Origin of the sequence: Noviherbaspirillum cavernae, assembly GCF_003590875.1 — a bacterium.
GTDB lineage: Bacteria > Pseudomonadota > Gammaproteobacteria > Burkholderiales > Burkholderiaceae_D > Noviherbaspirillum > Noviherbaspirillum cavernae.
In genome coordinates this window covers 460,438-691,123 of record NZ_QYUN01000003.1, presented here as the reverse complement: position 1 = coordinate 691,123, position 230,686 = coordinate 460,438, and the positions used below count along the sequence as shown (strand labels likewise).

Here is a 230,686-nt window from a genome sequence, read left to right as displayed (position 1 = left end):
GGGCGGTGGCGAACACGATACCGGACCCGCAATCGCGTAGCCGCCCAGATCGATGATGACATTGTCGGCATTGATCTCGATGGCGGTCGTGTCGGCATCCGGCACGATCAGGTTGCCGCTCAGACGATACGTTCCGGGTTCGGTGATCGTCACCATGAAACGCGATGCGACAACCGGCATGTTCGCGGGATCGATGGGAGTCACGGGCTCTGCAGCGGCATCCGCACGCAGCATGCAGCCGCCCATCGCAAGCATGACGCTAAGAGCGTCTAACAAAATGAAGCGAAGCGGTTCTGAGTAGGCGCGCCGCCGCAGACAGTACGACTGTACGGCAAGGCGGCGCAACACCCTCAGAATCATTTTGTTAGACGCTCTAAACGCCAATGTCATTTCTCTGCGCATCACCCTTGTCCGGTTGCACGCGCTGTGCCGCATGCCGAAGTTGGTATCGATCTGCGATGAGGTCGGCCGTTATCCTGCGCCAGCGCCTGTTTTCTTCACTCCCGCTCCGGCGGCGGTTGCAGGAATGGACGACATTCCCCGTATCAGCCCTTGTATCAGGGTAGGCAATGTCGTCCCATATCGCAATTTGACATGAATGCTTGCGCAGTCAGCTGGCAAGGAAAAATCGATGCCTCAGTGCAAGATTTTCCTGTCTGGTTGTGTACATACCCTGAAAAAGTTCCCCGCCAGTCTCCCGAACCTTGTTGTTGCTCAAAACAAAAGTGTCCAAAAAGCATCTACTGGAAGCACTTCATGCGCAACGCGCATCGACATGTCGTCACGATGCATGAAGTTTCATGTCCATCTTCCTGACGCATGGACCTGAAGCAACGCGTTGCAGGATTGCCCCAACAGGTTCCCCGAGGTGAGTGCGCCATGACTGCATATCGATCGACAGGCAAGCAGGAGCATGTGCCGGATACCACTTCGGCTGCCGCTGCGGATGATGCCGATGCATCGGTACTCGGCAGCATCCGACTGGTCGTGGCGGTCGCGATACTGGCGACCATCGTCTTCGATCGCGCTTACCCCGACCGGGTGTCCGATATCGCCTGGATTGCGGCTGCCGGTCATGTCGTCTACAGCGCCGTGTTGTGCCTTGCCTCGCGGTTTGCCCTTCCCTTTCTGCAAGGCCGCGTGATCCTGTGGGCCGACGTCCTGTGGTTCGAGGCGATCGTGCTGCTCACGGGCGGCATCCACAGTTTTGCTTTTCTCTCGTTCAACTTTGCGATTCTCGCCGCATCGTTCCGCTGGGGATTCGCGGAAGGCCTGCGGATGTCGATCGCATCGACGGTCTTGTTCTGCGCCAGCGCGCTGGCATCGACCGCGCCCGCGGACGTGGCGTGCCTGTTGCTGCGCAGCGCCATCCTGCTGGCGCTCGGCGGCGTCAGCGCATGCTGGGGCGGATCGCATGCGGCGAGGCAACGCCGCCTCGCCATGCTGCGCGATGCAAGCCAGCTGTCGAACCCGCGCTTCGGCGTCGACCGCACCATCGCTTCCGTGCTGGACAGGATCAATACATTCCATGGCGGCAGCAATTGCATCCTGGTGTTGCGCGACAAGCAATCCGGCGCGTACTCCCTGCGCATGGCCGTGACACGCGATGCGATGCCGCAGGCCGATGCGCATCACGTCGATCCGGCGATCGCGGCACCGCTGCTGGCATATGCAGCCGGCCGCGTCGCGCTCGGCAAACGTTCGCGCCGGCCGGGATCGTCGGCGACGCAATGCATAGTGCATGCCGGCGGCCGCAGCGGCTGGATCAAATGCGACGCCATGTGCAACGACGAGATCGCCGATCTGCTCGATGCCGCCTCCTTCATCAGCGTCCCCATTTCGTCCCCGCACAAGGAAGGACGCCTCTATGTCGTCTCGGATGAACGCCGTTTCGCCGGGGACGATGCCCTGTTTCTGAACAACATCGCGGCGCAAGCCTTCCCCGTCATCGAAAACATCGACCTGCTTGACCGCATGGCGTCGGAGGCCGCCGTGCGCGAGCGGCACAGGATCGCGCTCGATCTTCACGATACCGCCATCCAGCCCTACATCGGCCTGACGCACGGCCTTGCCGCCGTGCGCAGGAACGCCGCCGCCGACAATCCGCTGGTCGAGGATCTCGACAGGATTTCGGCAATGGCAACGCAGGTCATTGCCGACTTGCGCAGCTACGCCGCGACGTTCAAGGCCGGCACCGCAGGCATGGAAGCATCGCTGCTGCCCGAGCTCATGCAGCGGACAAGCCATGTCAGGCAGTTCTACGGCATCGATATCGCCGTCAACCTGGAAGGTGACATCAACGTGAACGGGCGTCTTGCCGCCGAGGTGTTGCAGATCGTGAACGAAGGGATCAGCAACATCTGCAAGCACACCCTCGCCCAACGCGGCCTGGTCAACCTGCGCTGCATCGACGGGCGGCTCGATATCGATATCGAGAACGAAGGCGCGGCAATGCAAGCACCAGCCTTCACGCCGCGCTCGATCACGGAACGCGCCGCCCTTCTCGGCGGCAGCGCCCGCGTCCGGCAGCGCGCGAGCGGCACGACTGCCGTACATGTCGAAATACCACTCTAGTGTCCTGAGTTAGAAATTCGTTGCAAATAAAAGTGATGAAATCGCGACGAGACAAGGAAAAAAACACAGCAAGGCCGAGGCCTTGCGAGCATTTTTGACGCAGTATCGCTGTGATTCTCGTCATCTTTTATGTAGCGAATTTCCAACTCAGGACACTAAACAGGTGCATCCATGAAACCGCTTGAACAGAAAATCCGCGTCATGCTGGCCGACGATCACCCGACCATACTCTGGGGCCTGAGCAGGCTGATCGAAGCGGAAAGGACGCGCATGGAACTGGTCTGCACCGCAGGCAGCTGCGAGGAAGTCGTGACCAACGCCGCGCGCACGATCCCCGACGTCATCCTGCTCGATCTCGACCTCGGCGGAACATGCTCCATCGACATCTTTCCATCACTGCTGGCCAATTCCGCGTCGCGCATACTGATCTTTACCGGGATGCGTGATCAGGCAACGCTGGATCAGGCGATCCTCTCCGGTGCGCGCGGCATGCTGCACAAGGATGCCTCGGCGGAGCAGGTGCTCAAGGCCATTGAAAAGATTCACCTGGGCGAGCTGTGGGTCGATCATGAAACCCTGGGCAGAGTGTTCGGCAAGATGACGAATCCGGCCCGTTCCACCAGCCTCGACGCCGAAGCGCAAAAGCAGGCAACGCTGACAGCCAGGGAGCGCAAGATCATTCACACGCTGGTAGAGGAAGGCGGCACATTGAACAAGACGCTTGCGCAGCGACTTTTCATCTCCGAACACACCCTGCGCAATCACCTGACCTCCATCTACCAGAAGCTGGGCGTGGCCAATCGGCTGGAACTGTATGTCTACGCCATCAAGCACCGGCTCGCACAACTGCATGCGCCAGGCGGTGCCCATGACGCCAGGCCGTACGGCTGGGCGCACATGCATGAGGCATTGGGTGGAAGCGCATTGGAGCACAACCAGTCTCATTAGCGAAACAGGGCTTTCTCCCTGTTTCTTTCTCGTGTTTTGCCTGCCTGTCATCGATGCAGTGACACGGCTATCTGCCGCATCCAGCGATGACTTGCGCCGATAACTAGCGCCGATGACATGCACAACCCTGCTTGACCGGCAGTCGTGCATGGCGTGTCGCAAGCCTACGTCGCAGTGCCGCTCATCATCGGCAATACCGTGCGCAGCAATTGAATCACCGCCGGCCCCATGATGACCATGATGATCGCGGGGAAGATGCAGACCACCAGCGGGAACAGCAGCTTGGTCGGTATCCTGGCCGCCGTTTCCTCGGCCCGTATCTGCCTCTTGTACCGCAGGTCATCGGAGAACACCCGCAGCGACTCGCCGATGCTGGTGCCGAACTTGTCCGCCTGCGTCAGCATGGTGGCGAAGGTGCCGATTTCCTCGACGCCGGTGCGCAGCGCGAGGTTGCGCAGGGATTTTTCGCGCGTGCCGCCGGCCCGCATTTCGAGATTGGTCAAATGGATTTCTTCGGCCAGCGCGACGCTCTTGATCCTGATCTCGTCCGCCACCTTGGTGAGCGCGGCGTCCAGCCCGAGGCCCGCTTCCACGCACACCAGCATCAGGTCGGCCGCATCGGGAAAATTCTCGAAGATTTCGCGCTTGCGGGTCTTTGCCATCCAGTGGAGGAAGGCATTGGGCAGGTAGCAGCCGATCAGGGCCGCCGACATGAGATAGAGCAGGAAGGTCAGGTTGTTGTCCGTGTGCGCGCCGGACCGCAGGCCGAAATAGGCAATCCCGGCGAACAACAGCGGCAGCAGCGTCTTCAGCCCGAAGTAGATCAGGCGAGCGTCGTTGCGGCGGATGCCGGCGTTGATGAACTTCACCCGCAGCGGCGACGTCTCCCAGTTTCCGGTCGGCGTGGACAGCTTCGCGAAAGGCGAGACGATGCCGACCACGGTTTCCATCCACTCGGACTTCTCCGCCGGTTGAGCGATGGCCTGCAGGCGCTGGCTGGTTCTGGTCGGCGTCAGCCAGAAGAACAATCCGACCAGTCCAAGGGTCACGGAAATGAAGATGAGTATCGGGAACACAATCATGTCGCTCTCCTTGCTATACGCGGATCCGGATGATCTTTCTCAGCATCAGAATGCCGATGGCCATCAGCCCCAGCGTGTACTTGAGGATCACGATGCCGATCGGGTCTTTCCACAACGGCGACATGAACTCCGGATTGACGTAGTTCATGAGAGCGGCCAGCGCGAACGGCAGAACCACCAGCACCCAGGCCGACAGGCGCCCTTCGGACGACAGCACTCTGATCTTTCCGACCAGCTTCAGCCGCTCGCGAATCAGCCGGCTCAGATTGCCGAGCACCTCGGTCAGGTTGCCGCCGGATTCGCGCTGGATCATCACCGACACGATGAAGTAGCGCAGATCGGTGATCGGCACCCGCTCGCTCAGATTGGTCAGCGCCTGCTGCAACGCGATCCCGAAGTTGACCTCGTCGTGGACGATGCGGAACTCGCCGGCAATCGGCTCCGGCATTTCCTCGCCCGCCATCTGCAATGCGCTCGAAAAGGCATGACCCGCGCGCAAGGCCCGCACCATCAGGTCCAGCGCGTCCGGCAGCTGCTGCTCGATCGCGCCCAGGCGCTTGCGCCGCTTGCCGTGCACGTACAGCACAGGCATGGCCGCACACACACCGCCAACCAGCAAGCCGAGCAACAGCGATTGATGCGCGAGCACGGTCGTGATCAGCACGCCAAGTGCGCCCAGCGCGGCACATGACAAGAGGAGTCGCGATACGGTCCAGTCCAGCCCCGACTGGAGAATGAATCGGTCCATGCCATGGACGCGCGGCACGCGCAGCAGGAAGCGCTCGAGCGTGGGAACCCCGCTCAACATCTGCTGCTTCAATAATTGCGCCTGCCGCGTGTCGTCATGGGACGCGGAGAGCGCCAGCAGCCGCTTCTCGATCTTTCGCGCTTCCGGCCCCTTGTACGATTTCCAGATCAGGTACAGGCCTTCCAGCAGCAGCACGACCGCCACAAACACCAGCACCATGACGGTCAGGAAGTAGTTTCCACCCAGCGAAGTCAACATGATCGCGCTTCCTTCTACTGAAAATGCTTCGACGGATCGAACATGGCATCCGGCAGCTGCACCCCGAACGCGCGCAGGCGATCCGCGAACTTGGGCCTGACGCCGGTCGCGTGGAAGTAGCCCTGCACCGCGCCGTCCGTGCCGATGCCGGTTTGTCTGAAGGCGAAGATTTCCTGCATCGTGATGACGTCGCCTTCCATGCCCGTGATTTCCTGGATGCTGATGATCTTGCGCTTGCCGTCGGTCAATCTGAGCGCCTGGATGACGATCGTGATGGCCGATGCAATCTGCTGCCGCGCCGCGCGATGCGGCAGGTTGAGGTTCGCCATGCCGATCATGTTTTCCAGCCGGGCGAGCGCATCACGCGGCGTGTTGGCGTGGATCGTCGTCAGTGAACCTTCATGGCCGGTGTTCATCGCCTGCAGCATGTCCACCGCCTCCGCACCGCGCACTTCGCCGATCACGATGCGGTCCGGCCGCATCCGCAATGCATTGCGCACCAGCGCACGCTGCGTGATCTCGCCCTTGCCCTCGATGTTCATCGGCCGGGTTTCCATGCGCACGACATGCGGCTGCTGCAGCTGCAGCTCCGCCGCATCCTCGATGGTCACGATGCGTTCCGCCGCCGGAATGTAACCGGACAGGATGTTCAAGAGCGTCGTCTTGCCCGCGCCGGTTCCGCCCGCGATCAGCATGTTGACCTTCGCCTTGCTCAGGCCTTCGAGCAGGTAGGCCATCTCCGGCGTCAGGGTCTTGAGGTCCTTGACGAGGTTTTCCATCTTGAGCGGAATATGCGCAAAACGCCGGACCGACATCATCGGACCGTCCAGCGCCACCGGCGGGATCACGGCGTTGACGCGCGAGCCGTCGGGCAGCCGCGCATCCACCATCGGACTGGATTCATCGATGCGCCGACCAACCAGCGACACGATCTTGTCGATGATGCGCAGCAGGTGCTTTTCGTCGGTGAAGCTGACATCGGTCAGTTCCAGCATGCCGTGGCGTTCGACATAGATCTGGTCGTACGAGTTGACCAGGATGTCGGACACGGTCGGGTCGGCCATCAGCAGCTCAAGCGGTCCGAAGCCGAGCATCTCGTGCTGGATGTCGCGTATCAGGGAGTGCCGCTCCGCCTCGTTGACCGCCGCCTGTTCCTCCTGCAGCAGGCGCTCCACCATCGACGAGATTTCCTGCCGCAGCTTTTCCGGCGTCAGCATTTCCAGCGCCGAGAGATCGAATTTTTCCAGCAGCTTGAGATGTATCCTGCCCTTCAATTCCTTGTACGCATCGCTCGCGCGCTGCCGCTCTCCGCGCGCAAGCGGCTCGATGGCGACGACATTCAGTTTTTCTCGCAGGGACATGTCCATTGCTCCGTTGTGGTGTACTGACTTTGCGCTTGATCGCGAATCAACAATTGCGGCGCCGATCGCATCACCTGATACTCACTCCCCTTCAAGGGGAATGCCGGGATGGGGATGGGGGGTTTTTGCAGAGAACACGAATCCCTCCTCAAGCCCGGCTGAACAAACGCCCGAACAAACCGCGGCTTTCCTCCTCGCGCGGATTGAGCGACAGCGCAAAATCGGCGAGGTTGCGCGTCACCACGTTGGAGCGGGCCATCTGCACCAGGGGATTGCCGTGGTTGATCGACGCGTTGACCTGCTTCCAGGAATTGGAAACCGTGTGAAGATTGACGGCACCCATCGTGCGCCGCACGTCGTCCAGTCCCACCTCTCCGCCTTTTTCGTAGCGATTGACGATCAGCGCGATCTTGCTCGTCGGATAGCCCAGCGATTCGAACACCTTCAGCAGCTTGCCGGCGTTGCGCAGATAGGGCACGCCCGCCTGCAGCACCGGGAAAATCCGGTAGGCGCGATCCAGCGCCTTGACCGCGATGGTGTCGAGCGAGCGGTTCATGTCGAGCAGCACGAGATCGTATTGCGCGACGGCCAGCCGGAGGATGGCATCGATATGTTCCGGCTTGATTTCCATCGCGTGCGCAGGGTCTTCCGGCGCAGCGAGGATGCTGAAGTTCGGCGCAATCTTCACCGTGCTGGCCGCCAGAAACGACGCGTCGAGCCGGCTGATGTCATGCGCGATATCGGCGATCGTGGAAGCCGGCTTGCCGTCATGCACAAAGGACAACGCGTCGCCGAATTGCAGGTTCAGGTCGATGAGCAGCACATTCCTCGTTTCGGCCAGCTGAAAGCCGAGATTGGTCGCAAGAAAGGTCGCGCCGCTGCCGCCCTTGCACGACATGAAGGCGAGTATCTTGCCGGCGCTCTGGCCGCTGCTTCCTTCACGTTTTGCTGCCACGCGCCGTACCGCCGCCTGCAGCGCATCGGCATCGGCGGGCGACGGCAGCACCTCGCGCACGCCTGCGCGCATCGAATTGATCAGGAACTCCGGCGTATGCGTGGCGCAGATCAGAATGACTGCGGTATTCGGATGATGGGTGGTGACATGCTCGACCTGATGCAGCTCGTCGGGATCGCAGCACATGCCCTCGATGAGCATCAAATCCGGCTGCTCCTGCTCGGCGACGGTGCGCAGGCTGCTCGTCGCGGCGTCAACGCACACGACGGCGTGCGAACCGGTTTCAAGCGCTCGACCCAGCTCTTGAAGCTGGTTCCTATGCGGGGAGATTAGCGCGATCTTCATAGGGTCTCTTTAGCTTGGGTTGCGGTGTCACTGGGCCAGGCGCGGCGGCGTGTAAATGCCATAGGAAGGCCCGATGCCACTGGAGCCGGTGGTAACGGTAATTTCCTTGATGAAATGCCCCTGAATGTACTTGCCCTGCTTGTTAACATCGTTGATATGGAAGCCGGCGAAGGCGACGATGGGCGCGGTTCCCTTGCTATCGAGACCGGACGGACGGTCCACCACGAGTACGGTGACGTTCGCGCCTGGCGGGGTCGGGTACTTGTCGTCGAGGGTGTCGTAGAGCGATGACTTGGTACCCGGTTCTATCCAGGTGTCCTGCCCGATGGAGAGCGGATCCGGGTTGCCGTTATTGATCAGATCTCTTACCGTGGGTACATCATTCACATCCTGGGTGAAGGAAGTCCACTGGCCGGATTCGCAATTCGGATAGTGGTAGGACGAGCCGATACGGATTACCCATGGCTGGCCGATGACCTGCGGCACGCCCTTCAGGCTCTCCGTGGTGGCGTTTCTCGGCGTATTGGTCGTCGAGTCCCAATACAGGTCGAACATGCATTTATTGATCGTCATGGGAATCAGGCTTCCCGGCATTACCTGCCCGGGCGCGGAGCGTACCGCCACCGCGCTGGCGGTAATCGGGATGGCGGCGCCGCCGAACATCGTCGCGATCAGCGTTCCCACCGCCCCACCGTTGCTCCCGGTGGTACGGCTCAGCGTCACCCTGACGGCGGGTTTGTCGCACGCCGTTGTCATGACGCCGCTCACCACCGTGCACGGGCCGATGGGTGTCAGCGTGGTTGCCTGCATCGTGGTTCCGCCGTTGACGTTCCAGTAGCCGGTCTCCACGGTACCGTTGACCAGGGTCTTGCTGTCCGACTTGTTGAATCCAATCGAATTGCTCGCCTTCGTACGGGCCATGGTCCAGTTCAATGTGGCAGAAGCGGTATTCGTGCAATCGGTTCCCGATACGGCCGTTGTCTTGTCCAGGCAATTGGCACCCGCGAGGGCGGCGGCATCGGCGGCGTTTTGCAGTTCGTTGCGGACGATCAGTAAATGACCGATATCGAACGCCAGCGCCGTCATTCCGATCAAGGCGATGAACCAGAACGACACCGTGATTACGGCGGCACCCTTCTGATTTCTGCGCGATCCAGGCATCATCACATTCCCCTTTTCACTCATGCGCCATGGTGCTGGCAGCCGTCAAGCTCAACGGGAAGGTGCCAAATTTGGCATTCGCCGTATTGAGAAGAAAACCCGAATAGGCGTAGGTAACAGTGACGGTCACCGGATCGTTGAAATGCGGCGGCACATTGCCGTTCGGGTTGGACACCACGATGGTCGGATCGGCGGTGCCGGTGCAGTTGGCGTTACGCGTCCCGGTACTCACATTGATCACGGAATTCCTTGCGTAATTGCAGGCCACCGCCGCCACCGACGCGGTCGTCCACGGCGTTGCCGTCAATACCGTGCCAAAGCGTGCGCCTTCCCGGCTCGCGTTCGTGATGACCGCCTTGTTGTAGACCAAAAATCCAAAGTCGACGATCAACAACAGCATCAGAACCAAGACAGGCAGAACAAACGCGAACTCCACTATTTGGCTTCCACGTTGACGCGCATATCTCATTTCATCCTCCGCCAAATTTTCGGGTTGCCGCCATGACGAAACTGCCGGAAGCCGTATGTCATTTCGCTTCCGCATTGATTCTGTATCCAACCTGGTTCAACTACAGTCCGCAGGAGTTGTCAGGCATGTGGAAACGCGCTCGATGAAATCCGAAAAACTATTGCTGGTCGTAAGCGGTTGCAACGCGACGATCAGGGCGATGGAAATCACCGCGATGATCAGCGCGTACTCCACCACTTGGGCGCCATCGTCGTCGTCGAGAAATTGGATGAACATGGCAATCACCTGGACAAGAAACATGCAAGATGTCGAACACCGGATCGGCTCTGCGAATGGTTGCGCAGTCGACGACCGCGCAACCACCGCTGGCTACAACCAGGTCAAATTACGGAGAGACACCGCTATCAGCCGCCGGCGGCGGGGGCCGCCGCGCATGTACCGTTAGTAAGGCAGTTGGTGACGCGAGTGATGAAAGCCGAGAATCCGCCGCCGGCGGCCGTCAGCTGCTGGAGTGCAACCACCAGCGCAATCGACACGACGGCGATGATCAGCGCGTACTCGACAACCTGCGCGCCTTCCTCGTCCTTCGCAAAGGAACGGATGGATTGACCAAGTGATTTGAGAGTGATGTTCATTTTGTTTCCTTTCATGATGATTGTTGAACCGCATAGACTGCATTGCTGCTTCACGGGTACTGCCCTTCCACGACTTCCTGCCAAAGCAGGTAACCTCTGATTCCGCGCCGGCGATGAATCCGGTCTGCACACCATCCCGACGCTACTTGCTGCCAACCCCTCCGCCGATATTGATGACATTCACCACCGGCGGCGGTGCGGTGAACGTTTTCTGATAGAGCACCGCCGCATCTCTGGCTGCCTTGCCGTCCATGCCGGCGACGGGGTCGGCATTCTTGCCGGCGTCCTGGTTGATCGTCATGCGCTGCCGCGCCTCGCGCACGGCGTCACCGAAGCGGGCGTCGTAGTTGGGCGTCGCACTGGAGGCGCAGCCCGCGAGCAGCACCGGCATGAGCGCAATGGAGAGTTTTTTCATCATGTCCTCCGCTTATTTGTTGGCTGGCGCAAGCGCCTCGGGCGCACCCTCGGACTTGCCCATGAAGATCGCGTCGGCGCGTCCGGGCACGATGTGGTTGTCGGTCGGCAGCGTGATGTCCGCGCTGACCGGCTTGACGAGGCGCGGCGTGATCACGAACAGGAGTTCCGTCTGATCCTTCTGAAACTCGGTGGAGCGGAACAGCGCGCCGACGACGGGCACCTCGCCGACGCCGGGAAAGCTATTGATGGTTTCGGTGACGTTGTTCTTGACGAGACCGGCGACCGCGAAGCTCTGGCCGTCGTTGAGCTGCACGGTGGTATCGACGCGGCGCGTGGCGATGGAAGGCAATACCGAGGTGACGCCGTTGACCGTGGTGAAGGGTGAGCCGGTTTGCGACAGTTCGGACGCTTCGGACACCAGCTTGAGATTGATGCGCGTGCCGTCCAGCACGGTCGGCGTGAACTTCAGGCCGACGCCGAATTCCTTTTCCTCCAGCGTCATGACGGTGCCGCCGCCACTGTTGCTCTGTGCCACAGGGATGAAGATCTTGCCGCCGGACAGGAAGCTGGCCGATTGCCCGCTGATGGCCATGATGTTGGGTTCCGCCAGCACGCGGATCAGGCCGTCCTGCTTTTGCGCGTCGATGCCGAACAGCGTGGCGCCGCGCGACGTGGTGCTGAGATTGGCAATCGCCGCCGCCGAGGTGCCGCTGACGGCGCTGGCGGCATTGCCGGTGATGGCACCGCCGCTGATGTTGGGACTGAATTGCCCGAACACGGCGGAGCCGCCGCCGATGATGCCCGAGATGATGCGCGAGGTCAGTCCGTCGGCCGACGTGTAGGCACGCGAGTAATCGAGGCCGAACCGGTCGAGCAGCTTCTTGCTGACTTCGGCGATCTTCACCTCCAGCATGACCTGCTGCGGCGTCGTCACGCGCAGCATGTTGACGACCTTCTTGCCGTCGCCGTAGGCCGAGGCCAGCGTGACCACGTCATCGAGCTTGAGCGCGTCGCTGACCTTGCCGGTCAATACGATCGCGTTTTCCGCGCCCTTGATCCTGATGTCCTTTTCTTCCGGCATCAGCTCGGCGAGTTTCGCCTGCAGCGTGCCGGGGTCGATGGTGACGATGATGTCCTTGACGACGCAGCGCCCGTCGTTGCCTTGCAGGACCAGATTCATGGAACCGGATTTCTTGCCCAGCACGAAAAGCTCCGTGGGGCTGAGCAGGGTGATGTCGACATCGGCGACGCTGTCGCCACCTTGCTGCGCCGCGCCCGCTGGCGGCGCGCCGGGAACGCCAGGCTGCGGATTGCGGCCATCGGCCGGTCTCCCGGCACGGCTCGACCCGATGCCGCCGACCACCATGCGGGATACCGGCGTGCTGAGTTTCACCACCGACGATTTGCCGAGAGTGACATTGGTTGCCGGATCGACGGTCACCGATGTGCACGGCTTCAAGGACGGTGCCGGCGCAGGCTGCTGGCCTGCGGCCGGCTTTGTCTGCGCGTATGCCTGGCTGCCAAGCGCCAGTCCGGCAAGCATCATGATCGTTATGGTTTTATTTTGCATGTGAACGCTCCCTGACGACGATGGTTAGAAACAGTTGAGCGCCCGCGTGCCATGCTGGATGACCTCGACACATTGCGCCGGCGGCAGTTCCACCGGCTTGCTGCGCGCAATGGCGGGCCTGGCGGCTACCGGCTTCGGCTTGTCCGCGATCTTCACCGGCGCTTCGCCGAACAGCTGCTTCTTGGTGACGCCTGCGGTCTTTACCGACTTCTTGTCGATCTGGTTACGCAGCACCAGCGACAGCGTGCCGACGTTGCGGGCCAGGTCGAGCTTTTCGGAATCCTCCAGCGACAGTTCAAGCGTGACCGCATTGACGACCTTCGGCTTGGTTTCGTCGCGGCTGGCCTCCTGCGCCACCGCGAGCACCAGCACGTTTTCCAGCACCGTCTTGCTGATCTGCCTGGCCTCGCCATCCTTGCCGTCCTTGTCCTGCTGCGTATTGAGCATCACGTCGACATGGTTGCCGGGCAGGGCAAATCCGGCCACGCCCACCACGTCGTTGACGCGCACCGTCATGGCCCGCTTTCCTTCGGCGATCACCGCCGACAGACCGCCCTGCGTGCCTGCCGGTGCGAGCTTGCCTTCGAGGACAGCTTCGCCGCGCAGAATGCTTGCCTTCACCACGCGGTCCTGCAATTCCTTGACATCCTTGAACGCGCCGGGCGGCATGGCCCCGCTGGGCCAGTCCACCGTCGACAGCATCTGCGGGGTGACCTTGCTGCCAAGCTCGATATCGACCGCGGCAACGACGACCTTGTTGGATGCGATGCCGCCTTGTTGCGAGACCCATCCTGCGGCATACACCGCGGCTGCCAGGCCGATCACGACGGCGAGGAACAGCAAGACGATTGCTTTGATGTTTTTCATGTCCGACCTGTCGAGGTTTGCAAGGGTTGGTATTGCGATCTACATGTAGCCCAGCTGCTTCGCCACGACATAGCCGATGGTGCCGACGGCGATGCTGATGGCGTACGGGATTTTTCCGATCGACTTGTCTGCCGCCATCTGCGCCTGCGGCTTGATGCCTGCGGCGGCCGAGAACATCAGATACCCGGCGGCGCTCTTGACATTGGCAAGCATGCGTCCGGTCGCTCGATGAAACAGGGCATATCCGATGGCGGCGACGCCGCCCGCGATGAAGGTGCAAACGATTGCGTACAACGTATCCGAGACGCCGAGGAACGCGCCAACCATCGCGATCAGTTTGACGTCCCCCGCCCCCATCGCGCGCAGCGCATACAGCGGCACGGTGATGACAAAGCCGAGCGCCAGGCCGCCGAGCGACCACAGGAAACCGTATTCCGGCGAGAACGGCACGAACGCGCTGTAGAGCAGGGCGAAAGCCGCGCCAGCCATCGTCAGCCAGTTCGGAATCCGATAGGTGCGGTAGTCGCTGACCGCGGCAATGATGAGCAGCGCAAACAGGATGGCCGTGCGCGGGTCTGCGACGAGCATGACAAGAAGCTGCAGTAGCGAATGTATCTCTTGCATGGTTCCCCTCGGTCTTTCCTGGCTGGAACTGAAGCTCTGTATCGAGCGACTTACTCTCTGGCGATCGCATCCGCTCTAACCGGGCGGCAATGCTTGATTGGGTGAATTAATTATAAAAATGCAACACCTCCGGCACATGGGCCTTAGCTCCCTTAATGCGTAGTACCGAACTCCTGTTTCACCGCCTGCCAGGCAGGACAAATCGACTATGCGCGATTGATGAAATTCGGGACATTTGTCACGCAAGCCCGCATCTGTGCGGCTTGCGAAGGCGATCGGGAATACTTTTCATAGAACAACTAATGGCGCGGCAGGCCGGCATAACCGATGCCGACTGGCTCGAATGCGTGCTTGAGCATCACGAGAACGAAGACGGCAGCGGCTATCCGAACGCCAGGCCCGGCGCGGCCACCAGCGCCAACGCGAAGATTCTCGCCGTGGCCGACCGCTATTGCGCGTCCGTATCGACGCGCGATTACCGCAAATCGCTGCTGCCCAACGCCGCGATCCACAATGTCTTGCTGGTTCACAAGAAAGACGTCGATCCGGCTTTGGCCGCCTGCTTCGTGCGCGAGTTCGGCACCTATCCCACCGGCACCTTCGTGCGGTTGGAGAACGGTGAAATCGGCGTGGTGACATCGAGGGGAAAAACCACGACCACGCCCGTCGTGCATGCGCTGGTCGGCCCACGCGGCGCGCCGCTGTCCTTCCCGATCCGGCGCGACACCTCGGTGCCGCTCAATGCGGTGCGCGAAGTGCTGTGAGGGGAACGTGCCGCGATCCGCTTCAACATGCATCAGCTGTGGGGCGACGACGCGCGGCTGTGATGCAAGCATGTGAACGCATGCGACTTGCGCGATGCGTGACACTCACCTGTCGAAGGCGAGGATTCCTTGCCAGCGTCTGTTCCCGGAAGACCCGTCGCGCCTGACCGGCTTCCAGCTTGTCGAGTTCATCGGAAGAAAAGCACGCATGTCGTCGAGCGACGGGCCTTGCGCAACAACTGTTCACAAGCTTCGTCACCCGTGCCGGGTTTGCAGGCATGCGGGCGCATGTTCGCGATATCGAATTTCTGCAGCATGGCCTCGACCAGCAAGACATGATCGTCGGTCATGGAGCAGAGCATGCAGAGATTGGTGACGCTCACGAATTGACCGTCCACAACACGATGACTACAAGAAATAAGTACGAAATCCGCAGACGCATGAAAAAGCGCCTCGCATGGAGGCGCTTCGTGTGAAGCTTTCTTGCGCGCAAGGTGCATTTGCACCCTGCGGCAATCCATCTGCCCTTACGGCAAGACGAGTTTGTATGTCGCGTAGAAATGGCTGATTTCACGGCCGACCGGATCGCGCCCGTTCAACATGAAGCCGTTCAGGAAGCCGCCCGCTGCAAAGTCGGTCACGCCGTTGCTTGTCGTGCAATGCGTATCGGCGGGCGTCTGCTTGGTGCAGGGGATGATGGCGTTGCGCTTGCTGGAGTTGACCGCCACGCTGTCGTCAAACATCTCACGCACACCGTTGATCAACGGCCCGCGACCGAAAATCTTGATCGTGGTAGGCGCCAGCGCACCAGCCGGCACATCCCAGTCGAGGTCCGCGGGTCCGCCTTCGACAAAGGGCAGATTCAATACCCCCGAGACAGCGGTGTCGGCCTTCAACTCTCCGATGACCTCGTCTGTCAGGTTTGCCAGGCCTTGCGTTCTGAACTCGGCGATCGTCAACGCGCGCGCACGGGTCCGGTAATGCTGCGTCGCCGCCAGCACGCCGGGGGCGCTCTTCAGGTAGTACTCGAACTTCCATGAACTCTGCTGCGGATAGGAGGCCAGTTCCGCATCCGTCATCGGCGTCGCGCTGAATGCAAGTTTGGTGTCGGCATTGGCAGGGTTGCCGGAATTGGCGCTGTCGGCGTAGACACTGCGGACACGGTAGAAGCTGGTGCCCAAGGAGACACCGCCTTTTTCCAGGTTCAGCAAATTCGCGCCGATGCTTGGCAGCAAGGTGAGGACTTCACCCTTGGGCGAGGTGACCACAACCTTTTCGAACAGACCGTTGTTCGGAATGCTGAAGTTGTAGCCGGTGCTGTAGTAGTCCGATGACGGCTGATTGATGAAGGTGCGCAGCTGCATATATGCATCGACGCCACCATCATATGCATAATTATTGCCGGTGATCTTCAGCTTGTTGTCCGCAGTCGATAGCCGGGCCACCAATGCCTGATTCTGTACGCCGCCCAAACTGTCGACATTGCGGTAACTGATGACCAGATCGCCGTTGCCGCGTGTGAAGTCGTAACTGCCACGGTCAAACAAGACTCCGGTTGCGCCGTTGCGGAATATCCCGGTGAACGCATAGTTGATGTTGCTGCCGTGGTTGCCATTGCCGATGCCACTGTAGCCGATCACCTTCCCGTTAGTTTTGAAGGTCGCGGGATCATTGTCCACAAAAAGCGACCTGCAGGCGGGAGCCGTGACGTTGGCGGCCGTTGCAGCAGCGTCGGGTGTATCGGTGCGCTCACCCACAGGCAATGCAAAACAGGCGGTCAGGCGCTGCATCAGGTCCGCGATCAATACCGCTGTGCCGCTCGGCACCAGGTTGCTCGCGGTGACCGCCGGCAGAGTAGGCGGCGTTGCTGTCGCACTCGTGAACTGCACCACCGGAGGCTGTTCGCCTTCCGCGCCCGCCTGCTTGATCGATACCTCGATATTCGCCGTTGTCGCACTGTCCGGCGTGATCCTGATCGACAGCGAATCCAGCACGCGGTCGGTACCGGTGCCGTCCGCCGCGAATTTTCCGGTCAGCGGATTGACCGTTGCGCCGACGGCGTCGAGCAAGGGTTTGAGCAGGGCAACGATTTCATCCACCTTGGCATTGACCTTGACCGGGTCGAGCAAGCCGGGATTGGCTTGCAGTTCGGCAGCGAGTTTGGCCGGGTCGCCCGATGTCGACAGGCGCGACGCGATCAGGTTGGTGATCGGGGTGATGTTCACGGTTGCGGTCGCGGAATCCGGCACGACGCTGATCAGTGTCTGGTCGTCGCGCACAGCCTGGATCACAAACGGCGCGGCCGCGCCGGCCGACAAGGTGACGGAATAGCTGCCGTCGCTGTTGGAAGTGGCCTGCCCGACCACCGCACCGGTCTTGTCAATGATGCTGATGGCGGCACCGGAAAACGGCGCGCCGGTCGCGGCCGTCCCGCTGATCTGGGTAACTGCCGCCTTGGATGACGGCGCGGGCGTGGAAGAATCGCCGGACGATCCACATCCCGACAGCAGCAATGCAACCAGGCTGACAGCTGCGGCCAGTTGCGTTTTCGTTGAATTCCCTTGCATGGTTTTTCCTCTCTGGGAGTTGGAGTTGTTTTGGCAATCAATTGTCGAATGACAATTTTTCCAAAGAGTAATTCAGGCAAATCACGAATTCCATCACCCATTCGAGGTATGAGTAGCAAAAACTGCGCAGTTCAAGGGTGCTTTCGATGAAATTTCACAGTCACGCACCGAGTCCCGGACTGATCCGCCTCACGCAGGATTTCATGCACTGATTTACACTGTCGGATTGACCCATCGCTTTTGGAAAAACCCATGAATTCATCTCACAAAACAGACTTGGCAGACTTCGCCGCCCGCCCATCCCGCGAGGAAGCCGAAGCCGCAGTGCGCACCCTGATCCGCTGGGCGGGCGACGATCCGATGCGCGAAGGATTGCTGGACACGCCGTCGCGCGTGGTTCGTTCCTATGAGGAATTCTTCGCTGGCTACAAGGACGAGCCCTCGCAGATCCTGGCGCGCACCTTCTCCGAGGTCGAGGGCTACGACGAGATGATCGTGCTGACCGACATCCGCTTCGAAAGCCATTGCGAGCACCACATGGTGCCCATCATCGGCAAGGCGCACATCGCCTACATGCCGGCGCACCGCGTGGTCGGCATTTCCAAGCTGGCGCGGCTGGTCGAGGTGTATGCCAAGCGCCTGCAGATCCAGGAAAAGATGACTGCGCAGATCGCGGATACGCTCAATGAAATCCTGCAGCCGAACGGCGTCGCCGTCGTGATCGAGGCTTCACATCAATGCATGACCACGCGCGGCGTGCACAAGCCCGGCGTGGCGATGGTCACGAGCCGCATGCTGGGCGCATTCCGCGAGAATCTGTCGACGCGGGAAGAGTTTTTGGCAATGATCAGCCGTACCAGTGCGGTAGGCTGAACCCGGCGTCATCTGCCTGTTCCCTCTCCCACAAGGGGAACGGGCGCAGCGTGATGCCGTGGCGGCAAGCATGAGAACGCGATTGCGCATGCCTGCCCTGCCTTGCTGTTCGAAAGGAGAGTTCCATGAACGAAGAGACTTTCAACATCAGCATCCGCAAGTTCCTGAAACTGGTCGGCGTCAGTTCGCAGCGCGAGATCGAGCGCGCCGTGGCGAAGGCCATGGCTGAACACGTGCTCGACGGCACCGAAACCATGCCTGCAAAGATGACGCTGGAGATCGCGGCGCTTCAGTTCAGCGTCACGTTCGACGGCGAAATCCGGCTGGAGTGAATTCCCGCCATCAAAAAAAAACAGCCTCCCGTTCCAGGAACGGGAGGCTGTATCAAGCTCGATACTTCAGATTACAACTGCATCAGAACGCGTGGCGCATGCCGACCATCAGGCCGGTCTGCGAACCGCCTGGGAGCGAGTTGCTGCCAGGTGCGCCGCTGCTGACGGAGGTCGTCGCTGCACCGCTGTTGTTGATGCGGCCTGCGGTGACATAGGCTGCCGTACGCTTGGAGAAGTTGTAGGTGCCGCGCACTGCGAACAGGTTCGAGTCGTTCGGGCTGTCCTTCGTGTCCAGACGGTACACTTCGCCGTCGACCACGAATGCCGGAGTGATCGAGTAGGCTGCGCCGACAAAGTACAGGTTGGACTTCGGCGTCGCGCTGCCTTCGTTCTTGCGCAGGATCACGCCGCCGCCGACCTTCGCCTGACCCAGCTTGACGTAGCCGTTGACGGTGGTGCGGGTGTCGGTAAGGCCGCTGTTAGTCAGGCCGTCGAATGTCGGGCCAATCGTGGTGCCGTTACCGGTGCTGCCGCCGTACTTGCGGTCATACGCCACCAGCGCGCCCCAGGTCGGCGCATCGTACTTCAGCAATGCCGAATATTCACGGCACTGCTTCGAGTCGGCTGCGTTTTCGCCGGCGCAGTTATTGGCAGCCGGATTCGCTACAGCAACATTGGTCGCATCACGGCCGAGGCTGTAGGTTGCGCCAACGGTGAAGCCGCTGAACGTGCCGCGGTAAGCGATGGAGTTATCGGCGCGGGCGTTCGGCAGATAGGAGTCGAGCGAACCGGAACCGAAGACGTTGCTGCCGAGAATATCGGCGTCCAGCGTGCCCCAGAACAGCATGGTGTACTGGCGACCGACGCTGACAGTACCCCAGTCGCCGGACAGACCGACGAAAGCCTGACGGCCGAACAGACGACCACCCTGGTTCAGGCCACCGGTGTCAGGGCCGAAACCGTTTTCCAGCGTGAACACTGCCTTCAGGCCTGCGCCCAGGTCTTCCGTGCCGCGAAAGCCGATGCGCGACGGGAAGTTGCCGGTGTTGGTCGGCATGCGGGTCAGCGAGCCGGTGTTGCCGCCGCCGGTGGCCACGTTCGTGACGTGTTCCACGCCGGTGTCGACCAGGCCGTAGACCGTGACGTTGCTGGCTGTTTGCGCGTGGCCGAATGCGGCAGCGCTCATCAGCATGCCTCCCAAAATGTATTTCTTGTTCATCAGGTTCTCCTGTTTGTTTTACAAAATTCAGGCATCCAATTGCCCTCGGAAAGACCGTGAGATCTTTCCTCTTTTTACACAACGAAGTTGTGATTCATTGTCGGGAGGCAGTCAGCGATCTGCTGACCGGTGTCATCCCATCACTTCGCTATTCTTCGTTTGCGCAACATCGTTCGCCATTCGAACGAATGTTTCTTTATCGAATGAATTGATTCTAGGTAGCGACGAAAAACACGTCAACAATGAAGGTTCAATCGGTGCGACAAACGAACAGAATCGGTAACAGCGTTGCTGCAATAAGACATCTTCTCTGAACAAACATTGCAGCTGTTTCACCTATGGTTCATTGCTATCGCACCAGCCAGCAATTCTTCGATCAAACAGTCCCGATTCATCAAGCCCTTCCGTCATGAGGCGGCAATTCGATAGTGACGGCTTGCCGATGCAAACGGGTCGATTACCGTCACTACGAACGACACAAGGAATGACAAACTCACATCTTTTCGAAAGCGGAAGTGCTGATCCTCGTGTCCGCACGAAATGACAGGCAGTGTTACAAGCCCAGGTACGCCTGCCGCACGCGATCGTCGTCGAGCAGTTCCTTTCCGGTTCCTTCCAGTGCGATCGCACCGTTCTCCAGCACATACGCGCGCTGGCACATCGCGAGCGACTCCACCACGTTCTGCTCCACCAGCACCACGGAGAGGCCGCTGCCATGCAGCGCCGAAATCACGGCGAACATTTCATCGGTCAGCGCAGGTGACAGGCCGAGCGACGGTTCGTCGAACATCACCAGCAACGGATTGGCCATGATGGCGCGGCCGATCGCGAGCATCTGCTGCTCGCCGCCCGATAGCGTGCCCGCGCGCTGACTGCGGCGTTCCGCGAGGCGCGAGAAGGTCGCATAGACGCGATCCATGTTGCGCGTGCGGTCGGCGCGCGAACGACGCAGCGTTGCGCCCAGCCGCAGGTTTTCCTCAACCGAGAGTGAAGGAAAAATCTGGCGGCCTTCCGGCACCTGTGCAATGCCCAGCTCGCAGACGGCGGCGCTGTCCAGTCCCTTCAGGTCCTTGCCCTTGAAACGGATGCTGCCCGTCTTCGCCGGCAGCATTCCCGCGATGGCGCGGATCAATGTGGTCTTGCCCGCGCCGTTGGCGCCGACGATGGAGACGATCTCGCCCGGCATGATGTGAAAGCTCACGCCGGCGAGCGCCTCGGCTTCGCCGTAGTGCACCTTCAGGTTGTCGACCTCCAGCAGAGGTGCGTTCCCTTTCAATACGTCATCCAATACTTCATTCGACACTTTCGGCCTTCCTTCCCAGATAGCTTTCGATCACGCGGCGATCCTGCGTCACTTCCTGCGGCGTTCCCTGGATCAGCAGCTCGCCGTGATGCAGCACCACGACGTGTTGTGCAACCGACATCAGGATGCGCATCACGTGCTCCACCAGCACGATGGTCAGCCCGTCGCGATTAAGCGCGCGCAGCACCTCGATCACTTCGTTCGCCTCGGTCGGGCGCAAGCCGGCCATCACTTCATCGAGCAGCAACAGCTTCGGTCTGGTCGCGAGCGCCTTCGCCAGTTCCAGCATCTTGCGATCCGGCAGCGTCAGGTACTGCGCCTTGACGTCCATCTTGTGCCTCAGCCCCACCTTGGTCAGCGTATCGGCGGCGACATCACGTGCATGTTCCAGCGTGGGCGAGCGCAGCAGCGCGCCGACCATCGCGTTTTCCAGCACGGTCATGTCGAGCAGCGGACGCACCACCTGGAAGGTGCGCGCCACGCCGCGCTTGCAGATCTGCTCCGGCGACAATCCGTCGAACGATTCACCTTCGAACACGACGCGGCCCTGCGTCGGCGTCAACGCGCCGGAAATCATGTTGAAGCACGTGGTCTTGCCGGCACCGTTGGGGCCGATCAGGCCGACGATGGAACCGGCGGCGACGTCGAAGCTCACATTGCTTACCGCCTTCAGGCCCGCGAACTGTTTTGTCAGGCTTTCCACCCGCAACAATGGTGTAGTCATTATTGGCCCTCCGTTGCAGGTGTGGATGCCTTGGCCGCCGCCGGCGCGCGCAGGCGGCCGAAGCGCTTCGCAATCGCCGGCCACAGGCCTTCGGGCATGAAGCAGACCACGACCAGCAGCAGCGCGCCGTGGATCAGCAGATTCAGTCCGTAGATGCCGGTGCTTTGCGCGACATGATTCGAGAACTCGCCGAGCGGCACGACGAACAGCGCGCCGACGATCGGGCCGAACAGCGTGCCGAGTCCGCCGATGATCGGGGCGATGACGATCTCGATCGAGAAGCGCATGCCCATCATGGTGTCGGGGAACAGGCTGCCGCTCAACAAGGCGTAAAACGAGCCGCCGATGCTGGTCATGATCGCGCTGATCACCACGGCCAGAATCTTCAGTTGCAGCGTCGGCACGCCCAGGGCACGCGCCGCATCCTCGTCTTCGCGGATCGCGCGCCAGAAGTAGCCGAACTTCGATTTCATCAGGGCCGCGCTGCACAGGAATGTGATCGCGGTCAGGATGAGAAAGGCGAAGTAGAAGAAGGTCGAATCGCCGCGCAGCGACAGCAGCGGATGCGTATCGCCCGCCGCCTTCAGGAAGTAGCCGCCGGTGCCGCCGACATAGCTCCAGTTGTCGAAGCTGATACGCATCATTTCCGCGCAAGCGATGGTCAGCAGCGTGAAGTAGATGCCGCGCACCGAGAAGCGGAAGCCGATGAAGGCGATCACCGCCGCCACGACCGCACTGATCGCCGCGCCGATCAGGATGCCCAGCCACGGCGACAGGCCGTGCGTGCCGGTGGCCAGCGCCACCGCATACGCACCGAGTCCGATGTAGAGACCGTGACCGAGCGACAGCTGGCCGACGTATCCCATCATCAGGTTCCATGCGATGCCGTACACCGCGAACATCAGCACCAGCGTGGCGATCGAGATCAGCGCATCGCCGGTCACCGCCGGCAGCAAGGCCAGCAGCACGAAGAACACGAGTGCGGCGATGCCGCCGTCTTTCAGTATCAGGTTTTTCATCGCTGCCTCCCGCCGAACAAGCCTTGCGGACGGATCAGCAGCATCGCGATCAACAGGCCGTAGGAAATCATGGATTTCATCGCCGGATTGATCACCAATGCGGCGATGCTTTCGGAAATGCCGATCAGCACGCCGCCGACCAGCGCACCGACGACGCTGCCCAGCCCGCCGATGATGACGACGACAAAGGCCATCGTGGTCATGTCGCTGGCCAGATACGGCTGCGTGTCGAAGATCGGCGCGATCAGCGTGCCGGCAGCGCCCGCGCATGCCAGGCCGATGCCGGCGGTGATGGCAAACACGCGATTGACGCGCAGGCCGATGGCGGCGGCACCGATGGGATTGTCGGCCGCCGCGCGGATCGATGCGCCGGTATCGGAATAGCGCAGGAAGGCAAGCAGCAGTGCAATCAGAGCCAATGCCGCGAGCGCGCCGTAGAGGCGGACCGCATCGAGCTGCAGGAAGCCGAGTTCGACCACTTCGAAACTGGCGGCGCTGCTGATGGGGCGCGCTTCAGGTCCGAAGATGATCATGTGCAGGCCGGTGATGCACAGCGCAAGGCCGACGAACAGGATCACCTGCACGTGATGGGGACGGCGGATGAAACGGTTGATCAGTCCGGTTTGCAGCAGGTAGCCTGCGCAGAACATGATGATGGCCGAAATCGGCATGGCAACGATGGGCGACAGGCCGAATGCCGACCACATCAGGTAGCCGAGATACATGCCGACCACCACGAGTTCGCCGTGCGCGAAATTGACGACGCGCATCACGCCGAACACGATGGTCAGGCCCAGCGCGATCAACGCGTAGATCACGCCGATCAGCACGCCGCTGGCCACCATGTTGGCGTAGAGAGGCAGGTTGGAAGTGAGCATAGGATTCTATTGATTCAGATACGGAAAGGCGCGCCGAAGCAGCGCGCCTTGTTTGGTGCTTGCGCTCGGGACGGCCGCCTCAACGACCGGCGAACGGCCGCATCGGGAATGCCGGCGCGGCCATCGTGATCTGCTGCGGACCGACCACGGTAGGCACGCCGTCGCGGTTCTGCAGCAAGGCCACGCCGATGTTCGGGTTCTGGCCCTTTTCGTCGAAGCGGATCGGACCGCCGTACATGATGTGATCCTCGATGTTGGTGGTCTTCAGCGCCGCGTGGATCGCGGCCGGGTCGTTCGACTTGGCGCGCTTGACCGCATCCGCCATCACCTCGACTGCCTCGAACGAGAAGCCGACGTTGAGTTCGAAGCGGTTGCCCTTTTCCATTTTTTCGTAACGTTCGGCGATGACCTTGGCGCGCGGATTGCGCGGGTTCCACCACGGCACGCAGATCATGTAGTCGTCGCCGAACTTGCCCAGCGCATCGGTGAAGGCACGTTCGTACGGGCCGGGGCTGCCCGGGCCGATGATGGCCATCGGGTTGTATTTCTGCTTGACCATTTCGCGCACGATCATGATGGCGTCATTGGTACGCGTGATCGGCAGCACCAGCTCGGCGCCGGTCGCCTTGGCCTTCGCCACTTCGACCGACAAGTCCTTGGCACGCACGTCGTAGCCGATCTTGTCGACGATCTTGATGGGCACCTTTGCCTTTTCCCAGATCGCGTCGAGTGACGCCAGCGCAGACTGGCCGAAGGTGTCGTTGACGTACAGGACCACGGCGCTCTTGGGCATCACTTTCTGCGTCGTCACCAGCTCATGGATGCGCGTGACCGCGGAAGCGATCATCGACGACACCGATGCGAAGTTGCGGAAGATCTGCGTGAAGCCCTGCTCGGTGATCTGCGGCGCGGAGCCGATGTTGATCAGGAGCGGCACCTTGGCGGTCTCGACCGCTTGCGCGGCAGAGATGGTTGCGCCCGTATCCCATGCGCCGATCAGCGCCGTGCATCCCTGCCGAATCAGTTTTTCCGCAGCGACGCGACCGTTCTCCGGCTTCGATTCGGTATCGGCGAAGATGAACTCCATGTTCGGACCGTTGCGCTCCTTGTTCACCAGCGCGGCGTACTCGATGCCCTTGCGCGACTGCTGACCGGGGAAGGCGAACACGCCGGATGTCGGCAGGATCACGCCGATCTTTGCGGATTCCGCGGCCCAGCTGCGGATGGGAACTGCACCGACCACTGCGCTGGCAGCGGCGGCCTTGAGGATGGTGCGACGGGAAATCTGTTTTGCCATCTTGCTCTCCTGAATTGGTAATAGTTGTGATACGACTTTTTACTTGCTCGTTGTTTCTTCTTTGTGCGCGCCGTGCACGGCATTCACGAAGGTCGACGCCATCTTCATCTTCTGGCCGACGGCCTTCTCGTACTCTTCGCGCACCCGGTCCGGCTGGCCATACTGGCCGAAGCAGTCGTTCAGGTAAGGCCCGAGCAAGTGGTGCACGTTCTGTTGTTCGCGCGGCATGCCATGGATCATCTCCTCGCGGCAGGCCGAGGGCAGGAACACGTCCTCGTTCTGCGCCGGATCCCAGATCTGCGCGAAGAGTTGTTGCTTGCCTTCCGCCATCGCATCCAGTTCCTCGAAGAACTTGCGACGCATCATGACGACGCCCTTGTCGCTTTGCCCGAGCTTTTCCTTCGTGCGATCGGTGATACGGCCCTGGCCGTACCATGCGGCGAAGTCCTGGTTGATGACGTGCGAGATGATCCATTCGCCGTTCTCGTCCTTCAGCGGGCCGACCCAGCTCGGGATCTTCTTCTGTTCATACGGCTCCATTTCCTTCGGCACGCGACCGAACATCCACATCACCGACAGGGTGTTCTCGTCGTCGATGGGAACGCGCCATTCGCAGTGGTGGCCGAGGTAGAAGGCATTCGGCCACAGGCAAACGCGACCAACCGTCCACATGATGTTGTCCTCGGTGTCGCCGCCGCGCAGGCGCTTGTAGGTCAGGCCGTATTCGAATTCTTCGAACTGCAGCTGCAGGTGGGTCGGCACGTTGCTCCCGTTCGGATCCTGCTGACGCACCATCCAGTTGTTGTGCGTCCACTCGAAGTGCACCGGGTCGATCGAGTTTTCCTGGCACTGGAACCAGTTGCAGGGCAGCTCCGAGAAAATCGCTTGCGCGAAGCCGTTCTTGAAATTCAGGAAGTCCCAGTCCGGCAGTTCCGGCGCGGGCAGCGGACCCATGTAGGCCCACAGCATGCCGGCCTTCTCCTTCACCGGATAGCCCTTGATCTTCGTGCCCTGGCGCATGCGCGCGCTCGGGTCCATGACTTCCTCGAACGGCTGATGCAGGCACTGGCCGCTTTGACCAAATTGCCAGCCGTGATAGCTGCAGCGCAGGCCTTCCTTCTCGACGTAGCCGTGCACGAGGTCGGCATTGCGGTGCGGGCAGCGGCGCTCGATCAGGCCGAAATTGCCGCTCAAGTCCTTGAACAGCACAAGGTCTTCGCCGAAGAGACGGATTGCGCGCACGGACTTCTTGTCAAATTCATCGGCACCGGCAACCGGATGCCAATAGCGCCGCAGGTATTCCCCCATCGGCTTGCCGGGCCCGACTTCTGTCAGCAAACGGTTCTTTTCTTCACTCAGCACGGAGGTCTCCTTGATTCATTGTCGTGACGCCATCGCTGTCACAGTGCAGACATATTCTTGCGCAGCGATATGCCCCGAACAACCTCACGAAAGCTCAAAAAGGGAACCATTCGGCCTAAATTGGGGGCCGCGATTATCAAACGGATATGGAAAAAAACGGGCGCACAAATGCGGTGCCGGCAATGCACGCTGCTTGTGCGGTGCGGAGGGGGTTTGCGAGAAAAAATGGCAATGCGGCGGCGCGGTTGCCGAGACAGGCGCGGTGCAGTGTTCCGCGAATGACCCGCTCCGCCTTCGCCCGTGATGACAGGGGATTGCGGCATCGGGAATTGAAAAACCTGCTACAACTGCATCTCCGCCACAGGCGAGGAACGCAGGTAGGTCCTCGGCGGCACGCCCGACCAGCGCCGGAAGGCACGCGTGAAGCTCTTCTCCGAGTTGTAGCCGACCTTGGCCGCAACTTCGGATATGCGGCACTTGCCGGCAGCCAGATGCTCGGCCGCGATGTACATGCGATGCGCCGTCAAATACGAGATCGGCGATTCGCCGACGAGCTGCTGGAAGCGGGCGGTGAAGCGCGAGCGTGACATGCCGACCGCCAGTGCCAGCGCATCCACCGACCACTCGCGCTGCGGCTCCTTGTGCATCAGCAACAGCGAGCGGCTGATCTGCCCATCGCTCAAGCCGCGCAGCCAGCCGCAGATATTCTCGGTGTTCGCCTGCAGATAAATGCGAATCACATGCACGAACAGCAAGTCGGCCAGGCATGCGGCGGCGTGATTCCAGCCGAGCTGGCAGGCCATCGACTCTTCGATGAAGCACTTCATGGTGGACATCAGCCACGGCGTGATGTCGGCGGCGCGAATGTGGATCATCGGCGGCAGCATGTTGAGCAGCGGATTTCGCCGGTGCTCGCGATAGAGGATGATGCCGGTGTACAGATCGGTGACGGGACCATCGCCGCCCGCGCGGAAGGCCAGCGGCCGGTTGGGCAATGGACATATCCCCATGTCGACAAGCAGCTTGTCGAACAGGATGGCGTCGTCAACCGGAGCGGACGACATGATGTGCTCGTCCCCGTGCGGCAAAACGATCAAGTCGCCGGGCTGGACCAGCACCGGCGCCGCGTCCCGCACGCGGACCCAGAAGGGATTTTCGGTCGCGATGCGAAAGGGTGCGCCATTCACCGGATTCTTGACGAATGACCAGGGCGCGCCGAGCGTGAAGCGGCCGGTGATGATGCCTTCCGATCGCAGTCCGGTGAGTATCTCGCTCAATATGTCCACTTGATCTCCAACAGCTTTACTTCGGCTTGCCACGAATGCGACATGCCTTTGACCGACGCGCTGCGCACAACGTTCATCCGCAATGCTGTCAAACCGCTCCGGGCTTCACCGCGTCATCGATCAGTCTCGGCCAGATCACTTCCAGCTCGAACTTGATGGACTTTGCCAATCCGTCCAGATCGGGGAACAGCGTCGCATTGGTGATGTTCATGCGGTACAGGGCCTTCATTGCCTCGTCGCGAACGTGACGCGGCAGGATGATCTTCCTGATCAGCGTTTCCTCGGCGTGATATTCCTTCAATATTTCGTCCAGCGACTTGTCCAGCACGCCCGGCAGCACCACCGTACCGGACTGCGCGACCAGCCGCATGTCCATTTCGGTCGGCTCGCCGATCCAGATGATCTGGCTGTCATTCTGCAGGAAGTAACGGTCGAAATTCCCCTTCTTGCGCGGATCGATGGTGTCGCGCGTGAGCAGCGGATTGTTGACCGGCGGCGCATTCCAGAGCACCGGCGTGTTCAGCGCGAACACGGCGGCGTCGCTGACTGCGCTTTCCAGTGCAAAAAAGGCCGCGACGAACGGCGACTTGGTGAAGTCCAGCAGGCGTGTCGGTGCGCCGTGATGCTGCATCAGCGAGAGGCAGCGCAGATCGTCGTCCAGCGCCACCGGCTTGCTCAGATAGTTGTGCGCCTTGCGGCGGAAGATGCGGATGGCGCGTTCTTCCCGCGTGCGCCAGCCCGACTGGTCGGGGATGAAGGCCTGCAGATAGCGCGACAGCGAACTCAGCAATGCCCAGTTGGCGTCCTGCTGGCCGCGAAACGCCCAGCCGTCCAGTTCCGATGTCAGTGATACGAATTCATTCCAGCTGGAAATTTCAATCTCGGTCAAAACCTGTCCTTTTCTGCTACGCCAGCGAAAGCTGTTTTCTGCTGCCGCTGCGCATGCCATTATTGCATGATGATGCGCACAGGTTGCACCATGCAAAAACGCAGGCTTGCCTGAAAAACAGGCAGCCTGCGCTCGAAGCCGAAAACGGGTTGTGACCGCACTCCCTCGCCATCGAGACGAAGGAATTTTTCACGTCAAAGATCAAGCACCAGCCGTTTTCCCTTGCAGCCCGATACGCAGACCATCATGGTCTTGTTGGATTCGCGTTCCTTCTTGCTGAGCACGCCGTCGCGATGCTCGGGCACGCCTTCCAGCACCTTCGTTTCGCAGGCGCCGCACACGCCTTCGCGGCAGCTGTGATCGACGTGCAGGCCGGCATCCAGCAGTGCATCGAGCAGCGACTTGCCGGCCGGGACGGTGACGGTCTTCTTGCTGCGCGCCAGTTCGGCCACGTATTCGTCTTCCTGCACCGTCTCGACGTTTTCGCCGGCGGAGAAACGCTCGATGTGCACGTTCGGCAAACCGAGTTCTTCGCAGATGCTCTCGAAGGCGTTCAGCATCGGCGTCGGTCCGCAGCAGTAGAAATGCGCGTCGGCCGGCTTGCTTGCCAGGAAGGCCCGCAGGTCGGGCGGCACGCCCTTCTCGCCGTCGAAATGGCTTTGCACACCCGCCTGCGCCAACAGTTCATCGGCGAACGCCGCTTCGGCGCGGGAACGGGCGCAGTAGAACAGCTCGGCCGATTTGCCGAGGCCGCGCAGATGATCCAGCATGCAGGAGATCGGCGTGATGCCGATGCCGCCCGCGATCAACACGCTGTGCGCTGCCGTTTCATCGACCGGGAAATTGTTGCGCGGGGCCGAGATGCTGATGATCGTGCCCACGCGCAGCTGCTCGTGCACGTAGCGCGAGCCGCCGCGGCTGTTGCGGTCGTTCAGGATGCCGACCACGTAGCGGTGGCGCTCCTTCGGCGAGTTCGACAGCGAGTAGCTGCGCGACAGGCCGTTGCCCAGATGCAGGTCGATATGCGAGCCGGCTTCGAAGGCAGGCAACTCGCCGCCCGCAGGCGACACCAACTCCAGGCTGACGATGTTCTGCGCTTCGAAGCGCATGGCCTGGACACGAACGGAAATGAGGTTGCTGCTATCCATTACGACGACTCACTTATAGTCAAAATTACGCTGCAGTCTGCACCGCAGTCCGCAGATCGACATCCAGACGCGCGAACGCATCGATCTCGACCTTCAGTTCGGGAAACACCAGCCCGTTCACGCCGACCAGGGTCGAGCACGGATACGGCGACTGGAAAAAATCGCGCCGCGCGCGGCCCACTTCATCCTTGTCGGCGATGTCGGTGACGTAGATCACGAGCTTGTAGATGTTGTGGATGCCGCCGCCGGCAGCCTCTGCCAGCGCGCGAATCTTCTCCAGCACCACCATCGTCTGCTCGTAGGCGCCGAGCTTGTTGTCGCGCGAGGCCGGATGCGCCGTCATGCCGGAGATGGCGATCTCGTTGCCCAGCACGAGGCAGTTCGACCAGGTGGCCGTCGGAAGCTCCGCCACCTTGTCGGTTTTCACATGACGCACCGGAAGGCGCTCGGTCATGCCGCCTTCTCCTCCTGCTCGTCAAGCTGCGCCTGGGCGAGCTTGCGCACGTGGCGGCGCAGACGGACGATGCCCATGTCGTGCTGGTACAGGATTTCGCGCTGATTGGCATCCGGCTCCATCAGCTCCAGCACCACGCGGTCCTGCTCGAGCACGGCCCAGTGGCGCGCTTCGAGGCGGTTGCGATACAGGAAGCGCCATGTGTCGCGCTGCCAGCCCGGCACCAGCTTGCGCACGCGCCAGTGGAACACTGCCGCCACGTTCGGCACGATCGGCGTGTAGCTGCCGATGATGGTGAAGCTGCCGCCGGGACCGCCGGTCTTCGGATACGGGATCGCCAGACGCATCCAGTGGATGCCGGTGTCGGCCCACTCGGTCCAGTCGAAGTTGACGCCGCGCTGGCCTTCCTTCTCGAACACGAAGCCGGTGTCGGTTTCGCGCACGCCGAAGGTCGCCGTGGCGTCGCCTTCGGCCATCGAGTGCGATTGCTTGTGCAGGAAGGTGCCGTGCATCGGGTCCATCACGTTGTCGATCACGTAGCGGTAGTCACCGCCCCACTCGGTGTAGCAGAGGAAGGACGAATATTCCTGGTCGTTGGTCAGTTCTTCCGGCAGCACCAGCGGCGGCGGCGTGTCCACGTTTTCGCTGGAGTTGTAGAGGAAGATCGCGCCGGCGGCTTCGGTCACGTGGAACGAGCGGGTGGCCTTCGCGCCTTCCAGCTTGCAACCGGGGCTGCCCGGCACGCTGGTGACGACACCGTCGGCGCGCACCTGCACGCCGTGGTAACCGCAGGCAATGCGGTCGCCCAGCGCGATGCCCATCGAGAGCGGCGCGCCGCGGTGCGGGCAATGGTCTTCCAGCGCGTGCAGCTTGCCGGTTGTCTGGTCACGCCAAAACACGAATTTGCGGCCAAGGCGGCGCAGCGACACCGGGCGCTCGCCGACAAACTCGGACGGGCAGATCGGGTACCACAGGTTCTTCAAGCCCTCGGCGAGCACGGCGTCGACGGGATCGTTGGGGGACGTTCTCATGTCAATATCCTTTTCAAATGATCTGGCTGCTGTCGTCTTCAGGCAGAAAGACGCGCCATGGCTTCCTGGAAGTTCTGTTCGGTCCAGATGCCTTCGTTCTCCGGGCAGTTCGGGCCGGTGCGGTTCAGGTGCGCAACCATCGCGGCGAGATCTTCAATGCCGGCGGCGTAACCGCGTTCGATGGAATCGCCCAGCAAGTCCTCGAACGGCGTGGGCTGGCGACGGCGCGCCTGATGCGGATCCAGATAAAGCTCTTTCATTATTTACCTCCATTTCTGACGCGCTCGCGGATACGCTCGCGCACGGGTACAAAGTCATAGGTCGGATAGCACTCGGTGCGGAACACACCCCATGCGGAACGTTCCAGCTCCACATTCACCAGCGGCAGCAGCTCCGGCGGCAACTCAAGCGTCACGATCTGGCCGAGGCCCATGGCCACCGTCCATGACACGACGCGCGTGCCTTCGACCGGGAAACGCTCCCACCAGTCCACCTGCTTCATGTGTTCCTGGATCGCGTCCAGGTTTTTCGATTGATCGTGCTTCAGCAGGATCGTCAACAGCATGGTCTTCGGCGCGTCAGGCATGCGCCTCTCCATCGACAGACACATTCCATGCCTGATAGCCATAGACCCAGTCGGCATTACCGCCTTCCTTCATCCATTCATTGCCACGCGAGCCGAGCTGGATCTTGCTCGTGCGTTCGCGGCGCGTGTCTTCATAACGCTTCAAGGCCGCCGGCACCTCTGCTGCCGTCTTCACGCTCGCCAGCGCGCGGCCGAGCACAACGGCATCCTCAATCGCCATGCCGGCGCCCTGCGCCATGAACGGCAGCATCGGGTGGCAGGCATCGCCCAGCAGGGTCATTTGTCCTTTCGACCAGGCCGGCAAGGGATCGCGCTCGTACAACGCGCTTTTCAGCACTTCGTCGCAGGCGTCGAGCAGCGCTCTCGCATCGTGGTGGAAGTCAGCATACAGCTCGCGCAATTCCGATACCTTGCCCGGCGTGGTCCACGATTCGAGATGCCAGCTGTCCTGACCGATGGTCGCGAAGATGAAGATGTCCTCGCCGCGATTGAGCGGGAAGGTCACGATCTGGCTTTGCGGATTCGGCCCCCACCACTTGGTGAACGCTTGCAGGTTCGGCACGTTCGCCACCTTCGACGCCGGCACCACGGCGCGGAATGCCACCACGCCAGTGAAGCGCGGGTTTTCCTTGCCGAACATCGAGGTACGCACGGCCGAGTGGATACCGTCAGCGCCAATCAGCACGTCGACGTGATATGTGCTGCCATCGACAAACGTAATGTCAACACCACTGTCATCCTGCGTAATCGCCTCGGCGCGTTTGTCGAACAACACGCGTTCGAGCGGAAAATCTTCCGCCAGCGCGGCCAGCAGGTCGGCACGGTGGATCGTCAGTTGCGGCGAACCGTATTTCTCTTCGGCTTCGTTGCCCATGACCAGGCGCGAGGTCTCCACGCCGGTGTCCCACGTGCGGGAAAGGCGATGCGTCGGACGTGCCGCTGTACGACGAATGCCTGCCTTCACCTTCTCGCCCAGAGCGTCGAGCGCACCGACTGCATTCGGCGTCAGGTTGATGTCTGCGCCCACACGAAAGAAACCTTTCGCTTGTTCGAAGACGACAACGTCGTGGCCCGCGCGATGCAGGGCGATTGCTGCGGTCAGACCGCCGATGCCGGCGCCGACGACGCCAATTTTGAGAGATGCCACGTGCTTGTCCCCTTGTCTTTTGAGGTTAGTGTTTTGGCTTGTCCGTCAGGAACTTTCCGCTCGGCGCTGCCGCATTCTTTTGACGGCGTGTATTGCCATCGATGCCGCCTTCGATCGCCCATTCGGCAAACATCGTCGGGCCCGGCTCGAAGTCGCGCGCTTCCCAGTGTTCGTCGAGCTGGTCTTCGTCGGCGTAGTACTCGATCAGGCCGCCGGCCGGATTCTGGAAGTACCAGAAGTAGGCGGACGAAATCGGGTGACGGCCCGGGCCGAGCTGCGTGTCCCAGCCCTTGCGCGACATGTTCATGCCGCCGCCGAACACTTCATGGATGTCGCGCACGGTGAAGGCGACATGGTTCAGGCCGGCACGCGCGGCAGGCGTCTGCAACAGGAAGATGTCGTGGTGGCCGCCCTCGGCCGCGCAGCGCAGGAATGCGCCGCGATCGGGATAGCGGTCGGAGGCGACGAAGCCGAAGTTCTCGGTGTAGAACTTTTCGCATGCCTTCACGTCCTTGACGAAGAACACGACGTGACCGACTTCGATCGGCGCCGCCTGTTCGTAGGCCGGGCTGCGCTGGTTGATGCGGTTCTTCTCGTTCCAGGTATTCATCTGCGCGCACTCGACCGAGACGTCGCGCTTCTTCGTCACCTGGAAGCGCACGGCCAGACCGTTCGGATCGGTGCAGCCAAGGCGATCGCCCTGGTTGACGTAGCCCGGCAGTGTTTCGATGCGCTTGGCGAAACGCTGCAGCACTTCGGGAGCGGACACGCCCCATACGACTTCGCGCAGAGTCGGACCTTCTTCGATCGCCGGCGGCAGGTCGGCGGCATCGCTCTTCTTGACGATGACGCGGCAGCCGTTCAGCGATTCGAATACCAGCGCGTCGGCGCTTTCTTCGACCAGCTTCATGCCCCAGTCGAGGAAGAATTGCTTGCACTTCGGCAGATCGTCCGCGCCGTAGGTGATTTCATCGATACCCAGTACGTCCATTACTCTTCTCCTGAATTCCGCTTTTCGTCATGTCCCCTCCCCTTGAAGGGGGAGGGCTAAAACCTTACTTGGCCCAAGGCAAAGGTTGTTCGTTCATGCCCCAATACAGGCTCTTCTGTTCCATGTACTGCAGAATGCCGAGGCGACCCTTCTCGCGGCCCAGACCGCTATCGCGCCAGCCGCCGAATGGCGTCGAGATCGAGAACTGCTTGTAGGTGTTGATCCACACATTGCCCGCTTGCACCGCACGTGCGAAGCGCCAAGCCTTCTTGTAGTCGCGCGTCCAAACGCCTGCCGCCAGCGCGTACACGCTGTCGTTGGCCTGTTCGATCAGGTCGTTCTCATCTTCGAACGGCATCGCCACCAGCACCGGGCCGAAAATCTCTTCCTGGCAGATGCGCTGATCGTTGCGCACGCCTTCGATGATGGTCGGCGTGTAGAAGTAACCGCGATCGTAGATCGAGCCGGTCGGACGCACGCCGCCGGTGCGGATATGGCCGCCTTCATCGACGCCGAGCGCGACATAGGACTCGATCGATTCGCGGTGACGCGATGTGATCAACGGTCCGAGTTGCGTGCGTTCGTCGGTCGGATCACCGACGCGCAAGGCGGCGGCACCGGCAGCAAGACGCTCCATGAAGGTGTCGTAAATGCCGTGCGCAACGAACAGGCGCGAACCCGCAATGCAGGACTCGCCGGACGAACTGAAGATGCCGTACAACACGCCGGCCACGGCGTGATCCAGGTCCGCATCCTCGAACACCATGGTCGGCGACTTGCCGCCGAGCTCGAGCGAGACCGGCATCATCTTGTCGGCGGCGATGTGCGCGATGTGCTTACCGGTGGTGGTGCCGCCGGTGAAGGACACGCGCTTGACCAGCGGATGCACCGTGATCGCGTCACCGATCACCGAGCCCTTGCCCGGCAAGACGCTGATCATGCCGGCAGGCACGCCGGCTTCGATGCAGATCTTTGCCAATTCGAGCGCGGCCAGCGGCGTGACTTCCGCCGGCTTGACCACGACCGCATTGCCTGCTGCCAATGCCGGCGCCATTTTTTGCGCTTCGCTGGCGATCGGCGAATTCCACGGCGTGATCGCCGCGACCACGCCCATCGGCTCGTACACGCTCATCGTGAGGTTGTCGCCGCGCATTGGCGTGATCGTTTCCTCCAGCGTCTCGCAGGCTGCTGCAAAGAACTGGAAGGTGGCGGCGGCGCTGGCCACCAGTGCGCGCGTTTCGCTGATCGGCTTGCCGTTGTCGAGGCGCTGCAATTGCGCCAGGTCTTCGGAACGCTCGCGGATCAATTGCGCGACGCGGTACAGCACGACGGCGCGCTCGTGCGGCTTCTTCTGCGCCCAGCCGCTGGTGCGGAATGCCTTGTCGGCGCCCTGAATGGCCTCTTCCACATCGGCGAGATTGGCGGCATTCAGATAGGCGACCGGTTCGCCGGTGGCCGGATACAGGGTCGCGTAGCGATCACCCTGACCGAGGCGCCAGTTGCCGGCGATGCAAATAGGAAGAGTTTCGTTCAGGTTCATGTCAGCTTTCAATGCAGTTCTGTCTATGTTCGGACGATGCTTGCCTTGCCAATAACGACCTCGCCATGACGACGAGGGCTGAGATGGGGATGGGGTCCGATACCCCGATTTCAACCCATCCCGCCTTTCCCTTGCCGGGAAGGAAACATCACGAGGTTCTATCGCAAACGCCGTGTTACTGCCCTATCAATTTTCAAATCGATACCGCGTGGGCGCGATTGGCCAGCGCGCGCACCACGCTGAATACCGTCAGCGCCGAGGTCTTCGGATTGGCCGCGAGCGGCTTGCCGCGCATGGTCAGCTCGAAGCCGCCGAACGCGCCCTTGGCCTCGACGTGATGCACGTTCTCCGTCACGCCCGGATCGGCGTACAGGCGCACCTGCGTCTGGTCCAGTCCGAGGCCCGCCAGCGACAGCGTGGCGGCGACGTTGGCGTTCTTCGGGAACAGCCGCGCCGCGTCGCGCGCGCTGCCTTCGAAAATCACGGTCGCGGTTTCCAGCTTGTCGAGATCGAACTTGTCTTCGGCCGGCGTGCCCTTCCAGGCATACGGCGGCTTGCGGCCGGTATAGACCACGGAGTCGAGTCCGCCGATCTTCGCCGCCGAAAGAGCATCGATCGCGCCGATCGCGCCCGACAGCAATTGCACCTGCGTCTTGCCGCGTTGCGCCGCTTCTTCCAGGCGTTCGACCAGTCCGGGTTCGGACAGCGCACCGACCGACACCACCATGCACGGGATGCCGCGCTCCAGCGCCGGGATGATGTGCTCCTCGATGGCGCGATGACCGGCGCATTCGATCAGCAGATCGGGACGGCTGCCGTTGAGCCCGGCCGCCACTTTGGCCTGCGGCGCGAGCGAGGACACCACGCTGCGCGCAGCGTCCACGCCGTTCTCGGGCACGATCACCAGATCGAACGTCACTTCAGGATCGCTCTTGAGCAACTCCATGACACCGACGCCGATGGCGCCGCAACCGATCATTGATACATGCAGCATGAAGGCTTCTCCTCAGTTCGCTGCCACGGGTTCGGGCTTCTTCACCGGCGGGCCGGCGAATTTGGTCTTGAAGCTGCCGATCGCGAGCATGTCCACTTCCACGATGAACGGGCCATCCACGGCCAAGCCTTGCTGGATGGCATCACCCAGTTGGTCGAGGTCGCGCACGCGCACGTGGCCCAGGCCCATGGATTGCGTCAGCAGGGCGTAGTCGGGCGTGTGCAGTTCCACATAATGCTTGCGGCCGCCGTACACGGCGTCCTGGATGTTCTTGATGACGCCATAGGCCTGGTCGTTCATCAGGATGACGATCATGTTGGCCTTTTCCTGTACCGCAGTGGCGAGTTCGCCCAGGTTCAGGATGAAGCCGCCGTCGCCGGCCAGCAGGAAGGTCTTCTTGCCGGAGTTGGTGACCGCCGCACCGACGGCAGCGCCCACGCCCATTGACAGCCCCAGGCCGATGCCGCCGCCCAGCGCATGCACGCCCGCCTTGGGGTCGTGCAGTTCGGGCAGGCGGTTGCCCCAGATGCTGTTGGAGAGCGTCACGTCGCGCACCCAGTTGAACGAGGTGCCGACCACCGCTTGCAGTTTGTCGATCAGTTTCGTGTAGGGGCCGACATCCTCATGCAGAGTGGCGAGAGCAGCCGCGCGCGCGCGCTTGATGTCCTCGACGAATGCGGGATCGGTCGCCAGCTTGCCTTCCAGGCGGTCGGCCAGGCCCTTGAGCGCCAATTCGGCGTCGCCGGCGATGAAGTAGTCGTTGCTGTAGCAGCGGCCGTCAGCCGTTGGGTCGGCGTCGATGCGGTAACGCGTGGCCGGCAGCTTGAGTGCGTACTTGAGCGTTTCGTTGCTGCGCAGACGCGAGCCGACCACCAGCAAGGCATCCACGGTCTGGTAGAGCGCTTCCACCGGCTTGACGGCGGTGAACGAACCCACAACGGCCGGATGGTTCTCGGGAATCACGCCGCGCCCTTGCGTGCTGGTGACCACGCCGAAGCCGAGCTTGACGAGGCGTTCCACTTGCTTGCCGGCACGGCGTGCACCGCCGCCCAGCCACAGCAGCGGACGCTTGGCCGTGGCCAGACGGTTGGCCAGCTCGTCCAGCGCAGCCGCGCTCGGCACCTGCGTCTCGACCGGCAGCGGCGAAAGATCAGCCGGCAGTTCGATCAAAGCTTGCTGGATGTCGATGGGAATCTCGACGCTGACCGGGCCGGTGGGCGCGGTCATGGCGATCTGTACGGCACGCTTGACGATACCCAGTGCCGTCTCGGGCGTGCGAACGCGGAAGGCAGCCTTGGACACGGCACCCAGCATGGCGAGCTGCTGATTGTTCTCGTGAATGAAGCCGAGGTTCTGGTCCAGGTAAGGACTGTCGATCTGGCCCGTCAGGTGCAGAACCGGCGTGCCAGCGGTGATGGCTTCGACCATGGAGCCGGCGGCATTGCCGGCGGCGGTGCCGGTACTGGTCACGGTCACGCCCAGACCGCCCGTGGTACGGGCATAGGCGTCGGCCATGTTGGTCGCGCCGGCTTCGCCGCGCGCCATGACGAAACGGATGTTGCCACGCTCGCCGAAGGCGTCGAGGATCGGCATGTTGTGGATCGAGATGACACCAAAGGCCGCCTTGACATCGCACTGCTCGAGAAAGGCTGCAATGGCGCAGCCGACGGTAACTTTATTTTGCTTAGGCATGGCGGGAAAGACCTCCTGAAACATCGATGTGACTGCCTGTGGTGTATGAAGAAAGCGGTGTCGCGAGGAACACGATGGCGCGCGCCGCTTCGTCGGGAAGGCCGAGACGGCCGATTTGAATTTGTTTTTTCTGTGCCAGCCGGCCGGTCCACTGCGCCCATGTCATGTCGCGCTCTTCCGGCGGACGCGCCTCGTAGCGGCGACGCCACTGGCCGGATTCGACCAGACCGATCAGGATGCCGTTGACGCGCACGCCGAACGGGCTGAACTCGGTGGCGAGCGAACGCACGAGATTGAGCACGCCGGCGCGGGCGGCGGACGTCGCCACCATGTGCGGCTCCGGCTGCCTGGCCAGCAGCGAATTCACACAGACGATGGCGGCTTCCTGCGTGGTCTTCATTTGCGGCAGGAAAGCGCGGGTCGGGTGAATGATGGAAAAGAATTTCAGGTGCAGTTCTTCGGTCCACGCCGCATCTTCGGTATCGGCGAAAGTCGAGACGCGGCCCTGGCCGGCGTTGTTGACCAGCATCGACACCGTGCCGAGTTCGCGCTGCACGCGTTCGGCGAATGCGGCCATGTGTTCCGCCGACAGCACGTCGCAAGCGGACGCGAGGATGCGGCCTTGCGGAAAGCGTTCGCGCAGGTTTTTTTCGGCTGCCGCGAGGCGTTCTTCATTGCGGCCGCAGAAGGCAACCGCTGCGCCCGCTTCGAGCAGCAGCTCGACGGTGGCCAGTCCGATGCCGGACGATCCGCCGGTCACGACGGCGACCTTGCCTTCGAGATTGATCATGGACATGCTTGCTTATCCTTGTTTATAGATTGACGACCATGCCGCCCGATTTTTCGGGAACGTAGTCCAGCAGGCGCGACAGTTCATCCGCGCTTTCCCGCACGCGGCGCACGATGAGATCGAGTTGCGTCTCGTCGATATGCGGCGCGGGGATGGTGGCGCCGAGCGCCGCCACGACGCGTCCGCTCTGATCGCGCACCGGCGCGGCGACCGTGGAAATGCGCGACTCGTAGAATCCTTCCTGCAGCACGTAACCGCGCTGGCGGTCTTCCTGGAGCATGTGGAACAGATCGAGCACGGTCTTCGGCGTGCTGTCGGAGAAACGCTCAAGGCGCTCTTCGGGATACAGCTCGCGCAACTCGGCCAGCGACAGGTCTTCCAGCAGCACGCGGCCAAGCACGGTGGCGTGCGCCGGCAGACGCGTGCCCACGCTGACCGAACTGACGAAGGCGGTCGGCGCAACCGACTTGGCGACGTACACGATGGAACGTCCGTCGCGCACCACCAGGTTGCATGGATAGTGGATCTCGTCGCGCAGGCGCTCCAGCAGCGGACGGCCGATCTCGGTCAGCTCCAGCGACGCGAGATACTCGAATCCGAGATGCAGGACCGCCATGCCGAGGCGATAGTCGCGTCCGCCGTCGTTGCGCTCGACGAATCCCATGCGTTCCAGCGTCGCCAGCAGGCGGAACACCGTCGAACGCGGCACGTCGAGCCGTCTTGCCAGTTCCGGTGCGGACAGGCTCTTGTCCTTGCGGCTGAATTCGCACAGCAGGCGCAAGCCGCGTTCCAACCCCGGCACGAGGTATTTGTCCTGGGGCTCTTCGACTGGCAACTGTAGTGTTGTCATGATATGAACCGTTCTATTGAATGGCCTGGCGAATTGCCGTGGCCACCGCGTCCGGCTGTTCGACATAGCAGGCGTGGCCTGCGCGATCGATCAGCGCGAACGGATAAGCGAATTCCGTTGCGAGCATGCGGCTGTCCTCCGGTGTGGTCACCACGTCGGCACTGCCGCAATACATGCGGCCCGCCAATCCCTGCGGCGGATAGCGATGGATATCGTCGCCGCACAGCATATGCACCGCTTGCGTATATCCGGCCGGATCGAGCAGGCTCGTGTTCCAGCGCACCCATGCGCGCTGTTCTTCGTCCGCCTGCGGCGACAGCATGCGGTCCGGGCTCCGTTCGGCCATGCCGGCGATGCCCTGCGTTTCCAGATTGCCCAGGCGCTGCTGCAGCACTTCCGCGCCGCGCGCATCCTTCGCCGCGCTGCCGTAGCCTTGCGCGGGACTGAGCAGTACCAGCTGCGAGACGCGCCCGGGATGCGCCGACACGAATGCCGACGCCATCATCGCGCCGAGCGAATGTCCCACCAGCACGCAGCGCGCAATGCCGAGTGCATCCAGAAATTCTGCGAGGCGCGCCGCGTAGTCGGCCGCACTCGGTGCCGGGTTCGACATCGGGGTGGAACGGCCATAACCGGGCGCATTCCACGCGATCACTTGCGCATCCTGTTCCAGTTGCAGCGCGCAGCGCAGCCATGAGGCTGCACCGGAACCGATGCCGTGCAGCAGGACGACGGTCGCCGGTCCCTTGCCGCATGTGCGGCAAGAGATCGTGCCCGACGCCGTTTGCACGGAGCGTTCGGCAAAGCGCTGGTCCAGCAGCGACAGCGACGCCTGCAATTGATCGGAGGATGCGTTCATGTGGCTTGATCCCGATTACTTCAGCTCGCGCTTGATCTTGGCGAGCGGATGCTCCGGCGGATAGGTCGGCGTGATCGGCTTTTGCGCGCCCAGCATCACGCACATCAGCGCGTCTTCATCGCCGATGTTGATTTCCTCGCGATACACGCCCGGCGGCACAGACACGACGTCGCGGTCGGTCAGGATGGTTTCGAAACGCTCGCCGTCTTTTTCGAGGATCAGCTTGAGCTTGCCGCGAATCACGAAGAACACTTCTTCAACGTCGATGTGCAGGTGCGGCGGGCCTTCATGGCCGGCAGGGATCACCATGGTCGAGAACGTGAAGTTTTCGGACGGCACGGTGTTGACGTCGGCTGCGACGCCGGTGCCGCCGGTACCGATGTAGCGCATTTGCGCGCGGCGGAATTTCGGGTCGTAGTCGGCCTGGAATTTCAGCGCGTCCCAGTCGTATTTACGCGTGGAAAAACGCGCGACACGGGAAGTCATCCAATCTTCAAAGCTGGCGCCTTCCGGACGATCCCAGCTGCGCGTGGCCTGTTTTTGCTCTGACAAATCGCTCATCATCACTCCTGAAAAAAATTAATGCATTACAAAGCCGCCATTGACGGCAATCACCTGGCCCGTGATGAAACGGGAAAGATCGGACAAGGCAAACACGACTGCGCCGCATACGTCTTCCGGCACCTGATCGCGCTGGATCGCGCGCCGGTCGTGGTAGGTCTGGTGCCTTTCCTTCGGTACGTATTCGGTGGCCTCGACCAGCGTGAGGCCGGGCGCGACCGCGTTGACGGTGATGTTGTCACCGCCGACTTCGCGCGCCAGCGAACGCGTCATGCCGATGATCGCGCCCTTGCTGGCGACGTAGGCCATCAGGTTCGGCGCGCCCCACAACGGCGTGTCGGACGACAGATTGACGATGCTGCCGCGGCCGGATGCGCGCAATGCAGGCAGGCAGGCGTTGGTCATCAGCCAGGTGCCGCGCACGTTGACTTCCATCACCTTGTCCCACATCGGGATTTCCAGCTGCTCCGAAGTGCGGCCGCCCGAGTTGGTGATGGCGGCGTTGTTGACCAGGCCATCGAGCCCGCCCAGGCGCTCGACCGCCGCCCTGGCACAGGCTTCGATCGATTGCGGATCGCCCAGGTCGAGCGGGAAGCCGTGCACCTTGAAGCCGCGTTTTTGCAGATCGGCCACGGATTGCCGCAACGGCTCCTGCAGGATGTCGGCCATGGCGACCGTCGCCCCGGCTTCGGCGATGGCCGTCGCAAAGGCGAGGCCGAGACCGCGCGCCGCGCCGGTGACGAAGATGCGACGTCCGGCCAGCAGCTGATTGGGTTGATTGGTTGCAGACATGTTGCGGTGCTCCAATCAGACGGTCGTGGTGGTTGCTTTGGGGATGTAGTGCAGCACGCGGCGCTCCGCCCACACCACGGCGCCGTACGCGACGATGCCGATGATGGTCAGCGCGCAGATCGCAACAAATACGGCAGCCGTATTACCCTGACCTTCGCCTTCCACCAGCATGTAGCCGAGACCCTTGTTGCCGCCGACCAGTTCACCGACGGTGACGCCGATGACGGACAGGGTCGACGCGATGCGCAGGCCGGAGAACAGCGCCGGCATCGCCGAGCGGAACTCGACCAGGCGGAAGATCTGGAAGCGGCTTGCATTGAGCGTGCGCACCAGGTTGATCATGTCCGGGTCCACGGTACGCACCGCGGACAGGACATTGATCATGATCGGGAAGAACACGATCAGCACCGCAACGATGATCTTGGGATACACGGTGTAGCCCAGCCACATCACGAACAGCGGTGCGAACGCAACCTTCGGCGCGATCTGCAAGGCCAGGATATACGGCGACAGCATGGCTTCCGTTCTGGGCGACAGGCCGAGCACCACGCCGCAACCGATCCCGAGCAGGGCGCCGAGCAGGAAGCCGAACACCACTTCCAGTGCGGTGATGCCGAAATGCTGCAGCAGGTTGCCGCTGGTCCACATGACGCCCGCTTCCTTGATGACGGCGGTCAGGTTGGGCAGAATGAATTCGGGCATGCCGATCCATCCCGGGCCCCATTGCCATGCCACCAGAAAGAAAACGAGAAAGGCCAGGCTGCCCGCAACGGTTTTTGCCTTCTCGCTGAAGAAAGGGCGGCGCACCTGTTGTTCCTGCGGTGCCACCGTGCGGTTTGCCGTAGTTGCTGTGTCCATTATCGTGCTGTTCCTACAAATTGATTCGTGTAGAGTTCATCGACGGGAGTCGCCTTGGGCACGATCCCTTCGCTGACGTAAAACTTCTGCACCGCTTCCATGCGCGCCGGATCGATGTAGCCGAGGGTCTTCTGGTTCGCATAGACGTACTTGCGATAGAGGTCGAACACCTGCTCGACGCTGGCTTCCTTGCCCTTGAAGGTCGGCACTGCCTGCACGTAGACCGCGGTCGCGGCTTTCGGGTCCTTCATGATGTCGTCCATGCCGCGCAGGGTTGCGCGCACCAGGCGCTTGAGCAGTTCCGGCTTGGTCTTGATCGCTTCGTCGGAAGCGAGAATGGCCTGTGCCATGCTCTTGAAGCCGTTCAGTTCGATGATGTCGACCTTGGCGCCGGCATCACGTGCGTTGACGATCCAGTCCGGCACGCCGGCCAGAGCCTGTGCCTTGCCGCCGGCGAAGACCTGCCACACGCCGGCCGGACCCGCGCCCTGGATGGAGGCGTCGGTCTTGCTCATGCCCTGCGCGCGCATGTTGCCCAGCAGCGCGTAGTAAGTGGTATCGGTATAGGACATGACGGTGATCGTCTTGTCTTTCAGGTCCTTCAGCGATTTGATGTTGTCGGCTTGATGCACGCCGAGCAGGGTCAGCGAACCAGCGCCGAGCACCGCGATCGCCTTCACCGGCACGCCGTTGGCGCGCACGATGATCGGCGTGTCGCCGATCGCACCGCCGATCAATGCATTGCCCGCGCCGATCTGCTTGGCGACATCGACGCCGCCCTTGGCCGTGACGAAGTTGACCTTGATGTTTTCATCGGCGTAGTAGCCTTTTTGCTGCGCGATCATCCACGGCGCAAACGCCGGGGTGTTCGGCGGAGCAGGCAGCAAATACGTGACTTCCTCCGGCGCGGCATGCGCCAGGGTCGGAGCGACTGCGGCGACCAATGCGAGACTGCAGCAAAGCGATGCGAGAATTTTATTCATGCTCATATTGACTCCTGGTTCCTCATTAAGTTGACTACATGGACGCTTGACCACTTCAGTGCAGTTCGGCGCTCTCTTCCTTCCCTACCTTCAGTAACTCCATCAGTCTTCCCTGCAGCGGGCCGATTTCCGGCAGCTTGCGGCGCTCCAGCGGGTTGTCGCGGTGCGGCAGGTTGACCTCGATCTCTTCGATGATGGTGCCGGGACGCTCGCTCATGACCAGCAGGCGATCCGACAGCGCGATCGCTTCCACCAGGTCGTGCGTGATGAACAGCGCAGTCCGCCGCTTCTCGAACAGCATCTTGGCGAGATCTTGCTGCAGCACCATCTTGGTCTGCGCATCCAGTGCGGAGAACGGCTCGTCGAGCAGCAGCACCTGCGGATCGACCGCGAGCGTGCGGGCCAGCGCGGCGCGCTGACGCATGCCGCCGGACAGTTGATAGGGGTAGTGGTCTTCGAAACCCTTGAGATGACACTTCGCCAGCAGCTCGTTGGCGATGCGATGCTGCTCCTGCTGCGAAGCGCCGTCGATCTCCAGGCCAAGCGCGACGTTGGCGCGAATATTCCGCCACGGCATGAGCAAGTCCTTCTGCAGCATGAAGGCGACCTTGCGCACCGGCTTCGTCACCTTTTCGCCGCTGACGAACACCTCGCCGGCGGTCGGCAGGTACAGGCCGGCGCCCATGTTGAGCAAGGTGCTCTTGCCGCAGCCGGAAGGTCCGATGATCGACACGACTTCGCCGCTGCGGATCGACAGATTGACGTTGGTGACCGCGGCACGCGGTTGGTTGGTCTGCCGGTCGATGAAACTCTTGCCGACATTACGGAATTCGATTTCGATCATGATGTCCTTGCCTTGTGGATGACGATGCTCGTGGACGATGACTTCGTAACCAAAAACAGCGTCAGGAAACAGTGTCGCCGCTGCCTGTGCCAAATGCCTGACCCGACGTTTGTTTTATATATGAACCAACGATCTATATATGAACCGTTATTGGAACTCAATATACCAGATATTCACGAGAATGCCAGTGTTTTTGTCTCGCTTATAAAATGGTAATTTACCTATGGAACAATATGCTGTTTTCAGCAGAAAATTCCATGCCTTGTGGAAATAATCATTGCCGGTGCATTTCCGTACTCCGGACGCATGGGCTTTCGGCTCGGCGCGGACCGCTTCGAATCAGTTCGGGGCGAATGGCGGTCGGACTGCCCTGTATAGGAGCGCGTCCGGGCCGCAGCGTTCTGTGCGGCGCACGCGAAAAATAGTCCGCCTCTTGCATCGTGGACAATGGCTGCACGCCTGCGTACACTGGACGCCCCTGCAAGCAGCCATCCGGCACGCACCCGGCACGCGCTTCTTGTTCGCCCTTTATTTTGGAGAATCCCCGATATGGCCGGCGCCAGCCTGTTGACCCTGCTTGATGACATCGCCACCGTGCTGGACGATGTGGCTGTGCTGACCAAGGTCGCGGCAAAGAAAACCGCCGGCGTGCTCGGCGACGATCTGGCCCTCAATGCGCAGCAGGTGGCCGGCGTCCGGGCCGACCGCGAATTGCCGGTCGTATGGGCAGTGGCCAAGGGCTCGACCAAAAACAAGGTGATCCTGGTGCCGGCGGCACTGGCCATCAGCGCCTTTGCGCCGTGGGCGGTGACGCCGCTCCTGATGGTGGGTGGCGTGTTCCTCTGCTATGAAGGCGTCGAAAAGGTCGCGCACAAGCTGCTGCACACGAAGGAAGAGGACAGTGCGCGCCACGCCGACCTCGTGAACGCCCTGTCTGATCCGGCGGTCGACGTGGCCGCCTACGAAAGCGACAAGATTCGGGGCGCGGTCCGTACCGACTTCATCCTGTCCGCTGAAATCGTCGCCATCACGCTGGGCACGGTCGCCAGCGCCCCGTTCACGACCCAGGTCGCGGTGCTGTCGACCGTGGCCGTCGTCATGACCGTCGGCGTCTATGGCGCGGTGGCCGGCATCGTCAAGCTGGACGACGCCGGACTCTATCTCAGCAAAAAGGGCGGCGACAGCCTGTGGCGGCGCACGGTGCGCCGCACCGGCGAAGCGATGCTGCGCGCAGCACCTCACCTGATGAAAAGCCTGTCCGTGATCGGCACGATTGCCATGTTTACGGTGGGCGGCGGCATCCTGACCCACGGCATTCCCGCCGCGCATGCGCCGATCGAGCACATGGCGCATGCCGCCGGCACGGTTCCATACATCGGGCCCGTGCTGGAATGGTTAACGCCCGTCTTGCTGTCGATCGCAACCGGCATCGTGGCCGGGGCAATTGCGCTCATCGGCGTCAGCCTTGCTGGCCGCCTCTTCGCGACGCGCAAGGCCTCTACCTGAACCGTCCGCTCCGCGCTGCCCGCATGCAGGCGGGCGGCCGAACCGATTGTTGCCGCTTCCGGAATACCCTCTTGCCGCTTTCGCGCTTGTCTGCGTGATGCGCCCCGCCTAGAATTCGCGACGAAATGGTGCGGACACAGTACCGGCATGGTGCGTTCGACAATGCGCGACGACACCGGCAAATGATGTGATGCAGATAACAGGAATTTCCAGGGATGCCAGTCAGTTCAGCTGACTGGCATTTTTTATGACTTCGCGAACCGCAGCCGGCAGTCAAAGAAAACTACAAGCCGCAGCGGTTGTCGTATTTGCAGGCGGTTGAACGATGCGCCATCGTTCAACCAGCCCGGAGGAGACGTGAGATGAACAAGCCATGGCTGACGCAATATCCCGCCGAGGTGCCCGCCGAAATCGATCCGGCACGCTATCAATCGCTGCCGGAATTGTTTGAGGAATCGTTCCGCCGCTTCGAGTCGCGCACCGCATTCATCAGCATGGGCCGCCATCTGGACTACGGCCATCTTGAACTGCTGTCCCGCAATCTGGCTGCATGGCTGCAGGATCGCGGACTCGACCAGGGGGCGCGGATCGCCATCATGCTGCCGAACTGCCTCGCCTACCCGGTCGCGCTGACCGGCGTGCTGCGCGCAGGCGGCGTCGTGATCAACGTCAATCCGATGTATACCCCGCGCGAGCTCGAGCACCAGTTGAACGACAGCGGCGCGACTGCCATCATCGTGCTGGAAAACATGGCGGCCACGGTCGAGAAGGTGCTTGCAAAGACGCAGATCCGGCATGTGCTGATCGCGCGCCTCGGCGACTTCCTCGGTCCGATCAAGGGCACGCTGGTCAATCTCGCCGTGCGCCATGTGCGCAAGATGGTGCCCGCATATTCCCTGCCGCAGGCGACACGCCTCACCGCCGCGCTGTCGCAGGGCGAACGCCTGCGCTACCGCAAGCCCGACATCGCCCCGCACGATCTCGCCATCCTGCAATACACCGGCGGCACGACCGGCGTATCGAAGGGCGCGATGCTCACGCACCGCAACCTGGTCGCCAACATTCTCCAGGTCGAGGCCTGGGTCGCGCCGGTGCTGGAGCGCAGCGGCGTCGAGCATCTGCATTTCGTGTGCGCGCTGCCGCTCTACCATGTCTACTCGCTGACCGCGTGCGCGCTCCTGGGCATGCGCCGGGGCGCGGCCAACATCCTGATCACCGATCCGCGCGACATCAAGGGCTTCATCGCCACGCTGCGCAAGTATCCGTTCAACATCCTGCCCGCGATCAACACGCTGTACAACGGCCTGCTCAATCATCCCGATTTCGCCAGCCTCGATTTCTCGACGCTGGTCCTGTGCAATGGTGGCGGCATGGCCGTGCAGCGCGCGGTCGCCGAGCGCTGGGTTGCGGCGACCGGCGTGCCGATCTGCGAAGGCTATGGCCTGTCTGAGACCTCGCCGGTCGTCACCAGCAATCTGCCGGACATGAAGGAATTCACCGGCACCATCGGCTTGCCGCTTCCCGACACCGACATCGCGATCCTCGACGATGACGGCCGCGCAGTCGCCAATGGCGCCGAAGGCGAAATCTGCATTCGCGGTCCGCAGGTGATGGCCGGCTACTGGAACCGCCCGGATGAAACCGCGAAGGCCATGACGCCGGACGGCTTCTTCCGCTCCGGCGATATCGGCGTGATGAACGAGCAGGGCTTCATCCGCATCGTCGACCGCAAAAAGGACATGATCCTGGTGTCCGGCTTCAATGTCTATCCGAACGAGATCGAGGACGTCGTTGCGGCCCATCCCGGCGTGTTCGAATCGGCCGCCGTCGGCGTGCCCGACCCGCATTCCGGCGAAGCGGTCAAGCTGTTCGTCATCAGGAAGGACCCGGCGCTGAGCGCGAACGAGCTGATGGCGTTGTGCAAGGCCAGGCTGACCGGCTACAAGCGGCCGAAGTTCATCGAGTTCGTCGACACGCTGCCGAAGTCGAATGTCGGCAAGATCCTGCGCCGCGAATTGCGCCCGGCGAACCGGTAGCCGCGCCGTGCCGCCTGCCGGCAGCCCTCGGGGAACCCACGCCCCCGTTCCAGCCACTCATGGGGAAACAACCCGACCGAGATGGCAGACATGGCAAGCACATTCGCAGAACCGCCGCACGCATGCGTGCCGGAAGACGTCCGTTCCGGCGATGAGCTCGCATGCATGCTGGTGCGCCGCGGCAGCGTGGACCACTGCAACCGGAAACTCGCGACCATCTTCGGTTACGAACGCGAGGAGCTGAGCGGCCTGCACCTGACGGCGCTCTTCCCCCGCAGTGCGAATGGCAACGCCGCATGGCAGACGCCATCGACGGGATATTCCCCGACACATCTGCGCAACCTGCTGGCCGTTCACAAGGACGGCACAGCATTCTGGGTGCGCGCCGAACTTCAGCCCTTGAACGACGCGGCGCACGATGACCGGGTCATCTGGCGCATCGAAGACATCACCGAGCGCATGCTGGACGAATACATCAAATCGCAGGGTCACGGCCAAACCATCATGCGGCACATCATGCTCCCGATGAACGCGGTGCCTGAGCCGGGATGCTAAGCATCGCCGCGGGCAGGCTGCATGAATAATAGACAACACTGACTCCGGTCGCGCCATCCGCATGGCCCGCGGTTTTCCCGTCATGCTCAATGTCAGGCGCAACATATTGCCAGCGGTACAGTAGAATCTGTCGTCATATTTGCCGGCACCCTTGCCCATCGCCGACGTCTCTTTACCCTGTTTTTGCACCTGACCTGGATCATGGACGAAATTAGCAACCTGACTGTCATGTTCATCGAGCCCAGCACGAATGTGCGGACCAGCCTGCACAACATCTTCACGCAATGCGGGATCACACGCATCAGCCATGTGATGCGGGCCAGCACCGCCATCGCCATGCTGCAGAAAGAATCCTTCGACATCATCCTGTGCGAATTCGATTTGTCCGAAGGGCAGGACGGTCAGCAACTTCTGGAAGACCTGCGCCAGCATCGCCTGCTTCCCCTGACGACCCTGTTCCTGATGGTCACCGGCGAACGCAGCCAGAGCAAGGTGATCAGCACGGTGGAACTGGCGCCGACCGAATACCTGCTCAAGCCGTTTACCGCCGGGGCCTTGCTGCAGCGGGTGGGCCGCGCGCTGGAAAAGCGGGCGGCCTTCATCCCGGCGTACCGGGCGATGGAGCACGGCGACCTGCAGGAAGCGATCCTGTGCTGCGAGCGGGGTGAATCGATCTCGCCGGCATATGCGCTCGACTTCCGGTTTCTGCGCGCCGACCTGCACCTGCGCCAGGGACAGCCGGCACAAGCCGAATCCATCTACGGTCAACTGGCCGAAACGCGGGCTGTCGAGTGGGCGCATCTTGGCCTGGCCAAGGCATGGTGCATGCAGAACCGTCTCGGCGAAGCCGAGGAACTCCTGACCAGGCTGTTGCGGGAAAACGGCAAGCTGTGGGATGCCTATGACTATCTGGCCAGGGTACTCGAGGCAGGCGGACGCCTGCCGGAGGCAAAACAGGTGTTGATGAATGCGGTCGCACTGTCGCCGCACACGGTGCGACGCCTGCGCAAGCTCGGCCGGCTGGCGCTGGAAACCGGCGACATCGACACCGCGCTGGCGGCGTTTCAGGACGTGATCGGCAAGGTGCGCCACTCCCGCTTCCGCGACCCGGAAGACTATGTTCATCTGGTGCAGGCCCTGCTTGGAAAAGGCAACGTGCATCAGGCCGCTGCAATCGTGCGCGAGCTCGGAAAATCCCTGAGCGACTTCAAGAAGACCGAGGCTTGCGGCGCCATTTCCTCCGCCTTGATCCATGAATTCAAAAGCGAAACCGAGAGCGCATTGGAACAGCTTGCCGCCGCGGTCGACGCGTGCAGCGGCAATGCCGGCTTGTCGAACGAGGTGAAAATGGTGCTGGCGCAAAGCTGCCTGAACAACGGCATGGAAGACAGCGCGGCAACGGTCATGCTCGACGTGATGAACAATGCCGCGGACGATGCGGCCATGGCCAAAGCCGTCGCATTGCTGGAGCGGGCCGGTTGCAAGGATCTGAGCGACAGTCTGGCGCAGAAAAGCCGGCAGCAGGTGGCCGATCTGGCCGCGGCCTGCGAAGACAGGCTCGGGCAGGGCGATTATCGCGGCGCGGTCGAACTCGTGACGCACGCCGCGCACAAGATGTCGGACAATCCCGACGTGGTGCACAGTGCCGCCGTCACTGTGCTGACATGCATCGACCGCACCGGATGGGACGACGAACTGGGGACGCAGGCGCACCGGCTTGTCGAAAACGCGCGCCGCCTGAACCCGGCCCATCCGCGTCTGGAATCCTTGTCGAACCTGTATCGCGCGACGCTGAAGAAATACAGCATCCCGTTCGAGCACATGAGCGGGAAATCCCGCATGCGCGCATAGCCCAGCCTGCGGTGTTCGGTGCCGCCCCTGCAACTGGTGGGGCAGGCGCAGGAACCGGGCAACGCGGCCTGCCTGTCGAGGCAGGGTGGCACATCAAGGCTGCCTCGACACGACCGGCTCAGCGCGTTCTTCCCCGACCTGCCAGGGATGGATAACGCGTGCGCAGCCCGTTCAAAGATCCAGCACCAGCGTCCTGCTCCTCGCCCGCGAACAGCACGGCGTGAACTGGTCGTTCTTCGCCTTCTCCTCGTCGGTGAAATACAGGTCCCGGTGATCGGGCACGCCGTCCAGCACGCGCGTGATGCAGGTGCCGCACACGCCCTGCTCGCATGACACCGGGATCGCGATGCCGTTTTCGTCAAGCACGCTGAACACGGTCTTGTCGGCAGGCACTTCAAAGCACTGGCCGGTGCTGGCGATCTTCACTTCGAAGGTGGCGTCTCCGGACGTGCCCTGCTGCGCCGCGCCGAAATACTCGAGATGGATCTGCTCCTTGCCCCAGCCGCTCTGCCTGGCTGTGCCGGTCACATAATCGATGAAACCCGTCGGCCCGCAGACATACAGGTGCTTGCCGGCGTCGGCAGTACCCAGCACGGCCGGCAGATCGAGCTTCTGTTCGGGCGGTCCGTCATCGAAATGAAGATGCACACGGTCTGCATAGGGAGATGCGCCCATGAGTTCGAGAAACGCGGTGCGTTCGCGCGAGCGGGTGCAGTAGTGCATCTCGAAATCCGCACCCTGCCGCGCGAGTTGCGCCGCCATGCACAGGATCGGCGTGATGCCGATGCCGCCGGCGAACAGCAGACTGCGTTCGGCCTGCTGCAGCGGAAAATGATTCCTCGGCGCGCTGATCCTGATCACATCGCCTGCATGGATGCGGTCATGCATGGCGATCGAGCCGCCGCGCGACTTCGGATCGCGCAGCACGGCGATGCGATAGCGATGCTTCTCTTCCGCATCGTTGCACAGCGAATACTGCCGCACCACGCCGCCGCCGACATGGACATCGATATGCGCACCCGCGTTAAACGCAGGCAATGCCGCGCCGCCTGCCGCCGCCAACTCGAAGCTGAAGATGTCTTCCGCTTCCCTGGACTTGCTCACCACCTTGACGTCTATCGTATTCATCGAACTGCCGAAAAAATGTAATGTCTGTCGCACTCAGGCAATGCGTGTTGCCTGCCGTGCCTGTTCCGCTTCGCGCTCCTGCATCATCAGCCGGTCCAGCACACGGCGTGACTGCACGCCGCCGGCGTCGATGTTGAGCATCAGCAGCTTGCGCTGCGGGTGTTCGAGCAAATTCCTTTGCTGCCGTTCGAGCATCTCGCGATCCTCGCCGAAGATCTTGCCCTGGCCTTCGCGGATCTGCACCGTCAGCTCCGGGTCGCCCGGACGGAAATTGCGCGCCATGCCCCAGAAGTACCAGTGCGAGGTATCGGTTTCCGGCGTGATGAAGTCCACCACGATGCTCGACGCCTTGAACTCGGGTGCGGCGTGATAACCGCCCTTGCCTGCCAGCGCGACGCCGACTTCGATCAGCACATGCGAAGGCGGTGTGAAGTGGCAGATCTGCCAGCGATCGACCGGCTGGTCGTCCGGCAAGCCATTGGCGCGCAATGCCATCGCCCAGAATGGCGGCGCGCTGATGTTTTCCATGAAGCGACTGGTGATCACGGTGTCGCCTTCGGTCCGGGTCGATACCGGCGCTTCGTCGATTTCCTTTTGCCCGATGCTGGTGGAATGCACGTAGGTTTCATGCGTCAAATCCATCAGGTTGTCGATCATCAGGCGATATTCGCAGTTGATGTGGTACAGCCCGCCGCCGTAGGCCCATTCCGGGCTCACCGCCCATTCGAGATGATGGATCAGGGCCGGATCGGCGAGCTCCTTGTCGCCCGGCCAGATCCAGATGAAGCCGTAACGCTCCTCCACCGCATAGCTGCGGATGCACGGGAAGCCGCGCACGCGCTGCCCCGGCATCGCGACCGTCTTGCCGTCGCATCCCATCTGCAAACCGTGGTAGCCGCACACCAGATCGCCGTCGCGCACGAAGCCCAGCGACAGCGGCGCGCCGCGATGCGGACAGAAATCCTCCAGCGCCGCAACTTTGCCGTCGCCGGCGCGATAGAACACGATCTTCTCGCCACAGATCTGACGGCCGAGCGGCTTGTCGGCGATTTCATCGGGGGTACAGGCGACGTACCAGGTATTTTTCGGGAACATGACGATCTCCAGGGAATAGCTTTGATGATTCAGCGCACAACGCTGATGACTGCAAACCACTTAGAGCGTCTAACAAAATGAAGCGAAGCGGTTCTGAGTAGGGTTGAGCAGGGAATTCGGGCAGTCTGCTGCCCGCCTGCGAAACGGCACTGGCATGCAAGCCAGTGCGCGCCCTGCAAGGGCGCCGCCGCAGACAGTACGTCTGTACGGCAAGGGCGAAGCAGGGGATTCGCAAAGCATGCTTTGCGCCTGCGTAGCAGCCTTGGCTTGCCAGCCAAGGTGCGCCCTGCAAGGGGCGCAACACCCTCAGAATCATTTTGGTAGACGCTCTTATGAACATTGCAGGAAAAAGCGTGTGCAAGTCCCTCCCGCGCTTGCAGCACACTCTTCCCTTCACGACGGATTTATCCGATCAGACGATCAGACTCCCGGATCCTTGAACTTCTCGACCTTGTCGAACTCGACGTTGTACACGCCATCGCCCTTGACCTCGGCCTTGCGGATGTAGACGTTCTGCACGATGTCGCGCGTCGCCGGATCGATCGAGACCGGACCGCGCACGCTGGTCCACACCATGCCCTTCATCGCTTCGAGCAGCTTCTCGCCGGACGGATCGCCGCCGGTTTTCTTCAGCGCTTCGTACAGCAGGTGCATGCCGTCATAGGCGCCGACCGAATGGAAGTTCGGACGCATGTTGCCGCTGCCCTTCATGAAGGCTTCGACATACGCCTTGTTCTCGGGCGAGACATGGGCAGCGGAATAGTGATGGCTGCTGACGACGCCGACCGCGGCCGGGCCGATGCTCGGCATCAAATCATCATCCAGCACATCGCCGGTGCAGATCAGGCGGATGCCGGCGTCCGCCAGCTCGCGATCGGTGAACTGTTTCAGCACGGCGGCGCCTTCGCCGGACGGCACAAACACGAACAAGGCTTCCGGCTTGAGGTCCTTGACCTTCTGCAGGAAAGGGGCGTAATCCGGATTGCGCAACGGCACGCGAATGCTCTCGAGCACCTTGCCACCACCGTCGGTAAAGCGTTTGATGAATACCTTTTCCGCATCGAGACCCGGACCGTAATCGCTGACCAAGGTGACAGCGCTCTTGATCTTCTGCTTGACGGCCCACTCGGCGATCGGTGCCGTCACCTGCGGCAGCGTGAAGCCGGTGCGCACGATGAACGGCGAGCGCTGCGGAATGATGGAGGTCGCGGCAGCCATCACGATCATCGGCGTCTTCGCCTGCGTCGCGACCGGTGCCGCGGCCAGCGCAAGCGGCGTCAATCCGAATCCCGCCAGCACCTGCACCTTGTCACGCGAGATCAGTTCCTGCGCAAGACGCTTGGTGACTTCCGGCGACATGCCGCCGTCATCCTTGAGCAGAATCTCGACCTTGCGTCCCGCAACGGTGTCGCCATGCTGTTTCTGGTACGTCTTGACCGCGGCTTCGATCTGCTTGCCGGTGGAAGCAAACGGCCCCGACATCGGCACGATCAATCCGACCCGGACCGGATCGGCAGCGAAAACGCGCAACGGCAATGCCCCTGCCAGAGTGGCGACGCCGGCAGCGATCAGTGTGCGGCGCTGTGTGTTGACTGGATTGTTCATTGGTCTCCTCATCTTGGTTGTCTACAGGTAAAACGTTTCGTGCTTGCTATCTGTCGCCTATCTCCCGTCGTCCGCATAACGCCGAATCAGCGAACCGCCGACCACATAATCGAGCGCATCTGCATGCAGCAACGCCAATTCGAGATTCTTGCGCGCGATGCGCGCATGCTCCTTCACCAGCGCCTCCGCGCGCGCCCCGGCACGCGCACCGATGGCATCGACGATATCGTGATGCTGTGCCTGCGCGATCTTCAACAAATCGAATGCATCGGGAATCTTCGACTGCGCCAGTACAAACGCACTGGGCGATGCGAAAGGCAGGGACACCACGCGCTTCAGGGAACGCTCGATGATTTCACTCCCCGCCGCTTCCAGCATCAGCTGGTGAAAGCGCGCATTGGCCGCCGCATAACGATTCAGGTGCTCAAGATCGACCATTTTTTCCGCAAGCACGGCGTCGATTTCCGCCAGGCACTCGCGCATCTGGCCAAGCACCACACGCGAGGTTCCCCGTTCAGCCGCCAACCGCGCAGCAAGCGCCTCAATGGTGCCGCGCACCTCGATTGCGTCATCGAGATCGGTCTCGGTGAACCGCCGCACGATGTATCCGGTAGGCTGCGCCAATTCAAGCAAACCTTCCTCTTCCAGCTTTTGCAAGGCCGCGCGAATCGGCGTACGCGACACGCCAATCCTTTCCGCCAACTCAACCTCTGCCAACCGCTCCCCCCCCTTGAACTCGCCACGCAACACCAGATCGCGAATGCCAAGAATAGCCCGGTCGGTTTGCGAGGAATCGCGTGTGATGGAAACAGGGGTGGCCATGCTGGTGTTACTCCGTTGAACTTAATGCGGGACTCTTTTCCAGGGAAGAGTAAAACCCCTCCGGCAAAGCCTGAGTTTTCCTCAGGCGTCGCCAACCAGGACGACAAAATCAGTCATGCTTCTTATGAAATGGGGTGGACTGTGTCGCCCTATTTACCGATTTCCGAGTAATTAATAACGCCGACCATCTACCATCCACGGCAAGACCAAGAGGTCCCCATGTCGGGATTAACAGCAAATCATGAATACATATTGTATACATCAAACTTAATCTATCAAGGATTCTTGCGCAAATATGGGCGATAGTCGAACTGATTGAATTTTATGTATACATATTTAGAAAGCTTAGCATTAAAAACCGATTTCGGATTTCAGCTATCAACGCTAATCGTCTCGCGCAACTCCCTCACCAAGACCCAATCGTGCAGGCGGCAGTAAAGTACCGGCGCAAGCGCGCAAGTGACCATACCCCAATAAATAGTGCCGTTGAGAACTAGAATTTCCGACATGATTTTCATCTTGTAGAACAGGAGTCATGTCGTGAAGAAAAGCAAATTGAGGGGAAATGAGATAAATCCTATGGAATCTCTGAGATAAACGCGGGAAGACGCGCAACTATCCGGGATGACGTAGGACGTGGGTTGTAAGAAACTTACTTAAAGGAAAAACAAAAAAGGCCGAAAAAGAATTAGCCTTGATACCTCACAAAACGGGCGTCATCCATTTCAGGCATCGCCTGAGAAAAATCAAAACGTCCTACGTTTTTTCCCTGCCATACACCCACCCATTACGCTCAGCCACTATTTGCCATTGTGGCTTGATCGAGTCGACAACCGCCTTGCAATAAGCGTGCAATTTGCCGTACTCGGGCTTGGTAAGATTGAGCGTGAACGTCGCACGCACGCCGGATGTATCCAACAAGCGGATTGCAGTATCGAGCAGGCCGGCCAGTCGCTGGTCTTCGGTGCGTGCCCGGACTTTGCTCAGCTTATTGCGGATGGATGTCACCGTCGCCAGCGACGTGATCGCCTCGATTGTATCGACGTAGTCCTTTTTGTCAGAGGGCATCGGGAAGCTCTAAGGTTTACGATGGCGAGCAGAGAATAACATGCGGCCGTACGCTGCGACATCATGCCTCTGCCCTCAATATCCTCGACCATATATGAACGAAAAATCCCCGAGTACAAACGCACAGAAAATTTTCATCAACTCGGTAGACAAAACCGAAGAACTTCAGAGTTTCGCCGAGGCCATGGGGCTAAACAGAACAATCCCAGGAAGGTACAGCTCGCTATTTCTCGTCGATCTGTTCGCGCATATGGAAATTTTCGGAGTCAATCCGTTCAAGATCATGCATGAAGTGGAAGCGCTTGAAGGATGCGGCCGGGCCAGCAGCACAAAGCCGCCGTCTCTCTTTGATAAGCTGCCTTTGCGCGGCCTATGGCACAAGCACTATCTAGGTACAGGCGTCCCTGGACTGGTACAAAATATTCGAAATGGCTTGGGGAAGGAAGGGCTTGAAAAGCTGATCATCGCTGAACTATCGGGCGGCGAAATCACGCCAGAAATGATGAACAAGTTCACGCACGAACTTGTTCATGGCACCTACATACGACGAGCTGAAGACAACAAGCTAACCGGGGAATGGATCATCTTTGCCAAGCACAATGGCGAAAACTTCTATCTATGTTTGGGCGGCCATACCTGGGGCGACGAGTATATCGCGGCTCGAATTCGAGAACTGTGCGTGCCGGAGTTTCCATTTTTATTCGAAGACCACAAACCAGCGTAGAAATGTGCCGACGTCGGCACATTTGACGAACTAAGATTTCTACAGCGGACGCTGTCCGAAATGCGAAATTGATTTCGCATTTGAAACGGAAATCGATTTCCGTTTTGCTTTCCAAATAAGGCTCTTTTCAGACACACCAAACTTACCAACGTTGGTAACTTCGCCCATACGGCGCGGTCACAAAACATCAAAGTTATCAGCGCTGAGAGAGTTGACCTCAAATATGCGAGCGTTCGCATATTTGGCGGGCATAGGCGCGAAGGTTTTTCGTGTCAAATCTATAAACGCTTATAGGTTTGACTGAGTCAAACTCATCAACGTAGATGAATTTAAATGCGAAAACGTTTTCGCAAATGTGCAGACGTTTGCACATTTCAAAAGCGTCACCAGTGACGCTTTTGGGCCGAAGCACAACAGTAAGGAAAACGGCGAACGTTTGCCGTTTTCCTCCTAAAGTTGTCGACGTCGACAGCGTTTGAAGCCAAATCAATCAGCGCTGCTAGATTTCCTGCGAGCAAATGCGCAAACGCCCGCGCATTTGGTTACGCAGAGCAAAAGGCACTTACAAAAAACTTGCCCAAAATCCCAAGTTTCGTTACATTCCTATCAAGCGCTCAAAACGCCCAACAACTAGCGGTGGCCCCGCAGCCGAAATTCAGCGGTTTCTGTACCAGTTTTATTCGTAGAATTTCGTCTGTAGACTACCAAATGCCTGCTTTCCAAGGCCGAGCGTGAGGCTAATACAAGACCCGCAAGGGAAATATGCCCGCCGACTAGTTGCGGTTTTGAGCGCTTGGCCGCCATGCTCAAAACATGGCTTCATCAAAATGCAACTAGGAGCCTCACAATGGCAATCGCAGCGATCACTCAGGCCGCCTCTGGCCTACCTACCGCCGCCGCATCTGTAAATCCAGTTTCCCACATCGCTACGCAGATTGAATCACTGCTTTCGCGCGCCGTATCAGACTATCTGCCCATGGCGATCGACGCTTTGGACAGCAGCTTCAACAGCGGTGCAAAGCGCGGGTTTCCGAGCGCTTACTGCGACGGTTTTCGCGCCGGTTATGACGCTTGGGCCTCTTCCGAATCACGCTCCGTTCGTCCCGAAGTCGCCGGCTTGCTTCAAGGCGCCTGCCTGCATACCGACGATGAACCGAACCAGATAATGACCGCCGCGTTCCGGCTCTCACTGTCTGACGCCTTGGACATCATTGTGCGTGCCTGCCGCGCAGCCAACGAGGCCCAGCAGGATGCAGCCGAAAAAATGCCCAGCGGCTTCCATTCCCTCCACTACAACCATATCCCTGGAGATCACGCCTTTGAAAAAGGCAGGGCCTACGGCGCAGAGCGCGGCCGGCAGGACGGTCTTGCGGATGGCATTGCTGCCGCGCGTGCAAAGCAATCCATGCCAACAATGCTGATCTACCAAGCCGAAACCATCGCTGACGAGCTGTTCAAGTAATGAGGGTTAAAAGTCGATGCGTATCGACTTTTGGCCGAGCGACTCCGAAAACGCGAAGCGTTTCGCGTTTTCGAATGTGAAAACGTTTTCACATTCGACTGGAAAAACGCCCGACGTTGGGCGTTTTCCGCAGCGAGTGAACTCAAATGGATAAGTGTTTCTCCATTTGGGCAACCAGAACAGCCGGAGGAAAGCATGACAGGTCTATCTCCAGCAAAACCGACGACGAAAGCCGGTGGTAAGTCGCGCGCCCTTATCGCAAAGGGGCAGGAAAACGCCTTGGCCGCCAACCGACTTGAGCAATACGCCCGGATTGCCCGCCAGTTCACCTATGAACTGGCCTACGACCGAGACCGCATGATTGACGAGGCGCGCCACTACATGGGCGAATCAGCCCGCGCTATGTTGGAAGCAGGCGCGCGCCTTGCGCTCATTCGCAGCCAGGAGCCGCACGGCGAATGGATGGCCGCGTGCGAACGCTTGAACTTGGAAGTGCGCACCGCACAACGAATGATCAACGCTGCCCTCAAGTTCTCGAATACGACGACATCGTCGCATTTGGATCGCATTGGCACGTCCAAGCTGTTCGAGCTGCTGGTATTGGACGATGACGACGCCGGCACGCTCGCCCAGGGCGGCGAAGTCGAAGGCATCGGCGATCTGGACGACATCGCAAGGATGACAGTGCGCGAGCTGCGCGCCGCCCTGCGAGAACTGCGCGCCGAGAGCGCAGCCAAGGACAAGCTGCTGGAGGCCAAGAACAGGAAGCTGGACCAGCTCACCGCGCAACTGGAGCGCAAGAAGGCCGGCACGCCGGCCGAGGAATGGCATTGGGCGCCTGCGCGTCGCATGCTGCTGGATGCCTGCGAAACGCTTGCAAACTTCTCTCAGACCGAACTGCGCCGCGCCCTGGTCGAAATTCAAGCGCGCGCCGAAGCGGAAAACAGCCTGCCGGAAGACATCGAGGTATTGCAAGGGCACGCCCTGTCATCCGTCATGCAGACGCTGGTGGTGCTGCAAAAGGAATTCCGCATTGCGGTCGATCTGGAAGCAATCGTGATGCCGCCGTGGCTGCAAGACTTCAAATCGGCCGGCACGGCAAACAAGAGAACTTGAGCGCGAAAAAGGGGAAAACTGACCATGACAACCGTCGATGAACTCATGACGCAGGCTTTTTCTGTCCCGCGTGACCCGCGCAGCACAGAATATAAAGCCGGCGTTCGCGCTGCCCTTGATTACCGGCTGAATGGCAAGAAGATGCTGGCGCCGTTTCGGATAGGAACGACCGCCGCTGATGCCTACTTCGCGGGCACGGACGAAGGGCATCGAATCTGGCGCAACCTCAGCACGCAGAAACAAGACTAAATCCATGCGCTCTGCACTCGCCGTTCAGGACACCTTGCGCGCGCTTGGCGCCGCGCTAAAGGTGGCCAAGCACGGCGAGCGCGCGGCCTTGGTGGACCGAGCGGCGGCCGACTTGTCGCTGTCGCGAGCGTCGATCTTTCGCAAGCTGCGAGAACTTGGTTTCGACTTCGCGCGCAAGCAGCGCGCCGACAAGGGCGAAAGTGGGTTGATGCCCGCCGAAGCAAAGACCATTTCCGCCTACCTGATGGCAGGAACGCGCGCCAATGGCAAGCGCATTATCAGCATCGAACAGGCGCTTGCCGATCTACGGGAAAACGGCAAGATCGCGGCCGAGCGTATCGACTCGGTTACAGGCGATGTGTCGCCGCTGTCGCCTACGACCGTTACGCGCAAGCTGCGCGAATGGGGACTGCACCCGGACCAGTTGAGCCGCCCGGCGCCGCACGTCGAATTGGCAAGCCTGCACCCGAATCACGTCTGGCAGATTGACGCTTCCGTTTGCGTGCTGTTCTACCTGCCGAAGCGCGGCCTGCAAGTGATGAGCGACAAAGAGTTCTACAAGAACAAGCCGCAGAACTTCGAGCGCATCAAGAATGATCGGGTTATCCGGTACACCTGCACCGATCACACAACCGGGACCATACAGGTTCGGTACTACACTGGCGCCGAAACCGGCGCCAATCTGGCAGACTTCTTCATCCATTGCATACAGTCAAAGGGAAACCAACAGGAACCGATTCACGGTGTGCCGTTCATCCTGATGGATGACGCAGGGAGTGCCAATACCAGCCACCTGTTCAATAACCTGCTTGATCGCTTGAGCGTGCGGCACTTGACGCATGCGCCGGGTAACCCGCGTGCAGTCGGTTCCGTTGAGCGCGCGCAGAATCTTGTCGAGTGTCATTTTGAAAGCCGCCTCAGCATCGGCCAGCCGGTGCAGACTTTGGACGAACTCAACGAACTGGCAGGAATATGGGCGCGTTGGTTCAACGGCGCCCGGCAGCATAGCCGCCATGGGCATACGCGATATGGCTTATGGCAAACCATTCGCCCGGAGCAGCTCCGCATAGCACCGCCGCGCGAGATATGCCAGTTACTGCTTTCTACCCGGCCGCAGACGCGCAACGTCGATGATAGCCTGCGTATCAGCTACGCGTTGAAGGGGCATCCGTCGCGGCAGTATCCAGTCGCCCATGTGCCCAATGTGTTGGTCGGCGAAAAGCTGATCGTCTGCATCAATCCCTACCGGATGCCGGCCATCCACGTCATCCGAAAAGGCGAAGACGGCAAAGAAGTGCTCTACGAATGCCAGCCGCTGGAAGTCAATGAATACGGCTATACGGAAGCGGCTGTCGTCATTGGCGAGAGCTACAAGGCATTGGCGGATACGCCGGCCGATACCGCGCGCAAGGATGCCCTCAAGGAGGCTTACGGCGTTACGTCCCAGGAGGAGGCCGAAGCAAAGAAGCGCGCGAAGCAGCGGCCATTTTCGAATGTGGACGCGGTGGGATACCTTCGGGATTCGACGATTGCCGCCTATGCGGCGCGCAAGGGCACGGATATGGAGGTAAGTAGCCCTCGCGTCGAGGAAAAGCCGTGGACAGTCACCAAGGCGGCAATGGAGATGGTAAGGCGCGGTTTGCCGATGGATGCGCATCGCACCGCCCTGATCTCGGAATGGTATCCGGCCGGCGTGCCCGAATCCGAGCTGGACGCCATACAGGAGAGATTGAGCGCACCGCCCCACTTGCGCGCCGTGAAGTAGCGACACTGAAAGGCAAATACGCATGAATCAGTTTCAAGCACTGCTGAAGCGAATCGACGTATCCCAGGCACGGCTTGCGCGTGCGACCGGCGTCAGCACCTGGACGATGTCCCGGATGGTGGCGCATGGCGAATGGCCGAAAACGAAAATTCGCAAGTTCACGCGGGAGGTAAAGGCATTCCTCTCTGCACATGGCGCGAAGGGCCGGGAAATCGACGGCATTTTCGCAGAGAGAAAGTCGGCCGAACCGCCGCCGGTGCACGCCGCAAAGGAACAACGCAAGCCCGTCAAAAAGAACACTGTCAAAACGGAGGATGTCATGTTGTTACGCAATGAGGCTTTATCCCTGAAAGCACGTCAGCACTTCAATTTGGCGCGCAATCCATTCGTCGATGACTTGAACACGGCCGACGACATTTTTCTGTCGCCGGACTTCCGCTATTGCAGGGAGGTGCTGTGGGACGTGGCGAAGAATGGCGGATTCTGCGCCCTGGTCGGCGAATCCGGCAGCGGCAAGAGCACGCTGCGCGAAGAGCTGCACGAACGCATCAAGCGTGAGTGTGCTTCCATCATCGTGATTGAGCCGTATATCCTCGCCATGGAGGACACGGACGCCAAGGGCCGCGTATTAAAGTCCGGCCAGATCGCTGAGGCGATCATCCGCTGCCTCAATCCCGGCGCTGCTGTGTCTCGCTCGCTTGAGGGACGCTATCACCAGGTGCATGATTTGCTGAAAGCTTCTTACCGCGCGGGGAACAATCATCTGATCGTCATCGAAGAGGCGCACAGTCTACCGATTGCGACGATCAAGCACCTCAAGCGCTTTTGGGAGCTGAAAGACGGCATGGCCCGGCTGCTCAGCATCGTCCTGATCGGCCAATCCGAACTGAAAACCATTCTGACCGCGCACAATCCCGAGGTGCGGGAAGTGGTGCAGCGTTGCGAGGTGGTGGAGCTGGCGCCGCTTGGCCGTCATGTCGGCGAATACGTTGCGCATAAGATCGTGCGTGCTGGCGGCAAGGCGGAAGAAATTTTCGACACAACCGCCTTTGAGGCAATTCGTACCAAGCTGACCCGATCAACACGCGGAGCAAAACAGCAGGAAACCAGCTCAATCTGTTATCCGCTTGTGGTGAATAACCTGGTTGCGCGGGCGATGAACTATGCTGCGCTCATTGGCGCCATGAAGATCACGGAAGAAATCATCACAGAGAGCGCTTGAGGCCGGCGTTTCCCCCCCCGTTGGCACCCTTTGTCGCTTGCTACTTGGCAAGTGTGCCGCGAAAAGCAGTTTAGTTTCGTTTATAAACGCCCGTGGCGCGATTATTTTGGCGCGCACCTATCCAGTCGTCAAAATTACGGCCGCGCGGCTGTAATCGCCGGATTTTTCTAAGCATTCGTTTCCTCTTCCGCTGCATCCCCCCTTGAACGTCCTGCCGTCACGGTGATAAAGAGTAAAGCGCTTTAATTATTCCCGGTCGGCACGGTCCATATAGTCCCGTTTGTGCTCGTCTTTTCCAAAAGCATCTCAGATGACCAAACACCAAAATCGCAAACACACCACCAGACTCGAAGCGGAAGCTCGACGCATCTTTAACGAAGGCGGCAGGCTGCGCGCAAAGCATTTGCCAACGTTGACCGGAATAAGCCGGTCTCGCATGGAGCTGCTATTGGGACAGGGAAGCGGGCCGCCGTACTTTCAGACTGGGCCGGGTTGCATGCGCCTATTCGACCCGACCGATGTACGTAACTGGATTCTTAGTAAACGAAAAGGAAGTGGCGAATGAAAAAAGACAAAACTGGCGACGTGATTGAAAGTCTGGCGGACACAGCCGCTGAAGTGCTGCAATCAGTGGCCGAAATGCGGCCAGAAAAAGCAAGGGGTATCGGAGAGTCAATCGCCTACACGTTTGCAAAGCGCGAAGGCGGCCGCCAATTCTATCTGCCTAAAAATCTTGTCCATCGCCTCACTTGTCGCGATGCTGAAATCCGAAAGAAATTTACCGGGTTCAACCATGCCGAACTTGCTGCTGAGTATGGGGTAACGGACATGCGCATCCGACAAATACTCGCAAAGAAACAATAACTTTTAACCAATTGGAGAACACAATGAAAGCAACAGAATCCCCCCTGACGAGTCAGCTCTTCGCTGCTTTTTCAAGCGCTAACGAAATCCGCAGTCGTGGCGAAAATGACCGCACGATGGAGGAAATACTTGGGGAAATTTCGGGCATCCGAAAGAAGCTCGCAGCACCCGAGGTGGTAGCTGCGGCCGCAAAGAAGCTTGAAGGCGCCAAGGCGCTTCTGGAGAAGATCAAGGAAACCATCGAAACGAAAAACGCGGAGATGGTGCAGGTGAACGGCCAATTGCCAGATATGTCCCCATTATTCGACAAGCGAACCAGCCTACTTGCGGATGTTGAACTCGGGATTGCGACAGCGACCGATCTGGCAGCCTTGGACGAGGAAATTGAGGCAGCGCGCGAACGCAATTGTCCCGAGTGGCAGAAGGGCGACAAGATTACGGAACACATTGATCAATTAATCGAGGGCCTTCAGCGCAAGGCCGAGTGTCAGGCCCAGGAAATAGAAGAGCTGACTTCTGAATTGAAGGAAGTCAGCCTGCAAGCCATTCTTCGAATCGCACTGGACAAAGCTGAACGGTACACGAAGCGGGCTATGGAAACCGCACAACTGTACGGCGAAGTGCTTACGTTGAACAAGATGCTTAACGCGGCGCATTGGGGCGACCATTTTAACGGCTTGCTGGGACTCCCTTTCGAAGAAAACGCGCTTATTCCCGCGCTCAATGCTCCGCCTTTTTCTGGCGACCGCCACCCGTATGGCTATTTCCTGCTGGATGTGGAAAGGATGGGGATTCGTAATCAGCCAGTCTGCAAGCGTCCTCCTGAAATTGCATCACTGGCAGAAGCCGGAGCGATCATCCCCGAGATTTTCATCCGTTTTGCTGAGTAACACGTCTATCAGGAAAAAACATGGACTTAATCACCAAACTGAAAGCAGGACGCGACGCCATCGGTACCGTTGAAATCAATGGTGTACCGCTCGGCTTGCGCATATTGACAGATCAGGATTATCAAACGGCATGCCTTGCCGCCGATGCGTTGCTGATCAAGCATGACACTGAACTGTCCTTATCGAACTCGGAAGTGTTCGAGGCAGAGAAATCTCTGCAGCTGATCGCCCTCGCTGTCGTGGACCCCGCTACGAAAGCGATGGTCTTTCCCAATGCTGACGCGGCGCGTGCGACGCTTACGCGAGACGACAAGAAGCTGATCACGGAGAAGTATCTCGAACACGAACGCCGGTTTTCGCCATCCGCGCGGACGATGGATGATGCCGCTCTTATGAAACTTATAGAAGAAGTAAAAAAAATCCCGAGACGCCGCATTTGAAAGATTTAAGTGGCGATGGGCTGAGAAAGCTTATTTCGTTTTTGGTAAGCCCGCCGCCGAACTGACAGACGGCCAGTGGCTGTACATGCTGGGAATGGCTGTTAGCGATGCGTCTGATGATGACGATCAAGATGAGCAGCAAGTGCGAAGAGCGACGCGGCGACTAAATGACCCAGTCCCGCAACCACCCAAGCGACGCCGGCGATTAAGCGTCCGACGAGCAAAAGCAGCGTAGGGACCGCCATCGCTAGAACAAACACAATGATTAGATATGTCATAACCATAGGGTACACCAGTGAGCGGAAATCTCAATCTTGAACTGCGGCTGACAGCCAACACCAGCCAGCTCTCTTCGGCACTAAACGCCGCTGGCACCCATGTCCGCAACTTCACCAATCAGTCCAGCAGCGCAGCACGCAGCATGGCGCAAGGGTTCCAAAAGCTCTATCAGCAACTTAATGGATTTTCAGCGGTGAGCAAGCTTGCCGTCGCGGCCGGCGGATATTCAATACTGTCGGACGCGCTGCGCCGCAATTTGGAGTTCGAGAAGACGATTCTGGACATGAAGCAAACGGCACAAATGACGGTCAAAGAAGCGGCTGAAATGCGCCGGTACGCGATCGATATTGCCAGCGACAATCTGGCCTTGCCCACTGAGATCGCAGCAGGAATGAAAGCATTTTCCGCAGCGGGCATGAAGTTCGATCAAATCAAACCATCGATTGAAGAAGCGGCACGGGCGGCGGTTGCATTTCGCGCAACCGTCGAGCAGATGGCCGATCTGGATTTTGATCTGCAAGACAAATTGAAGCTCGATCCCAGGCAGATTAAAGACGCACATAACATGCTGTTGTTTCACGCCAAAAGCGGACGGTATGAAGCCGGCCCGATGGCGATGGAAGCACCAAAGTATCTCAATAGCGCTGCGGCAGTCGGGATTAAGGGCATCGGTGGCCTTAACTTTACCGGAGCCATGACACAAATCTTGATGAAGCTGGCGCCAAAAACGCAACCTGCGGAAGTTTCCACATTCATGGAGCATGGCTTTGGTCATATTTCAAGTGACCGCTATGTAAAGGGGCTTGCGAAATTTGGTATCGATGTAAAGAAGTACATGCCCAATGGAAAATTCTATGGCGAGTACGGTGTAGATGGAATCACGGACCTTGCGGCCGAGATGAAACGCAAGGGCCTTGATAATCCGTTCAAGCTCGACGCGGCCGGGTTCCGCGATATGTACACCAAAAAGTTCTGGAAGCAATTGATGGACTATCTGGGCGATGTAAAAACCGCAGTCAAGTCCGCCGAAAAGCAGGCGCTCGACGATATGGTGGGTAGTGATAAAGCTGAAACCATGAACAGCAACTTTGGAAAGATAAAGCAGGCCTTAATAACGAAAGAGAAAGCACAACTCTCCGATCCTGCTACGTCCGCTGTAACTGCCTGGGCAAAGCTCAATGGGTGGGTTGCTGAAAATCCGGCTACTGCTATAGCCGGTGGCGCCGCAGCATATACAGGATGGCGCTTGCTAAAGAACAGAATTGCGGGCGCTGGAAGCAGCGTACTCGGGAACGCTGCTAGTGGTATTGGTGGTGCTGGCATGCCGGTTACCATCACCAACTGGCCGGCTGGCTTTGGCGGCCCGATGAAGCCGTCCGATCGCCTTTCGCAGCTTCCCGGCAAGCCTCTCGCCAGTGCGGGAAGCGCCGCAACCGGCGTTCTGGCTGCTGGTGCAATAAAAAGTACGGTAGCTGGCGCCGCCGTCGTTGCGGCTCCATTGGCCTTGGCCTATGCATCTAAAAAGTTCTTTGAATCCGAAACTGGGCAGCGCGGCCGCGCCCGCGCGCTCGATTTGGAAGTTCAGCGACTGGAGGCGCGCCTGAACCTGCAGAAAGGACCCGGCTACCAAGACAAGCAGATGACCGAGCAACTGCAGCGGCAGATTGACCAGCGGACGCAAGCCCGCGACGTGATCCTCTCTCGCTTGGATACGCTTGCCAACCGTCCGGTCCAGGTGGTGCTGGATGGTCGTGTCATTGCCGAGTCGGTCAACCGGGTAAACGGCCGCGACGCCGGGCGTCGGTAACTTGATGTCTTTACGATTAACGAAAGAGTGACACATCCCATGAACGATTCGCCGAACGCTTCTACTTTCGACAATGTCTCTAGAGAGTGTTATGAACCTTGTCCCAGCATCGAAGCGGCCTTGCTGAGCATGAGGCATGCGAACGCGACGAAATGGAGTCCTGCCAGCGTGTCTGCAAGTCGCTCATAGTCGCGCGCCAGTCGGCGAAAGCGGGCTGCTCAGGCAATGCTTCGCTCCACTACCCAGCGTCGAGGAAGTAGGACAAATCCTCGCTTGACCTCGGCATGTTTCACGACCACGAGGCCCATTCCAAAGTCCTGCGCCTGACTCTGCGCCGATTCGCCCGTGTATCCCTGCTCGACAAACGCGACATCCACCGTGCCGCCCGTGACTTCCTGTACCGTCTGCGCCAGTTCGGCCACCTGCGCGCGGTCCTGCCGGTCAGCCGGCGTGACGTGCAACGCCAGCAGATGCCCTAACGTATCGACGGCCAAATGGACTTTCGATCCCTTGCGCCGTTTGGCGCCGTCATACCCCGCCCGCCCTCCGCTTTCCCGAGTGGATTGCAACGTCCGGCTGTCGATCACGGCCGCCGTCGGCGTAGGCGGCCGATCCGTTGCCATGCGCAATAACATGCGCAGGTCATGCGCCATGGCTTCGAAACAGCCTGCTTTCAGCCAGTGCTGCGTCTGTTGATACACCGTGTGCCACGGCGGCAAATCGTGAGGCATCAACCGCCAGGAGGCACCGCTGCGCACCAGCCAGCGCAAGCCGTTGAAGACCTCGCGCAAATCATGGTCACGCTGCCGGGCATCCAGTGGCAACAAGGAAAGGTAGGGGGCGACGAATTCCCATTCTCCATCACTGACGTCGCTGGGGTAAGGTTTGCGAGCATTCATGCTCGGCAGGGAACTTGTTATCATGAACTGGGAGCCCGCTGCGCTTGGCTCACTTTTTTAAGACAAGGGGAGATGTTATGAGGATGGTTCTGGAGGCGCTGGTCAACGGCAACGATGAAATCGTAGAGCATTTCGCCCAAGCGAAAGCCCGATGGACTCGGCTACTTGCCAATGCGAGTACGGTAAGTGTCGATGAACTGGCTGAGAAGCTGACCAGCGAGCAATTTCACTTCGAGCGAAATTGCGGCGGTCGCTATCTCGGCAAGGTGATCATGGGGTGGTCTGGATTCATCACCCTTTATTCGTGCCAGAACGGCTACGAGGGGGACAATGGCAGGTTGGCCTATAAACTGGCCAAGTCTTTTGCAAATTCGAGTTGCAGCCTCGAAGTAAAGCATGCAGCTAAGAAGGCCGCTGAGATGTACCACGTTTCCGAGTACGCCGAAGTGTAATTAAGTTTTTTGCTGCGAAAGTGCCGAAGATGCGATTTATCTCATCATTTCTGCGGCATTTATCGCGGCGCGCTTCAGCAAATTTACGGAACAGCAGATTGCTTTCGCATTGAAGCAAGCCGAGCTCGGCACACCGGTGGAAGAGGTCTGCAGGAAGATCGGCATCAGCGATGCGACGTTCTACAACTGGAAGAAGAAGTACGGTGGCCCAGGGCCGTCAGAGCTGCGCCAGTTACGTCAACTACAGGAAGAGAACACCAAGCTCAAGAGACTGGTGGCGGATCTGTCGCTGGACAAAGCCATGCTGCAGGACGTGCTCTCAAAAAAGCTCTGAAGCCTTCCCGCAAACGCACCTTGATTGATGAACTGCGCGACCGTTACCGGGCGAGCCTGACGCAAACCTGCGCGTTATTCAAGATGTCGCGCTCGCTGTATGCCCACCAATCAGTGGCGCGGGATTCGTCGGCATTGGTTATGCGTATCAAGGAAATTGCCACCACGGTTCACTATGGGTATCGGCGTGTACATGTGATGTTGAAGCGGGAAGGCTGGCAAGACAACCACAAGCGGGTCTACCGCCTATATCAGGCAGAAGGCTTGTCGCTACGGCTCAAGCGCCCCAAGAGAAACAAATCGAACGGCAAGCTGCGCGATGAATGCCTGAACTGGGAATTGTCAGTCACCCGCCGCGAAGCGAAGATCGTGATCGAGAAGTGGCGGCAGTTTTATAACAACGAGCGACCGCAGTGCGGCGGGGAATTGTAGCGAGGGGGCGGCGTCGTGGATTGTCGCGGCGTTTCTGCAAAGCGAAACGCCCCCGGCATTGCTGGCGGGGGCGTTTCTGGAGACAAGCCTGACGATTACCTACTTTCACACTGGTTGCAGCACTATCATCGGCGCGACGTCGTTTCACGGTCCTGTTCGGGATGGGAAGGGGTGGGACCGACGCGCTATGGTCATCAGGCATAACTTGTAGTGTCGTTTGGTGCCGGTGAGCTGGCGGGTCAAACAACGCAATCCGGGAAGAAGCAGTAATTTGCGCAGGGGTCTGCGCGTATTTTGGCGGGCGTGATGCACAATCGGCATACGCAAACACTTGCCTGTAACCTGCCAAGGTTATAGGGACAAGCCGCACGGGCAATTAGTATCAGTTAGCTTAACGCATTACTGCGCTTCCACACCTGACCTATCAACGTCCTGGTCTCGAACGACCCTTCAGGGGAATCAAGTTCCCGGGAAGTCTCATCTTGAGGCAAGTTTCCCGCTTAGATGCTTTCAGCGGTTATCTCTTCCGAACTTAGCTACCCGGCAATGCCACTGGCGTGACAACCGGTACACCAGAGGTTCGTCCACTCCGGTCCTCTCGTACTAGGAGCAGCCCCCCTCAAACTTCCAACGCCCACGGCAGATAGGGACCAAACTGTCTCACGACGTTTTAAACCCAGCTCACGTACCACTTTAAATGGCGAACAGCCATACCCTTGGGACCGGCTACAGCCCCAGGATGTGATGAGCCGACATCGAGGTGCCAAACTCCCCCGTCGATATGAACTCTTGGGAGGAATCAGCCTGTTATCCCCAGAGTACCTTTTATCCGTTGAGCGATGGCCCTTCCATACAGAACCACCGGATCACTATGTCCTACTTTCGTACCTGCTCGACTTGTCAGTCTCGCAGTTAAGCACGCTTATGCCATTGCACTATTAGCACGATGTCCGACCGTACCTAGCGTACCTTCGAACTCCTCCGTTACACTTTGGGAGGAGACCGCCCCAGTCAAACTGCCTACCATGCACTGTCCCCGACCCGGATGACGGGCCAAGGTTAGAACCTCAAACAAACCAGGGTGGTATTTCAAGGTTGGCTCCACGGCAACTGGCGTCACCGCTTCAAAGCCTCCCACCTATCCTACACAGATTGGTTCAAAGTCCAATGCAAAGCTACAGTAAAGGTTCATGGGGTCTTTCCGTCTAGCCGCGGGTAGATTGCATCATCACAAACATTTCAACTTCGCTGAGTCTCGGGAGGAGACAGTGTGGCCATCGTTACGCCATTCGTGCAGGTCGGAACTTACCCGACAAGGAATTTCGCTACCTTAGGACCGTTATAGTTACGGCCGCCGTTTACTGGGACTTCAATCAAGAGCTTGCACCCCATCATTTAATCTTCCAGCACCGGGCAGGCGTCACACCCTATACGTCCACTTTCGTGTTTGCAGAGTGCTGTGTTTTTATTAAACAGTCGCAGCCACCAGTTTATTGCAACCCCTTCGTCCTTCTGGCGCAGGCCAGTCAAACTACCAGGGCGTACCTTATCCCGAAGTTACGGTACCAATTTGCCGAGTTCCTTCTCCCGAGTTCTCTCAAGCGCCTTAGAATACTCATCTCGCCCACCTGTGTCGGTTTGCGGTACGGTCTCGTATGACTGAAGCTTAGAGGCTTTTCTTGGAACCACTTCCGATTGCTTCGCGAACAAGTTCGCTCGTCCCATACCCTTGAATTACGCTGCCGGATTTGCCTAACAGCCTTCTTTGATACAGGAACCGGGACATCCAACACCCGGACAACCTTCCGCGATCCGTCCCCCCATCGCATCATACGACGGTGCAGGAATATTAACCTGCTTCCCATCAGCTACGCATCTCTGCCTCGCCTTAGGGGCCGACTCACCCTGCTCCGATGAACGTTGAACAGGAAACCTTGGGCTTACGGCGTGCGGGCCTTTCACCCGCATTATCGCTACTCATGTCAGCATTCGCACTTCTGATACCTCCAGCATCCTTTACAAGACACCTTCGCAGGCTTACAGAACGCTCTCCTACCATCTGCATTGCTGCAGATCCGCAGCTTCGGTGACTGGCTTAGCCCCGTTACATCTTCCGCGCAGGACGACTCGATCAGTGAGCTATTACGCTTTCTTTAAAGGATGGCTGCTTCTAAGCCAACCTCCTGACTGTTTTAGCCTTCCCACTTCGTTTTCCACTTAGCCAATCTTTGGGACCTTAGCTGGCGGTCTGGGTTGTTTCCCTCTTGACGCCGGACGTTAGCACCCGACGTCTGTCTCCCAAGCTCGCACTCACCGGTATTCGGAGTTTGCAATGGTTTGGTAAGTCGCGATGACCCCCTAGCCATAACAGTGCTCTACCCCCGGTGGTGATACTTGAGGCACTACCTAAATAGTTTTCGGAGAGAACCAGCTATTTCCAAGTTTGTTTAGCCTTTCACCCCTACCCACAGCTCATCCCCTAACTTTTCAACGTTAGTGGGTTCGGACCTCCAGTGCGTGTTACCGCACCTTCATCCTGGCCATGAGTAGATCACTTGGTTTCGGGTCTACACCCAGCGACTGAACGCCCTGTTCGGACTCGCTTTCGCTACGCCTTCCCTACACGGTTAAGCTTGCCACTGAATGTAAGTCGCTGACCCATTATACAAAAGGTACGCAGTCACCCCTTGCGAGGCTCCTACTGTTTGTATGCACACGGTTTCAGGATCTATTTCACTCCCCTTCCGGGGTTCTTTTCGCCTTTCCCTCACGGTACTGGTTCACTATCGGTCGATATCGAGTATTTAGCCTTGGAGGATGGTCCCCCCATCTTCAGACAGGATTTCTCGTGTCCCGCCCTACTTGTCGCAAGCCTAGTTCCACACTACGGATTTCGCGTACGGGGCTATCACCCGCTATGGCCGGACTTTCCATTCCGTTCCACTATCCCTAATGCTAAATCTTGCAGGCTGGTCCCATTTCGCTCGCCACTACTTTGGGAATCTCGGTTGATTTCTTTTCCTGCAGCTACTTAGATGTTTCAGTTCGCCACGTTCGCTTCGTTACCCTATGTATTCAGATAACGATGACCTTACGGCCGGGTTTCCCCATTCGGAAATCCGCGGATCAAAGCCTGTTTGCTGGCTCCCCGCGGCTTATCGCAAGCTACTACGTCCTTCATCGCCTGATATCGCCAAGGCATCCACCATGTGCACTTATTCGCTTGTCCCTATAACGTTAGCTTCTGTTGCCAGAAACGGTTACAGAGTTTGAGTTTGAATATGCCGTAATCCAGACTACTCATCTTGCGACGAGAACTCTTTCATACATATGATTGATACAATCACAACCCACCAGCACATCCCGACGCATTCATCACAAACACATCAGTCTGCACTGATAAATCTTTACTACTTCTTCCAGATTGTTAAAGAACAAAAACAGCCATTGATCCTGAAAGATCAAACCCAAATCCCACGACGCACTGCGCCGCCGACTTGGGTTTGACATTTCCGCGAATGATGGTGGAGGTTGACGGGATCGAACCGACGACCCCCTGCTTGCAAAGCAGGTGCTCTCCCAGCTGAGCTAAACCCCCGAATCTTTCCTGGTGGGTCTGGTTGGGCTCGAACCAACGACCCCCGCGTTATCAACACGGTGCTCTAACCAGCTGAGCTACAGACCCGCTTGATCAGATCTCAGTCACCTTCAACCGGCCAGCCGCACCGATTGCCCACTGTTTTCTGTCTCTTCTTATTAACACACCGATAAGTGTGAGCACTTGACGCTCGTGCAAACTCTAGAAAGGAGGTGATCCAGCCGCACCTTCCGATACGGCTACCTTGTTACGACTTCACCCCAGTCACGAATCCTACCGTGGTGAGCGCCCTCCTTGCGGTTAGGCTACCCACTTCTGGTAAAACCCGCTCCCATGGTGTGACGGGCGGTGTGTACAAGACCCGGGAACGTATTCACCGCGACATGCTGATCCGCGATTACTAGCGATTCCAACTTCATGGAGTCGAGTTGCAGACTCCAATCCGGACTACGATACACTTTCTGGGATTAGCTCCCCCTCGCGGGTTGGCGGCCCTCTGTATGTACCATTGTATGACGTGTGAAGCCCTACCCATAAGGGCCATGAGGACTTGACGTCATCCCCACCTTCCTCCGGTTTGTCACCGGCAGTCTCATTAGAGTGCCCTTTCGTAGCAACTAATGACAAGGGTTGCGCTCGTTGCGGGACTTAACCCAACATCTCACGACACGAGCTGACGACAGCCATGCAGCACCTGTGCGCCGGTTCTCTTTCGAGCACTCCCGCCTCTCAGCAGGATTCCGACCATGTCAAGGGTAGGTAAGGTTTTTCGCGTTGCATCGAATTAATCCACATCATCCACCGCTTGTGCGGGTCCCCGTCAATTCCTTTGAGTTTTAATCTTGCGACCGTACTCCCCAGGCGGTCAACTTCACGCGTTAGCTGCGTTACCAAGTCAATTAAGACCCGACAACTAGTTGACATCGTTTAGGGCGTGGACTACCAGGGTATCTAATCCTGTTTGCTCCCCACGCTTTCGTGCATGAGCGTCAGTGTTATCCCAGGGGGCTGCCTTCGCCATCGGTATTCCTCCACATATCTACGCATTTCACTGCTACACGTGGAATTCTACCCCCCTCTGACACACTCTAGCCGTGCAGTCACCAATGCAGTTCCCAGGTTAAGCCCGGGGATTTCACATCGGTCTTGCACAACCGCCTGCGCACGCTTTACGCCCAGTAATTCCGATTAACGCTTGCACCCTACGTATTACCGCGGCTGCTGGCACGTAGTTAGCCGGTGCTTATTCTTCCGGTACCGTCATCCCCCCGAGGTATTATCCCAGGGGATTTCTTTCCGGACAAAAGTGCTTTACAACCCGAAGGCCTTCTTCACACACGCGGCATTGCTGGATCAGGGTTGCCCCCATTGTCCAAAATTCCCCACTGCTGCCTCCCGTAGGAGTCTGGGCCGTGTCTCAGTCCCAGTGTGGCTGGTCGTCCTCTCAGACCAGCTACTGATCGTCGCCTTGGTGGGCTCTTACCCCGCCAACTAGCTAATCAGATATCGGCCGCTCCACGAGCATGAGGTCTTGCGATCCCCCACTTTCATCCGTAGATCGTATGCGGTATTAGCCAGTCTTTCGACTGGTTATCCCCCACTCCAGGGCACGTTCCGATATGTTACTCACCCGTTCGCCACTCGCCGCCAGGATTGCTCCCGCGCTGCCGTTCGACTTGCATGTGTAAGGCATGCCGCCAGCGTTCAATCTGAGCCAGGATCAAACTCTTCAGTTCAATCTCTGTTTCTGCCCTCTCGGGCACAGTCGTTTCCGACTGGTCGCTCACTCAAAATACTGACAGGTAACTTCTTGCGAACTTACCTATATTTCTTTGCGAGCACTTGATATTTGTAAAGTTACACAGCAAGGCAAAACCCCGCTGCCGCACTCCCATCAAGCACCCACACTTATCGGCTGTTAATTGTTAAAGAACCACCCCGCCCGCACCGCATTCCTGCGACACCCCACCGAATCGTCTTGTTCGGCAGCAGCAGAGAAACGAGATTATGCAGGGGTTTCACCAACCCGTCAACTCCCAGTGAGAAAATTTTACGGACTTGACCAGTTTGACTATAGGGCCCATTTTTCACATCGACGTCGCTGATCTTGCAGCTTGATCATAAAGACCGGACAATATTCTGAGAAAACGTGCAAGTTCGCTTAATTCAAAACTTTCCGTTCCATCGCCCGTCAAACCGGACACAAGGACGCGCTCGCGAATCTCGTGATAGCGCTTGCACAGCGCCTGACCTGCTTCATTGGTCGAATACAGCACTTCCTTCCCTCTGCGTTCTGTTTTAACCAAGCCCAAAGTATGGAGCTTCTTCAAAGAATAATTGACGATATGGGTGTCTTCAATATTCAAGATAAACGCAATATCGGCTAACTTCTTTTCACGTGCACGATGATTAACGTGATGCAACACCAACACATCTGTAAACGTCATATCCTTCATGCCGGCCGCAGACATACATCTGACGGCCCATCGATTGAAGGCATTTCCTGCAATGATCAAGCCGAATTCGAATTCGCTTAATTCTGCACTGCGTCCCGAAGCGAGATGCGCAGAAGACACTATTGGCATCTTGGTAGCAGGCACCGAAGGTTGGGCAAATGTCGCCTTCGAGTTGTTTTTTTCCTTTGGCATTACGGAAAACTCCAAATGAATGTTGAGTTGGGTGATTTGAGTCCTTCAAAAACCCGTCACCAACATCTTAACCGGAGAATACACATCACCTTGAAAATGAACCCGGGCGTACTTCTTTCTTATGTTGGACAATTACTACCCGGAGATTTTTCTCATCAACATGGCTTTGATCAAGTGAGTGACAAAAAAGGTCGAACACCTCGCCCCTACTAACAACATCACGCACGCAAATGCAAGAACTTTCGCCAAATCATAGTTGGGTTGACAAATTTGCCAACCCAACCAATCGCCATCGGGAGAAAACTCTCCTGCCGAAACCTACAACCCCAAGTATGCTTTCTTGATGTCCTCGTTATTCAGCAAGTCCTTGCCTGTCCCTTCCATCACTATTCGGCCGGTCTGGATCACATAGCCGTAGTCGGCGATTGCCAATGCTTTGTGCAGACTTTGCTCCACCAATAGTACAGATACGCCTTGCTCATTTACCATCTGTATTGTGTCGAGCACCTTCGTCACGAACTTTGGTGCAATACCCCATGATGGCTCATCAAGTAATAGCATCTTTGGCTTGGCCATCATGCCTCGACCAATCGCCAGCATCTGCTGCTCGCCACCGCTCATCGTGCCGGCAAGTTGACTGCGACGCTCTTTCAGAATGGGAAACAACGAGTAGATATGTTCGATCGAATTCTGAACTTCTTGCGCGTCATCCCTAGTGTACGCTCCCAGCTCGAGATTACGCTCCACCGTCAAGCGGGCAAACAAGCGACGCCCTTCGGGTACAAGTGACAATCCCATTGGGACTCGCTTGTGAGCAGGAATATTATGAATTTCCGTATTATTGAAAGTAATCTGGCCTTGGTCCGCCGCATTGAGACCTGCAATTGCGCGCAAGGTAGTCGATTTGCCATTGCCGTTCCCCCCAACCAAAGCAACGAGCTTCCCCTTGCCAACATCCAAATCAACCTTCGACACTGCCAACACACCGTCGTAACTTACCTTTAGATTACGAACCTGTAGCATCACTCTTCTCCCAAATAAGCCGCAATCACCTGCGGATTGTTGGATACTTCTTCCGGCTTGCCATCGGCGATCTTCTTGCCATAATCCAGCACGACAATCGCATCCGCAATCGGCATGATCCCTTCAAGCACATGCTCCACGATCAAACATGAAATTCCTCGATCTCGAATCTTGAGGACGACATCCACCATGTCTTTCACCTCGGTCGGATTCAAGCCTGCCATCACTTCATCCATCAGCAGCAGCTTTGGATTTACCGCAAGAGCTCGCGCAACAGCAAGGCGGCGTTGCTCACTAATGGTCATGCTGCCCGCAGCCTTGTCCTTGAAACGACCAAGGTTGACGAAATTGAGAAAATCAATTGCATTGCGGCGCGCGGTCCGCACATCGCGATTGATGAGAAACGCACCAACCATCACGTTTTCCAGCGCGGTCATGCTGGTAAAGGTGCGGGCGACCTGAAAGGTACGCCCGATACCTGCATGCGCACATTGTTCCGGCGTAAGGCCTGAGATTTTTTGATCATTCAGCCAGATATCACCCGAAGTCGGCGGAAAATAGCCGGCGATGCTGTTGAACATCGTGGTTTTTCCCGCGCCATTGGGGCCAATCAAGCCAACGATCTTGCCCGCTCCGACTTCGAACGATACGTCCTGGTTTGCGGTAATACCGCCAAACTTCTTGGTTACATTCTCGACGCGCAATAAGCTCATTCTTATACTCCTTTTGCGTTTTGCGACTTCAGTGCCCTGCGGGCGGATAGATTCTTGATCCAGCCCATGACACCAGTCGGGTAATACACGGCAATCACCACGATGAGTGTGGCATAAATGATGAGATCTGTTCCGCGTCCGGAACCGCCAAACATCACCCGTGTCCCCTCATCAATAATCGTCAAAACACCGGCACCGATAACGGGACCAAACAGGGTGCCAATCCCTCCCAAAATCGATACGAGCGCCATCTTGATAGACACTGCGGTACCCAAGACAGAAGCGGGATCGATATAAAGTTCTTTCTGGGCATAAAAGCTGCCCCCGAGGGCGGTGAAGAAACTGCTCACGGCAAAAGCGATCTGCTTGTATTTGCTGAGACTTACGCCAAGACTTCTTGCAGCATCCGGCTCATCTTTGATGGCGCGGAAATAATAGCCAAGATAGCTTTTTTCAATGATGAAATTGGCCAACAACGTCAACAGCAACAGGCCCAATGCGATGTAATAGTACGGGACCTTAGAAGCAAAAACGAAAGCACCCCATCCTTCTTGATCCATGGGAATGGTGATTCCGACAGCAGCGCCGGCGAACTCCCAATTGGTAAAAACAATTTGAACAATTTCGGCAACGGCAATGGTTGCCATTGTGAAATAGTGTCCTTTCAGTCGAAAACACGACCAGCCAATTACAAGGCTAATTGCTGCTGCGAACACTCCACCCAAGAGCATTGCAATCCACGGATTGACTCCGAATTGGGTGAACAGAAGCGTTGACGTATAGGCACCCAAACCGTAAAACGCGACATGGCCAAGCGATACCTGCCCTGCGTAGCCACCGACGATATTCCATGCGACGCCCATCTGCGCGGCCATCATGACGAGGATCGCAACATTCTGGTGTGATGGGCTATCGGAGAACCACGGAAAGAGTGCTGCAACCACAAGCACCGCCAAAAGAATGATGTGACCACCACTAATGGTCTGCATCGGAGCAACGTTCGCTTCGATGGGTTGTACAATTGTTGGATTCTTGTTCATTTTCGTTTCCTCGATAATTCTCTATCAAGCCTTACCCATCAAACCCTGCGGGCGGAACATCAGTACTGCGAGGAACAACACAAGCACGATCGCAAGCTTGTATTGCGGGCCAAGAAGGAATCCTCCAACCACCTCAATCACACCGACCAAAACACCGGCAATGAGCGCGCCAACAATGCTGCCAAAGCCGCCGAGATTCACCACGACGAAAGCAATCAGAATAAAGTTCGCCCCTACTTCCGGGAAAATCGGAAAGAATGTCGATAGCAAAGCGCCTGCGATGCCTGCACATGCAGCACCGATACCCCAAGCAAGGGCAAACATTTTTTGTGAATCGATTCCCATCAGGCGCGCCGCGTCCTTGTCTGCGGCGGTTGCCTCAAGTGCCGCACCAGCTTTGGTTTTCGTCAAGAATAAATAAACCCCGGCAGTAATCAGAATGGCCCCGACGCCGGCAGTCACTTGCGGAAGTCCGATCTGAAATCCGGCAATTTGCACAGAGCCGCTCACAATCGATTGGTCAACGGTACGGAAATCCGGCTTCCAGAAAAACTGTGCGATACCTCGAAACAACAACATCAGCCCGAACGTCGTAAACAATTGCGACACCATCGGCGCAGTAACGATCTTGCTAATGACCAGCTTGTACACCATCACTCCAAAACCGAACAAGAATAGTGTCGTCAAGGGCAGTGTAAATATCGGATCCAGCGCATATAGGGCGTACAGCCAAAAGCTTGAGTACATCCCGAACATCAAGAATTCGCCATGCGAAAAATTAATGATGTCCATCACACCAAAAATCATGGTGAGTCCGATCGCCACCAAAGCATAGATCAACCCGATCAGCACCCCAGATGCCAGGGTCTGCAAAAATATTTCCAAAGACATTGCGATTCTCCTCCTACTAACTAACTCATTCACATCATTTAAGGCTGCTAATTCGGACGATCGATGAACCTATGCAGCCGCCCGCAACCCGACGCTGCGGGCTGGCCCAATGAATCTAACCTGCTTCACGCCGCCAAGGTGCCGGCGGCGTGGTCCGACTATACGAGATTACTTGCGCTGATCCCACTTCGGCATTGGCCACGTGACGTCACGTGTCGCGAGGTCAAACGGCCATACTGTGTTGTACTTGCCGTCAATGATCTGAACCAGGATGCCAGAGCCGTACACGTTCTGACCGGTCGCGTCAAACTTGATCCCTTTCCACGGCATGATCAACTTGCTGCCGGGGATATTGGTTTCAGTCAGCGCCTTGCGAACTGCCTCTGTATCGGTTGAACCAGCACGGTTAATTGCGTCTGCCAATGTCATCAGCCCTGTGAAGGTACGCGAGGAGTTTCCAGTGAAATTCGCTTTGTATCGGCTGTTAAAGAGGTCATTGACTTGTTTGATCAATGGATTCTTTTTGGCCAAGTCAAGCGACCATACCTCGCGCGTAATCACATAATCTGCATCTTTACCCAAAGTGCGGATGAACTCGGTATCGGTGAACCCTGCGTTGTTCGCGAGGATCATGTCCGGGGAAAAGCCAAGTTCCTTGTAGGTTTTCATCGCCAGAATCGCATCCCCCAGATAGGAGGATTGCATCACGACTTGCGGGCCGCCAGCCTTGAGCGCCTGAACTTCGGACGTCAATTGTGTGCTCTTCGCAGGGTACGTAATGGTCTTCACCAAGTTGTAACCCTTTTCCTGCGCCAGTTTTGTCTCCAGCTTGGTTGTCTCGTTGCCCCACAAGGTATTTTCGTTAAAGGCACCAAGTTGCTTCACCTGAATACCTTTCTTCGCTTCCATGTCCTTGAAAAAGTCGAAGAAATTCTGCACAAACAAGTCGTCGTGAGCAGTGGTACGGAAGAACCACTTGAAATTGCGCTGTGTCAGCGTTGCCGACGAAGATTCCGGATTCAGGAATGGGACCTTGTTGCGCTCGGCAACCTGACTTGCCGTCGCCGTCACGTTACTTTGATAGGCACCCACCAAGGCGATCACTTTTTCCTGCGTGATCAGGCGTTCCGCCTCTGTGGCACCAACTTGCGGATTGCCCTGATGATCGGCGAATATCAGCTTGATCTTCGCGCCTTTCAAGTTAGGGAGGCCGCCACCTGCCGAGAACGGCAGATCCGGAATCCCCTTGGCACCGTTGTTGATGATATCGGCCGCCAGTTCAAGCGCATTCTTCATTTCCGCGCCACTGGAGGCGGCAGCTCCAGTAAGAGGATATATGACGCCGATCTTGACTTCCTGTTGTGCGTAGGCGGACACGCTGAACGAAAGCGCAACACCGACTTGAACAACTCGTTTGATTGTTTTTCCAAACATGCTAAGACGCTCCTTTTTGTGTATTACCACTTAGATTCCCCTCCCCCATTTTATTGGATCGGGAGCTTAGAACTACATGTTGCTTCAGCCTCTTACTTCATTGAACGATCTGTTGTGTACTTCAACAGGATTTTCAATTCTTCGCTGCCTGCTTGCTTCAACCATTCCCGCGCAAGGTTTTCACCGATGCGATCCAAATATCTCCGGATGTATGGATCCACTATCGATACATTGACCTTGTTTGCCGCAAGCTGATTTTCGTAATCCTGATCGCTATTCTGACTGAGCTTCCAGCCGCGCTGCTCGGCCACCCGCGCAGCGTCAAAAAGTTTCTTCTGGGTGTCGCTGTCTAGCCTATCAAAAATCTTCTTGTTGATGAACACTATATTCTTGGGGATCCATGCATTCACCCTGTAATAGTGCTGCATCCTGGACCAAGCCTTGGTCTCAACGCCAGTCCAGCTCGAAGTAATCATCAGATCGAGCTTGCCATCAGAGATCGCCTGCGAAAGATCTATCACTTGTATGGTCACCGGCTTGGCACCCACCAGCTCTGAAATGCGCTCGCTCGCAGGACTATACGCGCGCATGCGCAGACCCTTGAAGTCACGCATGGTATTGATTGGATTTCTGGAATAAAGATTCTGAGGAGGCCACGGCACCGCATAGAGCAATTGAAGTCCACGCTCACTCAATGCTTTCTCAACGCTTGATCTCGATGCATCCCACATGCGGCGCGCATCCTCATAGCCCGACACGATGAATGGCAGCGAATCCATGCCAAACAAGGGAATTTCCTTCGCGAGGCTGGACATGATGACTTCGCCCGCTTCCACCTTGTCACGGCGGACACCTTCAAATATCTCATTGGGCTTGAGTAGAGTTCCTGCCGGGTGAATCTTGATGCTGACGCGCCCACTGGTCGCCGTGGCGACATCGCTGGCGTATTGCTGCAGGTTTTGCGCATGAAAATTGTCTGCTGCGTACGCAGTTGCCATGTTGATCTTCAGCGCCTCCGCATGCACGAAACTCTGCGCGAACAACAAGGCCGTGCAAACTGCAAGCATCATGCTTCTTACTGCCGCGAACCCTGACCTCATTGTTTCCCCCTGGATTTTTTCTTGAATTTTTCTTGAATAATAAACTTTACGTCGATAAAATGTCAACAAAGTATTATTGATTTCGTCGATAGTATGTCTACAATAGCCAATATACTTTGACAGTCAAGAAAAAGTTGACGAAGAATTCAGAGTGCCAGCAGTAGAGGGCCAGGAGAGGGCCGCGATGCGCAAATCCGATACCAATGAACCGAATCCAAACGGCGTGCCGATACAGCATGCCGTTACAAACAATGGGGTAACGGGCAAGCCAAGGCTGACTCCCAAGCTGCAGCAGGCCGAACAAGATGCGTTCGTCGAGATGGAACTTGGGACGGTCGGTGCTGCACATGCATTTCAGCGCTGGATTGCTTCCTGCATGAAGTCAGCGGGCTTGAAGGATCTGACGCCAGTGGACGTCCTGGTTATGCATCATGTGAATCACGGCAGTCATAACCGGCGACTCGGCGATATCTGCTTCGTCCTCAATATCGAGGACACGCATGTGGTGGCTTACTCGATACGCAAGCTTATCGGACTCGGCGTTATCAGTTCCGACAAGCATGGCAAGGAGGTGACGTATTCAACTACTTCATTGGGCCAGGAGTATTTGCTGCGTTATCGGGAAATCCGCGAGCGTCATCTGGTTGATGCGCTTGCGACGCTTGGCCTCAATAAATCATTACTTGAAGAACTCGCGCAGTATCTGCGCAAGATGTCCGGACTTTACGATCAAGCCGCACGCGCGGCCTCATCTCTTTAACGAAAGGTGAATGCACCATGAGTCAACAACAGGTATTACAGGGTGAACAGGATAAGCGGTGGCAATTTTGGATCGACCGTGGAGGCACATTCACCGACATCGTTGCACGCCGGCCTGATGGCAAGCTGATTACGCACAAACTGCTATCCGAAAATCCGGAGCAGTATAAGGACGCGGCAGTCGCCGGAATCAAGCGCTTGCTCGGCATCAAGCCAACCGATCCGATTTCGCCAAAGCTGGTGGAAGCGGTAAAGATGGGGACTACGGTCGCCACCAATGCACTGCTCGAGCGCAAGGGCGATCCAACCGTGTTGTTTATCACCAAAGGGTATCGTGATGCTCTGCGCATCGCGTATCAAAACCGCCCGCGACTGTTCGATCGCAATATCGTGCTGCCTGAATTGCTGTATGAGAAGGTGGTGGAAGTCGATGAGCGCATCGGTGCCAAAGGCGATATCGTCCAGCCTCTGAACGAAGCGCAGGTTCATCAGGAACTGACCGCGCTCTACGCACAGGGTTATCGCGCCATTGCCGTCGTCTTGATGCATGGTTACCGCTACACCCAGCATGAAGAAGCGATCGGCAGCATTGCTCAGAAAATCGGCTTTACCCAGATCTCGATCTCGAACAAAGTCAGCCCGATGATGAAATTGGTGTCCCGCGGTGACACCACTGTGGTCGACGCGTACCTGTCTCCGATCCTGCGTCGCTATGTTGACCAGGTTGCAAGCGAAATGGATGGCGTGCGCCTGCTGTTCATGCAAAGCAATGGCGGATTGACAGACGCGCATCGCTTCCAGGGCAAGGATTCCATTCTGTCCGGTCCTGCCGGAGGCATCGTCGGCATGGTACGCACTGCCAAGACTGCGGGTTTCGACAAAATCATCGGCTTCGACATGGGCGGCACTTCGACTGACGTGTCGCACTATGCAGGGGAATTCGAACGCGAGTTCGAGACACAGGTAGCAGGGGTACGGATGCGCGCTCCGATGATGAGCATCCACACCGTGGCAGCCGGCGGCGGTTCGATCCTGCATTTTGACGGCACGCGCTACCGTGTCGGCCCGGATAGCGCCGGTGCGAATCCGGGCCCGGCCAGCTATCGCCGCGGCGGAAAACTGGCGGTCACTGACTGCAATGTCATGCTCGGCAAGATCCAGCCAAAATATTTCCCCGCGGTTTTCGGTCCCAATGCCGACGAAACACTCGATCGCGATGCTGTCGTTCAAAAGTTTTCCGACATGGCGGAAGAAATTTATCGCGCCACCGGCAAACGCAACACGCCAGAGGAAGTTGCGGAAGGCTTTATCGAAATCGCCGTCGGCAACATGGCCAATGCAATCAAATTCATCTCGGTGCAGCGCGGCCACGATGTGACCGAATACACGCTCACGACCTTTGGTGGTGCAGGCGGACAGCATGCATGCCTGGTAGCGGATGCATTGGGAATGACACGCGTGTTCGCCCATCCATTCGCCGGTGTATTGTCCGCGTATGGCATGGGTCTGGCGGACCAGACTGCGATGCGTGAACAAGCCCTGGAACTGTCCCTGTCGCAGCAAGTCATGTCGGAGCTGGAACAGAAACTCGGCGCGCTGGCAGATGAAGCTCGCAATGACCTGCTGTCGCAAGGCGTGGAGCAGAAGCGTATCGATGTCATCAAACGCGCCCATCTGCGCTATGACGGAACGGATTCCGTCATCGTCGTGCCGTTCGACGCAGTGGAGAAAATGATTGCGCAATTCGAAATCTCCTACAAAAAGCGCTATTCGTTCCTCATGCACGACAAGGAGATGGTCGTCGAAGCCATTTCCGTGGAAGCAATCGGCTTGTCGGAAGAGGCCTCCGCGCATGTGGAGGAATTATCGCCACGCGAAGGGGCGTTGCATGCCGCCGAAATCGTCAAGCTGTTCTCCGGCGGGAAGTGGCACGACACCACCCTCTATCGCCGCGACGACATGCGTCCTGGCGACGTGGTGCGCGGCCCGGCCATCATCGCGGAGAAGAATGCCACCAATATCGTGGAACCTGGTTGGAGCGCGGAAGTAACCGCACTCAACCATCTGGTGTTGACACGTGTTGAGGCACGTCAGCAGCGCAAGGCAATCGGCACCACAGCTGACCCGGTAATGCTGGAAGTGTTCAACAATCTCTTCATGAGCATTGCCGAACAAATGGGGCTGCGTCTGCAAAACACGGCGTTCTCGGTCAACATCAAGGAACGTCTCGACTTCTCCTGCGCATTGTTCGATGCCCAAGGCAATCTGATCGCGAATGCACCGCATATCCCGGTACACCTGGGATCGATGGGCGAAAGCATCAAGACCATCATCCGCGAAAACAGCGGCAAGATGCAGGCCGGCGACGTCTTCATGCTCAATGATCCGTACCACGGCGGCACTCACTTGCCGGACGTGACCGTGATCACACCGGTATTCGATCACGCAGGCAAGCAAGTGCTGTTCTACGTCGGCTCGCGCGGACACCACGCAGATATCGGCGGCATCACACCCGGCTCCATGCCTGCGGACAGCAAGATCGTGGAAGAGGAAGGCGTCTTGATCAACAACTTCCAGCTGGTCAAGGCCGGTCGCTTCCTCGAGCAGGAAACCATTGCGCTGCTCTCGTCCGGCAAGTACCCGGCCCGCAACATCTCGCAGAACCTCGCGGACCTGCAGGCGCAGATCGCCGCGAACCAGAAAGGCGTCGAAGAATTGCTGAAGATGGTCGATCACTTCAGCCTCGAAATCGTACAGGCCTACATGAAGCATGTGCAGGACAATGCAGAAGAGGCTGTGCGCCGTGTGATCACCGCATTGAAGAATAGTCATTACGAGTACAAACTCGACAATGGCGCGGTCATCAATGTGGCGATCCGCGTCGATCATGCCAAGCGCAGTGCAGACATCGACTTCACCGGCACTTCGCCACAGTTGAACAACAATTTCAACGCGCCCAGTGCAATCTGCATGGCGGCGGTGTTGTACGTATTCCGTACCTTGGTCGACAACGAGATTCCGCTGAATGCGGGCTGCCTGAAACCCTTGAACGTCATCATTCCGGAGGGTTCGATGCTGAACCCGCGCTATCCGGCTGCGGTCGTTTCCGGCAACGTTGAAACATCGAGCTGCATCACGAATGCACTGTACGGTGCGCTCGGTGTGCTTGCCTCGGCCCCCGGAACGATGAATAACTTCACCTTCGGCAACGACAATTACCAGTACTACGAAACGATCTCGGGTGGTTCGGGTGCCGGCAATGGTTTCAACGGTACTGACGTGGTACAGACCCACATGACCAATTCGCGTCTGACCGATCCGGAAATCCTGGAATGGCGATATCCGGTGCGGCTTGAAAGCTATGAAATCCGGCCGGACTCCGGTGGCCACGGTGAATGGCATGGCGGCAATGGCGGCATTCGCAAAGTACGCTTCCTTGAGCCAATGAAAGCCTCGATCCTGTCGAATAACCGGATCATTCCCCCATTTGGCACTGCTGGCGGCGAACCGGGCCAATGTGGCAGGAACTATGTCATCCGTACCGATGGCCGGCGGGAAGAGTTGGGTTTTGTATCAACCACCGACATGAATCCTGGCGACATTTTTGTCGTTGAGACTCCTGGTGGCGGCGGATATGGAACTCCAGCATCGTCAGCGCCACTCACAAAGGTAACGGAGAAGGCGCTGGCTGAATCCTGAGCTGAATCCGCGTATCCAGGAAGCTGGTGAACGATCCTCGCTATTCCAGCCTCCAACGGTTTGCGTTCGTACCGTGTCTCCCTTCTCGGTAACGTTCGAGAAGCTTCCCATGCCTGCTCAACGCAGGCATGGGTTTTTTATTTTTGATGCCCGCACTATCGGGTGGGTTTGATCAAATGTTGACACGCATAGCCACGCCTGAAAAATCAAGTAAAGCAGGCGCTGTTTTTTATGAATCGATTTTCTGCAATCAAACCAGAAGTGGTGCCGTCAAATAAGATGGTGCGGCCATTGCAGCCAATGATGGAGACGAAATTTTCCCGGAATTGGCGGAGCAGTTCGACGCTCATCCGAACCAGATCACGCAATGGAAGGCGCAACTGCCGAAGCATGCCAATGCAACATCTGTCAAATATCATGACGCGAGTTTCTGTGTCGACACCGTCACCGAGACGATCGTCAAATGCGGCAGGCCGGATATCGTCAATAACGATCGAAGCAACCGTTTTCCGGCAACACATTCGGCAGACCATTCGGCAGACCATTCAGCAGACTGTACAGGAAACAACATCCCTATCAGCATGAACAAAAAGCAGTTGATGCGACGTCGCTTTCGTCAAACGTCAATCGAAATCAATAAAATGCGGGGTGGTCTATTTGCTGCTTATTTTTCTGGTTTCCTTGCTCTGGATAGCCTCACCACCAGGCAATATCTATCAGATGACCGCCGGTGAATTCCTGACGCTGTTCGCGATTGGCGCATTGATGGTGACGCCGCAAGTCATTTTTCAGGCGCGGAAATTTCTCACTTCCGGCTCTTCGGATCAGGTACCTTTCCAAGCGTCGATATTGATCTGCCGTTCCTCGTGTTTCATCGAACGCCGCAACCGGACAATGTGATACGGTCAAAGGAGCACCATCCATTCGATGGCATCGATGAAGTGCGCGATTGCGCTACCCAATGCATCAACATGGTTGCCGTCTCCGATCTGGAGATTCTTTTTGCCGTTCAGAAGAATCCTCAGATTCGCGCAGGTGCGGAAAGAATGTTCGAGGGAGTCGAGACTGTCGGAGCCGCGGTTGTGGAAATGCTTGTCCGCAGCGTGTTCTGCTGCTGTTCTTGCGGGTCGGGTGCCGGCGAATGCGGCCGCAGAAAGGGCTGGCGCAGCAAACCTGCACCAGCCGTTCAAACCCGGAAAACAGACTGATCTGACGACCCCTGCACCAAGCGGGCATCTGTCAGACCAGGTCATGCTGCGTGATTACTAAACGCTGTTGTCGTTGGGATCGCCGGCATCGACACCTGCCATTTCTTTCAGCTCTTCCTCGCTCTTCCCGGTCAATCCTTTCAGTTTCTCCATCTCTTCCGGCGTAATGGTTCCGTCCATCAGCTTCTTGAGGAGCTTCTGGATTTCGCTCTCCTCACCGCCTTCACCGCTTGCTCCCTCCGGGCCGCCTGCTTTTGCTTCTTCTTGCAGGCGTTTCATCAACTCCTCCAAGGCCGCGTCTTTGTCGCCCTGCGAGGTATTCGGGTCAAAAATCATCTTTTCCAGATCCTCTGTTTTCATGTCCTGGAGATTGACCCCTTGTCCACCAAAATTGAAACCACCAACACCACCAACTCCGCCCACTCCGCTCATAATAGTCCCCTTTCAAAAATTGAAAATCAGTCGCGTACTGCATCCATGGGTGGCAACGCCGCTCAAAAGAGTTCCGTCATTCCCAGGCGGATGCAGTACTCCCCGCCGCATCCATGCGCATCCGACGGATCGCAAAAGCCATCCGATCCGCAGCGGCGCTCGCACTCGACACGCGACTTCGGCCGCAAGGCACGCAGCCCGGTCGTCTTTCCCAATTGCGGCGGCGCGAGTGTCGTGCTTCCGGGAGCGGCAACCATTGCCAAATACTCGACCCGGCTTTCCTGGACCGGCGATGCGCTCTCCATCGAAAGGAGATCGCGCGCCCCATGCTTTCCTGCCAATCCGTCATCACCCGGCCTCGACGGCCGCACATCGGCTGTCGCTTTTTCACGCTCGCCAGAGTTCTTTTCCATGACGACGTCGAATGCGGCCGCCAGGTTCATGTCGCCGATCGTCAACGACGCCGCACCCTGATCTTGCGAGGGATCGGCATCTTTTCCTGCGAGTTGCCCGCCTGCCGCGCGCCGCCGCTCTGCATCGGAAACTTGCGGCAGCCCTTTCGCGGGCGGCATGTCATGCATTCTCTTCGCCCCCCTGGGCATCTGCTTCTTGTCCGCCGATGGGCCGATGGCGTCATGTTCCGAAGGCTTCGGCGCACGCGCTTTTCCTCGACATTCATCCTGCATGTCATCGGAAGCGCTGCCGGATCCACGCCGCACAGAAGCCGTTTGCGCCATCACGACGGTGGCCACCGCGCCGGTCAAATGGTTCTTTCCCTCGACGCCATTCGCCGGTGATGGCATGGCCGCAGCATGGTCAAGTGCGGAACGCGATGCCGCCTTCTTTGCAAGGATGTTGGTTTCCATGCTCCTCCCTCAAGTCCTGCAAGAGTCAGGCGGCTCGCCCATGCTCTCCAGTTCCACGGAGCGGCCGATATCATCCGCCGCATACAGTTCATTCACCACGGCGTAGACATGCGCGACCGCCTCATAGCTGGATCTCGGCACGACGGTGTCATCTTTGCATGTCGCATACAGCGTGCGCGCAAGCCACACATGACGAATCACCGGGATGCCGCATTCGCGAGCGCGCAGGATCATTGCCTGCGCCACGTCGTCCTTGCCTTTTGCCAGAACCATCGGCACCACCGTCTCCTCCGGGTCATAGAACATCGCCACGGCGAAGTGCGTCGGATTGACCACCACGGCGTTGGCTTTTTCGGTTTTTGCGACCGGGCCCGACATCGCCAGTTGCCGCGCGATCTGCTTGCGCATGCCCTTGACCATCGGATCACCCTCCGATTCCTTGTGCTCGCGCTTGATCTCTTCCATGTCCATCATCAGCGACTTGGTGTGAGCATGCTTTTGCACCGCAAAGTCGATGATGGCCAGACACAGGCACACGCCCAGGATGACGTGAAAAATCGTGCGCAGCAATTCGATGAATCCGGAATACACATCCTTCGGCGCACCCGTGGACAGTTGAACGATGTTCGGAAGCTGGTCGCGCGCGAGAACGAAGACGATCCATCCGATCAATGCCGCCTTGAACATCGTCAGCAACAGCTCCATCAGCTTCTTCTTGCTGATGAGATTCTTCAGGCCATTGACCGGATTCAGCTTGTCGATCGAGGGCGTGACGGCCTCCGGCGCAACCAGCATGCCGAACTGGCCCCAATGCGCGGCGACTCCGACCACGATGCAAACCACGAACAGCGTGGCGAACACGATCAGCAGCAGGATTCCCGCCGCAGTCAGCATCTCCATCAGCGCAGGAATGAACGGCTGGCCGATGCGGGGCAACGGCAGTGCGAACAAGGCATTGATGGCCTCATGCCACAGCGGTTCGGTCGTGAAGGCCAGTTCGCCGACAACCAGGAGCGAAGCCAGGTGGGCCAAGTCCTTGCTCATCGGGACCTGGCCCTTCTTTCGGGCATCCTCTATTTTTTTGTCGGTGGGTTGTTCGTTCTTTTCTTCGCTCACGGCACGCCTTTCTGGTCGCTCATCTGGGTGACGCCTGAAGCAGCGTGGCGGCAAGATCCAGCATGCGCGCGAAATCGCCGGCGGCATGGTGCGAGAACGTGGGCCAGTACACCAGCAGGATGAACAGCCCGGTCAGACTCTTGACCGGCGACGACGCAAAGGATATCTGCAGGTTGGAGGCGAATACGCCAAGAATGGCAAAGCCGAAATCGATCAGCAGCAGGGGGATCAGCACCGGGCCGCCATAGACGACGATGTGCCAGAACAGATCGCCGAAACGCTTGATCAGCACGTCGAAATGCCCCGGTTCGAAAGGCGGCAGCAGGCTGAATGCAGGCCATGTCCCGTAGCTCTCGATCAGGATGCGCGCCAGCACAACGAACAGTCCTGCCTGGATCATCACCAGCACGATCGCCTGCAGCAGCAGCGCACCGGTTGCGCTCGCATCCTGATCGATGGAAGCATTGTTGGACTGAATCTGGATCGGCGAGCGCTGCGTGTCGAGAATGGAGCCGATCGACTGGGTTGCCCATATCGGTATCGACATCAGCACGCCGAGCATGCAGCCGATCCCTGCTTCCTTGAAGACCAGCATCAGCGCCATGAAGAAATCCGGCGGCGTCTGCTGCACATAGAGGAAAGTCGGCAGCACGGCGGGCAGTACAATCGCGATCGCCACGCCGTTGCGCGCCATCCCGGTCAAGGTGCGCAAGCTGAATCCGGGGAGGATCATCAGGCACACCAAGGCGCGCGGCGTGATCAACGAAATGCTGATCAGCAGTGTTTGAAGATCGACGAGGAGTGAGCCTGGCATGATGAAGAGACCGGTGCCGTCAGCGACCGATGGTCGGAATCAACGTGAAGGCCTGATTGGCGAGCTGCAGCAGTTCGCTGCCGAACCACCGGCCCACCGCCGCGACGACCAGCGACACCGACATGAGCTTCACCACGTACGGAAGCGTCTGGTCCTGGATCTGGGTGACAGCCTGAATCAGGGAAACGATGACGCCGAACAGCGTCGCCACGATCAGGGGTGGTGCGGACAGCATGATCGCGAGCCACAGACCCTGCTGAAAAAAGTTGAGCGTCTCTGCCGACATGCGCGATCTCCTATGCGTAGGACATGGCAAGGGCATTGAGCAGCTTGCCCCAGCCGTCGACCAAGGTGAACAACAGCAGCTTCAGCGGAATCGTGATGGTCTGCGGACTCATCTGCTGCATGCCGAGCGCCATCAGCAGGTTGGAAATGAGCAGGTCGATCACGACAAACGGAATGTAGATCAGGAATCCGATTTCGTAGCCGGTCTGCAGCTCCGACACCACGAACGCCGGAATCAGGATCAGCGCGTCGCTCGACTTCGCCTGGTCGGCGGCATCCTTGGGCCACAGTTTCTTCGCCGACGCAAGAAAGAGTTCGCGCTGATCGGGGCGGCTGTACTTCAGCATGAACATGCGCAAGGGCTCGAACGCCTGCTGCGCCTGCTCGATCACCGGCGCACTCCGCGCCTTGCCCGCCACCTCGATGTTCATTGCATGCTTGCCGATCTCCTGCACGGTCGGCGCCATCACGAATATGCTGAGCGCCAGCGAAATGCCGTAGATCGCCAGCGTCGGCGGCACCTGCTGCACGCCGATCGCATTGCGCAGCACAAGCAGTACCAGCGAGATCTTCAGAAACGAGGTCGTCGTCACGATCAGCAGGGGGATCAGCGACAGCAGCCCGAGCAGGATCGCAAACGAGACGACATCGTATTGACCGCTCATCATGTCCGGCCCCACTGCGTGATGCGGATCGCGAGCTGGCCGTCAACATCCACCAGTTCGCCGCGCCCGAGCTGGCGGCCGGCCGACAGGATGGCGATGGATGCCGGCGATCCACCCTTGAAGGGAACGATCGTGCCCGGCCCCAGCGTGCGCAACTCGCCGAGCGGCATGCGGGCCTTGCCCATCTCGAAATCCAGCGTGACCGGCACCGTGTCGAGCGCGGACGCATGTTCCGCTTCTTCCGGCGATGGTGCGTCCAAAGCAGCATCCTGCTCTCGTGGCTCGTCGTCGCCGGAGAGCGCTGTCAACATCGATTCATCGGCAGCGCTTCCCTCCATATCCGCGACCAGCGATTCATCGAAGTCATCGGCATAGTCGTTCACATCCTGTTCGATCGTTTCCACTCTGTTCTCCAGGGCAATGATAGTGAAGGTGCATGGCGCTTCGTAGCGCACATGCGCGTGCACGGCACCGAGCCGGATGGCCCCTGTGCCGTCACACATGAAGTTCGGGCTGTCCGGCACGATGATGTCGCCGGCGGCGACTGCCTTCAGCGCGCTTGCAGGCAAGGTATGTCGTGCGATGCGCACCGGCATCTCGACTGCCAGACCGAAGAGCTCGGACAGAGGTGCCCGATGCGGAGTCCATTCGGTGGCGCGGAGAAGGTTCAGCCATGTGCCGGCCGCGGCGAGTGTGCGCACCATGACGACGTGGCCGTGCGAGCGCAGCGCAAGCCGCAATGCAGGCATCTCTGCCGCACTCTCCAGTTCTGTCTCGGGAGAGCGGCCGATTTCCTCGACATCGGCGAAAGGCGTTCCTGCCAATCTGCCGATGCAGGCCGACTGGATCCAGGCCCAGCGGGCGTCGTCGGCGTCCAGTTCCGCCGTCAGGTCGATGCCGGTCAATGCGCGAAGGAAGCGGACGCCGTCTTCGGCGACGACGGCACCGAACGCACCACGGAGCGCCAGCGCCCCCGGCAATCCGGCCGGCACGGCATCCGCCATGCACAGATCGAGCGCGGCGTTCGGCTCCAGCCATGGCAGCGCAATCGAACACCCGCGTCCAACCAGGCGGGAAAGGTCCGCGTCCTCTGCCGTCATCGTGGCCGGCGCGGCCGTGACGGGAATCGCCGCGGCGCTGGCGGACAGGGAGGTAGGGCAATCGGCAAGGAATTCGATATCCGGCATGGGCGGGTTCACGTAGGTCTGACTGCATCTCACCGTGTCACCACCCAGTCCGGCTGCTCTGGTTGCCGGCAGCGCTGCTACAACACGGTGATGTCCACGTCCTTTTCCATACGTCGTCCGAGAACCCCTTCCAGTTCCATTTTCTTTCGTCGCAGACGTTCGGCAAGTTTGGCGTCGGAAGGATTCAGCAGCAGCCGTACCTGCGCGGACTGGATACTGACGGCCACACCCAGGGTATGGCCGTTCGGCATCAGGATTTGGAAAATGCCGTCATCCTCCATCATCGGCATCAGTTCATCGGCCAGCGTGCCGCAATCGAGTTCGGTATCGAGCCCGGCGGCGCGGATGCCATCAGCCGCATCGGCACCGCCCCCGCCGCCCTCTTCGCCATCACTCCCATCGCCCCCGCCTGCCCCCCGTTCCCCGAGCCACGGAAACGGTCCGCATGCCGCCGGACCGGATTGCGTGGAATCGTTCGAAGGAGGCGCCGGATGGCTCGCACTCTGGGTTCGGTCGCGTGCAGCAGTCCGCTCGCCCGGCGTGCGTTGCTGCGAAGCTGTGTGCGGCTTTTGACGTGGGGGCGGTGCTGCCGATGGCGGTGCGGACGGCACCGGCGGCGCAGACGGCTTTGGTGGCGGCGCAAATGGTTTTGACCGCGCCCTGGGGCGCTCGGCCATGGCTTTCTCGGGTTCGCGGAAAATGGAGGGAGGTATGCGCACGCTCGACATGTCACATCTCGTTCAAGGTGGTCAGCTTCCGGAGTTCATCGCGCAGCATGCCCAGCTTCTCCTGCTGTCGATGCGCCTGCAGCACGCGCTGCTTCGCTTCAAAGAATTTTGTGCGGCCCTTCCTGCATCGCGCCACGTCTTCCAGACACTCCAGACGCAATTGCGCAGCATCGCCCTTCATCCGTTCGTAGATCGCCTTGGCCTTGCGAAACTGTCCGCTGGTCGTGCTCATCCGGTAGAAGTTCTCGCGCGCCTCCTGCCAGAAATCCTTGTACGCCTGCACCGCGTCGCGCCAGCCCTGCTTGCGGCCATTCAGATCCGCCCGTGACTTGCGCCATGCCTCGCGCATCTCCCGACGCTCGCGTTCCAGGCGGTCGATGCGCTGCTTGCGCACCTTCAGCAGCTTGTCGAGACTCTGATCCTGCACCTTCGGTTCGGGCACGTCGATGACTTCCCGCTTCGCACGCCGGCCGCCGAATCCGATCTGACCGCCCGCCGCATTCATTTGGCCAGCGCCTTCAGGGTGGAAATGGTTTCATCGAATTCCGCGCTGCGGGACGTGTCCTGCCGCAGCAAAGCCAGCTGCTGCGGCCGCAATTCGACCGCGCGATCCGCGACCGGATCCGTGCCCGACTTGTATTCGCCCAGGCGAATCAGCAGCTCCATCTCCTGATAGCGAGACATCAGTTCGCGGAAGCGCGACGCCGCACCGCGATGATCCTTCGTCGTCACGTTGCCCATGATCCGGCTGATGGAGGCCAGCACGTCGATGGCCGGATAGTGTCCCTGCTCCGCCAGCTTCTTCGTCAGCAGGATATGCCCGTCCAGCAATGACTTCGCCTCGTCACCGATCGGGTCGGAGGCGTTCTCGCCATCCACCAGCACCGTGTACATCGCGGTAATCGAACCGTCCGGCGTGCTGCCGGCACGCTCGATCAGGCGCGGCAGCATGGTGTACACCGACGGCGTGAAGCCGCCGCGCGCCGGCGGCTCCCCGGCCGCAAGACCGATCTCGCGCTGCGCCCGCGCGAAACGCGTCAGCGAATCGATCAGCAGCAGCACCTTCTTCCCGCGCTTGCGGAAGCCCTCGGCAATCGCCGTCGCCGTGAATGCGGCGCGCGCGCGTTCCATGGAGGTGCGATCCGAGGTGGCAACCACGATGATGGTCTTCCTGACGAGCTCTTCGTCGAGCTCATGCTGCAGAAACTCGTTCAACTCCCGTCCGCGTTCGCCGATCAGCCCGAAAATGATCGCATCCGCCTCGCACCCGCGCGCCACCGCCGCCATCAAGGTCGTCTTGCCGCAGCCCGGCCCGGCAAAGACGCCAATGCGCTGGCCGACGCCCATCGTGATCATGCCGTCGATCGCACGCACGCCGGTCGGCAGCGCCTGCGAGATGCGCGGCCGGTCCGTGGCGGCCGGCGCGCCGCGAATCACGGGCACCCATTCCCGCCAGGTACCGACATGATCCTTCGCCGCAGGCGCGCGGAACATGTGCCGGCCGAACCCGTCCAGCACGCTGCCCAGCAAATGATCGCCAGACTCCACCATGTGCGCGCGGCGCAGGGGCTCGATCACGGTACGGTTGGACACGCCCTCGAGCGGGCTCAGGGCCGACAGGATCGCCGCCCTGTCGGTGAAGCCGACCACTTCCGCCAGCATCGGTTCATCCCTGGCGGGATCGAGCAGATGACACAGCTCGCCGATCTGCACCGGCGGCATGTGCGCCTCGATCAGCGTGCCCAGCACCTGCGACACCTTGCCGCGGCTGGTGAAGCCGGGATTCTTCGGCAGCGTGCCCAGCCACTCGGGAATCTTCGGCCGAATGACGGCCAGTGCCTCCGCGATCGCCAGCTCGGTCGCAGCCGGCGCCATCACCATTTCACCTCGATCTTGCGCTTGCCGGTGAACGTGAGCTTGCTTGGCTGAATCGCCGCCAGCTTCACGCCCATGAATTCATCGCCGACGTACAGCCGATCGCCGTCCTGCGTCACGATGCTGGCGTTCGCACCGGTGATCACCTGCCGGATCTTGAACGGCAGCATGGCCTCGGCGCTGCCGACCTTCGCCTGCACGGGGAAGGTGATGTTGTGCGCCTTGATGAACCCGGTCAGGATGCGTTCGAAGCGCGCCGCTTCGTCGTCATCCAGCGCCGCCTGCATGAACCACTGCCGGTCCTGCAAGGTCAGATCGAAGCGCTTGAGCAGATCCGCTTCCGCAAGGCGCTTGCGGAAGGCGCCGCGCAGCTCCTCCGCCGTCATGGGCCGCTGCGCCGATCCGTCGGGATTGACCGCATCGAACGCGGCAGCGACGGTCTTGTCCGCCGGGCGGTGCGGCTGCCGGGCGGCGGAGCCGATATGCGCACGGGCATCCAGTTTTGCCGGCTCGCGCGTCGGCTCCGGCCTGGACGTGATGGCGTAAGACGCCGCGGCAGAGAGCACCGTGGCCACCGCCAGCGAGATATACACCACCCGCCTGCCCCCCTTGCCGCTCTTGGTGACGACTACCGGCCCATCGACCACGGCCTCCAGCACACTGCCATCGCCCGCAGCGGCGAGCGGCGCATCGGACACCAGTTCCGACAGCGGGATCTCGTCCATTGCATCCGCTTCGTCGAGACGTCCGTTGACCGGCTCCGGCGGCGGATTCTCCCAGGGCGCGTCCTGCTCGACCACCGTCAGCCAGACATTGCACACGCGCGCAAACTCGCCCGGCGCGAGGTCGATCAGCGACTGCGGGTCGTTGCTGTCGGCGCTCAGGATGCTGCCGCTCAACTCCGCCAGCGACCAGCCGGTCTCCGACAGGGACAGGGTCGCATGCTGCGACTCGATCCCGGGATCGACCAGCACCACATCGGCATCATCGCTGGCACCGAGAACATGAGGGCGATCGTCCAGCGGCAAAGTCGCACCGCGATGCAGGCCGCTCAGGATTCTTAATTCATACATGATGGGGACTCCGGCTTGATGGCTATCTCATGTTCATGAGTGGCGGGAGGGCAGAAATGGTTCCGTCGGCGCGGATCCACAACGCCATGCGCCCCTAACGGCAATAAAGGCCCAATACTGTCCGATTGCTCGGTCATGGCTTGACCACCACGGGCCTCGCTGATTTCGGTCGGACCGAATCTGGAAGTCAAAAAGACACGAGGAGGACATCGCTATCCCCCTCGTGTTCGCTGCCGTAGCGCTGGCGCTTACTCGTTTACTTGAAGTTTGAATTTTCGTAATTATTGACGTCCAGGCCGTAAGCGATCTTCAGCGCAGCCTCTTCCTCATCAGTCAAGTCTTCTCTCATGTCCCTTAGCAGATCTTGATTATGCGTTCGGGCGTATTCCCGTCGAAGTTGCTCGAACGACTCCCTATCGAGCTTCCCATCCGGCGTGGAGCACCAGCCGAGCGCGCCTCTGAGTTTCTCTGTATTAGTGCCGGCCCCCGACATAGAATCATAAAGGTTCTCAGAAAGCTCCTTTACCTTCTCGGGGGTAAAAGGGTCGACACCTTTTGGTGGCACATATCCTTCAAGCCTGAAGTTGGATTTATCGTAATTATTAACGTCCAGACCATATCCCTCCTTCAAGCTATATTCTTCCTTGTCAGTCAAATCCTCTTTCAGGTCAGTCAGCAAATCTTGCCCATGATCTTGAGCGTATTTCGTCCTTAACTGATCGAACAAGCCCTTGTCGAGCTTCCCGTCCGGCGTAGTGCACATACCGATAACGTATTTGACCTTGTCCGTATCAGTACCGGCGCCTTTCATCGCCTCGTAAATCTTGTCGGAAAGAGTTTGCAGTTCCGCGTCGGAGAAGCGGGATGTTGTCGATGGTTTTGATGGCGTTGTCGGCGACGACGGCTGCGGCGATGGGGTGGTATTTCCCCCCAAAATCTTGTCTACCTCTATCGAAGTTGTCGTTGCATCCTCGACCGCCTTCTTCTTTTCCTCCGGCGTTTTGGCATTCTTGATGTTATCGATCTTGGTCTGGAGAGACTTCTTGGTATCGTTCAACGCGAAGATCTGATCTTCAATCAGCCCTTTTTTGATCGGGTCCTGCTCCTTATCGAACTGAGCTTGCAGGTCTTTGATCTTGCCGTTCAGGCCGGTCATCTGCTTTTCCAGGTAGCTTGTCACGTTCGACGTGTTGTTCTCTATATCCTTCTTCTTGTACGAGACGCCATCCAGATCTTCTTTGGAGCCGTTATAGTCTTTCTGACCCGGTTTGGCCATGCCGACGACCTTGCCGGTTTCAGTGTTGATGATCTCGCCCGTCTCCACGTCATAGACGTCGGGGTCATTGTTGTCCGGGTCCACCTGAATGAAGCGGGGATCGTGATACTGCGGAGGGATGTAACTAGGCATTGTGGTGCTCATGCGATATCTCCAGGAGTCAGGTTAAAAAACAAGATGTACAGCAAGATCACGCTTGAGAAATTCCGGTCAATCCGTATCGGAATGCATCGAATGCGGGACGTACCGATAAGTGGCGGCGGCTGTGATTCCGGTTCCGTCGCGCTACCGGATTCTTTTTCTTCAGAGGCGTGGCGGAGTTTCGCCATGCATGCGTTGCACCGCAGGCATGACGTCAGCTGCAAACAGTGGCGCAGGGCGGGGCCCACCCGCCGGGCATGCGCTGAATGGCGGGTGGAGCCCGCCCTGCATTCTTCGGATTGCTTGTTGCCCCCGTCTGTTGGGAGAACGCTGCGACATCCGAATGCATTTTTACACCTCGATCATCCCCACCGGTTGCACCCGCGCATGCTGGGTCAGCTCGGGGAAAGCGAATACCGGAACCGAGAAGAATTCCTCTTCGATCAGCTTGCGCACCGAGCGGCGAATGTCGGCTGCCGTGACCAGCACCGGCGGCAAGGCGGGTGTGCCGCCGGTACCGGCAAGCGTGCCGAGATTGTCGAGAATGGCCTGCTCGGTTTCCGGATCGAGGTCGAGATAGGTGCCCTGGCTGGTCTGGCGCATGGCGTTGCGCAGCTTGTCTTCCAGCTCCGGCGACAGCAGCACGACCTCGATCAGGCCGTCGCGCGCGACCTCGTGGCAGAGCTGCCGCTTGAAGGCGAGGCGGACGTGGTCTGCCACGACATCGGGGTCGCGTTCCTTTTGCGCCCATTCCAGCACCGTTTCCAGCAGCAGGCGCGCATTGCGCAACGCGACGCCTTCACGCGTCAAGCGCTGCACGACTTCGGTCAGGCGCGGCAGGGTGACGGTTTTCGAGATTTCCTTCCCCAGCTCCGGAAAGCGCCGTTCCGCCCATTTCGTGAAGCGCTGCACTTCATGCACGCCGACGAACATCTGGCAGTTGCGCAGCATCTCCACCTCGACGTCGGCGGCAAATACGTCTTCCCACGGCATGTAGCGCACACCGCATTCCTTGAGCTTTTCTTCCTCCTCCATCTTTACCCAGACACGACGCCGGCGCGTGCCGGCGATGCTGTCTTCCTCGACGGTAAAACCCATTTCCGTCATGCGCTCTGTCGTCTCCACCACGGCGGCCCAGCCGATTCGGACCTCGACATCGACGAGCGGCACCTCCGACATCAGGAACTGGATGCGCGACAGAGGCACCGTTTCCTTGAAGTCGAATTCGATAGGTTGCAGATCAGGGATCCCCTTCTGCTCGAGCACGGCGTTACGCATCAGACGTATCGCCTTGACAATCCCTTCGGTCGCCGGGAATAGCTGCATGTTCGGGGACATGCGAACGATGAACGGCTTGGTGGCGGAGAAGGTCGTGAGGTCGACGATCTTTGCATTCTTCTTGTCGTCTTCTTCCTCTTGATGCTTCGCTTGCGCGTCGGCAAGCGGCTTCAATATTCCCACCATGCCACCGACCGCCAGCGCCGCCGCGAGCACGAGGAAAACGAGCGTCGGCATCCCCGGAATCAGGCCGAACAGCACCATGATCACCGATGCGGTCAGCAGTGCCTTGGGCTCGGCAAACAGTTCGGACACGATGTCCTGGCCGATGTTGGGCTTTTCGCCCTCTTCGTGGTCGTCGTCGGCAATGCGGGTGGTGATCATGCCGGCGGCCAGCGAGATCAGCAGCGCGGGAATCTGGGCAATGAGCGCGTCGCCGATCGAGAGAATCGAATACAGGCGCATCGCATCGCCTGCGTTCATGTCGCGCTGGAGAATGCCGATCGAGATGCCGCCAATGAGGTTCACCGCCACGATGATCAGACCGGCGATGGCGTCGCCCTTGACGAACTTCATGGCGCCGTCCATTGCACCGTGCAACTGGCTTTCCTTGCCAAGCTCGGCCCGCTTTTTCTTGGCCTCCTCGGCGGTCAGGATCCCGGCCCGCAGGTCGCTGTCGATCGACATCTGCTTGCCCGGCATCGCGTCCAGCGAAAAGCGCGCCGACACTTCGGACACCCGTTCCGAGCCCTTGGTGATGACGATGAACTGCACTACCGTCAGGATCAGGAACACGACCAGGCCAACCACGAGGTTGCCGCCCACCACGAAATTGCCGAAGGTTTCGACGATGTGACCGGCAAACGCTTCGAGCAGGATCAGGCGGGTCGTCGCCACTTCCAGCGCAAGGCGGAACAGGGTCGTTATCAGCAGCACCGCGGGGAAGGTCGTGAATGCGGTCGGACCCGGCATGTACATGGAAACCACAACCATCAGGCCGGCGACGCACAGGTTGCATGCAATCAGGATGTCGAGCAGCCATACCGGCATCGGCAGCACGAGCATGAGGACGATCGCGATCACGACCGCGGCCGCGAACAATTCTGCGCGCTTCGCCGCTTTCGCCGCGAATTTGTTCAGCGCGATGACCATGTCCAGTTTCATTGTTTTTTCCTTATCTCCCGTGTTTTCATTGCCTGGCAAATCGGCGGCCCGTCATGTCGTCTTCAATCGAACGGTCGCAGTCAGCCAGGGTGCGCCGTGCGCACCCTGCAAACTGCAGGCGTCAAGACGTCGTCATTCCGCCATCGCTTCATTGTGCATTTCGGCACGGCGCAGAACCAATGCTTCCCATTCCGAACATCCGCCCTGGCTCAGGAGCACGCGCATCCTGTCATCGAGCGGTTCGAGCAATTCGACCGCCGCATAGGCGCACATCATTGCCAGACGCCGGTCTTCCGGCCAGATGCGCAGACAGGCTTTCGCCAGTTGCCAGGCTTCTTCGAACTGAGATGCATTCAGGTGTCCCCAGACCAGGCCGATGGCGATGATCAGCTCGCGCGACTCCGTTTCGCGCACGATTTTCCGTCTCATGCGGCCGCTCCTTCCGGTTTTTCGGATTGGGTGTTCATGTCGGCATCGCTCATGTACATCTGCTGCAAACGCAGGCGCAATTGCACGTTACGATCAATGACGGAAATCGCGGCAAGACATTCCGGCCGTTCGGCTTCGGGCAATGCGAGTGCGTGTTCGATGAGAATTTTTTGCAAGGCCCGCATGCGCGGAACTGGGTCGCCCGTCCAGACGGGATTGGCCACCGTCAGCGCCGGGCCGAGGAAGCGGGTCAGCGGTGCAAGCGCGATCGAGGTGGTGTCGCGTTGCGGCAGTGACAGCGCCTGCTGTTCGGGAGACAGCAATTCCCGCAGTATCGGCTGGGGGAGATCGACTCCGTCGGCGGTATGTATTTCGCCGACATCGGCGCCGTAACCGTTACGGCCAACGCGAGAAACGGAAGAGACGCTCACGACAGCAACTCCTTGGCAGCCATCAATTCTTCCTCCGACAGCGGCAGGGATTCGCCGACGTCCGGCATGTGGTCAAAACGCCTGACGATATACATCCCTTCGTCCGAAAACATCGCCGGCAACCACGCGCCGAGTTGTTCGATATTCTCGGAGCGCTTGCGGACGACCTCCTGTGCGTGCACGCGGTGCGCTTCGTTACCCTCGAAACCCAACCCCACCAGCATCCCTCTTTGCATCGGATACACCAGCATCTGCATGCCTTCATCCAGCTGTTGCTTGGCTACCGCTTGCTCGATGCGAGCGATCATGCACAAGTTCGCCAATATCTCCAGTTCGTCCATCATCTCTCCACTGCTATGACTGTTGCCGGTTCAGGTTGCGGGGGTTGCGCTCAGGCCGCCGGAGCGGCGAATGACACGGGGGCTGCTTTTTGCGCGTCGCTCAACTGGCGGGCCCATTTCTCGCTCCACTCCTTCTCGCGGCTCTCCATTTTCACCTGCGACGGCGATATGCCTCTGTGACCATCCATGACCATCGCGTCCAACTCATCGATCAGATCCAGTCGTTGCGCCATTTTGTCTGCCGGCCACATGGTGACTGGCAGCCGCCTTACCGAAGCCGACACAATGCCGGCCACTTTCGCTTTCTGCAGATCGTCCATGTGACGTGTATCGACTATCTGGTTCACCAGAACACTCGCCTTGCCCTTGCCGCTTTCTGCAATACCCAAAATCACGATGGCGATCTCGACATGCGATGCCCTGGGAAGAACCTGACCTTTATCGACCAGATCGCGCCGTAAATCGCAAGCGATGCCGAAGCTCGATTGCACCTGATTGAACGCGGCAGCATCCGCCAGCGTCAGCCAGAGATAGGGGGGTTGATGCCGCCGTTGCGGCCGACGCAAATCGGGCAGAAGATCGGTCGCCATCTTCGCGCGTAGTTCGCTCAGCGCACCGCTGAAATTCGCGGCGCCAAACTTCTGATGCAGGATGGTCGCCATCCTGAACGGCGTCAGCGGCGCATCAAACTTCCCGATTCCTTTCGCCCCGTACACGCAACGCAGCTCCGGCAACGATGCAGGCGGAATGCCTGAATTGGCGCCAAGCGTGGTCATGAGAGACTGCATTGCCTCCTTGCCGGCCAGGCCATTACGCAAAGCAGCACCATTTTTCATGAAGAGATCTGCCTTCATCGATCTGATGCTGCGTTCCAGAAAATCAACTTCAGTAGTCCGTTTTTCTTCCCGCCCAACTTCGATCAAGGCATTGTGCAGCAACGCATAGCGCTCCAATGGATCCTCGTATTTCGTGCTCAACAGCGATTGGAACGAATACAGCCCGTTCTTACGCCACACGTTCAGTGCACTTGAAACCGCAACATGCAAAAGCTCCACATCTTCCTCATCCGTACTCGCCTGAACCGATGCGGTGCTGACGGCGCTTTTCTCCTTGGTCTTGGGCTTCGACTTTGCATGAGGACTGTATCGATGCGCCTTCTTGCTTATGCTTGCAAGCCTTGGCTTGCCACTATTGTCTGCCGGGCTATTTTGGCTTTCCTCCGATACACCAGCCAGGTTGTTGAACATGGCCAGTCCAACTATTTGGACCTGTCCGTAAGTGCTGGAGCCCCTCCCCTTTCTGTCGGTCGAAGGAGCAATCTGAGATGACGTAGACGAAGCTGTTGCTTGACCCGGACTCGCCGGCACAACTGCGGCGCTGCGGGTGGTGTAGGTATTAAATGATGGCATAGTCGATCCGTGGTCACATCAAAAGTCTTGGTTCCATCGCGGCTGTAGCGTCCATCAGGGATGGACGACTGCAGAAAACAAATCCGTCATGCCACTAACGGCGGTCGCTCTTGTTGCATTTCTCACTTCGGCGCGTCGGTAGTACGCCTTGCAGATCTTCCGGGCGCCGTCTTTGGTTTGCGCCATGACCCGAATCGTGCGGACCGCCGCGGCTCTGGTGAGCGACCCGAACATCACCAACTCCACATTGAACAGGCTTTCAGGACGCTCGATGGCGGCGTTATGCAGTGGTTTCATGTCCATCCTCCCCAATATCCTGCGGCGCGCTGCCAGGGCTGGTTGCATATGCGAGGCAGAACACCATGCAGTCGGTCGTTGCCCATATGTGGCGGCATGACCTGATTGAGTTCCCTGCATATTGTCTGGAAAGGGAGGAAGCCAGTGTCATCAGCACCGTAATCTGGCGGCCGGTGCATTGGCCAAGGTGCCTCGATTGTTATTGAGGAATTTGAAAACCGGTTGACATCTTCATAAGTGAATCGTCATTCCAGTGCGAGATGAAGCAGGAAATTCGGACGGCGCGTGCTCCATCCACAAATGGTGTGAGCTTGCAGGAGAATCCTGCGGCCCCTCGATGGCGCGAGGTGGAAACAACAATCTCTCTCCCAAGAATTGCAAACTTCGTTGCCAATCATCTGTCAATGCGCGATGCATTGACAGATGACAGAGAGATGTTCAAAGGGCCACGAGTCAAAGGATTCCGTTTTGCTCGTCGTATTTATCGTCGTCATACCACGTTGTCTGATCGTCAAATGCCGGGTCCGTAGAGTCTAAACCACTATCATTTTTGCCCGCAATATTCCATCTTCCGTCGTCATATGTGTAGATAAAGCCGCTCTTGGGATCGAATAAATCCCCAAATTGTTTGCCGGGTTCCAGTTCCTTTAATTCGTTATTGACATACCTCCTGTTTATGTTGTCGTTCACGTCTTTCGTAGATGTGAAATTCTCACCGCCGTATTCAATGCCGGTCGGCGATGTCTCTTTTACGGGAATTGACACGATCTGTTTCTTTCAATTGGAGTTCAATAGCGGCGGCTTTATCAATCAAGCTGGGTCGGCGTTTGTCAAAGCACTACGTCAATGTGTGATGCACATGGGGGGATTGGCTCCATCCAGAAAACGAAGGGATAGTCATTCGTCCGCACTCCGGAATGGCGATCACCCTGGACTGAACAACATTTGTTCGGCACAAGTTTTCACCAGCCAGACAGGAACTAGTGCAGCCCGTCTGCCACACATGCGCATACCGGTGAAATGCTGCGGGGCGGGATTTGTCGTTCATGCCTTCCAGTGAACCGGCTTCATCAACATCAACCCGCATATGAAGGCACGAACATGAACATCGACATCAAGCAACTGTTTGGGTCCGGATTTCTGGACTGCAAGGAATACATGAAGAACTTCTCATCGTTGATGTTCTTCCAGACACCGTCTTTTCACCCAAAGGAGGAAAATTCACTCAAATCACTGATGAAAATGATCGATGATTTGTGCCTTCCGAAGGCATTGAAAACATGGCTCAAGGACGCGCTGATGGAGGAGCACGGCGAGGCGCTGCCATCGGAAAAGGGCGCCGCCAACACCATCAAGAGCTTCCAGAAGAAGGAGCTGGGCAACGCAAAGATCTCTGTCGAGCAGATGAAGGAGATGGCCGACACCGGCAATCTGACCAAAAACGACGGCACACGCATCAAGGTTTCCGAGAAGGTGCAACGCGCCGCGCAGGCGTTCATGGCCAATGGCGGCGAACTGTTCGCGCGGGTCGAATCCGCCGGCAACGGCAAGCATGACGGCCTGCTCTCGGTCGGCGACATCGATTGCGCGAAGAAGAAACACCTGCTGTCGAACGAATGCAATGAATTCAGCTATGAATCGCTGTTTTCGCTGCCGACCTGCGAGCTTCATTCGCTTCCGGCGTGCTGGGACGATCTTCGCCCTTCCGAAAAGAGCGCTGCCAAGACGATTCAGAATCTCCAGAAGCACCATCTGGGGGGCGGCATGCTCACCGTTGAGCAGATGCAGCTGATGGCGGACACGGGCTATCTGAAGAAGCCGGACGGCTCGCTCGTCCAGATATCGGCAAAGGAACGCGCTGCGGCACAGGCGTTCATGGCCAACGGCGGCGCGCTGTTTGCGCGAATCGAGTCGATCAAGAATGGCCAGCACGATGGAAAGCTTTCCATGAGCGACATCAACGTCGCGCGCGAGAAGGGAAAGCTCTCCGGCCATCAACCATGCATCGACGATGCGCATGACGAAGACATCCACCCTCCGCTCTCCAGAAAGAAGGCGGCCAGCGCCATGCTCGACTTCATGAAAACAGAGGCCGGTTGCGCCACGCTCTCGGTGGAGCAGATGGAAGAGATCGCGGAGACAGGTTATCTGACCAAGGCGGACGGGACGAGAATCCGCGTCTCCGACAACGTCCGCAAGGCCGCGGAAAAGATCATGGAAAACGGCGGCGGATTCTTTGCGAGGCTCGAGTCTGCCGCCACTGGTGGACATGACGGCAAGCTGTCTTTCGGGGACATCGAAAAATGGATCGGGAAACAGGGACGTTCTTGAGATTTGCTGGATTCGTGATGCGCTGATTGTCGTTCCGATGAAACGGAAAATGCAATCGTCACATTGGCTTGACCGGGAGCGGAGTGGGCATGGATGCCCACTCTACCCGGGTATGTACCCGCGCGGCCTGATTCGGCAAATCGATGTTCTCCACGGCAGAATTGCGCAGGGTGGTCGGCTGTGCCCAGGCGGCTAGCCTACGCGCGAGGTACGTGCCCCGATGCACATCTACATGGATTTATGGAGGGTGCGCCGTGCGCACCAATGCGTGCGACGGCGATCATGGCGCCGCTACCGCCCTGAACCGGCACCGGATTCGCGGGGCGCAAATCATGCCTTGCGAAATATGCAGGGCACGATGAAATCATCACATTGGCCTGCGCAGGAACAGCATGGGCACTGGCGCGCCGCCGGGGTTTTTGATGACGCTTCGGAAAATCCCTATCGGCAGGGTTGGTAGTTCGATTGACGAATGGCGCAACCGGCTGACCAGGGTTCGCATGTCTGTCGAATCGGAGGATGCCATTTCGGCAAGGCATTGCTGCCAGATGAAGTTCGGTTTGCCGCTATCGCGCCGGATCAGCGCCTTGAAATTTGAGATGACGTGCGTGAATCGCAGATCGCGATTGCCCTGTCCAACCGATCGCTCGAATAGTGAGTGAGCGTGCATCGCACGCTCGCTCACTCACTAAAGGTGAATCACCGTGAGAATATCCGGCAATCAGCCCCCAATCGCTTTGGGATCTTCTTCCTTTTTCTCCGCCGGTTGACCAGCGCCGCCCAACAATGCGCCCAACACGGGTTCAGCCACTTTGCCAAGAATCGCGCCAATTGCCATGATTTTCTCCTAAAGAGTTGTTGAAGGTTGCACCGTCGAATGTGCCTTCATGGGTGGCACCGGCTTTCAATGTGGTTCCCGCCTCCTTGAAAGAATTTTCAAGAATGTCGTCCGACCCTGTCCGCACGATTTTGCATGCGGACGACAGGTCAAGCCCGGCGTCGTGCCGGAAACATCGCAAGATCCAGATTCTCGCCGGCATGACGCGATGGTACCGCTCCATTTCAGAAAGTTCGATGAACAAGCCGACCATATCAAGCCAATCGTCAAAGCCGCAAATTCCTCAACAATCCTCAATGTCTCACCAATCCTCACCAATTCGATTTTCCCCCGTTTCCGGCTGCTAACTTGCAATCACGGCAGCCGCACGCAGACAGTGAATCGCGATGCCGACATCGCAAGAGACGTCACCACAAGGGGAGAATCATCATGGCAAAGACAGCTGTTGTTGCAGCCGGAGTCACCGAGACATCGTCCGTCAATGCGTGCGGCGCGAACCAGTCCATCGATTTGAACGACCTGTTCCGCCAGCATCACCATCACCTGATCCGTTTCGTGCAGCGCTATGTGCGCAACGCCGAGGATGCCGAGGATGTCGTGCAGAACACCTTCATGGAGGCCTTGCGCTGCGCAGACAGGTTCTCCGGACTGTCGAAGCCTTCCACCTGGCTGTTCGGCATCGCGCTCAATCTCGCGCGCAACCAGGTGCGCCGCAACCTCGCCCATGGCTGCGAAGTGCTCGATGAAACGGCGCTCGAACAGCTCGTGGACACGCACAGCGATCCCGCCTTCCTGATCGAGCTGCGCCAGCTGGCCATGAAGGTCGATGCCAAGCTGAACGATCTGCCGTACGGCATCCGCGCCACTTTCGAGGCGGTGCTGGAAGGTGAATCGACCTACGAGGAAGCGGCGCAGAAACTCGACATCCCGGTCGGCACCGTGCGCTCCCGTGTATCGCGCGTGCGGGCGGCGGTGCGGGCGGAATGCGCCTGAGTCAGCGAAGCGGCCTGCACGCATTTGTCATTGAACAGGCGGTTCGGCATGGTCCGCGTCTGCAACGAGCGGGGCGCTCGTCTCGGCAATCTTGAATGCTGTTTGAGTAGTGAGAAGCATACTGGCCGATCGCATGGCTACAGGAAATGAAAGAGGTACGCGTCCCGAATTCTTTATTTCTTTGGAACTATCGAACACCGCGTCTCTACCTATGTCAGCCATCACGCAACAAATCTCATCAATCAACTTTTTGGAGGAAATCGTGCTGCAAGTATTTCTTGGTGTACTTGGTATGCTAATCCCGCCGCCACCGCCACCGCCACCGCCGCCACCACCTGATAGCGAGGGCGACCCATCGCATACCACCATTGGCGTCTAGTGAGTAACAATCACGACCGCAACTCATTGCAGCCAGGTTGAGGTCGGATTTTCTCCAGCATCGGCAACAAAGACGGCACAAGCGGACTACACAATCCGCTTGTGCCGTTTGTCTTTCAAAACACCTGCTTCGCACGATTTGATGGCCCCGATATTGGGCTCTTGTCCAAAGCGCACAATGTATCTTCCAAATGCACCGGTCTGGATGAATGCGCCCATTGCTTCGTCAGACAAGATCGCACCCGTCAGCTGCACGATCACAAGCCTTTACAAGGTGCGGCACGATATGAACAGCTTGAGTGTGATGGCAACACAGGCTGCTATCGCAGCACGCATGAAGGCCGCAAATTCCTCAACAATTCTCAATGTCTCACCAATCCTCACCAATTCGATTTCCCCCCGTTTCCGGCTGCTAACTTGCAATCACGGCAGCCGCACGCAGACAGTGAATCGCGATGCCGACATCGCAAGAGACGTCACCACAAGGGGGGAATCATCATGGCAAAGACAGCTGTTGTTGCAGCCGGAGTCACCGAGACATCGTCCGTCAATGCGTGCGGCGCGGACCGGTCCATCGATTTGAACGAGCTGTTCCGCCAGCATCGCCATCACCTGATCCGCTTCGTGCAGCGCTATGTGCGCAACGCCGAGGACGCCGAGGATGTCGTGCAGAACACCTTCATGGAGGCCTTGCGCTGCGCAGACAGGTTCTCCGGACTGTCGAAGCCTTCCACCTGGCTGTTCGGCATCGCGCTCAATCTCGCGCGCAACCAGGTGCGCCGCAACCTCGCCCATGGCTGCGAAGTGCTCGATGAAACGGCGCTCGAACAGCTCGTGGACGCGCACAGCGATCCCGCCTTCCTGATCGAGCTGCGCCAGCTGGCCATGAAGGTCGATGCCAAGCTGAACGATCTGCCGTACGGCATCCGCGCCACTTTCGAGGCGGTGCTGGAAGGTGAATCGACCTACGAGGAAGCGGCGCAGAAACTCGACATCCCGGTCGGCACCGTGCGCTCCCGTGTATCGCGCGTGCGGGCGGCGGTGCGGGCGGAATGCGCCTGAGCCAGCGAAGCGGCCTGCACGCATTTGTCTTGAACAGGCGGTTTCGGCATGGTCCGCGTCTGCAACGAGCGGGGCAAGTGCGGCATCGTCGTTTCACCATCCGGCGTGCGCTCGATCTGGCTACGCCGTGATCTTGAATCCCTCAGGAAACGCTTGCAGCAGTGAGGCATCATGTGCCGTGTCGGGGACGTGCCAACCGAAGCGCAGTTGGCGGCGCTGGAGAATACGCGGCGCACCGCGCGTGCAAGACTGCGCATCCTGGCTATCTCGATAACCAGGACATGCCTTACGCTGACATCACAGCACCTTCAGTTGACGCCAGATTGGAACGCGGCGATCGAGAATGGCCTGAACAATCACCTCCAGTTCGGCGATGCTCGCCTCCTCCGATTCAAGCGGTATTCCGTCTTTTGTGACACGCCCCCCCTTGGCCAGCATGCCCTTCCATGCGTCCATGGCAATGGCATTCACATCAATGGACTCCCGGCACATGGCGAGATACACCAGGCGCTGTACCAGTCCGGCAACGACACCGCTGCCCAACAAAGGTGAAGCAAGCGCCTGATAGCTGTCACTGCCGAGAGAATGCAATGCAATCGATTGATTCATGCGGCGCGCGGATTCGCACTCCATCGTCGCGGAGCACAGAAAAAATGGCGATGCCTGACCTGACGCAGTCAAGAGTGCTGCGATTTCAGCCAGGGTTGACAGCTTTTGAGTACGCAATTGAGGAAGTGTTGCCAGCTCCATTAAGGTTTTCGGTCCCGTTTCAAGCGCATCGAGCACCGGGATATACAGGTCGTCCCTGCCGCTCACGGCACCGATGCCGATGCCGACCTCCATGGTCGTTGTGGCGGTATCACGAAGAACCGTGAGCGCCAATCCAAGCTGTTGCAGCCACTCCGATTGCCGCGCCTGTGTCATCCGCCGGATGTCGCGCACGAATATGTCCCTGCGAAAGAGCGTGTTGCGACAAAAGTCCGTCGCAGTCTCTCGCAGGACAGGATCCGGAATCTCGTCGAGCAACCGTCGCTGTTCCGGTGTCAGATACAGATGCGGAAATGCCATTGGCAAGTCCGCCGATCCCGCATAGTCCAGCCCGGCAACACCGAAATCCCGCGCGATGTCGGCGTGATACAGCGGCTGCCAGCCTCGATTCATGTACTCATGTGCGAGGTAATCGGGATTGAGCGTCTTCAATGTCTGCAATCGATGCTCCAGATTCGGATTATCGACAAAGTAAGACGCCTTGAGATCGTGCAGCCGCTCGACGAATCGTCCTGCTTTCTGTACCTGAATGTCGCTTCGATCCGGATGTTGATCAGCATGCTCCAGCATGAGTCGTTGCAGAGGCAATGTTGAAGCCCAGCCCGGCATTGCGTTATAGCCCAGAAAAACGATGCCGCCCGGTTTCAGATAACGATCGACAAAGTTGACGATGTGCTTGCGCTGTTCCGGCACGACCCACGTATAGATTCCATGCATCGTGATGAAATCGAATTGCGGCAGGTCGGGCACGCTTCCTTCCGCCAGTTCGGCAAAGCTGCTCTCGAATAGCGTCAGGTTCTCCAGGCATGCGGCGGCGGCCAGTTTTCGTGCACTGGCCACCTGGACAGGATTGATATCGGCCGCATAGAATTTTCCTTGCGGATTACCGGCAGCGAGAATATTCGACGTAAGTCCCTGACCAAAGCCGAGCTCGAAGTAGGTAAAAGGCCTGTCAAGCGGTATCGGCTCGATCCCGTTCAATATGCAGGCAAAATTCAGATGCGCCGGGGATTGCTCACAAAAGAATCCCGCTGGGTATTCAACATCCGATACGTAACCACAATTCCGATCCATGACATGCTTCCGATATGGGTTAAAGGCTGCGCATGACGCTGCCCATGGCATGAGCCGATTCATCGGCTTCAGAAACTGATCGTGTCGGCTTGCGATGCTGTTCAAAACCCTGGTCTGCCGCAATTGCCAGAGTCTGTTGTCTTATCGCGCCTTGTCGCTGATTGCCGATGAGGCTCAGCGCCATCTCAACGATTTCCAACCTGAGGCGAAGGATGGACAAGGCAGCATCGATCGCCGCATGTCCATCATTTCCGCCACTGGTCTGGGGAATTTTTCAACTTGCCGGTTTATGCTGCATCGATGATCGATTTGGCAAGTTTGTCGAAACCCTTGATTTTCCCGATTGCGTTTTGCTGCTCCATACGCCACAGCGCAGCATCGAACGACTCCTGCGACACCCGCAACATCTTCTTTTCCTGAGCTTGCGCCATTTTGTATTGCTCGACGGCGGCACTATCATTCATCTTCACGATGTTATCCTCCCAATGAAATTTCCAGCCCCGGAATAAACGCGCTCCATTTCATGCATCCACATGGAATGAAAGCCGTTCTCCGCATTCTGCTGGATTCATGCTCCATGACCCATATGCGAACCGTTCGCCGCATCAGGATTTGACTCGGCAAATGATGCTTCATTTGCCGAGTCCGCAATTACACGCCAATAGAGTTTGCATCTCCCGATATCTTGGCTGCACCCTTCATGTTGGCCATGACGCGATTCGTTTCCATACGCATCACAGCATCCGCGAGTGATTTAGCCTCGACCCCATGAGCCGCCATCTCGGCTGCTTTAGTCAGACCCAAACTAACACCTGCACCCATATTTACCTCCATATCACGGTTGATAGACTGATATTTTTGATCGCCACATGCGTGAACGGTCATACATGAGTGACTCGCACGCGAAAAACGGTTCCGGGATTCTGAAAAATCTTTTCCCATGCTGTCCAACGCAGTGCATCGCAAGGGTTTGACCATGCAACATGGTGCTGATGCTGTTGGGCGAGTCGCCTGGCAAGGTGCATTACGGTCGTTGAAGAACAACCGACGGCCAGTTCGCTTGCCGGCATGTCGATGCGACGGAGTGTGGCTTTTCGCGCTAGTCCTGAGCGTTTTTCGCGTGGAGCCCGGGCAAACGGTCAATCAGGCTGCTGCGACTTTCAGTGAGCGGACGCCTGTCGCCACCATGCTTTGGCAAACTCCGACGTATCCAGGATGGCATCAAGGACGCCAGCTTCATCAGCCAGGTCCTTGACGGGAATGTTACGAACAACGACATGGCACCCTTCATCCGCGTGCCACAGGAATTCATATTCACCGGCACGGGGCCGCGATGCAGCGAAATGCCGGGGCAGGCGGACACTGGACTCCGGTTGTTCGCCACGAGGCAGCAAGGCGGTGATCGAGAGGTATTGCGCCTCACCACCAAGCACCACGGCCGTCCTGGTAATGACCTCGCCAAACTGGAGTTCGAGGACTGGCGCGACATGGGTCTGATCGACCTGACCGGCAAGTTCGACAAGGTCACGCAAAAAGCTGTTCATGCTCCCCGCGGAGCCATCCAGCACGCCGGCTGCATCGAAAATTTCTAGCTGCACGATTCTGGCCTTCGTTTGTCCACACGCTGTGTCAGGAGGCTGATTGCCGATGGCAATGCCAAGTAGGTATGTCATCTTACTCAAGATGGCGATATCCGGAAATGATCCTGATGATCCCGGATGACCATGCAGATGGGTAGTGCCGACATGCGCAGCAGTTCCCTTGCGATTTCAACGTCAACACCATTCTTGATCTCCGGCGACATCGGTACGTCTGCAGGCTTGACCGGGAAGAATCAAGCCGGTTTGAGCGGAACAAGCGGTGTGCCCTTGGGCCTGGCGCACTTGCGTTTGGCTGGCGCCTGTTGCGTCCCCGCGCCAATCGAGTCGGTCATCCGCAATGATGCGGGTTGCACGACAGGCGCACTGCCGGATTCCGGCCTGGGCGATGATGCTTCGCTGCGGGAGACGGGTGCCGCAGGAGTGGCCAGGGCGGCCGGCGGCATTGTTTTGCCGTCCCGCTCGTAATCGAGGTTTAACGATTCCGGCAGTCTCGTCACTCCACTATTGTCTTCCTTGATCACCTTCTGCCCTACCCTGGAAACCTTGGAACGGGTCGGCGCAGGTGTGCCGGTCGAGCCGGTCAGACGCGGGGTGATAAGGAACAGGCGTTCACGGGTGCTGTGATTCTCGGTGGTGCTGCGGAACAGGTTGCCGACCACCGGCACATCGCCCAACAGCGGCACCTTTTGCAGATTATTCGTCACGGATTCCGCGTGATACCCGCCAATCATCAGGGTTTGCTGCATATCGACAATGGCCTGCGTGCTGATGGTTGAGCGCGTCACACCGGATTTCAGGCTGGGATCGTTCAGCGCGCCATCCTCGATGTCCACTTCCAGCCGCACCCGGGTGTTGTCGCCTTCGTGCACGATACGCGGCACGACGCGCAGCATGGTGCCGGCACTCACGCTGGCCAGATCGGCAACGCGCTCGCCAACCAGGGACACATAGGCAGTTTGACTCAGGTCGAGAACAGCAGCCACGTTATCGAGCGTCAGCACGGTCGGCTTTGCCAGTACATGTGCCTGACCGCGGCCTTCGAGCGCCTTCAGTCGGGCGTAAAAGCGGGCCGCGTTGCTGATCAGGAGCGTCGCACCGGGCAACGGCAGGTCGGTTCCCAGCGAATCCGCCATCGTGCTGTTCATGGTCGCGACGGTATTGCCGCTGCGAACGCTCCATTCAACGCCCAGCTCGGACAATTGGCTGCGATCGATATCGACGATCAATGCTTCGATCTCGACCTGTTGCGGTTCGACGTCCAGTTCCGCAATCAGCGCCTTGTACATCTCGCGCTTGTTGACGTTGTCGTAAATCATGATTGCATTGAGCGCCGGGTTGGCTTCAATGCGCGGATGATCGTCTCGCGCTGCCTTCCTGGCTTTGGCCGCACGCTCGTTGCCGCCGTCATCCTCGCTGTCGCGGGCGGCCCGCACCTTGGACGACGCACCATAGGTGTCAACCTCTTGCGCCATGCCCCTGCCGGTTTTTTCTTCGCGCGAACGCTTGCCGCTTGCCGCATCGAACTTGCCGTGGCCACTGCTCAACTTTTCCGGCGATTCCGGGCCAAGCAGCAGGCCGTTCAGAATGCTCTTGACGCCCGGGATGGTCTCGGATTGCCCGCGCGTATTGATCACACGGTCGGTAGCGCTTGCATACTTCAAGCGAAACAACATGATTTGCTTGCCCTTCTGCACTTCCTTTTCCTTGCTGGGCATCAGCACGCCGCGCGCCAGGTCCACATAGGCACGCGGGCCGCTGACGATCACCACGCCTTCGTCCGGCAGTTCACCCCAGCCGAACCGGCTGTCGAACAGGCCCAGACCGATCAGCGCCGCCTTCGCATCCTGCACCGCATCCTCGCCCACCTCCAGACGCATGGAGGTGTTGTCGTCGCGCGGCACGACATGCAGCGTGTCGTTGTAGACAAACCAGCGAAACTTGTATTCCTGCGCCAGCCGATCCATGAATTCGGTGCCGCTGTCAGCCTTCAGGCGCCCCCTCACCATCCTGCCGTCGCTCACGCTGCTGGCAAGGCGCACGCCATAAGTGCGGCCGAATTCATTGAGCACGTCGCGCAAGGACATGCCGTTGGCGTTGATGGACAGTCCGGTATCCTTCCAGCCGGAAGGCGTTGCCGCCTTTGCCGCCGGGGTCCATAGCAGGGAACAGGCAACCAGGATGACGGTCAGCCAGCGTTTCATGTCGAAAGTATTCATCATTTGACCCCTGCGAAGAGCATGCGTAGACGTTGTTCGTTGCGATCGACGATCTGGCTCGCCGGCCCGGGTTCTTCCGGTGTGAGCGCCGCGCGCCACATGCTCAATTGATTCAGAATGTTTTCCAGCGGCTCTGCGGCGTCCGACCAGCCGCTCACGTGCGGCAACCATTGCGTCAACACCAGTGCGCTGCCATCGGGTGTCTGCCCCAGGCCGGCATCAAACCGCATCGCGCTGTTGAACCCGAGCTTCAGCGCATCTTGCAGCTGAACCTGCGTATAAGACTGGATCAAATGCGCGCCCAGCTCCGCGCCAGACGCGCACACCTTCAAGTAGACTGACTCGCCGTCTATTTCGACCGGTTCATCAAGCGGCTGCTCCTGCAGCCATTGCTCGATTTCGTCAATTTCCATGATGCTTACTTTGTCTCGTTCAAGACGGTTTTCATCGGCTTTTCAAACAGCTTGAATTGCGCCTGCAAAGCCTGCTGCGCTGTCGCCTGCTTCTCAAGCAGCTGCATGAATTCTGCGGGGTCGGGTCTTTCGCCATTCATCTGGCGCTCCATGAAATGGTCAATCTGACCGATCGTGCCGTCGAGCTTGTCGTTCGCGCGGCGCAACGCATGCATGGACTGGCTGCTGGTGCTGTAGGTATCCGACATGATGTGTCCTCATTGTTCCAAGTTGTTCTGAACCAAGAACGCCGTGTTGCGCTGGCATTCCTACATGAGTGACACGAGACGGGGATGAGTTCGCAATGACGCTGTCTATTTTTGCCGATGGAGATGTCACCGGACATCGGCCGCAAATCGTGGTTTGGATTGATGCCGTCGCAGCCGGGATGACCGGCGGGGCTGGAGGAGTGCGGCTGCCGCGCAGACGGACCATCCGGGCGGATGGCAGCGTATCCGCGAGAGGAAGATACGCATGGCAGCTTGTCGAAAGCGTGGCGAGCGGGCCGACTCCTGGCCGGGTAGCGTGCCCGCGGAGCAGTGCTCCGCGAATTCCCCGTTCCGCCCTGCGGATGATGCATCGGGCGTCGCCGGGCAAAAGACAGCCCGCGCGGCAGCTTTTCAACAACCTGTCAATGCATGGTGATGCAGGTAAGGGCTTGCGCCGGATCGAGAATCCGGAGTCCTGGCGCGAAGCTGGCACAACAATCAGTTACCGATTCTGCCCCAATCTTCAATCATCTTTGCGATGAATTTTATGTTGTCCATGATCCTTTTGGTCTCCAGTCTTTCCAAGGCTTCATCCGCCGCCTTCATTTCCGTCTCGTGCATTTTCGCTTTCTTCTGCCGAAGTGCCTCCAGATGCTCTTCGTGCGACATGTCTTGACCTTCAACGTTCGGCTTTTCCTTTTCCGAATGAGACGATATCTCCGCATGCCGCTGCGTCCGCGGTGGCGGTGGCGGTGGCGCGGTCCTGCGCGGAGGTGTCGGATTGGCGAGCTGTTTAAGCTTTTCAATATCCTGCTTCTGCTCTGCCGTCATTTTTTGAGGATCGACATCCTTGTAGTGATCCAGGATAGCCTTCGCAAATTTCGGTATTAGCTGTTCGTTCAGGAACGCGTTCCGTGCCTTCAAGTCGCCCTTCTCCATTTGAGCAAGCGGAGCAAGCCATTCTGCCTTCGCATGCGCCATTAAAGCGGCGTTGCCCAAAAGCTCTTTTAGCGGATCAGCACGGGATGAACCAGGATCCGACGCCTTATTCTTTAACTGCTCGAGCTGGGTACGCAAGCGCGCCCCCAATGCCTGGCCCTGCTTGGCCCTGGATTCTGCCGACGCAGTCGTGGTGATTCCAGGTTCTGATGACGACGCCTGCCGCTTCTTGCTCGTCTCCGACGTATCGCTCAAGTCAATCAGCGGCATTTCGTTATGCTTCACAGCACCGATATCAGGCATATTTCCCCCAAAAAAGTTCAGCCCTTTGCGACCGCAAACGGGCAATGTCGATTGTTATTTGCGTCTCAATACTGGCAAGCGAAGACGACAGCCTGCCACACCCCTACTCCTCGATCGGCGTCTCCGCCACGCGCGCAAATGCCGATGTCAACGCCGCAATCGCCGCGCCGAAATCCGCGCACCATTCCCCGCTCGCCGCCTCCAGCCGGCAGCTCCCCGGCATCAAGGAGGCATCGACCTTCACCTCCCACTCCACTTCAGGCAGCAGTTCCGCATCGTCCGGATGTACCCGCAGCATTGGATCGACCAGCTTCGGCGGCGCTTCCTGCAAGATGCGCTTCAACGCGGCCTCCAGCTTTTCCCGCGGCGTCGCCTCCAGCACCAGCCGGTCGAACAATCCCTTCGCCAGTTCGATGATGAGGTCTTCCGCCTGCTGCAGGAAGGTGGCGTTCGCCTGTTCCAGCGCCTTGATCAGGGCATCGGCGCGTTGCAGGGTCTGCGTTTCGGCTTCCTGCACCAGCCGCGCGGCTTCCATGCGGGCGTCCCGCAGCAGCGCATCCGCATCGGCCTGTGCGCTGTCGCGGATGCGTTGCGCTGCCTCGCGTGCATCCGCGGTGACGGCGAATGCGGCAATGCGCAGCACGCCGTGATCGGGGCGCAGGCTGTCGTCCTGGGTGATCGTGTCGAGGCAAAAAGCTGTCATGGTGCGTCCGTGTTCAGTTCAGGTCGTATTCGATTTCTTCGAGGTTGTCTGTGTGTTCCGCTTGCGCTGCTTGCGCTGCTTGCGCTGCATATTCGCCGCACGTTTCTTCTTCGTCTTGCGCCTGCACGGCGGCGCGCGATGCGGCGGTTTCCGCCCGGTCCTGGCACAGTGCCCAGCATCGTTGCGCACGCGTTGCGCTCGGCTCCGACGGCGCGCGATTTGCCGCGGCAAGCCGGGTTTCCAGATGGGCCGCAAGTTCCGGCGCCAGCAGGAGCCGCAGGCGCGACCACAGACCGGGAAAACCGTTGTCGAGCCGTCGCGCGATTTCGCACAGTCCGCGCAGTTCGATCGGATCGTCGTCGGCGAAGACTTCGCGGCAGCCGATCAGGGGCTGGGTGGCGGCGATGCTGACGCACCACTTGCGGTCGTCGAATCCCAGTTGGTCCAGTACCGCGGTGTCGTGCTGTCTTGCGGCGATCAGTCCGGCAAAGAGCCGTGCTGCTCCGACCAGTTCCGCCGCGCTGTCGGCGGCGGCGATTTGCCAATCCGGGTCGAATTGTCCGGGCAGGTCCGGCGCCACGCGGGCCTGTTCGCACCAGATCCGGTAGCCGTCGCGCCGCCCCGCCCGGGCGGCGGCGGGATGCAGCGCCGGGACTGCGCTTTCCGCGCATATCCAGGGTTCGAACCACCAGTCGATGAATTCGCTCGAAAGCATGTCGTTTTCCTTTGGCTGCCTCATGCCGATACGTTCAAGGGCATTGCTCGATCGCGCGATGCGATGTTTCGCCATTCGTTTTCAATCGCGGCTGTGTCGCGGCATGCACGGCCGTTCCTCAGTTCGATGGCTGCGGTGCAGCCGGTGCCGGCGTCTGCGGCGCGGCTTCGTCATCCGTCTTCAGCGGCAAGGCTTTGCCGAAACGCTTGCGCATCCAGTCGGCGGTCTTCGGATGCAGCTGCAGTATCACGAACAGCATGGCCAGCAGCACCAGCGCGAACACGGCGATGATGCCGGTGAAGGTGCCGATCAGGCTGCCGGCGGAATCGGCCATGACATGGAACGGCCCGACCGTGGTCCATTCCACCGCCGGTGCGGTGAGTTCGCTGGCCGCGAGCACGACCGAGACCTTGCTGCGCCCTTCTTCGCCGGACAGGCCGGGAATGCTGGAGGCGACCAGCTTGCGCACGCGCGGCACGACCATGTCTTCGTCCAGCGGCGGGACGTATTTGATGAACACGGCCGCGGAAGACGGCATGATCGGCTCGCCTGGCGCGACGCGCTCGGGCAGGACGACGTGTACCCGGGCGTGCACGACGTGATCGAACTGCTGCAAGGTGTATTCCAGCTCCGAAGAGAGGCCGTGGATGTAGCGCACCCGTTCTTCCAGCGGCGTGGAGATCATCCCTTCTTTCTTGAAGACCTGGCCGAGATTGGAGAGGTTGCGGCGCGGCAGGCCGGCCGCGTTCAATGCCTCGGTGGCGCGCGAGATGTCGGTGTCCTTGACCGACAGCGCGACGCCTTCCTTGGTGGTCCGCTTCTGGGCATCGATGCCGTGGCGATTCAGGACCGTCACCATTTCGTTCGCATCGACATCCTTGAGGCCGGACTGCAGGTCTACGACCTTGCCGCAGGCGCACAGGAGACTGAGCAGCAACAGGGCGGAGAGCCGTCCCATCGTCATCGGCATGAGCCGCGAACGGGTCGCGATGCGCGCCGCGACCGGGTGGCGTGGAGGCAGGAACAGGGGCGCGGTCATGGCGTTATTGGAGCTTGGTGAGTTGATCAACGGAGGACGTCGCCTTGGATACCGTCTTGGCGACTGTCTGCACCCGGATCGAATAGTCGTTGAGCGCCATCATCGCCTTCATCAGCTGCATCGAGTCGCCGGTGCGGGTGGCGGTTTCGAGGAGCTTGGAGACGTATTTCTGGTCCTTGTTGATCTCGGTCGCGAGGTTGGTGGCGCGTGCCGCCATCTTCTGTCCGAGCGACCCGTTGTTGTCGGTGCCGGTGGCTTGCACGCCGCCGGTGCCGGCGTTCATGTGCCGTTCGAGCGCGGCGCGGAACTGCGCGCCATCGGCCGCGCCGGCACCGTGGCTTTCGATCGACTGGATGTCCAGATGAAGGCGGCTGGTCGAGGCGCCACCGGCGGAAATGCTGGTAGCGGGAGAGATTGCGGTGATGTCGCTCACGTCGGCTCCTGAAGAGTTTTGGGTTCCTAACTGCTCATGGGTGGCAGGCACCGTTGCAAAGTTCCATTGCACCGTGCATGCGGAGATTGGCTGGCGCATGCGTGCCGCCGCACGCATACCCGTGAATACCGACACCTCCGATGTTAATAATCAATAGTGGTATTTATTATGCGAAAATGATGTCTGCAAGAAACTTGTAAAAACTTTTTCCAATACTTTCAACGACTTGGCGAACATGCGGAACTTCGAAGGATGGCGCGGGACTGTCGTGACGCGTGTTGCCGCCAACCATCTGGCGTTCCTGCGGGGATATCTGGAAGGGCTGGATCTCGCCGCGCTGTCCGCGCGTTATCTGGAAACGGCGGTGGCTCCGGATCCGGAACTGCGGGTTGCGAAGGCGACCTTGCGCTGGATACGTGCGGAATTGATGGTGACGGCCCGCCGTCGCGGGCATTTCCCGGATGCGCGGCTCATCCTGATCGAGCCCGAGGCATTGCGGCAATCCGCGCGCAGGGCCATTCCGAGTCTGGAGGAGTTCCGCGAGCAACGCGATCCGCACGAGCTGTACACCGAAGCGGAACTGATCGAGATTTTTCACGAAGAGTTCGGCGACGGCGCAGCGAATGACCGTCGCTCCCTGCGCAATGAACGGCTGCGGCGCAGACAGCTGAATGCGCTGCTGGAACTCGAAAAGCTGCTTGGCGCGCCGCCGGCAATGGGGGATCAGGTTGCCGGTTGGCTGGCGCCGACCCTGGCAAGGCGGCTGCATTCTGCCGGCTTGACGACCCTTGCCGACCTGGTGACGGCAATCAATGGCAGGGGTTTTCGCTGGTGGATTCATGTCCCGCGCGTCGGCAAGACGGCTGCCGCGCAAGTGGTCGCCTGGCTCAAGACCGAATCGGTGGCGCAGGCGCTCGGCGTACCGCTCGGGATTCAGGCAAGCGTCAAGGCAAACGAGGTTCCAACGGAGTTACTCAGGGCGAATCGGGCGGCACAAACGGCCATCGTGCCGCTGGAACACCTGCACTTGACGCGCGATCTCGATGGTTCGGAAGGGATGAACCGCGGTACGCAATGCCGGATTCAGGCGGACAACGACATTGCCGCAATTTACGCATGGCTGGCCCTCAAGCCGGCGCACGGCAGCACGTGGCGCTCCTATCGCAAGGAGGCGGAGCGGTTTCTGCTGTGGGCGGTGATTGAGCGCCGGCGTCCGCTCTCCTCCATTTCTGCCGCAGATTGCCTCGCCTATCGGGATTTTCTGGGCCGGATAGATAAGCGAAAGGTGGACGATTGGCCATTCCGGGTGCCGGCCGTTCGCTGGTGTGCCCCTCGCGGAACGAAGCGATGGAGCGAATTGTGGCGACCGTTCGAGGGCGCGCTGTCGCCCCGGAGCCGCGATCAGGCCTTCACGATCCTGTCCTCACTGTGCGATTGGCTGACGCGGCAAGACTATCTCGCCGCGAATCCGTGGTCAGACGTGCCACGGCAGGATTCCCTGTCCCATCGGAGTGCACCGGAGCGCGGCTTGCCGGAATTCCACTGGAATCTCCTGCAGGATTTCCTGGAATCCCGGCCTAGGGATGCAAAGTCCGAGCGCTTGCGGTTTGTGCTGGCACTGTGCCGAGAAACGGGACTGCGCGCTTCCGAACTTGTTCATGCAACGGTTGGGGCCTTGCATTGCAGCGCACAAGCCGGTGATGCCGAGGGAGCATGGCTCCTGAATACGATCACGGGGCGGCAAGTCCCTGTTTCCCGTGCGTTGCTGGCGTCCCTTGACCGTTATCTGGCGCACCGCGGATTGATCGATCGTTCGAATTGTTCAGGCCTGGTTTGCCTGATCGCACGCTTGCCGGCCTGCCGCAATCCGCGTCCGGCAAGGCGGACGGATGGCCCTGAGTTGTCGACGAATGCGCTGTATCAGCTGCTGAAGCAGTTTTTCCACGAAGCTGCCGCAGTACAGGAGGCGCAATATGCGTTATCGCGTGACGGAGATGCAAGGGGAAGCGAAGGCGAAACGCGCGCAGGATATGCCCTTGCCATGCAGACACGACGGGCAAGTACAGAGTGGCTGCGCCGCACTTGCAGCAAGACGAAAGCCTGAAATACGGACACCAAATAATTGCGCACGGAATCAGGTGAGAGGTTTTGGGAATAATCATTTGGCGCCTTGCTTTTCGAGGTGAGAAGTTTTGGGATGGATCGGAACACCCCTGGCCCTGCTTGCATTAGAGCGGTTGTCATCACGCTCAGGGTGAGAAGATTTGGGAGCATTGCCGCCGAAGCTTGAGGCACCCCCAGCCCGACAACATTGAAGTTGTACCGTACAACTTCGTCCGCTGATTTTCATTCGAACGTAGTCGCCAAAACGCCCTTCCCTGTCATTCCGAACACAGCGAGAGCCCAGTCGAAACGCATGTAGTTGAGATTCCTCGTTGCGCTCGGAATGACAGGATGAAGGAGATCAAACTGCTGCCCTACTTTCCTTGCGGGGGTGCATAGAAGACTTGCACCTTCAAGTTGGTCCACTTCGCCAACACAGCGAGCCAGACAGCGCCAGGCGCCATACCTGACAGTCAATAAAAAAGGGGAGTTGTACCGTACAACTCCCCCTCCTCTGTCCACCGCTGAATCAGATCAACCCTTCAACCACTCCTCCAGAATCCATTTCAATTCCTGCACCCTGTCCACTCCGACCGCGCCCTTGGCGAAGCGGATCGACACGTCATCGCCGTTGTGCGTAATGGTCGCCCTCACTTCCCCATCGATCGTGATTTCCGTAGCGCCCGCCTTCGCCGGCGTACCAACCAGTGCGTCGAACACGCCCTTTGCCGACAATCCATCCTGCCGCTTCTCCTTCAACATCTTCGCCCGCAGCAGCACAGCAGCCTGATCCGCCTTCAAGGCTTCGGCCAGCGGCTTGGCCCAGCGGTACTGCAAATCCAGCGGCGAGGAAAAAGCATCGACCATGCTGCTGTCCAAGGTCGCCAACTTGAGCGCCTTGCTCAGGTTGCCTGCGTCGATGCCGAGTTCCTTCGCCAATTGTTCCTGCGACGCAAAGAGCTTCTCGTCCAATGCGCGGCGATACATCATGCCCTGCTCCCATGGCGACAGATCGAGCCGCGCCCGGTTTTCCCGGTCCATCTCCTTGAACAGTTCCGCGTCGCTGACCTCCTCCACCATCGCCAGCACCGGCAAGCCGAGTTCCAGGCAGGCGCGATGCCGGCGGTGGCCGAAGACTATTTCATACAGATCGTCCTGCCCTTTCACCGGCCGCACCTTGATCGGCTGCACATTGCCCTGCGCATTGGCGATCTCATCCTTTAGCGCGATGAAGTCGGCCGTGTCGAAATTCTGCGCGCTGCGGTTGGCCCAATGCGAGGCGACTATCTTCTCCGGCGCAATCAGCCGCACCGGCAATGCGCCGTCGAACTGCTTCAAACGGTCCTCGAGTTCCGCCACCTTCGCATTGCTCTCCTTCATCAGGCTGTTGACCATCAGCATCTGACCCGGCCCGGTGCGCAAGGGGCTCTGCACCGCGCCCGGTTCCCCCTTGGCCGGCACCACCAGGCCTTCCATCTTCTTGCTCAAGCGATCCTTTATCGACATGTCATTCTCCTTCGCTCAATTGGGATGCCCATGAATTGCGAATCGACACTTCCACCAGATCGGTCACGCGGTCGTAGGCGTCGCGCGCCCGGCTGTAGGTCTTGGCGCTGCCTTCATAGCGGTTGATGTCGTAGACTGTGCCGAATTCCGCCGAACTCGAGGAGGTCACCGCCGTCTTCGGGATTTCCACCGGCAACACCTTTTCCGCATACGTGGCCGAGATCCAGGAGCGCACCACATCGCTCGCGACGTCGCCGGAATCGACCCGCGCCAGCAGCACGTGGATGAAATCGAAGGTCTTCGTGATGCCGGCATTGATCACCAGGTTCGAGGCCAGATCGCTGAACAGGCTCCAGAACTGCGCCGAGCTGGCGAAGTCCAGCGCGTTCGGCGGCAGCGGCACGATCAGCGCATCGGAGGCCATGAAGGCATTGATCGTCACATAGGACAGGGAAGGCGGGGTGTCGATGATGATCACGTCGTAATCGTCGCGCACGTCTTCCAGCCCGAGATTGATCACGTTCCAGAACTGGAATTCGGGATCCTTCATCTGGCGCGAGGGCAGCACGAATTCGGCGGAAAACAGGCTGGACGACGCCGCCACCAGGTCCACCCCTTGCCAGTAGGTCGGTTGAATCGATGAGCGGATGGACGTGGTATCGCCATAGACCAGCGGGGCGATGGTTTGCTGCTCGCTCACTTCGGTGTCGGGCATGATGCCGAACAAGGTCGTCAGGGATCCCTGCGGATCGGCGTCGATCACCAGCACCCTGTGGCCGCGCAGACTGAGGCCCTGCGCCAGCACCATCGCGGTCGTGGTCTTGCTCACGCCACCCTTGAAGTTGCCGATCGAAATCGTCACGGCGCGCGCGCCTTCCGGCCGCAGATGTTCGGCCCGGTAACTCTGGATCCAGGCGCGTGCTTCTTCCAGCGTGAATTCGCGCCGCGAGCCCTTCTCGTTCAACTGGCCAGACGGCAGGTCGCCCTTGCTCACGCGGTACGAGACCTGACCCTTGTCGATCCCGCACAGGGTCGCCAGTTGCGTCAAGGTAAATACCGGCGAACTCTTGGCCGCATTCGGTTGTAACATGCGGGAGCGAATCTGGTTGACCATCTGGGTCGCTCGTTCGGCCTGATCAACGATATCGCTGATCTGGATCTTCTGTGCCTCGTTCATTTTGTGAATCATCGGTTCCCCGCAGGTTTTTCAAAGTGCAATCATTTTACGTCAATAGCGTTGTTGGCCAAAAAAGAAAATTCCCCGAATTTTCTGGAATTCTCTCTTTTCCGTAAAAATCTTGCGCTTTGCCTGCTGTTGTCGCCGGCATTTCCACGTTCAGCGGCTGAAAAATATATATTTTCTATAAGCTCTATAAGAACTAAAGGGAGCACTTATTCCTTGCAAATCAAGTACTTGCGTTGTTTCCGGTGAGAACTTTTGGTGCTTTGGGTGAGAGCTTTTGGGAGCATGGGCGAGAGCTTTTGGTGACTCGAGTGAGCAAATCTGGGACCTCGCGTGAGTGGATTTGGGATTGGGCACCCGCTTGAACGCGTGCGCATGCCGCCGCGCCGTGCGACCGCCGCGACGCGCGTGCCGCGGCCACAGCGGCCGCGCCAAGCCCGCTCCGGGACCAAAGTCAGGTGAGAGCTTTTGGGAAAGTGAGACGGCCACGCGCCACCGACTCATGCCATCCGCACCCATGTTCTTGAGGTGAGTTTGCTTTTGAAAATGACTCACTGTAGACTGCGGCAATCCATCCACTCCTCTTTTCTTCCCCGCGATGCCGGAAACAAAGAAACCGAATCGAGTCGTCAGCGCGGGAAAGAAAGAGGTGCGCGCCGAGCCGGACTTTCCCCTGCGCAAGCCTGTCAACACGCTGGCGATCGTGCCCAAGTCGGAAAAGATCACCGTCACCGCGCGCAAGATCTACAACGTCATGCTGCACTATGCGCAACGCCAGGGGGTGGCGAAGGACCGCTACCAGGTGCGGCTGGCCGACATCGCGACCGGCATCGACTTCAATTCCAACAACACCGAGCTGATCAAGCAGTATTTCCGCCAGATGGCCACCACCGGCGTCGAATGGCAATCGCCGACCACGGGCGAGGGCGCGCGCTGGAGCGTGTCGGCGCTGATCGCGCACGCCGACCTGATCCAGCGCGAGGGCGAACTGATTCTCGAATGGAGCTACGCGCCCAACATCAAGCAGGAACTGCTCGACCCGCAGCGCTTCGCCAGGATGTCGCTGCAGGTGCAGGCCTCGCTCAACACCATGGCCTCGCTGGTGCTGTACGAAATCTGCTGCCGCTACGCCGACAATCCCGGCGGCCTGACCGCGCGCCAGCCGTGGGCGTGGTGGCGGCCGGTACTGACCGGCGCGCCCGACAGCCCGACCTCGGCCTATCTCGAATACAAGATCTTCAATCGCGACGTGCTGAAGAAGGCGGTCAAGAAGGTCAACGAAGTCTCCGACCTCGAGATCGAACTGGTCGAGCACAGGGCGGGGCGCTCGATCCAGGACCTGCAGTTCCGCGTCAGGCGCAAGGCGCCGATGCTGCCGCAGACGGAGAAGGCAATCGAGCCGGTCGACCTCAAGACCATCGGCGCCGCGATCAAGGCCGGCATCCCGCAGGACCGCGCCGAAAAGCACCTGCTCAAGTACGGTGCGAAGGCGCTCGACGACGCGCTGCGCGTGATGAACGAGCGCAAGGGGCGCGTCAACATGGAACCGGTGCGCAGTCCGGAAAAATATCTGCTGACGCTGCTGCAATCGGGCCAGTTCGGCGAACAGCAGCCGTCCGCGCCCGCCCCGCGCAAGGTGTTCGACACCAAGGCCGAGCGTCTGAAGCTGATCGAGCAGTTCATGGCGCAGAAACGCGGCGAACTGAACGAGATGTTCCACGAGATGCCGGACGACGACCAGCAGGCATGGATCGTCCGCTTCGAGGCCGAGGCGCTGCCCGCCAGCGAAGTGGTGCGCAAGGCCTTCCGCACCAAGGGCATCGCCAGCCAGATCGTGCGCCCGCTGTTCTTCAAGTTCCTCGGCAACGCGGTGTGGGAAGAGGGCTGGGACAAGCCGACCGACTCCGACCTCGTTGACCTCGCCATCCTGACGAAGGAAGAGGGCAGGGGAGAACACGCACCTGCCGTCGGCAAGCTGCGTTTGTAGTTCCCTCCGCGGCGATCACGCCGTGGACATTCTCCCCAATTTCAACCTTTCTTCGACAGGCGTCGCACACGCGACCAGGGGAAGCCTTCTTCCAGTTCCAATGCCGTGTCCATTGATGCAATGCACGCGGTAGTGACCGCTTGCGCAGGTGATGCGGGGTCGTTTGAGTATTCGTCGAAATAGGTGTCCGAACGCATTTCATCTCTCCTTTGAGTCTTGAGTCAATGCCGGCGGCATTTCCCTCGGATTCATGGATGCAATCGTCCGCAGGGATCTCGATACGTGAGTGGCACTGGTGCGCCTTCAGTTCCGTGTGCAGTGCAAGGCGATGCTGCCGGCCGCGGAAAAGCCGATCGAGCCGGGCGACCTGAAGATGATCGACGTCGTGATCAAGGCCGGCATCCCGCAGAGCCGCTTGGAAAAGCGGCTGTTGAAGTACGACGCTAAAAAATATCTGCTGACGCTGCTGCAATCGGGCCAGTTCGGCGAACAGCAGCCGTCCGCGCCCGCCCCGCGCAAGGTGTTCGACACCAAGGCCGAGCGTCTGAAGCTGATCGAGCAGTTCATGGCGCAGAAACGCGGCGAACTGAACGAGATGTTCCACGAGATGCCGGACGACGACCAGCAGGCATGGATCGTCCGCTTCGAGGCCGAGGCGCTGCCCGCCAGCGAAGTGGTGCGCAAGGCCTTCCGCACCAAGGGCATCGCCAGCCAGATCGTGCGCCCGCTGTTCTTCAAGTTCCTCGGCAACGCGGTGTGGGAAGAGGGCTGGGACAAGCCGACCGACTCCGACCTCGTTGACCTCGCCATCCTGACGAAGGAAGAGGGCAGGGCGGAATCCGCCCCGCCTGCCGCCGGCAAGCTGCGCCTCTAGAAAGTGTTATGAACCTTCGCCCAACATCGTAGCGGCCTTATTGAGCATGAGACAAACGAAGGCGACGAAATGCAGACCTGCCAATGTGTCGGCAAGCCGTTCGTAATCGCGCGCCAGACGGCGAAAGCGCGCAGCCCAGGCAAAGCTGCGCTCGACCACCCAGCGTCGAGGCAACAGGACGAATCCCCGCTTGGCCTCGGCATGTTTGACCACGATCAGGTCCATGCCGTGGTTCTGCGCCTGGCTCTGCGCCGCCTCGCCCGTATAGCCCTGATCGGCAAACGCCACATCCACCGTGCCGCCAGTTCGGCCACTTGCGCGCGGTCCTGTTCGTTGGCAGGCGTGATATGCAACGCCAGCAGATGGCCTAGCGTATCGACAGCCAAATGGATTTTCGATCCCTTGCGCCGTTTTGCACCGTCATAACCAGCACGTCCACCGCTTTCCCGGGTCGACTGCAGCGTCCGGCTATCCAGTACCGCTGCGCTGGGCGTCGGTTCCCGATCCGAGGCCATGCGCAACAGCATGCGCAGGTCATGGGCGATCGACTCGAAGCAACCGGCTTTCAGCCAGCGTTGCGTCTGCTGATACACGGTGTACCAGGGCGGCAAATCGTGCGGCAACATGCGCCAGGACGCCCCGCTGCGTACCAGCCAGCGCAAGCCATTGAAGACTTCCCGCAAATCATGGTCGCGCTGCCCAGCATCCGGTGGCAACAAGGAAAGATAGGGGGCGACGAATTCCCATTCTTCATTGCTGACGTCGCTGGGGTAAGGTTTGCGAGTATTCATGCTCGCAAGACACCTCATGCGCCGCTTAGTTCATAACACTCTCTAGCGTCGACCGAGGCGATCACGCCGCGGGCACTTCTCCCGTCTTTACCTTTTTCTCGACAACCATCGCACGCGCGACCAGGGAGTCATCTTCCAGTCCCGGCATCCCGGGAATCTCGATACATGTGTGAGTGTGGTGCGTTCGCTGTCCCAATTCCGGCGAAGGAGAGTGATATCCGGTAGCGGCTGCTGGCGACGAAAATGCTCATGAATGCCGGAACAACGGCCGGCGCCAGCGTCGCACTATCGCTGCAGGCGAGGACTGCGCTTGACGAGCCACGTTGACCCGGAACCGGTACGGAGCCCGGAGAACCATCTGCTCACGCCGCTGCGGTCGGCATCCCTCGGCGCACGGCCGTTGAGTCCGCTTGCAAGGATTCCGCGTGTCGCCCGTGCCGCTGTCGCCACGGATGGCGGGTTGCATCTCGTTTCTCATTTCATTTCTCCCTGCTTCCTTGTGGAACCGATGCGCCCGCATCGCCACACATTGATACAACGCTTCCGATGCGCCGCGATGTTCGCCTTCGCGATGAAGGCGCGCGAGAAGATTCGCCACATGCTGTCGACGAGCGCGTTTGGTCAAACGAGAACAAGAGATGAGGAATACGAAATGAAGAACTTTTTCACCCGGCACGGAATCGGTCCGAGCGCGACCACCCATTCTCCGGTCCCGGTGTTCGGATCAACCACGACGACGCCCGAGGTCAAGAACAAGACCCAGGTCGGAGCAAAGGATGCGGATCCCGCATTGCCGACTTCCAGGAAATACCTGTTTTTCAAGAACAAGGTCGCGCCCGCGCCCGGCAAGTACCACGGCGGCAGCGCCGCGATGCAAGTCAAGCTGGGCAGCGCCAAAAGCAAGGACTTCACCAGCGCGTTCGATCCGGATCGTTACGCCGTGGATATCCTGAACGACAGGTATTTCCCTGACCTGCAGGGCGCCGATAAAAAGAATCGCCTGGAGGCAGTGCTATGCCAGGCCAAGAATCGACTGGCGATGCATGCGACGAGACACGATGTCCCCGCCGGCCTTGAGGGTGCGGAAATGGTGCTGCTTGCGCAGGCGCTGGGCAGTGTTAGCAGACATCTGCCCAATGGCACCGACGACGCGGCACGGGCGTTGGCCTGCCTGCAAAACATCGACCTGCTCGGGAGCATCCGTCAGCCTGACAATTGCACGCCGGCGGCGCTCAACGGGAGGGCGGACCGAATCTCTCTTCCCGAAGGCTATGGACAGGCCGGGAGCGTCGCGCCCCACGCCAGCGCCCGGTTCGACCAGGCCGACATCGAAAACGCATGGCACCTCGCCCAGGTGCTCGGCCGCGATGGCGTGGGATTCAAGCTGTTGAAGAAGCTGGCGCGCGCTGAAGGTGCGCCGGCCGGCTCGCATGCAAGTGTCTCGCGACATGACGATGCGATGCTGCACGTCTATCTCGATGCCACGCGCGAAAGAGAGAAAACGAAAGCGAAGGGAGCGGGGCAATATGCGCCCAGCAGCGTCTATGCGGAATTGGTGGCGCGTGCGCAAACCGCAGCAACGCCTGGAACGGCCCCCCCGGAGGGCTTTTGGGGGCGGAATGGTGCCGAGGTGCCGGGCGCGCTTTCGCTGCTGGACAAGGGTTTGCTTGCGCTGAAGGATCATCTCGACCTTTCGCATGCGCACGCCGTCGATGCAACAAGATCCGCGAGCGAGTTCGCCCTCCACAACGACCGGAAAAACGGCAATACCTGGGCCATCGGCGCCATCCGCAACGGCATTTACACCGATGCCGCGGAGGATGAGAAGGGCAAGCCCACAGCCTTCGCCTTGATCAACGGACGCATGAACAAGTTGACAGGCTTCGTGGAAAGCGCCACCACTCCGCCGGCCAGCCGCTTCAAGAAATTTGCCAAAAAGTACCTCTTGCCGCAAAAAGGCAAGAATCCGCTGGACGCCTACAACGATCTCGGCAACGGCGATTCGGCCATCGGTTTCAAGAACTCCGAGCAGATGGGCGGGATCAAGGAGGGTCGGCTCGTCAAGGAGGTCCTGATCGGCAACGTGAAGAGGGCCCTGCTTCAGAGCGGAGGAATGACGGCGGGAGTCCCTTCCGCCTTGCTCACGGGCATCGTCCCCGACCCGGCCAATCCGGCAACCCAACCGGAAATGCATGCGTTGAGAAACCTGGTGCGGCTGGCGATACTGGAGCAAACGGAGGCTTCGACGACGATGTTGCCGCGCTTCAAGGATGGCGATGCATTGACCCCCATCGAACTGAAGGCGGTCAGGAAGCGCGTCTATGATCATTTGGCCTCCCCGAATGCGCACCCCGGGGTCCAGAACGGCGGCCTGGATGCCACAAGACTGGAACAGCTGGAAATCCTGTTGAATTTGGAGAACAAGGGCTATCTGCCGCAACGCCTGATGGAGATTGCTTCGGAATTCGGCGGGCCGGCCAACGTGGATGCCGCAACGGCGCTGGCAGTACCAGAAGCGCCTCCCGCAGCGCCGGCCGCAGGCGCTCCCGATTGGCAAGCGTTTGGCGCCGCGATCGACCGCGTCGTCAATTCCACTCTCGTCAACGCCGAGACGCCGAAGCTTGGCACCCAAACCTCGGCGCAAGTGGCGGAACGATTCCGGACCGCGATCAAGAACCAGGAACTGGGGTCGAGATTCAAGTTTGAGAACGGCGGCCTGACCGGTGCAAAGACCGGAGGCCTGACGGAGGCGCTCACCGGCATTCTGACTCTTGGCACCTTGCGCGGGAAGGTTGACCTGCGCGGGTCGCGTGCGCGTGTTGCAGTGTTCGAGGTCGGCACCGGGACAGCAGGCAATGAACTCATCATTGCAACGCAAACCAACCAACGCGGGCAGGTCGGCGGCGGGACATCAATCGGCCCCGGCAAGGTGAGCAAGAAGCTGAGCGAAGGAACGACAATAGGGGCCGCCGTCGGCGACGAGGCCAACTATGCGTATGAACATCAGAAGCAGCGAGGAGTCGCCATCCGGTTCCGTCGTCTCTACACCGGTGTGGGAGGCGATGTTGCCAACAACGCGAAACTGGGTCGTTTGACCACGAAGATCATGAATCCGACCAGCGACGGCGCGGACGGTGCCGGCTGGTGCGATCCTGCCTCTGCTAATGACCGGGCGAGCATCCTGAAACGCGTATTGCAGGAATGGGATGACGTGTCGGTAAGCTGGTTGGGGGTCACGGACGGTACCCACAGCATTGCCAACACGAGCACCCAGGGCGCGGGCGTGTCCTTCGAGGGAATTCGCGGTGTGGTGGCCGGCCTCAGCCAGATGGCGGAACTGAAGCGGAGCAATCAGACGTGGGGTGAACAAGGCGGCTCTTTGCACGTGGAAAAAAGCAGCAAAACCACCGCATTCAAGCTCAACCTGGGCATCTCCGGCCCTGGCATAGGTGGCTTGCTCGATCATCACGCGTTTTCGGACACGGTGGAGGGCGACATGGCGTTGTCGGGTATCGACCTGGGTCTCTTGAGCGCCGATATGTACAGGACCAGCGTCACTCAGCGAGACACGCATATCGAAGAGGATGGCGAGTTCTCGCAAAGGACTTTCCGAACCGAGACGTATGCCAATGCAGCCCAGATTCTGGCGCGCGTCGTGGGCGAACTCGATCGCATCGCCGTGGACAAGGCAAAAAAATATGCGGGCTCGCGATACGGCGCGGGTGGCCCGACAAATGCCAATTCGATCGAAGCGCATGAAGAGCATTTCACGGCGCGGGAAACGGCCTTGAAAGGCGAGTACGAGAAGCTGAAGCAGTTCATCAAGCAGCAGCAGGATGACCCCAAGCTGTCCAGGTCCTACCAGGTTTACCTTGAACCGAAGAAAGAGGTGGTCGACGCCGTCAACTACTACAAGGGCCTCAAGCATGGGGCGGATGTGGCAGGAGATGCCAAGGCTGCCACGCAGTGTCAGAAGCGCATTGACAAGATTCTGCGTGATGACAATTCGTGGGAATACTGCTTCATGATTGACGTCAACACTCAGTCGAAGACGACTACGCCGGGCTTGAACTATGTGGTGCAGAACCACAGGATTAACAAGGCGACGTTTACGAACATCCATGACTTCACCTGATGCGCCGGTATCGCTATGTGCCCGCATCGACCATGCGGGTGCAGGCGACGAGGGGTGGGGATCCGAGGGCACCTGCACCTTTGCCGGATGAACCGAGCGATCGACTGGCGGCCCATTCCGGAATAACGATGCCGAATCGATCCGCCGCGCATCCGACCTGGCGACCGAACCGACCCATCACCTTCACAGGAAGATCAAGCAATGCAAGGTCGGCAAGTGCTGTAGCGCCAGCCGTCCCGGGACCGCCATCCGCCCAATGGCGAACTGATGCGGGACTCCCGGCGGACGCGAGTCGATGCGCCATGGCCTGCATTGACCCATGTGGATGGCTCCATCCATCCGACGGGTTCCACTTGATGACAAAAATGTGACCGGAATCCTGGCGAGATGGAACCAGGTTACATCTTCGTGTCACTTACTTTCGACAGGGCAGCGCAGTCATCTTTGAATGTGCAACGTAGGGCAACGTGCATGACAAGCACCCGCTGCCGCGCATGCAGCATGGGCGGGAGAAGCCGAATGCGTACCTTCACGGCACTGGCCTTGGCGGACATTTACCTGGCGCGTCATCGGTTGATGGCGCAGGCCGCCAATAATGGGCCAAAGCAGGTGGAACCGCCCGGTGAACCGCCCGCAAGTACGTGAAAAACAGGCTGATCGCATCGATCGATGAATTCACTCGTAACGATTCGATGCGAATTCAAAATCAGTGGTTTGTTCAGCGTAACTTTAGACGCTCTTGATATAGGGAAAACGATATGGTGAACTTCGTTATTGGCAGACATCAGCCCATTCCTGCGATTCAGCTGGAGGGCAAACCTGCTCCGAACGCACAAGCTGTCACTGCTGACGTAGTGACTGAACTGGAAGCGCAACTGAATCGGCTGGAACTGTTACGGCCATTTGGCAATGGGTCGCATCCGACCTATTTGGTCCCAAATGACCAAAATCCTTCATGTTGCGACCACATTGATCCAGAAAGAAACGACGCTGCGAATTCGATCGCCAAAGATACGCCGCTGAATAAAAACGAGATCGCCGCACTCCGGGACTTCGCTGCAGATGTTGGCAAGCAAATCGCGAAGAAGCCGCTGGATGCTGAGTCCACCGGCTATCTGAAAACCATTCAACGCTATGCCGAAACCATGCTGGCACGCGAAAACGGCGGGATGCCTGTCAGGCATGATTTAAACATTCTGGTGAGCGAAACGCTCGCCGAGATAATCGGAAAATTGGCCAAGCATCCGAACAGCACGGAAGCCAGCAAGGATGCTGTCAACCTTCTGCAGGCGCTTGGCAAGCATTTTCCTGATTACTTGAAAAGCTCGGAGTACAGAAAATTTTTCTTTGGCGACGGGCAGCGAAAACTGCCGTCGTCATCCCTCGTCGGCAAGATTGCCGGCCATTTGAACCGCGCCAATGAAGCTGCAGCAATGCATGAGGATCCGGCGCTCCGCGCCAAGGCGGCTTACCGGGAGAGTGCGGCGATTGTCCTCAGCATGAAAAAGCCGGCGCAGCCACCGACACGGATAGTCGGTAACAGGGTTGACCATCACAACCATATGAACCCTTATGACAACTTTGGCGAACACAGCAAATTCACTCCGCTTGCGTGGCATGTCCCGATGTACAAGAAGTTCAGTGTGGATGGATCTGATTCGATGCCGATTCCCCATCAGCTGGTGGAGCAAGGGCCGCACGCTAGAGATCCCGCATCGCTAAACGATCACACCCGATTTGCCTACTATGACGACACAAATGTCAGAGCTGAGTTCTACAGTCATGACCTTACACATATCGAAGCATTCAACGCGCTACCGGAAGGTGAACGCGAGTTATTTCGTGTTTGCTGCACAGGAACTCCAGTAGACCCAAATCGTTTGAATGAGGTAGCCCATATTGCGCGCCAGTTCGCCAAAAATGTTGCCACGTCCCAGCTAAGCGCGGGAAGAAAACATATTGGTGTTGATTTCGGAGAAATCACTGGATACAAGCCGGCAGTGCCGCAAGCGATGCTCGGCCATGCTGCAAACGGAAAGAAAGCAATTCAACAGGCCTTCATCGAAGGTTCCGCTCTTGTGCAGACGACAATTTTCAGGCATGCGCAAGAAGGTATCAAGCTGGCGCTGAAACAACACAAACACGACGGGAAGTCGCTCGATGGCATCCGTACCAAAACCCGTATCGTATTCCACGCGGACGCTCTTCCCAATGATGCAGCTACCGATAAGATGGAGAATCGGAAAGGAGACGGGACCCTGAAAGAAGCCACTACGATTGCCAATATTGTTGCTTATGCGAAGCAGGTGGATAAGGCGCTCACAAGAAAAAAGGATCCGGACTTTCCGCAAGAGGTTGTCCATGAACATCATCTCCAAGCCGCGCATTTGATGGGGGCATCTATCCAGGCGCACAATTACAAAGATTCAAGCCGTGCCACGGAGCTGCACAAGGCATTCAACGACTTTCGCGAAAACTGCAAATCGCTGCGTGTTACTACTGACTCATCCTGGCTGACTGCATCGGCGCGAGCGATAAATTGGGGGATGGCCGAGTTTTTCGCGGAGAGCGATAACGCGGATATCAGGGAAATCGGACGGCTCATCAAGACGGCTGACCGACTCTCCAATGACGGTTTCATGTTCATGCACGGAGGCGAACGCTTTTTTGAAACACATCTCCTGCAAGGAGTTACAAGCGACGAAAGCTTGCTGGATATGGCACTCATGCGTGCGGCGCAGAAAAAGGCCGTGCGCACATATCACGCCACATTGGGGGAGCTGCAAGCGAAGCTCGAAGTGCCTGCCATTCTCAATCAGTTGCACAAGTACATCGATCAGGGCGTGATAAAACCAGGTGCCGATTTGGGAGACGGTGAAGAGTTTGGCATGGTATTACCAGGAAATTATCCCGGTCTGTTTCTGAAACTCCGTGACGCGAAAAATAAGGGCATACAGGATGCCACCCCCATTGTATGGGGAACGGATAACCTCACACCGGCAGAGGCGAGATCGGGCGACTTGAAAGTTCTCCAGTACACGTCGCAGCATGCTCCCCTTGAACTCATCCTTGCAGCGATGTCGAAAGACAAGACGCAACCGCAGCGCACCGCGCGTCAAACAGATCTGGAACAGGCACTTCAAGACTATCTGAGAGGAACGCAAGAGGACCTTTCATTTCTTGGGTCTCGCACGCCGATACCAGTTGATGACATAAATAACGGGACTGAACCGACTCGCGCAAATGAAAACCCACGTGGGAAGCCGAATCATCCGGACACACTGAGGAATGTACGTGCACCTCAGGATCCGCACTTCCCCTGGAAACCGGAATCCGGCAAGACTATTTCTGTAAGAGTTGACGATCCTGGCCCGGCAATGAATGTTGTGCCTGGCAAGGAAAGAAAGAATCAGGTCGTAAAAGGCGTGATAAATGCGTTGAGCGGAGGATTTGCCTTGCAAAGTTACCAACGTGGCAGCGGGAAGCCTGGCGACCATGTGACGAATAAACACCTGGAACAAAGGATCAACGAGCTGATGAAGCAATTGGAAAGCAGAACCTCCATTGAGTCCCAGGACCAACTCGCACCGCTGTGGGATAGTTTGATCGCTGCCAAGGGAAACATCGGTAGAGCCGATCTGCGCCATACAGTGGATCAACTAGCGGAGGATGTAAAAAATGCGTTGCGGAACCGCGTCAATACCCAAATAGACACGACGCCTTTTATTGATGAAGCAAGCTTTTTGAGAGAAGTCGAAGAAAGGTCTCAAGCAGCAGGCGTGGGTCCTTCTCATACATAGTCTCGCCTCAAGACGTTGTGATTTTCGGTGGCGTATTCACTGCTTGGCCGATCCGCCACCGGAAGTCGCTTTTTAGATGGAGAATGCGCAGTTATTTTCCTCTGCCGGGATGGCAGGTGAATGTAATGCGAGGTGTTCGAAGTACCGGGGGGCCTGCGGCGTGCAATAGCACGCGTCGCCGGCGAGGTATTTTCTGCTTCGGAACCAAATGCAATGCCGCGTTACTCATGGCAAGGCCGGCATAGAGGTGCGTCCGGCGATGATGCAGGCTGTATTTGAATGTTTATTGGGAAGCTGTTATTGGGACGGAAACGATGCGTAAGGGATTCGGACTCTATTCGCCGCATGAGGCGACAACTTTTTTTCTCAAGACCATGCTTGTGTCTTTCTGGGTGGGTGTGGACCTGATTGCTGCCCTGGTATTGTCTACGTTCTCATCGGATTTGATCGCGCGACATGGGATTTTGATCTTTGCGGTTGCCGCTATCCTTATTGTCGGCACGGTGTTTTCATCCTTGTTTTCCTGGGCCACCGGCTCGCTGTTTGCGCGGCAGGCGGGCGAGGCGGGTGCCGGCAGCGTCGCGCGCACGCTGCAGACGCTCAAGCGCGAACCGTATCAATTACTCGGTGCGGGTGCGATAGCGGTGTTCATCCTGCTGTGCGGCACGGCGGGTTATCTCCGTTCGCTGCAAAAGGAAGCGGAACCCGTGGTCCAGTTCGGACGCGCCGATGCCACGCTCGGCAAGAAGTGCTCGGAAGTGGCACGGCTCGAGAAAAGCCTGTTTCAATCCGACGAGCAGTTCGTGATGGCGCAATGCCTGGTTCAATACGATCAGCAGTACGCAGCCTTGCGCAACACGGACGCGCATCAGAAGCGATAGCCGGCAGCCCGCCACTTCATCCTCGCCGCAACAGGCGCCGCGTGGCGGCGCGGCCTGCTACACCATCCCCTTATCCAGACATTGTTCATCTTGCAACGCTGTAAAAGCTGTTCTACCGTTGGAACAGTCGGGCTATACTTCTTTAAAGCAACAAATGGCGGCGTCGCGGCGGGAAGCCTTCGTGATCGCCGGTGGAATCGATTCCAGATGGCGATTCCGGCCGGCCGCCGACTTTGAGAAGCCAACTCTTCCACGCAAGGGGACTCATGAGCAACGACTTTTCCGTATCGCGCGATCTGCTGTACGAAATCATTTCGCTGGTCAATTCCGGCCAGACTTTTTCCGACATCCATGTCGAGCAGGACGCGCCGCTGATGATCAAGACCCCGCGCGGCTGGCAGCAGATCGGGCATGAGCCGGTGACGCTGGAAGACATGCTGCCGGTCTTGAAGGGCATCGACCAGGATTGGGAAGACAAGATCGTCGACAGCGCGATCGACCGTCCCTTCGTGCTGACCGAGTGCCGGCTGCGCTGCAACGTGTACCGCATGTCGTGCGGCGAGAAGGTGACGATCTCGATCCGCCGCCTGCCGCTGCAGCCGATCGCGCTGGAAAAGACCGGGCTGCCGACCTACGTCAAGACGATGCTGGAGGCGAACAAGGGCATCATCCTCGTGACCGGGCCGACCGGCTCCGGCAAGACGACGACCATCGCCTCGATGCTGGATTATCTCAATGCCAACCGCAGCGCGCACATCGTCACCATCGAGGAGCCGATCGAATACCAGCTGCAGCGCCGGCAATCGATCATTTCGCAGAAAGAGGTGCCGACCGATACCGCGAGCTTTTCCACCGGCTTGCGCGAGGCCTTGCGCCAGAAGCCCGACATCCTGATGGTGGGCGAGATCCGCGACTTCGACACCGCCGACACGGTGCTGCACGCGGGCGAGTCGGGCCATCTGGTGCTGGCGACCATGCATACCAACAGTGCGATGAGCGCGATCACCAAGCTGCTGGGCTTCTTCTCGGCCGAGCAGCGCACGCAGCGGGCGGCGACGCTGGCGCATTCGCTGATCGGCGTGATCTACCAGAGCCTGTTGCCGACCGAGTCGGGCGATGAATTCGTGCTGGCCAGCGAAATGATCTTCAACAACAACCAGCAGGTCGCGCCCTTCATCGTCGATCCGTCCAAGATGCACCTGATGGCCGATTTCATGAAGCGCAAGGAAGACAACATGTCGCGCAACCTCAACGAGGTGCTGGCGCAGCTGGTGGCGAAGAAGGCGATCGGCCCGAAGGATGCGATGCGCGCCGCCTACAACCGGCTCGAACTGCACGATATGCTGAACAGCATGCGGTAAGCGCCACTCCCGCGCGGCCCGTTCGATTGGATGCGGGCCGCGCACTCTCCCTCCCCCACAAGAATCAGGCATGAACGAACAAGGCTGATGCGCCGGGTTCGGGTGTGCCTGGCCGCGTCCTCGCCGCGCTGTTCAGCCGGTTTTCGGCGGTGCATTTCCTCCTCCTTTTTGTTCCATTCATAAAACGATCCAGTCCCTGTGCCGCTTGCCATGGCATCCCGCGGTCGCGGAAAAAGTCTGTTCACGCACGCCGCAGATCGGCGGGGCGGGTTTGATCATGTGCGTGTTTATAACCAATTGTATGTTTGTATTTAAAACCATCGGTTAAGTGCCCGCAAACCCGCATGAACAAAGGCGTTGTTGCATCTTTTCGTCAAGCAATTTTTTTATTGAAGCGAGTGTTGCCTGAAAGCATTAAGTAATGGTCAAATGCAATTATTGCATTACAGAAATGTCTATTCGTATCGTGCTGGTGACAGCGAACTATTCGGTTCACGCCGCCACACATGGGATGTCTGCTCCGCGTGTGCAGCGTGATGCCTGAGGGCGGAAATTCTTTCGATTTCTCTCGCATCCATGCAGTCGTGGCGGATCTTCCCGAAGTGTTCAGGGAGTCAGGCAGTTGCACATGACGCAGGTTTGCATGTCGCGCTGCCGGCAATTTTTATTAACGCAAAAGAGATCGTGGATGCGCCGCCAAGCAACGAAGCGCGTCGATGCTCGCAAGATGCCGATGCCGATTCGAATGCGGCGGGGCGTGTGAAGGGGAGGGGAGTGATGGATTCAAAAATCAAGTTTCGGTCGATGACCGGTCTGACCATGCAAGTGATCGGCGCGGTCGCCTGCTGTGTGTCGGTGGCGGCGCATGCCGCGGAGCCGATTCCCGGCATGAATCTGAAGCTCGATCTGGCGCTCATCAACCCTGTCTTGAAGGGCGAAGAATGCGACGAGGAAGGCGATCTCCTGGTGCAGGCCAAGCCCGCCAGCGCGCCGCTGCCCGTGGCGATGCCATCGCAATTGCCGGTATCCGCGCCGATCCAGCTGGCCAGGCTCTCGCCCTCCGAACAGTTGAACGCCGAGCGCGCCAAGAGCAGCGCTGCCGCGACGCAGCTGGCGGCCACGCCGGCTGCCAAGCCCGCCGCCCCGGCCAGGCCCGTGCCTGCGGCGTCGCAGGTCGAAGCGCCCAAGCCCACGCCCGCCTGGGACATCGTCCCCGCCGACAAGACCCTGAATGCCGCGCTGGCGCGCTGGGCCGCACAAGCCGGCTGGCAGCTGGTGTGGGAACTGCCGGTCGATTATGCGGTGGAGGCGCGCACCACGGTGCCGGGCACGTTCGAGGAAGCGGTTGCGACCGTGACCAGGAGCATGGACAGCGCCGAAATCCCGATGAAGGCGATTTTCTATGATGGCAACAAGGTGTTGCGCATCGTCGCCAAGGGAGTCGAATAATGGTGATCAAACATGCAGCGTCAGCCGGTCTTCTCGTCATGCTGGCTGGATGCAGCGGCCTCGCGGAGCGAATCAGCGGCAATGTTACACAAGCCGATGCGAAGGTGTCGCCCCTCGTCAGCGATGTGGGCCGTACCGCGCCCGGCGTCATCGGCAAGAGCAGCCCGAACGTGGTGCGCGAGAGCGGCATCTGGCTGGGCAAGAATGTCGTCAAGGTGGGGCAGCCGACGTTGCCGCCGATTTTCTATGAACCGGCGACCTTCGACCGCAGCGTGAATTCGCTGTCGGAGCTGGCCGAACGCATCACGCTGCGCGCCGGCATCCCGACCAAGGTCACGCCGGATGCGCAGAATATTTCCAGCGGCGCGGCGCAGGCGTCGGCCGCCGCACCGGCCGGTGGCGCCGGGCCGTCCGTGGCGGCGACTGCGCCTTTGCCGACCGGCAGTCCGCTCGGCGCGACGAGGCAGGGCGGACCGGTCCGCATCACCTACGCGAACGGCAACTTCAAGGGCTTGCTCGATACGGCTGCGGCGCGCTTCGGCGTCTACTGGAAATACGTGGACGGCACGATCCAGTTCTTCCATACCGACTCGCGCACCTTCCAGATCAATGCCATTCCCGGCGATTCCACCTTCACCGCCAACGTCAACAGCGGTGCGACCTCGACCGGCGGCGTGACGGGCGGCGCGGGTGGCACAGGCGGCGGTGGTGGTGGCGGCAGCAATGGCGTCACCGCGAGCAACAGCCAGAACACCAACGTGACCTCGCGCCTGTCGGTGTACACCGGCATCGAGAAGGCGGTGACGGCCATGCTCTCGTCCTACGGCAAGGTCGTGGCGTCGCCCGCCACCGGCAGCATGACGGTGGTCGATACGCCTGACACGCTGGACCGCATCGCAAGCTTCATCGAGAACGAGAACAAGGCGCTCTCGCGTCAGGTGGTGATCAACGTCACCGTGCTGTCGGTGAATCTGAGTGACACGGACGAGTACGGCATCAACTGGGATCTGGTGTATTCCACCCTGAACAACAAGTACGGCATCAAGAATGTCGTGGCGCGCGATCCGCGCAGCGTCGGTTTCTCGGCGGGCGTGCTGGCCACCTCGACCAGCAGATTGGCGGGCAGCTCCGTCGTGATCGATGCGCTGTCGCAGCAGGGCAAGGTGCGGCGTCAGACCACGGCGTCGGTGGTGACGCTCAACAACCAGCCGGTGCCGGTGCAGGTCGCCAAGCAGACCAGCTATCTCGCGTCGTCGCAGACCACGATCACCGCGCTGGTCGGCGCCACCACGACGCTCACGCCGGGCACGGTGACTTCGGGCTTCAACATGAGCATCCTGCCGCACGTGCTGACGAACGGCACCGTGATGCTGCAGTTCTCGACCGACATCTCGTCGCTGCGCGAGATCCGTTCGGTCGAAAGCAACGGCAGCAAGATCGAGACGCCGTCGTTGGATACGCGCAACTTCCTGCAGCGGGTGGCGATGAAGTCGAATGAGACGCTCATCATCAGCGGCTTCGAGCAGACCGATGACAATCTCGACCAGCAAGGCGTCGGCCATCCGAAGAATTTCGTGCTGGGTGGCGGCTACAAGGCGAATTCGTCGAAGGAAGTGATCGTGATCCTGATCACGCCGACCACCATGAGCAACTGACAGACGCAAGCGGCCATGGCAATTCACATTCTCCAAATAGGGAAGCACCGATTCGTCTGCGGCCTCTTCTGGCAATCGCTGTCCCGCCCGCGCGAGCTGGCGAAGGAAGCGGCGGATCTGGCGAAGCGCATCGACTTCGACCTGATGGTGCTGCGCCGCGACCACACGACGGCGCAAGCCGGGTTTGCGCAGGCCCGCGACGGCGCGAGGAAGAAGATGTTCTCGCTCGCCGCCGCCGTCTCCAAGTCGATGGCGATGGAAGGCGCGTACTACGACGGCGAGAAGCAGTCCGCGCACAACTGGCTGGCTGCCTTCAAGCTGCCCGACGGCATGTGGGCGTACTTCGCGGTGCGCGATGCCAACTTCCTGCCGAACGGCGACTTCGCCGGCACGAAGGACGAGGTGCTGGAACGCCTGCACGGCGATTACGGCCTGGGCGGCTGGAACGTCGTGATCGGCGATGCCGAGCTGGAAGAGTACGGTTTCCACAATTTCAATGCCAAGCGTCTCGAGGACGTGCTGCCGCGCAAGAGCAACGGACAGCTGCGCGCGCACAAGTGGTGGGGGCTGCAGCCGGTCGCGAGACAGATTTCCTGGCCGCTGGCAGCCGCTGCCGCCTCTGTCCTCATCCTCGTCGCCGCCTCCGGCGCGATGTACTGGCAGAAGGTCCAGAAGCAGAAAGAGGAAGAAGCGCGCGACCGCGCGATCGCAGCGGCGCGCCAGAAGATGCTGGGCAATGCGGCACCCTCGGCCCTGCCGCATCCATGGGCCTCGAAACCCGCGCCGCAGGAGATGGTGCAAGCCTGCCTCGGCCGGTTCTCGCACATCACGGCAGGCGGGTGGGCGCTCGACGACTACGTGTGCGCCGGCGGCCAAGCCAGCTATACCTGGTCGCGCCAAGGCTCGAACATCGATTTTCTGCGGGCCCAGGTGCCCAATGCCGTGATCGACATCGGCGGCGACAAGGCCACGTATTCCGTGGCGCTGACGCTGCCTCCCGGAAAAGATGAGGCGCTGCTGGAACAAAAGACGGCGCTCGAGCCACTCATTTCCAGATTGCAACGGTTGAACCTGTCGCCCCGCATCAGGAAGGAGCAACCGCCCCCGCCACCGCCGCCGCAGGGCTTGGTGGGTGGCGCGAACAACGAGATGCCGATGCCCGACTGGCAGACGTTCCCGTTCACCTTGAGCGCCGGCGGCATCCCGCTGGTGGAAGTGGCAACGATCCTGGGTCAGCCCGGCATGCGTATCGACAAACTGATCTACCGCGGTGGCGCATGGTCAATTGAAGGAGTGGTGTATGCAAAGTAAGTTCTGCCAAGTCAAATTCGGAGCGTTCATCCTGGTTGCCGGCCTCGCATGCGCGGGCAGCGCTTTTGCCGAATCGGCATCGGACAGCCTGACCCGCATCGAAGCGGAAACGCTGGTGCTGAAGGCGCGCGAAAAGCAGCTCGACGTGCAGGCAAGCATCATCGCCAAGCAGAATGACATCGCCGCCAAGCAGGTCGTGCACGATCAATTGACGCAGCCTTCCGTCGCTGGCGATCCGGTGATCCGCTCGATCGAAGGCATCGGCCGCAAGATGTTCGCGACGCTGCAAATGGGCAACGGCACCATCGTCGATGCGCAGGCCGGCGACGTGCTCGCCAACGGCATGCGCGTCGTCTCGATCAGCCAGAGCGAAGTCATCGTCCAGAGCGGCAAGAAGAAGCGCACCCGCCTGGCTGCCTATTCGAGCACGCCGACCGCATTCAATCCGAGCTATCCGAACGCAGGCGTGAGCCTGCCGCCGCCGCTGCCGCTGATGTCGCCGAGGGGAGTCGCAAAATGAACGCATCCATCGAGAAATTTCTCGAGAAAGCGAACGTCAGGCCTGCCGAAAAGCCTCTCGACAAGCCGCAGGATCCGGGTGCCGCATACGCCTCCGAGATCGAGATCGAGTTCAGCACCGCGCATGTCCTCAGCAAGACCGGCGCGTTTACCGCCAGCGACGAGGAAAGGAAGATGCTCTGCCTGCTGTCCGACGGGCGGCTGCTGATCGCCGAAGGCCAGGAACTCAACCCGCACGTGCTGTCGTACCGCGCCCGCCTGGAAAAGATGAAGCGCCCGTACCGCGCCGTCTTCACCAACATCGAAACCGTCACCCGCATGAGCCAGTCCGGCATGTCCGACGCCGCCGGCCGGCACCACGAACACACGATGATGCAGGTCACCGCCAAGGAGCTGCTGACCAAGGCCTGCCGCGCGCGCGCATCCGACATCCATATCCGCGAAAAGAAGACCTCCACCGATATCTACTTCCGCATTCACAACGATCTGGTCAAGGTCATCAGCCAGACGCGTGAGTATGGAGAAAGGCTGATGGCCACGCTGTACGGCGCGATGACCTCGGTGTCGGACAACTCCTACAAGCCGACCGAACGGCAGGATGCCAGCATCGCCGACCGCGACAAGCTGCCGTCGCAGCTGTACGGCGTGCGGATCGCGACCGCGCCCACCAGCGAAGGCGCGGTGATGGTGATGCGTCTGCTGTACAACGACGCCGGCGACAACATCGACCTGCGCCCGCTCGGCTTCACCGACGCGCACGCCGACATGCTGCAGCACCTGAAGGAACAGCCGATCGGCATGAACATCATCAGCGGTCCGACCGGCTCCGGCAAATCGACCACGCTGCAGCGCGTGCTGTCGGGCGAGATTCTTGAAGCCGAAGGCAAGATGCATGTCATCACCGTGGAAGACCCGGTCGAGTATCCGATCGAGGGCGCGGTGCAGACTTCCGTCACCAATGCCCACAATGAAGAGGAGCGTTCGCGCCTGTTCTCGGCGGCGATCTCCAATGCCATGCGGCTGGACCCCGACACCATCATGATCGGCGAAATGCGCGACCGCGCATCGGCGCAGAACGCGCTGCGTGCCTCGATGACCGGCCACCAGGTGTGGACCACCGTGCACGCCAACAGCGCGGCGGCGATCATCGACCGTCTGGCCGACCTCGGCCTGCCGGTGAATCTGCTGGCTGACCACACGGTCATCACCGGCCTGATCAGCCAGCGCCTGGTCAAGGTGCTGTGCTCGCACTGCAAGAAGCCGCTTGCCGAGCATCAGCATGAATTGCCTGAAGCCGTGCTTGGACGCGTGAAGCAGGCGCTGGGCGGCGACATCAACGGTGTGTGCATTGCCGGCTCCGGCTGCGAGCATTGCCGCAACCAGGGCACGACCGGCCGCAGCGTGATCGCGGAAGTGATTCTTCCCGACGAACAATTCTTCAAATACATCCGCGCCGGCGAAAAGACGGCGGCGGTGCAGTACTGGCTGACCGAACTCGGCGGCAAGACCATCCTCGACCACGCGCTTGAAAAAGTGGCCGCCGGCGTGCTCGATCCGCGCATGGCGGAGAAGATGGTCGGACACCTGACGATCGGCACGAAGGCCGGCGCGCGCAACGGCAGCGACGAGGCAGTGCATGCGGATTGACGTCAATCGCTGGTGGGCCAAGACACAGTTCAACGACTCGGCGCGGCTGCGGCTGTACCGCAAGATCGCGAAGATGCTGTCGAACGGCCTGCCGCTCCTGAAGATTCTGGAAGAGTTGCGCGACCGCGCATCGTACGAGGGCAAGAAGCCCAACGAGCCGATGGCGATCGTGCTCGACGATTGCCGCCGCATGGTGCAGAACGGCCGCCTCCTGTCCGAGGCGCTCGAATGGTGGATCCCGCGCACCGAACAGATGATCATCATGGCCGGCGAGCAGTCCGGCCGCCTCGAAGTCACGCTGACCGCCGTGGTCGACGTGGTGCAGGCCGAGAAGAAGATCAAGAGCATCATCATCAGCGGCATCACTTATCCGGCGGCGGTGTTCTCGCTCATCATCGTCTACATCTACATCTTCGGCACGCGCGTGATCCCGCAGTTCTCGCGTATGGTCGATCCCTCCCAATGGAAGGGCGCGGCAAAGTCGCTCTACGTCATGTCGCTGTTCGTGCAGAACTGGATGCTGTATTTCGTCGTCGCCTTGATCGCGATCGTGATCGGAGTGCTGGTATCGATGCCGCAATGGCGCGGCAATCTGCGCGTCCACTTCGACAAGATCGCGCCGTACTCGGTCTACCGGCTGGTGATCGGCAGCGGCTTTCTGATGGCGTTCTCGGCGCTGCAATTCGCCGGCATCACGGTGGAAAAATCGCTGGCGCGCCTGTCCAACATGGCCGACCCGTGGCTGCGCGAACGTCTCGACGGCGCGCTGCTCGGCGTGAAATCCGGCCTGAACTGCGGCGAAGCGCTGCGCAACGCGGGCTACGGCTTCCCGTCGAAGGAAGTGATCGACGACCTGTGCGTGTACGCGGAATACAAGGGCTTCGCCGAGGCGCTCAAGATTCTCGCCGACGAATGGATCGCGGAAGGCACCGAGCAGATCAGCATACAGATGAAGGTGCTCAACGGTTTTGCGATTGTCACGCTGGCAATCGTGATTGGATGGCTGGTCGCCGGCTTCTTCGGCATCCAGCATGAACTTGCGTCGATGACGCGTGCGGTTCGATAGTGTGTTGCTAACTTGGATTGGGAGAAAAACATGAAAAACGGATTGATCAAAAAACAGGATGTGGCGAACTACGGCAAATGGCAACGCGGCGCGTCGCTGCTGGAGGGCATCGCGTATCTGGGGATCGCGGCGATCGTGATCCTGGGCGCGGTGTCGCTGCTGTCGTCGGCGTTCGGCAATGCGCAAAGCAACCGTGCGCTGGAAGAGATCGTTTCGATACGCACGGCGGTGAGAAAACTGTATGCGGGACAACAGTACACGACGAATATGACGAGCATTCTGAAGGATGCCAAGGCATTCCCGGCGACCATTTCACCGAATGCGAGTGGCACCATGATGAACGCATGGAACGGCGCGGTGACCGTCACGGGCGCGCATCCCTATTTCACGATCACGTACAACAATGTGCCGAAAGATGTCTGCATTTCGCTGATCAGCGGCGCGACCGGTTGGACCCAGATCAGCCAGGGGTCCGGCAGCAGCAATGCGATCACCATTTTCCCGGCTAAGGCGTCGGAGGCATCGACTACTTGCAGCGAGGATAGCAACAACGTGGTCAACTTCCAGGCCTCCTGACACGGTCTGCAACCATGATCAACGTCACCAAAGTCAAGGACCTGGAGTTCTCGGATCTGTATCTGGGCCATCCGAGCCTGGAAGACCGGTTCTCCGACGTGCCGGGCGCGGAAGCCAATCCGCTGCCGGCCGGCCCTCCGCTGCGGGCGGACCTCGACCGCCTGATCAAGGTATGCCGCGACACCCTGGATGCGGCGCCGCTGGTGGCGGAGTTCAAGGTCTGGTACGAAGCCGTGACCTACCGCGTGTCGGTGATGCGAACGCTGGGCGGCACGGTCTTCGTGCTGCGCAAGATCGCCGGTGTCATCCATTCGCTGCCCGAGCTGGGCATCCCGCAGGCATACATCCGTCACCTGATGGCGAAGGATTTGTCCGGTCTGCTCGTGATCTCCGGTCAGCCGAAGTCGGGCAAGACCATGACCGCCTGCGGCCTGGTCAAGGATCGCCTGGCTGCCTATGGCGGCGTGGCAGTCACCGGGGAAGACCCGATCGAGCTGCCGCTGGAAGGCAGTTACGGCCAGGGCATCTGCTTTCAAACCGCCACCTCGCGCGACAAGGGCGGTTTCGCCGATGCGTTCCGGCACCTTGCGCGCTGGGGCGCGCGCATCATCCTGATCGACGAGATCCGCGATCAGGACATGGCGGCGGAAGTGCTACAGGCGAGCGTGAACGGCAACCTGATCATCACCACCATGCTGGCCGATAACATCGTGCAAAGCGTCAGCAAGCTGCATGCGCTGGCCAACGACAGGCTGGCCTCCGGCGGCATGCAGTCCCTGCTGGCCGATGGTCTGGTCGGCGTGCTGCACCAGCAGATCGTGCGCGGTCCGAAGTACAAGCTGGAAACGGATTTTCTGTATCTGAAGGATGCGCCGGTGGCGAAGAACCTCCTGCGCAATGCCCGCTTCGAGATGCTGGAGTCGGAAGTCAAGCAGCAGAAGGCGCAGATGATCAGCGGGAATGCCGCTGCCCGGCGGTTTGCCGAGGGTTGAAAGGAGTATGCCATGTGGAATATCGCGGTACTGACCATCATGATATCGCTCACAGGTTTCTACGCGATGTTCGACAAGGAAAGCCTGGCGGTCGCCGGAAAACCGAAATCGATGCCGATCGCGGAAAACATGGCGCTGTATCGCGAAGCCGTCATCACCTATTTCACCGAGCATCCCGAAGAAACAGGGCCCAGTGTCGATATCGCTACCCTGGTCGCGTCCAGGGCGCTGCCCGGATGGTCGTCGCTGGCGAATGCGCCTCGTTCGTCGATCTGGGCGAACTACCGTGACACCGACGGCATGATCTATATCTACGCAAAGTCCCTGCCGCCGGTGAACATCGTTGCGGACATCGTGGAGCTGGCGCAGAACTCGGTCTTTGCAGGCGTGTACCGTACCGGTGACACCACGCTGTTTTCTCCCGTGAAGGGAGACACGAAGATCAAATTCAAACTGCCGGCCAATTTGCAGATTCCCCATGGCAGCCCGGTCTGGATTGCCATGCGCAGGTGAGAGCCCACTATGAACAAGACCCAACGCGGCATCACCCTCATTGAAACCCTTGGCGCGCTCGTGATCGGGACGCTGATGTTGATCGGCCTGACCGCCATGATCGACCGCTCGCTGGAAGACACGAAGGAACAGCAGGCGGCGCTGTATCAGACGCAGGTGACGGACGCGGCGCGCAAGTACATCAAGGCCGATTACGCGACGCTGCTTGCCAGTGCGCCGGTGAGCGAGACGCCTGCCCCCGCGACCGCTTTTCCGGTCAATACCCAGAAACTGATCGATCACGGGTTCCTGCCGAAGAATTTTTTCCTCAGAAACGTATACGACCAGAACACGTGCGTGCTGGTGCGGCAGCCGAAAGCGGGCGTGCTCGATGCGCTGGTGGTCACGACAGGCGGCCAGCCGATTCCGCAAAAGGACATTCCCGCGGTGGCGGCGAATGCGGGGCAGGGCAGCGGCTATATCAGCCAGGAAAACCATGCACGGGCCAGGGGAGCGTCATGGAACATGGACACCACCGGCTACCGGAATGTCGCCTGCCCGGGAGGTGCCACGTTCGCGCTCAATGGCACGACGGACGGCGGCCATCTCGCATCGCGCATTTTCCACGATGGTAAGGTGTTTGCGGATTTCCTGTATCGCAGTGAGGTAGCCGATAACCCGGACCTCAACACGATGAAGACGCCGGTACGGATGGCGGGCGATGCCGTGGTCACGGAAAACACGGCTTGTACGGCGACAGGAGCGATTGCCTCCAGTCCGGAAGGACTGGTGTTAAGTTGTCAGTCCGGAATGTGGAAGCGGCAAGTGAGCGGATTCTGGAAAGATCCGGTAGCGACCTTTGTGGATTTCAACCTTCTGCCAGTGGCCGGCAACAACCGCGGCGACGTGCGCATGGTGCTGGCGTTGAATCGTGCGTTCACATGGAACGGCGCCCAGTGGGTCGCGCTGGCCGTAGATGAAAACGGCGACCTGAAAGTGACGCGCGATCTGGAAGTCGCTCGCAACGCGAAAATCAAGGCCGACCTTGAGGTGGCGCTGGCGATCAAGGCCGGAGGCAACATCGACTCGGATGCCAATATCACTGCGAAGAAAAAACTGTATGGACATGCGCTCGAGGTGGAGGATTATGGGGACATTGGATCGCTTACCTTGAATGACGAGGTATCCCCTGGAGATCGATGCAATCTCCCGACTTCAGACAATAAACTGCAATGGCCGCATGGAACGATTTTGCGGGACGGCAGCGGCAGAACCATGTATTGCGCCAAGTCGAACTCGCGGTTCAAGTACATGGACGATTGAAGGGGGCCTGAACCGATGCGCCGGACTCTTCTGATCCTGATCGCCTTTCTCGGGCCGTTCTCGAGCCATGCACACGCCTGCTGGGAATCCGCCGCCGCACGCTACGGCGTCAATCCCTACATGCTGTACGCCATCGCGAAGACCGAATCCAGCCTCAACCCGGCCGCCATCAACCGCAACAAGAACGGCTCCTACGACATCGGCCTCATGCAGATCAACAGCAGCTGGTTCGCCACGCTGCGCAAGCATGGCATCGACGAGCAGCAGCTGTACGATCCGTGCACCAGCATCCACGTCGGCGCATGGATCCTCGCGCAGAACATGCGCCGCATGGGCAATTCGTGGGACGCGGTAGGCGCCTACAATTCGAGCAAGCCGGATATCCGCTTGAAGTACGCGTTGAAGGTGTACAGGAATATTCCACCGGCGGTACTGACGGCAAGAGCCGATCAATGAATCCTGATTATGCGCCTTGAATCCCGGCCTGCCGTGTCGGGATGTGAGATGTAGTCCAGGTTGCAGACGGCATGACCCGGTTCGCCATGGGCAGACGAGGAAATAGCATGAACAGCACGCAACGCGGCATTACCCTCATTGAAACCCTTGGCGCGCTCGCGATCGGGACGCTGATGGTGATCGGCCTGACCGCCATGATCGACCGGTCGATGGAAGAGACCAAGGGCCAGCAGGCGGCCATGTATCAGTCACAGGTGACGGAGGCGGCGCGCAGGTACATCGCGACGAATTCCACCGACATCAAGAACGGCACGCCGACGCCGGCGAGCGTCCACGCGATCAGCATCGCGGATTTGAAGAAGGGCGATTTTCTGCCGGCATCCTTCAGCGAAAAGAATGCCTACAACCAGGATACCTGCCTGCTGGTGCGCCAGCCCACCAGCGACAAGTTCGAAGCGCTGGTCGTCGGCTTCGGCGGCGAGCCGATTCCGGAACGGGAAATTCCTGCGGTCGCGGCGGCCGCCGGCAAGGGCGGCGGCTACATCTCGGAAGCATCGCATATGGTGGCGCAAGGCCCGTCTTGGCGCATGAATACCGCTGCGTACATCAGCCAGTGCAAGGTCGGCACCGTGCCGGTGGTACGCAATGTGCTGACCGGCGCGACAAGCGATGCCGGGCATCTTGTATCGAGCATTTTCCAGGACGCGCAGACGACCGGAGATTTCCTCTATCGCAACGAGGTGTCAAATCGTCCCGACCTGAACCGGATGTCCGCGCCGATACACATGGCGCCCGGCACTGCTGCGCAGGCGACGGAGGGGGAAACCGACGATCGCTGCAAGGACGCCAGCCACAACGGCAAGATCGCGGTCGATGCATTCGGCCGCATTCTGAGCTGCCAGGGCGGTGTGTGGAAGGGGTATGCCAACGGATTCTGGAAAGACCCGGTGGACAAATTCGAACTGCTGCCTGACACCGGCAACAGCATTGGCGACGTGCGCCTGGCGAAGGACAAGGGACGGGCCTTTAGCTGGAATGGTTTGAAATGGGTTGGCTTGGCAGTCAACGAAAACGGTGATCTTATTGTTGACAACAAGCTGACGGCCAACTATGTCAGTCTCAACAAGGTGGAGGTGAAGAACGAAGCCTGCGCGCCGGATGGCCTGCTTGCAAGGGATGGTACCGGCATGCTGTTGACGTGCCGTTCCGGGTCGTGGCGAAGCATGCTGGAAACCCGGCTCACCACCCGCGCCTTTGAACAGAACTACTCGTTGACTCCTGCGGATGGCCCGAAGAGGGATTTCGTGATCAGCCTTGCCGCCATGCCGGGTCCCAGGCCCTTGTACCTGACCGGCTATGCACACTGCCGTTCGATGACCAGCGTGCGAACCTTCAGCGGCGTGGAGGTCCGGGATGCGGCAGACGAAGTTCTCTCCTACGCCGGCGGCTGTGCGGTCAACAGCTACGGCTCCAGTGGCGGCCTGCAGACCAAGGGGTACATCTCGTTGCAAAAGATTCCCGAGAATGCCACGCACCTGCGTGTCCTCATGGAGCCTGGAGCCGATGCGCAAGACCACAGTCTGCTCACGATCGTGGTGTTCAACAGCGAATGACGGGCTACATCGGAGCATAGACCATGAGACTTGCGAGGTACGCCGGGAGTCGTGCCACATCAGCAGAACCGACGAGCAGCAGTTGTACGACCCCTGCACCAGCATCCAAGTCGGCGCATGGGTACTCGCGCAGAACATGCGTCGCATGGGAAATTCATGGGAAGCGGTCAGCGCCTGCAATTCGAGCAAGCCCGACCTGCGCCTGAAGCATGCATTGAAGGTGTACCGGAACATTCCACCGGCGGTGCTGGCGGGTACAGCCGATCAATGACGCATGGACGGGTTGATCAGGCTGCCTTCGGCTCGCGCTCGACGCTCGTGAGTTCGAGCCGGTAACCCTGGCTGTAGGCGGTACGGATCACGATGCCGCGCTCCGCGCCCAGCAGAAGCTTCTTGCGCAGCTTGTACACGTGCTGCTCGATGGTGCGCCCCGCGATCTCGCTGTCGGTGCCCCAGATCGCGGTGCCGATGGTCTCGCGCGAGATGTAGACGCCGGGCGAGGAAAAGAACATCCATGCCATGGTGAATTCGCGCGGCGTCAATTCGATCGGCGCACCCTGATACGAAAAGCTGCTGGCGTCCTGATCCAAAACGAAGCCTGCCACCTCGATCGTGCGCCTGACCTGGCGGCGGTCGCAGCGGCGCAGCACGGCATTGATGCGCGCCACCAGCTCGACCGGCTCGAACGGCCGCAGCAGAAAGTCATCCGCCCCCGCGTTGAGCACATGCGCCACCAGCGTGGCGGCCTTCTCGGGCGACAGGATCAGCACCGGCGTGCTGTCGTCGGTGCGGCAGTTGAGCCACGAAAAAATTCCCTCGTTCTCCTCGAACTCGAGGCCGATATCGATCACGACGAAGTCGAAGCTGCGCCGGCGCACCGTACGCAGCAACAGGCTTTCGGACGTGAAGCGATCGCAGGCGAACCCCGCTCGCGCGAGGCTCACCTGGACCTGTTCGAAAACTGCATCGTTGCGTATGTAGCAGGCAATATTCATTGACTTCTGCGCATGGGGTGGCCGCGGCTCGGGAGTGTCCTCGGTATTTCTCGGGTGGCGGTCCGGCAGGGGTGCCGGGAACGCGGAAGCGAGGCGAACCGTCGAAGCGAAATTATTGCCTATGGTAAATGGAATTTGTCGTTTTGAACATTGCGCGATGACGCCTGGCGACAGTGGCGTGCGCTGCGATGCGCACTTCGATTGCATGCGCGGGGAGGGAATGCGATTTTCATTGCCAATTTGCCATGCCTCAGCGTTGCACGGGATTCGCCAGCCTGAAGTGTGCGTGGCGTTGCTCCAGCGTGATTCGTGACGCACCGAGGGAACCCGCTGCGCGTTCCATGCCACTTATTGCCAATCAATGGTGAGGGCAACGTCGCTGCGGCACGGGAAAGCACGAACCGGCAATCAATCGGATGGAGACAGATATTGACGAGGTGGTTTTGTATAGCGGTGAAATCATGTTTCGGGGTGGAGGATGCGACAGCCCGCACCCCGCATGATGTGCCACAAGTTGCGCGCACACCTGATGTGCCACAACCTGTGGCGGCACCTGCTATGCCGCAGCGTGAGGGGCGCTCCAGATCGAGCACATTGGATCGGCTAATGCTAAGTCCCAATGTGAGCAGGATCAGACATTCAACCGTGCAGCCGGAGATCAGCCAGCCGGAGATCAGCCAGCCGGAGATCAGCCAGCCGGAGATCAGCCAGCCGGAGATCAGCCAGCCGGAGATCAGCCAGCCGGAGATCAGCCAGCCGGAGATCAGCCAGCCGGAAATCAGCCAGCCGGAAATCAGCCAGCCGGAAATCAGCCAGCCGGAAATCAGCCAGCCGGAAATCAGTCAGCCGGAAATCAGCCAGCCGGAAATCAGCCAGCCGGAAATCAGTCAGCCGGAAATCAGTCAAGCGGAGATCAGTCAAGCGGAGATCAGCCAAGCGGAGATCAGCCAAGCGGAGATCAGCCAAGCGGAGAAAACGATACAAGGTCTTCCGCGCCCGGTCAGCCCAACGCCCTGCTACGTAGTCAACTTTGTCGAAGCAATATCATACGAGCGCGATGATCCGAATGAAGATCATGCGTCGTCCTCGCATGTGGGATCGATTGCCGAAAATGCGCCGGAGCATGACCACATCCACGATGTCTCGCTGGCGGTCGGCTCTTCTGTCCATTCCGGCATCGATGACGAAGTGTTGTCCATGGCGAGCTCCTCGCAGCTTGAAAGCGCCGAGGAGCATGATGACGCAGTCCCTTTGCCATCTGTGAACCTGGAAGCGAATTTCCCGGGCAACCACGAGTCCATCGAGCCGATCGCGGCCGGAACGGCAGCGATCCCATTGGCCGGCCTGTCATCTGAAGTCTCGCCTTCCTCGGCTTCCCGCCTCGACGACGATCTGCTGGCGCTGCTAACGCGCCCCAATCCGGATTTCCGAAGCAGTCAGGGGGATAGGGAGGCGTTCGCGGCGTTGGTGAAGTCGGGACAAGTGGTGAGAATGCAGATGCAATACCAGTCGCCGGAAGCCGCTGTCCAACTCTACGAGCACATGGTCGCGGAGATGGACAAACTGCGTACCGGGGGCATTCTTCACGGATACGATCGAAGCAGCCACGAGGATATCGGTGCCATTCCCATTGAGGACCTGGTGGCCATACGCGTGCTTGTCACCAGCTCCAACGAATTGAATCAGGCAATCCGCGACAACGACCATGTCACGCTGAAGCGGCTCGGGCCGTTTCTCAAAACCGCAATTTCGGGACTGAATCAGCTGCCGAGGCATGACGATGCCGGCAGAGACCGGGGATGGTGGCCAACGCCCGAATATCGACCACCCTTGCCCCAGATCGTTCGGGAAGCTAACAAGACCGGCAATTGGAGCAAGGGCTGGCATCTTGCCAATTCCCAATGCCTGTCGACGGAGCAAAAAAAGGCTGTGAATGCCTGGTGGGTCGCTGGCTATGACGAGAAGGTCGAGGACGCCAGGGCCCGGGACATTCTGCTTGGGAAGCTGGCATCCTTCAATCAATCCAGTCCCATGAGCGGTTGGTGGAACAGCAGGCAGATATCCGCGCAACGCGGTGCGCGCCTGGGCGCCGAGGCGATCGCGCGGTATGTCCCCGGCCAGGTCGTCATCGAACCCGCCTTTTTCCACACGAGCCTTGGAGAATCAAGCTATAGCGACGAGGACAACTACAACGCCCAGTACGTCATCTACAACATCGAAACGGGAAAGCGCTTGAATCAGCTTTCCTATTATTTCGGATATGCAGATGGCGATGAAGTCGTGTTTCCGCCAAAAACGCGATTCCAGGTGCTCGCGGTCGAAAAGGATGAGGAATCGAGGAGCGCTGACGAGCACGGGAATTACCCGCGAAGCACCATCTACCTGTACGAAATGCCGTGGAAAGAGGGGGAGCAAGACACTGCGCCGCATCCGACCGAGGTTGCGAATGACTCGTCCCGGAACTGATGCGTGCCGGATGCCACTCAATGACATTAAATTTCAATTTCAACGAGGTGACCTGATGACCGCATTGATTCGACTGATACGTCGCGTGGTGATTCGCTGGCAGATCCGCAGCCTGGACGAGCAGGATGCGAGCATTGTCGAAGCACGCAACCATGCGCTGAAACATCTGATGGAGATCCGGCGCGAGCGCAGCATCAAGGAAGTCGAGCTGTGGCTGCATGAAAGCGCGCCTGCGCAAAGGGCTGCCGCATGACATATCGCACGGGACGGCACTCGGCCGGTATGAGGCGCCGGTCGACACATGCATGACATCTGCAAGCTGGACACGCTGTTCGCCGAACTGGGGACGCGTTATGGCATCGCGAATCTGCGGTTGCCGCCGCATGGCGCGGTCGGCCTGCGTCTGAAGGATGGAACGGAGCTGCATCTGGAATATGAGAAAGCGCGCGGCACCTTGTACGCCTATTGCAATGTGCTGCCGATTCCGGGCGATGACGCATCGCGCCTCAAGCTGTTTGCGCACATGCTCGAACTGAACTTTCTGGATAGCGGCATCGACAACGGCGCACTCTCCATGCAGAAGGACATGGCAGTTTGCCATGTGCGTTTCAGGATTGCGGACGTGCCGTTCGATGCTTTCGATCGCGCCTTGCAGAAGCTGCTCACGCGTCGCCTGGACATCGCGAAGCAATTGCGGGCGGGCATGACAAGCGACACGCCGAAAGCGGCCAGAGCCAGTCGCTCAACGTTCACGCTCATGACCGCGTTGCGGCAGGAGAGTTGACATGACGAAGGCGATTTCAGCGAACGTTACGGGCATTGCCGAGATTGCCAAGGCGCGGACGCAAGCATCCGAACCCGACAATCCGCTGTCCGGCGCCACGGAGATACCGGCGCGGCGCGCCAGGAAAACGGTGCGCGATGAGGCTGACCGCATGGCCGCAATCAATCCGCTGGAAGGTGCTTCGCTTATTGAACGCTGATGCAGTCTCGGCAGCGATCCTGATGTTGCGAACGAACGCTGTCGAACTGCGGCCTTCGGTCGTGGGCAGATGGCTGCCTGTTACCGGCGATGCAGGGTGCCGTTCAAGGCGCTTTCCAGCCACAGCATTACTTTCATGCGTTGATTCCGCGATTTCCTGACGAGGGACGAGCGATCGCTTTCACCGGCCATCTTAAGATATCCCACGTCTTGTCGCCGTACCGCGGCGGGCGATCGATCAGTGGGCGCGTCGGTGGTCCTTTTGCTGCGCGCCTTGTCTACTTCGAGCGGGCTGTCCGCTTCCCGAGGAATTGCCGGAATCTCGTCGGTCCGTTCCCGTTCTGCCATGAGTCCGGGTGATCCCGAATGATGGCTTGTCATCACATTCCTGGTGCCGGACATGCGATTGGCGAACCGTCTGAATGCCTGCATCCAGTGCCATGATCCACGCCCGGGGTGATGCAGGGCCTGTTTCTGCGGCGCGGCGACAAATGTATTTGCCTCCGCGTTCTGACGTTCGACCGTCTTTCCGGCTGCGTGCTGATTCTGCACTGTATTGTGCAGGTCGATCAGCTTTACCAGATCGTGCTGTCGTGACGGGTCTGCTCGACCGATTCCGCGGATTGCCATGGGGGTGTTCCTGACTTCGCCTGTGTGGAGGGCGATCGCCGCTGTCATGCGCGATCGACGGGTTCGAAAAATTCTCTGTCCATGAATGGCTTGCGGCGGCGGGAAGTTCCGATTGGCTGACAAAAAATCAAGCCCGCAATCGCTTGCGCGAATGCGGGCCTCCATGATGGCGGGCAGTCAGGTCATGTCATAGCGACTTCTTGATATTTGCCACAATGCGCTTGGCCGTCTCCTGGGCGCCGATATTCAGTCGCCGCCCTAACTCGTCGGGCCGCTCCATGAATGCGTCGTAGGTCGGATACACGAACGCTGGATCCGCACTGACCGACCACGACGCGGTCTTGTCGGTTGCGTGCACGCCGTAATACACCGTTTCGTCATATAGGGATTGCTCGTCCGCGGTGGAAATCAGCGAACCGTAGAGGGAAATGTTCGGAAAGTAGTGCCATTCCTTGCCGCTCACATACAAGCCGATCTCGCTGAAGGAAACGACCAAAAGGGCGTCGGCTTTGTCCTTGACCAACTTGGGATCAATGTAATCAGGATCGTCAGGCGGGCCTTTGATGCCTTCGAGTATGAATGCCTGATATCCCGCAGCATTGAGCGCATCAACGAAGGTTGCTGTCAGGTCTTTGCCAAACGGTATTTTCAAAGGCGCCAGTACATCGGCAAGCAGATTGGTTTTGACGCGACTGTCGATCCTGTTCACCATCCAGCTGCCAGGAACATACCAACCCACCGCACGTCCGGCGATATCAAGGCGCTCAGGATCCTTGATCGGCACCACCGCGATGGTCTTTACTGCCTGTGGCGGCGTCGAGTCGGCCGATGCGTGCCCTGCAAAACCGATCAAGGCCAGAATGGACAGGGTGATCCAGATACGTTGCAAGTGCTTTAGCATGTTTTTTGTTTCCATGAGATTGGACGAATTGGAGATCGGAGTGCGAGCGGGTCTGCCGGACGCGTACTGGTGCCGGATGGCCGCTACGCACAACCCGCCAGTAGTGCGAGGGCGGAGATCAAGACCCCGCGCGACTTCAAGTTGCTCACATGGACTCCCTTATGAATAGAATGATCGGCAGAATCATAGCGTATTGTGTTTTGCTAGGATCGACCGCCATTCGCAAGGCATCATCAATCACAGAACACTCAATTTCCAGATATCAAGCCATGAACACTCAAATCCTCTCCGGCATCCGCGTACTCGAACTCGGCCAACTCATCGCGGGACCGTTCGCGGCCAAGACGCTGGCGGACTTCGGCGCCGAGGTCATCAAGGTGGAGACGCCGGGCGAGGGCGATCCGTTGCGCAAGTGGCGCATGCTGCATAACGGCACCTCGGTGTGGTGGCAGGCGCAGTCGCGTAACAAGCAATCGGTGTGCATCGATCTGCGCAGCGAGGAGGGGCAGCAGCTGGTGCGGCGGCTGGCCGAGTCGGCGGACGTGCTGATCGAGAACTTCCGTCCCGGCACGATGGAAAAATGGGGGATGGGATGGGAGGCGTTGCACGCGGCGAATCCGCGTCTGATCATGCTGCGCGTGTCCGGTTATGGCCAGGACGGACCGAAGCGCGACGAACCGGGCTTTGCGGCGATCGGCGAAGCGATGGCGGGACTGCGCTACATCACGGGCGAGCCGGGGCGTGTGCCGGTGCGCGCCGGGGTGTCGCTCGGTGACACCATTGCCGGCCTGCACGGCGCGCTGGGTGTGATGCTCGCGCTCTACCAGCGCGATGCGCGCGGCGGCACCGGACAGATGATCGACGTCGCGCTGTACGAATCGGTCTTCAACCTGACCGAGAGCCTGCTGCCGGAATACTCTGCGTTCGGCGCGGTGCGCAAACCGGCGGGCGGAGCGTTGCCGGGCATCGCGCCATCCAATGCCTACCGCTGTGCCGACGGCGAGTACGTGCTGGTGTCCGGCAATGGCGATTCCATCTTCAAGCGCCTGATGCATCTGATCGGCCGCATCGACCTGGGCGATGATCCCGATCTGGCCAGAAACGACGGCCGCGCCCGACGTGCGGATGAACTGGATGCCGCGATCGGGGCATGGACCGGTAGTCTGCCGATCGACGCAGTGCTGCAACAGTTGAAGCAGGCGCAAGTTCCTTCAGGGCGCATCTATTCCGCGAAGGACATTGCGGAAGACGAGCATTACCGCGCACGCGGCGTGATCGAGAAAATCTGCAGCGCGGACGGACTGGAAGTGGAGGTGCCGGGAATCATGCCGAAACTGTCGGACACGCCGGGCGCGATCCACAGCCGCGCGCCGGTGCTGGGCGAACATACTGGCAAGGTGCTGGCAGAGGCGGGTCTTGCAGCGGATGAAATTGCCTTGCTCCGAGCGCGGGGTGTCATCGCGTAAGCCCGTGCGGTAGCGGCATCAACCGCTATCGCCGTTCGACTTCCTTCGCATGGCGTGCCAATCTGCAGCCTTGTTCGGCATGCTCAATTCGCCGCTGGACATTTGAACTCACACGCCGGTCCCGTTCTTCCTGCCCAGCTGCCGTCGGGACAGCGCTTCACGTCCATGGTACACACGGTTCTTTCCGCTTCACGCGCTGGCGCGGATGTCTTCGCCTCTCCGGAAGGCGTTGTGCCTGCGCATGCATTCAGCATGGCAAGCATGAAGAAGGCAGACAGGGACATTGTCCGTTGCAGCGTTTTGTTCATGTTGTCCCTTTGATATGACAAAAATGCGTCCCGCTGTCAGTCCTCTGCACGTTCTTTTGGCAACGGTTATATTTCGCACTGTGGTGCCGCGTTGTTCGTGCGCACTGCAAGCAGAACAAGTCATCACGACTTCTCCAGCGTTGCACTGAATCGGCTGCCTCATTCTTCGATGCAACGGATGAAGCGCAACTCGATGAATGACACTCTCTCGATTTCGAAGGTTCCCGCCGGCGATGGCCTGCTGTCGATGCGCGGAACCCGGCAACAGGATTTTTTATTGTGCGTAACGACCAGCCCCTGCCTTTTCCCTCCGAAGCCAATCCGCAATCCACTCTCCGCAAGGCCGATGCAGCCGATAGCGATGCCTTCTCCTGGTATCTGGCCTTTGCGCTGTTTCTGGTCGGGATCAACCTGCGGCCGGCCTTGTCGAGCGTCGCGCCCGTGCTCTCCGCCATCCGCGACACGACCGGCTTGTCCGCAACCGGGGCGGCGCTGCTGACGACGCTGCCGGTGCTGTGCTTCGGTGCGTTCGCGCCGCTCGCGCCGCGTCTCGCCAGTCGCTTCGGCACCGAACGCGTAGTGCTGCACGGCCTCGTGGTGCTGATGGCGGCGATCGGCTTGCGTGTCTTCTTCGGCATCGGCGGCCTGTTCGCCGGTACGCTGTTCGCGGGTGCCAGCATCGGCGTCGTGATGGTGCTGCTGCCTGGCATTCTCAAGCGCGATTTCGCGCGCCAGGTGGGCGGCATGACCGGCGTGTACACCATGGCCCTGTGTCTGGGGGCGGCCCTGGCGGCCGGCCTGACCGTGCCGCTGAAGCAGTTTGCCGGCGACAGCTGGCGCGTCGGATTGGCCTTCTGGCTGGTGCCGGTACTGCTTGCCGCCGTCGTCTGGTGGCCGCAGACGCGCCATGCCGGCGCGCGCAATGCCGCCCGCCGCTATACCGTGCAGGGCTTGCGCCGCGATCCGATCGCGTGGCAGGTCACGGCCTACATGGGACTGCAATCGACGCTCGCGTATTGCGTGTTCGGCTGGCTGCCCACGGTGCTCATCGATCGCGGCCTGACGCCGCTCGCTGCCGGCGGCATGCTGTCGCTGTCGATCGCCATGCAACTGATCACGTCGCTGGCCGGTCCCTGGATCGCCACCCGCGGGCGCGACCAGCGCGCAGCGATTGCCTTGATGATGATCGTCACGCTGATCGGCTTTGCCGGTTGCGCGTTTGCCGATACCTCGTGGATCTGGTTCTGGTCCGTCGTGCTCGGCCTCGGCCAGGGCGGCTGCTTCAGCATCGGCCTCACGCTCATCGTGCTGCGCGCGCCGAACGCCCCAGTCGCGGCATCGCTGTCGGGCATGGCGCAAGGCCTGGGCTACAGTGGTGCGGCGCTCGGGCCGCTGGCGTTCGGCCTGCTGCACGATGTGAGCGGCGACTGGAATTCCGCGGCATTCTTCTTCATCGCGGTGGGCATTGCCGCGCTCTTCGCCGGGCTGGCCGCCGGACGCAATCTCCATGTGAAGGCGACGGTGACCGAGATCGCCTGAGCGGCGCGGAGGCTTCATGTGTCCGGGAATCTGTCTTCGCAGGGATCGGCTTTGCGCGAGCATCACTCTGCAGATAATCGCAGCGATTGTGGTCCGCGCAAACCGGCGCGCCGGCAGGTTTGCCGCACAGGCTGCGCATCGAGACCGGCAGGTTCAGCCGCCGCCACGGCGCGTATAAGCGTCGAAGCGCGCCATGAACGCACTGCGCTGCATCGGGTCGAGATCGATGAATCGGAACGTCACCCGCAGCACCGGCAGCGAGATGGCAGCGATGCGGCGTGGCGAGCACGTCTGCGTACTGATGTCGATGGCACCGTCGCCAAGTGTGATGCGATAGTGCGTGCGGTCGGCTGCAACGGATGTTTCAATTCCCGCATTGCAGGTCGCACCGGGAAGCCAGCGGGCGAACTCCGCCGGAGTGCAGGCCATCTCGCGGGACAGCGTTTCAGGGATGGGTGTCATCCACCTGCGACCGGCGGCCAGATGGCCAGCACGTCGCCGTCATGCATGGTGCGCGCGAATCGATCCGCCGGTTCGACGTAGACGCCGTTCACCAGCACCAGATGGACGAGCCTGGGCGGCAGCTGAAAGCGCGCGACCAGATCGGCGATGGTGGTGTCGCACGCCACATCGAGCGTGACCGCGTTGTGCCTGCGTTCCGCGGGCAGATAATCGGTGAGCGTGGCGAACAGCTTGAGCGTGATTCTCATGCGCCTGCGATTTTCACGTCGAACCGAGCCATGCCTGCCGACGCTGCTTGCTCGCGATGTAGGCTTCCGACAGGCGCAGCGGATCGGCCAGCAAGGCATCCTTCCATGCCCCGAGCGGAACGCGCGATTCGATCAGTCCGCGCAGCACACCGACGTGCTGGGTCAGGCCGATGGCGTTGGCACCGACCAGAACATCCTCGGCGAATTCGAGCCGCACATATCGGAAGCCGTCTTCGTCGGTCAGCTCGGCGCGCTGTCCGCCCGGCACGCCCTGCCACTGGCCGAAGGAGGTAGAGACGAGGCCGAGTGTGTCGAGCACGTTGAGTTGCGTTACGCCGTTTTGCACCGCATGTCTGCCGGCCATGTTCATCCCTGCGCAATAGGCCTGGTCGGCGGCGTTCGGCTGGATCGCCGAGACGATGGTCTTGCCGCTCACGCGGTCGAAAGCCTCGGCGCAATCGCCTGCGGCGTAGATGCCGGACACCGACGTCTGCATCGTCTCGTCGACCAGCACGCCCAGCAGGCATTGGATGCCGCTGTCGGCGAGAAAACCGATGTTCGGCTTGACGCCGGTGGCGGAGATGATGAGGTCGGCATCGATCCGCTGGCCGTTCGACAGCCTGACCCGCAGCGGCGTGTCGCCATCCACCATCTGCTCGATCGCCTCGACCCGCGTCGAGGTATGCACCGTGATGCCCTTGGTTTCGCACCAGCGGCGGATCATGCTGCCCGCGCCTTCGCCCATCATGCGCGGCACCATGCGCTCTTCCATTTCCACCACCGTCAACTGCACGCCGCGCACGGCGAGCGCTTCGAGGATGATGCAGCCGATGAAGCCCGCGCCCATCTGCACCACGCGCGCTCCCGGTTTCGCGCGCTGCATGATGGCGCGCGCATCGGCCAGCGTCCAGCAGTTGTGCACGCCGGGGCTGTCGATGCCGGGTATCGGCGCGCGCGAGGGCGTGGAGCCGGTGGCAATCAGCAGCTTGTCGAAGGCGATTGCCGTGCCGTCTTCCAGCACGACCTGGCGCGCAGTGGTATCGACGCGTGCGGCACGTCCCTGTATCTGCTTGATGTTCAATTGCTCGAAATGGCCATCGCGCTTGCGCAGATGCGTGCCCTGTTCGCCGATGTTGCCGTGCAAGAGATACGGAATCGCCATGCGCGAGTACGGCACTTCCGGTTCGTCGCCGAGCAAAACGATGGTGTCGTCGGGCGCATGCTTGCGGATGGTTTCGGCGGCGATGACACCGGCCGGACCGTTGCCGATGATGACGTGTTGCATGAGAGTCCTCGGTGGCTGGTTGATTTCACATGGCTGAGTCGGCGTCGCTCGGATGCCGTTGCCGGCTTCCGCATGCGCAATGCATGCGGAACCGCCATGCCCATTCCGCCGCGCAGGACTATAAATGCAGCCGGACGCGCGTTTCCTCCGTCAACTGCCCGTCGCTGGTCCAGCCGCGCGCCGCGTAATACTCCGGCAGCATCTTGTCGAGTCCATTGACCAGACCGGTGGCGGGACCGACTTTTGCCGGCTCTGTCAGCAGGCGCGGCGGCAGCGTGTCGTCCTTGCTGGTGAAGCCGGCGCGGTTATTGAAGTCGCGCTCCATGTTCCAGATGCGCTCGCCGATGGTCGCCAGATTCTCCATGGTGTAGGACTCGTCGCACGCGGCGTGCAGTTGCGGCTGCACGTCCGCCAGCGTCCACGCAAAGCTGGTGAAGATGCATATGCCTGCCGAGTCGAACACGGCGGTCGCATCCTGAAATGCCTTGACCAGTTCCGGCTTGCCCTCGGTGACGAGCGGATCGGTCTTGACCGGAATGCCGAGCACCTCGGAGGCGACGGTGTAGCCGCGCAGATGGCAGGCGCCGCGATTGGAGGTGGCGTAGGCCAGCCCCATGCCCTGGATGCCGCGCGAGTCATAGGCGGGGAACTCCTGCCCCTTCACGCTCATCGACAGTTCGGGATGGCCGTATTTTTCGGTCAGGCGCTTCGAACCCAGGCCGATCTCCTTGCCGAAGCCTTCGCCCCTGGCCGTGATTTCCGCGAAATAGGTGAGCGCCCTGGCATTGCCGAAATTCGCCTCGATACCGACCTGTTCCTTCGTCAGCACGCCCATCTCGTACAACTCCATCACCGCGCCGACCGTTGCGCCGAACGAGATCGGGTCCATGCCGTCTTCGTTGCAGAGGAAGTTGGCGTACGTCAGCGCCTCCAGATCGTTGACGCCATTGGCCGAGCCGAGTGCCCATGCGGCTTCGTATTCGAGCCCGCCGGATGCGCCCCAGTACTCGGGCCGGTTCTGCACCGTGTAATGCGTCTCGTCGATCTTCGAGATGCGGCCGCAGGCGATGGTGCAGCCGAAGCAGGCCTGATTGGCGACGAGATTCTTCTTGCCGTCGGTCTTGCGCGGTTCGTGCATCGCTTCGGCGGAAATGTCCTTCGCGCCCTCGAACTGCACGTCGCGGTGATTGCGTGTCGGCATCGCGCCAATTTCGTTGATCACATTCATCAGCACCTGCGTGCCGTAGGTCGGCAAGCCCTGGCCGGTGACCGCGTTGTCCGCCAGCACCTTCTTGGCGGCAGCGGCGGCTGCGAAGAAAGCCTTTGGATCGCGGATGTTGCCGACACCCAGCGTGCCGCGCACCGCAATGGCCTTCAGGTTCTTGCTGCCCATGACGGTACCGACGCCGGAGCGCCCGGCGGCGCGATGCAGATCGTTCACCACCGCCGCGTACAGGCAGCCGGTCTCGCCCGCACGTCCGATCGATGACACGCGAATTTGCGGGTCCTGATGGCGTGCCTTGATGGCCGGTTCTGTCTCCCACACCGATTTGCCCCACAGCCAGGCGGCGCCGAGCAGTTCCGCCTTGTCATCGACGATGTTGAGATACACCGGCGTTGGCGACTTGCCTTCGAAAATGATCATGTCCCAGCCGGCCATCTTCAGCTCCGCGCCGAAATAGCCGCCGGAATTCGAGCAGGCGATCGCGCCGGTCAGTGCGCCCTTGGTGATGACGGAATAGCGTCCGCCGGTCGAGGCCATCGTTCCCGTCAAGGGGCCGGTGGCCCAGATGATCTTGTTCTCCGCCGCGAGCGGATCGACGTGCGGATCGACTTCCTCCACGAAATATTTTGTCGCGAGGCCGCGCTGGCCGATATAGTCGCGCGCCCACTCCATGTTCAGGTCTTCGGTCTTGCAGCTACCTGCGGTCAGATCGACGCGCAGGATTTTTCCGGTCCATGCCATGTCGGTTCTCCTCTGGGCTAGGCGCTTGCCTGGTTGCCGAGCTTGTTGGCCCACTGGCGCATCTTGTCGAGCCCGGTCCAGTCGGCATCCACATAGGTGATCGCGCCGGTCGGGCAAGCCGAGGCGCATGCTGGTCCGGTCACGTTGTCGAAGCACAAGTCACATTTCTGCACCTTGCCGGTGGACTGCACATAGTTGACCGTGCCGAACGGACAGGCGATGGTGCATACCTTGCAGCCGACGCAGATGTCTTCCGCGACGATCTTCGCGCCGGACACCGCATCGATCCGGATTGCATCGACCGGGCAGGCGTGCAGGCACCATGCCTCGTCGCACTGGGTGCAGGTATAGGGAACTTTCTTTCCTGTGAGATGGAATTCAAAAACCTTGATGCGGGATTTGGCGGGGTTGAACATGCCGTAATTCTCGTAACTGCATGCCATCTCGCATTGCATGCAGCCGGTGCACTTGTCGGCATTGATGTGCAGGGATTTTTGCATTCGTCGTCTCCTTTTTCGGCGCGTCGGACGTACGGAACATCGTGTTGTTGTGAAGCGGTGCGTGCTGTGGATACGCTGGCAGCTGCCTTGGCGGCAGTCACGCAAACGATTATGGGTGTGGCGATAACACATCTGGCTTGCTTGTCGCCAGAACATGATCTGCATCAATGCGCAACTGCAACAGAATCCAGTTGAATTATTGCCAATTGGTTAAATGGCAATAAATTACGATTAGAATGTCCGGCTGGAAAAACTAAGCAACTAAGCAGCAGAACCATGTCCCGAGAAGAAAGACTGAGTTTCAGCAGCCGTTTGCAGCAGGCGCTGCAAAATGGCCACTATTCCCCTGATAGTCCGACCCAGCTGGCCCGCGAATTCAACATGCGTTTCGCGGGGCGGCCCATTTCGGTCCATGCCGCGCGCAAGTGGCTGGTCGGTGAAGCGATCCCGACCCAGGAGAAGCTGCGCGCCCTCGCGCAATGGTTCGGCGTTTCCGCCGAATGGCTGCGCTTCGGCGCAAATGGCGTTTCGGCGCCTGCGGGAAGCGGCGCATCCACCGGCACATCCACCGGCGTGCGCGTGCAGCCGCGCGATGTCGCGACGATCGAGATCCTGCGCCGCCTTGACGACCGGCACCGCCACATTGCGGACACCGTGATCCGCCTGCTGGCCGATGCCAGTCTGCGGTAGAAAAAACTGCCGTGTCACGCGCGAATCGCTTCAGTTTCGCGTGCGACACGGCACAATGGATCGCCTGGTGATTTACGCTTGACCGCTAACGCGGCCGCGTGTGAGCGTGTCCTGAAACTGCTCCCATTCCTCGCTGGTCGTGGCCTGTACTTTCGCGAGTGGTCTCGGTTGCGCGGTGATGGCAGAGACTGCCGGCGAGGCAATCTTCTGCGCGCGTGATCTGTTCAGCGGGCGCACCGGAGGAACGCGGCGTTCCCCGGCAACCGGTGCGGGTGCGTTCCGGTACGTGGCGTCGAGCTTGAATACGCCGACCGCCTGCGCCAGCTGACCGGCCTGATGCTGCATTGCTTCCGACGCGGCAGCGGCTTGTTCGACCAGTGACGCATTCTGCTGCGTGGTCCGATCCATCTGGATGATCGCCTGATTGACCTGCTCGATGCCGGCAGTCTGCTCCGCGCTGGCGGCAGTGATCTCGGCCATGATGTCGGTCACGCGTTTGACGCTTTCCACCACTTCCTGCATCGTCACGCCGGCCTGGTCGACCAGCTTCGCGCCGTCATCGACCTTCTCGACCGAATTGCCGATCAGTTCCTTGATTTCCTTCGCTGCCGCCGCAGAGCGATGTGCGAGGTTGCGCACCTCGCTTGCGACCACTGCAAAACCGCGCCCCTGTTCGCCGGCGCGCGCGGCTTCGACGGCCGCGTTCAAGGCAAGAATGTTGGTCTGGAACGCGATGCCGTCAATGACGCCGATGATGTCGACGATGCGTTTCGACGACGCGTTGATGGATGCCATCGTGTCCACCACTTGCGACACGACGTTGCCGCCCCTGGCCGCCACTTCGGAGGCCGACACGGCAAGTGCGTTTGCCTGCCGCGCATTGTCCGCATTCTGTTTTACCGTCGACGTCAGTTCCTCCATCGACGAAGCGGTTTCCTCCAGCGAGCCGGCCTGCTCTTCGGTACGCGAGGACAGGTCCTGATTGCCTGCCGCAATCTGGCTCGATGCGGTGGCAATTGTGTCCGTGCCGCTGCGTACCTTGGCAACGATGTTGACGAGGCTCTCCCGCATGTCCTTCATTGCAAACAGCAGGCTGGTGCGGTCGTCGCTCCTGGTTTCGATGGGCACGGACAGGTCGCCGTGCGCGATGCGGTTCGCCACCTCGGCCGCATAGTCCGGTTCGCCACCCAGCTTGCCGGTCAGGTTGCGCGTGATCAGCACGCCGAGCACCACGCTCATCAACAAACCGCAGGCAACCAGCACCGTCATCAAGGTCCGGCTCGATTGATAGAGTGCGGTGGCATCTTCGGCGGCCGCGTGCGCCTCCTGTTCCTTTTGCCTGGACAATTCCGCCAACTCGTGGTCGAGGATATCGGCGAAGCCGCGTGTCTCCGACATGGCCTTCGACAGTTCCGCACTGCGCTGCTGCAACTGTTCGGACGCGCCAAGCGCATAGGTCTTTTGCGTCGATTGCTGATAGTCGTTCCACGTCCTGGAAAAGCCGGCCAGCAATTCCTTCGCGCGCTCGCCGGCGAACAACGGTTTGGCCTTTGCCATATTGCTTTGCACGGCTTCGGCGTATTTTTGTGTCAGCTCCTTCTGTTTCTCGCGTTCTTCGGTACTGGTTGCGAGCAGATAGTTTCCGCGCGCACGACCGAGATAGATCAGGTTGATGTTGGCTTCCTTGATGTAGGAAAGCCCGAGCAATTCGTTCGCGTACAACTCGTCGTTGCGGTCGTTGATTCTGTGCATGTTGAAAATGCCGATCGCGGCGACAATCGCCCCGAACAACGCCACCAGTACAAAGGCGGCGATCAATCTGGTTCCCGTTGACATGGACTTGAACATGTTTGCTTTCCCCATTATTAGATAAAGCGTCCCATGCGCGGGAACCGTGATCCGCCGCGCCGCGAAAAAAGGATTGAATCGCGAGATTCAAGACTGCGTGTGTACTCGCGCCGCTCGCAAGGCCAGAGGCATTGGTCAAGCGCTCTTGATGCTGGCATATACATGCAGCCGCGTGAAACAACGACAGCACGTGCGGACCGCCATATCTGCGACAGCCGGCGATGCCGGCGAATCCTGGTGACTGCCAATGGAAAAATGACATGCGTCTGATGCGGGTTCGCGCCGCCGGAACCGCATCGCCATTCGCATGCCGTTCCCTCAGAGCGAACCACTGGAACGGTAATCGTGTTGCTGAAACCGGATGCCTTGCAGCAGGCAGTCCGCTTGAAAACGGGCGGCGTTTTCACACCCCGCCTGTCCTGTCAAAAATCGGCGGCGCCCAGCTTGATCGGCCGCGGAAAGCCGTTGAGGAATTTGTGGCGTGCTACCGCGTCAATGATGTTTTGATTTTCCTTGTACGCGGCGATCGCGTCACTGCGCTTTTTCGGAGTCCTGAAGTGAGCGGCCAGTGCTTCGGTCGATATGAAGGCCAGAAACTCGTCCTTCTCGATCTCGATCGAAAACCACAAGCCGTCCCGTGCGCCGTCGTTTGTATAGGTGGTTGTCATGTCTCCCTCCCGGCATTTTGTGTGTGCGGAAATTAGACCCTTCGGCAACCGTCGGTGCAATCCCATATATATGGCAGGGAGCCTGGCCGTTGCCTGCACGGTACCGCATCACTTCAATTTGTCAGGCGTACTTCTCTTATGCGCAAGCGAATTTCAAGATGACCATAGGCAGTATTTGCAAAATTGCAATGAAAGTGAAGTACCCGAATTCAATCCTGGCGGATTCGCAACGAAAGTGTCGCGTCACGTTAACACCGACAGGGTCACGAGCCGATCATTCGTTGTCTGGCTGCGACACAGGCGACGGCCATGCATGGCGCATGTCCCTGCGTTCATCCTTGTGACGATAGAAGCGCGCCCAGATGTTGATACAGCGAGATATATCACTTCTCGTGATGTCGTCCATGCGACCGGCTCTCCGGTCAGCTGCTGGCGACTCGGGTGGAATGCGTTTGAATGCCTGCTGCGCGCCGAACGACGCTGATGGCAAGACTGGATGTTTTTCCATGACGACCTCTGCATGTCGATCCGACATGTCGTGTCGAGTTTGACCATGGGATGCGGAACAAGTGCGCGGATTGGTGTGCTGATTCGTTCATGCCTGTGCACGATTTCGACGAGCTGTTTTCAGTGCGAAGCAGCACGAAACACTCGACGCGGCAAGCGCGATTTGCATTCAAAAAACGATGTTGCAAATGCAAAATTATTCTAAAAACTCTTCCCCTCTCCGCGCCACATATAGCCGTTACTGCTGAACAAGTTCGAACCGCTGCATTTGCGGATCGAAGAGGCTGGTGCGTGACACATCGCTTCTTTGCCGAATCGGTGAAGGGCTCAATCAATTATTGTTAAGGAGAATTTGCTCATGTTTAGAGCCATGAAAGATCTTGTGACCAGTTGTGTTCCATGCTTGCCGACGACGAATCAAGAACCACATGTGGTCGTTGCATCGCCGTCGCCTCGTGTCGTGGTTGCTGCACCTCCGACGTCGGCTGCACTTCCGGCACTGCATTCTTCTGGAAGTACGGCGCGTCGCGCATTGATGGAGGCGTATGTGCCGACCCGACGCGGTTCGTCGGCCTCGCTGGCGGCAGTGCCAGGCGAGGCACTCGCGGTGGCGTCTCCTGGACGGCGAGCATCACTGTCGGGGATCAATCAGAACATCTCGGTTGCGGAACTGAAGGCGCAGTTCCCGCTGACGCCTGTGCAGGAGTTGAAGCGTACGCTCAGAAAATCCGAACTCTTTCGAGGCATGACGAAATCGGCGACGACAGATGAGGCCCTTGCTGCCATCGTCCGTAATGGAAAGGGTGCCATGCCGATGTTCTGGGGCTTTCAGGATGCCGCGCAAATTTCGGACAGCGGAGTCAACAGCATGAAGGCATTCAAGGCGCTCGGCGAAACGACCGGGATCATCGAGCCGGTCCTGATCCTGGCCGATCTGCATGCTGAGCACAATCAGATCCCTGCAGACATGGCCAAAACGTACTATGCAGCTGCCAGGGAAAAGGCGGATGAGCTGAAGATCAAGACAGTCACATTGAGCGAAATTTACGCAAAGCTTGGGGTCACGACCGATGACATTGCAGACCTTGGAAAAACGCTGATTCAAGGTCCGAAGGGCGACGCACCTGACATTCCTAGGCTGGATGGCGACTACATGGGCAAGTTGAAGCAACAGGCCAAAAGCCTTTGCAATCGATATCCGGATGTCTTCAAATCTGTCCTTGAGGGCAAGAAGACGAACAAGGAAAAGGATGCTTTCTTCAGCGAGAAAGGTTTGCACTACGCTCAATATCGTGCCGGCGAGGAAGAAATTTTGCGACGCTTGCCGGAATTCTTTGGACACGAGGGCGTGTTGCCGACGCATGTGGGCGATCCCGCATCGTCCGAGAAGATTGGCGTGAAAGGCCTGTTCATCAAGGCCATGGATAAGGACAACAAGGTCACGATCAATATTCCGTGGGGGCATGAAGAAGCAAAACCGAAGACGACTGCGAAAGAACATGCAGCATCCGGCTCAAGTGCGCCTGTGAAGAAGACAAAGCCGCTGAACGCGAAGCAACTAGCCACAAAGGCGGCAAAAGAGGAGCGGGCAAGGTTGGCCAGGGAGCAACACGAAGCCCGTTTGCAAGCGCAAGATCAGCCTGACGCTTCAATCGAGACCGCATAGAGCGCTTACGGGCAAACACGGGGCAACAATAGTCCTGCCGCGATACGCCGCCGACCGCGCCTGGTCGGCGGCTTTTTACGCTCAAATTCGGCGAGGAAGGTTCCATCGTCGGCATCCTGTGCGATGGCGGCGAGCGCTATCTGCACCGTTATTACAAGCGCGACTGCTTGCGCGCGAACGGCATTGATATCGATGCCGTCATGGCGCGGATCAAGGCGTTTGCGTCCGAAGGCGGGCAGCAGTGGGCGCTTGCCATTGGCAGGCGACAGGCCTGACGGTTCGTGCGTGTGGCGGATGCGATCGAGATTCTTCGCTGCGCTCGGAATGACAATCAACTGCGTGCCGTAATCACGAAATATGCCTGCGATTGGCTCAGGCTGCAGTTGGCCGCATGAGCCGCACCCGCTATGCCGTCGCCTTCAGCGCGACGCCGCCGGCGAGATTCCACGCCTTGGCATAACCCAGCCGTCGCAGGGATGTGGCGGCGGCCATGCCGCGATTGCCGCTGCGGCAGAAGAAGACCAGCGGACGCTGTTCGCTGCCGCCCAGCCATTGGCCGACCCCTTCCGCAAAGCGGCTCAAGGGGATGTTGAGAATGCGGGTATCGACCACGGGCAGATCGGAGAAGCTGTGTTCGCAGGCTTCGCGCACATCGACCAGCAGCGCATCCGGTTGTTCGCGCAGAAAGCCGCGCAGGGCGTCCGGTGCGATGTTGATGCTGCTGCGGCGGTCGGGGGGTGCGTCATGGATCGGCTCGTTCGACTGTTCGCTGCCGGCATCGGTCTTGTCGGTGATCAAGGTGTCGCCGGACTGCGGCGTTCGAGCATGCGGCGAGTGGGCGTCGCGCTCGGCGGCGAGGGTGGTGACGAAACGGTTGTGGACATCATGCGCGGGACAGAGCAGGCTGTCGTCGCCGATGGTGGCGGTCAGCTTGTGCAATGCGGCGTGCACAGCGCCTGCACGCTCCGGTGCGCCGTGCAGGATCGCATCGCCGGTAAAGGCGTAACGCACTGCATCGGCCGGTAGCCTTTCGTCTGCATCGGGCGTACCCGCCAGGTAGGCAAGGCTGTCCGCCGCGTGACCGGGCAGCGTCGTGCGGGCCAGCACAATGCCGCCCAGCGTCAGCGCCTCGGCCCGCTCGCCGTCCGCGAGCGTTACCGTGCGATGTCCTGCGGGCCAGCCGAACGCATCAACGTTGCCTGCGGCCATGCAATCGGCCAATGTCGCGGCAAGGGCGGCGCGGGCCGATTCATGCGGCGCATGAGCGCGGGTATCGAGTATGGCCAGCACGCGATGGTTCTGGCAGCGCACATAGGCTTCCAGACGCGCCGATAGCTGCGGCACGGGATCGATGATCACGCAGCTGCGGCTGGCCGCATCGGCCAGCAACCAGGTGCAGGCCTGGTCGGCGACGAGTTGCGTGAGACCGTGTTGCGGCGCTGTGTCTGCATTGGCGGATGGCAGCCGGCAGCTGCGCCGCAGGGCTGCACCGCAGGCTCTGATTCTTTCGCAGGCGGCGGCGATGTCGTGCAAGGTCGCGGCCGGACCGAAGGATAGCCGTATGGCCGAGGCGGCACGCGCGGCGGGAATGCCCATCGCCAGCAGCACGTGGCTGGGCGATGCCTTGCTCGAATTGCAGGCCGAGCCGGTGCCGACGCGCACGCCGGCGGCGTCGAACAGATCCAGCAATTCCTTGGCAGTAAATCCCGGCACGGAAAAGTTCAATGTCGTCGGCACGGCGAGGTCGAGCGGCGTATTGAACGCCAGCTCCGGCAGTGCGTCGCGCAATGCCGCGATCAACTGTTCGCGGAAGGCATGCAGCGCCGCATGTTCGCGAAACGCGTCGCGCTGTTCCAGCGCCTCCAGCACCGCGCCCAGCGCGGCGATGCCGCTCATGTTTTCGGTGCCGGAACGCAATCCGGATTCCTGACCGCCGCCAGCCAGAAGGGGCGTGTACGGCGCGCCGTTGCGCAGGTACAGCAGGCCGATGCCTTTGGGTGCATACAGCTTGTGGCCGGAGAATGCGGCATAGTCGATGCGGGTGTGCGCCAGGTTCAGCGCGAGCTTGCCCAAAGCCTGCACGCCGTCCACCAGCCACAGCGGCTTGACGGCGCAGGCGGCGAGCGCGTCTTCGATGCCGCGCAGATCGGAGATGACGCCGGTTTCGTTGTTGGCGGCCATGGTGCAGACCAGGCTCGCGTGCGGCGCATGCGTGCGCAGGAAGGCCAGGTCGTGACGGCCGTTCGCGTCCACCGGGATTGCCTCGATCCGGCAACCGAGTCCCAGCACGCTGTTCCAGTGCGCGAGACTGGCCGGTACCGCCTTGTGTTCGGTCGCGCCGTACAGCAGCAGGCGTCCGGCATGCTCGCCGCGCTCGCGGAGGTCGCACAGTGCGGACAGCACGGCGGTCTGGATGGCTTCCGTCGCGCCGCTGGTGAACAGCACGCGGCCATGCTCCGCACCCAGCACGCGCGTTGCCCGGTCGCGCACGTCTTGCAGCAAGGCATTGGCGCGCAGGCCGGTGCCGTGCGTGCTGCTCGGATTGCCGAAGCCTTCACGCATCACGCGGCTTGCGGCTTCAATTGCCTGCGGCAGCACGGGCGTGGTGGCATTGGCATCGAGGTAGATTTCGTCGAGGTGTGCGTTCATGGCAGTGGATGCGGATGGTTCGGTATGGGAAAGATAACATCAGGGACAAGCTCGCCGGCGCATCGATGAATGTCCCGGCGAGAATGAATGCATCAACGGGCGATCGCCGGCTTCTCGCGCACGTCGCCCTTGTTGTTGATCTGCATGGTTTTCCCTGTGAATGACTGAATGAAGTGCAGTCATCGTAGCGGACGGAGATTTTTTTGAGAACGAATATATTCAGAAGAATATATTTGTTTTCTTGATATGCGAAGTCACGGGAGTCCATTGCACGTGCATGGCGTGCTATCTGACGGCGATCTAAATCCGGAAGGTGAATGACAACGGTGCAAACGATTCGTCACCCCGACGAAAGCCGGGATGACGGCATTGCTCGCTCGATGGCTGGATTCCCGATTGCGTCGGATGCCAATGTGGCGCACAGTTTTCTCGCCGCGCAGCATTCGGCACAGGACGATTTTCAGACGGCACTGTCCGTCTTGAAGGAAAGCCTGGCATGGCGCAAGCACGGCTCCCTGACGCGCGGTTCATTAACGTGCGCACGCATTCGGCAAGCAATCGGATGGTCTCGACTTGTCGTGCAAGCAACGACCTCCACGACCCGAATCCCTTCCATGAGAAATTCAAGTTTTCCGTCGCGCTGACGATAAGGTATTACATCCCCTTGCGCCGTAACAGGCAGCTTTACAAGGACACGAAGTGGCTTATCTGGTTGGTGCTTACGACAGCAGGCTTGTCATACTTTCCATCGCTGTTGCGATTCTTGCATCGTATGCGGCACTCAATCTCGCCGGACGCGTTGTCTCGTCACAGGGTCGGACGTCCTGCGTCTGGCTGATCGGCGGCGCAGGCGCCATGGGTGCCGGCATCTGGTCCATGCATTTCATCGGCATGCTCGCCTTCCGCCTGCCGATCCGGATCGGTTATGACCTTGTTGTCACCTTGCTGTCGCTCGTGATCGCCGTCGCGGTATCGGCGTTCGCGCTGTATCTGGTGAGCCGGCCCAGGGTCGGTTGGAGGCGGCTTTGCATCGGCGGCGTCGCGATGGGTCTGGGCATCGCGGCGATGCATTACACGGGGATGTACGCGATGCGGATGTCCCCGCCCATCAGCTACGAACCTGCATTGTTCGCGGCGTCGATCGCGATTGCGATCGCGGCATCCATTGCCGCGCTGTGGATCACGTCCACGCTGCGGGATGACAGCTCGTCGATGGCGCAGACGAAGAAGCTGGCCAGCGCCGTCGTGATGGGCATGGCGATCATCGCCATGCACTACACCGGCATGGCCGCCGCCAATTTTGCGGGCGACAGCGTCTGTCTTGCGCGCGGCGGAGTGGACAGCCACTGGCTGGCGATCACCATCGCACTTGCGTCGATCGGCATCCTGGGCGTCACGCTGCTGCTGTCGGTGGTCGATTCGCGCCTGGCGTCGAAGACTGCGCGGCTGGTGCAGTCGCTGCGCGACGCCAACAGCAAGCTGCAGCATCTGTCGCTGCACGACAGTCTGACCGGGTTGCCGAACCGCGCCCTGCTGGAAGACCGCATCAATCACGCGATCGCATCGGCGCAGCGCTCGGGCAGGCTGGTGGCGGTGATGTTTCTCGACCTCGACCGCTTCAAGACGATCAATGACTCGCAGGGCCACCACTACGGCGACAAGCTGTTGCAGGCGATGGCGGCCCGGCTGACGGCGACGGTGCGCCAGCTCGATACCGTGGCCCGCATCGGCGGCGACGAGTTCGTCGTGCTGCTGGAAGAAATCGGCGACCCGCAAGTGGCGGCGCACGTCGCGCAGAAAATCCTCGCGGCGCTGTCGGATCCGTTCTCCATCGAGCATCAGGAACAGCACATCTCGTCGAGCATCGGCATCAGTGTCTATCCCAATGACGGGGAGAGTCTGCGCGCGCTGATGGTCAATGCGGACGGGGCGATGTACCACGCCAAGAAAATGGGGCGCGGCAATTACCAGTTCTTCACATCCGAAATGAACACCGCGGCGCGTACGCGGCTGGCACTGGAAAAGAACCTGCGCAGCGCGATCGAGCGCAACGAGTTCATGCTGCATTACCAGCCCAAGGTGGATATTCGCACCGGCGCGATGGTGGCGGTGGAAGCGCTGGTGCGCTGGAACGATCCGCAGAAGGGCCTGATCTCGCCGGCCGAGTTCATCCCGCTGGCGGAAGAGCTGGGATTGATCATCCCGCTGGGCGCGTGGGTGCTGATGACGGCCTGCCAGCAGAACCGGCAGTGGCAGGATGCGGGGCTGCCGCCGCTGCGCGTTGCGGTGAACCTGTCGGCAGTGCAGTTCAGGCAACGGCATCTGGTGGAATTCATCACCCAGGTGCTGGACGATGCCGGCCTTGACGCCGCATCGCTCGAACTGGAGGTCACCGAGAGCATCCTGATGCAGGATGCCGAGGAGGCCGCGCTCATCCTCGCGAATCTGCACGCCATGGGCATCCACATCTCCATCGACGATTTCGGCACGGGCTATTCCAGTCTCGCCTACCTGAAGCGCTTCCCGCTCGACACGCTCAAGATCGACCGCTCGTTCGTGCGTGACATCAGCTCCGACCCGGACGATGCCGCCATCGTCAGATCGGTGGTCGCGCTCGCGCACAGCCTGCGGCTGAAGGTGCTGGCCGAAGGTGTCGAGACGGAGGAGCAGCTGGCATTCCTGCGCGCGCTCGGCTGCGACGAGTATCAGGGGTATTTCTGGAGCAAACCTGTGCCGGCAGCGGAGCTGGAAGCGATGCTGCGCACGCGGGCTGCGCACCCCGCACTCCCCGCGCAATCCGCTGCGGATACGGCAAGCGCGTAGGCGCTGTTCTTTCTGCCTGCGTCAGGCGTACGCACTCACCACCGGCGCAACGCCATTCTCCACGTCGGCAAGCGCTTGCCGGATGATCTCGACCGCGTACAGGCTCTGGGTGATTTCGTAGTGGTTGCTTTCCACGTCGATCAGCCGGATGTCCTGGCGCTGCCGCATCGAGTCGAATGTGACCACGCCGTCGTTGGGCGTGACCATCAGCGGCGACTGCCCCTTCAGGCTGACCATGTTGATCCACGGATGACGGATGGTGAATTTTTTCGCGTCCATGATGGGCGCGCTCTTGGGCTGGATGTCGCGGATCAGCTGGTTGAAGGGCAGGATGTATTTGACGATTTCCGCCGCTTCGCTGCCGCCGTAGGGCGTGCTCATGGTGACCGCGCCCAGCACGCGATCCGGGATCGCGTTGGCGAGATGCAGCGCATAGATGCCGCCGAGCGAATGCGCGATGAAGAAGATGTCCCTCACACCGTCCAGCCGTACGAGCATGTCCTGAAAATTGTTGTAGAAACCGTTCGTGCTGTCGTACTCGAGCACGATCTCGGGGAAGCGCGTGATTTGCGAGCGGATGAAGTTGAAACTCTCCGCCGTTTGGCCGTTGCCGTGGATATAGACGATATGCATCAAGATCCTCCTGTCAGCGTCAAAAAAAAAGCCCGCGGTTGAAGGCGGGCTTGAATCCAATCTCAGGAGAGACTTGGAGGAGACAAATGAATTGTATGCGGCGACGCAGCATCTGGCCAATTTTCATTTTCTATAGCTGCTATCACCTGGATGAATAATGCGTTTCCGTGATGCAGGTAATTTTTTCACTCATCATGCTGGAGCGAGTGTTTTCCGCGATTGTCACCATCGGCGCAATGCCTTTATTGGCGCGGGTTTCAGCCTTCCATTTCGAGCCGGCGGCGAATGCGGCTGCCGTGCAAGCTAGTGCCATTCCGGCATGGAGAGGCATGTAAAAACGACACGGCGCACACCATTTTGCAGCGCAATATCATATTGCCGCGTTGACAGAAGTGTGGTTTTTCCAGAACAGTGACTTGCCGAAAACGTACTCCATGGCTGTCGCTAGCGCCAGCAGCGTGGAGCCGACCGCGAGGATGTGCGTGGGCGACAGCCTGGTCGCGAGCGCCCAGAACATCAGCAGCGAAATCATGCGCAGGCCCCACAGCACGAATTCGCGCGCGAAGATGCGGTCCGACAGGCTGCCCTGGATATCCAGCGTGCGCTGGTTGAGCACCTGTTCGCTGGCGGCGAGGAACGGACCGCCGGCCGATTTCAGCACCGTATAACCGATGTACAGCGCCGGTATCCATGCGCTCGCGCCCAGCAGGACGAAGGCAATGCCGACCACCAGGCACGAGCCGCCCAGCCAGTGCACGCGGTTCTGCACGCCCCGGTTCTTGCGCGTGAAATAAAGAGCAACGCCGCCGGCCAGACCGGCCACCGTCGCCACCCAGCCGAAATGGCTGGCCGAGTTCAGCGCCTTCACCGCCCCGGCGGACGCCAGCGCCTGGCTGATGCCGAACAGGCCGGATTCGAGAAAGAAGAGCGGCAGGCAGGCGATGAATTCCGGCTGCCGGATCACCGACAATGGATCCCTGATCGATACCGGCGGCGTCTCCGGTATCCGGTTCCCCAGCAACGCGCCGCCCGCGAGGCAGATCGCGCCATACAGCAGGTAGACATAGCGGCTTTGCTCCGCCGTGCCGGCGAGCAGGAGCGTCGCCACCAGCGTGGTCACGATGCCGAACACCACGGTCAGCGCGCCCGAATGCGCCGCGTAGCCGTCGCGTTCGGCGTCGGCCAGCAGCGACATCTCGAGCCAGTGGCGCGCACTCCAGCTCAGGCCCACAAAGGAGCCGTAGGCCAGCGCCATCACCGCGATCGAGCCGTCGCCGCACAGGATCAACAGACCCGGTACGAGAAAGCCCAGCTTGAGCAGGCGCTTGCCGGTCAGCTTCAGGCGCGGACCGAAAAGATAGGCGAGGAAGGTGGCGGCGATCGCCGTCGTGAGCATGCCGGCGGTGAAGCCGAACAATGCATTCACGTCATGCGCACGCATGATGAAGAAACCGATGAAGCCGGCCAGCGTGCCGACCGCACCTTGCAAGGCGATGAGGGGAAGCAGGGCGCGCTCGTGTGAGGAAATATTCATGAATGATGTCGATCGGGCACGCGGCCCGAATGCGCAAAAGCAGAAGGGTGGCAAAAAGCCCGTGCACGGATTGGTGAATCGTCATGCCGCGCGGACGCGCGGATGCGGTATCGGCCAATGCAGCCGGGTTCGAATCGTATTGAATGGCGGTGTGACCAGTGCCGTGCGGCTATAGTTCAATGTGGAAACAATACTGCAAGACAATTTGTCAAAGGCGGGCATGCAAGGCGGCGTGAACTGCCGCGTCGCGTGCCGCTCAACGGATATTGCGAACAGGAACCGGATTGGCAGCAATGACAAAAACTTCAGCATCGACAGGACGGGCGACCTCGTGCGGCACGCTTGTGATCAATGCCCGCGGCGAGCTGCTGCTCTGCCACGTCACCGGGCAGGCGCACTGGGATATCCCGAAAGGATTGCGCGACCCCGGCGAGTCCGCGCTCGACGCAGCGCGACGCGAGCTGCGCGAGGAAACCGGTCTGCAATTCGAGGCAGGCGAATTCGAGGACATAGGTAATTTCGATTACCGGCGCGACAAGCGCCTGCACCTGTTCCGGGTGCGCGCGCCGCAAGACATGGACAGCCTTGCGCACCTGATCTGCACCAGTCATTTTCCGCACCACATCACGGGCCGGCCGACGCCGGAGATGGACGACTTTCGCTGGGCCGTGCGCGAGGACATCAGCCGGCTGTGCGCGCCGAGGATGGCGGCGCGGCTGCTGGCGCTGGAGTGGTAGTCCGGCGATGCAGGATTGAGCCGGGATTGACGGCTCCATGCAAAGGCCGGTTTGCCAATCGTCGATATTTCCACTATCATCGAAACATGGAAACGAAATCCGCAATCACCGCCCTGGCCGCGTTGGCCCAGGATTCGCGCCTTGCCGTGTTCCGCCTGTTGGTGCAGGCCGGGCCGGAAGGCATGGCCGCCAGCCGGATCGCCGAGGCGCTGGACATTCCGCCGTCATCGCTGTCCTTCCATTTGAAGGAGCTGACCCACGCCGATATGGTGAGCCAGACCAAGGACGGCCGCTCGCTGATCTATGCGGTGAACTTCGACACGATGAATGATCTTGTGGCCTTCCTGACCGAGAACTGTTGCGGCGGCGCGCCATGCACGCCGGCCCGGAAGCGTCGTTGATACACGAGGAAATTCGCGAGATGAAATTCGATATCCGCCCCGCCGTGCCGAGCGATCTGCCATCGATTCTGAATCTGCTGCAGGAGAGCGGCTTGCCGTTTCAGGATGTCGATCTTGCACGCTTGCGGCGGTTTCTGGTGGCGGATGCCGGCTCCGGCATCGCAGGCTGCGTCGGCCTGGAATGCCACGCAGCGGATGCCTTGCTGCGCTCGCTGGCGGTGCAGCCTGCCGTGCGCCATGCGGGATTGGGATCGCTGCTGGCCGCGGCGATCGAGGAAGAGGCGCGCGGCATCGGCGTCACCTCGCTCTACTTGCTGACCATGACGGCGGCGGACTTTTTCGCGCGGCGCGGTTACCGCGTTGTCGCCCGCACAAGCGCGCCGCAGTCGCTGCAACAGACGACCGAGTTTGCGGGCCTGTGTCCATCGCAGGCAGTCTGCCTGCACAAGAGATTGACATGACATCGCCGGGATATCGCTAGTGTCCTGAGTTAGAAATTCGCTGCATAAAAGATGACGAGAATCGCACCGATACTGCGTCAAAAATGCTCGCAAGGCCTCGGCCTTGCTGTGCTTTTTTCCTTGTCTCGTCGCGATTTCATCACTTTTATTTGCAACGAATTTTCAACTCAGGACACTAGCCCCGGCTCTTCTTGAAGCAAAGTATTCTTCCATGAACGCCTCCTCTGCCGCATCAACCGCCCGCCACGCCGCACCCGCAATCGGCTTCTTCGAACGCTACCTGACGGCATGGGTGGCGCTGTGCATTGTCGCCGGCATCGTGCTGGGACAGCTTTTTCCTGGCGTCTTCCACGCCATCGCGCGGCTGGAAATCGCGCAAGTCAACATCCCGGTCGGCATCCTGATCTGGGTGATGATCATCCCGATGCTGATCAAGATCGATTTCGGCGCGCTCGTGCAGATCAGGAGCGAATGGCGCGGCATCGGCGTGACGCTGTTCATCAACTGGCTGGTCAAGCCGTTCTCGATGGCGCTGCTGGGCTGGATTTTCATTCGCCATCTGTTTGCCGGCTGGCTGCCGGCGGAGCAGCTGGACAGCTACATCGCCGGCCTGATCCTGCTGGCGGCCGCGCCCTGCACCGCGATGGTGTTCGTCTGGAGCCAGCTGTGCAAGGGCGATCCGTATTTCACGCTGTCGCAGGTCGCGCTCAACGACGCGATCATGATCGTCGCGTTCGCCCCGATCGTCGCGCTCCTGCTCGGCTTGTCCGCGATCACCGTGCCGTGGGATACGCTGCTCGCCTCGGTCGTCCTGTACATCGTCATCCCGGTCATTCTGGCGCAATCGATACGCAAGACGCTGCTGGCGCGAGGCAGGGGCGTGTTCGAGCGCGCCGTGTCCAGGCTCGGTCCGTACTCGATCGTGGCGCTGTTGCTGACGCTGGTGCTGCTGTTTGCATTCCAGGGCGAGGCGATCGTCAGCCAGCCGCTGGTCATTGCCCTGCTGGCCGTGCCCATCCTGATCCAGGTCGTGTTCAACTCGGGCCTGGCCTATCTGCTGAATCGCAAGCTGGGCGTGCCGCATTGCGTGGCCGGGCCGTCGAGCCTGATCGGCGCATCCAATTTCTTCGAGCTGGCGGTCGCAACCGCGATCAGCCTGTTCGGCTTTCAATCGGGTGCGGCGCTGGCGACCGTGGTCGGCGCGTTGATCGAGGTGCCGGTCATGCTGCTGGTCGTCAATGTCGTGAATCGTTCTCGTCAATGGTATGAAGCAAAGGCATAAACAATGGATATCACGATCTATCACAACCCGAACTGCGGCACGTCCCGCAACACGCTGGCCCTGATCCGCAACACCGGCGTCGAACCGCGCATCGTCGATTACGTCAGCAAGCCGCCGAGCCGCGAGGTGCTGACGGACATGATCGCCAGGAGCGGCCTGAGCGTGCGCGCGGCGCTGCGCGAAAAGGGCACGCCGTATGCCGAGCTGGGCCTCGACGATCCGTCGCTTGGCGACGAGGCATTGCTCGACGCGATGCTGGCGCACCCGATACTCATCAACCGGCCCTTCGTCGTCACGCCGATGGGAGTGCGGCTCTGCCGTCCGTCGGAGCTCGTGCTGGACATCCTGCCGTTGCCGCAGCAAGGTCCGTTCACGAAGGAAGACGGCGAAGCCGTGATCGACGCGCAGGGAAAGAGGACGGCGAAAAATGTCTGACCAGCTCGCCAACCTGCCGAACATCAACGGCGCGCATCTCGACGTGCCGACACTCGACAAGCTCGACCCGGCAAACGTGTCGACGCATCCACCGCGCATCCTGCTGCTGTATGGCTCCTTGCGCGAACGCTCCTACAGCAAGCTGCTGGTGCAGGAAGCGGAGCGCATCCTTCAGCACTTTGGCGCCGAGACGCGCGTGTTCGATCCGCACGGATTGCCGATGGTCGATAGCGTCGCACCGGATCATCCCAAGGTGCAGGAACTGCGCAGGCTGTCGGAATGGTCGGAGGGCCAGGTCTGGTGCAGCCCGGAGCGGCACGGCACGCTGACCGGCGTGTTCAAGTCGCAGATCGACTGGCTGCCGCTGGAAATCGGCGCAATCCGCCCGACCCAGGGGCGCACGCTGGCCGTCATGCAGGTTTCGGGCGGCTCGCAATCGTTCAACGCCGTCAACGCGTTGCGCGTGCTCGGCCGCTGGATGCGGATGGTGACCATCCCGAATCAATCATCCGTCGCCAAGGCGTATCAGGAGTTCGACGAAAGCGGACGCATGAAACCGTCGCCCTATTACGAGCGGCTGGTGGATGTGATGGAAGAGCTGTACAAGTTCACGCTGCTGGTGCGCGACCGTGCGGACTACCTCACCAGCAGGTACAGCGAGCGCAAGGAAGAGATGCGGGAGCTGCCCGCGTTGTAGAAATGCCGCGACCGCCGCACCGTGTACGGCCGGTCGCGCAATATCGTTCACGCCGCGCGCAATGCGGTGCGATTCGATGCCGCCTGCGGCAGGTCGTCCTGCGGTGCGAGGTATTCGCGATGGTAGCGGCGGCCCAGGCTCGTCAGGATCTCGTAGCCGATGCTGCCGGCCAGCGCCGCGACCGCATCGACCGGATGTTCCGGGCAGATCAAATCCACCAATGCGCCAGCGGCCAGTTTCGCCTTGTCGATCCCGGTCACATCGAGCGTGATGCTGTCCATCGATACCGTGCCGACGAACGGCACCCTGACGCCGTCGATGAATCCGGCTCCGCGATTGCTCATCGCGCGCAGCCAGCCGTCGGCATAGCCGACGGCTACCGTCGCGATGTCGCGTGTGCCGGTGGCGCTGTAGCTGATGCCGTAGCCGACGTAATCGCCCTGGCGGATGGTGCGGGTCTGGATGATTTTTCCTTGCAAACGAACCACGGACCGCATCGGATTGGCCATGCCGGCCACCGGCGCGATGCCGTACAGCGCCGCACCGGGCCGCACCAGATCGAAGTGGTAATCCGGCCCGAGGAAGATGCCGGAGGAATTGGCCAGGCAGGCCGGCATGGCGGGAAAGCGTGCGCGGATCGCATGGAACTTCCGCAACTGCGCGGCGTTCATGGGATGGTCCTGGACTTCGGCGCAGGCCAGATGGCTCATCAGGTAGCGCAGTTCCAGCGGTGCAAGGATTTCCGCGTCCGGCAGCAGCACATCGATCTCCTCATCCGGCATGCCCATGCGCGACATGCCGGTATCGACCTGCAGCAGCGCGGGCAGGCGTGCATTCATCTGCCTTGCCAGAGCGGACCATGCCGTCGTCTGCTGCAGGCTGTTCAATACCGGAATCAGATTGTGCGCGACGAATTCGCGCTCCGCGCCGACCGGCGGCCCATGCAGGACGAACACCTCGGCATCGGGCGGCAGCACGGCGCGCAGGCGGATGCCTTCATCGAGATGGGCGACGAAGAAATGCCGGCAACCGTCGTTCGCGAGCACCGGCGCAACCTGTTGCGCGCCCAGGCCGTAGGCATCGGCCTTCATCACCGCGGCACACACCGCTCCTCCAGTGCGTGCCCGCAGCAGGCGATGGTTGTCGCGTACTGCATCGAGGTCGATGGTCAGGATTGCGCCGGCGCGCTGCATATCTGCGTTCATGGATGAGAACCCTCGCTTTTATGCATAGGCGGGCGTGCTTGTCGCATCACCATGTGATTTCGCGTAGCGCAGCACTGACAGGCTGTCCGAGCTGATCGCCGGCTTCCTGCCGGAGATGAGATCGGAAATCAGTTGGCCCGAACCGCAGGACATGGTCCAGCCCAGCGTGCCGTGGCCGGTGTTGAGGAACAGGTTCTTCACGGCGGTGCGGCCGACGATCGGCGTGCCGTCCGGCGTCATCGGGCGCAGGCCGGTCCAGAACGTCGCTTGTGACGTATCGCCGCCGCCCGGGAACAGGTCGTTGACGACCATCTCCAGCGTGGCGCGCCGTTTCGGGTTCAGCTCCTTGTTGAAGCCGGCGATCTCCGCCATGCCGCCGACGCGGATGCGGTCGTCGAAGCGCGTGATGGCGATCTTGTAGGTTTCGTCGAGGATGGTGGACACCGGCGCGGATTGCGCATTCACGATCGGCACCGTGATGGAATAGCCCTTCAGCGGATAGACCGGAATGTCGACAAGCTTCTGCAGAAAATTCCTGGAATAGCTGCCGAGTGCAACGACATAGGCATCGGCCTGCTCGATGCGGCTGCCGCACACGACGCCTGCGACTTCGCTGTTGTTGAATGCCAGCGTATCGATGCTTTCGCCGTAACGGAATTTCACACCGAGCGCCTCGGCCATCTGTGCCAGCCGCGTGCTGAAGAGTTGGCAGTCGCCGGTCTCGTCGTTCGGCAGGCGCAAGCCGCCCACCAGCTTTTGCCTGACCGCCTTCAGCGCGGGTTCGGCGCGTTCGAGTTCGTCGCGCGTCAGCAGCTCGAAAGGCACGCCGGCATCCTGCAGCACCTTGATGTCCTTGGCCGCGCCCGCGTATTGCTCCTCGGTGCGAAACAGCTGCAGCGTGCCTTGCTGGCGGCCCTCGTAGGCAATGCCGGTTTCCGCGCGCAGGGTCTTGAAGCAGTCGCGGCTGTATTCGGCCAGACGCACCATGCGCTCCTTGTTGACCGCGTATCGTTCCGCGGTGCAGTTCTGCAGCATCTGCCACATCCAGCGCAGCTGGAACAGCGTGCCGTCCGGCGTGATCGACAGCGGCGCATGCTTCTGCACCATCCACTTCATCGCCTTCAAGGGGATGCCGGGCGCGGCCCACGGTGCCGCATAGCCGGGCGAGATCTGGCCCGCATTGGCAAAGCTCGTCTCCAGCGCCGGGCCGGACTGGCGATCGATGACCGTGACTTCGTGGCCGGCCTTGGCCAGATAGTAAGCACTGGTGACACCCACGATACCGCTACCCAGAACGAGGACGCGCATGCCAATCTCCGGTAAATGAAAAATGAATGAAATACGGAATATGCAACTATGCTAACGGTGATCTGCTAGGATTTGTTTTTGTATATAAATCAATTTTCAGGAATAAATCATGCGTATCCAGAAGGAATCGATGCGTGCGCTGGACAAGATCGACAAGCACATCCTGCAACTGCTGCAACAGGATGGCCGCATGGCAATGAAGGAGCTGGCGGAGCAGGTCGGCCTGTCCATCACGCCCTGCATCGAGCGGGTCAAGCGCATGGAGCGCGACGGCGTGATCTCCGGCTACTACGCGCGCATCAACCCCGCCGCCGTCGGCGTCAACCTGCTGGTGTTTGTCGAGATCACGCTCAACCACAAGTCGGCCAAAACCTTCGAACAGTTCCGGCGTGAAGTGCTGCGCATTCCGGAAGTGATGGAATGCCACCTGGTGTCGGGCGATTTCGATTACCTGATCAAGGCGCGCATCCGCGAGATGGCGGAATACCGCAAGCTGCTGGGCGACATGCTGCTGCAGCTGCCCGGCGCGGCGCAGTCGAAGAGTTATGTGGTGATGGAGGAGATCAAGGAGACGCTGGGGTTGGCGCTGGAGGAGTAGGGCCGGCTTTGTCGGGATTCCGCATATCGTCTATGCGCATCCTTGATGCGCACGATCTCCCTGGCAGCGGTGCGCCCACCAATTGAAAATCGGCAGGCCTGATTCGCCGACGCCTATTCCGACCCGCGAACCTTGACCGTTTTTGCCGAGTACATCGCCTTGTCGGCGTGCTTCAGAAGCTGCTCCGCGTCATCGCCATGGTCGGGATGGAACGCAATGCCGATGCTCGGCAGCATCCGGAGCTGTTGTCCGTCGATGCTTGCCTGCTGACTGACCGCACTCCGGATCTTTTCCGCGACGATCGCGGCGTCTCCGGGCAGCGGCACATGCTCCAGCAGCACCACAAACTCGTCGCCGCCCAGGCGGGCGACAGTGTCTTCCTCGCGCACGCACTGCGTCAGCCGTCGCGAGACTTCCTGCAGCAGCAGATCACCGGCTGCATGGCCGAGCAAGTCGTTGACACGCTTGAAGTCGTCCAGATCGACGTAGAGCACCGCCACCCGCTTCTGTTCGCGCCGGTTTCTGGCGAGCGCGATCTCCATCCGGTCATGGAACAGGCGCCGGTTGGGCAGGCCGGTCAGCGCGTCGTATTGCGCCATCCTCAGGAGTTCCGCGTGCAGTTGCTTGCGCTCGATGGCCGTTGCCACCTGTGTCGAGACGAACTGCAGCAGCTCCTGGTCTTGCTCGGTGTAGAACGTGCCGGCGCGGCTCTTCACGATCAATGCGCCCATTGCGCCTTGTTGCGAAAAAAGCGGTACGGCCAGCCAGGATGCACTGCCGCCGGAAGATGCGGAAGCATCGGACAAGGCAGCCGGCGATCGGTGGTGCAGCAGTTTCGATTGCCCGCTGCCGATGACGTCGGTACACATCCGGCTCGCGATCGCTTCCTGTTCGGCGGGCGCGTCGGCTTGATCGTCAAGGGGGTAGGGAAACGCGAGCCGGCCGGTGTGTGCGTCGCACATCGCGATGGTGAAACCGGCAACAGGCAGCAGCTCGGCAATGATCCGGTGAATTTCGCGGAACAGCGCCACGAGGTCGCCGGCCGTGTGCGCAGCTTCGGAGATGGCATACGTGGCTGCCTGCATCGCTTCGGCGTGTTTTCGCTTCGTGACGTCGCGTGCGACACCAATTCTCAACTGGTCGGCTTCGGACCAGCGGGCGGACCACATGATGCTGGCGCGACGGCCATCCTTGCGGACATAGCGGTTTTCGAAACCGATCCGCGGGTACCCGGCCATGACCTGTTTGGCTTCGTCCCTGGTCGTCGCGCGGTCTTCCGGCGCGAGGAAGTCAAACAATTCCCTGCCGATCATCTCGCCGGGCGTGTAGCCGAAGATACGCTCGCATGCCGCGCTGACGTACACGATGCGTCCGAGAACATCGACCATGAATACGGCGTCGAGCAGCAGATCTGCGAAGTCGGGCATCAGGGCGGGTGTTTGCGCGTTCATGCGGAAAGAATATATATCAATCGTCAGCGCTGCGGCATGTGATCCATCCGAACCTCACAGGCGCAAGCGTTGACAGGAATTCTGCGGCATCATCCGGCGTCGGAGCATGCCGGCAGCAAGTGCCATCACCCCAATGGCGCGAGCAAGGCCTGCAGATCGTCGGCACTGAACTTCTGCGCCAATCCTGCATCGCTGCCGAGCACGCCTTCTGCCAGCGCTGACTTGCGCGCCTGCAGTTCCAGCATGCGCTCCTCGATGCTGCCCTCGACCACCAACTTGTAGACGAATACGGTTTGTGCCTGCCCGATGCGGTGGGCGCGGGCGGTGGCCTGTTCCTCCACCGCAGGGTTCCACCACGGGTCCATGTGGATCACGGTGTCGGCAGCGGTGAGGTTGAGCCCGACGCCGCCGGCCTTCAGGCTGATCAACAGGATCGGCACGCTCTTGTCCTGGAATTGCGCCACCACTGCGCCGCGCGCCGCAGGCGGCGTCTTGCCGGTCAATGCCAGCCACGGTAATTGCAGCGCGTCCAGTTCCGCCTCGATCAGGCCCAGCATTTCGGTGAACTGGGAGAACACCAGAATCCGGCGGCCCTCGGCCACCAGGGCGGGCAGCAGGTCGCGCAGCATTTCCAGCTTGGCGCGTTCCATGTCGTCGTGTGGCGTGATGCCCTTGAGCAGATAGGGATCGCAGCATACTTGCCGCAGTTTCAGCAGCGCATCGAGGATGGTGATTTGTGCGCCGGCAAAGCTCTTGCGTTGCAGGATGCGGCGCACCTGTTCATCGGCGGCGACGCGCACGCTTTCGTAGAGATCGCGCTGATGGCCCTGCAATTGCACGCGCTTGACGACTTCGGTTCTGGGCGGCAGCTCGGCAGCGACTTCTTCCTTGCGACGACGCAGGATGAAGGGCCGCACCCGTTGCGCCAGCAATTGCGCCCGCAGCGTTTCGCCATTGACCTCGATCGGCCTGCGCCACCGGCGCGCGAAGCTGCGCGCATCGCCGAGAAAACCCGGCATCAGGAAATCAAACTGCGTCCACAATTCGCCCAGGTGATTTTCCAGCGGCGTGCCGGTAATGCACAGGCGATGGCGCGCCTGCAGCCTGCGCACCGCGCCGGCGCTGCGGCTGGCGGCGTTCTTTATCGTTTGCGCCTCATCCAGGATCAGCAGGTGGAATGGCTGCATCTTCAACGCGGAAATATCGCGCCACAGCAATGGATAGGTGGTCAGCACGACATCGTGTTCGGCCATGCGGCAGAAATCGTCCGCGCGGTCGGCGCCCTGCAAGGTCAGCACGCGCAGACTCGGCGCCATGCGCCTGGCCTCGGCTTGCCAGTTGAACACCAGCGAGGTCGGCAGCACGACCAGCGCGGGACAGCCGAGCCGGCCAGACTGCTTTTCAAGCAACAGGTGCGCGAGCGCCTGCGCCGTCTTGCCCAGGCCCATGTCGTCGGCCAGGATGCCGGCCAGATGATGCTCGCGCAGGTATTGCAACCACGCCACGCCATGCAATTGATAGGGGCGCAAGCGCACGCCCAGGCCGGACGGCGGCTCGATTGCCTGCATGCCGCCGGCGGTGTTCAGCCGCTGCGCCAATGCGCGCAATCCTGCGTCGCCTTGCAGCTGCCATGCGCCGTGTGCGCCGGCACGTTCGCGCTGCGTCTCCAGCAGGCTCGCGCACATGATGTCGAATCGCTGCGCGTCCCAGGACGACAGCGGCAGCGGTCCTTCCCTGCGACGCGGGTCGGTCAGCAAGTCCAGCATGCCGGCAACGATCGCCTTGAGCGGCGCTGCCAATGCATCGATGCGCCGGCCGCCGGGCGCGCGCAGGCGCACCAGTTCCTTGTCGTCGATCGCGGCCAGCTTTTTCGCATCCAGCCAGCGTGCATCGCGTTGCAGCAGGGTGACCAGCAGCGGCACCAGATCCAGCATCTGGCCGTCGATCTCGATCCCGAGCGTCAGCAGCCATGAGCCTTCATGGGTCGTTTGATCGAGGGGTGTGATGGTGGGTGTGCGGCCCCGCATGCGCGCCGCCACTTCCTTGCCCAGCACTTCGCCCGTTGCGGGGTTGACGATCAGGTGCCAGGCCTCGACCGGCACGCTCTCGTGCGCAAAACCGGGGCGCACCACCACGGCCCAAGCTTCGGCCTGCAGCTCGGGCAGCTTCTCCGCCCAGAAATCGCCGAAGAAATCCTCCTGCACCAGCGTCCACAAGGGTCCGTGCACGTGCTCGCTCTCGCTCTTATCGGAGCGCCACTGCAAGGTGTCAGCGGGCAGCGGCAGCAGGCCCAGGTCCCACACCCGATCCAGTGCATCCGCTTCGGCATCAAGGTCGCGCAGCAGCACACGCCGCCCCTGTTCATCCTCCAGGAATTGCGAGGAAGAAGGGCGACGGTTCAGTATCGTTGACGGCGCCGGTATCTCCCAGCGAATGCCATCATCGGTGACGTAGATCCAGTCGATCTGCGCCACCGTCACATTGCCGCCGCGCGGGCCGAACTGGCCGGAAGGCCGCATCCCCAGCAGGCCGTCGCCACGGCTCAGGGTTTGCAGCGTGATGCGCGGACGGAAGCGTCCGAGGAGTGCAGCAGCGTCGATCATGTCGGCGCTGTTGGTGCCGGCGGTGCTGGCGGTGCCGCGGGGGCAAAACGCACCTTCAGCACGCCGAGCTCGCCGTATCGAATCGTGATCTCCTGCTCCGCAGGCACATCGAAGCTGCCGGCGTAGGAGCCGGTGATCACGGCCTGGCCGGCGCGCAAGCCCTGGCCCTTGCTGCGCAGGAATTCAACCAGCCAGTACAGCGGCGCACGCGGTTCCGCATTCGGATGGCGGCCGTCCAGTTGCGTTGCCTCGCCCGATTCCAGCGTCACGCTGATCGGCATCGCGCCGGTCATGCGTGCCTTCTCGCCATCCACCTGCGGCCCGATGAACAGGCCTTGATTGAGCAAGCCATCGGCCAGATTCTCGGCGAAGTCGGCTTCGCCCGGATTGCTGTAGCGGCTGTCGATCAATTCCAGCGCCAGATGCGTGCGGGTGATCGCGGCATCGACTTCTGCGGTGCTGTAGGGTGCATCGCGTGGCGGCAGGTCATGGCCGAGGATGAAGGCGAGTTCCGGCTCGATCCGTACCTGTCCGGTACGTGCCAACGCCGCGCATGGACTTGCGGTGTGGATGGTGCCGGCATGGATAGGCGCCAGGACGGTTGCGCCCTGAACCGGCATGCCGCATTTCCAGCCGCCGATGCGTTCGCCAAGCTGCGCGGTGACGGCGGCCTGGATGGCGAGGGCGGTGTCCGTGTCGAGCGGGCGGCACGATTCGGGCAGACGCGGCCCTTGTTCATTGCTCGTGCGGCGCGCTGCGAGGATGCTGGCTGCGGCGGTGACGGAGGATCGGTTTTGGGACATGACTGGTCGGGAGCAAGGAAGGATATGGTGGTGCCGATACGTTCCTGGTGGCGGTCGGAAGCTCCATCAAATGGAGTACAAAAAGACGGAACCATTGTAGTGCGTTTGCGATGCAAAGCCGACATGCCGCTTTCCCGGAAGGTGAGCATTATGGTTCGCGTGTCGCACCCTTCCGGCCATTGGACAGCCGGGCTCAATGTCCCGGCGATCGTCAACGCCGCGACGAGAATCGGAAGAGCCGGCAGGAGTTGAATGCGGCCCGTCTCAAGGAGAGCGATGACGAGGCTTGCAGGAGTGATTTCGATTCGCAACGTCCGTCTCTGGATGCTGGCGGCGGGAGTTTCCTTCGACTTGTCGGGAGCACTGGCTTGCCCGGCACAAAACAGGAATGGACAACGTCTGCAGGAATACTGAAGATACTGTACTTCACAATGCGACATATACATCACACGACATCAAGATTCCGTATTGAAAGCTGATGTCCCATGGACCGCATCCAGGCACACTTCTCATGGAATAACCAGATGCAATCGTCAGACTTGATTCCTGTCATCATCAACGCATCTTCCGGTGCCGGCTATACGGAAGAATGGGTCAATGATTTGGTGAAACAGTTCAGACTCGCCGGGCTCAACGCAAAGGTAACGCTTGCAGGAAGCGGCGCTGAAATCCTGGCAGCCGTGCAGGATGCCGTGTCGCGCAAGCCGCGGGTGATCGTTGCGGGTGGCGGCGATGGCACGATCAATGCGGTTGGCGCGGCATTGGAAGGGACTGACATTGCGCTGGGTGTGCTGCCGCTCGGAACGCTGAATCACTTTGCAAAGGATATGCACATACCGCTGGAGCTGGACGATGCGATACGCAATATTGCTGACGGACATCTGCTCAGGATTGATGCCGGCAAAGTCAATGACAGTCTCTTCCTCAATAACTCCAGTCTGGGCATCTATCCTGACGTAGTGCGCGATCGCGAGAAGCAGCAAAGGCGGTTGGGCTGGGGGAAATGGCGCGCCTTTGGCTGGGCAGCCATGATGGGACTGCGGCGCTATCCGTTCCTCGACGTGCGCCTGACGACCGACAACAAGACGCATCATCGAAGTACGCCGTTCATTTTTATCGGCAACAACGAGTACGTCATGGAGGGTTTCAACATCGGCGGGCGCAACGCTCTCGATGGGGGCCACCTCGGTCTGTACATGCCGCGGCGCGTTGGACGTTTCGGGCTGTTCATGCTTGGGATCCAGACCCTGTTCGGGCGGTTGCGCCAGGCGCGGGATTTCGACATGCTGACAGTCGAGGAAATCGAGATCGACTCGCGGAAGAAGCGATTGCGTGTCGCGATTGACGGCGAGGTTACTGTGATGGAGACGCCGTTGCGTTACCGCATACTGCCAAAGGCGTTGACCGTGATCGCGCCGCCATTGAACGAAGCCGGGGAAGCACGGGAGTGATGCCATGCGCACGCTTGTCCATTTGTCCGATCTGCATTTCGGTCGCGTCGACCAGGCCGTGATCGCGCCGTTGACCAGGCTCGTGGCAGACATCGGCCCGGACCTGGTCGTGGTGTCCGGAGACCTGACCCAACGCGCCCGCACGGCGGAATTCAGGCAAGCCAGGATGTTCCTCGATACCCTGCCGACACCGCAGATCGTCGTACCCGGCAACCACGACATCTCCATGCATAACGTGTTTGCACGATTCCTGAAGCCGCTCGTGAAATACCGGCGCTACATCACGCCCGATCTGGAGCCGTTCCATCTCGATGACGAGGTCGCTGTGCTTGGCATCAATACGGCGCGCTCCCTCACCATCAAGGATGGCCGCATCAACGAAGAACAGATTGCGCGTGTCCGCGCACGGCTGTGTGCACTGGACAGCCATATCGTCAAGATCGTCGTGACGCATCATCCCTTCGATTTGCCGACGCCATACGGCACGCGGGACCTGGTGGGACGAGCCACGGTTGCCATGAATGCGTTTGCACATTGTGGAGCCGACGTGCTGCTTTCCGGGCACATGCATGTCGGGCATGCGAGAAGCACTTCGGAGAGATACAGGATCGAGGAGTACTCCGCGTTGGTCGTTCAGGCCGGAACCGCGACATCCACGCGTGTCAGAGGGGAACCCAATTCGTTCAACGTGCTTCGCATCGCGCCGTCGCGCATCCTGATCGAGCGGTATGAATGGAGGGAGCCGCAGGCTGCTTTCGGACTTGCCGCAAGCGAGGGGTTTGAACGCGTTTCAAGCAATTGGGTGAAGACGGGCCTCGCGTAGCCTGATGTGCATGACGTTCAAGTCCATGCATGCTCTCATCCGATTGCCGATTTCGTGATCTCCTGTCGGCCGCCGTAATCCTCCACATCGCTGTCCTGCCCATGCTCGCCATCCTTCACGCCGGCACTCCGCCGTTCCGATAGCTTGCAAGTGTCGATGCCGAACGGCCGGCAGCATTTCCGCTTCTGCTCCGCGCGCAAAATGGTTCAAAGTGGTTGTTGCATCATCGTCAATGTGAAGCCGTCGTACCGTTGCGCGCACTGCGAATTCATGGCCACTTGCTGTTGCTTATATGATGTCGATTGGCTAAAGTCTCATGAATAAAATACAAGAGGGACAAGCAATGGGGATTGGGATGACGACGGGTGACGCCGCCGGCAGGACGTTGCTGCCGTTCGGGGGAATGGCGTGAAGATCGATTCACTCGACCGGGACGACGAAAGGCTGCGCCACCTCGTCGCCATGTACGCCGTATTGAACGCGACCAACGAGGCAATCCTGCGCGCCACGGTGGCGCCCGAACTGTATGAGCGCGTGTGCCATGCCGCCGTCGATGGCGGAAAATTCCGTGTCACGGCCATTGCCATTCCCGACGCCGACAGCGGGGCGATCAAGGTGGTCGCGGTCGCCGGCACGCAGGCGCAGAAGATCGGCGGCGGTGCCGGCATTTCGATCGACGCGGATTCCGAGCAGGGCCAAGGGCTGGTCGGCCTTGCATACCGCAGCGGCGTCGCCTGCCACAGCAACGACTTCCTGAACGACGAGCGCACGCGGCCATGGCACGACTCGGCGCGGCGCGGCGGAATCCACTCGGGCGCGGCGGTACCGTTGCTGCTCGATGAACGCGTGATCGGCGTGCTGGTCTTTTACTCCATCGAAAGGAATGCATTCGACGCCGAAACGATCGAGCTGATCGAACGCATGGCGCGCAACATCTCTTTCGCGCTCGGCAATTTCGCGCGCGAGGCCGAACGCCGCAAGGCCGAACAGGCGCTGCGAGAGAGCGAGGAGAAGTATCGCAACATTCTCGAAACCATCGAAGACGCATACTACGAAGTCGACCGGCAGGGAAACTACGTGCTCGTCAACAGGGCCTTCTGCCGCATGGTCGGCTACGACGAAAGCGAAGTGATCGGGCGCAGCTATCGCGACTTCCAGTCGCCCGAAGTCGCGGTGCGTGTGCTGAAGGCATTCAACGAGGTCTATCAGACCGGCGTGCCGTCAAACGGCTATGACTGGGAAACAATACGCAAGGATGGCCGCAAGGTAGTCAGCGAAGGTTCGGTGAAGCTCATCGTCAATGCCGACGGCGAGCCGTCAGGATTTCGCGGCATGCTGCGCGACGTGACCGAACGGCGCAAGGTGGAGCGGGCATTGCGCGAGAGCGAGGCGCGCTTTCGCGGATTGACCAATCTCTCCACCGACTGGTACTGGGAACAGGACAGCGAGTTCCGCTACACGCGCATGGACAGCCGCCATACCAACGTGATGGCGACGCAGCGTTCCTTCCTCGGGCGGCGGCCGTGGGAGACGGAGCTGGAAATCCAGGCCGGCGGCGGCTGGGATGCGCATCGCGTGCTGCTTGACGGTGGCGAATCGTTCCGCGACGTCATCATGTACCGCCTGCTGCCCGGCGGCCGGCCTTACTACATCAGCGTCAGCGGCGAACCGGTGGTGGACAACGAGGGGCAGTTCCTCGGCTATCGCGGCGTGTCGCGCGAAATCACCGAGCAGAAGATCGCCGAGGAGCGCATCCAGTTTCTCGCGACGCACGACGGTCTGACCAGGCTGCCGAACCGTCTGATGTTCAGCGAACTGGTGAATCACGCGATCTCGACATCGCAGCGCCACAAGCGCAACTTCGCGGTGCTGTTCATCGACCTCGACCGCTTCAAGTTCGTCAACGACACACTCGGCCATGAGGCGGGCGACCGGCTGTTGAAGGAGATCGCCGCGCGCTTCAAGCAGGTGCTGCGCGCCAGCGACGTGCTGGCGCGGCTGGGCGGCGACGAGTTCGTCATCCTGATCCAGGAGTCGGAAGACAGCGAGCAGATCGCTGTCGTCGCGCGCAGGATACTGTCGGCAGCGTTGAAGCCGATCATGCTGATGGGCCAGGAGTGCCGCGTCACCGCCAGCATCGGCATCGCGACCTTCCCCGAACACGGACAGGATGAACAGACGCTGATGAAGAATGCCGACATCGCGATGTACTACGCGAAGGAAGAGGGCAAGAACAATTTCCAGTTCTATTCGACCGATATCAAGACGCTGTCGCTGGAGCGCCTGACGCTGGAAGCAAACCTGCGGCACGCGATGGAGCACGATGAATTCTCGCTGCACTATCAGGCCAAGCTCGATTTGAAGAAGGGGTCGATCACCGGCGTGGAGGCGCTGCTGCGCTGGCAGAACGCGGAACTGGGTTCCGTCGCGCCGAACCGCTTCATCCCGGTCGCCGAAGAAACAGGCATGATCGTGCCGATCGGCAAATGGGTGCTGCGCACCGCCTGCGAACAGAATATGGCGTGGCAGCGGCAGGGCCTGCCGCCGATCTGTGTCGCGGTCAATCTCTCCGTGCGCCAGTTTGCCGACGAAAATCTGCTGGGCGACATCGCCGCCGTGCTGGCGGAGACCGGCCTTGCGCCGCACCTGCTCGAAATCGAAATCACGGAAGGGATGGTGGTGCATCATCCGGAGCGCGCGATCAAGCTGTTGACGGCGATCAAGGCGATGGGCGTGCGGCTGGCCATCGACGACTTCGGCACGGGCTACTCATCGCTCGGCCAGCTCAAGAACTTCCCGATCGACACGCTGAAGGTGGACCGCTCGTTCATTCGCGACATCGCCACCAGCGCCGACGACAAGGCGATCACGGAAGCCATCATCGCGATGGGCAAGACCTTGAGCCTCACCGTGGTGGCCGAAGGCGTCGAGACGATGGAGCAGGAAGCCTTCCTGCGCGAACACGCGTGCGACGAGATGCAGGGCTACTACTTCAGCAAGCCGATCGCGGCGGACGAGTTCACGGCCTTGCTGAAAACGCATCTGCAACCGGGTTGATGGCGGGCGCATCAGCGCACCCTGCTTTCGCGCCGGAAAGCCTTCGCGTGGCCGCCGCACAGCCGCCGCATAGTCACTATATACCTGCATCAACAAGCATCGAGAAAGGATGCGTCAGCCGTCCCGCCCTTGAACCGGCGCGCCGATCCGAGCTCTAATACGCATAGCCATGCGAGGAGGGTTCAATGACACGTCTGCTGCTTCTTGTTGTTGCCATATCCGCCTGGCTCGCCGGCTGCACCATCACGCGCGACGGCATCACGATGGGCAACAATCCGGTATTGATCCAGGGAAGAGACGATGCCGCAGGCGATCCGATGCCATCCGTCCTCGACGAGGAAAGCGGACGCGAAGGCCGGCCCGGACAGTCCGCGCCGAACGCGATCAGCCGGTAGCGTTGCACCCGTACGCACGAATGCCCGGCGGCATCGACCGCCTGACCTGCAAGGAAGGCGAGCAGACCAATTCCATCTTCTACCGTTCTCCCAAGGAGCAGAAGGACTGGCACGACAAGGTGTAGGCCATCGACGCGGTGCTGAAGGACATCGGCGGCGTAGTCACGCGGGTCTCGTTACGCTCCCTTGCCGTCAGTGCTGCTGTGCTCATGGCATCTTCCTCGCGTTCCGCTGAAGACCATGCACAGTCTATTTCAAAAAACTTTTGCGGACCTGCTTGGTCCAGCCGTCATCGTGATGGCATGGGCGTCAACGATTGCCTTGATCGTCGGCACGGCACTCGCCATCTCCGTCAAGCGCCATGCGTTTCCGTACAAGGCAACGCTGCAGGCGATCCTCGCCTCGCCGCTGATCGTGCCGGGTTTTTTCGGCGGCTGGCTGTTCGCCTCGATCATGTCGTTCAACGAATTCACCGCCTCGATGTTCATCACCGCGCAGGCGACGCAGACCCTGCCGGTCGCGATGTACAACTACGTGCGTGAATTCACCGCCCCGACACTGGCTGTGCTGTCCGTGATCTACATCGCGACTACCTCCGCGATCCTGATCCTGGCCAACATGTTCCTCGGCCTGGGCAAGGTGCTGAATGTGGAAGGCGATCGCGAGAAAGGAATGATGCGCCATGAGGGTATTCCACGCGCTTGATCATGCAGTCGTGTTAGCCAAGGGAAACCTCATGGTTCCCCTTGGCTTGACTCAAGACATTTCACTTTGAGTTGAACGTTGTGCTCCTATCAGACTTTACTGGTTTGTTGAGCCATGATTCTTGTGTGCTCAACGGATGTTTTTGCGCTTTGCTTCTTGCCTTCTTCATTTTTCGATTGCAAAAAACCGGTCGCATGCTTCAAGGCTTCCTGATACACCGCTTCATGTACATGCATCGGATAATCGATGTAGCGCTTGAAATAGCTTTCTTTGCTTGCCGGTTCGAACTTTGGCAGGTTTCCCCGGTCCGTGCCGCGTGTAGCATCGAAATCATCCATGGCTTCCGCGAAAAGGCGCTGACGGCGCGCAGCCACGAATTCCTCTGGCGTCAAATCTTTCAGACTTTGCGGATTCTCGGTCCGGCCGACAATGATCGCTTTTTCTCGACCGGCCTGCGTGTGGGAAAATTCTTCAATCGACGTGCTGAAGATATTTCCTTTGAGTTCCCGGAGTGGCGCAGGAATCTGTTCGACGGCATTTTCCACTGCGTTTACAAAAGCAGCCTTGTCCATGGCGTTCGTGAAGTGCTCCTTGAATTTAGCAGTTTCCTCGCTATAACTTTTATCGGTCACGTGAGCATGTCTCCTGTAGAACGATTCAATAATCTCATCGCTGCCCAGATTCAATCCTGCCGCATTCAAATGGGCGCGAGCCATGCGACGGAGTGCCAGACCCGGAGAAACATCATAGGCTGAATCACGATTGTTCACGTCGTAAGCCTTCAGGCCGATCTTGGACTTTGTTTTCGGATGAGCATCGCCCGTGCCGTTATAGCCGTAGTCCTGAACGTTAACGGGTTTGCCATTTGGGCTGAGCAGCATGCGATTCGAGGTTACGTCAGGCAGATCAGGAATGCTTGGATCGATAGGTTTGACCTGGCCTGTGAGCGATTGCAGCGCAGGCTCGGCTTTGCGATTGAATGTCGGCGAAACGATGAAGGCGTCGAATTGTTTTACTTCGGCACCCTCGCCATGTGGCGTGAAGCTGAGCTGCTGATCGTTTTCGTCGGCCTTTAGATTGTTGTAGCTGCCGGACTCGTACTTGATGATGCCCGCCTCCATCAGCATCACGCCCAATTCGTGCACCCGCCACGGCGATGCGGTGATGTCGTTCGTGGCGACGGTCAATGCATTCATCTGCTCACGATTGCTTTCATGCGCCGCGGTCTCAGGGCTGGTGACGCCAGCTGGCTGAGCACGCTCGATCAAGTAGCCGGAACGGCCTTTGAAGGTGTGCGGTGCCAGCTCTTCCATGCGTTGAATGGTTTTCGGAATGTCAGAGGTCATGCCCAGGCCCAGCATGGTGGACAGAAAAGCTTGACGACGCGCACCTTCAAGGGTCCAGGTCGCTTCCTTCAGAGCCTGTTCACGCGCTTCGCCCTCCAGATGTGAGGCCTCCGCCAGTTTGGCGACGTGCTGCTCCGTAGAAGCGCCCTGTGCCAGCAACAGTTCCTTGGTGGTCAATCCGCTTTGCGTCACTTGTTTCGGCGTGATCCCGAGGGTATTGGCGACCGATGCAATGGCGAGCTTGAACGATGCATCATAAATTTCACAACCGTCCTTGTGCAGGAGCATTGCATGCAGCTCTTCCGGTGTGGTCAACGCGGCTTTTTCCTGCGTCCATTGCGCATTATTCGCATGGCGCGGAGGAATCCATTTTCCAGGCGTATTGCTGATGACGGTCAGGGCACCCTGATATTTCTCCTTGGCGGAGTCGGTCAGCTTGTAGCCGAAGGGCGAGCTCTCATCGCGCTCCATCAGTTTCATCGATGGTTGCAGGGTAATCAACTGATCATACAGAGACAATCCGGTACCGCCGACCGCAAGCTTCACACCTTCTTTCAATTGACCTTCGTCATCCAGCAGGCCCTTGTTTTTCAGGAATTCGGACACAGCAGTCTGATCCATCGGCGCGGAGAAGGTATGTTTCCGAACGTTGGGATCGCTAATGGGATTCTGCACAGTCGTGCCGGTATTAAGCACCAGTGCATTTGCCATCAGCCTGCGGGCAGCGCCACCGGAAGCCACCGGTTTTGCCAGAACCTGAGGGTGGTTGGGGGCACTGAGATCGATCTTGTCGACCGAGGTATCGGTGATCACGCGCAATTTGTAGAAGGGAAATTCGTTCTGGATTTCTCCATGCATTTTTTTGAAGTTGTCCAGCTCTTCGCGGCCCTGATCCTGACGAGTGATAGCGGCGCGAGTAACGTTGGGAGCTTCTTCGGTGCCATCCGGCTGCTGGAATGCGCTGGCCAGAGTCGAACCTGCTATGGGATTTTTTTCATCGTACTTGGCTTGCAGCTCTGAGCGCTCTTGCTTGTAAAATTCTTGCAAGCGGGGCTTGTGGTTCTGGGCGGCCTCCGGCGTCGTATTCACCGTGCCTTCTCCTTGATCCGGCCCCCAAGCGTTGCCGCGAGCGACGTAGTCCGCACCTTTCCGCTCGATGATGGTGGTTTGGATATCGTACTCTGCGCCTAATGCCTGCAGCTCAAGGAAATCCTGCTTATGGCTGCGCAGTAGTTCCATTTCGGAAACGGCCTGGGCGACCGACCGAGGACCGCCGCCAACCAGAATCGTGTGCAGGCCGGAGTCATGCTCTTCACTGATTTTTATAAACTCATCAAGGCTTACAAAAAGTTTCTTCTGTTCTACGGGCGCATTTGTAGAGCTGTTGTTCGAAATGTTGAGAGAAGCGATGGTGGACTGCAAGCCTACAGGAGTATTTGATAAAGGTGAGGTCATAAAATTTTTCTTGAATATGTCTTGCTATATAAGTTAAGGCACGAAGGTTCGTGCCGGACTGAATCAGATTCCAAGTCTGGATTGATTGCTGCGAGCTAGATCACCATGATTTTTCCTCCGGGTATGAGATGATTCGACAGCGATATGTGGTAAGCGGTCATTCGTGGTTCCGTGTGTCAAATGAACTCGACAAATTGAAGCGTCTACTGCAGAAGGTGAGCATTTGCGGCGGCTGGCAGGAATGCTCGAAATTTTCTGGAAAAGTCATTTCCTTAGGGAGGAAATACGGCAATCTGAATTCGAATCAGCTCAAGAAATTCGAAGAACCGAGGTGCTGGAATATTTTCCTGGCGAGGATGAAAAAGGCTGATTTTTTATTGAAGAAGGTCATGCTCCACAAAGTCGGCTCGGGAAACAGAGAGACCCTCCAATGGGTGATGCAGTGTTGATCCACATGTTGTGCTCCCGCATCGTGCCGTATCTTGACTATTCTCTTTCCATAATTAAGGCATTGCGCTCTCGAGCTCGGTGGTTTAAATTCGTCTGGTGATTTACTTTTATGTCGAATGTTGTCGACAAGAGGCTGTAATGAACGAAAAACTTGCCGCAGTAGGATTGGACGAAAAGGAGCAGCGGTTCTATCTTGCCGCTCTTGAATTGGGAGGGGCTCCGGTCACACTCGTCGCAACGCGCGCCGGCGTGACGCGAACCAATGGATATGATCTGCTGACACGGCTTGAGCGTCGCGGATTGCTGACGCAGGTTCACGGAGATGACGGAGTACGCCAGGTCGTTCCCGCAGACCCCAACGTATTGATCCGGGAATGGGAACAAACTCGAATCATGCTTGACGAGCTTGTCCCTGAACTGCGTTCGATGTTCAATAGCACCCCACGCAAACCGCGCATCAGATTTTACGAGGGGGAAAAAGGGATACAACACGCTTTGTGGACGACACTGGAATGCCAGTCCAAACATCTGTACGGCATCCTGTCCATGCACGAACTGCTGGAAGTTCCGGGTGCCGCCTGGATGGATGGATATATCGCCGAACGAATCAAGCGTGGCATACATCTGGACGTCGTCAGATCGTACTCACGCGAAACGGAACCGATCTGGGACACAGACCGAAGCGCACTGCGCGAGCTCAGGTTCGCCCCATCCGAATTGGATCTGGGAATGACGGTGTACATCTGCGACGATACCGTCGTCTACATTTCATCGAAGAATGAGAATTACGCACTCACAATCGAGAGTCGCGAACTGGCATCGCTGCAAAAAAGCTTGTTTCAATCGTTGTGGCGCCTGTCCAAAAAACACAAATAGCAGGAGCGTCGACATCCGGCGCGCCTGCGGCAATGCTTCGTCACGCCGCTCGTGTGCGTTTCTCGAAGCCGGGTTGCAATGCCGGGCCGCGTGATGCCGGCATCCAGATGGTGCGACCTGCAACACTTCGCAGATCGGCTCGACCCAAGGTGTCCCTGTACTTGTCGATGAATGCCCTCGTGGCTTGAAGCGGCGGTCGAGCTCTGCCTGGCTGAAAAATGCGCCGGCCAAGCGAAGGATCTCTTTGGCACGGCGCAGCTCCCTGACCGCCCGTTCGAGCGCCTTGAGCCGTTCCTGCTCGGCTGCACTTGCTCCCGGACGCGGACCCGCGCCACGCTCGCGCATCCTTCGCCGCAGTGTCTCTGCTGTGCCCGATCTTGCAGGCGATGGGCTCGATTGCCGCCCATTGCGTGCTGTACTGCTCTGCGTGCCGTCACGAGCCGCGAATATTGAAGTTCGAACATCGAAATAATCGCTTCCTCAACTTCAGGCGAACCAGACGATCAATGCCGGGGATCAGAATTACACGCGGTCACCAAAGAAACACAAACCAAACTTCGGCTGGCATCAAATATGTTGTCGGACATTGTCGACAAAAAATAATCAGGAGGAAGAAAAACCGATCATCCGAGGGCGAATTCAAGTCTTGCGAAAAAAGAAGCGGTGGCGTTGAAGAGTGCTTCCTGCGTTTTCGGGGAACACGCAAAAGCACAAGAAAAGTCAATAATATCGGACAGATAAAAATTAATAAAAACCTTAAAAATCATGGGTATATGATTTTATGTTTCATATTTGTCGATACTTATTGACAATAATAAAAAGGAAAACTAGTATGCAGTCATGGGAATGGGGGCTGACGGTGAGTAGGCGTCGCTTCGGGTCTGCTGTCCAGGAATCAGGTCTCCGACATGTGTGATAAACATGTCGATATATTTCGACTAAATGATATTGGTTGCTTCAGCAGTTTGGTAAGCCCGGTCTTCAGATAAGCGGGCCGCCGTCATATTTTTAGAGCGAGGATAGTCATGTCGGTACCACGGCCACACAAGAATGAAATACTGGAAATTGCAGCGGAGTTCAGCCTGCGCCTGTCGGATGACACGGTCAATACCTATCTGACTCAGTTTGAGTCGTTGATCGGCGCATATCAGGTAGTAGATGAAATGCAGATGATCTCGCCTGCGCTCAAATATCCGAGAAGCAGTGGCTATCACCCGCAGCCGGAAGAAAACAAATATAACGCCTGGTACGTGAAGACCGAAATCCATGGCGCGCCGCACGGAAAACTGAAAGGAATGAGAGCTGCGATCAAGGACAACATCGCAGTTGCTCACGTTCCGATGATGAACGGATCCTCAGTGCTGGAAGGGTATGTGCCAGAAATGGATGCCACTGTTGTCACCCGACTGCTGGATGCGGGCGCCGTTATCGCCGGCAAAGCGCACTGTGAATACTATTGCCTGTCGGGCGGGTCGCATACTGCCGCCAAGGGCGCGGTGGAAAATCCGAGGAAAGCTGGCTATTCCGCTGGTGGATCCTCCTCCGGGTCGGCGGCGCTGGTGGCATGTGGAGAAGTCGATTTCGCGATCGGCGCCGATCAAGGAGGTTCCATACGTACGCCAGCTTCATTCTGCGGACTGGTGGGAATGAAGCCGACTTGGGGGCTGGTCCCATACACCGGCATCATGCCGATCGAGTTGACCGTTGATCATGTCGGTCCGATATCGAGAAATGTCGCTGACAACGCATTGGTGTTGGAAGCGATTGCCGGTCCCGACGGCCTCGACCCGCGCCAGGGTTTGGCGGGCGGCCCCCAGGCCTACACCGGTGGACTGGATTTGGGGCTCAAGGGTTTGCGCGTCGCCGTCATCAGCGAAGGCTTTGGCTGGGAGAATTCCGAAATTGACGTCGACGAAAAAGTGCGCAATGCGTCGGGAATGCTGCGCCGACTGGGGGCGACTGTCGATGAGGTTTCGATTCCAATGCACAGGCATGGACAGTCCATCTGGACGCCCATCGTCAACGAGGGCGCCACGCAACAGATGATGAAGGGGAACGGATTCGGCTTCAACTGGAAGGGGCTTTACATGCCCTCGCTGATGGAAGCGCATGCTCAATGGCGCCACCGTGCGGACGAACTATCCGAAACCCTGAAATTCACGATGGTTGCAGGCGAGTTCATGACACGAGTTGGCAAAGGTACGTTTTACGCAAAAGCACAGAATCTTGCGCGTCAATTGCGCGGGGCCTATGACACGGTTCTGGCTGACTACGATGTTCTGCTCATGCCTACTTTGCCCATGAAAGCTACCCCATTACCTCCTGTAGATGCGCCGCTGGAGCTTGTATTCCAGCGCGCATGGGAAATGATGGCAAACACCTCGCCGTTCGACGTCACCGGCCACCCCGCGTTGCAGGTTCCTTGCGGCATGAGCGACGGACTCCCGATAGGAATGATGTTGATCGGCCGTTGCTTCGATGAGGCGAAGCTGTATCAGGTTGCCAGCGCCTATGAGAAAGAAGTCGACTGGCAGATGTTCTAGCAGATAACCCATACCTTTGTTTCAACCTTGTTTCAGCTTGCATGCATCGATCTTTATTACCCATCAATCCAATTGGAGATCCAACATGACGATCACCCGCAGAAAGGTTTTGAAATCCCTCGCAGGAGCAGCTGCGGTTGCAGCTGCAGCACCACTGTCGAGTTTCGCAAAAGGATCCGACGATATCGTGATAGGCAGCTTGCATGATTTGTCGGGAGGCCTGGATATTCTGGGCAAGCCAATGCAGGACGCCATGCAGCTGGCCGTGCAGGAAATCAATGATGCCGGAGGCTTGCTGGGAAAGAAGGTCAGCATCGTGACCATGGATCCGCAGTCCAACATGCAGCTTTACGCGCAATATGCACAGCAGATGGCGCTGAAGGACAAGGTGACGGCACTGTTCGGGGGTATTACTTCTGCATCGCGCGAAGTAATCCGTCCGGTAATGAAGCGCTTCAATGCCCTTTATTTTTACAATACACAGTACGAAGGCGGCGTCTGCGATCGCAATACATTCTGCACTGGCCAGACCCCGGCGCAGAATGTCGACAAGCTGGTTCCCTATGTGACCAAGCGCTGGGGGAAGAAAATCTACATTCTGGCGGCCGACTACAACTACGGTCATATCACCACCGACTGGATCAAGAAATATGCGGGTCAGGTAGATGCCACCGTGATCGGAGCAGATTTTTTTCCTCTCGATGTCAATCAGTTCGGCCCGACGATTCAGAAGATTCAAGCCGCCAAGCCGGATATGGTGATTTCGGTCCTGGTGGGCGGAGCGCATATGGCGTTCTATCGCCAATGGGCGGCGGCCGGCATGAACAAGAAAATCCCGATGGCGTCGACCACCTTCAATAATGGGAACGAGCATATCGTTCTTTCAAAAGACGAGTCGGACGGCATCGTCACCGCATTCAGTTATTTCGAATCCATCAATAGTCCCATCAACAAGGGCTTCGTCGATCGCTGGCATAAAAAGTATGGCGCCGATTATCCGTATATTGGCGAATTGGCTGCAGCCACATATCAGGGCGTGCACCTGTGGGCGATGGGCGTAAAGAAAGCAGGATCGCTGGACCGCATGAAGATGATCCAGGCGCTGGAAACCGGCATTTCCTTTGACGGACCAAGCGGCAAGGTGACCATCGATCCTGTGACCCATCACTGCGTGCTGGATATTCAGATTGCGGAATGCAAGGACAAGAAGTGGAAGATCCTTGAAAGTTACAAGCAGCAAAAGCCGGTCGACACTGCAGCCGTCTGCAATTTGAGCAAGACTCCCAACGAGAACAAGCAGTTCGTAATCAAGATCTGATCGGCCGTTATTTCCAAGGGAGGGTCTTGTGGACTACTTTGCAGTGGTTTGTCTTGAGGTGCTGAATGCTGTCGCCACGCTCGTGTTGGTAAGTATCGGCCTGGCGATTGTATTCGGCATGATGAAGGTGATTAATCTGGCTCATGGCGAATTCATCATGATTGGAGGCTATGCTGCAATCACCGCTTCCAAGCTGGGCGTCAACATATGGATCGCCATACTGCTCGTTTCGCCCATCGCGGTCGGTTTGTTCGGCTTCGTGGTGGAGCGCTGCATCGTGAGATATCTGTATGGTCGCATGATGGATACGATGCTTGCGACGTGGGGACTGTCGCTGCTGTTGATTGGCCTGATTACCTCCATCTACGGCAACACAACGATTGGCCTCTCCTCTCCCTTGGGATCGATGACGATTGGCGCGTATCAGGTCAGCCTGTATACGGTGTTCATTATTGCCGTTGCGATTGCTGTTCTGGGAGGGCTGTATCTGCTGCTTACCAGAACCGATTTCGGTCTGGTTGCCAGAGGAGTGATGCAGAATGCCTCGATGTCCGCCGCGCTGGGAATCAATCCGGCGCGGATCTACTCGGTGACATTCTCTCTCGGCGCAGCACTCGCCGGACTGGCCGGTGGAGTATTGGCGCCCATCACGGGTGTGGTTCCCACAATCGGTGTGGCCTACGTTGCGAAATCCTTCATTACAGTAATCGGAGGAGGCGCATCCATTCTTACGGGCACACTGGCCGCATCCAGCGCGTTCGGCACTGTCAATCAACTCACCACTTTCCTGTCGACTCCGGTTATCGGAGAAGTGGGCTTGCTTTTGGTCGCGATTGTTCTGGTCAGAATGCTCCCGCAGGGAATCACAGGTCGCTTTTTCCGTGGACGTGTCTAGAATGAAAAACTATCTCCCCATCGGGGCCTGCCTTGCAGCCGGTCTAGCCGCAATACTGATCCTTCCGCTTTTCCTAGAGACATTCACTCTGATGGAATTGACGGTTTACGTCATCATGTCCATCCTTGCCCTGTCCCTCGGCTTCATCTGGGGATACGGTGGAATTCTCTGCTTTGGACAAGCTGCTTTCTTTGGTCTGGGTTCCTACGCATATGCCATCGCGGCCATCAATTTCGGTGAATCGACCGGTGCATTTGCGGTAGCCATTGTCGTTCCTGCGTTATTCGCTCTGGCGCTCGGCTATTTCATTTTCTTCGGACGCATCAGCGATGTGTATCTCGGCGTGATTACACTGACCGTGACGCTGATTCTGTTCAACCTGACCAATTCCACCTCCGGCGATCAGTATCGCATCGGCACCGCGGCCATTGGCGGATTCAACGGCATTCCCTCGATTCCTACGTTGAATGTCCCCGGCAGTCCCGACCATATCATCAGTCCGGATGCATTTTTCGTCGTTTGCGTCGGCTTTCTAATGGCTGCGTATATCGGCCTGCGTCTTTTGCTCGGCAGTCACTTCGGGCGGGTTCTCGTCGCGCTGCGCGAGAACGAACAACGTGTCGATCTGCTGGGATACGATTCGCGCAAATACAAGCTTGCTGCCTTTGTTATCGGTGGCGGTGTGGCAGGCCTCTCGGGCTGTCTGTTCGCAAACTGGGGGGCTTTCACCAGCCCGACGGTGTTCAGCCTGACGCAATCTGCCTTGGTCATCATCTGGGTTCTGGTGGGTGGTGTCGGCACGCTGCTGGGGCCGATCATCGGTTGCTTCTTTGTGCAATGGCTGACCTCGTACATCGGCGGCCTCGACATCGTCAATCCCAATCTCTTGCTGGGTGCTGTGCTGATCGGCTTTGTGCTGCTGCTTCCGAAAGGACTTGTCTCTGTCCTGGCCAAGTGGGGCACGATACTCACTTCGCATTTTGGCAGCAAGTCCGCAAATCATGGTCGCAAGCACTCTTCCCCTCAACCGGCAAGCGGAGGAGTCGCGCAATGAATTCGCTTCTCGTGGAAACCCAAGGTTTGGGCGTCAGTTTCGGCGGAGTGCACGCCGTCAACAGCGTCGATTTCCGGCTGGAACGTGGCGAGCTGCGTTGTCTGATCGGGCCGAATGGCGCAGGGAAAAGCAGTTTCTTCCGCCTGCTTTGCGGTCAGTACAAGCCAACCCGCGGTTCGGTAAAAATCAAGGGGAAATCGATCGATGGCCTGCAGTCGTACCAGATCGCCCGATTGGGACTGGGCATCAAGACGCAGGTTCCTAGCGTGTTTGACGGATTGTCCGTAGAAGAAAACATATGGTTGTCGGCAAGGCGCGTCAATTCATCGCGCGAGGCGGCGACGGCGGTCAAGGAAGTCATGGATACGGTGCGCCTGTCCCCAATAGCGGGCAATCAGGTGGGGGCTCTGTCCCACGGCCAGAGGCAATGGGTGGAGCTGGGAATTGTCATGGCGACCCGCCCGGATTTGATCCTGCTCGATGAGCCCGCGGCTGGAATGAGCGATGAAGAAGTAAAAAGAACCGCCGAACTGATCAAGGCAGCCAACCAGAAGTGCGCTCTCATCGTCGTCGAGCATGACATGGAATTCATACGCATGATTGCGAAAACCGTCACTGTTTTCAACCGGGGAACAGTGCTGGTTGAGGATACCGTCGACATCGTGCTTAATGATGAACGGGTCAAGGACGTCTATCTCGGCAAAGATCTCGAGATGAAAGGGTAAACCATGCTCGACATCAAAGATATTCACTCCGGGTACGGCGATATCCGCATTTTGCGAGGCATCAATCTCAGCTTGTCCCAGGGTGAATTCGTCGGTCTCTGGGGGCACAATGGCATGGGAAAATCCACGTTGATGCGCACCATTCTCGGTTACCTCACCGCCACGGCGGGCTCAATCAGTTTCGAAGGGCAGGATATCACTGGTATGGCGACCTTCCGCCGGGCGCAGCTCGGTATCGGGCTGGTTCCGCAGGGCCGTGCGATCTTTCCGCATTTGTCGGTGCTCGACAATCTGCGCATGGGAGCTGTCTCCTTCAGCCAGGATCGGGATGAGACAGTTTCTTCTGTGCTCAAGCACTTTCCTCGCTTGAATGCCTATCTCGACCGACCGGGCGGGCTTCTTTCCGGCGGTGAGCAGCAATTGCTGGCGCTGGCCAGATGCCTGTGCGGAAAACCCAAACTGATGCTGCTGGACGAACCGACCGAGGGGATTCAGCCTTCCATCATTTCGGAGATGGTCGATACGCTTCACCGCATACGTGAATCGACAGGATTGACCCTGTTATTGGTGGAACAGAACCAGGCCTTCATCGGCAGCTTGGCCGATCGGGTCCTGACGATGCAGAAAGGGGTACTCGTCAATGAAAGCAGTACACGCGATTTTCTGAACAACACTCATGCATTTGCGTCCGCTTGATTCTTCGCCACGAACGATCAAGCTGTTTTCTTGCCAACGAGGCCGGGAGCTGGAATTGGAAATCGAGCGTTTGCCGTGAATAGGGCCATGCCGGAATTGTTCAGCAAGGATGATGTTCACAGAATCTATCTTGGAACCTAATCGGAGAAAATCAATGAAAAGATTGACTGCATGCGTAGTCCAGGCCGCTTCCGTCGGTGGCGATACAGCGGCTACCGTCGCCAAGACCGTGGAGCTGATCAAGGAATGCGCGCAGAAGGGCGGGCAGCTTGCTGTATTTCCTGAAGCTTTCATCGGCGGCTATCCGAAAGGCGCAAGTTTCGATATTCGTATCGGCATGAGAACGCCCGAAGGCCGCGATGAGTTCGCTGCATATTGGGATTGTGCGATCGACGTACCAGGGCCGGAGACTGCAGCCATCGGCGAGGCGGCGCGCGAAGCGAAGATGTTCGTGACCATCGGCATCATCGAGCGTGCCGGTGGCACGCTTTACTGTACGGTTCTCTTTTTCGGGCCTGAGGGAACGCTGCTCGGCAAGCACCGCAAGTTGATGCCGACCGCTGCCGAGCGGTTGTGCTGGGGCTTCGGCGATGGCTCCACTTTGACCACGGTCGATACGCCCTGGGGAAACATGGGCGCGGTGATCTGCTGGGAAAACTACATGCCGCTGCTGCGCATGGCGATGTTCGACAAGGGCATCTCGCTGTATTGCGCGCCGACGGCCGACGATCGCGACAGCTGGGCATCGTCGATGCAGCACGTTGCGCTGGAGGGCCGCTGCTTCGTGTTGTCGGCATGCCAGTACCTGACGGGAGCCGATTTCCCTTCGACGATGAAGAACCGGATTTCCGACGAGAAGAATCATGTGCTGATGCGCGGCGGCAGCGTCATCGTCAGTCCGCTCGGCAAGATTCTTGCGGGACCGGATTTCTCCGGCGAGACGATCCTGACCGCGACTCTCGATATCGATGATGTGGTGAGAGGCAAATTCGATTTCGACGTCGCAGGACACTATGCACGTCCGGATATCTTCAAGCTGACGGTGGAAGAGCGTCCGCAATTGGCTGTATCCCACATTGGAGCCTGACATGGAAGAGCGTCCATTCTTTCACGAGGGCATGCGCGAGTTTCAGGACATGTTCGACGGACGTCGCGTGGCCGAGGCGATCGAAACGCATCGCAAGCACTACGCGTTCTGGGACGATGAAATCGACATCATCGAGACTGCACCGTTCTTTTTCATCGCCAGCACCTACGGCGAATATGTCGATTGCAACATCAAGTCGGGCGACCCAGGATTCATCAGGGTGACCGGTCCCGGCACGCTCGAGTATCCGGAGTACGACGGCAACTCGATGTTCCGCACGCTGGGAAATATTGCGCGCAATCCCAATGTCGGCCTGCTCTTCGTCAAGTTCGACGGCAAGAGCCGCCGCATCCGGGTCAACGGCAAGGCTTCCGTGATCCTCGATCCCGCAGTGGTCGGCAAGTATGTGGGTGCGAAGGCGGTTGTTCGCATCGAATGCGAGATTTATCCGAACTGCCCGCGCTACCTGCCGAATCTGGCCGACTCCCTGCCCTCGCCTCATGTACCGCGAGAAGGGCAGGGCACGCCCCCGCCGCCGGAATGGAAGCATCGGGATTACATCCGCGATGTGCTGCCGGCTGATGATCCGCATATTCCGGTCGTGAAGCATCCATTCAAGCCGGAATAGGAAGAGAACGACAGACCAGTCGGAAATCAAGGCAGCAATCGCCTGAGCGGGCACCTTCCCCATCAAGGGGAAGGTTGGGATGGACAGGCCCTGATAACCTCGCACCCGATCCACGCCATGCAAGACCTCCTGCCCGAGGCGCATGCGCCGGATGTTGTCCGCAATCTGCCGCGCGGCGGATGCCGGCAGGGCGACGGATGCCAGGTGCCTGGCGTCGAGCAGCCCGCGTGTCTGCGGCGTCAACGGCAGCATCACCACGAGAATCTCGCATCCCTGCAGGAACTCCGGCAATTGATTGGCCCCGTGCATGCATTGCACGCCGTCCAGTTGCCGTTGCGTCCGACTCCGCATCGCCCGATGCGCCTCGGTGTGGCAACGCTGAAGACGTTCAAGCCGTCGCGCGCGCGTGCGTCTCGCGCTGTGCATCATCGCGCTTGATCAATTGCAGGTCTGCGATGCATTCCTGAACAGCCTGCTGGCAAATTTGCGAGGCTGATATTTCCCTGCGTATGCCGTGTTCTGAACTGCATTCCCGATTGCCGCTCTAAATTGCATCGGCGTTTCGGTTCTTGTTGCGATGAAACGTCCGCTACGCCGTCCGGCAGTTTCCGCACGCGCTTGAAGATACCTGCAAGTTGCCTGTGGTACACGGGAATAATTCCTGACGCGAAAGGCGGCCCGGCAACATCGAGGCGCTTGTCGCGGAAGCTGCCGGAATCCTCGCCGCATCCACGCGGCGCAGCAGGCTTCGCGCAGGAGACAGCATCATGGGATCAGGTCGCACGGCATCGGTCTTGCGGGCATGTTTGACGACAGCAGCGGCATTGCTGCTGGCTGCGTGCGGCAGCGGCGACAGCGTTACTTTCCTCGCCGGCAACGGCGTTGGTACCGTGACCGCGTCCGGTAGCACGCTGTCCAGCGGCAGCTTCATCGCCAGCCTGGGCGGCGCGGAGGTTGTGCCTTCCACGACAAGCAGCGCGGAAGGAATCGGCGTGGTGGTGGTCGATGCGGGAACGCGGCTGATGCACGCCAGTGTGACGACGAGCGGCATCGCCGGCACGGCAGTCACCCTCCGCTCCGGTGCGCGCGGCACGAACGGAATGGTCGTCTTTCCGCTGGTCGAGACCGCCCCCGGCAGCGGTCTGTGGGTCACGGAAGCGGTACTCAGCGATGATCAGCTCAATGCGCTGACCGCCGGCAACAACTACTTCATTGTGCACAGCGCCGCCTTTCCCGACGGCGAAATTCGCGGCCAGATTCTGGCGCAGTTTCCGGGCGACGCCGGCACCGGCGTGGTCGTGACCGGCAACACGACGGCCGCCACGTTCATCGAAATCCTGAGCGGCGCGGAGACCGTGCCGGCGAACAGCAGTTCCGTCAGCGCGATCGGCGTTGCCATCGTCGATACGCGCGTCAGCACCCTGACGGCGACCGTGACCCTGAGCGGCACGACCGCAAGCACGGTGCAAATCCACGAAGGCGCGCCAGGCAGCAACGGGCCGGCTGTTTTTTCATTGACGCGCGTCTCGACCGGCAGCGGTATCTGGATCACGAAGACATCGCTGACCGATGCACAGCTCGCTTCGGTGCTGGCGGGGAACTACTATTTCGAAGTCCGTACCGTCGCCTTCCCGAATGGCGAAGTGCGGGCGCAGATCGGATCGGGCGGCGCAGTGACGACCGGCGGCACCGGCATCGGCACCGGCACAAGCACGACCGGCACCGGCATTTCCGTCATCGGCACCACCGGCACCGGAATGCCGGTCTCGATTGGCACGACGCCCGCAACCGTCGGCGGCATTCCCGTCACGATCAACACCACGCCGAGCGGCACGACCGGCTCAACGCCGGCCGGCATCGGCTCGACTGTCGGCACCACGCCGTCGCTGATCGGCACGTCGCCAACCGGCATCACGAATACCACGCCGGTCACCATCGGCACACCGCCCAGCGGCATCACCGGCACGCCAACGACGATCGGCACCACGAACATCGGGGCGACCGGCTCGACCATCGGCGGCGCTACCATCATCATCGGCACCACGGGCAGCGGTGCAGCGTCCGGATCGGCAACGACCGGGTTCTAGTTCTATCTAGTTTCAGTATTGTCAATGTTGTCATTGCTGCTTTCGCCATGACGGCACTGTTCTTCGGGCAAGGAAATTTGTCCGATGGCAAGCATCGCAACAATTGCTTGCAACTGCCTTTCCCAATGCCTGCTAGAGTTGCAGCGCACGCAAGATCAGAGGGGGATGCCGTTGCTGCAATTATTTTCATATCTGAAAGCCTGGTCCAGAAAGCCGTTGAAGCAGCGCCTGTTGCTGGCGGCCGTCGCGGCAGGTGCCGCCTTCGCGTGCGCGGGCGTGCTGCTGTGCGCGTACACCTTCCTGATCCTCGCGCCCAACCTTCCGGCGCTCGACACATTGACGGATTACAGGCCCAAGCTGCCGCTGCGTATTTTTACTGCCGACAATGTGCTGATCGGCGAATTCGGTGAAGAGCGCCGCGACTTCGTGCCGGTCGCGGACATTCCCGCCGTGATGAAGAATGCAGTGATCGCGATCGAGGACGACGGCTTCTACACGCATGGCGGCGTCGATTTCATGGGTGTGGCACGCGCCGGATTGGCGAACCTGCGCAACAGCCGCTCGCAGGGCGCGTCCACCATCACGATGCAGGTGGCGCGCAATTTCCTGCTGACCCGGAACAAGACCTACACGCGCAAGCTGCAGGAGATCCTGCTCGCCTGGAAGATCGAAGGCGCGCTGTCCAAGGACCAGATCCTCGAGCTGTACATGAACCAGATTTATCTGGGCGAACGCGCCTACGGCTTCGGCACCGCGGCGCGCGTGTATTTCGGCAAGCCGCTCAAGGACGTGACGATTGCCGAGGCTGCGATGCTGGCGGGTCTGCCGAAGGCGCCCGCCACCAACAACCCGGTAGTCAACCCCAAGCGCGCGCGCGAGCGCCAGCAATACATCCTGAAGCGCATGCGCGAGCTCGACTACATCACGGCTGCGCAGTACGACAAGGCGGCGCATGACACCGTCAAGGTGCAACGCGAGGGCACGCGCGTGCGCACGCATGCGGAGCACGCCGCCGAAATGGTGCGGCAATACATGGTCGAACAGTACAAGGAGCAGACCTACACCAGCGGCTTCACGGTCTACACCACGCTCAACAAGGCCGATCAGGATGCCGCCTACGCGGCGGTGCGGCGCGGCGTGATGGATTATGAGCGCCGCCACGGCTATCGCGGCCCGGAGGCCGTCATCGATCTGCCGCGCGATGCGGAAGAGCGCGAACAGGCCATCGACGATGTGCTGCTCAAGCACCCCGACAGCGGCGAGCTGCAATCGGCCATCGTCATCTCCGCCTCGCCGAAGCTGGTGCGCGCCGAGCGGCTGTCAGGCGAGGTGATCGACATCACGGGCGACGGCCTGCGCTTCGCCGCGTCCGCGCTGTCCGCCAGGTCGCAGTCGAAGAACGCGATCCGGCCAGGCGCGGTGATCCGCGTGATGCAGGACGCCAAGCGCAGATGGTCGATCACGCAGTTGCCGGAAGTGGCCGCCGCCTTCATCGCCCTCAATGCGCAGGATGGCTCGATCCGCGCCATGGTGGGCGGCTTCGACTTCGCGTTGAACCAGTTCGATCACGTCACGCAGGCATGGCGCCAGCCGGGCTCCACCATCAAGCCCTTCATCTACTCGTCGGCGCTGGAGAAGGGATTCTCGCCATCGACGATGATCAACGATGCGCCGCTTGCGGACGCGATACCGGACGGTAGCGGCAAGACATGGGCACCCGGCAACGACGACGGCAACTACGACGGCCCCGTGAGCATGCGCGCCGGATTGAAGAAATCGAAGAACCTCGTCTCCATCCGCATCCTGCGCACCGTCACGCCCGACTATGCGCAGGAATACATCACGCGCTTCGGCTTCGACGCCAGCAAGCATCCCGCCAATCTCACGATGACGCTCGGCACCGGCTCCGTCACGCCGTATCAGATGGCCGGCGCCTACGCGGTATTCGCCAATGGCGGCTATCGCATCGCGCCGTATCTGATCAGGAAAGTGGTCGATGCGCGCGGCAACGTGCTGTCGGAAACCGCACCGGTCAGCGCCGGCGACGAAGCCATCCGCGTGCTCGATGCGCGCAACGCCTACATCATGGACAGCATGATGCGCGACGTGGTGCGTTCCGGCACCGGCTACATGGCAAGCCAGCGCCTGGGCCGCGCCGACCTCGCCGGCAAGACCGGCACCACCAACGATGCGATGGACGGCTGGTTCGCCGGCTATGGCGGCGGCGTGGTCGCGGTCGCATGGATGGGCTACGACAAGCCGCGCTCGCTGGGCACACGCGAATTCGGCGGCACGCTCGCCTTGCCGATCTGGACCGACTACATGCGCGACGCGCTGCGCGGCAAGCCGGAGACGCAGAGACCGGTCCCGGCCGGCATCGCGCAGATCGACGGCGACTGGATGTATCAGGAGTATGCGGACAGCGCACAGGCGAACGCGGTGCGCACGGTCGACGTCAACGAAGGCATCGATATCAAGAGCTTCTGGGATAAACTGTTCGGCAATCCCGCCCCGGCCCCCACCCCAGCCGCACCGGCCGCGCCGGTCGAGCAGGAGAAGAAACGCTTCGACGATCTTTATCGCGGCTGATGAACGGGCGGATTCCGCGATGTGCGGGGACCGTGCACGAATCGCAGTCAAGCGTCCGCTGATGCCATGAGTGCATCCCGACGCACCCGCGCGGATCGAGCCGGAAGCCGGAACGTCGGACGTGACGAGACTGATTGCAAGCAGTTATCTCATGGAGCATGCCTTGGCGACCGACGTATTTACTCCCATCGTTTTCATTGAAGACGGCGAGCCAGCGCCGTTGCGCGACCCTGCCGCATTCCCGTTCCTCTATAACGAACACGGCAAAGGCGTGCAACTGGCGCAGCAGCGTGGAACGCTGATCCAGATTGCCCCCGACAATCCCGATCTCGATGTCGGCACCAGGTATGTCGATATCCAGGATTCACCCAGCACGATCACGCCCGATGCAGGTGATCCCTACGAGATCACCTTATTCGATTTCGGGGTTGAGGAAGTGCATTACGCGCCCTTGCCGGCAACCCGGGAAAACGCGCAAGCCTTCGGCATGACCCTGCTCCGGAACGGCGAATGCGTGCGCTTTCCATTCCAGAATCTGGTCATGACCGATTACACCTATGGAAAATGGGCGGGATATCAATCACCGTATCTCGGTCCGGGGCGAAGCCGCGAGCTGCTCACGATCAATCCGACCGATCTTGAGTACCACAATTTTCCGCATGTGTTCTTCTCGCGAGACGCTTTGCCCCTGGTCGTCAGCGTCGCCCGCTGGCGTCCCTACGTGAGGCAAATCGCGCTTGCCGATCTGTGGATTGCACCCGGCGACGCCATCCTGCTGCCACCGAAGGTCAAGCCGGCGCCGCCGCCACGTTGCGCTCCCCATGACGAAGCACGACGCATCATCCTTGACCTGCACGGCAATCGGAATTCGGCACTGGCCTGCAGGTTTCAGGAGGGGAGGCCGGCGCTATCGACCACGACCATCCTCGCCAATGCCGCCACGATGACAGCGAGGGCCACCATGCCCCACTACCATGAAGAGAAAAGCGCAACCAGGCATGTCCGGTTGCAGGTCGGGGATCGGTAATACGGACGCTGTATTTCTTCATCCGGTGCGTGATAGAGTTGTCAGAATAATTATTGAAAACGACAACTCCCCGGGCGTGACGAGCAAGTCAATGCCGCCACCAGGGTGACCTGTCTTTAACAGATTGGGGACAACGCGATGACCGACATTGCATCCACGCTGGAAACCGACAGCGCCGTCTATAAAACCCTGCTGGAATCCACCAAGGCCATCCCGTGGAAGATCGACTGGGACAGCATGAAGTTCGCCTACATCGGGCCGCAGATAGAGAGCCTGCTCGGCTGGCCGCAATCGAGCTGGGTCAGCGTGGAAGACTGGGCAGCGAGAATCCATCCCGACGAAAGGGATGCCATCGTCAGCTACTGCGTTGCGCAATCGCAGGCAGGCATCGATCATGAGGCAGACTATCGCGCCCTCACCCGGAATGGCGACTATGTATGGATGCGCGACGTCGTGCATGTGGTGCGCAAGGACGATGGTTCGGTCGATTCCCTGATCGGCTTCATGTTCGACATCAATGAACGGAAAAAGACCGAAGCGAAACTGATCGACCTGCAGAAAGAACTCGAAGCCTTGTCCTTCAAGGATGGCTTGACCAATGTTGCCAATCGACGCATGTTCGATTCGGTCATGGAGATGGAATGGGCCAATGCGCGGCGCAACAATCAAGCGCTCTCCATCATCATGCTCGACATCGATTATTTCAAGCAGTACAACGATCACTATGGCCATGTTCAGGGCGACTGCTGCCTGAAGCAAGTGGCAAAGGTCTTGAGTTCGGCGGCAACCCGATCGCGCGATTTCTTTGCACGTTTTGGCGGAGAGGAGTTCATGATCATCCTCCCCGAGACGGATGAAAAATCCGCTCTCGCCATTGCGCAACGCTGCCGCAATCTGATTTTCAAGGAACAGATAGCGCACGAAAAATCCGAGGTCAGCCAGATTCTGACCATCAGCCTCGGCGTCGGCACCATTGTTCCGTCACATCAGGATGAACTGATGAAGTTCATTGAATTGGTGGACCGGCGGCTCTATCAGGCAAAGCAGAAGGGCCGCAATTGCATCGCCAGTTGATCGGCATCGAAAACCGGCAGGCATCTTGAAAGCGCACATCCACCGGCAGGAAACGCGGGCTCGAACTCACTCCGCCTGACGCGCATAGCTGACCGTCAACATCTCCCATTGATGACCATCCGGCTCGTTCCAGTAGACGATGCTGCCGCCGTGCTCCGTGTTGATCCGGAAATCGACCGGCTCGTGCACGTTGCTGCGGTACGGTATGCCAGCCGCCTTGATCCGCTCAAGAATGGCGTTGAAGTCATCCTCGCCCACCCGAAAACAGTAGTGAATCAAGGGAACGGGATCGCTCCATTCATCGAAGTCGATCGTCAATCCATCGTTCACATAGACAGGGGCGAATGGCCCGACACCCGTTGCCGACCACGGAACCCCAAGCAGTTCAGCCAGCAGCTTCGCCGAGGCCGTCTTGTTGCGGGATGGCACCATAAGATGATCAAGATGAACAGTCATCGTGCTCTCCTGTTGCTGGAAGGGTGGGCGACTCGAGCTGAAAGAGGCCGGGGTATTCGATGATCGCACCCAGCGGCGACACGCGCAATGTCCCGCGATAGCCAACGGTCGGCGCCTCGTAGAGGTACTCGGCGCGCGATAGCCGCTTGTAGTGCTGCGGAAGCATGGTGACCTTCATTTGGGGAAAGGCGAGATATGCGGCTGGCGCTTCGGCCCGCTCGCCGACCTCAAGCGCAAGCCGACGCAGTGCCAGCAGGTTCGTGGCTGGCGTGAAGCCGAGATCAACGTCCTGGCACCCTGCAAGGCCGGGACGGCTCTTCCCGTTGACCTCCCAACGCGCGTCGCCGCTTGACGCGATGCGCACATTGACCGCCTTCTGGCCCACAAAGCCCGCAACCGAGGCACTCCTCGTGCGAAACGCCTGATCTGCCACCACCTCATACTGCAACTGGCAAACCCGCCCGGATTCCATGAAGACCGCCGCGCCGGACAGACGGTATCCGTCCGCCAGCGTGAAGAGGCAGCAGGCATCGTGGCCCGGAAAATCCAGCTTGCGCCAGAAGAAGACAGCAACAGGCTCGTTCATTCGTCCGTCCGATCAGGTTGCAATCTGCCTGCCAACTTCAACTCGGTGCAGGCGCGTCCGCGAACTGCCGCTCGATGTGCAGCCATTCATCCTCAATCCGATAGCGCAACGCCGAAGGAGGCCCTTACTTCAGTCGGACGGCCTTCCCCCATGAATGAGTCGGGTCATGCGAGTGATGGGGAAACAGCCAAGCGACGATGCTTGCGCTTCAGCTTGCCGGAGGCACCGTGTTGGCTGACGTCTGAATCAAGCCGCGCCGTACTGCGGCATCGGCTTGAACAAATGGATAGGGAGCGGCCTGGCAGAACGAAGCATCATTTGAAAGCGTGGGCGCTCACAGATCCACGATCATTTCGAAACCGCCATAGATCATGCGCTTGCCGTCAAACGGCATCGGATTCATGCTTTGCTGCAATCGTGGATCGGCCATGGATGCCTCCATGCCTTGGTCACGCACTTTGCGCGAGGGCCAGATGATCCAGGAAAAACAAACGGTTTCATCCGGCTTGCATTGAACGGCCATGGGAAAGGAAGTGATTTTTCCCTCAGGCACATCGTCGCCCCAGCACTCGACCAACTTGAGTGCCCCATGCTCCTTGAAGACGACAGCAGCAGCCTCTGCATGCTGCTTGTAGATTTCCTTGTTTGCCGTTGGCACGGCAATGACAAACCCATCAACGTATGACATATCAATGCTCCTCTATCTTGATGGCGTGTTGAGTATGTTGCATAAAATCGAACTTGGTTCACTGCCGGATGGCCGGCGGGCGCTTCTTGCCGCGACCGCTTGAAACAATTGTCAGGCGTTACCATCGGCGCGCGCGTCCGGATTGTGGCCAGCCACAAGATTGAGCGCGATGCCGTGCTCCAGAAATGCCTTGCGGCCGGCCCCAGTTCAACGAATACCGCACCTGGGTTCAATGCTGCAAACGCGCGGTGGATTTGATGATGGCGTTCTACGTTGGTCTTGCTCAGCCTCCTCTATTCGGTGCGTGGTGAGACTGGGTTGGCAGCGGCTCGATTGGAGGAGTCAATCCGCACTTTGGGACGTTGGGCGTTCGACACCGGCATACCCTGCCGGGCGATTGAAGTTTGATGCTTCGCGAACCAGACGAACAACCGTCGCCTGCTCGAGCGGCGTATCCTCCCTCAGCTCCAGCGTTGCCATCTCATACTTGCCGCCTGGTTTCAGGCGAGGTTCGATGTGGCGCAGGCGCTGGCCTTTCCAGAACCCAAACAGCACACGGCTCGGCTCTGCGCGGATGAGAAGTACCGGCCCATTCATGAAGTACACGAGATGTCCCCACTTTAGTGCTTCCTGAAGATCCGGCGCCGAGATGATGACCGCATGACGCAGTGCTTCCACATAGCTGCGCTGCCAACCGTCGAGGCAAGCCATGTATTCATTCGGGGACTTGGCTGGCGTCAGAATCATCTTCATGGGAACTCTCTGAAGGGTAAAGCTGCGTCGTTGGGTTGTCAGCACGGCCTGGACGCGCCTTGGATTTGTGCGGCCTGACACCTGAGTTAAGCCGCGCCGCGAAGCGGCGACGGCTTGAATAAATTGTCAGGCATCATTCCCATGTGTTGGCTCCCTGATCGAAGCCGCCACGGTAGGGGCTGCCAACGCAGAACCGATGCCCGCTTGGCGCTTGCATGACTACCCATCCATTATTGCGGGACACGACTGTTGCTCCGAGGTGTTCCAGGCGCGCGACCTCTGAGTCTATTGAGTCTGTCTCAATATCCAGATGGGCCCGCGCCTCATGACTGACTCTCTGAATGATGACCTGCACGTCGTTCGGTGGCGTTACGAGCTGAATAAATTTGCCAGCTGCATCTAAATCCTCGGGCAGCGGGTATCCCAGTGCGGCACTCCAGAAGTGAGCCTCTGATAGCAAATCGTCCGTTTGGCAATCGATGACGATGTTTCCCAACCTGCTTCTATGCATTGGTGCCTCTTCTGATGCCTAACGCTGAGTTAGCCCTCACCCACAACACGGAACCGGCCAAGACACTGAGCACAAATGCCCAGCTGCCTGGACTGACTCCAAGATCACGGAGGGCAGAAAGAGGACTAAGCAGAACGCTGCCGATGATGAGGCTAGCTAGGAAGACCAGCCAACCAAGAACTGGGCGAGACGCAAGAAGACCGATGGCGAGACCTACGGCTACGCCAAGGGCGCAAGACGGCATGAGGATAGAGACCCAAGCAAAAAAAGCAGATGGCGCCGCCGGTGAGCCCGCCGCAACGAAGAAGCCGTGGATCAATTGACTTATTGCCCACGTCCACCAAAGCGGCGCGAGTAAGCCGATTGCGGCGATTGCTGTCAGACGTATACGCGATGGCTGCATAAGGGCTAACGTCCGCGCTGACCGGAACACAACACGCGCCGCGAAGCGGCAGCCAATGGTTGGGTGTCCGTATCGAGCAATTTGTTAGCCATCCGGCTCATAGACCGCTCTCAGTTGTCGAGAGCCAGTTCGAAAATGTCCGACGTGCCTCACTGACGGCATCTGAAGCTGAAAAGAACAAGTCTGCACCACCGTCGTATGGCGCATATGCGTTGCGCTTATCGGTATTCGCAAACAGATAGGGTCCCGCAATTCCGTCGGCACACATCAAAATGAGTTTATCAAAGGCACCTGTGCGCCAACGCTGACGGGTTGCAAAGAACTGCATTGGACCGTCCTGCCCCCTCTCATACGATTGCACGTACTCGGGTGCGAGACTATCTAACATCAAGAATTCAGGGGCGTATCTTGAGCCTTCAACATAGTAGTCTGGCCAGTGTCGGCTTTCGCCGTATTGGGTGATGAAGAGGATGCACTCAGCATCTTCACCCAATGCGTAGCAAGCGGCTGCGTTTTGGCGACGCAAGATTTCGCTACGCTCAATTTCTGTCTCCGGGTACCTTTTTGACTCAGGAAGGCTGTGTATCCGCATCCATCGATCTGGCAGTGTCGTTCGGCACAGGTACCCAGCGGGCAGTGCCGTGCCAAAGGAAGAGTGCCAAATCTCGGAGATAGTTGGTGCTGACATGAGGTGGTTAACTTGATTTATCCAGCATGATGTTGTCTCCATAATCTGGCGTGTGCCGTATAAGGCAGCACTCGACATCCCTTTGAAAACGGTTTGCAGACTTGCTTCCCGAGCAGGGTACTGTGTTTTTTCGCAGTATTGATGGAAATGCAAAAACCGGCAAGCCGATTCTACAGCCGTCTCGGCTGCAGGCTCAACTCCGCGACTGCGTCCGTCACCAGCAATGGACTCGTCACCCAAAGCGCAGTGCGGCGCAATAGGGTTGGCTGCAAAGCCCGGCATCCTCCCAAAACGAGGACGCCCATTCATCCATTTCCTCCTTCCTGAAAAATTCCCGAACCGCATTCAGGTGTCCTCTCGCAATGTCTCGATGAATTGACGAATACGGCCAATGCGCTGCCTCGATCCAGGACCAGCGCAGCGGAAAATCGGCATCGCCGTTCGGCAAGCGCTCATTGGCATGCAGACCATCCGGCAATATCCGCTGTTCGTTGAACGGCGGCTTTGAACAGACGTCGCCAGATAATGAATTCGCGGCGAGGCAAGGGGAGATGCGTCGCAAGGCTGGCGCGGCACGCCGGCTTTCCGCGAGGGCGTGTTTGCGGAACTTCTGCACGCAATGACGGCAATGTGTTTCCGGCATTTGGCTTTCCACAATCCGTATCGCCAGCGAGTCTGGTAGAACGTCAATACATTGTCTTCGGCACGATTTTCGTTACGCGGAATACGGTCGTGGACATGTGAGGCGCTTTCATTTCGACATTCCGGTGCAAGCATGCAGGGACATGATGTTGCCCTTGCGAGAAGAGATGCCTACCCATTTGCCCACTCTCGCCAGCAGCGCCGGTCAATCCGGTTTGCTTCCGGATGGGAACGCACAGCGATGCGGCCTCATTTGCCCAGCGAATTCTTGTAGATCCTGCCGTCCTTCATGATGACGAGCAGGTTTTTTTCCGGATCTTCAATCAGCTTGATGTTGGCGATCGGATCGCCGTCGACGAGCAGGAGGTCGGCGAGCGCGCCTTCCTCCACCACGCCGAGCTTGCCCGGGTACGGATTGCGCTTCCCGGACAGTGCCAGTAGTTGGGCGTTTGTCCCGGTCGCCATGACGAGCGTTTCGGCGGGGGTGTACCAACGGACCAGCTTGGCCAGCAGTTCCCCATGACGCTGCGCCAGCTTCTGGGAGAACAGGATGTCGGTGCCGAACGCCGTCTTGATCTTGTACTTCTTCGCCAGCGCGAAGGTTCTGTCCGTACCGGCGAACACCTCCATCGCCTTGGCTCGCTCTAGCGAGCCGGGCGGAAACGCGTCGGCCAGTTCGTCGGGAAACGGCTGAGTGCTCAACCAGATGCCCTTCTCGGCAATCAGTTTGGCGGTTGCTTCGTCCATCAGGTGGGCGTGTTCGATGCACTTCACGCCGGCGGCGATTGCCCGCCGGATCGAAACGGGCGTGTACGCGTGCACGGTGACATACGTGCCCCAGTTCTCGGCGGCTTCAACGGCGGCGCGCAGCTCGGCCTCGGTAAAGGTGGACGCGTCGAGCGGGCTGTGCGGCGACGCCACGCCTCCACCGGCCGTCAGCTTGATTTGCGAGGCGCCCAGCATGAGCTGCTCGCGCACGCGCACGCGGACTTCATCCGGACTGTCCGCGATCATGGCGGCTCCGAGCAGCTCCTGGCGCGTCAGCGGCGCGCCGACGGTGCGCGGCACTTCGAACGGCTGGCGGAAGTCGCCGTGACCGCTGGTGACGGTGATGATGGCGCCGGACGGGAAGATGCGCGGGCCGGCGACGGTGCCCTCGTCGATGGCGCGTTTGAGCCCGAAGGCCGGCCCGCCCATGTCGCGAACGGTGGTGAATCCGCGCATCAGCGTGGCAGTCGCCTCAGCGCCTGCCGCGAGATTGAGGTGGCCGATGTCCCCTGTGAGCAGCGCTGCGGGCGTCGGCCGCACCAGCATCGTGTGCCAGTGCGCGTCGATCAGCCCGGGCATCAGCGTGCGTCCGCTGCCGTCGATGAGCACAGTGCCAGCGCTTCGATCGGACGGGATCGGAGCCGTGGAGACGCGCTCGATCTTGTTGCCGCGCACCAGGACGTTTTGCGGCCCCGAAAGAGTGCCGCTCTTGCCGTCGAAAACCCGGACGTTCTGAAACAGCGTGACCGCGCCGCCTGAAGAAACGGAAGGGGTCTCCCTCTGCGGTTCTTGCGCCTGGCCGGCGTGGCAAAGACCGGCCAGGAGCGCCGCCAATACCAACTGCCGATATTTCCCGCGTTTCAGATTCTGGCTCATATGTTCCAATCCATATTCGCACCTTGCGCCCGACGCCCAATTTGATTTATCCAGCATGAGGTTGTCTCCAGAATCTGGTGTGGCCGTATAGCGCAGCACTCGACATCCCTTTGAAAACGGTTTGCAGGTTTGCTTCCCGAGCAGGGTGCTGTGTTTTTGCGCCGCATTAATGGAAACGCAAAAACCGGCAAGCCGAGTCTGCAGTCGCCACGGTTGCAGGCTCCACTCCGCGACAGCGTCCGTCACCAGCAATGGATTCGTCACCCAAACCGCATGCAGTTGTCCTCTCGCAATGTCTCGATGAATTGACGAATACGGCCAATGCGCTGCCTCGATCCAGGAGCAGCGCAGCGGAAAATCAGTATCGCCGTTCGGCAAGCGTTACTCAGCAGTCGGGAATTTGGACGACGTCTGCATTGCTTCAACTCCTTCCCCTTCAAGGGGAAGGCGGGGATGGGGATGGGTTTTACGCTGCGGATTTAACCCATCCCCCCTTGCAGGGCGCACAGAGGCCTGCAAGCCTCTGTTGTTCCGCAGGCGAGGAGCATGCTCCTCGAAATCCCTGCTCCACCCCTAACCCTCCCCTTGAAGGGGAGGGAACGCGATCGCAATGCTGTCACCTAAATTGCTGACTTCTCTGTAATTGGCATGCAGATGATCCGGCAATATCAGCTGTTCGTTGAACGGCGGCTTTGAACAGACGTTGCCAGATGATGAATTCGGTGCGCGGCAAGAGGAGATGCGCCGCAAGGCTGGCGCGGCACGCCGGCTTTCCGCGAGGGCGTGTTTGCAGAACTCCTGCACGCAATGATGGCAATGTGTTTCCGGCATTTGGCTTTCCACAATCCGTATCGCCAGCGAGTCTGGTAGAACTTCAATACATTGTCTGCGGCACGATTTGCGTTACACGCAAACCGGTCGTGGACATGTGAGGGGCTTTCATTTCGACATTCCGGTGCAAGCATGCAGGGACATGATGTTGATGTTGCCCTTGCGAGAAGAGATGTCTGCCCATTTGCCCACTCTCGCCAGCAGCGCCGGTCAATCCGGTTTGCTTCCGGATGGGAACAACAGCGCGAGCCAGCACGATGAGTTCTCCGCATTCCTGCAGGTCGAGATTTTTTCCGGGCGTCAATGGACATGTTTTCCGTGTTCCATGGACAGCTGCGCTTTGGTATCGACAAGCATGCCGGCGTTTTCGTGCAGCGGCGTTGCTGCTCATCCTGTTCCTGTCCGCAGGCCTGCTGACCGGATGCAATCCTTTGCCCTCACTCGAAGGACGCAGTGTGTCGACTGTCGTCACGGACACGAACGATACGCCGCTTGGCGTGGCGATTTCTCCGTTGACCGCCGCGCATCCGGGCAAGGCCGGCATCTATCCGCTGGTCGATGCGCACAATGCCTTTGGCGCGCGCGTGCTGCTGGCGCAAGCCGCCGTGCGCACACTGGATATCCAGTACTACATCTGGCGCGGCGACATGACGGGGACCTTGCTGTTCGACGCGTTGCGCAAGGCGGCGGATCGCGGGGTGCGCGTGCGCTTGATGCTCGACGATCTGGGTTCGTTGGGGCTCGATGCGACACTCGCTGCGCTGGATGCGCACCCGAATATCGAAGTGCGCCTGTTCAATCCCTTCGCCAACCGGAGGTTTCCGTGGGGCGGCTTTCTCACGGATTTTTCGCGGCTGAACCGGCGCATGCATCATAAATCCTTCACCGCCGATAGCCAGGCGACCATCATCGGCGGCCGCAATGTCGGCGACGAATATTTCGCCGCGACCGACGATTTCCTGTTCGCCGATCTCGATGTGATCGCGGTCGGCCCGGTGGTCAAGGACGTGTCGCATGAGTTCGACCGCTATTGGGCCAGCGAATCGGCCTATCCGATCGATCGATTGCTGGGACCCGCCGGCGAAACGCCGCTGCAGGATGTCGGTGCGGCTGCATCGTTCGTGGAGAAAAATCCGGCAGCCACGGAGTATCTCGACGCGATCAAGGAATCGGCATTCATGCTGGCGTTGCTGAGGGGAACGCTGCCCCTGGAGTGGGCAAAGACGCAGATGGTCAGCGACGATCCGCTCAAGGGTCTGGGGAAGGCGCCGCCCGAAGCGATGCTGCCAGTCAAGCTCAGGCGGATCATCGGCGATCCGGAAAAGGAGGTCGATCTGGTGTCGCCGTATTTCGTGCCGACCGCTGTCGGGGTGGACGCGTTTGCGGCGATGAGCAGGCGCGGGGTGACGGTCCGCATCCTGACCAATGCGCTGGAGGCCACCGACGTCGCGGTCGTGCACTCCGGTTATGCCAGGCGACGCAAGCCTCTGCTGCAGGAAGGCGTGATCCTGTATGAATTCAAGCGCATCGCGGACATGCCGGTTCACCCGAAAGGCCCGCGCCTGATCAGCAGCGCGTCCGGATCGAGCCTGCACGCAAAGACGTTTTCGGTCGACCGCTCCAGGGTATTCGTCGGCTCCCTCAATTTCGATCCCCGCTCCGCCAACCTCAATACGGAGATGGGCTTCGTGATCGAGAGTCCGATACTGGCCGCGCGCATCGACGATGCGTTCAAGATGCTGGTGCCGCTCAACGCGTATGAAGTGCGGCTGGACGACAACGGAAGCCTCTATTGGCTCGAAAGAGTGGACGGCAAGGAGGTGCGGCACGATACCGAACCGGGCACGACGTTCTGGAAGCGCACCGCCGTCTGGCTGCTGTCGCTTTTGCCTATTGAATGGATGTTGTGAAGGGGATGGGTCAAGAATGCGGCCGGGTTGCGCATGCTGCGTTTTCGAACTGCGCTATCTCATTGGAGCGCATTGCACGGTTGGCTTTGCATCCCGGAGAACCCCGTTTGCGCCAGGGCAGCTGAGTGCGGGAGCGATACTTGCGAAATTCTCCGTGTGCTTTTATCAACCGTTTGGGAAATGGTTCGTGACGCTGCACGCTCCGTGCGATCGCGCGATTTGAAAAAGAGTTTCCCACGGCATCAACGTTTGACGTGAGCGGCGCACCACGGAGCCGCCGACCTTGATGAAACGCGCGCCGTCGTTGTGGGTCAGCTTGATGGAGGGGGCAGACGTCAATCCGGGCCCGGCGACGTTGATTTCAGAGCCCCTCAATTCAGCTTTCGTTGTGTGCGACATCCATGCGCCGCCGGGTACGGGCTCCAACATCGTATAGGTTGAAGCTGGTCATCGTCCGACCGTAAAGGTGCAGACTGACAGCGCGGGACCGCTCAGCCGGAACTCCGGTGACGTGAATGTGATCGGGGTTCGGTACGAAGCTCGTCACCGCGCCGTGTCGCAGCAGGACGGTGCCGCCGCGCACGAGATCGATCTCTTCATTGGCCCCGCGATCCGGCGACAGCCTCACATAGCTGCGTTCCTCCAAAACACCTTCGACCACGCCGACGACGCCCCAGCTTCCGTGATCGTGTACAGGCGTCCATTGGCCCGGAAGCCAGACGATGGAGTAAAGAGAGAGGCTTTCGTCCGGCGCATTGAAGATGAGGTTCCGCGTGTAGCCCGCATCGCTACTCCGATAGTGTTGTGGCTCCAGAAAAGTACCAGCCTGCTCGATCAGATCGAGCATGAGCGGCGCAAGTGCAAGCACACAGTCGGCCGGGTCAGGTGTCTGGCGGCTCCGAGCGGTGGCTTGGGCGATGAAGGCTTCGAGTGCTGAGGAGGTCATAGGTGGATTGTGCGCGTGATTTGTGACGCGTAACGTTTGAGATGAGAGGCGTGACCCGGCTTGCCGGGGCACGTCCTCTCGATTGAAGGGTTAGGCGTCGCCATGATGAGCCTCCTCATTTTGGCCAGCCCTCACCCCAGTTGATGAGCGGCACAGATTCAAGGAAGCGATCTCGATCTGCCTCGTGCGCAAAGTACCACTCACTGAAGCCGAAGTCGTAGTCGGTCTTGACTAACCAGTTGGTAAGCCAACTTCCGACATGGGAGTGTGAGCCTCGAATCTCGCATGCTGAATACTCAGAGCTTGCCTGCAGGCACTCTCCGTTAGCTGGACCGAATTGCTGCCAGCACCACCTGTTCGCGTAGTCCAGCTCAGGGTAGGAAACCTGAAGCACTACGCAGTACGGGAACGCCGCCAGTCGTGCTTGACGCTCACGCACGTCAGCGGCTCGGGCCTCTGCCAAATCGACTGACGCTGCGGGATACTCGAATTCCAGGTATTCATCGTAGTTGGCAGGCACTACGGTTCGATGTCTCCCGCTATTGGGTTCACTCGGATGGTCCATCTTCTATTCCTACCTTGCTTGCAAATGGTCGCGCACTCGACGCCTAACGACGCTGTAGAAAAACCCCATTCTGAACACCCGGTTCAGCCTGAGGCAGCATTTTTTCAAACCATTCCGCGATTTTCATTTTCGGGTCCCTGTTTTTATCGAACATCGTCGCTGCAAACAGGTCTTGTCTGACAAGCCTGTTCGCGCGATACCGCGGCGAGCCGGCATTCTCCCGGCCTCTTTATTGCGCATAACCGTGGTTCGCCAGTTTTTCAACATTATGTACCAGGCAGTACAGTTTCCACTGTCCGTCCACCTTGGCTTTTCCCCGTAGCGTAAAGCGGTGCAGCCGCTTGTTGCCGCGCAGGTTGCCAAACACCGGCTCCACCGTCGCAAAGCGGCGCGTGATCATTTCCCGACCCGCATCCGAATCGATTTTCACCTTCATCCGGTCAACATGATTTTCGTGGATGTCTCGTTTCCCCTGGAAGAAGGAGACCTGCCGGGTTGCCGTCTTCTCGGGTGTGCGCAAGCATTCCTTGCGCCGTTCGCACGGCACGCAATCCTGTTTGGCGCCACTGAACTTCATCGCCGCATAGCCATTGATGGTGCAATTCGATCCGTTGCTGTAGAGCCGCTTGCCTGCCGGACAAAGACAGTGGGAGCGATCCCCTGCCAGCCGGAAATCCGCCGTCTTGAAGCATGTGGATTTCTTTGGTGGTTTGGCTTTGTTCCACAGCGGGTCAGGCTTGGCAGCATGGACATGCCGGTCCGCATACCGCTCATCCCGCTTGCGATAACCATTGTCTGGCACATAGGCATTGATCTGCAGTTGGGCCAGTGCCTTCAGATTGGCTTGCGAATGATAGCCGGCATCGGCGGTGATCACCGTCTCGACGCTGCGTAGTGCCTCTGTGGCCTGAATCACCGGCAGCAGCAGTTCTTGTTCCGAGCCAGTGCCGTGCGCCTGCGCATCGACGATGATTTGGGATTTCTCATCGACTGCGGCCACACCGGTATAGCCTTGAATCACGCCTTTGCCGGTGGCCATCTTGGCCGATTCATTGTCGGTGCGATTGGATAGGCGAATGCTGCCTTTGCTTCCCTTGCGATCTTCCGGGTTCTTGTTGAGCCAGTCGCGCAGCTGCTGCGCTTCCTTTTGCAGGCGTTCCAGTTTCTGCGCTTCGCGCTTTGCCAATGCCTCGTCGGTGGGGGCGTTGTCGGCGCTCTGGTGCTTCTCCAGCAGCTGTTTGGCCGCGTGCTCCATCTTGTCAACCTGGCGCTGATAGTCGGCGCGCGTACCTGATTTCGCTTTACTCGCATTGGCCGGAAGCTTGACGCCGTCAATGGCGAACATCTCGCGTCCAATCAAGCCCTGACGGTCGCAAATGAGCAGAACTTGCGCAAACAGTCGGGCAACCGTATCGCCCATGCTCGAGACAAAGGCGGCCAGTGTGGTGAAGTGGGGTTGGCTGTCTCCCGAGACGGCGATGAACAGCACATTCTCGCGGCACGCCGCTTCCATCTTGCGGCTGCTGATGATGCCCCGGCTGTAGGCCAGCAGGATGATCTTGATCAGCACCGCCGGGGCGAAGGCAGAGGCGCCATCGACATCATTCCTGTAGCGGGCATGGAAGGCGGACAGATCGAGTTCATGATCGACCAGATGGCACAACGCGTATTCGAAACTGCCGGGAATGACTTGCCGGTCAAAGTCGACCGGCAGCAGTTTCAAGCCTTTATGGATCGGTTTGAATCGCGCCATGTCGCACCCATTCGTGTGTTACGCCATGAACAAAGTATGCCGGCTCTGCCGATCCGGTTTTTGAGCAATTCGGGTTTTTCTACAACCTCAACGTTGGAGTTAAGTCGCGCCGTTAGGCGTCGGCTTGGACGACTTGTTATGTGGCTCTTGTTTAGTGAGCTGGTCATGCAGCCTGCGAACCACAGGGTTACAGATACTGAGCATTGAATCTAGCGACATGCCCACGGCAAAATCATCAAAGGTGAGCCAGAAGGGTCGCCAATTGATGAGAACAATCCAGAGTCGCTCTACTGGCGTATCAATTTTCTTTAAGACAGTACCTTGAGCGAAGGCCACAAATTTGGCTGCTTCTTCAGGGAATGTTTCCCAACTCACATCTTCAGTAATGAAGAGACTGAGATTTCCTGATGCCATCTTCTCAATGGTGGGCGTAGGGCGCATTGCTTAACTTCCTTAACCACATAACTTGATTTATCCAGCATGGTTTGTCCTCATAATCTGGCGCTTGCCGTATAACGCAGCACTCGACATCCCTTGGAAAGCGGCTTGCATGCTTGCCTTCCTGTCTGCCTGCTGTGTTTATGAACAGCATTAATGGAAATGCAAAAACCGGCAGGCCGATTCTACAGTCGCCACGGCTGCAGATTCAATTCCTCGATAGCGTCCGTCACAAGCAACGCACTCCTCACACAAACCGCAGCGCATAAATCGGCGGCAGCGTCATGGCCACCGTCTGCCAGTTGTCGCCGCCATCGTCCGACGCCCATAATCCGCCAGTGGTCGATCCCATCAGCAGCGTGTTGCCATCGTCGGCCACTGCCAGCCCGTGGCGGTAGACGAGGTCGTAGCAATCCTGCTGCGGCAAACCCTTGCGCAAGACGTCGAACGATTGGCCGCCGTCGCGCGTGCGTGTCACGCACAGGGCGGCATCGACCGGGATGCGCTGCTGATCCGCAGCGGCAGGCGCGAACCATGCCGTCTGCGCATCGTGCGGGTGCGCGGCGACCGCGAAGCCGAAATCGGACATGAGCGGCTTGACCTGTTGCCCGATCTCCTGCCACGACGCGGCGGCGTCGGTCGAGCGCCAGATGCCGTTGTGATGCTGGCACCACAGCACGTCGGGCGCGCTCGGGCATTGCACGATGCGGTGCGGGTCCTGGATGCCGGGTTCCTCTTCGCGCTCGGGCGGCATGTAGGCGGCGCGCATGCCGGAGGCGGTCACCGTCCAGCTTGCGCCGCCGTCGCGCGTGGTCCATGCGCCGCCGCAGGAAATGCCGACCAGCACATGCCGGCTGTCGCGTGGATCGACGCAGATCGAATGGATGCCGGGCGTGTCGTAGCCGCCGCCGAACCATTCGCTGCGGCCCGGCACATCCCACAGCGCGCGCATCAGTTCCCATGAATCGCCGCGATCGCGCGAGCGGAACAGGCCGCCGGGCAGCGTGCCGGCCCACAGCACGCCCGGCTCGTCGGTGCCGCCGGCGACGAGCGACCAGATCATGCTCAGTTTCCATTCGACATCGGTGCCGCGTGGCTCCGGTTGCGGCGGATAGGCGGGCACGGCGATCTCGGTCCATTGCTGCGCATCGCTGTCGCGCCGGTGCAGCTTGACGCCGAAATGGCCGAGGTTGAGCGCGGCATATTGCGTGCCGTCGCGCCGGTCATGCAGGACCATCGACAGCGGCTCGCCGACAAAGCCGGCGGGCGCGATGTGCCAGCGGCCATTGCTGCGCGTGAGTTCGAACAGTCCCTTGCGGGTGGCGAGCAGTGCGCGGTCGTTCATCATCAACCTCCTGACAAGGCTTGCAATACGTGGATGCTGCTGTTGAGGGAGAGCGGGTCGTTCAATGCTACGCGGTCATGCACGCGCCGGCCGTCGATGAAGATCACCACATGGCGGCGCAGGTGTCCTTGTTCATCGAGAATGTAGCCGCGCAGCTGGGGATTGATGCGGAACGCGTCTTCGAGTGCGGCACGCAGGTCCGTCGCCGCGCTGTTGACTTCCGGCACGTCGGTGAAGCGCCGCAACTGCTGGGTGAAAATGAGTGTAGGCATGCCGGGACTCATCGGGTGATCTGCCATTAAAGCGCAAATCGCCACGCCTGGTATTGCATCTACATCAATGGCTGTGCAAATGCTTCAGCGGCAATGTTTCATTGCGCCGTGTGGGATGCGCATGAAAAGTGTTTGCCTGCTTGTTTGCATGTTGCGGTATGTCGCGGGGCAATGCGTCGGGTCTGGGCTTGAGATTCCTCACTGCGTTCGGAATGACAGGGGAGGTGGATGCTTACGGCACGTGCCCATTGCGTGGTGCGCCGCATTTCGATGCGTCTGGCGGAAT

Annotated in this window: 208 protein-coding genes, 2 tRNA genes, 3 rRNA genes, 4 pseudogenes and 1 other annotated feature (1 of these 218 cut by a window edge); of the genes and pseudogenes, 84 read left to right on the top strand and 133 right to left on the bottom strand. The window is 59.5% G+C overall.

What is annotated here, in order from left to right; genetic code table 11:
• On the bottom strand, window positions 1-204 hold the 5' end (the start) of the coding sequence (locus D3870_RS21685) for a right-handed parallel beta-helix repeat-containing protein (protein WP_147375952.1). Its footprint begins 417 nt before the window's first position; the window shows 204 of its 621 coding nt (coding positions 1-204); the start codon lies at window positions 202-204; its stop codon lies beyond the left edge, outside the window.
• Window positions 205-879: 675 nt separating this feature from the next.
• Here D3870_RS21685 and D3870_RS21680 point away from each other — a divergent pair.
• Both D3870_RS21680 and D3870_RS21675 read left to right on the top strand, forming a co-directional pair.
• The gene (locus D3870_RS21680; RefSeq protein ID WP_158590545.1) at window positions 880-2,574 is read left to right on the top strand and encodes a sensor histidine kinase; all 1,695 of its coding nucleotides are present in this window, start codon (window positions 880-882) and stop codon (window positions 2,572-2,574) included.
• Between the two features lie 171 nt (window positions 2,575-2,745).
• A complete protein-coding gene (locus D3870_RS21675) occupies window positions 2,746-3,522 on the top strand; it encodes a LuxR C-terminal-related transcriptional regulator (RefSeq protein ID WP_242490141.1) in 777 nt (258 codons plus the stop codon).
• 164 nt (window positions 3,523-3,686) lie between these two features.
• Here D3870_RS21675 and D3870_RS21670 read toward each other — a convergent pair whose 3' ends face one another.
• The 12 genes from D3870_RS21670 to D3870_RS21615 all read right to left on the bottom strand — a co-directional run bounded on the left by D3870_RS21670 (window position 3,687) and on the right by D3870_RS21615 (window position 14,014).
• Window positions 3,687-4,604, bottom strand: a complete 918-nt coding sequence (locus D3870_RS21670) for a type II secretion system F family protein (RefSeq protein WP_119743100.1) — start codon at window positions 4,602-4,604, stop codon at window positions 3,687-3,689.
• A gap of 13 nt (window positions 4,605-4,617) precedes the next feature.
• A complete protein-coding gene (locus tag D3870_RS21665; RefSeq protein ID WP_119743099.1) occupies window positions 4,618-5,610 on the bottom strand; it encodes a type II secretion system F family protein in 993 nt (330 codons plus the stop codon).
• Between the two features lie 14 nt (window positions 5,611-5,624).
• Entirely contained in the window at window positions 5,625-6,971 is a 1,347-nt protein-coding gene (locus D3870_RS21660; RefSeq protein ID WP_119743220.1) for a TadA family conjugal transfer-associated ATPase, read from the bottom strand.
• Between the two features lie 148 nt (window positions 6,972-7,119).
• Entirely contained in the window at window positions 7,120-8,271 is a 1,152-nt protein-coding gene (locus D3870_RS21655; RefSeq protein WP_119743098.1) for a CpaE/TadZ family protein, read from the bottom strand.
• A 27-nt stretch (window positions 8,272-8,298) separates the two neighbouring features.
• On the bottom strand, window positions 8,299-9,435 hold the full coding sequence (locus tag D3870_RS21650) for a pilus assembly protein TadG-related protein (protein WP_242490140.1): 1,137 nt from the start codon (window positions 9,433-9,435) through the stop codon (window positions 8,299-8,301).
• 13 nt (window positions 9,436-9,448) lie between these two features.
• Window positions 9,449-9,916, bottom strand: coding sequence for a TadE/TadG family type IV pilus assembly protein (locus tag D3870_RS21645; RefSeq protein ID WP_158590544.1), 468 nt, complete (start codon window positions 9,914-9,916; stop codon window positions 9,449-9,451).
• An 81-nt stretch (window positions 9,917-9,997) separates the two neighbouring features.
• Window positions 9,998-10,201, bottom strand: coding sequence for a Flp family type IVb pilin (locus tag D3870_RS21640; RefSeq protein WP_242490139.1), 204 nt, complete (start codon window positions 10,199-10,201; stop codon window positions 9,998-10,000).
• A 104-nt stretch (window positions 10,202-10,305) separates the two neighbouring features.
• On the bottom strand, window positions 10,306-10,536 hold the full coding sequence (locus tag D3870_RS21635) for a Flp family type IVb pilin (RefSeq protein ID WP_119743217.1): 231 nt from the start codon (window positions 10,534-10,536) through the stop codon (window positions 10,306-10,308).
• A gap of 142 nt (window positions 10,537-10,678) precedes the next feature.
• Window positions 10,679-10,951, bottom strand: coding sequence for a hypothetical protein (locus tag D3870_RS21630; protein WP_119743216.1), 273 nt, complete (start codon window positions 10,949-10,951; stop codon window positions 10,679-10,681).
• Window positions 10,952-10,963: 12 nt separating this feature from the next.
• Window positions 10,964-12,523 (bottom strand): type II and III secretion system protein family protein, encoded by a 1,560-nt coding sequence (locus D3870_RS21625; protein WP_119743096.1) that lies wholly within the window; start codon window positions 12,521-12,523, stop codon window positions 10,964-10,966.
• A gap of 24 nt (window positions 12,524-12,547) precedes the next feature.
• A complete protein-coding gene (gene cpaB / locus D3870_RS21620; protein WP_119743095.1) occupies window positions 12,548-13,390 on the bottom strand; it encodes a Flp pilus assembly protein CpaB in 843 nt (280 codons plus the stop codon).
• Window positions 13,391-13,429: 39 nt separating this feature from the next.
• Entirely contained in the window at window positions 13,430-14,014 is a 585-nt protein-coding gene (locus D3870_RS21615; RefSeq protein ID WP_119743094.1) for an A24 family peptidase, read from the bottom strand.
• A gap of 302 nt (window positions 14,015-14,316) precedes the next feature.
• On the opposite strand from D3870_RS21615, the gene D3870_RS21610 reads away from it, so the two are divergent.
• Entirely contained in the window at window positions 14,317-14,778 is a 462-nt protein-coding gene (locus tag D3870_RS21610; protein WP_119743093.1) for an HD-GYP domain-containing protein, read from the top strand.
• 188 nt (window positions 14,779-14,966) lie between these two features.
• Here D3870_RS21610 and D3870_RS21605 read toward each other — a convergent pair whose 3' ends face one another.
• Entirely contained in the window at window positions 14,967-15,161 is a 195-nt protein-coding gene (locus tag D3870_RS21605; RefSeq protein ID WP_147375947.1) for a hypothetical protein, read from the bottom strand.
• 144 nt (window positions 15,162-15,305) lie between these two features.
• The gene (locus D3870_RS21600) at window positions 15,306-17,345 is read right to left on the bottom strand and encodes a carboxypeptidase-like regulatory domain-containing protein (RefSeq protein ID WP_119743091.1); all 2,040 of its coding nucleotides are present in this window, start codon (window positions 17,343-17,345) and stop codon (window positions 15,306-15,308) included.
• Between the two features lie 252 nt (window positions 17,346-17,597).
• Between D3870_RS21600 and folE the strand changes: the two genes are divergently transcribed.
• On the top strand, window positions 17,598-18,218 hold the full coding sequence (gene folE, locus D3870_RS21595; protein ID WP_119743090.1) for a GTP cyclohydrolase I FolE: 621 nt from the start codon (window positions 17,598-17,600) through the stop codon (window positions 18,216-18,218).
• A 125-nt stretch (window positions 18,219-18,343) separates the two neighbouring features.
• Complete coding sequence (locus tag D3870_RS21590) at window positions 18,344-18,550, top strand: DUF6494 family protein (RefSeq protein WP_119743089.1); 207 nt, start codon at window positions 18,344-18,346, stop codon at window positions 18,548-18,550.
• A gap of 82 nt (window positions 18,551-18,632) precedes the next feature.
• Here D3870_RS21590 and D3870_RS21585 read toward each other — a convergent pair whose 3' ends face one another.
• The 27 genes from D3870_RS21585 to D3870_RS21455 all read right to left on the bottom strand — a co-directional run bounded on the left by D3870_RS21585 (window position 18,633) and on the right by D3870_RS21455 (window position 44,647).
• A complete protein-coding gene (locus D3870_RS21585; protein WP_422879674.1) occupies window positions 18,633-19,769 on the bottom strand; it encodes a porin in 1,137 nt (378 codons plus the stop codon).
• 553 nt (window positions 19,770-20,322) lie between these two features.
• Entirely contained in the window at window positions 20,323-21,072 is a 750-nt protein-coding gene (locus tag D3870_RS21580) for an ABC transporter ATP-binding protein (protein WP_242490138.1), read from the bottom strand.
• Window positions 21,062-21,796: an ABC transporter ATP-binding protein gene (locus D3870_RS21575; protein ID WP_119743088.1), complete on the bottom strand. Its 735-nt coding sequence runs from the start codon at window positions 21,794-21,796 to the stop codon at window positions 21,062-21,064. The genes D3870_RS21580 and D3870_RS21575 overlap by 11 nt, the downstream gene beginning before the upstream one ends.
• Window positions 21,796-22,815, bottom strand: coding sequence for a branched-chain amino acid ABC transporter permease (locus tag D3870_RS21570; RefSeq protein ID WP_119743087.1), 1,020 nt, complete (start codon window positions 22,813-22,815; stop codon window positions 21,796-21,798). The genes D3870_RS21575 and D3870_RS21570 overlap by 1 nt, the downstream gene beginning before the upstream one ends.
• Window positions 22,812-23,693, bottom strand: coding sequence for a branched-chain amino acid ABC transporter permease (locus D3870_RS21565; RefSeq protein WP_119743086.1), 882 nt, complete (start codon window positions 23,691-23,693; stop codon window positions 22,812-22,814). Before D3870_RS21565 ends, D3870_RS21570 begins: the two co-directional genes overlap by 4 nt.
• A 79-nt stretch (window positions 23,694-23,772) precedes the next feature.
• Window positions 23,773-24,990: an ABC transporter substrate-binding protein gene (locus D3870_RS21560; protein ID WP_119743085.1), complete on the bottom strand. Its 1,218-nt coding sequence runs from the start codon at window positions 24,988-24,990 to the stop codon at window positions 23,773-23,775.
• A gap of 39 nt (window positions 24,991-25,029) precedes the next feature.
• A complete protein-coding gene (locus tag D3870_RS21555; protein WP_119743084.1) occupies window positions 25,030-26,352 on the bottom strand; it encodes an aromatic ring-hydroxylating oxygenase subunit alpha in 1,323 nt (440 codons plus the stop codon).
• A 341-nt stretch (window positions 26,353-26,693) separates the two neighbouring features.
• On the bottom strand, window positions 26,694-27,638 hold the full coding sequence (locus D3870_RS21550) for an AraC family transcriptional regulator (protein WP_119743083.1): 945 nt from the start codon (window positions 27,636-27,638) through the stop codon (window positions 26,694-26,696).
• 88 nt (window positions 27,639-27,726) lie between these two features.
• Entirely contained in the window at window positions 27,727-28,527 is an 801-nt protein-coding gene (locus tag D3870_RS21545; RefSeq protein ID WP_242490137.1) for an FRG domain-containing protein, read from the bottom strand.
• Window positions 28,528-28,721: 194 nt separating this feature from the next.
• Window positions 28,722-29,675 carry a PDR/VanB family oxidoreductase gene (locus D3870_RS21540; protein WP_119743081.1) on the bottom strand — a complete coding sequence of 318 codons (954 nt, stop codon included), beginning with the start codon at window positions 29,673-29,675 and terminating at the stop codon, window positions 28,722-28,724.
• A 25-nt stretch (window positions 29,676-29,700) separates the two neighbouring features.
• Entirely contained in the window at window positions 29,701-30,129 is a 429-nt protein-coding gene (locus tag D3870_RS21535) for a RidA family protein (RefSeq protein ID WP_119743080.1), read from the bottom strand.
• Window positions 30,126-31,160, bottom strand: a complete 1,035-nt coding sequence (locus tag D3870_RS21530; protein ID WP_119743079.1) for an aromatic ring-hydroxylating oxygenase subunit alpha — start codon at window positions 31,158-31,160, stop codon at window positions 30,126-30,128. Before D3870_RS21530 ends, D3870_RS21535 begins: the two co-directional genes overlap by 4 nt.
• A gap of 38 nt (window positions 31,161-31,198) precedes the next feature.
• Window positions 31,199-31,420: a recombinase-like helix-turn-helix domain-containing protein gene (locus tag D3870_RS21525; RefSeq protein ID WP_119743078.1), complete on the bottom strand. Its 222-nt coding sequence runs from the start codon at window positions 31,418-31,420 to the stop codon at window positions 31,199-31,201.
• Window positions 31,420-31,746, bottom strand: coding sequence for a hypothetical protein (locus D3870_RS21520; RefSeq protein WP_119743077.1), 327 nt, complete (start codon window positions 31,744-31,746; stop codon window positions 31,420-31,422). The genes D3870_RS21525 and D3870_RS21520 overlap by 1 nt, the downstream gene beginning before the upstream one ends.
• A complete protein-coding gene (locus D3870_RS21515; RefSeq protein WP_119743076.1) occupies window positions 31,739-32,893 on the bottom strand; it encodes an FAD-dependent monooxygenase in 1,155 nt (384 codons plus the stop codon). The genes D3870_RS21520 and D3870_RS21515 overlap by 8 nt, the downstream gene beginning before the upstream one ends.
• Before the next feature lie 25 nt (window positions 32,894-32,918).
• A complete protein-coding gene (locus D3870_RS21510) occupies window positions 32,919-33,884 on the bottom strand; it encodes a VOC family protein (RefSeq protein ID WP_119743075.1) in 966 nt (321 codons plus the stop codon).
• 64 nt (window positions 33,885-33,948) lie between these two features.
• Window positions 33,949-35,424 (bottom strand): aldehyde dehydrogenase, encoded by a 1,476-nt coding sequence (locus tag D3870_RS21505; protein WP_119743074.1) that lies wholly within the window; start codon window positions 35,422-35,424, stop codon window positions 33,949-33,951.
• Between the two features lie 193 nt (window positions 35,425-35,617).
• On the bottom strand, window positions 35,618-36,418 hold the full coding sequence (locus tag D3870_RS21500; protein WP_119743073.1) for an aspartate dehydrogenase: 801 nt from the start codon (window positions 36,416-36,418) through the stop codon (window positions 35,618-35,620).
• A 12-nt stretch (window positions 36,419-36,430) separates the two neighbouring features.
• Window positions 36,431-38,110, bottom strand: a complete 1,680-nt coding sequence (locus D3870_RS21495) for a thiamine pyrophosphate-binding protein (RefSeq protein ID WP_119743213.1) — start codon at window positions 38,108-38,110, stop codon at window positions 36,431-36,433.
• Window positions 38,103-38,906, bottom strand: coding sequence for an SDR family oxidoreductase (locus tag D3870_RS21490; RefSeq protein ID WP_119743072.1), 804 nt, complete (start codon window positions 38,904-38,906; stop codon window positions 38,103-38,105). Before D3870_RS21490 ends, D3870_RS21495 begins: the two co-directional genes overlap by 8 nt.
• A gap of 16 nt (window positions 38,907-38,922) precedes the next feature.
• Window positions 38,923-39,750 (bottom strand): IclR family transcriptional regulator, encoded by an 828-nt coding sequence (locus D3870_RS21485; RefSeq protein WP_119743071.1) that lies wholly within the window; start codon window positions 39,748-39,750, stop codon window positions 38,923-38,925.
• Between the two features lie 13 nt (window positions 39,751-39,763).
• Window positions 39,764-40,609, bottom strand: a complete 846-nt coding sequence (locus D3870_RS21480; RefSeq protein WP_119743070.1) for an alpha/beta fold hydrolase — start codon at window positions 40,607-40,609, stop codon at window positions 39,764-39,766.
• Between the two features lie 15 nt (window positions 40,610-40,624).
• A complete protein-coding gene (locus D3870_RS21475; RefSeq protein ID WP_119743212.1) occupies window positions 40,625-41,170 on the bottom strand; it encodes a cupin domain-containing protein in 546 nt (181 codons plus the stop codon).
• 18 nt (window positions 41,171-41,188) lie between these two features.
• Window positions 41,189-41,962 carry an SDR family oxidoreductase gene (locus D3870_RS21470; RefSeq protein ID WP_199710855.1) on the bottom strand — a complete coding sequence of 258 codons (774 nt, stop codon included), beginning with the start codon at window positions 41,960-41,962 and terminating at the stop codon, window positions 41,189-41,191.
• A 15-nt stretch (window positions 41,963-41,977) separates the two neighbouring features.
• Window positions 41,978-42,820, bottom strand: a complete 843-nt coding sequence (locus D3870_RS21465) for an ABC transporter permease (protein WP_119743069.1) — start codon at window positions 42,818-42,820, stop codon at window positions 41,978-41,980.
• On the bottom strand, window positions 42,820-43,803 hold the full coding sequence (locus D3870_RS21460; RefSeq protein WP_119743210.1) for an ABC transporter substrate-binding protein: 984 nt from the start codon (window positions 43,801-43,803) through the stop codon (window positions 42,820-42,822). Before D3870_RS21460 ends, D3870_RS21465 begins: the two co-directional genes overlap by 1 nt.
• A 55-nt stretch (window positions 43,804-43,858) precedes the next feature.
• Window positions 43,859-44,647 carry an ABC transporter ATP-binding protein gene (locus tag D3870_RS21455; protein WP_119743209.1) on the bottom strand — a complete coding sequence of 263 codons (789 nt, stop codon included), beginning with the start codon at window positions 44,645-44,647 and terminating at the stop codon, window positions 43,859-43,861.
• Window positions 44,648-45,196: 549 nt separating this feature from the next.
• On the opposite strand from D3870_RS21455, the gene D3870_RS21450 reads away from it, so the two are divergent.
• The 4 genes from D3870_RS21450 (at window position 45,197) to D3870_RS21435 (ending at window position 50,595) form a co-directional block, all read left to right on the top strand.
• On the top strand, window positions 45,197-46,153 hold the full coding sequence (locus D3870_RS21450) for a DUF808 domain-containing protein (RefSeq protein ID WP_119743068.1): 957 nt from the start codon (window positions 45,197-45,199) through the stop codon (window positions 46,151-46,153).
• 362 nt (window positions 46,154-46,515) lie between these two features.
• Window positions 46,516-48,189 (top strand): long-chain-fatty-acid--CoA ligase, encoded by a 1,674-nt coding sequence (locus tag D3870_RS21445; protein WP_119743067.1) that lies wholly within the window; start codon window positions 46,516-46,518, stop codon window positions 48,187-48,189.
• A 90-nt stretch (window positions 48,190-48,279) separates the two neighbouring features.
• A complete protein-coding gene (locus D3870_RS21440) occupies window positions 48,280-48,744 on the top strand; it encodes a PAS domain S-box protein (protein ID WP_158590543.1) in 465 nt (154 codons plus the stop codon).
• Between the two features lie 201 nt (window positions 48,745-48,945).
• Complete coding sequence (locus tag D3870_RS21435; RefSeq protein WP_147375945.1) at window positions 48,946-50,595, top strand: response regulator; 1,650 nt, start codon at window positions 48,946-48,948, stop codon at window positions 50,593-50,595.
• A gap of 171 nt (window positions 50,596-50,766) precedes the next feature.
• On the opposite strand, the gene D3870_RS21430 is transcribed toward D3870_RS21435, so the two are convergent.
• From D3870_RS21430 to D3870_RS21405, 5 genes are all read right to left on the bottom strand, one after another.
• Window positions 50,767-51,723, bottom strand: a complete 957-nt coding sequence (locus D3870_RS21430; RefSeq protein WP_119743064.1) for a PDR/VanB family oxidoreductase — start codon at window positions 51,721-51,723, stop codon at window positions 50,767-50,769.
• A gap of 33 nt (window positions 51,724-51,756) precedes the next feature.
• A complete protein-coding gene (locus tag D3870_RS21425; RefSeq protein WP_119743063.1) occupies window positions 51,757-52,818 on the bottom strand; it encodes an aromatic ring-hydroxylating oxygenase subunit alpha in 1,062 nt (353 codons plus the stop codon).
• Window positions 52,819-53,238: 420 nt separating this feature from the next.
• Window positions 53,239-54,423, bottom strand: coding sequence for an ABC transporter substrate-binding protein (locus D3870_RS21415; protein WP_119743062.1), 1,185 nt, complete (start codon window positions 54,421-54,423; stop codon window positions 53,239-53,241).
• A 57-nt stretch (window positions 54,424-54,480) separates the two neighbouring features.
• Window positions 54,481-55,245 (bottom strand): GntR family transcriptional regulator, encoded by a 765-nt coding sequence (locus D3870_RS21410; RefSeq protein WP_119743061.1) that lies wholly within the window; start codon window positions 55,243-55,245, stop codon window positions 54,481-54,483.
• 756 nt (window positions 55,246-56,001) lie between these two features.
• A complete protein-coding gene (locus D3870_RS21405) occupies window positions 56,002-56,313 on the bottom strand; it encodes a hypothetical protein (protein WP_119743060.1) in 312 nt (103 codons plus the stop codon).
• Window positions 56,314-56,407: 94 nt separating this feature from the next.
• Between D3870_RS21405 and D3870_RS21400 the strand changes: the two genes are divergently transcribed.
• The 10 genes from D3870_RS21400 (at window position 56,408) to D3870_RS21350 (ending at window position 67,131) form a co-directional block, all read left to right on the top strand.
• On the top strand, window positions 56,408-57,037 hold the full coding sequence (locus D3870_RS21400) for a hypothetical protein (RefSeq protein WP_119743059.1): 630 nt from the start codon (window positions 56,408-56,410) through the stop codon (window positions 57,035-57,037).
• Window positions 57,038-57,884: 847 nt separating this feature from the next.
• Window positions 57,885-58,499: a hypothetical protein gene (locus D3870_RS21395; RefSeq protein ID WP_147375943.1), complete on the top strand. Its 615-nt coding sequence runs from the start codon at window positions 57,885-57,887 to the stop codon at window positions 58,497-58,499.
• Between the two features lie 195 nt (window positions 58,500-58,694).
• Entirely contained in the window at window positions 58,695-59,615 is a 921-nt protein-coding gene (locus D3870_RS21390) for a hypothetical protein (RefSeq protein WP_147375941.1), read from the top strand.
• 24 nt (window positions 59,616-59,639) lie between these two features.
• Entirely contained in the window at window positions 59,640-59,864 is a 225-nt protein-coding gene (locus tag D3870_RS21385) for a hypothetical protein (protein ID WP_119743056.1), read from the top strand.
• A gap of 34 nt (window positions 59,865-59,898) precedes the next feature.
• Entirely contained in the window at window positions 59,899-61,629 is a 1,731-nt protein-coding gene (locus D3870_RS21380) for a DDE-type integrase/transposase/recombinase (RefSeq protein WP_158590542.1), read from the top strand.
• Window positions 61,630-61,744: 115 nt separating this feature from the next.
• Window positions 61,745-62,851 carry an ExeA family protein gene (locus tag D3870_RS21375; RefSeq protein WP_242490136.1) on the top strand — a complete coding sequence of 369 codons (1,107 nt, stop codon included), beginning with the start codon at window positions 61,745-61,747 and terminating at the stop codon, window positions 62,849-62,851.
• Window positions 62,852-63,412: 561 nt separating this feature from the next.
• Window positions 63,413-63,715: a Mor transcription activator family protein gene (locus D3870_RS21370; protein ID WP_119743054.1), complete on the top strand. Its 303-nt coding sequence runs from the start codon at window positions 63,413-63,415 to the stop codon at window positions 63,713-63,715.
• 23 nt (window positions 63,716-63,738) lie between these two features.
• Window positions 63,739-64,605 (top strand): hypothetical protein, encoded by an 867-nt coding sequence (locus tag D3870_RS21365; protein ID WP_119743053.1) that lies wholly within the window; start codon window positions 63,739-63,741, stop codon window positions 64,603-64,605.
• A 20-nt stretch (window positions 64,606-64,625) separates the two neighbouring features.
• Window positions 64,626-65,045 carry a hypothetical protein gene (locus D3870_RS21360; RefSeq protein ID WP_119743052.1) on the top strand — a complete coding sequence of 140 codons (420 nt, stop codon included), beginning with the start codon at window positions 64,626-64,628 and terminating at the stop codon, window positions 65,043-65,045.
• Window positions 65,046-65,340: 295 nt separating this feature from the next.
• Entirely contained in the window at window positions 65,341-67,131 is a 1,791-nt protein-coding gene (locus D3870_RS21350; protein WP_147375939.1) for a phage tail tape measure protein, read from the top strand.
• An 89-nt stretch (window positions 67,132-67,220) separates the two neighbouring features.
• Here D3870_RS21350 and D3870_RS21345 read toward each other — a convergent pair.
• Window positions 67,221-68,030 (bottom strand): annotated as a pseudogene (locus tag D3870_RS21345) (IS5 family transposase).
• Window positions 68,031-68,107: 77 nt separating this feature from the next.
• Here D3870_RS21345 and D3870_RS21340 point away from each other — a divergent pair.
• The 3 genes and pseudogenes from D3870_RS21340 (at window position 68,108) to D3870_RS22980 (ending at window position 69,247) form a co-directional block, all read left to right on the top strand.
• Window positions 68,108-68,482, top strand: coding sequence for a hypothetical protein (locus D3870_RS21340; RefSeq protein WP_119743049.1), 375 nt, complete (start codon window positions 68,108-68,110; stop codon window positions 68,480-68,482).
• 61 nt (window positions 68,483-68,543) lie between these two features.
• Window positions 68,544-69,118: pseudogene (locus D3870_RS21335) on the top strand (transposase); the annotation flags it as partial.
• Between the two features lie 36 nt (window positions 69,119-69,154).
• Window positions 69,155-69,247 (top strand): hypothetical protein, encoded by a 93-nt coding sequence (locus D3870_RS22980; RefSeq protein ID WP_422879683.1) that lies wholly within the window; start codon window positions 69,155-69,157, stop codon window positions 69,245-69,247.
• Between the two features lie 86 nt (window positions 69,248-69,333).
• Here D3870_RS22980 and rrf read toward each other — a convergent pair.
• The 12 genes from rrf to D3870_RS21275 form a co-directional block, all read right to left on the bottom strand.
• A 5S ribosomal RNA gene (gene rrf / locus D3870_RS21330) occupies window positions 69,334-69,446 on the bottom strand.
• 156 nt (window positions 69,447-69,602) lie between these two features.
• Window positions 69,603-72,476: ribosomal RNA gene (locus D3870_RS21325) — 23S ribosomal RNA — on the bottom strand.
• Between the two features lie 293 nt (window positions 72,477-72,769).
• Window positions 72,770-72,845 (bottom strand) — tRNA-Ala (locus D3870_RS21320).
• 10 nt (window positions 72,846-72,855) lie between these two features.
• A tRNA-Ile gene (locus D3870_RS21315) sits at window positions 72,856-72,932 on the bottom strand.
• Between the two features lie 118 nt (window positions 72,933-73,050).
• Window positions 73,051-74,581: ribosomal RNA gene (locus D3870_RS21310) — 16S ribosomal RNA — on the bottom strand.
• Together the 16S, 23S and 5S rRNA genes with 2 tRNA genes alongside form the textbook arrangement of a ribosomal RNA operon.
• A 351-nt stretch (window positions 74,582-74,932) precedes the next feature.
• Window positions 74,933-75,493 (bottom strand): winged helix DNA-binding protein, encoded by a 561-nt coding sequence (locus D3870_RS21305; RefSeq protein ID WP_119743048.1) that lies wholly within the window; start codon window positions 75,491-75,493, stop codon window positions 74,933-74,935.
• A 318-nt stretch (window positions 75,494-75,811) separates the two neighbouring features.
• A complete protein-coding gene (locus D3870_RS21300) occupies window positions 75,812-76,516 on the bottom strand; it encodes an ABC transporter ATP-binding protein (protein WP_119743047.1) in 705 nt (234 codons plus the stop codon).
• Complete coding sequence (locus tag D3870_RS21295) at window positions 76,516-77,229, bottom strand: ABC transporter ATP-binding protein (RefSeq protein ID WP_119743046.1); 714 nt, start codon at window positions 77,227-77,229, stop codon at window positions 76,516-76,518. The genes D3870_RS21300 and D3870_RS21295 overlap by 1 nt, the downstream gene beginning before the upstream one ends.
• Before the next feature lie 2 nt (window positions 77,230-77,231).
• Window positions 77,232-78,269 carry a branched-chain amino acid ABC transporter permease gene (locus D3870_RS21290; protein WP_119743045.1) on the bottom strand — a complete coding sequence of 346 codons (1,038 nt, stop codon included), beginning with the start codon at window positions 78,267-78,269 and terminating at the stop codon, window positions 77,232-77,234.
• Window positions 78,270-78,293: 24 nt separating this feature from the next.
• Window positions 78,294-79,160: a branched-chain amino acid ABC transporter permease gene (locus D3870_RS21285; protein WP_119743044.1), complete on the bottom strand. Its 867-nt coding sequence runs from the start codon at window positions 79,158-79,160 to the stop codon at window positions 78,294-78,296.
• Window positions 79,161-79,328: 168 nt separating this feature from the next.
• Window positions 79,329-80,594 (bottom strand): ABC transporter substrate-binding protein, encoded by a 1,266-nt coding sequence (locus tag D3870_RS21280; protein ID WP_119743043.1) that lies wholly within the window; start codon window positions 80,592-80,594, stop codon window positions 79,329-79,331.
• Window positions 80,595-80,686: 92 nt separating this feature from the next.
• Window positions 80,687-81,664 carry a TRAP transporter substrate-binding protein gene (locus D3870_RS21275; RefSeq protein ID WP_158590541.1) on the bottom strand — a complete coding sequence of 326 codons (978 nt, stop codon included), beginning with the start codon at window positions 81,662-81,664 and terminating at the stop codon, window positions 80,687-80,689.
• 214 nt (window positions 81,665-81,878) lie between these two features.
• Between D3870_RS21275 and D3870_RS21270 the strand changes: the two genes are divergently transcribed.
• The 3 genes from D3870_RS21270 to D3870_RS22230 all read left to right on the top strand — a co-directional run bounded on the left by D3870_RS21270 (window position 81,879) and on the right by D3870_RS22230 (window position 86,886).
• Window positions 81,879-82,454: a winged helix DNA-binding protein gene (locus tag D3870_RS21270; protein WP_119743041.1), complete on the top strand. Its 576-nt coding sequence runs from the start codon at window positions 81,879-81,881 to the stop codon at window positions 82,452-82,454.
• Between the two features lie 17 nt (window positions 82,455-82,471).
• Window positions 82,472-86,152 (top strand): hydantoinase B/oxoprolinase family protein, encoded by a 3,681-nt coding sequence (locus D3870_RS21265; protein ID WP_119743040.1) that lies wholly within the window; start codon window positions 82,472-82,474, stop codon window positions 86,150-86,152.
• Window positions 86,153-86,478: 326 nt separating this feature from the next.
• Window positions 86,479-86,886: a hypothetical protein gene (locus D3870_RS22230; RefSeq protein ID WP_147375935.1), complete on the top strand. Its 408-nt coding sequence runs from the start codon at window positions 86,479-86,481 to the stop codon at window positions 86,884-86,886.
• Window positions 86,887-87,057: 171 nt separating this feature from the next.
• On the opposite strand, the gene D3870_RS21250 is transcribed toward D3870_RS22230, so the two are convergent.
• The 20 genes from D3870_RS21250 to D3870_RS21155 form a co-directional block, all read right to left on the bottom strand.
• The gene (locus D3870_RS21250) at window positions 87,058-87,405 is read right to left on the bottom strand and encodes a hypothetical protein (RefSeq protein ID WP_147375933.1); all 348 of its coding nucleotides are present in this window, start codon (window positions 87,403-87,405) and stop codon (window positions 87,058-87,060) included.
• A 12-nt stretch (window positions 87,406-87,417) separates the two neighbouring features.
• Window positions 87,418-87,792, bottom strand: coding sequence for a hypothetical protein (locus tag D3870_RS21245; RefSeq protein ID WP_147375931.1), 375 nt, complete (start codon window positions 87,790-87,792; stop codon window positions 87,418-87,420).
• A 62-nt stretch (window positions 87,793-87,854) separates the two neighbouring features.
• The gene (locus tag D3870_RS21240) at window positions 87,855-88,658 is read right to left on the bottom strand and encodes a hypothetical protein (protein ID WP_119743035.1); all 804 of its coding nucleotides are present in this window, start codon (window positions 88,656-88,658) and stop codon (window positions 87,855-87,857) included.
• A gap of 9 nt (window positions 88,659-88,667) precedes the next feature.
• Window positions 88,668-89,774: a type III secretion system export apparatus subunit SctU gene (gene sctU / locus D3870_RS21235; RefSeq protein ID WP_119743034.1), complete on the bottom strand. Its 1,107-nt coding sequence runs from the start codon at window positions 89,772-89,774 to the stop codon at window positions 88,668-88,670.
• Window positions 89,775-89,793: 19 nt separating this feature from the next.
• Complete coding sequence (sctT, locus tag D3870_RS21230; protein ID WP_119743033.1) at window positions 89,794-90,588, bottom strand: type III secretion system export apparatus subunit SctT; 795 nt, start codon at window positions 90,586-90,588, stop codon at window positions 89,794-89,796.
• Between the two features lie 19 nt (window positions 90,589-90,607).
• A complete protein-coding gene (sctS, locus tag D3870_RS21225; protein WP_119743032.1) occupies window positions 90,608-90,874 on the bottom strand; it encodes a type III secretion system export apparatus subunit SctS in 267 nt (88 codons plus the stop codon).
• A 10-nt stretch (window positions 90,875-90,884) separates the two neighbouring features.
• On the bottom strand, window positions 90,885-91,541 hold the full coding sequence (gene sctR, locus D3870_RS21220; protein ID WP_119743031.1) for a type III secretion system export apparatus subunit SctR: 657 nt from the start codon (window positions 91,539-91,541) through the stop codon (window positions 90,885-90,887).
• Window positions 91,538-92,725, bottom strand: a complete 1,188-nt coding sequence (gene sctQ / locus D3870_RS21215) for a type III secretion system cytoplasmic ring protein SctQ (protein ID WP_119743030.1) — start codon at window positions 92,723-92,725, stop codon at window positions 91,538-91,540. Before sctQ ends, sctR begins: the two co-directional genes overlap by 4 nt.
• A 77-nt stretch (window positions 92,726-92,802) precedes the next feature.
• Window positions 92,803-93,453 carry a hypothetical protein gene (locus tag D3870_RS21210; RefSeq protein WP_147375929.1) on the bottom strand — a complete coding sequence of 217 codons (651 nt, stop codon included), beginning with the start codon at window positions 93,451-93,453 and terminating at the stop codon, window positions 92,803-92,805.
• A gap of 1 nt (window position 93,454) precedes the next feature.
• Window positions 93,455-93,958: a hypothetical protein gene (locus D3870_RS21205; RefSeq protein WP_119743028.1), complete on the bottom strand. Its 504-nt coding sequence runs from the start codon at window positions 93,956-93,958 to the stop codon at window positions 93,455-93,457.
• Window positions 93,955-95,334: a FliI/YscN family ATPase gene (locus D3870_RS21200; protein WP_199710853.1), complete on the bottom strand. Its 1,380-nt coding sequence runs from the start codon at window positions 95,332-95,334 to the stop codon at window positions 93,955-93,957. The genes D3870_RS21205 and D3870_RS21200 overlap by 4 nt, the downstream gene beginning before the upstream one ends.
• Window positions 95,328-96,401 carry an FHA domain-containing protein gene (locus D3870_RS21195; RefSeq protein ID WP_119743027.1) on the bottom strand — a complete coding sequence of 358 codons (1,074 nt, stop codon included), beginning with the start codon at window positions 96,399-96,401 and terminating at the stop codon, window positions 95,328-95,330. Before D3870_RS21195 ends, D3870_RS21200 begins: the two co-directional genes overlap by 7 nt.
• 256 nt (window positions 96,402-96,657) lie before the next feature.
• Complete coding sequence (locus tag D3870_RS21190; RefSeq protein WP_119743026.1) at window positions 96,658-97,821, bottom strand: hypothetical protein; 1,164 nt, start codon at window positions 97,819-97,821, stop codon at window positions 96,658-96,660.
• A 348-nt stretch (window positions 97,822-98,169) separates the two neighbouring features.
• On the bottom strand, window positions 98,170-100,260 hold the full coding sequence (sctV, locus tag D3870_RS21185) for a type III secretion system export apparatus subunit SctV (RefSeq protein WP_119743025.1): 2,091 nt from the start codon (window positions 100,258-100,260) through the stop codon (window positions 98,170-98,172).
• A gap of 132 nt (window positions 100,261-100,392) precedes the next feature.
• Window positions 100,393-100,689, bottom strand: a complete 297-nt coding sequence (locus D3870_RS21180; protein ID WP_119743024.1) for a hypothetical protein — start codon at window positions 100,687-100,689, stop codon at window positions 100,393-100,395.
• On the bottom strand, window positions 100,686-101,120 hold the full coding sequence (locus D3870_RS21175; protein ID WP_119743023.1) for a hypothetical protein: 435 nt from the start codon (window positions 101,118-101,120) through the stop codon (window positions 100,686-100,688). Before D3870_RS21175 ends, D3870_RS21180 begins: the two co-directional genes overlap by 4 nt.
• A complete protein-coding gene (locus tag D3870_RS21170; RefSeq protein ID WP_242490135.1) occupies window positions 101,117-101,464 on the bottom strand; it encodes a hypothetical protein in 348 nt (115 codons plus the stop codon). The genes D3870_RS21175 and D3870_RS21170 overlap by 4 nt, the downstream gene beginning before the upstream one ends.
• 47 nt (window positions 101,465-101,511) lie before the next feature.
• The gene (locus D3870_RS21165) at window positions 101,512-102,708 is read right to left on the bottom strand and encodes a hypothetical protein (RefSeq protein WP_119743022.1); all 1,197 of its coding nucleotides are present in this window, start codon (window positions 102,706-102,708) and stop codon (window positions 101,512-101,514) included.
• A gap of 216 nt (window positions 102,709-102,924) precedes the next feature.
• Window positions 102,925-103,167 carry a hypothetical protein gene (locus D3870_RS21160; protein WP_147375926.1) on the bottom strand — a complete coding sequence of 81 codons (243 nt, stop codon included), beginning with the start codon at window positions 103,165-103,167 and terminating at the stop codon, window positions 102,925-102,927.
• Between the two features lie 453 nt (window positions 103,168-103,620).
• Window positions 103,621-103,932, bottom strand: a complete 312-nt coding sequence (locus D3870_RS21155) for a hypothetical protein (RefSeq protein ID WP_119743020.1) — start codon at window positions 103,930-103,932, stop codon at window positions 103,621-103,623.
• A 336-nt stretch (window positions 103,933-104,268) separates the two neighbouring features.
• Here D3870_RS21155 and D3870_RS21150 point away from each other — a divergent pair, with 336 nt between their 5' ends.
• Complete coding sequence (locus tag D3870_RS21150; protein WP_147375924.1) at window positions 104,269-105,498, top strand: hypothetical protein; 1,230 nt, start codon at window positions 104,269-104,271, stop codon at window positions 105,496-105,498.
• 367 nt (window positions 105,499-105,865) lie between these two features.
• Here the strand turns inward: D3870_RS21150 and D3870_RS21145 are convergent, their stop codons facing one another.
• The gene (locus D3870_RS21145) at window positions 105,866-106,168 is read right to left on the bottom strand and encodes a hypothetical protein (protein ID WP_119743018.1); all 303 of its coding nucleotides are present in this window, start codon (window positions 106,166-106,168) and stop codon (window positions 105,866-105,868) included.
• A 597-nt stretch (window positions 106,169-106,765) separates the two neighbouring features.
• Here D3870_RS21145 and D3870_RS21135 point away from each other — a divergent pair.
• On the top strand, window positions 106,766-107,329 hold the full coding sequence (locus tag D3870_RS21135) for an RNA polymerase sigma factor (protein ID WP_119743016.1): 564 nt from the start codon (window positions 106,766-106,768) through the stop codon (window positions 107,327-107,329).
• Between the two features lie 876 nt (window positions 107,330-108,205).
• A complete protein-coding gene (locus tag D3870_RS21130) occupies window positions 108,206-108,769 on the top strand; it encodes an RNA polymerase sigma factor (protein ID WP_119743015.1) in 564 nt (187 codons plus the stop codon).
• 297 nt (window positions 108,770-109,066) lie between these two features.
• Here D3870_RS21130 and D3870_RS21125 read toward each other — a convergent pair whose 3' ends face one another.
• The 13 genes from D3870_RS21125 to D3870_RS21070 form a co-directional block, all read right to left on the bottom strand.
• Window positions 109,067-110,518, bottom strand: a complete 1,452-nt coding sequence (locus D3870_RS21125; RefSeq protein WP_242490134.1) for a class I SAM-dependent methyltransferase — start codon at window positions 110,516-110,518, stop codon at window positions 109,067-109,069.
• Between the two features lie 112 nt (window positions 110,519-110,630).
• The gene (locus D3870_RS21120) at window positions 110,631-110,795 is read right to left on the bottom strand and encodes a hypothetical protein (RefSeq protein WP_199710851.1); all 165 of its coding nucleotides are present in this window, start codon (window positions 110,793-110,795) and stop codon (window positions 110,631-110,633) included.
• Between the two features lie 103 nt (window positions 110,796-110,898).
• On the bottom strand, window positions 110,899-111,081 hold the full coding sequence (locus D3870_RS22225; protein WP_147375921.1) for a hypothetical protein: 183 nt from the start codon (window positions 111,079-111,081) through the stop codon (window positions 110,899-110,901).
• Window positions 111,082-111,262: 181 nt separating this feature from the next.
• Window positions 111,263-111,553, bottom strand: a complete 291-nt coding sequence (locus D3870_RS21115; RefSeq protein WP_147375919.1) for a hypothetical protein — start codon at window positions 111,551-111,553, stop codon at window positions 111,263-111,265.
• Between the two features lie 218 nt (window positions 111,554-111,771).
• Entirely contained in the window at window positions 111,772-112,284 is a 513-nt protein-coding gene (locus tag D3870_RS22220) for a hypothetical protein (protein WP_147375917.1), read from the bottom strand.
• Between the two features lie 161 nt (window positions 112,285-112,445).
• On the bottom strand, window positions 112,446-114,431 hold the full coding sequence (gene sctC, locus D3870_RS21105; protein WP_242490133.1) for a type III secretion system outer membrane ring subunit SctC: 1,986 nt from the start codon (window positions 114,429-114,431) through the stop codon (window positions 112,446-112,448).
• Window positions 114,428-114,841: a hypothetical protein gene (locus D3870_RS21100; RefSeq protein ID WP_119743012.1), complete on the bottom strand. Its 414-nt coding sequence runs from the start codon at window positions 114,839-114,841 to the stop codon at window positions 114,428-114,430. Before D3870_RS21100 ends, sctC begins: the two co-directional genes overlap by 4 nt.
• A gap of 5 nt (window positions 114,842-114,846) precedes the next feature.
• Entirely contained in the window at window positions 114,847-115,089 is a 243-nt protein-coding gene (locus D3870_RS21095) for a hypothetical protein (RefSeq protein WP_119743011.1), read from the bottom strand.
• Between the two features lie 498 nt (window positions 115,090-115,587).
• Entirely contained in the window at window positions 115,588-116,331 is a 744-nt protein-coding gene (locus D3870_RS21090; protein ID WP_119743010.1) for a hypothetical protein, read from the bottom strand.
• A 103-nt stretch (window positions 116,332-116,434) separates the two neighbouring features.
• Window positions 116,435-117,034 carry a FliH/SctL family protein gene (locus D3870_RS21085; protein WP_119743009.1) on the bottom strand — a complete coding sequence of 200 codons (600 nt, stop codon included), beginning with the start codon at window positions 117,032-117,034 and terminating at the stop codon, window positions 116,435-116,437.
• Between the two features lie 13 nt (window positions 117,035-117,047).
• Entirely contained in the window at window positions 117,048-117,749 is a 702-nt protein-coding gene (locus D3870_RS21080) for a hypothetical protein (protein WP_147375913.1), read from the bottom strand.
• Between the two features lie 118 nt (window positions 117,750-117,867).
• A complete protein-coding gene (gene sctJ / locus D3870_RS21075) occupies window positions 117,868-118,788 on the bottom strand; it encodes a type III secretion system inner membrane ring lipoprotein SctJ (protein ID WP_242490132.1) in 921 nt (306 codons plus the stop codon).
• A gap of 4 nt (window positions 118,789-118,792) precedes the next feature.
• Window positions 118,793-119,221, bottom strand: a complete 429-nt coding sequence (locus D3870_RS21070) for an EscI/YscI/HrpB family type III secretion system inner rod protein (protein WP_242490131.1) — start codon at window positions 119,219-119,221, stop codon at window positions 118,793-118,795.
• Window positions 119,222-119,456: 235 nt separating this feature from the next.
• Here D3870_RS21070 and D3870_RS21065 point away from each other — a divergent pair, with 235 nt between their 5' ends.
• Entirely contained in the window at window positions 119,457-121,325 is a 1,869-nt protein-coding gene (locus tag D3870_RS21065; RefSeq protein ID WP_119743007.1) for a phage integrase family protein, read from the top strand.
• A gap of 533 nt (window positions 121,326-121,858) precedes the next feature.
• Here D3870_RS21065 and D3870_RS21060 read toward each other — a convergent pair.
• On the bottom strand, window positions 121,859-122,830 hold the full coding sequence (locus tag D3870_RS21060) for a ParB/RepB/Spo0J family partition protein (RefSeq protein ID WP_119743006.1): 972 nt from the start codon (window positions 122,828-122,830) through the stop codon (window positions 121,859-121,861).
• 1 nt (window position 122,831) lies between these two features.
• Complete coding sequence (locus tag D3870_RS21055; RefSeq protein ID WP_119743200.1) at window positions 122,832-124,007, bottom strand: AAA family ATPase; 1,176 nt, start codon at window positions 124,005-124,007, stop codon at window positions 122,832-122,834.
• Window positions 124,008-124,611: 604 nt separating this feature from the next.
• Between D3870_RS21055 and D3870_RS21050 the strand changes: the two genes are divergently transcribed.
• On the top strand, window positions 124,612-126,000 hold the full coding sequence (locus D3870_RS21050; protein WP_119743005.1) for a replication initiation protein: 1,389 nt from the start codon (window positions 124,612-124,614) through the stop codon (window positions 125,998-126,000).
• Between the two features lie 41 nt (window positions 126,001-126,041).
• On the opposite strand, the gene D3870_RS22440 is transcribed toward D3870_RS21050, so the two are convergent.
• On the bottom strand, window positions 126,042-126,197 hold the full coding sequence (locus tag D3870_RS22440; RefSeq protein WP_158590540.1) for a hypothetical protein: 156 nt from the start codon (window positions 126,195-126,197) through the stop codon (window positions 126,042-126,044).
• Window positions 126,198-126,286: 89 nt separating this feature from the next.
• Here D3870_RS22440 and D3870_RS21045 point away from each other — a divergent pair, with 89 nt between their 5' ends.
• On the top strand, window positions 126,287-126,874 hold the full coding sequence (locus tag D3870_RS21045) for a hypothetical protein (RefSeq protein WP_119743004.1): 588 nt from the start codon (window positions 126,287-126,289) through the stop codon (window positions 126,872-126,874).
• A 6-nt stretch (window positions 126,875-126,880) separates the two neighbouring features.
• Here D3870_RS21045 and D3870_RS21040 read toward each other — a convergent pair.
• Window positions 126,881-127,665: pseudogene (locus tag D3870_RS21040) on the bottom strand (IS5 family transposase).
• A gap of 310 nt (window positions 127,666-127,975) precedes the next feature.
• Here D3870_RS21040 and D3870_RS21035 point away from each other — a divergent pair.
• The 17 genes from D3870_RS21035 (at window position 127,976) to D3870_RS23135 (ending at window position 151,212) form a co-directional block, all read left to right on the top strand.
• Window positions 127,976-131,800 (top strand): hypothetical protein, encoded by a 3,825-nt coding sequence (locus D3870_RS21035; RefSeq protein WP_147375911.1) that lies wholly within the window; start codon window positions 127,976-127,978, stop codon window positions 131,798-131,800.
• Between the two features lie 758 nt (window positions 131,801-132,558).
• On the top strand, window positions 132,559-135,600 hold the full coding sequence (locus D3870_RS21030; RefSeq protein WP_119743002.1) for a hypothetical protein: 3,042 nt from the start codon (window positions 132,559-132,561) through the stop codon (window positions 135,598-135,600).
• Between the two features lie 314 nt (window positions 135,601-135,914).
• The gene (locus D3870_RS21025) at window positions 135,915-136,481 is read left to right on the top strand and encodes a hypothetical protein (protein ID WP_119743001.1); all 567 of its coding nucleotides are present in this window, start codon (window positions 135,915-135,917) and stop codon (window positions 136,479-136,481) included.
• Window positions 136,482-136,747: 266 nt separating this feature from the next.
• Entirely contained in the window at window positions 136,748-137,842 is a 1,095-nt protein-coding gene (locus D3870_RS21020; RefSeq protein ID WP_119743000.1) for a type IV pilus twitching motility protein PilT, read from the top strand.
• 777 nt (window positions 137,843-138,619) lie between these two features.
• Window positions 138,620-139,291 carry a toxin co-regulated pilus biosynthesis Q family protein gene (locus tag D3870_RS22975; RefSeq protein ID WP_242490130.1) on the top strand — a complete coding sequence of 224 codons (672 nt, stop codon included), beginning with the start codon at window positions 138,620-138,622 and terminating at the stop codon, window positions 139,289-139,291.
• Window positions 139,291-140,946 (top strand): PilN family type IVB pilus formation outer membrane protein, encoded by a 1,656-nt coding sequence (gene pilN, locus D3870_RS21010; RefSeq protein ID WP_119742999.1) that lies wholly within the window; start codon window positions 139,291-139,293, stop codon window positions 140,944-140,946. Before D3870_RS22975 ends, pilN begins: the two co-directional genes overlap by 1 nt.
• Window positions 140,947-140,961: 15 nt before the next feature.
• Window positions 140,962-142,257, top strand: coding sequence for a type 4b pilus protein PilO2 (gene pilO2 / locus D3870_RS21005; RefSeq protein ID WP_119742998.1), 1,296 nt, complete (start codon window positions 140,962-140,964; stop codon window positions 142,255-142,257).
• A complete protein-coding gene (gene pilP, locus D3870_RS21000) occupies window positions 142,247-142,777 on the top strand; it encodes a type IV pilus biogenesis protein PilP (protein ID WP_119742997.1) in 531 nt (176 codons plus the stop codon). The genes pilO2 and pilP overlap by 11 nt, the downstream gene beginning before the upstream one ends.
• Window positions 142,774-144,423: a GspE/PulE family protein gene (locus D3870_RS20995; protein ID WP_119742996.1), complete on the top strand. Its 1,650-nt coding sequence runs from the start codon at window positions 142,774-142,776 to the stop codon at window positions 144,421-144,423. Before pilP ends, D3870_RS20995 begins: the two co-directional genes overlap by 4 nt.
• Window positions 144,413-145,489, top strand: a complete 1,077-nt coding sequence (locus D3870_RS20990; protein WP_119742995.1) for a type II secretion system F family protein — start codon at window positions 144,413-144,415, stop codon at window positions 145,487-145,489. The genes D3870_RS20995 and D3870_RS20990 overlap by 11 nt, the downstream gene beginning before the upstream one ends.
• A gap of 30 nt (window positions 145,490-145,519) precedes the next feature.
• Window positions 145,520-146,065: a type 4 pilus major pilin gene (locus tag D3870_RS20985; RefSeq protein ID WP_119742994.1), complete on the top strand. Its 546-nt coding sequence runs from the start codon at window positions 145,520-145,522 to the stop codon at window positions 146,063-146,065.
• 14 nt (window positions 146,066-146,079) lie between these two features.
• Entirely contained in the window at window positions 146,080-147,057 is a 978-nt protein-coding gene (locus D3870_RS20980; RefSeq protein WP_119742993.1) for an ATPase, T2SS/T4P/T4SS family, read from the top strand.
• Between the two features lie 12 nt (window positions 147,058-147,069).
• Complete coding sequence (pilM, locus tag D3870_RS20975) at window positions 147,070-147,570, top strand: type IV pilus biogenesis protein PilM (RefSeq protein WP_119742992.1); 501 nt, start codon at window positions 147,070-147,072, stop codon at window positions 147,568-147,570.
• A gap of 9 nt (window positions 147,571-147,579) precedes the next feature.
• Entirely contained in the window at window positions 147,580-148,872 is a 1,293-nt protein-coding gene (gene pilV / locus D3870_RS20970; protein WP_119742991.1) for a shufflon system plasmid conjugative transfer pilus tip adhesin PilV, read from the top strand.
• A 15-nt stretch (window positions 148,873-148,887) separates the two neighbouring features.
• Window positions 148,888-149,328 (top strand): lytic transglycosylase domain-containing protein, encoded by a 441-nt coding sequence (locus D3870_RS20965; protein WP_119742990.1) that lies wholly within the window; start codon window positions 148,888-148,890, stop codon window positions 149,326-149,328.
• A 107-nt stretch (window positions 149,329-149,435) separates the two neighbouring features.
• Window positions 149,436-150,941 carry a shufflon system plasmid conjugative transfer pilus tip adhesin PilV gene (pilV, locus tag D3870_RS22970; protein ID WP_158590539.1) on the top strand — a complete coding sequence of 502 codons (1,506 nt, stop codon included), beginning with the start codon at window positions 149,436-149,438 and terminating at the stop codon, window positions 150,939-150,941.
• Window positions 150,853-151,212 carry a lytic transglycosylase domain-containing protein gene (locus D3870_RS23135; RefSeq protein WP_340638458.1) on the top strand — a complete coding sequence of 120 codons (360 nt, stop codon included), beginning with the start codon at window positions 150,853-150,855 and terminating at the stop codon, window positions 151,210-151,212. Before pilV (D3870_RS22970) ends, D3870_RS23135 begins: the two co-directional genes overlap by 89 nt.
• A gap of 16 nt (window positions 151,213-151,228) precedes the next feature.
• On the opposite strand, the gene D3870_RS20950 is transcribed toward D3870_RS23135, so the two are convergent.
• On the bottom strand, window positions 151,229-151,936 hold the full coding sequence (locus tag D3870_RS20950) for a response regulator transcription factor (RefSeq protein WP_119742987.1): 708 nt from the start codon (window positions 151,934-151,936) through the stop codon (window positions 151,229-151,231).
• Window positions 151,937-152,365: 429 nt separating this feature from the next.
• Here D3870_RS20950 and D3870_RS22960 point away from each other — a divergent pair, with 429 nt between their 5' ends.
• The 4 genes from D3870_RS22960 to D3870_RS20925 are packed head-to-tail and all read left to right on the top strand — an operon-like array spanning window position 152,366 to window position 155,385.
• Entirely contained in the window at window positions 152,366-154,402 is a 2,037-nt protein-coding gene (locus D3870_RS22960; RefSeq protein WP_242490128.1) for a hypothetical protein, read from the top strand.
• A gap of 55 nt (window positions 154,403-154,457) precedes the next feature.
• Window positions 154,458-154,655, top strand: coding sequence for a hypothetical protein (locus tag D3870_RS20935; RefSeq protein WP_119742984.1), 198 nt, complete (start codon window positions 154,458-154,460; stop codon window positions 154,653-154,655).
• Between the two features lie 48 nt (window positions 154,656-154,703).
• On the top strand, window positions 154,704-155,186 hold the full coding sequence (locus D3870_RS20930; protein ID WP_119742983.1) for a type III secretion system chaperone: 483 nt from the start codon (window positions 154,704-154,706) through the stop codon (window positions 155,184-155,186).
• A gap of 1 nt (window position 155,187) precedes the next feature.
• A complete protein-coding gene (locus tag D3870_RS20925; RefSeq protein WP_119742982.1) occupies window positions 155,188-155,385 on the top strand; it encodes a hypothetical protein in 198 nt (65 codons plus the stop codon).
• Window positions 155,386-155,465: 80 nt separating this feature from the next.
• Here the strand turns inward: D3870_RS20925 and D3870_RS22215 are convergent, their stop codons facing one another.
• Both D3870_RS22215 and D3870_RS20915 read right to left on the bottom strand, forming a co-directional pair.
• On the bottom strand, window positions 155,466-156,014 hold the full coding sequence (locus D3870_RS22215; protein ID WP_147375906.1) for a hypothetical protein: 549 nt from the start codon (window positions 156,012-156,014) through the stop codon (window positions 155,466-155,468).
• Between the two features lie 187 nt (window positions 156,015-156,201).
• On the bottom strand, window positions 156,202-156,930 hold the full coding sequence (locus tag D3870_RS20915; RefSeq protein WP_119742980.1) for a hypothetical protein: 729 nt from the start codon (window positions 156,928-156,930) through the stop codon (window positions 156,202-156,204).
• A gap of 254 nt (window positions 156,931-157,184) precedes the next feature.
• Here D3870_RS20915 and D3870_RS20910 point away from each other — a divergent pair, with 254 nt between their 5' ends.
• Entirely contained in the window at window positions 157,185-158,381 is a 1,197-nt protein-coding gene (locus D3870_RS20910; RefSeq protein WP_119742979.1) for a CaiB/BaiF CoA transferase family protein, read from the top strand.
• A gap of 587 nt (window positions 158,382-158,968) precedes the next feature.
• Window positions 158,969-160,228: a CynX/NimT family MFS transporter gene (locus tag D3870_RS20905; RefSeq protein WP_242490127.1), complete on the top strand. Its 1,260-nt coding sequence runs from the start codon at window positions 158,969-158,971 to the stop codon at window positions 160,226-160,228.
• 153 nt (window positions 160,229-160,381) lie between these two features.
• Here D3870_RS20905 and D3870_RS20900 read toward each other — a convergent pair whose 3' ends face one another.
• The 5 genes from D3870_RS20900 to D3870_RS20880 form a co-directional block, all read right to left on the bottom strand.
• Complete coding sequence (locus D3870_RS20900; RefSeq protein ID WP_119742977.1) at window positions 160,382-160,690, bottom strand: hypothetical protein; 309 nt, start codon at window positions 160,688-160,690, stop codon at window positions 160,382-160,384.
• On the bottom strand, window positions 160,687-160,938 hold the full coding sequence (locus D3870_RS20895; protein ID WP_119742976.1) for a MoaD/ThiS family protein: 252 nt from the start codon (window positions 160,936-160,938) through the stop codon (window positions 160,687-160,689). Before D3870_RS20895 ends, D3870_RS20900 begins: the two co-directional genes overlap by 4 nt.
• A 13-nt stretch (window positions 160,939-160,951) precedes the next feature.
• A complete protein-coding gene (locus D3870_RS20890; RefSeq protein ID WP_119742975.1) occupies window positions 160,952-162,223 on the bottom strand; it encodes an NAD(P)/FAD-dependent oxidoreductase in 1,272 nt (423 codons plus the stop codon).
• 118 nt (window positions 162,224-162,341) lie between these two features.
• On the bottom strand, window positions 162,342-164,189 hold the full coding sequence (locus D3870_RS20885) for an aldehyde ferredoxin oxidoreductase family protein (protein ID WP_119742974.1): 1,848 nt from the start codon (window positions 164,187-164,189) through the stop codon (window positions 162,342-162,344).
• A gap of 17 nt (window positions 164,190-164,206) precedes the next feature.
• On the bottom strand, window positions 164,207-164,689 hold the full coding sequence (locus D3870_RS20880) for a 4Fe-4S dicluster domain-containing protein (protein ID WP_119742973.1): 483 nt from the start codon (window positions 164,687-164,689) through the stop codon (window positions 164,207-164,209).
• Between the two features lie 276 nt (window positions 164,690-164,965).
• Between D3870_RS20880 and D3870_RS20875 the strand changes: the two genes are divergently transcribed.
• Window positions 164,966-165,379, top strand: a complete 414-nt coding sequence (locus D3870_RS20875) for a hypothetical protein (protein ID WP_119742972.1) — start codon at window positions 164,966-164,968, stop codon at window positions 165,377-165,379.
• 72 nt (window positions 165,380-165,451) lie between these two features.
• On the opposite strand, the gene D3870_RS23130 is transcribed toward D3870_RS20875, so the two are convergent.
• Both D3870_RS23130 and D3870_RS20865 read right to left on the bottom strand, forming a co-directional pair.
• Window positions 165,452-167,227, bottom strand: a complete 1,776-nt coding sequence (locus D3870_RS23130; protein WP_119742971.1) for a methyl-accepting chemotaxis protein — start codon at window positions 167,225-167,227, stop codon at window positions 165,452-165,454.
• Between the two features lie 422 nt (window positions 167,228-167,649).
• On the bottom strand, window positions 167,650-167,895 hold the full coding sequence (locus D3870_RS20865; RefSeq protein ID WP_119742970.1) for a DUF1488 family protein: 246 nt from the start codon (window positions 167,893-167,895) through the stop codon (window positions 167,650-167,652).
• Window positions 167,896-168,760: 865 nt separating this feature from the next.
• On the opposite strand from D3870_RS20865, the gene D3870_RS20860 reads away from it, so the two are divergent.
• Window positions 168,761-170,068, top strand: a complete 1,308-nt coding sequence (locus tag D3870_RS20860) for a cytochrome c family protein (RefSeq protein WP_147375904.1) — start codon at window positions 168,761-168,763, stop codon at window positions 170,066-170,068.
• Window positions 170,069-170,073: 5 nt separating this feature from the next.
• On the opposite strand, the gene D3870_RS20855 is transcribed toward D3870_RS20860, so the two are convergent.
• Both D3870_RS20855 and D3870_RS20850 read right to left on the bottom strand, forming a co-directional pair.
• Entirely contained in the window at window positions 170,074-170,403 is a 330-nt protein-coding gene (locus D3870_RS20855; protein WP_119742968.1) for a hypothetical protein, read from the bottom strand.
• Window positions 170,404-170,473: 70 nt separating this feature from the next.
• A complete protein-coding gene (locus D3870_RS20850; RefSeq protein WP_119742967.1) occupies window positions 170,474-172,717 on the bottom strand; it encodes an aminotransferase class V-fold PLP-dependent enzyme in 2,244 nt (747 codons plus the stop codon).
• A 699-nt stretch (window positions 172,718-173,416) separates the two neighbouring features.
• On the opposite strand from D3870_RS20850, the gene D3870_RS20840 reads away from it, so the two are divergent.
• Window positions 173,417-175,540: a putative bifunctional diguanylate cyclase/phosphodiesterase gene (locus D3870_RS20840; protein WP_119742965.1), complete on the top strand. Its 2,124-nt coding sequence runs from the start codon at window positions 173,417-173,419 to the stop codon at window positions 175,538-175,540.
• 21 nt (window positions 175,541-175,561) lie between these two features.
• Here D3870_RS20840 and D3870_RS20835 read toward each other — a convergent pair whose 3' ends face one another.
• Both D3870_RS20835 and D3870_RS20830 read right to left on the bottom strand, forming a co-directional pair.
• Window positions 175,562-176,173, bottom strand: a complete 612-nt coding sequence (locus D3870_RS20835) for an alpha/beta fold hydrolase (protein WP_119742964.1) — start codon at window positions 176,171-176,173, stop codon at window positions 175,562-175,564.
• Window positions 176,174-176,543: 370 nt separating this feature from the next.
• Entirely contained in the window at window positions 176,544-177,707 is a 1,164-nt protein-coding gene (locus D3870_RS20830; protein ID WP_119742963.1) for a hypothetical protein, read from the bottom strand.
• A gap of 293 nt (window positions 177,708-178,000) precedes the next feature.
• Between D3870_RS20830 and D3870_RS20825 the strand changes: the two genes are divergently transcribed.
• The 6 genes from D3870_RS20825 (at window position 178,001) to arsH (ending at window position 181,720) form a co-directional block, all read left to right on the top strand.
• Window positions 178,001-178,444: an NUDIX hydrolase gene (locus D3870_RS20825; protein ID WP_119742962.1), complete on the top strand. Its 444-nt coding sequence runs from the start codon at window positions 178,001-178,003 to the stop codon at window positions 178,442-178,444.
• A gap of 86 nt (window positions 178,445-178,530) precedes the next feature.
• Window positions 178,531-178,845, top strand: a complete 315-nt coding sequence (locus D3870_RS20820; protein WP_119742961.1) for an ArsR/SmtB family transcription factor — start codon at window positions 178,531-178,533, stop codon at window positions 178,843-178,845.
• A 20-nt stretch (window positions 178,846-178,865) separates the two neighbouring features.
• Window positions 178,866-179,306 (top strand): arsenic resistance N-acetyltransferase ArsN2, encoded by a 441-nt coding sequence (gene arsN2, locus D3870_RS20815; RefSeq protein WP_119743199.1) that lies wholly within the window; start codon window positions 178,866-178,868, stop codon window positions 179,304-179,306.
• Window positions 179,307-179,517: 211 nt separating this feature from the next.
• On the top strand, window positions 179,518-180,588 hold the full coding sequence (gene arsB, locus D3870_RS20810; protein WP_119742960.1) for an ACR3 family arsenite efflux transporter: 1,071 nt from the start codon (window positions 179,518-179,520) through the stop codon (window positions 180,586-180,588).
• Window positions 180,589-180,591: 3 nt separating this feature from the next.
• Entirely contained in the window at window positions 180,592-181,023 is a 432-nt protein-coding gene (arsC, locus tag D3870_RS20805; RefSeq protein ID WP_119742959.1) for an arsenate reductase (glutaredoxin), read from the top strand.
• Entirely contained in the window at window positions 181,016-181,720 is a 705-nt protein-coding gene (gene arsH, locus D3870_RS20800; RefSeq protein WP_119742958.1) for an arsenical resistance protein ArsH, read from the top strand. The genes arsC and arsH overlap by 8 nt, the downstream gene beginning before the upstream one ends.
• A 47-nt stretch (window positions 181,721-181,767) precedes the next feature.
• Here the strand turns inward: arsH and alr are convergent, their stop codons facing one another.
• Complete coding sequence (gene alr, locus D3870_RS20795; RefSeq protein WP_119742957.1) at window positions 181,768-182,925, bottom strand: alanine racemase; 1,158 nt, start codon at window positions 182,923-182,925, stop codon at window positions 181,768-181,770.
• An 18-nt stretch (window positions 182,926-182,943) separates the two neighbouring features.
• On the bottom strand, window positions 182,944-184,233 hold the full coding sequence (locus D3870_RS20790; protein ID WP_119742956.1) for a D-amino acid dehydrogenase: 1,290 nt from the start codon (window positions 184,231-184,233) through the stop codon (window positions 182,944-182,946).
• 109 nt (window positions 184,234-184,342) lie between these two features.
• Between D3870_RS20790 and D3870_RS20785 the strand changes: the two genes are divergently transcribed.
• Window positions 184,343-184,831, top strand: a complete 489-nt coding sequence (locus D3870_RS20785; RefSeq protein WP_119742955.1) for an Lrp/AsnC ligand binding domain-containing protein — start codon at window positions 184,343-184,345, stop codon at window positions 184,829-184,831.
• 113 nt (window positions 184,832-184,944) lie between these two features.
• On the opposite strand, the gene D3870_RS20780 is transcribed toward D3870_RS20785, so the two are convergent.
• The 3 genes from D3870_RS20780 to D3870_RS20770 all read right to left on the bottom strand — a co-directional run bounded on the left by D3870_RS20780 (window position 184,945) and on the right by D3870_RS20770 (window position 189,688).
• Window positions 184,945-186,258 carry a sensor domain-containing protein gene (locus D3870_RS20780; protein ID WP_242490126.1) on the bottom strand — a complete coding sequence of 438 codons (1,314 nt, stop codon included), beginning with the start codon at window positions 186,256-186,258 and terminating at the stop codon, window positions 184,945-184,947.
• 149 nt (window positions 186,259-186,407) lie between these two features.
• On the bottom strand, window positions 186,408-188,885 hold the full coding sequence (locus tag D3870_RS20775; protein ID WP_119742953.1) for a DEAD/DEAH box helicase: 2,478 nt from the start codon (window positions 188,883-188,885) through the stop codon (window positions 186,408-186,410).
• Window positions 188,882-189,688, bottom strand: a complete 807-nt coding sequence (locus D3870_RS20770) for a 2-keto-4-pentenoate hydratase (protein ID WP_119742952.1) — start codon at window positions 189,686-189,688, stop codon at window positions 188,882-188,884. Before D3870_RS20770 ends, D3870_RS20775 begins: the two co-directional genes overlap by 4 nt.
• Before the next feature lie 524 nt (window positions 189,689-190,212).
• On the opposite strand from D3870_RS20770, the gene D3870_RS20765 reads away from it, so the two are divergent.
• The 4 genes from D3870_RS20765 (at window position 190,213) to D3870_RS20750 (ending at window position 195,414) form a co-directional block, all read left to right on the top strand.
• Window positions 190,213-191,139 carry a diacylglycerol/lipid kinase family protein gene (locus tag D3870_RS20765; protein WP_119743198.1) on the top strand — a complete coding sequence of 309 codons (927 nt, stop codon included), beginning with the start codon at window positions 190,213-190,215 and terminating at the stop codon, window positions 191,137-191,139.
• Window positions 191,140-191,143: 4 nt separating this feature from the next.
• Window positions 191,144-191,962, top strand: a complete 819-nt coding sequence (locus D3870_RS20760) for a metallophosphoesterase family protein (protein ID WP_119742951.1) — start codon at window positions 191,144-191,146, stop codon at window positions 191,960-191,962.
• Window positions 191,963-192,370: 408 nt separating this feature from the next.
• Window positions 192,371-195,019 carry a bifunctional diguanylate cyclase/phosphodiesterase gene (locus D3870_RS20755; RefSeq protein WP_119742950.1) on the top strand — a complete coding sequence of 883 codons (2,649 nt, stop codon included), beginning with the start codon at window positions 192,371-192,373 and terminating at the stop codon, window positions 195,017-195,019.
• Between the two features lie 185 nt (window positions 195,020-195,204).
• Window positions 195,205-195,414, top strand: a complete 210-nt coding sequence (locus D3870_RS20750; RefSeq protein WP_119742949.1) for a hypothetical protein — start codon at window positions 195,205-195,207, stop codon at window positions 195,412-195,414.
• 79 nt (window positions 195,415-195,493) lie between these two features.
• Here D3870_RS20750 and D3870_RS23125 read toward each other — a convergent pair whose 3' ends face one another.
• Window positions 195,494-195,625 (bottom strand): hypothetical protein, encoded by a 132-nt coding sequence (locus D3870_RS23125; protein ID WP_277986382.1) that lies wholly within the window; start codon window positions 195,623-195,625, stop codon window positions 195,494-195,496.
• A 29-nt stretch (window positions 195,626-195,654) separates the two neighbouring features.
• Here D3870_RS23125 and D3870_RS20745 point away from each other — a divergent pair, with 29 nt between their 5' ends.
• Window positions 195,655-196,119, top strand: coding sequence for an ABC transporter permease (locus tag D3870_RS20745; RefSeq protein WP_199710849.1), 465 nt, complete (start codon window positions 195,655-195,657; stop codon window positions 196,117-196,119).
• Window positions 196,120-196,208: 89 nt separating this feature from the next.
• Here D3870_RS20745 and D3870_RS20740 read toward each other — a convergent pair whose 3' ends face one another.
• Entirely contained in the window at window positions 196,209-198,920 is a 2,712-nt protein-coding gene (locus tag D3870_RS20740) for a hypothetical protein (RefSeq protein WP_147375900.1), read from the bottom strand.
• 588 nt (window positions 198,921-199,508) lie between these two features.
• Here D3870_RS20740 and D3870_RS20730 point away from each other — a divergent pair.
• Complete coding sequence (locus D3870_RS20730) at window positions 199,509-200,246, top strand: TrmB family transcriptional regulator (protein ID WP_119742946.1); 738 nt, start codon at window positions 199,509-199,511, stop codon at window positions 200,244-200,246.
• A gap of 30 nt (window positions 200,247-200,276) precedes the next feature.
• On the opposite strand, the pseudogene D3870_RS22945 reads toward D3870_RS20730, so the two are convergent.
• Window positions 200,277-200,673: pseudogene (locus tag D3870_RS22945) on the bottom strand (IS3 family transposase); the annotation flags it as partial.
• Window positions 200,355-200,469: a sequence feature (AL1L pseudoknot), on the bottom strand. It overlaps the preceding pseudogene by 115 nt.
• 598 nt (window positions 200,674-201,271) lie before the next feature.
• On the opposite strand from D3870_RS22945, the gene D3870_RS20725 reads away from it, so the two are divergent.
• From D3870_RS20725 to D3870_RS20665, 13 genes are all read left to right on the top strand, one after another.
• Window positions 201,272-202,789 carry an amidase gene (locus D3870_RS20725; protein WP_119742945.1) on the top strand — a complete coding sequence of 506 codons (1,518 nt, stop codon included), beginning with the start codon at window positions 201,272-201,274 and terminating at the stop codon, window positions 202,787-202,789.
• An 85-nt stretch (window positions 202,790-202,874) separates the two neighbouring features.
• Window positions 202,875-204,107, top strand: a complete 1,233-nt coding sequence (locus D3870_RS20720) for an urea ABC transporter substrate-binding protein (RefSeq protein ID WP_119742944.1) — start codon at window positions 202,875-202,877, stop codon at window positions 204,105-204,107.
• A gap of 28 nt (window positions 204,108-204,135) precedes the next feature.
• Entirely contained in the window at window positions 204,136-205,002 is an 867-nt protein-coding gene (locus D3870_RS20715) for an ABC transporter permease subunit (RefSeq protein WP_119742943.1), read from the top strand.
• A gap of 1 nt (window position 205,003) precedes the next feature.
• The gene (locus tag D3870_RS20710; RefSeq protein WP_119742942.1) at window positions 205,004-206,056 is read left to right on the top strand and encodes a branched-chain amino acid ABC transporter permease; all 1,053 of its coding nucleotides are present in this window, start codon (window positions 205,004-205,006) and stop codon (window positions 206,054-206,056) included.
• On the top strand, window positions 206,053-206,781 hold the full coding sequence (locus tag D3870_RS20705; RefSeq protein ID WP_119742941.1) for an ATP-binding cassette domain-containing protein: 729 nt from the start codon (window positions 206,053-206,055) through the stop codon (window positions 206,779-206,781). Before D3870_RS20710 ends, D3870_RS20705 begins: the two co-directional genes overlap by 4 nt.
• Before the next feature lie 3 nt (window positions 206,782-206,784).
• Window positions 206,785-207,477: an ABC transporter ATP-binding protein gene (locus D3870_RS20700; RefSeq protein ID WP_119742940.1), complete on the top strand. Its 693-nt coding sequence runs from the start codon at window positions 206,785-206,787 to the stop codon at window positions 207,475-207,477.
• A 154-nt stretch (window positions 207,478-207,631) separates the two neighbouring features.
• Entirely contained in the window at window positions 207,632-208,564 is a 933-nt protein-coding gene (locus tag D3870_RS20695; protein WP_119742939.1) for a carbon-nitrogen hydrolase family protein, read from the top strand.
• Window position 208,565: 1 nt separating this feature from the next.
• Window positions 208,566-209,192 carry a pyridoxamine 5'-phosphate oxidase family protein gene (locus D3870_RS20690; RefSeq protein ID WP_119742938.1) on the top strand — a complete coding sequence of 209 codons (627 nt, stop codon included), beginning with the start codon at window positions 208,566-208,568 and terminating at the stop codon, window positions 209,190-209,192.
• Between the two features lie 117 nt (window positions 209,193-209,309).
• A complete protein-coding gene (locus D3870_RS20685; protein ID WP_119742937.1) occupies window positions 209,310-209,630 on the top strand; it encodes a hypothetical protein in 321 nt (106 codons plus the stop codon).
• Between the two features lie 329 nt (window positions 209,631-209,959).
• Complete coding sequence (locus tag D3870_RS20680; RefSeq protein WP_119742936.1) at window positions 209,960-211,279, top strand: CHRD domain-containing protein; 1,320 nt, start codon at window positions 209,960-209,962, stop codon at window positions 211,277-211,279.
• 165 nt (window positions 211,280-211,444) lie between these two features.
• Window positions 211,445-213,868, top strand: coding sequence for a penicillin-binding protein 1A (locus tag D3870_RS20675; protein ID WP_119743197.1), 2,424 nt, complete (start codon window positions 211,445-211,447; stop codon window positions 213,866-213,868).
• Window positions 213,869-213,989: 121 nt separating this feature from the next.
• Window positions 213,990-214,895, top strand: coding sequence for a hypothetical protein (locus D3870_RS20670; RefSeq protein WP_242490125.1), 906 nt, complete (start codon window positions 213,990-213,992; stop codon window positions 214,893-214,895).
• Between the two features lie 138 nt (window positions 214,896-215,033).
• Window positions 215,034-215,969: a GGDEF domain-containing protein gene (locus tag D3870_RS20665; protein WP_119742935.1), complete on the top strand. Its 936-nt coding sequence runs from the start codon at window positions 215,034-215,036 to the stop codon at window positions 215,967-215,969.
• 66 nt (window positions 215,970-216,035) lie between these two features.
• Here D3870_RS20665 and D3870_RS20660 read toward each other — a convergent pair whose 3' ends face one another.
• The 8 genes from D3870_RS20660 to D3870_RS22205 all read right to left on the bottom strand — a co-directional run bounded on the left by D3870_RS20660 (window position 216,036) and on the right by D3870_RS22205 (window position 223,171).
• The gene (locus D3870_RS20660) at window positions 216,036-216,425 is read right to left on the bottom strand and encodes a VOC family protein (protein ID WP_119742934.1); all 390 of its coding nucleotides are present in this window, start codon (window positions 216,423-216,425) and stop codon (window positions 216,036-216,038) included.
• Window positions 216,409-217,011 (bottom strand): putative glycolipid-binding domain-containing protein, encoded by a 603-nt coding sequence (locus tag D3870_RS20655; protein WP_119742933.1) that lies wholly within the window; start codon window positions 217,009-217,011, stop codon window positions 216,409-216,411. The genes D3870_RS20660 and D3870_RS20655 overlap by 17 nt, the downstream gene beginning before the upstream one ends.
• A gap of 334 nt (window positions 217,012-217,345) precedes the next feature.
• Window positions 217,346-217,699: a DUF1428 domain-containing protein gene (locus tag D3870_RS20650; RefSeq protein ID WP_119742932.1), complete on the bottom strand. Its 354-nt coding sequence runs from the start codon at window positions 217,697-217,699 to the stop codon at window positions 217,346-217,348.
• Window positions 217,700-218,041: 342 nt separating this feature from the next.
• The gene (locus tag D3870_RS20640) at window positions 218,042-218,452 is read right to left on the bottom strand and encodes a DUF1801 domain-containing protein (RefSeq protein ID WP_119742931.1); all 411 of its coding nucleotides are present in this window, start codon (window positions 218,450-218,452) and stop codon (window positions 218,042-218,044) included.
• Window positions 218,453-218,585: 133 nt separating this feature from the next.
• Window positions 218,586-218,963, bottom strand: coding sequence for a VOC family protein (locus D3870_RS23280; RefSeq protein ID WP_119742930.1), 378 nt, complete (start codon window positions 218,961-218,963; stop codon window positions 218,586-218,588).
• A gap of 500 nt (window positions 218,964-219,463) precedes the next feature.
• Complete coding sequence (locus tag D3870_RS22210; RefSeq protein WP_147375899.1) at window positions 219,464-220,363, bottom strand: DUF3885 domain-containing protein; 900 nt, start codon at window positions 220,361-220,363, stop codon at window positions 219,464-219,466.
• A gap of 582 nt (window positions 220,364-220,945) precedes the next feature.
• Window positions 220,946-222,718, bottom strand: a complete 1,773-nt coding sequence (locus D3870_RS20620; protein ID WP_242490124.1) for a metal-dependent hydrolase family protein — start codon at window positions 222,716-222,718, stop codon at window positions 220,946-220,948.
• A gap of 195 nt (window positions 222,719-222,913) precedes the next feature.
• On the bottom strand, window positions 222,914-223,171 hold the full coding sequence (locus tag D3870_RS22205) for a hypothetical protein (RefSeq protein WP_147375897.1): 258 nt from the start codon (window positions 223,169-223,171) through the stop codon (window positions 222,914-222,916).
• 380 nt (window positions 223,172-223,551) lie between these two features.
• Here D3870_RS22205 and D3870_RS20615 point away from each other — a divergent pair, with 380 nt between their 5' ends.
• Complete coding sequence (locus D3870_RS20615) at window positions 223,552-225,081, top strand: phospholipase D family protein (protein WP_277986381.1); 1,530 nt, start codon at window positions 223,552-223,554, stop codon at window positions 225,079-225,081.
• A gap of 376 nt (window positions 225,082-225,457) precedes the next feature.
• On the opposite strand, the gene D3870_RS20610 is transcribed toward D3870_RS20615, so the two are convergent.
• From D3870_RS20610 to D3870_RS20585, 5 genes are all read right to left on the bottom strand, one after another.
• Complete coding sequence (locus tag D3870_RS20610; protein WP_242490123.1) at window positions 225,458-225,928, bottom strand: cupin domain-containing protein; 471 nt, start codon at window positions 225,926-225,928, stop codon at window positions 225,458-225,460.
• An 893-nt stretch (window positions 225,929-226,821) separates the two neighbouring features.
• On the bottom strand, window positions 226,822-228,345 hold the full coding sequence (locus D3870_RS20600) for an IS1182 family transposase (protein WP_119742923.1): 1,524 nt from the start codon (window positions 228,343-228,345) through the stop codon (window positions 226,822-226,824).
• Window positions 228,346-228,444: 99 nt separating this feature from the next.
• A complete protein-coding gene (locus D3870_RS20595; protein WP_119742922.1) occupies window positions 228,445-228,786 on the bottom strand; it encodes a DUF3630 family protein in 342 nt (113 codons plus the stop codon).
• A 244-nt stretch (window positions 228,787-229,030) separates the two neighbouring features.
• Entirely contained in the window at window positions 229,031-230,128 is a 1,098-nt protein-coding gene (locus D3870_RS20590) for a WD40/YVTN/BNR-like repeat-containing protein (RefSeq protein ID WP_119743195.1), read from the bottom strand.
• 2 nt (window positions 230,129-230,130) lie between these two features.
• Entirely contained in the window at window positions 230,131-230,400 is a 270-nt protein-coding gene (locus tag D3870_RS20585) for a MoaD/ThiS family protein (RefSeq protein WP_119743194.1), read from the bottom strand.
• Window positions 230,401-230,686: the final 286 nt, after the last annotated feature.

Bases quoted from the DNA above. Each gene is read 5' to 3' on its own strand.
- D3870_RS21190 (WP_119743026.1), bottom strand. From the start codon at position 97,821: ATGAGCACCACAATGCCTAGTTACATCCCTCCGCAGTATCACGATCCC.
- D3870_RS20650 (WP_119742932.1), bottom strand. From the start codon at position 217,699: ATGTCATACGTTGATGGGTTTGTCATTGCCGTGCCAACGGCAAACAAG.
- D3870_RS21135 (WP_119743016.1), top strand. From the start codon at position 106,766: ATGGCAAAGACAGCTGTTGTTGCAGCCGGAGTCACCGAGACATCGTCC.
- D3870_RS21405 (WP_119743060.1), bottom strand. From the start codon at position 56,313: ATGCCCTCTGACAAAAAGGACTACGTCGATACAATCGAGGCGATCACG.
- D3870_RS20690 (WP_119742938.1), top strand. From the start codon at position 208,566: ATGGAAGAGCGTCCATTCTTTCACGAGGGCATGCGCGAGTTTCAGGAC.
- D3870_RS21670 (WP_119743100.1), bottom strand. From the start codon at position 4,604: ATGATTGTGTTCCCGATACTCATCTTCATTTCCGTGACCCTTGGACTG.
- D3870_RS20785 (WP_119742955.1), top strand. From the start codon at position 184,343: ATGCGTATCCAGAAGGAATCGATGCGTGCGCTGGACAAGATCGACAAG.
- D3870_RS21495 (WP_119743213.1), bottom strand. From the start codon at position 38,110: ATGCCTAAGCAAAATAAAGTTACCGTCGGCTGCGCCATTGCAGCCTTT.
- pilM (WP_119742992.1), top strand. From the start codon at position 147,070: ATGTGGAATATCGCGGTACTGACCATCATGATATCGCTCACAGGTTTC.
- pilP (WP_119742997.1), top strand. From the start codon at position 142,247: ATGCAAAGTAAGTTCTGCCAAGTCAAATTCGGAGCGTTCATCCTGGTT.
- D3870_RS21360 (WP_119743052.1), top strand. From the start codon at position 64,626: ATGGACTTAATCACCAAACTGAAAGCAGGACGCGACGCCATCGGTACC.
- D3870_RS20980 (WP_119742993.1), top strand. From the start codon at position 146,080: ATGATCAACGTCACCAAAGTCAAGGACCTGGAGTTCTCGGATCTGTAT.
- D3870_RS21240 (WP_119743035.1), bottom strand. From the start codon at position 88,658: ATGGAAACCAACATCCTTGCAAAGAAGGCGGCATCGCGTTCCGCACTT.
- D3870_RS20685 (WP_119742937.1), top strand. From the start codon at position 209,310: ATGCAAGACCTCCTGCCCGAGGCGCATGCGCCGGATGTTGTCCGCAAT.
- D3870_RS21090 (WP_119743010.1), bottom strand. From the start codon at position 116,331: ATGCCTGATATCGGTGCTGTGAAGCATAACGAAATGCCGCTGATTGAC.
- D3870_RS20935 (WP_119742984.1), top strand. From the start codon at position 154,458: ATGACCGCATTGATTCGACTGATACGTCGCGTGGTGATTCGCTGGCAG.
- D3870_RS22440 (WP_158590540.1), bottom strand. From the start codon at position 126,197: ATGCGTTCGGACACCTATTTCGACGAATACTCAAACGACCCCGCATCA.
- D3870_RS21095 (WP_119743011.1), bottom strand. From the start codon at position 115,089: ATGTCGGATACCTACAGCACCAGCAGCCAGTCCATGCATGCGTTGCGC.
- D3870_RS21570 (WP_119743087.1), bottom strand. From the start codon at position 22,815: ATGAAAAACCTGATACTGAAAGACGGCGGCATCGCCGCACTCGTGTTC.
- arsB (WP_119742960.1), top strand. From the start codon at position 179,518: ATGAACGCCTCCTCTGCCGCATCAACCGCCCGCCACGCCGCACCCGCA.
- D3870_RS21120 (WP_199710851.1), bottom strand. From the start codon at position 110,795: ATGGCGCTGAGCCTCATCGGCAATCAGCGACAAGGCGCGATAAGACAA.
- alr (WP_119742957.1), bottom strand. From the start codon at position 182,925: ATGAACGCAGATATGCAGCGCGCCGGCGCAATCCTGACCATCGACCTC.
- D3870_RS21505 (WP_119743074.1), bottom strand. From the start codon at position 35,424: ATGAACCTGAACGAAACTCTTCCTATTTGCATCGCCGGCAACTGGCGC.
- D3870_RS21425 (WP_119743063.1), bottom strand. From the start codon at position 52,818: ATGTTCCCGAAAAATACCTGGTACGTCGCCTGTACCCCCGATGAAATC.
- D3870_RS20910 (WP_119742979.1), top strand. From the start codon at position 157,185: ATGAACACTCAAATCCTCTCCGGCATCCGCGTACTCGAACTCGGCCAA.
- D3870_RS21115 (WP_147375919.1), bottom strand. From the start codon at position 111,553: ATGGGAAAAGATTTTTCAGAATCCCGGAACCGTTTTTCGCGTGCGAGT.
- D3870_RS21050 (WP_119743005.1), top strand. From the start codon at position 124,612: ATGCCGGAAACAAAGAAACCGAATCGAGTCGTCAGCGCGGGAAAGAAA.
- D3870_RS21265 (WP_119743040.1), top strand. From the start codon at position 82,472: ATGAGTCAACAACAGGTATTACAGGGTGAACAGGATAAGCGGTGGCAA.
- D3870_RS22975 (WP_242490130.1), top strand. From the start codon at position 138,620: ATGGATTCAAAAATCAAGTTTCGGTCGATGACCGGTCTGACCATGCAA.
- D3870_RS21655 (WP_119743098.1), bottom strand. From the start codon at position 8,271: ATGAAGATCGCGCTAATCTCCCCGCATAGGAACCAGCTTCAAGAGCTG.
- D3870_RS20780 (WP_242490126.1), bottom strand. From the start codon at position 186,258: ATGCCCGACTTCGCAGATCTGCTGCTCGACGCCGTATTCATGGTCGAT.
- D3870_RS21575 (WP_119743088.1), bottom strand. From the start codon at position 21,796: ATGACTACACCATTGTTGCGGGTGGAAAGCCTGACAAAACAGTTCGCG.
- D3870_RS20725 (WP_119742945.1), top strand. From the start codon at position 201,272: ATGTCGGTACCACGGCCACACAAGAATGAAATACTGGAAATTGCAGCG.
- D3870_RS21680 (WP_158590545.1), top strand. From the start codon at position 880: ATGACTGCATATCGATCGACAGGCAAGCAGGAGCATGTGCCGGATACC.
- D3870_RS20610 (WP_242490123.1), bottom strand. From the start codon at position 225,928: ATGCTCGATCTGATCGAGCAGGCTGGTACTTTTCTGGAGCCACAACAC.
- D3870_RS20965 (WP_119742990.1), top strand. From the start codon at position 148,888: ATGCGCCGGACTCTTCTGATCCTGATCGCCTTTCTCGGGCCGTTCTCG.
- D3870_RS21590 (WP_119743089.1), top strand. From the start codon at position 18,344: ATGAACGAAGAGACTTTCAACATCAGCATCCGCAAGTTCCTGAAACTG.
- D3870_RS20730 (WP_119742946.1), top strand. From the start codon at position 199,509: ATGAACGAAAAACTTGCCGCAGTAGGATTGGACGAAAAGGAGCAGCGG.
- sctR (WP_119743031.1), bottom strand. From the start codon at position 91,541: ATGATGAGCGGTCAATACGATGTCGTCTCGTTTGCGATCCTGCTCGGG.
- D3870_RS21625 (WP_119743096.1), bottom strand. From the start codon at position 12,523: ATGCAAAATAAAACCATAACGATCATGATGCTTGCCGGACTGGCGCTT.
- D3870_RS21395 (WP_147375943.1), top strand. From the start codon at position 57,885: ATGGCAATCGCAGCGATCACTCAGGCCGCCTCTGGCCTACCTACCGCC.
- D3870_RS20600 (WP_119742923.1), bottom strand. From the start codon at position 228,345: ATGGCGCGATTCAAACCGATCCATAAAGGCTTGAAACTGCTGCCGGTC.
- D3870_RS20875 (WP_119742972.1), top strand. From the start codon at position 164,966: ATGTCCCGAGAAGAAAGACTGAGTTTCAGCAGCCGTTTGCAGCAGGCG.
- D3870_RS20765 (WP_119743198.1), top strand. From the start codon at position 190,213: ATGCAATCGTCAGACTTGATTCCTGTCATCATCAACGCATCTTCCGGT.
- D3870_RS21130 (WP_119743015.1), top strand. From the start codon at position 108,206: ATGGCAAAGACAGCTGTTGTTGCAGCCGGAGTCACCGAGACATCGTCC.
- D3870_RS21290 (WP_119743045.1), bottom strand. From the start codon at position 78,269: ATGAACAAGAATCCAACAATTGTACAACCCATCGAAGCGAACGTTGCT.
- D3870_RS21275 (WP_158590541.1), bottom strand. From the start codon at position 81,664: ATGATGCTTGCAGTTTGCACGGCCTTGTTGTTCGCGCAGAGTTTCGTG.
- D3870_RS21440 (WP_158590543.1), top strand. From the start codon at position 48,280: ATGGCAAGCACATTCGCAGAACCGCCGCACGCATGCGTGCCGGAAGAC.
- D3870_RS22205 (WP_147375897.1), bottom strand. From the start codon at position 223,171: ATGCCGGAAACACATTGCCATCATTGCGTGCAGGAGTTCTGCAAACAC.
- D3870_RS21270 (WP_119743041.1), top strand. From the start codon at position 81,879: ATGCGCAAATCCGATACCAATGAACCGAATCCAAACGGCGTGCCGATA.
- sctC (WP_242490133.1), bottom strand. From the start codon at position 114,431: ATGATGAATACTTTCGACATGAAACGCTGGCTGACCGTCATCCTGGTT.
- pilV (WP_158590539.1), top strand. From the start codon at position 149,436: ATGAACAGCACGCAACGCGGCATTACCCTCATTGAAACCCTTGGCGCG.
- D3870_RS21340 (WP_119743049.1), top strand. From the start codon at position 68,108: ATGAGGATGGTTCTGGAGGCGCTGGTCAACGGCAACGATGAAATCGTA.
- D3870_RS21055 (WP_119743200.1), bottom strand. From the start codon at position 124,007: ATGAACGAGGCACAGAAGATCCAGATCAGCGATATCGTTGATCAGGCC.
- D3870_RS21465 (WP_119743069.1), bottom strand. From the start codon at position 42,820: ATGGACACAGCAACTACGGCAAACCGCACGGTGGCACCGCAGGAACAA.
- D3870_RS21160 (WP_147375926.1), bottom strand. From the start codon at position 103,167: ATGAAACCACTGCATAACGCCGCCATCGAGCGTCCTGAAAGCCTGTTC.
- D3870_RS21560 (WP_119743085.1), bottom strand. From the start codon at position 24,990: ATGGCAAAACAGATTTCCCGTCGCACCATCCTCAAGGCCGCCGCTGCC.
- D3870_RS23135 (WP_340638458.1), top strand. From the start codon at position 150,853: ATGCCACGCACCTGCGTGTCCTCATGGAGCCTGGAGCCGATGCGCAAG.
- D3870_RS22210 (WP_147375899.1), bottom strand. From the start codon at position 220,363: ATGAATGGGCGTCCTCGTTTTGGGAGGATGCCGGGCTTTGCAGCCAAC.
- D3870_RS21435 (WP_147375945.1), top strand. From the start codon at position 48,946: ATGGACGAAATTAGCAACCTGACTGTCATGTTCATCGAGCCCAGCACG.
- D3870_RS21610 (WP_119743093.1), top strand. From the start codon at position 14,317: ATGGCGCGGCAGGCCGGCATAACCGATGCCGACTGGCTCGAATGCGTG.
- D3870_RS20680 (WP_119742936.1), top strand. From the start codon at position 209,960: ATGGGATCAGGTCGCACGGCATCGGTCTTGCGGGCATGTTTGACGACA.
- D3870_RS21490 (WP_119743072.1), bottom strand. From the start codon at position 38,906: ATGTCCATGATCAATCTCGAAGGCAAGGTCGCCGTCGTGACCGGCGGA.
- D3870_RS21170 (WP_242490135.1), bottom strand. From the start codon at position 101,464: ATGATGGACGAACTGGAGATATTGGCGAACTTGTGCATGATCGCTCGC.
- D3870_RS21210 (WP_147375929.1), bottom strand. From the start codon at position 93,453: ATGTCGAGCGTGCGCATACCTCCCTCCATTTTCCGCGAACCCGAGAAA.
- D3870_RS21295 (WP_119743046.1), bottom strand. From the start codon at position 77,229: ATGAGCTTATTGCGCGTCGAGAATGTAACCAAGAAGTTTGGCGGTATT.
- D3870_RS20890 (WP_119742975.1), bottom strand. From the start codon at position 162,223: ATGCAACACGTCATCATCGGCAACGGTCCGGCCGGTGTCATCGCCGCC.
- sctQ (WP_119743030.1), bottom strand. From the start codon at position 92,725: ATGCCGGATATCGAATTCCTTGCCGATTGCCCTACCTCCCTGTCCGCC.
- D3870_RS20830 (WP_119742963.1), bottom strand. From the start codon at position 177,707: ATGAATATTTCCTCACACGAGCGCGCCCTGCTTCCCCTCATCGCCTTG.
- D3870_RS20790 (WP_119742956.1), bottom strand. From the start codon at position 184,233: ATGCGCGTCCTCGTTCTGGGTAGCGGTATCGTGGGTGTCACCAGTGCT.
- D3870_RS20660 (WP_119742934.1), bottom strand. From the start codon at position 216,425: ATGACTGTTCATCTTGATCATCTTATGGTGCCATCCCGCAACAAGACG.
- D3870_RS20760 (WP_119742951.1), top strand. From the start codon at position 191,144: ATGCGCACGCTTGTCCATTTGTCCGATCTGCATTTCGGTCGCGTCGAC.
- D3870_RS20655 (WP_119742933.1), bottom strand. From the start codon at position 217,011: ATGAACGAGCCTGTTGCTGTCTTCTTCTGGCGCAAGCTGGATTTTCCG.
- D3870_RS20925 (WP_119742982.1), top strand. From the start codon at position 155,188: ATGACGAAGGCGATTTCAGCGAACGTTACGGGCATTGCCGAGATTGCC.
- D3870_RS20860 (WP_147375904.1), top strand. From the start codon at position 168,761: ATGTTTAGAGCCATGAAAGATCTTGTGACCAGTTGTGTTCCATGCTTG.
- D3870_RS21145 (WP_119743018.1), bottom strand. From the start codon at position 106,168: ATGCACGCTCACTCACTATTCGAGCGATCGGTTGGACAGGGCAATCGC.
- D3870_RS20950 (WP_119742987.1), bottom strand. From the start codon at position 151,936: ATGAATATTGCCTGCTACATACGCAACGATGCAGTTTTCGAACAGGTC.
- D3870_RS21370 (WP_119743054.1), top strand. From the start codon at position 63,413: ATGAAAAAAGACAAAACTGGCGACGTGATTGAAAGTCTGGCGGACACA.
- D3870_RS20740 (WP_147375900.1), bottom strand. From the start codon at position 198,920: ATGACCTCACCTTTATCAAATACTCCTGTAGGCTTGCAGTCCACCATC.
- D3870_RS20825 (WP_119742962.1), top strand. From the start codon at position 178,001: ATGACAAAAACTTCAGCATCGACAGGACGGGCGACCTCGTGCGGCACG.
- D3870_RS21375 (WP_242490136.1), top strand. From the start codon at position 61,745: ATGGTGGCGCATGGCGAATGGCCGAAAACGAAAATTCGCAAGTTCACG.
- D3870_RS21300 (WP_119743047.1), bottom strand. From the start codon at position 76,516: ATGCTACAGGTTCGTAATCTAAAGGTAAGTTACGACGGTGTGTTGGCA.
- D3870_RS21415 (WP_119743062.1), bottom strand. From the start codon at position 54,423: ATGAACAATCCAGTCAACACACAGCGCCGCACACTGATCGCTGCCGGC.
- D3870_RS21635 (WP_119743217.1), bottom strand. From the start codon at position 10,536: ATGAACATCACTCTCAAATCACTTGGTCAATCCATCCGTTCCTTTGCG.
- D3870_RS20640 (WP_119742931.1), bottom strand. From the start codon at position 218,452: ATGAAGATGATTCTGACGCCAGCCAAGTCCCCGAATGAATACATGGCT.
- D3870_RS21430 (WP_119743064.1), bottom strand. From the start codon at position 51,723: ATGAATACGATAGACGTCAAGGTGGTGAGCAAGTCCAGGGAAGCGGAA.
- D3870_RS21205 (WP_119743028.1), bottom strand. From the start codon at position 93,958: ATGAATGCGGCGGGCGGTCAGATCGGATTCGGCGGCCGGCGTGCGAAG.
- D3870_RS21630 (WP_119743216.1), bottom strand. From the start codon at position 10,951: ATGAAAAAACTCTCCATTGCGCTCATGCCGGTGCTGCTCGCGGGCTGC.
- D3870_RS21280 (WP_119743043.1), bottom strand. From the start codon at position 80,594: ATGTTTGGAAAAACAATCAAACGAGTTGTTCAAGTCGGTGTTGCGCTT.
- D3870_RS20900 (WP_119742977.1), bottom strand. From the start codon at position 160,690: ATGACACCCATCCCTGAAACGCTGTCCCGCGAGATGGCCTGCACTCCG.
- D3870_RS23280 (WP_119742930.1), bottom strand. From the start codon at position 218,963: ATGCATAGAAGCAGGTTGGGAAACATCGTCATCGATTGCCAAACGGAC.
- D3870_RS20885 (WP_119742974.1), bottom strand. From the start codon at position 164,189: ATGGCATGGACCGGAAAAATCCTGCGCGTCGATCTGACCGCAGGTAGC.
- D3870_RS21400 (WP_119743059.1), top strand. From the start codon at position 56,408: ATGAACGAAAAATCCCCGAGTACAAACGCACAGAAAATTTTCATCAAC.
- D3870_RS21585 (WP_422879674.1), bottom strand. From the start codon at position 19,769: ATGAACAAGAAATACATTTTGGGAGGCATGCTGATGAGCGCTGCCGCA.
- D3870_RS21245 (WP_147375931.1), bottom strand. From the start codon at position 87,792: ATGAGCGGAGTGGGCGGAGTTGGTGGTGTTGGTGGTTTCAATTTTGGT.
- D3870_RS21065 (WP_119743007.1), top strand. From the start codon at position 119,457: ATGCGGAACTTCGAAGGATGGCGCGGGACTGTCGTGACGCGTGTTGCC.
- D3870_RS21530 (WP_119743079.1), bottom strand. From the start codon at position 31,160: ATGAGAACGTCCCCCAACGATCCCGTCGACGCCGTGCTCGCCGAGGGC.
- D3870_RS21660 (WP_119743220.1), bottom strand. From the start codon at position 6,971: ATGTCCCTGCGAGAAAAACTGAATGTCGTCGCCATCGAGCCGCTTGCG.
- sctJ (WP_242490132.1), bottom strand. From the start codon at position 118,788: ATGACCGCGCCCCTGTTCCTGCCTCCACGCCACCCGGTCGCGGCGCGC.
- D3870_RS21365 (WP_119743053.1), top strand. From the start codon at position 63,739: ATGAAAGCAACAGAATCCCCCCTGACGAGTCAGCTCTTCGCTGCTTTT.
- D3870_RS21640 (WP_242490139.1), bottom strand. From the start codon at position 10,201: ATGTTTCTTGTCCAGGTGATTGCCATGTTCATCCAATTTCTCGACGAC.
- D3870_RS21485 (WP_119743071.1), bottom strand. From the start codon at position 39,750: ATGACAACACTACAGTTGCCAGTCGAAGAGCCCCAGGACAAATACCTC.
- D3870_RS20775 (WP_119742953.1), bottom strand. From the start codon at position 188,885: ATGATCGACGCTGCTGCACTCCTCGGACGCTTCCGTCCGCGCATCACG.
- D3870_RS21615 (WP_119743094.1), bottom strand. From the start codon at position 14,014: ATGCAAGAGATACATTCGCTACTGCAGCTTCTTGTCATGCTCGTCGCA.
- D3870_RS21180 (WP_119743024.1), bottom strand. From the start codon at position 100,689: ATGAGACGGAAAATCGTGCGCGAAACGGAGTCGCGCGAGCTGATCATC.
- D3870_RS20835 (WP_119742964.1), bottom strand. From the start codon at position 176,173: ATGCATATCGTCTATATCCACGGCAACGGCCAAACGGCGGAGAGTTTC.
- pilO2 (WP_119742998.1), top strand. From the start codon at position 140,962: ATGGCAATTCACATTCTCCAAATAGGGAAGCACCGATTCGTCTGCGGC.
- D3870_RS21385 (WP_119743056.1), top strand. From the start codon at position 59,640: ATGACAACCGTCGATGAACTCATGACGCAGGCTTTTTCTGTCCCGCGT.
- D3870_RS21470 (WP_199710855.1), bottom strand. From the start codon at position 41,962: ATGTCTGCAACCAATCAACCCAATCAGCTGCTGGCCGGACGTCGCATC.
- D3870_RS20930 (WP_119742983.1), top strand. From the start codon at position 154,704: ATGCATGACATCTGCAAGCTGGACACGCTGTTCGCCGAACTGGGGACG.
- D3870_RS21520 (WP_119743077.1), bottom strand. From the start codon at position 31,746: ATGCCTGACGCGCCGAAGACCATGCTGTTGACGATCCTGCTGAAGCAC.
- D3870_RS21060 (WP_119743006.1), bottom strand. From the start codon at position 122,830: ATGTCGATAAAGGATCGCTTGAGCAAGAAGATGGAAGGCCTGGTGGTG.
- D3870_RS21600 (WP_119743091.1), bottom strand. From the start codon at position 17,345: ATGCAAGGGAATTCAACGAAAACGCAACTGGCCGCAGCTGTCAGCCTG.
- D3870_RS21455 (WP_119743209.1), bottom strand. From the start codon at position 44,647: ATGATCGAAATCGAATTCCGTAATGTCGGCAAGAGTTTCATCGACCGG.
- sctS (WP_119743032.1), bottom strand. From the start codon at position 90,874: ATGTCGGCAGAGACGCTCAACTTTTTTCAGCAGGGTCTGTGGCTCGCG.
- D3870_RS20895 (WP_119742976.1), bottom strand. From the start codon at position 160,938: ATGAGAATCACGCTCAAGCTGTTCGCCACGCTCACCGATTATCTGCCC.
- D3870_RS20695 (WP_119742939.1), top strand. From the start codon at position 207,632: ATGAAAAGATTGACTGCATGCGTAGTCCAGGCCGCTTCCGTCGGTGGC.
- D3870_RS21525 (WP_119743078.1), bottom strand. From the start codon at position 31,420: ATGAAAGAGCTTTATCTGGATCCGCATCAGGCGCGCCGTCGCCAGCCC.
- folE (WP_119743090.1), top strand. From the start codon at position 17,598: ATGAATTCATCTCACAAAACAGACTTGGCAGACTTCGCCGCCCGCCCA.
- D3870_RS22220 (WP_147375917.1), bottom strand. From the start codon at position 112,284: ATGACATACCTACTTGGCATTGCCATCGGCAATCAGCCTCCTGACACA.
- D3870_RS20590 (WP_119743195.1), bottom strand. From the start codon at position 230,128: ATGAACGACCGCGCACTGCTCGCCACCCGCAAGGGACTGTTCGAACTC.
- D3870_RS20750 (WP_119742949.1), top strand. From the start codon at position 195,205: ATGACACGTCTGCTGCTTCTTGTTGTTGCCATATCCGCCTGGCTCGCC.
- D3870_RS21150 (WP_147375924.1), top strand. From the start codon at position 104,269: ATGAACATCGACATCAAGCAACTGTTTGGGTCCGGATTTCTGGACTGC.
- D3870_RS21500 (WP_119743073.1), bottom strand. From the start codon at position 36,418: ATGCTGCATGTATCAATGATCGGTTGCGGCGCCATCGGCGTCGGTGTC.
- arsH (WP_119742958.1), top strand. From the start codon at position 181,016: ATGTCTGACCAGCTCGCCAACCTGCCGAACATCAACGGCGCGCATCTC.
- D3870_RS20865 (WP_119742970.1), bottom strand. From the start codon at position 167,895: ATGACAACCACCTATACAAACGACGGCGCACGGGACGGCTTGTGGTTT.
- D3870_RS21195 (WP_119743027.1), bottom strand. From the start codon at position 96,401: ATGTATGAATTAAGAATCCTGAGCGGCCTGCATCGCGGTGCGACTTTG.
- D3870_RS20710 (WP_119742942.1), top strand. From the start codon at position 205,004: ATGAAAAACTATCTCCCCATCGGGGCCTGCCTTGCAGCCGGTCTAGCC.
- D3870_RS21475 (WP_119743212.1), bottom strand. From the start codon at position 41,170: ATGAGCGATTTGTCAGAGCAAAAACAGGCCACGCGCAGCTGGGATCGT.
- D3870_RS20820 (WP_119742961.1), top strand. From the start codon at position 178,531: ATGGAAACGAAATCCGCAATCACCGCCCTGGCCGCGTTGGCCCAGGAT.
- D3870_RS20595 (WP_119742922.1), bottom strand. From the start codon at position 228,786: ATGCGCCCTACGCCCACCATTGAGAAGATGGCATCAGGAAATCTCAGT.
- D3870_RS20665 (WP_119742935.1), top strand. From the start codon at position 215,034: ATGACCGACATTGCATCCACGCTGGAAACCGACAGCGCCGTCTATAAA.
- D3870_RS21480 (WP_119743070.1), bottom strand. From the start codon at position 40,609: ATGAACGCATCCTCCGATCAATTGCAGGCGTCGCTGTCGCTGCTGGAC.
- D3870_RS21390 (WP_147375941.1), top strand. From the start codon at position 58,695: ATGACAGGTCTATCTCCAGCAAAACCGACGACGAAAGCCGGTGGTAAG.
- D3870_RS20700 (WP_119742940.1), top strand. From the start codon at position 206,785: ATGCTCGACATCAAAGATATTCACTCCGGGTACGGCGATATCCGCATT.
- D3870_RS21675 (WP_242490141.1), top strand. From the start codon at position 2,746: ATGAAACCGCTTGAACAGAAAATCCGCGTCATGCTGGCCGACGATCAC.
- D3870_RS20850 (WP_119742967.1), bottom strand. From the start codon at position 172,717: ATGAACGCACACCTCGACGAAATCTACCTCGATGCCAATGCCACCACG.
- D3870_RS20915 (WP_119742980.1), bottom strand. From the start codon at position 156,930: ATGGAAACAAAAAACATGCTAAAGCACTTGCAACGTATCTGGATCACC.
- D3870_RS21565 (WP_119743086.1), bottom strand. From the start codon at position 23,693: ATGCTCACTTCCAACCTGCCTCTCTACGCCAACATGGTGGCCAGCGGC.
- D3870_RS20675 (WP_119743197.1), top strand. From the start codon at position 211,445: ATGCCGTTGCTGCAATTATTTTCATATCTGAAAGCCTGGTCCAGAAAG.
- D3870_RS20705 (WP_119742941.1), top strand. From the start codon at position 206,053: ATGAATTCGCTTCTCGTGGAAACCCAAGGTTTGGGCGTCAGTTTCGGC.
- pilN (WP_119742999.1), top strand. From the start codon at position 139,291: ATGGTGATCAAACATGCAGCGTCAGCCGGTCTTCTCGTCATGCTGGCT.
- D3870_RS23125 (WP_277986382.1), bottom strand. From the start codon at position 195,625: ATGAGCACAGCAGCACTGACGGCAAGGGAGCGTAACGAGACCCGCGTG.
- D3870_RS20985 (WP_119742994.1), top strand. From the start codon at position 145,520: ATGAAAAACGGATTGATCAAAAAACAGGATGTGGCGAACTACGGCAAA.
- D3870_RS21250 (WP_147375933.1), bottom strand. From the start codon at position 87,405: ATGACCTGGTCTGACAGATGCCCGCTTGGTGCAGGGGTCGTCAGATCA.
- D3870_RS20745 (WP_199710849.1), top strand. From the start codon at position 195,655: ATGCACAGTCTATTTCAAAAAACTTTTGCGGACCTGCTTGGTCCAGCC.
- D3870_RS21100 (WP_119743012.1), bottom strand. From the start codon at position 114,841: ATGGAAATTGACGAAATCGAGCAATGGCTGCAGGAGCAGCCGCTTGAT.
- D3870_RS20720 (WP_119742944.1), top strand. From the start codon at position 202,875: ATGACGATCACCCGCAGAAAGGTTTTGAAATCCCTCGCAGGAGCAGCT.
- D3870_RS21030 (WP_119743002.1), top strand. From the start codon at position 132,559: ATGGTGAACTTCGTTATTGGCAGACATCAGCCCATTCCTGCGATTCAG.
- D3870_RS20770 (WP_119742952.1), bottom strand. From the start codon at position 189,688: ATGTCCCAAAACCGATCCTCCGTCACCGCCGCAGCCAGCATCCTCGCA.
- D3870_RS21510 (WP_119743075.1), bottom strand. From the start codon at position 33,884: ATGGACGTACTGGGTATCGATGAAATCACCTACGGCGCGGACGATCTG.
- D3870_RS22215 (WP_147375906.1), bottom strand. From the start codon at position 156,014: ATGGCAATCCGCGGAATCGGTCGAGCAGACCCGTCACGACAGCACGAT.
- D3870_RS21540 (WP_119743081.1), bottom strand. From the start codon at position 29,675: ATGGATAGCAGCAACCTCATTTCCGTTCGTGTCCAGGCCATGCGCTTC.
- D3870_RS21165 (WP_119743022.1), bottom strand. From the start codon at position 102,708: ATGTTCAACAACCTGGCTGGTGTATCGGAGGAAAGCCAAAATAGCCCG.
- D3870_RS21080 (WP_147375913.1), bottom strand. From the start codon at position 117,749: ATGCTTTCGAGCGAATTCATCGACTGGTGGTTCGAACCCTGGATATGC.
- D3870_RS21650 (WP_242490140.1), bottom strand. From the start codon at position 9,435: ATGATGCCTGGATCGCGCAGAAATCAGAAGGGTGCCGCCGTAATCACG.
- D3870_RS21410 (WP_119743061.1), bottom strand. From the start codon at position 55,245: ATGGCCACCCCTGTTTCCATCACACGCGATTCCTCGCAAACCGACCGG.
- pilV (WP_119742991.1), top strand. From the start codon at position 147,580: ATGAACAAGACCCAACGCGGCATCACCCTCATTGAAACCCTTGGCGCG.
- D3870_RS20880 (WP_119742973.1), bottom strand. From the start codon at position 164,689: ATGCAAAAATCCCTGCACATCAATGCCGACAAGTGCACCGGCTGCATG.
- D3870_RS21460 (WP_119743210.1), bottom strand. From the start codon at position 43,803: ATGAATAAAATTCTCGCATCGCTTTGCTGCAGTCTCGCATTGGTCGCC.
- sctT (WP_119743033.1), bottom strand. From the start codon at position 90,588: ATGCCAGGCTCACTCCTCGTCGATCTTCAAACACTGCTGATCAGCATT.
- D3870_RS21285 (WP_119743044.1), bottom strand. From the start codon at position 79,160: ATGTCTTTGGAAATATTTTTGCAGACCCTGGCATCTGGGGTGCTGATC.
- D3870_RS21020 (WP_119743000.1), top strand. From the start codon at position 136,748: ATGAGCAACGACTTTTCCGTATCGCGCGATCTGCTGTACGAAATCATT.
- arsN2 (WP_119743199.1), top strand. From the start codon at position 178,866: ATGAAATTCGATATCCGCCCCGCCGTGCCGAGCGATCTGCCATCGATT.
- D3870_RS20585 (WP_119743194.1), bottom strand. From the start codon at position 230,400: ATGCCTACACTCATTTTCACCCAGCAGTTGCGGCGCTTCACCGACGTG.
- D3870_RS21450 (WP_119743068.1), top strand. From the start codon at position 45,197: ATGGCCGGCGCCAGCCTGTTGACCCTGCTTGATGACATCGCCACCGTG.
- cpaB (WP_119743095.1), bottom strand. From the start codon at position 13,390: ATGAAAAACATCAAAGCAATCGTCTTGCTGTTCCTCGCCGTCGTGATC.
- D3870_RS21025 (WP_119743001.1), top strand. From the start codon at position 135,915: ATGCGTAAGGGATTCGGACTCTATTCGCCGCATGAGGCGACAACTTTT.
- D3870_RS21445 (WP_119743067.1), top strand. From the start codon at position 46,516: ATGAACAAGCCATGGCTGACGCAATATCCCGCCGAGGTGCCCGCCGAA.
- D3870_RS20990 (WP_119742995.1), top strand. From the start codon at position 144,413: ATGCGGATTGACGTCAATCGCTGGTGGGCCAAGACACAGTTCAACGAC.
- sctV (WP_119743025.1), bottom strand. From the start codon at position 100,260: ATGAAACTGGACATGGTCATCGCGCTGAACAAATTCGCGGCGAAAGCG.
- D3870_RS21200 (WP_199710853.1), bottom strand. From the start codon at position 95,334: ATGGTGATGGCGCCGGCTGCGACCGAGCTGGCGATCGCGGAGGCACTG.
- arsC (WP_119742959.1), top strand. From the start codon at position 180,592: ATGGATATCACGATCTATCACAACCCGAACTGCGGCACGTCCCGCAAC.
- D3870_RS21535 (WP_119743080.1), bottom strand. From the start codon at position 30,129: ATGACCGAGCGCCTTCCGGTGCGTCATGTGAAAACCGACAAGGTGGCG.
- D3870_RS21665 (WP_119743099.1), bottom strand. From the start codon at position 5,610: ATGTTGACTTCGCTGGGTGGAAACTACTTCCTGACCGTCATGGTGCTG.
- D3870_RS23130 (WP_119742971.1), bottom strand. From the start codon at position 167,227: ATGTTCAAGTCCATGTCAACGGGAACCAGATTGATCGCCGCCTTTGTA.
- D3870_RS21305 (WP_119743048.1), bottom strand. From the start codon at position 75,493: ATGCCAAAGGAAAAAAACAACTCGAAGGCGACATTTGCCCAACCTTCG.
- D3870_RS20995 (WP_119742996.1), top strand. From the start codon at position 142,774: ATGAACGCATCCATCGAGAAATTTCTCGAGAAAGCGAACGTCAGGCCT.
- D3870_RS21085 (WP_119743009.1), bottom strand. From the start codon at position 117,034: ATGACAGCTTTTTGCCTCGACACGATCACCCAGGACGACAGCCTGCGC.